Source organism: bacterium (assembly GCA_016699045.1).
In the GTDB taxonomy this organism is placed as follows: Bacteria; Babelota; Babeliae; order Babelales; family RVW-14; genus AaIE-18.
Genome location: CP064957.1, coordinates 1,209,702 through 1,440,387, shown reverse-complemented (window position 1 = coordinate 1,440,387; position 230,686 = coordinate 1,209,702). Strand labels below are relative to the sequence as shown.

Below are 230,686 nucleotides of genomic sequence, written 5' to 3'. Positions count from 1 at the left end.
CATTAGAACTGCGCCTGGCGAAGTTGAAGGAACCACCATCGAAGACGAACTCAACGCAATTCTTGAGTCAGAAGAATGCGAAGAAGAAGAAGAATGTGACGAAGCTTGTGAAGAAGTTCGCGAAAGAATTTATAATATTTGGTCTAATCTTTATCGTTGTGAAAATTAAATCTTAGCTTTATAAAAAAGGACCCACTTTTTAGGTGGGTCCTTTTTTATAGTACACATTCTCTTTATTTCTTAGAAACCTTAGGCTTCTTGGCAGTCTTCTTTGACTTTTTCTTAGGCGCAGCTTTGCGTGTTCTAAACGGCGACTCAGTTAACGCATGTTTTAACACATCGTCAATCGTGGTTGCATACACAATCGTAAGCCGCGAATCAAGCTCACTTTTAAACTCTTGAACATCTTTTTCATTAGCTTTTGGCACAATAACCGTCATTTTATCAAAACGTATTGCCGCTAAGAGTTTTTCTTTAAGTCCACCAATTGCCAAGACACGTCCATTAAGCGTCGCTTCACCCGTCATAGCCACATCTGCCTTTACCGGAATTTTGGTCAATGCAGAAATTAAGCCGGTCGCCATAGTCACCCCTGCCGATGGACCATCTTTTGGAATAGCGCCTTCAGGAATGTGAATATGAATATCAACGTCAGCATAAAAATTATCTTTCAAACCAAACTCTTTGGCACGAGAACGGGTGTAGCTCATGGCAGCCTGGGCGGACTCTTGCATAACTTCACCAAGCTGGCCGGTAAGCGTTAAAGCGCCTTTGCCCGGCAAAATGGTTACTTCTATTTCAAGAACATCGCCACCAACTTCAGTCCACGCAAGCCCGGTAACCAAGCCAACCGCATTTTCTGCTTTGTTGTCTGGTCGACGGAATGGCGGCGAGCCAAACCATTTTTCAATAATTTCATCAGTAACATCAACCGACGTGCATTTTTTGTTGCTCAACATTTCTTGAATACACTTACGCGCCACTTTGGCTAACGCACGTTCAAGCTGCCGAACGCCCGCTTCCTTGGTATACTCATCGATCAACTTGATCAGCACCTTATCTGGCATATTGACGTTGGCACTTTGAAGCGCATGCTCTTTCAACACTTTTGGCATCAAGAACTTTTTCGCAATAGAAATCTTTTCTTCAAGCGTATAGCCAGAAAGATTAATCATTTCCATACGATCAAGCAACGGATATGGAATGTTGTCAGCCACGTTGGCAGTCGTAATAAACATTACTTTAGACAAGTCATAGCCAACTTCCAAAAAGTTGTCAGAAAAGTCTTTGTTTTGTTCTGGGTCCAAAACTTCAAGCAATGCCGATGCTGGGTCGCCTCTAAAATCCATAGCCATTTTGTCAATTTCGTCGAGCAAAATGATCGGATTAATAACGCCAGCCTTTTTCATAACTTGAATAATTTTTCCTGGCATTGCGCCAATGTAGGTCCGGCGATGACCACGAATTTCTGCTTCGTCACGCATACCACCCAACGAAATGCGAACCATTTTGCGGCCAAGCGCATCGGCAATTGATTGGGCAAGGGATGTCTTCCCTACGCCCGGAGGACCCGCTAAACACAAAATAGGTGCACGCTTGAGCAAATCTTTAGCAAACTTACGAGCCGCCAAAAATTCAATAACACGCTCTTTAGGTTTTTTCATACTCGCGTGGGACGCATTAAGAATCGTTTCAGCTTGTTTTAGGCTGACAGTATCTTTTGTACCTTTGTGCCACGGCAATTCAATAAGCCAGTCAACATAATTTCTACTAACCGATGCCTCTGGCGAGGTTGGCTGCATTTGTTCTAAACGCTTAAGCTCTGCTTCAACTTTTTCCATAGCTTCTGCAGGCAGCTTGCATTTATTGGCTCGCTTGCGCAGGTCAGCAATCTCAAATTGATAGTCTTCGCGACCAAGCTCACGCTGAATAGCACGCATTTGTTCCGTCAGATAGTAATCACGCTGATGTTTTTCAACCTGGCTCTGCACACGTTTACGAATATTTTTTTCAGCTTTAAGAATCTCAAGCTCATTTCTCAATAAAACAGCCAAGCGCAAAGCACGTTCTTTAATATCAATAGTTTCTAAAATTTGTTGGCGTTCATAAAAATCAAGATGCATATGCACCGCAATGGTATCAGCCAAATAATCCAAGTCCTGTGGCCCTTTAAAAAGCCCCAAAACATCGGTAGACATTTTTTCATTTAAATTGACGTATTCTTTAAATAATTCATAAAGGTTACGCCACAATGCCGTATTGTCAGGAGACTCTTCTACAGGAATCGGAATTAAATCTTCCGCCAAAACGCTTAAGTACTCTTCAGAAGATGTTACTTCAACAATGTGCGAACGAGCCAAGCCTTCAACCAAAATTTTGAGAGTACCATTAGCCATGCGAGCAACTTGTAAAATATGAGCACGCGTCCCATAATCAAACAAATCTTCCCGAATTGGTTTGTCGACATCTGAAGATCGCTGAGCTGTCACAAAAACTTGCTTATTACCGGCCATAGCCGCATCAACAGCTTTGATCGAAAAATCACGACCAACAACAACGGGTATTATACTTTTGGGCAATGCGACAAGATTACGTAAAGGCAAAACAGGCAAAACAACCTGACTACCCTTTTCATAGCCCTGTTCTATTCCATGATTATCAGGTTTCTTCATGTTTTATTCTTATCAAATTTAGTAGTTTTAGTAATCAACATACGTTCTAAATACGCTCGAGCCTTATGATTTTACAACAATAACATACGCTTGTAAATACGCCACAAAAACGACTAAATCAATCAAAAAGCAAAAACTCCACTCACCAAAAAACCAGCAAAATAGCAGAATACTATTCTATTTGTAACGAGCGAGTCATCAGGGGCCAAAAATCAATCACACTCAACTTAATTCATTAAGTTTGCTAATTGACTTTCTACCTGAGAACTTTATACTGAAAAATAGCAGAAAATACAGGACTTACAGGCCCTTTTATTTAATTTCGCTACCCAAATGATGAAGTTTGATAAGTACCGCGAGTTTAACAAAGATCTTGTTGTGACCACCGGCACATATACACACACATTTTCACCTCACCAACCTCACTTAAACACGCCGCTACACAACACAAATGCGCACTCGCCTTGTATCTTTTTCTCTGCATTATTTTTAATCATAAAAAATTTTTATAAATTTTATTTTTATTTTTTGTTAAGTCAGGTATCTTGTTGTTCTCCGTTTTTCTTAACAGATAGAAAAAACAGGCATTACCAAATTGTTACCACTAATCACTTTTTTATGGAGTAATCATGCAAGAAAAGTTTTCAGGCAAGTTATATAAATTATGGGGCATTAAACGAGAATTCATGCTCAAGATTTTGCTCCTATCTGCAACGTACTTTTTTTTAATGGCCTGTCACGTTATTTGGAAACCACTGAAATACTCGCTATTTGGAAAAATAGTTGGTACAAGCTCGGTTCCCTTCGCTAAAATTTCTGCCCTTCTTTTCTTGATTCCACTCATCCTTCTCTACTCAAAACTTGTCGACTGGCTCAGACGCCACCATCTTCTCTACTTTTTTACCATCACACACGGCCTTGGCGGCTTGTTTTTTTTCTACTTCATTTCTCATCCAGTTTACGGCATTGGCAATACCGACACCGGCCCAAGTCGCTACATCGGCTGGCTTTTCTATTTCTTTATGGAAAGCTTCGATGCCTTTCTTTCAACAACCTTTTGGTCATTTGCCGACTCGGTAAACAATGCTAACGATGCTAAATATTATTATGGCTTTTTTGTTTCAGGCTCAAAGATTGGCGGTATGGTCACCGCAGCAACCCTCTATTTAGTCCTAACTCACGCAACAGCCGACATGCAACTAGCCATTATTCCTAACGCACTGCTCATTGGTAGCGGCATGCTTTTTGCCGCAGCTGGCTGCATTTACTTCCTGGTAAAAAAAGTTCCAGAAAGCATTATGCATGGCTACGAGAAGGTTTACCAGCTTGAAAAACATAAAGATATTGAAAAAACAGTACCTCAATCAACAATTAAAAAACTTGTCAATTCTATTACCAGCGCTTTTGATGGGCTTACCATCATGCTCAAAAGCTCTTATGTCATGGGCATTTTTTCGCTGGTCTTTTTTTATGAAATTATCATCGCCATTTTTGACTATTTAGTTATGATGCGCGCAGAAAGCGCTCATCCTTCAATTGGTTCCATGACCGCATTTTACGCTCTTTACTTCTTTATGATGAACGGCATTGGTTTGTGTATCAGCTTGTTTGGCACCACGCCTCTCTTGCGCATTTTGGGCATTAGAATGTCCCTATTTGCCTTCCCGCTCATTTGTTTAATCATGCTTGCCACAACTTTTATCTTTCCACAAGGATGGGTATTGTTTGGCACCTTGATTGGCTTGCGTGCTTTTAACTACGCACTTAACCACCCAACCCGCGAAGTTTTGTATATCCCAACAACCAAAGATATTAAATTTAAAGCAAAAACATGGAACGACGCATTTGGTTCTCGTATCGCTAAGGGTTGCGGATCTTTCTTTAATTTAACATTACAAAGCTTTGCGCCAACCCTCGCTTTAATTTCAAGCATCGCTTTCAGTATTGGCTTAACAAGTCTTTGGCTCATAGTTACCTACTTTTTAGGTAGAACTTTACAAAGCGCTATCGACAACAATCGTATTATCGGACAAACAGAAGAAACAAAGCAGTAGAATAGGCAACAATAAAAAAAGCACCAAAAGGGAGCGCATCGCTTATGTTTATAAGAGTCCATTGTTTATGTTTATAAAAAACACACTTTTTAAACTGGGAAAAAAGTTACAATTTGATGCCCATGAAATACAGAAATTATTTCTACTCTCCCTTGCTTTTTTCTTTATCATAGCGTCATACTCTATTCTTCGCTCTCTCAAAACATCAATTTTTTTAGGATTGGTTGGCAAGGAATACCAGCCGATGACCAGATTTATCGCGTTCGGCATTATGTTTCCTGCTATGATTGGTTATGCAAAATTAGTTAACAAACTAAAGCATCATCAGATTGTTTACACTATTCTTGGCATCTACGTAGCTTTAAGCCTTATTTTTGCAGTACTATTGGCACACCCCACCATTGGCGTTGCCAACACACATACAAGTCCTTATCGATTTCTTGGCTGGGGCTTTGAAATCTTTATGGATATGTATTCAGCGCTTATCGTAAGTACCTTTTGGAGTTTTGTTAATTCCATCTGCACGCCAATTTTTGCCGAAAAGGGGTATGGTATCATTGTTGCCACCTCAAAAGTCGGCGGCATCGCGTCCCCACTTCTCGCTCTCGTCCTTACACGCTGTTCAGGGCTGAGCGATAACGTTTCAATTCCTTTGCTCACGGCAGGAGCAGGGATATTTCTTTTTTGTAGTATCATTTTTGTACACTTGATCATAAAAAAGGTTCCCGAATCTTACTTGCATGGCTATCAGGCAGCTTTTATTGACGAAAAAAAGCATGAAAAGCAACTTAAAAAACCCGGTATTTTTGAGGGCTTGCGCCTGATGATTACCGAGCCATATGTTTTGGGAATTTTCGCTATTTTGTACAGTATGGAAATTATCGCTATTATTTTTGAATATCAAATGCAAGTCTTAATGTCGATTGAAATGAACAATCACATTGGCTCAATGAGCTCATTTATGTTTATTTTTACGGCAACTTTCCAAACTTGTGCTTTCTGTTTTGCTTTTTTTGGAACCTCAAAATTGCTTCAAAAAATTGGCGTTCGCGCATGCCTCATGATTACGCCCCTGGTTCTTGGCCTTCTTTCGTTCATTATCCTCGTCTGGCCATCACTCAAAGTTACCTTTTTTATCATGGTTATTTTGCGCGCACTCAATTACGGCTTTAATCAACCAGTGCGCGAAATTTTATACATTCCAACCATTAAAGATATTCAATTTAAATCAAAAGCTTGGATTGAGTCATTCGGCAAAACGTTTTCAAAGTTCTCAGGATCAACGTTTAGTTTGATTTCAATAACAAACAATCCTCTTTTGTGCGTTCGAACCAACGCCATTTTTTCAATTGCCATTAGCGGTTTTTACCTGGTAGTAGTCTTTTTCTTAGGCCGACGTTATGCACGAACAATTAAAAACAATGAAGTTATCGGCACAAAAAAGAGATAAATCTTGATCTTCGGCTTATTTCTGATAGAATTGAGAGCATTATTATAGTCATTTTTTATGTATTTATTACAATTAAACCTTGTTTCTTTTTTGACGGGTGGTTACGCCTTTTTAAAAAAAGGCACCTAGAGAAACAATAACTATAACCCGCAGAAGGATTTTATGAACATCGATTTAAAAGATATGCTCAAAGCTGGCCTCCATTTTGGCCACAAAACCTCACGTTGGTCGCCAAACATGCGTCCTTACATTTGGGGATCAAAAAATCACGTCCACTTGATTGATATTTCAAAAACAGCTTTTTTGTTGGAAAAAACGGGCGCTGAGTTGAAAAAACTTGCCGCCGAAGGTGGTTCATTTTTGTGGATCGGCACAAAAAAACCTGCACAAAAAATTGTTCAAGAAATTGCAACCAAGTTGCGCATGCCGTGGGTTATTCATCGTTGGATCGGTGGAACCTTGAGCAACTTTGATCAAGTTAAAAAAGCTATTACACGCCTCCTTCATTTGCGCGATGTTATGGCAAAGCCTACCGTGCACTACACAAAAAAAGAGCTCGTTATGATTCAAAAAGAAATCGAACGGCTTGAAAAGAACGTTGGCGGTATCATTGAATTGTCTTACCCACCAGCAGGCTTGATTGTTGTTGATGCAGGCAGAGAACAGTCAGCAATTAAAGAAGCTTCACGCTTGGGTATTCCTATTGTGTCATTGGTTGATACAAACACAGATCCAACAGGCATTAACTTTGTTATTCCTGCAAACGATGATTCTCCAAAGTCCATTCGTTTCGTACTTGAGTATTTGCAAGCAAAGATCGAAGAAGGCGTAAAAGAATTCAAGGAAAATAAAGGCAATGAAAAAATTGCTAAAAAAATAGTAAAAGTAGAAGCTGCACCAAAAGAAGAAGTAGCACCAGAGTTGATCGCTGTTCTTGAGGAAGAAGACGAAATTGTTGGTAACACCGCAAAAGTAGAAGTAATCAAGAAGCCTCTTTCTCGTGCTCCAATGAAAAAATAAGCTTCTAGAAGTTTATTTCGGGAGAGATGGCTGAGTGGCCGAAAGCGCATGATTGGAAATCATGTATGTCCTGAAAGGGGCATCGAGGGTTCGAATCCCTCTCTCTCCGCCATACTTCGCTCTTTCGAAGCTTCGTATGGCGCGGACATTTTCTCAAGCGAAGTATGCCATTCGAAGCAAGTTGCATAGCAACGCGTAGGAGGGCTGCCACTTGAGCAAGAAATTTAGTAAGCATTAAAAAGCTTGGGACAAAATAAGTAATCTTTGTACACAATCTGTCAGATCCGGAAGGAAGCAGCAGGGGTATAAAGGTTCTGTATTTTGTCCCTTTTTTTGCCTCATTGCACAATCTTTGATTACTATTAAATTTTAAATTAATTTATAAAAAATAATTTACCAAGGGACAATCCCGTGAAAAACTTGCCTGCATTTTTTCTCTTCTTTTTATTCATTAACTCTCACATTAATGGTGCTACCGGACCGCTCAAAACGCTTACTGAACCAGCTCAAATAATACATTACATTCAAGAATTAGAAGCAAAAATATCAGAACATTCACTACAAGCAACATTCATCAATAATTTCATTACCAAAAAGAATCTTGAACTTGTCTTTTTTTTAATGAGCAGGACCACAAATCAAGAGCAAAAGCAACAATATATAAACTTTTGGTATCAATTAACGGAAACGCTTTCTGAAACAGAGGAAACAATCACACTTTATCGCCATTCTCCACTCTTAAGAAAAATTGTAGAGGAAAGCGCTCCCCTACTGTGCCAGGATTCAATCATTCCAACAACATTATCTAAAAAAAAATTATAGATAATTATCTACGCCTCGTCACAACACCAATGAATGTACATGCAAAAATTATTGCAAAAATAACAAATCTAGAAAACACCTTAAAAAGAACAAAAAAACACGTCACTAATCGTGGGTTGGGAAAAGCTCTCCGTCCTTTTTTTATAAAAAAAACATCAAAAAAAATGCCTGACCCTTCGCTCTACGTACAAGCTCTTTTAAAGCAAGCCACACAATATCCTAAGCATTCCATTCCCAAAACAACACACCCTGGCTTCTTAGATAAAGAAAACACCTTACCTTCTTAATCATTCAAAAAGATATAAACCAAATGAAAAACTATACTGCCAAAATATTGCTCATACTCTTTTTAATCCCATCAGCAGCTGTTTTACCCGGAGCTTCATCTGAAGAAACAACAGAACTTCATCAAGCTGCACGACATGGTAATTGTGGCGTTATACAACATTTACTTAATCAAGGAGCTGATGTTAACGCACGAGACATTAAACGCTGGACGCCGCTTCATATTGCCGCAACTTTTGGTCATGCATTTTTCATACAAGAACTCATTCGTTTACGTGCTGACGTTATAGACCTTAACGCACAAGACGCCAAAGGCGTTACGGCTTTATTTTTTGCAGCCCTGCAAAACCAACCAGCTTGCATCGAGATACTCTTACAATCAGGCGCCAATCCCAATTTAAGCATATTTAATTCGGAATGTTATGGATTCACTGCATTACATATAGCAGCAAAAAAAAATCATACTGCTTGCATTGAAACGCTCACACAATACCCATCAACCGATATTAATGCTTGTGCAAAAAAAAACTTAACCCCTCTCCATCTTGCTGCTCAATACGGCGCTATAAGCAGCATTCAAAAGCTTCTTTTGGCCGGCGCCAATCTTAACGCTACAAGCGCTGAGCAAGAAACACCTGAAGACGTTGCCCTCAAATATGGCAGTCTAGCTGCAGCGCTTCTTTTAAAAGAAGTAAGAAACCTCGGCCCGACAGCCATAACATCAGTTGATAAAGATGAAAACGACCTATGCTTTTTCTGTAACAATATGTTTTATATAAACGAAGTCTGCGCAAGCCTCGGGTGCGGTCACGATTTTCATCAAGAGTGCTTTGCCGATTGGCTTTCAGAATGCAAAAAAAGACAGCGAAATCTATGTTGTTCTACCTTAGCCGAACAATTACAAATTACTCCCATTTCTAAACCACTCGCACTCATGCGCACCACCGTACCAAAAAATTATCCTTACTGTTTAAGTTCATCAGCTCCGTTGTAAAAAAAGTAGGGCTTTAAACGCAAACCAATATGATAAAAAAAAAAAATTGGTATAATGCATCAGAACCACTCGTTGATCGAACAAATAAGAATGTGCCCTGGGACTGTGCCATCCCATAAAAATATCCTCACGAAAGTTTTAACATGAACAAAATATCAGTAAGATTATTCTTATTCACACTGTTCATAATACAAGCAACATATGTTAACGCAGCATTTGAAATACCTTTTACGCCCCTCCATTACGCAGCAATGAAGGGCGACCTCGCGTATGTTGAAACTTTTATAAACAGCGGCGAAGATGTCAATATCAAGGCAATCGGCGGTATCTACCCACTTCATCTGGCAGCATTAAATAATCAACCAAAAATTGTTGAAAAACTCATTCAAGCACAAGCATCTATCTCCGTCAAAGATGATGACAAATACACGCCACTTCATTTAGCGGCACAACAAGGACACGTTGACTGTCTTGCCATTTTATTACAACACCATAAAGATCAGCAAGTCGACAAGCTCAATCGATTTGCTGAAACAGCTCTGCATTGTGCAAGTAAAAACGGTCATACTGGTTGCATTATTCTTCTCATGGCAGCAGGTGCAAAAGCAGACACCATCGACCAAGACTGTCGCACACCACTTTTTTATGCCGTAACAAACGGCCATACGGCATGCGTAGAAAAACTACTCGAATGCGATGCTGACTGCATTAGCACTTTTTCTAGTAAAAAATTAGAATTTTGGGCACGCGAAGCTGATTATCACGACATCGCCGATATGCTCATAAAAGCAAGAATTTATCAAGAACAACGTGCCGGCCAACCAAAATTAAAAATGGATTAAGTAACTCATGATAATCAAACATCAAGGCGCACTCCTTTTATTCTTTCTAACACTGACCACCACACTTGTGCCTGCAGCAGAGCCTGCAACTAGTACAGTCAGCAATTCCGCAGACGCCGACATCGATTTTGATATCAATGCCACAGATCCCAATGGACGCACACTCATGCATTATGCCGCATGGAACGGGCACCCAGGCTGCATGAGAGACTTAGTGGCAAGAAACGCCACGGTTCATTGCAGAGACAATTTTGGTGCCACGCCGCTTTATTTGGCGATAAACAAAGGACATACCGCCTGCGTAAAAATACTGCTCGAAAATGGCGCACTCGCAAACGACCAAGGACCATCTGGCTGGACTGCGTTGCATCATGCTGCCTGGTTTGGCTATGCTACATGCATAGCACTCTTGTTACAACACCAAGCTTTTATCAACGCACCAATCGCCGGCGCTTCTGCATCACTCTCAACCGCCCTCCACTTGGCAGCAACCAAAGGACATGTTGAGTGCATGGCAGTATTACTCAAAAACGGCGCTCGTTCTGACATAAAAGACAAAATCGATTGGACAGCCCTGCACTATGCTGCCGCCAATAACCATGCCGATTGTGTAGAACTTTTACTGCAACACGAAGCAGAAATCAATATAAGTGGTGGTGCTGCAAAAATAACACCGCTGCATGTCGCTGTCAAAGCGGGTGCCGTTGCCTGCGTAGAAAAACTCCTAGCACACCGCAACATTAACGTAAATGCAATAAATATTGTAGGCCAAACCCCACTTCACAGAGCAGTAGAAGAACGTGAATTCCGATGCCTTCTTATGCTTTTACGCCACCCAAAGATTAACATCAACATCAGAGATACTGCTAAGCACACCGCTCTAACAATCGCACAAGAAATCAAATGGCAAAAAGCTATTGATACGCTAGAAACTCAAAACAAAAAATCAGACTATATGAACGAACTTATGTCTCTCTAAATCAATATTTTCTACTATTTTAACAACAAAAGGTCACCATCATGAAAAAACACTTCTTATCATTGTTCTTACTTATGCACATAAACACTATTTCAACATTGTCAGCCATGTGCACACGCGATGTTGACATGAAAGAGCAAGAAACAACCTATCCTGTAGCAACAACCATCATACGAAATGCACAACGCCACGGCATAACACTCCTTCACATTGCCGCATGGAATAACGCTGCCAACTGGATCCGTGAACTTATTGCTCAAGGAGCTAATGTGTATGCCATTGATGACGTTGGCAACACGCCGTATGACGCAGCTGCTAACAATGGTCACTTTGAATGTGCATATATCCTTTTTGAAGCTATGACAATACAGCAACCTGTTGTTGTAAATGAACCCGCACCAAGCATACCAACCAGAAAACGTAAACGCGCAGAATAATAAACCCCAAAAAAATCGAAACCATTATGAATAAACACTATCTTTTATTATTACTCATGACATTCCAAATCAATGCCACCATTTTTCCAGCAGTCTCAATTCCAAGCGCCGCTGCATTAGAAAGATCTAAAGTTGAAAAATTAAAGGAAACCTTTGTCCTAGAAAATTTTGATATTTATGCGCACGATCAAGACGGCAAAACACCCCTACATTGTGCCGCGAACATGGGGCTTACCGTGTGGGTCCAAGCCCTTATTGAACTCGACGCCAATATTTATGCGGTTGATCAACAAGGTTATACGCCATATGACCATGCCGTACAAAAAAGCCACGCAAGGTGTGCAGCATTACTTCTCGCGGCAGCTCAAGCCCCTCTTGTATCTTCTGGCACAAAGCGTAAGCGATAATCACCATCGCACTTTAAAAACTACTGGGGCGTCTTGTTTAAGACGCCTATTTTTTTATTAAAACGCAATATTTCCTTGTAAACCATTTTAAAGATAGGTATATTTCTGCCACTATCTGAAAAGTTAAACTCACTACTATCACGGAACATATTCATGAAGAAAAAGATTATCGGACTATTGTCGCTCGTTCTTGTTACTACCACAAACACCATGCACGCCACAGGCTTCACGCCACTGCACCAAGCGGTACACGATGGCGATATCAACAAAGTAAGAATTTTAATACAAGGTAATATTGATATTAACGCACAAACCAAAGACAACGAAACGCCACTTCATTTTGCTGCCAGACAGGGCAACAAAGACTGCGTTAAACTACTTTTACCACGTGGCGCCAACGTTGAAGCAAAAACAAACACTAGCAGAACGCCTCTTCATTATGCCGCTAGCAACGGCCACACCAACTACGTTAAATTATTTTTACAAAACGATGCCAACATTGAAGCAAAAGACAACCTCGGCTGGACACCTCTTCATTATGCTGCCAGCAACGGCCACACCAACTGCGTTGAATTACTTTTACAAAAAGGCGCCAACATTGAAGCAATAACAAACACCGACTTGACCCCACTTCATTATGCTACCTACTTAGGCCATACCAAATGTGCCCAAGAACTTGTAAAACAGAATGCTAATGTTAACGCCGTAACCAAATTCGGCAGAACGCCACTTCATTGGGCTAGTTTATGGAATCTTATCGAATGCGTTGAACTACTTTTACAAAATGGTGCCAACATTGAAGCAAAAGATAACAACAACAAAACAGCAAAAGACCTTGCAACCGAAAATAGCCACAAAGATATCGTCACATTAATAGAAAGTTACGAAGACATTCCAGAAATAAAAGAGCCTGAAGTCGATTAAAAGCAAAGCAAGCAGTAAACAAATTCCATACTATTTTTAAGAAAGGTCTTTAATGAACAAAAAATTTATACCTTTATTTTTAGTTGCCATCGCACTCACCGCACAAGCCCTGCCCGCAGCTTATACACCCGAACGACAGCTCGGCATGCTTCATGTCCTTGCAAAACTAGGACATACTCAAAGCCTCGAAAGATTCTTACCTCATTGTACCATTCACATTGATACCAAACAACATGGCTATACCGCCCTTCATTTTGCCGCTAGCAACGGGCATGTTGAATTTCTGCGCAAGCTTATAGCATATGGCGCTGATATTGAAGCAAAAAACGATCAATTCGGCACAACGCCATTGCTGTTGGCTGTTGCCTTAAATCAACCAGCATGTGTTCAAGAACTTTTAAAACTCGGCGCGAATGACGCTGCTATCGCTGAAGAGTTATGCCCATTACAGATGGCAATTCAAGCAGGAAATAGTGATTGCATGAAGATCCTGATTAACCATAATCCTGCAATCATACACAAAAAAGACAACCTCGGATTAACGCCTCTGCACTATGCTGCAACATCAGGAACGTTGGCATGCGTAGAAGTACTCATTGAACATGCAGCCGACGTACATGCTCGCACTAATAACGGCAAAACCGCCCTTGACCTTGTGCGCACAATAGGTTTAACAAAAATTATGATGGCACAACTCTCAGAAGAAGTAACACGAGATGACCTTATAGAAACAAACAACTGCCTTATGATATACGAATATTTAAAGAACAAAATGGCTGAACAATCACACGAATAATGTTTATAACATCACGCAGAAAGATTTATCATGAACAAGAAATTTTTAAGATTGTGGTTACTGGCGCTTGCGCTCACTTCCAACGCTATGCCCGCTACCAATATTTTTTTTATACCAGCCGAAAAGATAGAGACTCAGCACTCCCCATTATTTAAAGCAGCCTTGAACGGTGATGTTAACGAAGTAAGAACATGTATCAACCGAGGTGACAATATCGATCAGCCAGATATTTTTAACACAACGCCAATCCATGTCGCCATCGCACACAACCACTCTGACTGCGTCCTTGAACTTTTGTCGCACAATGCAGACATTACTATTCCAGACATCAAAGATGGTTGGACGCCGCTTCACACCGCCGTCAACGTAAACAACCTCGATATCGTACAGGCACTGCTTAACCACGGCGCTGATGTTAATGCAAAAATACTGGTAACAGAAGATTCTTGTAACAAAAAAATCAGTGGTAAAACACCGCTCCACGTCGCGGTCATGATCGGCAATGCGGAATGTGTAAAGATGCTTCTTGCTCATAACCCTAATATTTTTGCCCAAGATGATTATTCTCAAACAGTGCTCTATGTGGCAGTTAGGTATTTCCATGCTGACTGCCTTATGCTTTTACTAGAACACCTCACACAAAAAAAAGCATACCTCATTAATAATTATGGCCATGCAGGCAACAGAGAATTTATTGCTGAATTAATCGCAGCAGAAGCAAGTGTTGATCCCAAAGATAATAATGGCAACACACTGCTCCACTATGCTGCTTTTGAAGGATGCATAGAAGCGGCAGCCATACTCATAAAAAATGGCGCCAATCTTTTTGCCCGCAACAATAAAAGTCACACACCACTTGACGTAGCACTGTATGCCGGGCGAGAAATAGCCTCGATACTGCAAGCAAAAGAAAAGGTAACATCTGAAAATCTTACAGAAGTTGTTGAGCGACTTGCTATGGCTCAATATTTAGAACAACGAATGAAAACACTTATCTCGTAACTTTTTAAAAAAGAAAAAACTATGAACATAATTTTACGCTCATTTTTATACGCTACTCTTTTGTGCGCCACCAGCACCATGCAAGCAGCACCATCACCACTTCATTATGCAGCAGAAAACGGTTTGATTGATAATCTCAAAATGATGCTCTCGCTCAAGTGCTTTGATGTCAACGGAAAAAACAATAAAGATCTCACACCCATTCATCTCGCAACGCAACACAACCATGTCGATTGCGTACAAGAACTCATTACCCATGGCGCAAATGTTAATGCCATAGAAACGCAAGAAGGACTTACGCCGCTTCACACTGCAATCAGCATAAACAATCCAGAAATAGTACAAATACTCCTCAAACATGATGCTGATGTTAATACAACAATAATGCACACCACCACATCTCAGGAATGTAGCATCTGCGGCGCCACAGCACTCCATTTAGCTTTTCGATTAAATCACGTAGAATGCGCACGCGTTATTCTTGATCATAATCCCAATGTTTTTGCGATGGACTGTTTTTCTGAAACGCCGCTGCATGTCGCAGTTAGATATGGAAGCATTGATTGTATTAATCTTTTGATGGAGCATCTTGCACAAAAAAAAGCGTACATCATTAACGAATATGGATATGCAGACAATAAACAACTTATCGCCGAAGAAACCAATATCGATGTCACAAGCAGCACCGGCTGCACACCGCTGCATTATGCTGCTTTTAAAGGATGCATAGAAGCAGCAAAAATACTCATCAACCATGGTGCCAATGTGCACGCAAGAAATAAGAGAAACCACACACCTCGAGACGCGGCGCTGATAACTGGGCAAGAAATAGCCACAATACTTCAAGCAAAAGAAGAAGTAACACCCCAAAACCTTGCAGAAGCTGTCAGTCGCCTTGCCTTTGCCCAGTATTTCGAACGTTACCTATCATAGAAAAACACCCATAATTTTTATCACGAAAGATTCATGATGAAGAACAAATTTGTAAGTTTATTTTTAGTCGTTCTCTCGCTCACAACAACCGCCATGCCAAAAGCTCCCAATCTCTCACAAGACATAATTAATGCCGCAGCAACTGGCAACGTAGAACAATTGCAAAAAATCATCGCCATTGATAAAAAGTATACTAACACTCGAGCTCATCATAATTGGACCCCACTTCACTTGGCAGCTCACAAGGATTATGATGAAATTGTAGAAGAACTTCTAGGTTCTGTTGACTTTTCAAAAATGTGATTTGAGTGCATGATAACACCAACAAAAAAAACGAGTTTATTAAAAACTCAAAAAGGCGTTATCATGCAAAGAGAGTATATCACAAATGAAGCGTGGCGGAAAATATATCAGTTTCTTAAAAAAGAAAAAGGTATTTATGTTAGAAATGAAGGTCTTTGTAAGAGGTTCATAGTGGGTGTGTATTGGATTTTAAAAACAGGCGCTCAATGGCGAGAACTGCCTGACCGTTATGGCAACTGGAATAGCGTATTCAAGCGATTTGATGTGTGGAGTAAAAAGAAAATTTTTGAAAAATTGTTAACATTTTGTGCTGACGACCCCGACCTTGAATACGTCATGATTGATGCCACAATAGTAAGATCGCATCCTTGCGCAGCGGGTTATGGCAAACAAAGTGAAGAAGGCTTGGGAAGAAGTAAAGGTGGTTTTACTACAAAAATTCATGCGACAGTGGATGCCTTGGGCAACCCACTAAAAATTATAATAACTCCTGGTCAAAGAAATGACATAACGCAAGCTGAAACCCTGCTCAAAGCAACCCAAAATTCTTGTGTGATAGCCGACCGAGGTTATGATTCTGATGCATTACGAACTTTGTTAAATAATCAAAAATGTACGGTTGTTATTCCGCCTCGATCTAACAGAAAGATTCAGTATGAATATGATGAGCATCTTTACAAAGAAAGACATCTCGTTGAATGTTTTTTCTCTAAAATCAAACACTTCAGACATGTCTTTTCTCGCTTTGACAAAAAGGCCCAGAATTACTTATCGTTCGTTTCTTTTGTTGGAGCAATTTTATGGTTACGATGAAAAGTCAACAGAACCTAGAACATGGTGCTTAAATAAATGCATTGAATGGCTATATTGCAAAAAAACGAGTAATTTAAAAACTCATAACTCAAAAAGGTTCATCATGAACAAGAAAATTTTTGTATCATTATCAATTGTTCTGGCTCTCACCGCCAACGCTATGCCAATGGCAAAAGTAACACCACTGCATGAAGCAGCACAAGCTGGCGATTTTTCAAAAGTAAAAGTTTTACTCAACGAACCTGAGGCTGATGCCAATGTTCGAGACATCACTCAATCAACGCCCCTTCATTACGTTGTAGACGGCGACTGTTGTAAGAATAGCGACAGCGACCATGTTGAATGCATTAAACTACTTTTAGACAAAGGGGCTTACATTGATGCAAAAGACTGTCATGGATGGACACCATTGCATCATGCTAGCCTCAAAAGCAACATCCCTTGCATTAAAATTCTGTTAGCACGGGGTGCCAATGTACGTGCAATAGCAAAAAGCAACGGAAAAACAGCACAAAAAATTGCACGCGAAGCGGGCTATGGACAAACTGCAGATCTTTTAGATGCTGTCGAACAATTAACACAGGAATAAACATCTCGCTATACGAGTAATGGTGCAAAGCACCCTAATACTTTTTAAAATCATGTTAAAAAAGGCGTTTTCAAAAAAAGCGCCTTTTTTTATTATCTACACGCAGTCTTTTCTTGTAAGCAAGAGCAAATCGGTGTACATTTCTACCATCATCTTTTCATACAAAAAATAAATCATCTCACCATCTTCAACAACTTATTTAAAAGATCGTAAAAAAAGTACAAGCTCTCTAACAACTATCATCGCGATTCTCAGAACGAAATTAAATAATGAATAAAAAAATTATACGCTTATTTTTTCTACTCACCATCACTCTCACTACAAACACTTTGCTCGTGCCTACCGCACCAAAAATATCGTTACACCACCTTGCCATGAACGGCCATAGTGAATTGATGCCAGAAATTTTGCCTCACGATCTGTCTGTTGACAGCAAAGATGAGCTTGGATTCACCGCCCTCCACCTCGCTGCAGACTTTGGAACAACCGCATGTCTTATTAAGCTTCTTAATTACGGAGCTCATGTTAATTGTCGCGACAAAGATAACGCAACACCACTCCACTACGCAGCCAAAAATGGTCACATAGCTTGCCTTAAAATACTCATTCAGCATGGCGCTTCGCTTAACCCCACCATGTCAAATACGGGTTCAACACCACTACATATCGCTGCATGCTATGGACAAACAGCAAGTATCATTACACTTCTTCAATACGGCGCACCTATTGATTCTATGGACATTGATTTGGCAACACCACTGCATCAAGCCGCTGTACAGGGCAACTTGTCATGCCTGGAAATACTTATCCAAAATAACGCGTCTTTGGACGCTACCACGAAAAACAATTTGACGCCACTGCATGTCGCTACTCTCGGTGGGCACCTTGAATGCATAATGTTACTGATACAATCCGGCGCATCTCCGTTACTCTTAACTAAAAATGGCGAAACAGCCCTAGCCATAGCACAAAGAAAAGGTTTCAAAAAAATTGAACGTTTTTTATGCACGAAACACAAGTATAATTCTGTATAAAACACAACCCTTATTATTCGAGGAGATAGTTAACTATGAATAAAACATTAGGGTTATTTTTAAGTACACTCGCGCTTACCTCCAACACAAACTCACAACCACCAAAAAGTCTCCATCAAGCTGCTCGACAAGGCGACATAAGAACATTGATCATGCTACTCAAGACAAAAGCAAGAAACATTAATGGACGAATTAGAACAGGCGCTACACCACTTCATTATGCCGCCAAATACGGTCACTATACTTGCTTATCAGCTCTAGTGTTTTGTGGCGCTCATGTTAATGTCATCGACCATATCGGCTGGACACCGTTGCACTACGCTGCGGCGAATGGCAACCCCTCAAACGTTCGTATTTTATTAGGTTATGGCGCCAGAGTTAACACGCAAAATCACATCGGCCAAACACCGTTGCACCTGGCTCTACTCAACAACAATCATAAATGTGTACAAATGCTACTCAAAGCAAGCACTTCAACTTCGCCAGCCATTACCAATAACCAACTGTCTGAAAAAGAGTCAGAAAATCCTGCGCATCGTCGTATTTTAAAATTAATCGCCGATCTTTTAACCGAAGATTGCACAGAACCTCCACTTCAAACACAAAATTAGCTATCATGCCAATCGTTAAGAAAGTTTTATTATGAAAAAAAAATCTCTCGTATCATTTTTAATCGCGCTCGCTCTCGCAACCAACGCCATGTCGGCTGCTGAAACGCCACTGCACAAGGCGGCACGAGATGGCGATATCGCACAAGTAAGAATTTTGATAGAAAGCAAAGCCAACGTTGATGCACAAGACAACTACGGCTGGACCCCGCTTTAGATTGCTGCCTGGCGCGGCAATCTTGACTGCGTAAAATTTTAATAGAAGCTGGCGCGATATCTATAAACATACAAAAAACGGCGCCACCGCAGAAAAAATGGGTTACTAACACAGGCAAAAGAAAAGAAAGAAAAAAAAGATGCATAAAAAAATTAGAGTATTATTTTTAGTCTCACTCACATTTACCACCACTGCCGCACCAGCAGCGGTTCGATGGCACATGGCTACTTATGCTGGCAACACTCCTTTGCTTAGAGAATTAATCAAGACCGATAAAGCAGCCATTAATGCGCAAGATAAAGACGGCACAACTCCTCTTCATAAAGCTTCTTGGCAAATACAGAACAAACGTCTCGGTACAAACTATATCGGCGCCAATAATTATATCGAATGTATGATGCTTCTTTTGGATAATGGCGCCAACGTTAATGCTGCCGACAAAGCTGGCTGGACAGCGTTGCACTATGCAGCAAAATTTGGCCATCTTGACGGGATAGTAGTATTATTAAAATACCATGCAAACATTGATGCCAAAACCAACCAGCAAGAAACGCCTATTCTTCTTGCTATTACTCATGGCCATAAAGAATGCATTGAATTACTGCTAGAACGAGGCGCTAGAACTAGCGCAAGTACAATAATACCGCCCGCAGCGTAATGAAAAGAAACGATACACAACAAAACTAAAGAATTATCATGAACAACAAAGTTATTTTTATTTTCTTAATTACACTTTCATGCGCAACACAAGCAAGCCATGCAGCAAATATTTCTTGGCACGAAATAACAAAACATGGTGATTATCAATCTTTACAAACATTGATCAATAATGATCTTGAAAATATAAATACTCCGGATGAAGATGGTTTAACGCCACTTCATTATGCAGCTTATTTCAGCCATCTTGAATGCATAGATATTCTGTTGCAGCATGGCGCCAAAGTAAATGCATTGAACCGGTACGAATGCACACCGCTCCATCTTGCAGCTGGAAAAAAATCCATTGACTGTCTTAAATTGCTTGTAGAACATGGTGCCACGATCAACCACCAAGATATTGATCTCTGGACTCCGCTTCACAAAGCGGCTGTGTGGGGTCAGCTCGAGTGCGTACAATATCTTGTAGAAAAAGGTGCCAATATTTTTGCAACAACAAATACGGACCAAACGCCCAAAGAAATTGCAACAACAAAAGGACATCAAAACGTCGCAGACTATTTACAATTACGCGAAAATCTAACAGAAATCAATAATTACTGGAATGCAAACTATGAATAAAAAACTTATCGTTCTTTTTTTAGTTACACTTTCATGCGCAACACAAGCAACACTTGCGGCACTAGGTCATTTTTTGCACCTCGCAGCTTTTTATGGCAATGCTGAGTTATTGCAAACGTTGGTCAACAAACAAATATACAATATCGACGCACCGGATGAAAACGGCTTGACTCCGCTGCATTATGCTGCATTTAAGGGCTATACAAAATGCGTACAAATTCTTTTATCAAATAAAGCGTATGTTCATGCTTTAGGTCAATCCGAGAGCACACCGCTCCATTACGCCGCACACAATGGTCACATTGACTGTGTCAAAGCTCTTATACAATATGGCGTCGCCGTCGATCTTCAAGACGCTAAGCTCTGGACACCTCTTCATCATGCCGCTCATTGGGGCCACCTCGAATGCGTACAATACCTTGTGGAACATGGCAATGCTAACATTTATGCTAAAACCAAGAAAGGCAAAACACCCATAGATGTTGCAAGAGAAATATTTAAACCTACACGATTGGCAAAAATAAAAACTATACATTATTTGGAAACGATTGAACAAGTACGGCAACAGACGCAAGAACTGATGAATATCGATATCAATTAAAAATGAGAAGGCCCAATCATGAACAAAAAATTTATACCATTATTTTCAATTGTCTTCACTCTCACCACCAGCGCTATGCCACTTGAAGGTTGGACAGATCTTCATGAAGCAGCAAGACTTAATGATAGTCAAACGTTGCAAATCCTTATCACAAGCGGCGCTGATGTTAATGCAGCAGACTGCATGGGCGATACGCCTTTGCACCTGGCAGCCATGTGGGGCAATATTCAATGCGCTGAATTACTGTTAAAAAATGGTGCCAACGTGCACGCACGAAATCGAGATGGCATGACATCACTGCATTCAGCTGCCAGCAACAACCACCATCAATGCATGGCACTCTTGGTGCGCTACGGTGCCAACGTTGAAGCATTGGACAATCACGGTTGGACACCATTGCACTGCGCCACGTGCTGCGGATCGCCGAAATGCATCCGTGAGTTGCTCACTACCTGCAAAGCAGATATTTTCGCACGAACAAAAACTGGAAACAACATCGAATACATTGCGCGATATTACGGCCATGGTAAACTCGCTCGATGTTTGAGATTTGTAAAGCAATTCGAATAGTTTTTTTGAAGTCACCATTTAAACAAATTTCATAAAAAGATTGTGCCTGAACAAAAATTTTATATGCTTATTTTTAATTGTCCTCACGCTCTCGGCAAGACTTGAGTCGGCTGCACACAAGCGAGAAACAACCATTTTTCATAAAGCCGCAACATGGAACAACCATAAATCGTTATTGCAGCTTATGGTAACAAACAAGGATACCGCAGCACTCAACGCTCTTGATCATAAAGGCTGGACACCTCTGCATCACGCTGCTTTTAATGGCAATAGTGTTTATCTTGAGCTACTTCTTTCTTATGGCGCCAACGTCCATATACCAACCAATCCCGACTCAACGCTACGTGACGATGCAGCTGATTTCAAAGATCGGTCCACCACAGCGCTCCATCTGGCTGTTCGTGCTGGCAATCTTGGATGCGCCGTAATTTTAATCAATGCGGGCGCTAACGTGAACGCGCAAGACTGGAGCGGCGCAACACCTCTTCATGAGGCCGCCTATCATGGCCAACATACTTGCGTAGGCATGCTTTTAGAATACAATGCTGACGGTACCTTGTTAACAAAATGCAACAAAACTGCAGATCGAGTAGCCCTCGACCAAGGTTTCACTACTATAGCAACTCTCTTGTCCCGAGAACGTAAAAAAAATGAGACAAAGCAACAATCGCAAGAAAACAAGGAGTCAAGCTGGTGGTCATTTTTATGTCTTTAAATTGATCAAACAAATAACGTGAAAACACACGTTTTACAACATCATTAACAATTTTGCGAAAAAACAACACCATGAAAACAAACATCGTACGCTCACTTTTGGCTTTACTCATTACGACCTCATGTGCTATGCCAGCTGCTAAATCTGAACAAGCACTTGCTCAGATTTTAAAAAAATCGCAATCTTTACATCAAGTCGTACGCTGGAACAATGCTCCGAGCATCGTACTTCTCGTTATCAATGGCGCTGATATCAATGAAAGAAATAGTGCCGGCGAAACGCCTTTGCACGTGGCAGCAATGTTCGGGAATCTTCATTGCTTAGCAAGGATTTTAGACTTCAAAGCTGACATTAACGCACAAGACAACATCGGGAAAACCCCTCTCCACCATGCCGTAAGTTGGAAACACAAGGAGTGTATTTCAACACTCTTAGCTCGAGGAGCTTGTGTAAATATTCAAGATCGCCGAGGGTTTACACCGCTGCATTGCGCTGCCCAAGTCGGTGCGCTCGACATATTGGCGACATTGTTATCCATCGGCGCTGATCGCAACGCCCGCACGGCGAAGGACGAAACAATCAAAGACATTGCAAAAAAACATTACCAATATGAGATAGTCAATTATTTATTAATTAATGAACCTTTTTATAACCTTGTCGAGCAAAGATCTGTCTCGTTCGAAAAAAAAGATAAAAAAAGTAAACAAAAATAAAATAGAATCAATTGAACATCATCATGCTCACACCATAATTATAAGCAAAAATATTGCATAAGACTTTTAATTTGAGAGAAACTCATTACCATATTTTGTAATCAAGCTCGATAACGGTACTTCATGACATTACCACGTGGATAAAAAGGATGCTGTCTTATGCCCAATGCGTCAATCTTACTATACTTACTAACTCTCATACTAGTCTTCCCATTTACCGCCAGCCCAGCAGCACTATGCGAAGAACTTCAACATCACGACTTCCGCGACCCAACCATTGCCGAAAAACCGCTGGGAGCCGAAGCATATTACGGCCATCTTGCCTGCGTACGCAATTTGCTCAGAAATGAAATTAACCCAAATACGGGCAACAGCACAGGAGCAACTCCTCTCTTTTTAGCAAGTTGTTTTGGCCGCAGCGATTGCGTTAACGAACTTCTTAGAGCAGGCGCTCATGTTGACGCTGCCGACTATGGAGGACGAACCCCTTTGCATGCTGCTGCTTTTTATGGCCATGTTAAATGCTTACAACTGCTCATCTGCGCAGGAGCTGTTGTTAATCGTATTAATACCGAACAAGGAGGTCCAACCCCGCTTCATTATGCGGCTACCAATGGTCACCGTGCTTGCGTGCAAGAACTTTTAGCTGCTCATGCAGATCAACATATTCGTACCTTTTTTTGCCGCTATTATCTTGATCACAAAACAACCGCACGTCCCAACGAAACACCACGAGACGCGGCAAAGCGGCGCGAACATTATGATATTGTCAACATTTTAGACAAACATGAATTTGAGTATAAAGCCTATATTGACCATTTAATGAAGGAGGGAATTGTAAACGAAAGATCTCTTCTTGAAGAAGTTTATCGTGGCCACCATCTCTGCGTAGAAAAACTCTTAAAAAATGGTACTGACCCCAACCTGCACAACAGCAACAACGTAACGCCACTTTTATTGGCAAGTAGCCGTGGTCATACAAAATGCGTAGCAGAACTTCTCAAAGCAGGCGCTGATGTTGACATTAATCACAACGATGGACGCACACCTCTCCACGCAGCCGCTGTTAATGGCCATCTTGACTGCTTACACCTTTTAATTGATGCAGGCGCCAACATTAACACATCAAATATACAAGAAGGAGGCTTGACACCACTTCATTTGGCAGCCAGCAATGGCCATCTTGAATGTGTAGAAGAACTTGTAGCAACCGGAGCACATACAGAACAACGTATTATAACCGGACAATATAAAGGAAAAACACCAGCAGGAGCCGCAGAATTAAATGGCTATCAAAACATTTCGCGTTTCTTGCAAGAACAAAAAAAAACAAGCCTCGTAGATCACTGTCTTGCGCAACCAGAACAGAAACGAAAAGAAAAACACTCAAAAAAATACTTAGAGAAAAAAGAAGAATCAGGTGAAGAGAACAATGAGACGGCCTCTCATAATACAGACTTTTATGACAAAATGCTCAAGAGACTTGCTCTAATGAATCTGGACCCAAACCAATAGGGAGATGAATTATGATTAAAAAATTTATAGGATCATTATTAATCACCGGAACTTTTATCTCGTACGCACTACCAGCAGCAGAGTCAGACGTTAATATGGAAGAAATTATCGATGATAAAGATGATAAACACGAAGATGTTGATACTACAGCTTCATGGCGACGAGAAGATAAAAAGAAAAAAAATGAAGCCATCAGCAAAATCGAAAAACAAAAACCAGATAATACCTTCGAAGTCTTACTTGATTCAATAAACAGCAATCCTGAAGCGCTCAGAACAATCGTTCACAATGCCGGCTTTGAAGCTCCTCAAATTGCTTTAATTGCTGCCAATTTTCACGGGCTACATTTTGCTGCCGGTCAAGGCAACAACGGCCCATGTATCGACATGCTTCTTGCAAGCGGCGCTCTTATTAATGAAGAAGATGAAAACAGTTTAATGCCACTGCATCACGCAGCACGAGATGGCCATTTTGAAAACATTGCACGGCTCATCGCAGCTCATGCTGCTGTAAACGCGCTCACTCATGAAGATAAGACACCGCTTCATTTTGTCGCCATGGGCCATCATACTGCGTGCGTAGACATTTTCACCAAAAATGGTGCGAAGGTAAATGCTCGTGATAGCAATGGCGCAACGCCACTTTATTATGCTGCTTTGTGTGGTAGCGTTGGCACCGCAAACAAACTTATGATGGCAGGAGCTGATATTCAAATAACTACCATTGACGGTCATACACCTTTGCATGCGGCCGCTCTTGCTGGCCACGCACTATGCGCTAACTATTTGTTGAGACAGGGAGCGCTCATGAGCGCTCTAACAAACGAAGGCCTAACCCCACTTCATATCGCCGCTCAAGAAAACCGACGCAACGTCGTGGAGGTTCTTTTAGAACATGGCGCGGATCTTTTATTTCCTGTTCCCCCGCAATTCAATTTGTGCTATAAAACGGCGGAACAGATCGCACGAGACAATGGCCATCACCTTCTGGCAGACTATTTAAGAGAATTGCGTAGAGCAAGAAGAGCGCCTTCAGCATTGGACAATTTCAGTCAAAGGCTCAGAGATTCATTCTCAGAATTACCCGAATTACCTGCACCGCCCGCATCACCTACCTCGTCGTCTTTTTCTAATAATTAATTATTATCACAAGGTCAGCTGCTGATATACTGGCAGCTGATCGATTAATTTTTGATGTAATAAGAAAGTATGTATGACCCCAAAATGTATACCTCTTCTCTTCATCGCCCTTGCATGGACTGCGTCTGTAACAGCAGGAAAAAACAACTGGTTTGATCTTCACAATACGGCACGCATAGGAAATCTGACAAACATCGAATATCTTGCAACAATTAAAAGTTTTTGTGTCGATGCACGAGACCCTGATGACTGGACAGCACTGCATGTTGCCGCCTGGTACAATCAGGCAGACATCGTTGAACTTCTTCTTGAATATGACGCCAATGTTAACGCACGCACCAAATTAGACTGGACACCGCTGCATTGCGCTGTTTTAAGAAACTCTATTGACTGCGTCAGGATTCTTATAGCCAACGGCGCTGATGTATTAGCACGCACAAAAAGAGAAAATACTCCTTTATCACTCGCACTAGAAAAAGACTGTACGTCAATTATCGCGTATTTAAAACCTTTTGTGATATACAGTAACTTCAACCCAAAAAGCACAAACCAAAACTAACAACCGATTAATAAAGACTATTTGTTTTAGGAAAAAAATAATCATGAAAAAAAAATTAACCTTCATCTTTTTAGTTGCACTCACCGGCACAAGCAGCACTATGCAAGCCGGATTAAAATACAAAACACATCTCCATGCCACAGCAGCCCAGGGTCTTGCCCCCGCACTCACGCTATTTATCAAAACCAATCCTAATGATATCAATATAAAAGATTCAGATGGCTTCACGCCACTTCATTTTGCTGCCGCGCGGGGCCATCTCGCATGCGTTACCGTTCTTTTAAATGCTCATGCCAACGTTAATACTCAAAGCGATACGGGAGAAACGCCGCTCCATTTTGCCGCACGGTACAACCGTCTTGAATGCGTCACGTTACTTCTTTCACACTCAAATATCAATGAATTAGCGATAAACGAAAATGGTTTGACCCCGCTTCATCACGCTGCTGCACAAGGCCACATTAACTGCGTTAAAGCGCTGGTAGCAAAAAATATCGATACCATCAACGTCGGCGAGTGGACGCCACTTCATGCAGCGGTGCGGTATGGCCACGTTGCCTGCATAGAATTTTTGGTAGAAAACGGCGCCCTCATTGGAAACGCCGCTGATTTGGCAACAGAAAAAAAATTTCACGATATCGCACAGTATTTAAAAGAACAAGCACAACTTCGAGCTCAACGAGCACAATAAGCAAACTTGGTTGACTTTGCACGGTTATTTGAAGAAGCATAAAACAAAAAGTACTTCAAAAAACAAAAATCTAACGAAAGTTAAAACGTGAATAAGAAAAATATATCTTTATTTTTAGTCGCCCTTACTTTCATAACAAACACCATGCTACAGGCAATCCCACTTCTTCACGAAGCAGTAAATAGAGGAGACGCAATAGCTATTAGAAGACTTTTAGCAACGGAAACCGTGAATGTTAATGCTCTGTATCAAGGCTGGTCGGCGCTTTATTGTGCAGCCTTTAACGGCCACGTCGATTGCGTAAAAGAACTGATAGCCAACGGAGCCAATATTAACGATCAGAACAACTTTTTACACAGAACGCCACTTCATGCAGCCGCCGGAGAGGGGCATCTTGCATGCGTAAAAGAATTGGCACAAAAATGGACAATAGAAATTGATGCTCAAGACAGCAACGGGTGGACACCGTTGCATTGGGCTGCCTGGTTTGGCCACGTTGCCTGCATAGAATTTTTGGTAGACAATGGCGCTCTCATTGGAAACGCCGCTGATTTGGCAACAGAAAAAAAATTTCACGATATCGCAGACTATTTAAAAATACAGGAAAAAAAACGCCTTAAAAATCAACCTGAGTCTGAAGAAAAACCATCATGAACAAAAAAATTACCGCATTATTGTTAATTACTCTCGCACTCGCAACCAATGTCATACCAGCAGCTTTTACCCCACTCCATGAAGCAGTACAAAAGAACGATTTTCATCATTTACAAACCATTATCAACAACAGCGAAAATATTAATGCGCAAAACAGCAATGGACACACCGCTCTTCATTGCGCAGCCCAAGAAGGCCATGCCGAATGTATAGAAATACTGCTCCAAAACAATGCGCTTACCTCTATCAAAGATAGTTATGGTCACACACCACTTCATCTCGCAGTAAAGAACAATCACGCCAACTGCATTTTGATCTTTGTACGCTACAATGCTGATGTTAATGTGCGTAATAAAGACAACCAGACACCCTTGCATTATGCCGCTTCACATAACCATGTTGCATGCATTAACGCCCTCCTCTCCTCAAAAACTATTAATCGCGATGCACAAGACAACTATGGCTGGACGGCCTTGCACGAAGCTGTCGCCGAGGGAAATTTCGCCAGTGTCAGCGCATTGCTGCAAGGCGGACTAACCATTGACACTCAAAGCAAATTTCATTTTACGCCGCTGCATCTTGCTGCCTGGAATGGCCGCTTTGAATGCGTAAAAATATTAGTAGAAAGCAATGCAAATCTTTATGCCAGCGACAGTAATGGTAAAAAACCAATAGATCTTGCAACAAGTGGGGATCACTTAACAATTGTTAACTATTTACTACAAAAACAAATAACTTCGTGACATACTTAGCTCCAAAAAATATAGGGAGTAAAATTTGAACAAAAAAATATTTCTTTTATTGTTAGCTTTTCTTTCTTGTACTTCGCACGCAATACTAGCGACAACAACACCACTACACCTTGCTGCCCACCAAGGCCATGCGTCGCACATAGTAAAACTTTTAAGACATGGCGCCCTCATTAATGCACAAGATTATGCACAAAGAACACCGCTTCATGAAGCAGCTCGGCAAGGTCATATGCTTTGCGTAGAAAAACTTTTAGAAAACGGCGCAATGATTGATATTCAAGATATTGATGAACAAGCGCCACTTCATCTTGCCGCCATGCAAGGCCGTACGTCCATTGTCATAAAACTTCTAGAACATCAAGCCAATGTTGACGCATGTGGCACATATTTTGCGTGGACCGCTCTTCACCATGCCGCAAACAAAGGTCAGTATGAATGTGTTAAAGCCCTAGTCGAAAGAGGAGCCACCATCGATAGTAAAAATTCCTGTGGCGAAACTCCACACGATATTGCGGAAGAAAAAGGCTATCGGCTTATAACACAATATCTGCACAAACAAGCCCAACAGCGCCTTAACCACAACGCATCAACTAATTGACTAGGTAAGGAAAAGTCTTATGAACGTAAAATGTATCACGCTGTTACTTGCCTTTACGTTTACTTCGCACGCAAAACCGGCAGAAACGCCACTTCACGTTGCAGCAAAAACCAATCATCTTATAGCATTACAAACACATCTTAACAACGGCATTCCCGTTAACGCTATTGGACAATACGGAAAAACCGCACTCCATGATGCAGCACAAAAAGGACATCTAGGCCGTCTTGTAATATTGCTACGCAACGGAGCACTCGTCGATGCACGAGATAATGATAACAATACGCCACTGCATTATGCTGCTGACAAAGGGGGTATTGCTTGCATAAAAACGCTCATCAAAAAAGGCGCAGACATTAACGCCACCGACAATATACTCTGGACTCCTCTGCATTACGCGGTGTTACATGGCAATGCCGCAAGCGCACAATTGCTCATTCAAAAAGGCGCCCTTGTTGCCGCCAACGATAATCACGCCCGAACACCTCTGCACGTTGCAGCTGCAAATGGCCGTTTAGCATGCATACAATTACTTTTAAAAAACAAAGCTGACATTTTTGCTCAAACAACCAATGGCAATACCGCAACCAACCTTGCTACAGACGCGCAGAATGATGATATTGCTACCTATTTAAGTACCATAATGAGCGCCATGCAAAAAAATGCAGCAAATAAATTATAAACATGATATGATTGCCCCACCAAAAGTTTTCACTATTCGATTATTAACAAAATAAACACATCTCATCATAAGCAGGATAGTCGTCTATGAATAGAAAAATAGCCTTATCATTCTTATCAAGCACCTTCTTTGTTGCTGCCATAATAGCATCTCCTGAAGAATTCAATATAAATTCGCCAATCAATGAATGGGGCTGGACGCAACTTCACAAGCTCGTTCGAGAGGCAAACAATCACGATCATTTCAATACAATGGAAAAATTTATCATCGATAATGCCAACGTCAACGCACGCGATAACGAAGGTTTAACACCACTTCATCATGCTGCATTCATGGGTCATCCAGAAAGTATCAGCATTTTACTGCGCCATGGAGCCCACATCAACGATCAGGATAACGACGGTTGGACCCCACTTCACGTTGCCGCAGTAAGCGGTAATTTCGCGTGCCTTAGCTTTTTGATCAACAATGGCGCTAACGTCAGAGCAAAAGTTGGGGAAATTTTTGGAGAAATTGAAGGCTGCACACCCTTACACTGCGCTGCAACAAGCGGCTCACTTGCATGCCTTACTGAACTCCTCAACACAAGCGCCAATGCCGACAGAATAGCACGCGACGAAAAAGGCGAAACCCCACTTCATAAGGCTGCAAAAAATGGTTATTTAAACTGTGTAAAAAAACTTCTCAATTATGACGCATCGCTCATTTATAAAGCAACAATAAATTTTAGAAACTTTGACGATAAAACACCAGAAATTCTGGCAGAAGACAATGACTATAAAGACATCGCAGATTATTTAAAATTCCTAGCAACAAAACGTAATTCATCAATGGCAGGATTTACCCTGCCCACGAAAAAAAAGAAAAGAATATTATGAACACAAAATTTATATCGTTATTTTTATTCACGCTTGCTTGTGCAACCACTGCTGTATCAGCAGAATGGTCAGCCGTCTGGACCGCTCTTCATCAAGCAGCAAAACTAGGTAATACTGATACGGTACAAGAACTTCTAGAAAATAAAATATTTTCCGTTAATGCTCGAGGCTGGAATGACTGGACCCCGCTCCACGCAGCTGCCTATGCAGGTCATCTTGATTGCGTAGAAATACTGGTAAACCATGGCGCCAACATTCATGCTCAAGCTAAAGGCGGGGCCACACCAGCACTCTTTGCCCAAACTCACGGCCATCTCGACATCGTCAATTATTTACACAGCAAAGCCAAAGAACACTTTAATGCTGCTCCTGCAGCTTAAAAAAGGAGATCATCAGCAAATCATACATTATTTACACAAAAACAATCAGAATGTATTCGGATAACCGTCGTACAATTTAAAAAAATGAAAAAAGATCATGAACATAAAATTTGTATCGTTATTTTTAGCCACTCTTGCCATTGCAACCAACGCAGCGCCAATGGCAAACAGCGACTGGACACATTTTCATCACGTAACTTACTATGGCAATTACGAAAGTTTACAAACACTAGTCGCTACCGCTAAACAATTGAACTCAAAATTTAATATTAATCACCGATCCAAGAGCGGCCAAGGCAACACCCCCCTTCATCTCGCAGTTATGCAAGGCCACCTTCAATGCGTACAGTTCTTGTTAGACAACAAGGCCGATATTAATGCTCAAAATGACAACAACGATACGCCTCTTCATCTTGCAGTATATCGTGGACAACTCGCATGCGTACAAATATTGGTACAACATCAAGCCAGCCTTACAATCCGCAATAGTGAACACGAAACTCCCGCTATGCTTGCCGCAGAAAAAGGCCATAACGAAATCGTAAAGTTTTTCACAGAGCTTCAAGCCGAGCAGAAATATCAAGAAATTCTTACTGACTTCAAGAACTTGCCATTTGAAGAAACAGAATAAAATTTAGCCAACGAAACTTAAAATCATGAACACAAAAATTAAAGTATTATGTTTAGTCGCTCTTGCTTTTTCAACCAACGCCGCGCCAATGGCAAGCGGCTGGACGGAACTTCACAAAGCTGCAAACAATGATGATGCTAAAACAATCGCTCGCCTTTTAGAACCGAAGGATGGTACTGACAATGTTAATCCTAACATTAAGTCTCAAGACAGCAGGCGGGAGACGGCTCTTCATATTGCCGCCAAGTATGGTCATACTGAATGTGTACGAGAACTTTTAAATGCAGGTGCTTCTGTTTCTGCGTGGAGTAATAACGACACGCCACTTCATTGTGCGGCTCAGTTTGGCCATCTCAAATGTTTGAAAGCTCTTTTAAACGGTGGCGCTAAGGTAAACGCTCACGATCCTCATTCTACCAACTGGACTCCTCTTCACTATGCAGCTTTAAACGGCCATCTTGATTGCGTAATGGCACTTGTCATTAATGGTGCTATAATTTTACCTGATACTTTAAAGCAAACACCTGTTGATTTTGCAAGACAATATGGCTACCACGAAATCGTAAACTATTTAAATGCAACGCCTGCAGAACAAGAATACCAAGCAGTTCTTGCTGACTTCTGAAATATTATCATCGAGTGAACACATACTATTTTAATCAATGAAAGAAGATCATGAACATAAAAATCTTATCGTTATTTTTAATCACTCTTGCTTGTGTAAACAACGCAAAATCGGCAACAACAGCCCTTCATGAAGCGGCAGACAATGGCAATGTAGCAGAACTAGAAAGACTTTTGGCAACAAAACAATTCAATATTGAAGCTCAAGATGTCCATGGATTAACATCGCTTCATTACGCCGCATGGAAAAACCAACCGCCTTGCATTACCACGCTTCTACAACATGGTGCTAACGTTAATATCAAAGATCAGCACCACTGGACGCCACTACACTTTGCTGCCTTTTGTGGCCACTATGCGTGCGCCATAAGGCTTGTAAATGGTGGTGCTGATATTTCTGCCGCTACTGATGAGGGTAAAACACCAGTCATGCTTGCAGCATGCGCACACAAATTCTCGATTGTAGAATATTTACACAAGAAAGAACTAGAACAAGAACAAAAGGCAACAACGAATGAGAGCGTACTAACCAAATAAAATAATTATGTTATTTTTGAGAGAGGATTTTATCATGAACAGAAATTTTGTAGGACTATGTTTATTGATAGGGACGTTACCAACCAAGGCCATCCCAGCCTCTCATTTCATTCATGGTAACATGATGCCATTGCACTATGCTGCTCAAGCTGGCAATGTTGAAAAAATAAAAGAACTTTTACACAATCATGCCAACGTAAATGCTATAGACAGCGCAGGATGGACACCGCTACACCATGCCGCTCGCGCTATTCCCATGACACATAAACACGTTAAATGTATCACCAAGCTACTCTTGTATGGCGCTAAAATTAATGCGGCAGACAACAACGACTTAACCATTCTTCATCATGCAGCTATCTGTGGCAACATCGAAAAATTACAGCTTTTTGCAAAACTATTTAGAGAACATAAAGCAACCATGGACCCAGTAGCATTATATGGCAGAACGCCCTTGCATTTTGCTGTCAGCAAAGGTCATGTTGAATGCGCAGAAATACTCATACAATACGGCGCTAACACCGCACTGACAACCATCTTTGGCACATCACTTGCTATGCTTGCCACACAAAATGGCCATCAAAAAATGAATTCCGTCTTAAACAACGCATTACATAACAATAATCATTCCTCTGAATAATAGTAAGCGCTTACTACCATGAATAAAAAAATTCTTGGGTTATTTTTAGTCGCCATCACAAGCTCAACCAACACGGCCCTGGCAATAACAGCACTTCACTACGCAGCCAAAACAGGCAACCGCGAAGATATAAAACGACTCATCACGTTTGGTTTTGATATCAATGCCAAAGACGAACATGGCTGGCAGCCATTGCATTATGCTGCGTTCAATGGACACCGTACATGCGTAGAAGAACTTTTACAACAACGAGCTGCAATATTTAGTAAAGACAATCACGGTTGTACGGCGCTGCATTATGCCGCTGGACGAGGGCACGCTTCTTGCTTATCAATGCTTTTAAAAGCCGGTGTGGATATTAATGCCAAAAACATTGAGGGCATAACACCGCTTCATGTTGCCATTTTTTACGGCCACTACAACTGCATACTCATTTTGGTAGAAAAAGGCGCTTCGCTCAATGATACCATCAACTCTGGAAACTTACGCGGAAACACCCCAGAAATGCTAGCAGCATTATGCGGCTACAACAATTTAGCTCGTTTACTCTGCACCGTTCGTCAAGAACGAAATGATCGATTTTGTTATGGTTTTTGCACAATGCTATCAAACATGCTCGGCGACAGGTCAGACGCTTAAAGAAGTAAAAAACATTGACCCGTCGCCACTCTTTAACAACGTTCAACTTTTTCTTGTAACTCTTCATCTTCTCACGATACATTTGTGCCATCCGTACGTGTCATTATTCTTATACGATTATTATGGGGAGATGGGATAAATAATGACTAAAAAATTTATACTATTCTTTTTCTGTGCTTTAACAATCTTGAGCGCAAACTTACCAGTATCTGCTGCATTAAAACGTTTCACTTCCCAGTCTACAACAAATCTGCCCGCAGCACTTACTCACGTCCCATCAGCTTTAGCAGCGTTAAAACGTTCCCGATCGGTCACTGTTCCGCCCGCCTTGCCAGAAACTGTATCACAACGCACACTCTCAACAACAATACCCGTCACTCAACAGACATCGCAAGAACCGCATCAACAATGTACGTGGACACCGCTTCACGATGCATGCTGGAAGGGAGACTCAGAACGCGTGCAACAACTCATAGCACAAGGAGCAAAAGTTAATGCGCAAGATCTTAATGGAGACACCCCGCTTCATTTTGCCGCAGGTAACCGCCACATAGAAAACATGATAGCTCTTGTCGAAGCCGGCGCAATTGTTAATAGTGTCTCGCACAAGGGCTCGACGCCTCTTCATGTGGCCGTTTTGCACGGCCACATTGCAAATGTGCAAGAATTATTATCATTTGGTGCCAATACAAAATACTTCATACAATCGGGCAAATGCGCAGGTCAAAGTCCCTTTTCTTTGGCTCTGAGCAACCATTATCATGCACTTGCTCGCCTCTTTATTGATGTAGAAACCTATGGTTCATTAGCAGCTACTGTCATTACAAAAACAAAAGACGATCGCTGCCATTCGTGCCAAAAGCCCTTTATTCCGCATGCATTGTGCATAAGTTTATGTATGCACCATGATTTTTGCAAAAAATGCATCAAGGCCTCTAACGACAAACCACCACTACTTGAATGTGAAGAATGTATAAAAAGTTTTAATCCAGAAAACCTACTCATCCGTGTTGTCGCCAATAGAAAATGATACCATGCAAATCGGAGAACATAATGATCGCTACAAAATACTTATTGATGCTCTTACTCTCCCTATTTTTATCAACAACCATAATGCCGGCAGCTGGTTACACCACCCCGCTTCACTATGCCGCTCAATATAACGATCTTGAACGCTTAAAACAAAATTTAGCACAAAATATTAATGCTCAAGATGAACATGGGCGTACACCTCTGCACGTTGCTGCTTTACACTGTAACTTTCATTGTTTAAAAAAACTCGTCGAAAACCGCGCTCTTGTTAACGTATCTGACAACAGCAAATTTACCGCACTTCATTATGCTGTTATAAAGGGGCATACTGAATGCGTCAAACTTCTTATCGAGCATAAAGCACTCATTGATGCCGGCGGCACTGTCGCCAAAATAACGAATTATAGGCCTCTTCATGCTGCCGCTCAGTACGGGCATCCTGCATGCCTTGAAGCATTACTCAATGCCGGTGCTGATGTAAATGTCACCGATAGTTATGGCCAAACACCACTACACTACACCACCATGCAACGCAACACCGAGTCACATTTTATTGGAATAGATGGCCATAAACAATGTGCCGAGCTCCTACTTAAAAAAGGTGCGAATGTTGCCATGACAGTACAAGGTGGGCAATTTATTGGCGCTACAGCACACACACTAGCCAACATCAATTGTTGTTACAACATTGAACAATTGATTGAACGCTGGCAAGAACCACAACCAGCTTCATGGACGTGCACATTACTTTAAAAATTTAGATCAAGAAAGGAACGTTGGCTTTTATTATTTTTACGAAATAGTCATATAAAATTTTTATGAAAGATAATAAGTATGAATAAAAGAAGAGCAATTTTTATACTCTAGTTCATAAAGGCTTAGCATGAAAAAACTCATCCTATTTTTCCCTGCCATACTAATATTTTTTAGTGCTGGAAACGTATTTTCACAAGTACACACACCGTTACATGAAGCCGCAAGTAGCGGCAATTATGTACTTCTCAGTCAACTTATCACTGATGGCGCTGAAATTGAAGCACAAGACGAATACCAGGCAACACCTCTGCACCTAGCAGTACTACACGACCATGTTGAATGCGTTACAGCACTGCTACAAAACTATGCCAACGTCAATGCTCAAGGACTTAGTTTATTAACGCCACTTCATGTGGCTGCTTTTTTTGATCGTCCCAACTGTATGCGCGCATTATTAGCTCATCAACCTCAACCTGACATCGATACACAAACCCTTCGAGGCGAAACGCCTCTGTACTTGGCGGTGCACTCAGGATCTATCGATTGCGTACAGCAACTGCTTAAAAGCGGCGCAAACCACAAAATCTGCACACATGGCAACTGGGCACCACTCCACAAAGCAGCAAAGCGCGGCCACATCGCTTGCTTAACATTACTAATACACTATGGCGCTGATATATCGGCTCAAAATTGCGGCTTTACGCCAATGCAATTAGCAAAAGATTACAACCACCGATCTTGCATTGAGATCCTTGCTCACGCTGAAAAAATACGCTTGGCACAACAGCTAACACCACTTGAAAACCCAGAATTTTATATCGCATCGTTATTTTTAGATGATGAAATAGACACGTGAAAGCCCTCGGTTATGCAAGGAACCCAAAAATTATGAATTTTTATTTTTTTATTATCTTACTTTTTATCACAACGCCAACACAACCTGCAGCAGCTACCGAAAAACCAACAGAGAAAACTCCACGCTTTTCTACTAACTTGCAAGCGTACGAATATTTACTTTGTTGTGATAAGCCAGGACAAATACTTGATAAGTATGATAATACCTTACTGCACCTTGCAGCTTACCACGGTCATTTACCATGGATTAAACATTTCCTTAAAATTGGTACCAATATAAATGCTCAACAAAAACTCATTTATGGACTCCGCTCCATTGCGCCGCCATTAATAATCATAAACTATGTCTTGAATATCTCATAAAAAATGGTGCTTTCAACCTACCCGACAATGAATTGTACACCCCGTTGCATTATGTTGCACTCAACAACTATCGAGCATGCATACCAATTTTTACTCAATACAAATTCGATTTTAATGTCAAAACAATTGAAGGCTACACGCCCTTACATCTTGCAACCAGGCAAGATTGTCGCGATATGGTCTGCGACCTTATCCTGCACGGAGCAGATGTTGATGAACGCGACAAACAAAGACGTACGCCACTACACCATGCCGCATTTTATAATTGCTTTGATATTGCTTTCAATCTTATTTTATACAAAGCGAATGTTAAGGTCGAAGACCGCAAACACAACACACCACTTCACTATGCGGCACAAAATAACAACCAAGCCATTGTAGAGATGCTCATCCGCCATGGAGCTGACGTCAATACTACCAATGCCAAAGGAAAAATTCCTCTTCATTTAGCAGCCGAACGTAATAATTTTATATGTGTAAAATTATTGATGGAAGCCAAAAGTGATGCGTCTATGATCGATAATAGCGGCAACACGCCAACACAATATGCGCTACTAAACGGCCATATAAACATTGCAGACTATTTAGAACTCGCCTCTCGTCAAAAGTCTACCAGCATCGAACAGCTCGCTGACGTATTAAATAAATTTCGCCTCAAAAGAAGTAAGACTTTTTCATCATAAACCATAAGGAGATTCAATATCATGTCAAAAAAAAATACTCTCTTACAAATAACACTCTTCGTTACGCTTATCATAACAAACAGTATATTGCCAGCAAGTCAGGCAACCTCAACAAAAACTTGTTATGACACATATATCTCACTCAACAAACAAGGTATTTCAAGAAGAGTTCTTGGTCGTGCTGTAGAACTTGCTAAAAAAAATAAGCTCAATTCTCTGCATATACAAGCGTTAACTGATTATCAAAACCCACAAGATATTCTTGCAGTACTCATTATCGATCATCAAACACCTGTTGATGTTCAAGACATCAACGGTTGTACAGCACTTCACGTGGCAGCCATGTACAATAATGTTACGTGTGCACGCGCCTTGGTACAAGAACACCATGCCAACCTTAACGCATTAAACAACGACGGCAAGACGCCAGAAAGGCTTGCACAAGAACATGGCCATATCGATCTTGCAAATTATCTACGCGCTCAACGTGATGAACAAGAAATTTTGTAACCACCTTATCGAACAAGACGTCCATCATGAAGAGTAAAAAAAATAAGCAAAGTAAGAACAACACATAAAATTTTCATTCATTACCACAACAATCTTGAATCTCGCTTTAAACTTAGGTATGCTTGCGCCAATTATATATTTACCATTATTAATAAATAGTTTATTCGCACTAAAATACAAGGAACAAACAAAAATATCGTTCTTCAACCATAAAAAAGGAAAATCATGTATCAAAAAATTATCATATCATGCTTACTCGCTTTTACAGTCTCAAGCAGCGCCCACTCTGCCGCCGAATATATAAAAAAAACATCGTTGCACGGCGCAGCAAAAAGAGGCGACTTGAGCGCCCTCGATCGTCATGCAAAGCACAATTCTTCAAATATCAACCAACAGGCAAGGCCTCACGGATGGACGCCACTGCATTATGCCGCCTTCTACGACCACACCGCGTGCGTAGAATGTTTAATTTCCTATGACGCAGACACCACCATCAAGGACAAGCACGGCAAAACAGCGCTCGATCTTGCAAGACAAAAAGGCTATTTCTTAATTGTAGAAATTATAGAAGGACATGAGCGCTAATTATCAGCGTTATAGACGTTTGCAATTCAGAAAAGAATTCAGAAAGGAGAAATCTTGAATGAAAAATATAGAGAATTTTACCTGCTACTCATAATGGCTTTTATTACCAACACGCTACACGCGGGCATGAGATCAATACACAAAGCAGCACAACATGGCAATGCCGAAGACTTACAAAGACTTATAAAAAATGGCGCGAATGTGAATACAAAATGTGATGATGACGCAACACCACTGCACTACGCCGCTTTTAACGGCCACGTTGAATGCGTAAAAATATTGCTGGGCGAAAAGGATATATTTGTAAACGTTCATACAAAGCTCTGCGGCTCAACACCACTCCATTTTGCTGCAAGAAATAATCATTTTGAAATCGTACAATTACTCTTAAAAAAAGGAGCTTCTTTTAATGCAACAGACCGTGACGGCTTTACGCCAGAAGAACGAGCAGAGTTCAATGATTTTTTTGATATGGCACGGTATCTGGGCAACGTTCGTCACGCACAGTTCATTAACATCCAAGACGAAGTAACAGGAAAAAACGATACACAGAACGATAGTGATACTGACGAAATCAATCGTTCTTTTGACCAAGATTATCATAAGACTATTACAAACTTAGAAACAGAAAAGCAAGACCTGATGAAAGAATAAAAAATGATATGACAAAATTTTGTTAAAATCAGAGAGGCAAAAGATCGTGAATAAAAATATTCTCGTACCACTTTTACTCATATTTACACAACACAATCGCATTCTACCTGCAGCCTGGACAGAACTGCATGAAGCTGCCTATGCAGGTAATATCAACCTCATACAGGAAGTCATAACATACCATGCACATGTAAAAGCCGTCGTAAATGCACTTGATCCTTCAGGATGGGCACCGCTTCATTATGCAGCTGCCTTTAACCACTCACAATGCATAGAATTGCTTGTTAAACATGGAGCCCGCATCAACCTTCCTGGTTCAGATTTACAATTTACACCGCTGCATTGCGCTATTAAAACGGGGCACCTTGAATCCATCCAAAAACTTATCCATCTTGGCGCCAACGTTAATGCCAAGGGAGAAAATGGCCTAACACCACTGCATTGCGCAGCAGCTTGCGGACACTTCGACTGCGTTGCAGAACTTATGGTATATTCTGCAGATACCAGCGCTCCCCTCACGGCAGGCCATTTTGTTGGTGAAACACCAGAAGAAACGGCTGCGCGGTGTGGTCATCACCACATTGCCCAAGTCCTAGCAATTTTTAGGCGGCGCAACGATCTTAAACTTTCTGAACAAGTACTATCAAAATGCAACGAACTCAGTACTGAGACAAAAGATACTCTTAAACGAAAAAGTACAAAATTCTCTCAATCATTATCTTCGCTGCCTTCACTACCTTCAGCACCCTCTTTCGCGTCATTACCTTCACGACCATCATTACCATCCACGCCTTCATTTCCTTCGCTACCTTCATCGCTTCCCTCATTTTCTTCACGATCTTCATTTGACTCACTCCCTTCGCTTCGCTCATCACTCTCTTCATTGCCATCATTGCCTTTTGGTCACAAAAAATAATCTGTTTCTCAACCTTATAATCCTGAGGAGACTATAAAAATCATCGTTACAAAGTACATAAAAAAAAGGATGCAGATCATGAATAAGAAATTTTTAGCATTATTTTTGATTGCTTTGATAAATTCAACAATCGCTACACCAGCTGCCAAAGAAAGCCATTTCAGGACTATCCTCTTCGAACAGCAGTCTTAACCGACAACTTTGAAGAACTAAAAGCTCTTATAGCCAATGGCGCAGATGTTCATATCACAACAAAAAACGGCCGCACACTCCTACATTGCGCTACCTTACTGGGCAACCTTGAATGCTTGAGAGAATTACTCAAGCATCATAACAATATCAACGCTCAAGATCATCAGGGAAATACACCGCTCCACCTTGCTACTCAAATTGACAACTTTGCCTACCGTAACACCAATTGCATTGAGCTCTTACTTGAATCTGGCGCCGAACTTAATGCAATAAATCACGCCGGCGAAACCCCACTGTTGTGCGCTGTCTCATCTGGCTGGGTCCAAGCCGCTCAACTACTCATAAAAAGTGGCGCCAACACCACCATAAAAACAGTTACTGACCAGACTATCACCAGCATTGCCTTGAAAAGTAACAACGAAGAGATGAAGCTACTGTTATTAGCAACAGGCAGAAGAAAAAGCATCCAAAAGAAAAACGAGAACAGAAGAAAAACGAGCAAATCTTTACCAAACTTACGTGACCTGCAGGGATGGATGAAATGAAACAGTTAAATAATCAAATCAAAAAATTAAAAGGAAAAATCATGAATAAAAAATGTTTAGCATTATTGTTACTCACACTTAGCCTGACCACCAACGCACTGCCAGCGGCATATGGAGAGGTAAGAGCAAGCGATCCAGGCGTTACCAAAATTCATGTAGCAGCCGCACAAGGTAATTATTGGTATTTACACTTCAATCTCACTTCAGACAACATTAACCTTCCAGACGGCACTGGCTCCACGCCACTTTTTTATGCTGTCGAAAACGGCCAGATCGGAAGCACTGTGCACCTTATTGATTATGACGCCGATGTTCATGCTCGAAATAAAGGTGGAGCAACACCACTTCACTATGCTGTTTTTGGTAACAGTCCTATGTGTTTTAGGTTGCTCATTGAACAAGGTGCCGACGTTAACGCTCTCGATGAAAACAAAGCCACACCGCTGCATATTTTTGCTTCTTTAGAAACACCACAAGAATCCGCAGAAGAACGCCAAAAAGAACTCGAATGCATACAAATACTTTTAGCAAATGGGGCCGATATTAAGCTCAAAACAGTCTTTGATAAAACAGTCTTTGATCTTGCGAAAGAATCTGGACGTGATGACATCACAGCGCTGTTGAAGAAATATACAAAAAAAAGAATCGCCGCACTTAAACAAAAACTGGATCAATTAGAACAAAAAGAACAGGCAGAAAAACAAAACAAGAAACAAATAGCTGGTGAAATAGCGGCCTATAAAAAAGTATAAAAAAGGAAATAATAAATCATGAATAAGAAATTTATACAGTTATTTTTAATTACACTCGCGTTCATAAAAACCGCTTTACCTCAAACAAATCCCCCACAAGAAACGCCCTTGCATTTCCATGCTCAAAACAATAATTATAACGAATTACGTTTTTTACTTTCTGATCGAAATCCCAGCAAATACAATATCAATGCTTTCGATCAAGATGGCTACACTGCGTTACATTGGGCAGCTCAAAACGGCCACCCATTTTGCGTTTATTTACTCGAACGAGCTAAAGCCGACTTCAATATAACAGATCTCAACGGCAACACAGCAGCAGATTTGGCAAGACAACATGGGCATGATCAGCTTGCAAATTTTTTAACAGAAGTAGCACAAGAGCAATGGGACAAGCGCCACGGAAAAAAAGAAATAGTGATAACACTTGAAGACCTTGCTCCCGAAGACATCGTCGAAGACAGTGATGGTCCTTTGGCAAAAAAAATGTGGTCGGCCCAGGCAAATGCAAAAAAGATAAGCACAGAATGATCTTAAACTCTCAATAACTGGAGATTTTTAATCATGAATAAAAAAATTTTAGCATTATGTTCTCTATCGCTTGCACTCACCGTCAACGCGCTGCCCGCAGCTAAAAACTCAGGACAAAAACTTTTAGCAGAACTTCTCTTACACGACCTAAAATTGAACAACATCGAAAGCTTTAAAAAAAATTTAAAAAACTGCAGGAACGTGGATATGATTGTTGACAGCGAAACACAAGAAACACTTTTGCATTATGCTGCCCTGTGGGGCCGACTGGAATTCATCGAAGTGCTGCTAGAAAAAAAAGCCTCAGTAGATGCCCTTGACCATGAGCTTTTAACACCTTTGCATCGAGCCATCATCGAAAACCAAACTCAATGCGCGGCAAAACTCATAAAACACGGTGCTGATGTAAACCTAGCGGATAACGAAAGCGGAACGCCATTGCACGCAGCAGCCTTCTCTGGCTTTATAGAAAATCTACAATTACTTCTTAACAGCAAAGCAAATGTTAACGCGGTAGATAAGGACAATATTACTCCACTTCACGAAGCTGCTTTTGCCGGAAAAACCGAATCAATACGCGAACTTTTAGCTTATAATGCTGATATCACGGTCAAAGTCAATAATCCTAAACTTACCGCACATGGAAAAACAGCATTAGAGATTGCTCAACGGGAGGGGTATGTCGAAATCGTAACACTTTTACAAGAAGCCGAAGAACAACAATCAGTAGTTGTAGAAACAGAAGTATCAAACTAATTATTTTTGAAGAAAAGAAAAAAATCGTGAATAAAAAATTTGCAGCATTATTTTTTATCATCTTTACACTCACTAAAAGCGCCCTGCCAATACCGCCCTTACTAGAAGGCTTTACGCACTATCATCGAGCCGCATGGTACAGCGACGTTGCAACCATAAACAATCTATTAGTCAACGGTTACTCGCCTGATGTTCAAGACGAATTTGGTTGGACAGCTTTGCATATAGCAGCCGCATGGGGCCATTTTGCATGCGTTATAGCATTGGTACAAAACGGTGCAGACATATTTTTAGAAACAAATAATAATCAAACAGCTGAGGAATTGGCATGGCAATATCGTCAGTTAACGCCAGAATGTCATCATGAAAAAATATGGTTTTATTTAAAAACAGAACGAGAGAAATACGAACGACAAGCAAACAAAATAGAACTCGCGAAAATACGCGACATGCAACGAGCAGAAAAAAAAGAATTCAAAAGAATGCGCAAATACCAAAAAGATCTAGAAAAAACATTTGCGACAGAGGCTATGGATTGTGAATAGAGAAGTTTTAACATCATGTTTGATGGCTTTAGGACTCGCTGCTAACACACTGTCGACAGCTCTCTACCCTTTTGGTTGGACCGAACTACACATAGCCATTCTTTACCACCATTCAGAAATTGAAAAAGTCGAAAAACTTTTAGTTTCTGGGTACACAATAGATACCCAAGATAAAACTGGCTGGACACCATTGCATTATGCTGCCGTTTGGGGTTATCTTACATGCGTAAAAGCGTTGGTGGAACATGGCGCAAATATTTTTTTAAAAACAAACGATCAAGAAACCGCCGAAGCACTTGCAAGAAAATGGCAGTATCATGATATTGCACATTATTTAGAAATAAAACGAGAAGAACAAGTTAAACAACAACTACACACATGGCGAGAAAGGCGAGCAAAACAAAAAAGAATCGAAATAGAACGCGAATATCAAGAAGATCTAGAAAGAGCATTTAACAGAACAAGAAAGAAGTATGAGGACAGACACCATCATGAATAAAAAAAAATTAGCATTATTTTTAGTATCGCTTGCATTAACCAACAACGCTCTACCTGCAAGCATGAAGCCCGAAGACAACTGCACAGAATGCTCACTAAAACGCAATGGAACACGGTTGCACAATCTCGCGCGAAAAGGCGAAGAAGAACAATTACAAGAATTGCTCGCTAAAAAAATTTTTGACGTTAATGCCGTCGATGAACAAGGAAATACCCCCCTTCATCTGGCCGCCCAAGGCGGACACACCTACTGTTGTTTAATAACACTCTGGCGCGCTGGCGCTGACCGCCACCTTGTCAACAATGATGGCGATGACGCAGTAACTGTAGCAGAAAAAAATGGACACCATTTACTAGCACGAACTTTGCAAGAAAAATACGACAACCACTACAGCGACGACGACGAGAAAGCAGAAAACATCGACACCATTTCTCCCGAAGATGAAGACAAACTCGATGCCTTATTTGAAAAAATGTGTGCAGAAAAACCGATACGTTTGTCAAACAGCGAACTACCAAAAAATAACAGTCTCGACTCATTCGATTCTCTCGAAAAATTACTGAGTGAACTCAAAGAACACGAACATGAAAGAAAGCTTGATCAAGAAGGATCACGATCATGAACAAAAAAATCGTCCTATTTTTACTGACATTCGCGCTCACTAAAAACATACTACCGGCAAGCAATCCACTTTATCAAGTAGCCGATGATGGCGAAACGCCACTTCATAAAGCTTCCCGCCATGGCAACAACACCTTATTAAGAAAAATATTAGCAGTTAATTCTTGCGATAAATACAAAGACACGCCACTGCATCATGCTGCTTACAACGGCGAGCTTAAATGTTTACAAACTCTCCTCAAACGCGGCGCCACCGTTGATGCTCGTAATAATAAAAATAAAACGCCATTGCATGATGCTGCTTCACAAGGATACGCAGACTGCGTTCAAGAACTTTTGGCCAATGATGCTAATGTTAATGCCCAAGATCGCTATGGAGCAACGCCACTTCATAAAGCAGCTTACAAAGGCTGGCTTGAATGCCTTAATGAACTTTTAAAACATGCAAAGGTCAACGCTCCAACCAAAACACAGGCAACGCCGCTACATTATGCTGCATCGGCAGGCCGTCCAAAATGCGTACAAATGCTCTTAAAAAATGGCGCCACATGTGATGCAGAAAACGGCCATAAAAACACACCTCTTCATTTAGCAGCAAAAAATGGCAAGACCAGATGCGTGACCATCCTCGTCGAACATGGTGCTAATCGAGAAGCTCAAAACATCAACAGCAAAACCCCTGCTGCTCTTGCAGAAGAAAATGGCTATCTCGAAATTGCAAACTACATAAGAAATGCAGAACATGAAACTGATATCATTAAAGCTTTTATGAACATGTTTCTGAAAGACACTACGGACTTTGTCGATCATGAATAAGATCTTACGTGGTCTCATGTCCATCATGTTCGCCTTACTAGCTTTTGTCTTACTTTCCGTTAATGCTCAACCAACAGCACCTAAGCCCCCACACCGAAAAAGTTTTCGTGCACAAACACTATGGCCACTTCATGAAGCAGTACAAGAACGCAATATCGACGCGGTTAGAGCCTTGATAGAAAGAAAATATCCCGTTAACGAAATCGACTTTGATAGAGCGTGGACGCCGCTTCATTGAGCAGTAGCCTACAATACAATTGAATGCGTAAAAATACTGTTACTGAACGGCGCTAATGTTCATGCGGCAGATTACCAAGGCCTTACACCACTACATGTTGCCGCTGGCTGCGGCCACCTTGCATGCTGCGGGGTTGCTCATACAAAAAGGCGCTGATATTGCACAACAAACAAACTTCGGCATCACGCCAGCAATACTTGCAGCAAAAAAGAAAGAACAAACGGTTGTTGAATATTTAAACAGCCTTGCATAAAACGTACCGGCAACAATTAATAATTTAAAAAAGAGAAAGAATCATTAACCATGAATAAGAAATTTATAGGACTGTTTTTAGCAACCACCATCATCACCACACACGCATTTCCCGCATTAAGTAACCAATCTTGTACCCAAGAAAATGATTGGGCCCTGGCACCCATTCATAAAGCAGCACGCGATGGCCAGATTGAGACAATCAGAGAATTAATCGGAAAAAATCACGATGTCAATGATGTCGATTATGATGCAGGCTGGACACCGCTTCACGTTGCTGCATTTCACGGCAACGCACAGTGCTTTTCAGTCTTAATCGATCACCACTCCGACACAACATTACAAATCTCCAGCGGTCCTTATACTGGCTTAACCGCAGAAGCCTTAGCACGAGAAAAAGGCCATCAAGAAGTTTTGGATTTTTTTGTTCTTGAAGTTCCAGCCCCGCATTTCGCGGACATCGAAGGTACCCAAGAACCGGCAGGCAAACTAGCAGCAATTCAAGATTGGTGGGCAGAATGGTGGCGCTCATGAAAACCGCCCTCATATTTGACAGCCTTTAAAATGGCAACCCAGACACATTTACCGCACTGATTAATGCAAAAACTATCTTTGCATCCCAAAATTTTGATAACAAACACCTCAAGGGATTCAACAAAATAATTTTTAATGCACAAGAGCATTGCTATCTGTTAATCAAAGGACTATCATACCATCAATTATACAAACCCAACAAATGAAAAGGAATAGGAATGGTAAAAATTAAACAAAGAAGGAGAAACTTCGTCGACAATCACCATCCTTTTTGTGTCATAGTATGTAATTTTTTATGCGGAAAGATTAAATCATGAATAAAAAAATTTTAAAATTATTGTTCATCACGTTAACACTCACCGCCAACGCGCTTCCTGCAGCTCGCCAGTCCGGTTACCAAACCGACCTTCACTTTGCAGCAATGAATAATAACCCTGATAACATAGCACAGCTGTTAGCATCACGACTAGTTAACGTTAATGCTCAAGATAGACAAGGCTGGACAGCATTACACATTGCTGCCGCGAATGGTTATGGTGAGTGTGTATTTGTTTTAGTTCAAATGGGCGCGAATCGCTTTCTCACAACAAACAAAGGCGATACCGCAGCAGATCTTGCAGAAAAAAAGGGACATAAAAAAATGGCGCAATTTTTAAGAAGTTAACGATAAGAAGACCACGACCAAAAAAATTCCTCTCAAGTACTTACAAAAACGAAAAATAAATCTGAGAAGTTGTAATCGTAAAACTCAATTAGAAAAGGAGAAGCCGCCCAAAACCTCGCTCTCGTGTTGTGTGTCATGTTGTATTATTTTTTTCAGGGAGAATTTGAATCATGAATAAAAAAATTTTAGGATCATGTTTAGTCGCCCTCACTTTCACCGTTTATGTACAACCAGCAGCAAAATCTCAAGATGTAGAACAAACAATTCGTACTTTCATCGACCAAACTCTTAATAAACAAGACGCACTGGGCAAAACGCCTCTTCATTATGCCATTGAAACTAACAACACCGACTTTGCAAAAAAAGTTATTGCTACAGCAGGAGCAAACGTAGCATTAGCTGACAACACCGGTATCACGCCCCTCCACGTTGCTGCTTATCATGGTCGTGAAGAAATTGTAAATCTTTTGCTCAGCCGAGGAGTTGACAGTAATACAGCCGCAATCAATGGAGATACACCTCTTCATATGGCCGTCAAAGGTAACCACTTTGCTTGCGCACACACACTCGTCATCACAGGGAAGGCCGATGCTTTTGGGTTTAAAGCTCGCTTCGAACATAAAGATTATAGCGCAGCAGAACTTGCAGAAGTATTAGGTCATGAAGCATTAGTAAAATTCTTTATTGAAACAGCAAGACTAGCAGAAGCTAAACCAGAAGAACCATCAAACTTTTCTATTTTCTACCCAAGTACCTGGTTTTCAAGCTCAGCACCAGAAGCAACACCAGCTGCTGACCAACCAGCTCAACAATAAGCACATTAATATTTTGGAGGGACGCTTATCGTCCCTCCAGCAACACCACCACCACTCACTACCAACAACTCACTCAAGCACATCGTACATTGGAAAAAATTGGGGAAAAAATATGAATAAAAAATTTTTTACCATCCTGTTAACCTCACTCACGCTGGCCACCAACGCGTCGTCAATGATTCCGCTCTGGAGCGAATTAGTGAGTATCGTCAAATGCAACAACCATCCTGCTTTGCGAGCGCTCATACAAACCAATTTAGCGCAAACTAAATTCAATCTTGCTAACATGCAGCATTTTAATACGGGCATATCGCCGCTCCACAGTGCCGCTCAACTTGGCCATGTTGAATGCTTATCAACCCTTCTTGAAGAAGGAGCACTCGTTAACATTGCCGATCATTTTCAACACACACCACTGCACTATGCCGCGCATGAAGGAAAAGTTGAATGCGTAAAAGAACTTATAAAACACGAAGCATACGTTAATTGCCAAAACAGGTTAAAACAAACACCCCTTCATTTGGCAGCCATCAAAGGCCATGATGCTTGTGTAAAAATATTAGTCGAAAACGGAGCCAAAACAATGGCTTTTGATGAAAGCGGCCAAACCCCCGCAGTAGTAGCAGCAAAACATGGCCATACACAACTTGCAGAAATATTGACACTGATTGCTCGCCAAACACAGCAGCCAATCAATCCGCTTCCCAAAGCACGTAGATTTCCATTCGGTAAGTTTTCGATTGGAAAAAAATCATGAATAAAAAACTTGGGCTACTTTTAGTCGCCCTCGCTTTCACTACCAGCGCCACGATGAACGCGCTGATGTCAAAACAGCTGTTCACATTTTTTCGCACAGCTATTTTACATAATCAGGCTGACAGTCTCAGATTGCTGCTCAAAGGATCTGGTATCAATGCTATCAATGTTAACGTTCAGCATTGGAAGACTGGCGAAGGACCACTCCACTGGGCTGCCGAGCGCGGCAACGTTGAAAGCCTGCGAGTACTGCTCGACCATGGTGCAAAAATTGATTGCAAAGCAATATCGCATGGAAAAACACCACTTCATAAAGCTGCCTTGGGCGGCCATCATACATGCGTAGCAGTACTTTTAGACCGTAGAGCTCCCATTGAGGCTGTAGATGATGACGGCAGAACAGCACTCCATCTTGCAGCGGCACGTGGCAGGGTTGACTGTGTACTGACACTTTGTAAAGCCAACGCCAACTGGCAGGCAGAAGATAATAAGGGCCGTACACCTGGACAACTTGCTCTTTCCAATGGCCACCTCGCCCTTGCAGATTTCTTAAGAAAGCCGGTATAGATCATGAACAAGAAATTTTTAGCATCATTTTTAGTCGCCCTCGCCTTCACCACCAACGCGCTGCCAATGATGCCTTATGCTGAAGCTGCAGACCAATTAACCATTGAATGTGATAATTATAGCGCCACCTACCCGCTACACCACGCAGCTTACGCTGGCATGCTCAACACCTTACAAAAATTACTCGAAGGTAAAAAGTATGGCATAAATCACCTCGATGATCGTGGACGCACCCCACTTCAATTTGCTGCTCGTTTCGGAAGAGCTGAATGTTTAAAACAATTACTTGATGCAAAAGCAGATGCAACGATAGCCGATAGCCAGGGCTACACGGCACTTCACTGGGCGGCTGAAATGGGACATGCTGGATGCATACAACAATTGTTCATAAACAGAACAGCGTTAAATGTTGAAGCTCAAACAATAAGCAATGGTTACACCCCACTCCACCTCGCGCTCATTAACGGCAACGCTGCGTGTGCACAAAGACTTGTTAAATTCGGGCTTGCTAGTCTGACCATGATGGTGAGAGACGGCGATTTTGCCAACCACACGCCTTTAATGATCACTAAAACACACTGCTCAGACTTGGTGCCACTGTTGGAACAGGAACAAAAAAATCGTGAGTCAACATTACACTATCAGCCACATGAAATGTATGACTACGAAAACGATGAATCCAATTACTTTGTTGATTGTTGTTTTTCATTTTTTATGAACATGGAACAAAATTATGAATAAAAAACTCGGACTACTTTTAGTCGCCCTCGCTTTCACCACCAACGCGCTGCCCATGGGAAGAAGCGACTCTTTGGTAGCAAAATATCCACTGCATGATGCGGCACGCCTTGGCAAACTCGATACCTTACAAAAATTACTCAACAGTAACGTGTATGACATAAATCAAGCCGACGATCGCGACCTTACCCCTCTTCATGCTGCTGCGCTTAACAACCACCCTACCTGCGTAGCTGAACTTATTAAACACGGTGCCAACAAAGACGCTCTTGCCACCGATAATGGCTATACACCGCTCCACTTGGCTGCACAGAGCAGCCACTATGCATCTGCCGAAATACTTGTCAAAAATGGTGCAGATATTACACTTGGCGTTCAGTCAGGAACGTTTAAAGATTACACCGCAAAGGATTTAGCAAATTTCAAACGCAACCACCCTCTCCTCGATCTTTTAGAAGCACAAGAAACTGAAATAATTATCGATCACGAAGCGAAAGAAGAAATACCAAGCGCATCAATTAATCAAACGACAGAAGAACATCTCGAAACACAAACTCAATCAGCAGGCACAAGCTATGACTGGAGCTGCATCATCACATAAACACACTGACATACAACTTTATGGAACCTAATTAATCATGAACAAAAGCGTTATAGCACCATTTTTAATCACCATGACACTCATCGCTAACGCAATACCCGCAGCAGAGCCTGAGTTCCCTGATCAAACGCTTCACTATTTCGCTCGTATCGGCGATGATATAAAACTATACAAGCTACTCCAGACCGGAAAGTGCGACGTCAACAAACCAGATGCGCTCGGTTCTACCCCGCTTCATTATGCCGCCCAAAATGGCCATCGAGAATGTCTAGAACTTCTTCTTCACCAAAAAGAAGTCAACATGGATGCTTTCGATGAACACGGTTTTACACCACTACACTGGTCAGTTATGTACGATCATCCTGACTGCGCACGCCTTTTGTTAGCACATAACGTCGACATCCGCTTAGTAATACAAAAAGGGGCATTTGTTGGCAAAACAGTTGAACAACTTATCAAAATCAAAGGACACAAAAATTTTGAAAGTTTTTTAAAAAAAGAAGGTAATAAAAAAGAACAAGAAATAAACAAAATCAATAAATACGTAGCAAACATGAAAGGGACACTATTTCATAAAAACAACAACTAAAAGCGCTTCATTACGCGCACTATCTGTATACACAACAAGTGCCACTATATTTTTTTTGAAAGATTTCAGACCATGTACAAAAAGGTATTCACCTCGTTTTTTTAACACTTGCACTCATCTCAAACGCCAATCCAGCAGCACAAGCAATATTTGATTGGTTTAACGTTAATCACAAAGACAGCAAGGGCCAAACCGCTCTTCATAGAGCCGCTTCAAATGGCGCAACCCTACGCGCACAAGCCATTCTATTTTTAGGCGCTAACATTGAAGAATGCGATAATGAAACAAGAACACCTCTTTATTACGCAGCTGTGTATGGCAACGAAACCGGCAACAACTCATGCGCCGACATGCTCATAACTGAGTACGATGCCGATATCAACGTACTCCTTGAAGAAGAAGATTTACATAATTGGGTAGCAGAAACTATTCATAGAATTGCAGGCACTGAGGAAGAAGAAGAAGAAGAAGAAGGGGTTGAAATATGGAATCCCGATACTGATTCAGATAACGATCAAGATCAAAATTCTGAAAGTGATTCAGAAGCACATTTTTAGTCCATAACTACATAAAAAATATTCCACGGTGCGGCGTTAAACCGCACCATTTTTTTAAGAGAAATTATGAAAAAGTTATATGTCTTCTTATTTTCAGTAGCAATTGCATTCACGACAAAAGTTAACCCATCACCACTTCATGAGGCAGTAAAAAAAAACAACATAACTTCTCTTATCAGCCTCATCGACACACAAAAATACAACGTTAATGAATTTGACGAAGAAGGCTTTACTCCTTTGCATTATGCTGCCTTGCTTGGCTATCTCGCATGCACACATGTTTTGGTTGATAATGGAAAAGCAGATATTGATCTTATCGTTGAACATGGGCCGTATGTCGGCAACTCTGCCAAACGACTTGCTCAACGAGCAAAAAAAACAGATATTGTATCTTTTTTAAAAGCAAAAAAAATGCAAGAATCGTTTGACAACTGCGATTGTCTTGGCTTGATAGCATGGGTTATTTCGTAAGATTATAAACACAACAGAAAGAGTAGATCATGAACAAAAAATTTTTTGGACTATTTTTAGCAGTACTTGCTTTTGTAACAAATGCCACACCGGCAACAGAACGACCAGCCATCTTTGTATATGAAACCAACGGCATTATCCTCATAGCCATACCGACCGCAGAGCGACCATGTATCTTTGTATATCGCGCGATAAAATGTGGCATTACCCTCGAAAAAATAATATATGCAGATGATCAAGACAGCGAAGGAAAAACACCTCTTCATCACGCCGCCATTTCAGGAAACATTAAAATTACAAAAAAACTTCTAGAAATTAAGGCAGACGTTGAAAGCACTGACAACACAGGAAAAACGCCACTTTTTTATGCCGCTTTGCACGGCAAAGAAACCGGCAATAATACATGCGCTGATTTTTTGATCATTAAAGGCAACGCTGATATGAGCGTACTTCAGGAAGAAACAGAATTGCAAGGGTGGGTAACAGGAACAAAGCAACGGCTCGGGCTGAATGACAATCAAAAACAGATTGAAATAGGTCATTGTCTTGGGCTGTGTCTTTTTTCGTAAACAAAGATTGTATGAAAAAAGCAGAAATTGTAAAAAACAAAAAATCAAAAAAAGAAATAAAGCTTATTAAAAAAAGACTTTTTTCCACCGAATAACCTCAGCACTTGTAACCAACCTCAAATCAGTGTACATTCGTAACATCTTGAGAAAAGCTTCACAGTTCAAAGAATCTATGGTGGCAGTACATGACTAACGCAACACAAAACTCCCTGAACTTAGCTCGCAAATGGCGCCCACAAAACTTTTCCCACGTGGTGGGCCAAGAGATCCCCATTCGCATGCTCAAAAACAGTTTATACTTACAAAAATATTTTCCGGTTTATTTATTTGCCGGCCGGCACGGCTGTGGTAAAACATCAACCGCTCGCGTTTTTGCTGCCGCCCTCAACTGCCTACAACTACCACGCTTTCAAGAACAACCAGTTGGCAACGAAGTTCCCTGCCTTGCCTGCACATCATGCACGGCCATGATCCGCGGCAACCACCCCGACTTTATTGAAATTGACGCCGCCTCAAATACCGGCGTAGACAATGTCCGCCAAATTATTGAAACTGCTTCCTACGTGCCACTTTTTGGCCAAAAGAAAGTCTACCTGATCGACGAAGCACATATGCTCAGCAAGGCGGCCTTTAACGCCTTTTTAAAAATTTTAGAAGAACCACCCGCAACGGTGCTCTTTATTTTGGCAACAACCGAATTACAAAAAATTCCAGAAACAGTTTTATCTCGCTGCTTCCAACTCACCTTTTCTGCCATCAACAACGTTTCTTTGCAAGACCACCTGCGGGCGATTTGCACGCAAGAAAAAATTAGCATTGACGATGAAGCGATCCAAATTCTGGTTGAAGAAACCGGTGGCTGTGCACGCGATGCCATCAACCTGCTTGAACAAGTCCGTTTTTCAAGTAGCCACATCACCGCCGACGAAGCACTGCGCGTTTTGGGCAAAGTAAGCAATACCGTTGGCTTAACGCTCTTTGAGCTGGTGCTTGACCGCAAACCAGAACGCATCATTACCTATTTACAAGAAATTTCATTTCATAGCATCGCCCCACTCACGCTCTGGCACTTACTGGTTACACTCTGCCGAGCCGTTTTGTGGACAAAATATGGCGTTACCACCATCCCCAACTCATTCAGCAAGCAGCATGAAGCTTTGGCCGCACAGGCGGAAAAATGCTCTCTCAGCAGACTTCATGCCATCATGCAGCTGCTCTTGAGCCAGGAAGCACTGTTTCAGCAAACTAGCCAAAAACATACCTTTTTAGAAATCATCTTGCTGCAGCTGTGCGAACAAACGACAACCCCAGAAAATAAAAACGTTATCAAAAACGACCCGTCAAGCGATCATCATACTGGACCGAGCACTCACTCAGCCAAAGCCAGTCACGCCACTCCTACTCCAAATATAAAAAGCACTGAACCCGCTCCTCTGGCAAGAAATGAGGGCCAGGCCAAAGCCACCGTTGAAAAAAGCGAAACCAAGCTGGTCGTGACCATCCCTGTTGACAGCTCGGTAGAAAATAGCGAAAAATGGAAGGCGTTTGTTGAAAATGTCTTGGCTAAAAGCGATGACCAGCTCTTAAACTCCATTTTGATGCAAACACGGTTTTTGGGCAATGACCGAGCAAGTGGCTCCATAACCATCAAGTTGAGCAGCAACAGCAACTTCTTTAAAGAAAAAATTAAAGAAAGTGCGACACTGTGGCAAGGGTACCTCAAACAACATTTCGACTATTTTACCGGGTTCAATTTTGCGCACAACGCCGAGCCAGTCAGCCCAAAACCGGCACCAAATCTCAGCCCAACCATCGACCCGGCCAGCATTAAACCGGCAGCTCCTACCCAGGCAGCCAAGCCTGTCTACCGCCAATACAATGCCCCGGCCTCAAAACAAGGCCCGGCTTTAGAGGCATTTGATGTACAGGACAAAGAGAAATGGCCCGTGGCAAACTTGCTTACCAGCCATTTTCCGGGTACAATAAAGAAGACTAAACTCTCTCATTAAATTCTTAATTACATTCTGACTTTAAAGCAGTAAGGACCTGGTAAGCAATGAATAAAAAGGTAAAGTACCCAACGGTTGTATTAGTTGGTAGAACGAATGTTGGTAAATCAACATTATTTAACCGCCTTGCAAGCGAACAAAAAAGTATCGTATTTGAACGCGAAGGCGTCACCCGCGACTATATCGAAGAAAAAATTACGTGGGCAGACAAAACCTTTAAACTTATTGATACCGGCGGTTTTGAATTTAAACGCAATATGACGGAAATCGAAACGCGTGTTCAAGAAAAGGTTTTGAAACTTCTCGACAATGCCTCGTTGCTGCTGTTTGTCTGCGATGGCAAAAACGGCCTTACGCAAGGCGACCTGCATATTGCTAAAATTTTGCATCGCACCAAAAAGCCGGTTATCGTCATCATCAACAAAGCAGACAACCGCCGCGCACTTGAAGATAACATGTCGGAATTTTTCGCCTTAAGTTTTGATGAGCTGCTTCCTGTATCAAGTATCCACGGTACCGGTATCGGTAGATTGCTTGAACGCATCACCGACATCGTCCCACAGCCAACCGAGATCGAAGGCGAAGTACCACGTTACAAAATGGTTATCATTGGTAAACCAAACGTTGGTAAATCATCGCTCATGAATTTATTGCTCAAACAAGAACGTTCCATTGTGTCGCCAGTTGCCGGCACGACGCGTGAACCAATTAGCGAAATGCTCCAGTACGCTGACGAATTGATTCAATTGGTCGACACTGCCGGTGTTCGCAAAAAAAGCCGCGTTGACGATGAACTTGAACAGCTCATGGTTAAAAGTTCAATGGAAGCAATTCGCGAAGCAGACGTTGTTTTGTTGATGATTGATGCGTCTGAAGGTAAAATATCCGACCAAGAATTAAAGCTGCTTTTTTACGTGTACGAAGTTCACAAACCAGTCGTCATTTTGTACAACAAAACCGACTTAATCAAAGAAGACGATTACACCAAATCATTGCTTTTAAGCAGCCAAGCAGAATATAATTTTGTGTTGAAAAAGACACCACAAATTAACATTTCGTGCCTTTCCAAAAAAAATCTGCACAAAGTTATTGATAACGTCAATGCGTTAGTTAAGCGCTGTGGACAAAGCTTTAACTCAACTGAACTTGATGAATTTGTTAAAGAAAACTTAAGTGCTAAGCCAATGTATCACAAACGAATTTTACTCAGACTTTTCAAGATTCGTAATGTTCCCGCACAAATTCCAACGTTTGTACTGCATGTTAACTACCCAGAATTTTTTGGACCAACGCAGCTTGGATTTATCGAAAACATTATTCGTTCACGATACGATCTTAAAGGCTGTCCAATCCAATTTAGCGTAAAAAAAGTATAACGTATGAGCCTGGCGCTTTCGGTTGTTGCCTTAAGCCAACAATTTGGCTCCAAACAGATTTTGTACGATATTTCGTTCAATGCTAAAAGTGGTGTTGTAACCGTTTTACTAGGCCCCAATGGCGCCGGTAAAACCACGCTACTAACCACTATCATGGGCCTGAACACTGCACCAACGGCAGATCTTACACACAAAAAAAATATCGTTGCTCTTGATCATGAAATAATCAATGGTTGGCGCGTCGATCAACGCGTCAACCGTGGTCTCGTTTACTTGCCACAAAGCAGCTCACTATTCCAAAGCATGACCGTACAAGACAACCTGAACCTTGTTTATGCATATCATTCATACTGGCATAACAAAACCAAAACAGCATTTGAAGCTGAACGTAATGAGTGGCTTGAACAAACACAACTGATGCACAGCTTGCCACAAAAGGCAGGCGTTTTATCTGGCGGGCAAAAACGCAAACTTGAAGTAGTGCGTGCTCTATTAATGCATCCAGAGCTTATTTTATTCGACGAACCATTCGCTGGAGTCGATCCAAAATCAATTTACGAATTAAAAAAAATATTTACAGATATGGCTAAATCTGGTATTGGTATAGTGGTTTCGGATCATCATGTTGACCAGCTTTTGTCGATAGCAGATGTGGTTTATGTCATCATGCAAGGACGTGTTGTAACATCAGGCACCATCAAAGAAATCCTTGCAAACAAAGACACTCAAGAACGCTATCTCGGAAATCAGTTTTATAGTGAAATTGCAGAGAGATTTTTGTAAAAGAAGATTATGAAAAGGCAACTATGAACATCAAAATTTCCTTCCAGAACATGGAACATTCAAACCCACTCGAAGAGCATGCTCGTGAAAAATTAGCAAAATTAACTCACGTGCTTGAAAATGCTGAAAATATGCATCCATTTAATATCGAGTTTCACTTACGCGCCAACAAACTTCATCCTCATCACGAAGCACACCTGCACGTAAAAACATCACAGTTTGATCTGAATGCGCAAGAAGAAGGTACCGATATGTACATCGTGGTTGATAACACAATTGATACCATGGTTGCGCTCTTGAAAAAAGAAAAAGAAAAAAAGAACGACAGAAATCGTAAGTTTGAAAACGAAAAAAACAAATTCGGTTCAGACAAATTCTAATAACCACAAAAGACCAATAGTGCTTTGACCAACAAGGGAAAAACACCAACTAATAATGCTGCTCCCGCGCTAAAACGCATTATGACCCAACCAACAGGCAAGGCGGGCACCGGGCGCACCAGAAATAAGCCAAGTATCAAAAACAGCAGCGCTTCAAGCGGAAAAAACAATGTACGCGGCATAAACCTGGTGGTAAGTAAAAGACAACCAACAAAACCAAAAAGACGCACCTGGCAAAGCCACTCAAAACTCCGCTGCGTGGTTGTAGTAGCCATCATACCTAACGATGTTGCTACAACCACCAGCAGAATCAGCAAATATAACAACCAACACCAATTTTCGTTCACTAAATCAGTTACCGCATAGCGCAACCGAACAAGCATGCGCGCGACAGGATCTAATACAAAAGAAGTTTGATCTGGCAGCAATAGCTGCCCCCTCTTGGTCGCAGACGCAAGGCCACTCGATGCCGCTACATCACAAACCCGCACACCACTACGAGCGGGTGCCTGGCTTATTACCTGACCACCTGCCAACGGCAACCTAAGATAATGGCACGTGTGCCGGCCCCGAGGATCTAAAGAAACAAAACTGACATATAATGTGGTCTTGTAAAAATCAGACCCAAAGAGTTGGGCCGCGCTATTAAAGGCAAGCCGCAACGTCAGGCGGAGGGGTGCCTGTACCACCTTTTTGTCTGCCCGCAAGGCCACAACATGCCGCACCACTGGCTCATGGGCCGTCTTAAAGCCTTTGATGATAACTCCCTCATAATCAAGAGAGCAAAGCAAAGAATCGTAATAAATAAGCTCATCAGCCCTCGACAAGCGGATCTGCAACTTAATGCGCTGCGTGGCAATAATGCGCGTAAGATCACTTTCAAGCCCCCCTGTTGCAGTACGCACATGGCCTGAAAAAAGAAAAAAAAATAAAAAAATTACCGACCCAACTCTTTTTTTTATCATATATTTACCAAAACTATTTATTTTCAATTAGAAAATATTGTAAGATAGTGATGTAGAAATCTGAATTAAATTAAAAAAAAGGGACAAACCATGAGCTTTATACACACCATAAAATTATTTCCAACGCTCCTTTTTATGCTCGTTTGGAGCATACCGCAGGTTATGGCTTCTAACCAAGGATTGGTTAAAAAAAATCCAAAACTGACCATCGTTATCGTAGTTGACCAGTTCGCGCATCACTTCATCACCAAACTCAAACCACACCTGAATCATGGCATTAAAATACTGCTCGAGCAAGGCCTTTGCTACGACAACGCCTGCCATCCGCACGCTATTCCCGAAACGTGCCCAGGCCATAGTTCACTAAGTACCGGTACCACACCAACCTACCACAGCATTACCGGTAACCGCTGGTACAACAAACATGGCAAAGCGATAGAGTGTATAAAAGATGAAGGCACGGCAAGCCCCGCCAACGTTTTTAAAGATCAAGAAACAACCTATAAAGATTTAAAACGCTCGTCCAGCAACATCATGGTCGATGCCTTTGCCGACCAATTTGTCCTTTCATCGCCAAACGATAAGCGCAATATCGCTATCTCACTTTCCATAAAATCCAAGGCCGCCATGGCAACCGCTAACCGCCTGGGCAAGGCCATTTGGTTTGACGACCTGACCGGTCGCTTTACCTCAAGCAAACAATATTATGAAAAGCTGCCCGATTGGCTTGAAGATTTTAACGAAAAACATGCCCCAACCAAGCTTGATGAAGTGCGCTGGGAAACTCTCTATCCCCGCGACAGCCAGGCCTACAATTTTCCGTTTATCGATAATTATGATTACGCCGCTTTAAAAACTCGGCTCATTTCAGACAACGCAATCCCCATTGATCGCACCAACAAAAGCCCGTACGATCTGTACAACAAAACGCCTCATGCAAACCAGCTACTGTTTGATTTAGCAAAAAACTGTATTGACAATACTATTGAGCCACAATCGCCCAATAACATGATCATGTGGCTCTGCTTGAGTAGCCTTGATCTGCTTGGGCATTTTTATGGCCCTGATTGTCTGGAAGCGATCGACATGATCTACCGCCTCGATCAACAAATTCAAGATTTTATGTTGTACGCACAATATAAAATGGGTAAAGAGAACGTACTATTTGCACTCACGGGCGACCACGGCATCCAACCAATCCAAGAGCTTTCGTATCAAAAAGGTATTAAGCAGGCACGACGCGTGATGGTTCAACCACTGATTGAAAAAATGAATGCTTTTATTGCTGAAAAATATGACGTTGAAAAGGTAGTTCAAGCCTTTGAATCAACCTATTTTGTGCTCAGCAAAGAACAAACAGAAACGCTCACGGTTGAAGAAAAAAATGCCATCCTGGCAGATCTTAAAGATATCTTGTTGCAAGAGCCTGCCATCAAGCGCGTGTGGACGCGCGACGAGCTGGAAAAAGCAACGTTTAGACCTGAAGATATTGAAAGTTATTATAAAAACCATTTGTACGATTCGCGGATGGGCGACCTGATTATCATGCCACAGCCCTACTGCCTGATCACGCGGTATCCAAAAGGCTGCTCGCACAACACCCCGTACGATTACGATACGCATGTGCCGCTCATTCTCTACCAGCACGGGCGCTTTGCGCCACAAACTATTAAGCAAAAAGTTTATATTCCCCAGCTCCCCACCACGCTTTCTTACCTGCTGGGCGTTGTACAACCATCGGCCGGCACCTATCCCGTACTGCCCGGTATTTTTGACGAGGTAAAGCCATGATTAAAAAAATTATAAAGAGCCTAACGGCCGTCATGATCATCAGCATTTTGGTGACGTGCGTGCATCCCAGCCTACGCCCTGACGTGGCTACGACTGGCAAGCCAGCCCAGACAAATCAAAAAAAACCAAAACTCGTACTCATTTTTGTGGTCGACCAACTCGCCAACCACTACATGACCATGCTCAAGGACTACGTTAACTTCGGCTTAAAAAAGCTCATAGAAAACGGCATAAGCTTTCAGCGCGCCAACCATCCGCATGGCTCGCCAGCAACCGCAACCGGGCATGCAACGTTGAGCACGGGCACCTGCGCCAAAGACCACGGGTACATTTTAAATGCCTGGGCAGACGCCAACGGCAACAAGGTACGCGCAACGCAAGACGAAAGCTCCGACGCTGCCGTGTTTGGCCGCACCGGAACCATGAATTACAATGCGTCAGCAAAACTTTTGATGGTCGACACCTTGTCAGACCAGCTGGTTGCACAATCAACACCAGACAGCAAAAACGTTGTTTTTTCCTTGTCATTCAAAACACGCGCCGCCATTGCCATGGCTGGTAAAGCGGGCCAAGCAATTTGGTTTAACGACGAAGACAATATTTTTACCACCAGCAAAGCTTATTGCAAAGAAATGCCTGAATGGCTCAAATCTTTTAACGAACGTAACGACGTTGCAAAAATAAAAGAAATAGACTGGCCGCTCTGCCAGCCAGAAGACCATGAAATGTACCAACAGTTTACTAATCAGGATTATCGCTTTGCCGGCACCACGTTGCGCTTGGCGGGCAACAAAACACCGCTCAATTTTGGCCAACGTGACACCACCAACAAGTATGATACGCCCCACCTTTTCCAACGCACACCCATGGCCAATGGCCTGCTGGCAGATTTGGCAAAGGAATGTATCGACAAGCATTTCGAAAAAGATAACGACGACACGCTGGTAGTCTGGGTCGGTTTTTCAGCGCTGGACAAAATTGGCCATATCTTTGGCCCCAACAGCCTTGAAATTATCGACACGATTTGTCATTTGGACAAACAACTTGAAGATTTAATGAACTACGCCGAAGGTAAAGCAGGCGCTGAAAATGTGCTGTTTACGCTCACGGCCGACCATGGTGTTTCGCCAATCCCTGAACAAATGCGCGAACGCGGCTTTGGCTTTGTAACGCGCTTGTTTAATGACGACCTGGTAAAAGACATGAACAATCTGGTTGAAGAAAAATATAACGTCAAAAATATTATCCAAACGTTTAAAACAACCATGTTTTATCTGAATAAAAAAGCACTCGCAACGGTTGATGAAAAGAAGCAAGAACTTATTGTTCAAGAGTTAAAAGATTATTTAGAAAGTAAGCCGGGCATTCGTAAAGTGTTTACGCCCAAAGAATTAATTGAATCAACCTTTGCTCCAACCTCGTTTGAATATTTGTATCAGAACCAAACGTATGTCGGCAGAACGGGCGACTTGGTCTGCATGCCGCACATGTACTCGTTTATTGCCAGACGCGTGAACGGCACCAAGCATACCACGCCGTACGACTACGACACGCACGTGCCGCTTATTTTGTATCAAAAAGGTATGTTTGAAAAAAAACAAATTACCGAAAGAGTTTCCACAACGCAACTAGCACCAACGTTGGCAAAGATTTTAAAAGTCAACAAGCCATCAGCATCAACACGCGATGTGTTGCCAGGAGTTTTTGAGAAAAAAGATTAGTTTTATATATCTATTAATCAAACTGAAGAAGGAGTTTTAGCATGAAATTTATGAAGTATTTAGCATTTGCGGTGCTCGCACTGAGCATGCAAAGCTCTGTTGAGGCAAGTGCAAGAAGTAGTCGTTTTCCAGCTTCACCGCCACCATCCATGATCGGCACCGAGAGTCACCAGCCGGCAAGTACTTCGGCTGCATACGCACGAAGTAAGGGCGCACAAGGACTTGGGCTTAGCCCAGAAGGACCGAACAAATACGTCAGCCCTTTCTCTGCTCATCAAGGTTCAGCACCAACACTTCAACATGAACGCGCAACTACAGATCCACACCACCCAGATTATTTAGGAGTTGGCGACCCAACAGCTGCAATACTTGGTAGAAGACCTTCGACTTCTAAAAAAGATAGCGCATATGTAAGCCCTTTTTCTTCTCATCAAGGTTCAGCACCAACACTTCAACATGAACGCGCAACTACAAATCCCCACCACCCAGATCATTTAGGAGTTGGCGACCCAACAGCAGCGATACTTGGTAGAAGATCTTCATCATCAAATTTACCAAAACGTGAATATAGAACTTCTCACACCCCAGCCGTAGCACAAGTCCAACAATCACCACAAAGACCAAGCTTCTTCTCAAATTTCAAAAGCAACGTGCAAAACGTACGAGGCATTTTACAACCAAGTTATAGAGCTAAGCAAGAAGTAAAGCAGGCAAAAAAGAATGTCGTTTCATTGACAAATCAACGAGATCGAATTCGCGAACAAATTAGACAAGAAGGCAATCAGAAACCAGAAAGCGATCCACGTTTTATAGCGGCCCAAAATAAAGTTTTAGCTGGTACATTAGATCGCGAACTCAAAGTCTCACTCGCGAATAAATCCATTAGCAAACAAGAATTAACAGCAATTCAAAGCAATGACGCATCAGTAAGCCTGCAAAAAGAACGCTTAGGTTCTGTTGACTTTTCAAAAATGTGATTTGAGTGCATGATAACACCAACAAAAAAAACGAGTTTATTAAAAACTCAAAAAGGCGTTATCATGCAAAGAGAGTATATCACAAATGAAGCGTGGCGGAAAATATATCAGTTTCTTAAAAAGAAAAAGGTATTTATGTTAGAAATGAAGGTCTTTGTAAGAGGTTCATAGTGGGTGTGTATTGGATTTTAAAAACAGGCGCTCAATGGCGAGAACTGCCTGACCGTTATGGCAACTGGAATAGCGTATTCAAGCGATTTGATGTGTGGAGTAAAAAGAAAATTTTTGAAAAATTGTTAACATTTTGTGCTGACGACCCCGACCTTGAATACGTCATGATTGATGCCACAATAGTAAGATCGCATCCTTGCGCAGCGGGTTATGGCAAACAAAGTGAAGAAGGCTTGGGAAGAAGTAAAGGTGGTTTTACTACAAAAATTCATGCGACAGTGGATGCCTTGGGCAACCCACTAAAAATTATAATAACTCCTGGTCAAAGAAATGACATAACGCAAGCTGAAACCCTGCTCAAAGCAACCCAAAATTCTTGTGTGATAGCCGACCGAGGTTATGATTCTGATGCATTACGAACTTTGTTAAATAATCAAAATGTACGGTTGTTATTCCGCCTCGATCTAACAGAAAGATTCAGTATGAATATGATGAGCATCTTTACAAAGAAAGACATCTCGTTGAATGTTTTTCTCTAAAATCAAACACTTCAGACATGTCTTTTCTCGCTTTGACAAAAAGGCCCAGAATTACTTATCGTTCGTTTCTTTTGTTGGAGCAATTTTATGGTTACGATGAAAAGTCAACAGAACCTAGAGAACTTAAGAAATATCAGACAAAATGATCAAAAGATTGATCGTCTAAAAGCTGCTATGAAAAAAGGAGCCAACACGCCAGAAGAGGCTGCAAAATTAATGCAAGATATAGCAGCCGCTTCAGCTGATGACAAGAAATATCACGATCAAAATAAGAAACTCTTTACCCCACCAGCAAAACCGGCTGCAGTTCAAACGCCAGAACCAGTAGCGCCGATTAAACCGATAGCGCCAACAAGAGAAACCGACGAACAAGCTCACATTCGCATAGCAAAAGAAACGGGAATGTCGCCAGATAAAATTAAATTAGACAATAGCTCAAGCAGACCAGCCCCTGGATCGCGAGAAGCGGGATTAACAGAATCGAATTTTATGAACTAAAATTTCTAATTATTTTAAATCTTAAGATTATCATTCACAGGATTTACGGGGATGCTATAAAAAAGCGTCCCCTCTTTCATTTTCTACCGCGCTTTAAATCTTCACAAATTAGCCAGGCCTCTGAAGCCGTTCGTTCTGCGTGTCCGTCGAAGCTCAAAGAGCGAAGTCGGAAGCTTGTCGAAGAATTTGAACGGCTCCATTAGTAAAAAATAAGTGAAAGCTTGGGCAAAAGCACATATGCGAACCGAAACTATTTTTTTACTCAAAGTCCGACTGGCTTCGCTCTAAAAAAAGACCCCAGCCATTTTTACTGTTTTTGAAACGCCCTTCATTTTTTCAAACGACGAATGAGCCACGCCATTTCCCAAATAAATGTCGGACAAGCCATAAAATGTCGCCCAGATCGCCACAATTTGCAACAATGTGCTAATTTGGCAATCAAGGTACAAATTAGCACAAGTTTTTATTGCGGGCTCAAAAATACCGTGCTACATTTAACATAATCGAATATCTATAAAAATTTGGGAGACCGCCATGATATTTAAAAGAACCATAACACAAGCCCTGTTGCGCTATGCCAAGTTCCCCGTTGTTGGCCTGTTTGGCCCTCGACAATCCGGAAAAACCACACTGGTTAAGGATATTTTTAACAACCATAAATATCTTAACTTTGAAGAACCAGCCATCCGCACCTTTGCTCAAGAAAACCCACAAGGTTTCTTACGTGAGTTTGAGAATGATCATGGTATTATTTTGGATGAATTTCAGTATGTTCCTGAAATTTTGTCGTACATTCAACTTGATGTAGATACAAAGATCGACCTGGTTATTTTGTTTTGACTGGCTCACAAAATTTTTTAATGAATCAAGCAGTCACGCAATCGCTTGCTGGGCGCATTGGCATCTTGACACTACTACCGCTTTCTATCCAAGAACTCAAAGCAAGCACACTTCTAAACGATAACGTGCACAGCGTTATTTTGTCTGGCGCCTACCCACGCATTTATGCCAAAACTATCGCACCGGAAGAATTTTATCCTTCCTACATTCAATCATACGTTGAGCGCGATATCCGCCAACTGGTCAATGTTGAAAATTTACATACCTTTCAACGTTTTATGCAATTGTGCGCAGCGCGCGTTGGGCAACAATTAAATATTTCTGACCTAGCAACACAATGCAGCATTGCACAAAAAACCGTACAAAGTTGGCTTTCAATCCTTGAAGCAAGCTATATTATTTTCTTACTCAATCCATATTACAAAAATTTTAGTAAGCGCATCGTAAAAACACCTAAACTTTATTTTTATGATACTGGCCTTGCCTGCTCATTGCTCAATATCCGTTCAAGCGAAGAACTTGCGCTCAGCTCATTTCGTGGGCCACTTTTTGAATGCCTCATGATTGCTGATTTGTTTAAGGAATATTTTAGCAGAGGCTTGAAAGCGCCGTTGTACTACTGGCGTGACGCGAACGGCCGCCTAGAAGTTGATTGTCTTGTCGACCAAGGCACCAAGCTCACCCCGATTGAAATTAAATCAAACGAAAAAATTGATGATGGCTATTTCAATAACCTCACCAAATTTCAGGAAATAGCCGAATCAACACCCGTGCATAATTATGTTCTGTATGCCGGCATGCATAAGCAAGCGCGCACAGCAGGAACTATTGTTGGATGGCAAATGGCACACGAATTAATCGATTTGATATCTACATCAAAATGACGAGCAAGCCGCGCCATTTCCCGTAGAAATGTCGGACAAGCAAAACTATTGCTTTTAAACTCCCCACATTACTACACTTGAACGAAGCAAGCACTTTTTACCACCAGTTGCTCAATTGCCTTTTTGACCCAAAGCGTTACGATATGAGTTAAAGGTAACGCCACATGTTACCTTTAACTCATACTTGATATATTTTAACTGGATTCAAAAAATGGAAAAAAATAATATTTTAAACATATTGCGATCATCCGGCACCGTTTTTTCTTTTAAAGAAATCCTTTTGGCTTCGAATGAAAAAAAACCAGCGCTGCTCAAACGACGTTTACATTACTATGTTCAACAGGGCGAGCTTTATGCCATTCGCCGCGGGCTTTACGCAAAAAATAAAGATTATGATCGACTTGAACTAGCAACTAAAATTTTTACGCCAGCATACATAAGTTTTGAAACCATTTTGGTTGAAGCAGGCATAGTGTTCCAATATTATAAACGTATTTTTGTTGCCAGCTATCAAAGCAAAGATATTATGTGCGATGGTCATGAGTATTCATTTCGCAAAATTAAAGATACCATTCTTACCAACAAAGCCGGTCTTGAAGCAAGAGATCGCTATCATATTGCCTCAAAAGAGCGAGCGTTTTTAGACGTCCTTTATCTCAATAAAGATTATCATTTCGATAATCTAGCACCACTTGATTTTGACAAAGTATTAGCGTTGCTGCCAGTCTATAACAACAAACGCATGACCAAAAAAGTGCATGCTTTCATTAAAGCATTTAAAGAAGGTAGGATTTAATTATGACGCTCGAAACAAGCACTCACCACAATAAGCTCATTCACATTTTAAAAGATATCTATACGAATCAATCCATTGGTCCCTTCTTGGGTTTTAAAGGTGGTACCGCTGCCTATTTGTTTTATGATCTGAGTCGATTTTCAGTTGATTTAGATTTTGATTTACTTGATCCAACGGAGGAAAAACAAGTCATGGAACACGTAAAAACGATTCTAACAAAATATGGAACCATTAAAGAAGCTCGCGAAAAGCGATACAGTCTTTTTTTCCTTCTTTCTTATCATGATAAACTTCACAATGCTTATAATATTAAGGTTGAGATAAATCGCCGAAGCTTTGGCTCTTGCTACGCTCTCAAAACATATCTTGGCATTCCTATGAAAGTTATGATCAGAGAAGATATGGCTGCCCACAAGATGGTTGCCATGATTGAACGTATCGGAAAAACAAATCGTGATATTTTTGATACATGGTTTTTTTTACATAATCACTGGCCCATCAATGCTGAAATTATTGAGAAAAGAACCGGCCTTTCAATAGAACAATTTTTACAAAAATGCATTACGGAACTTGAAACAATAAGTGATCGTGGCATCTTATCTGGCCTTGGAGAATTGCTTGATACCAAACAGAAAGCTTGGGCAAAAACACACATGCGAACCGAAACTATTTTTTTACTAAAAGTCAGACTGGCTTCGCTTTAAAAAAAAATGGAAGGGAGATTTAGAATGAAGTTAAAAAAATATGCACTACTCATGCTGCTTATGCTGAGCATGCAAAGCTCATGTGCAAATGCCATGTCAAAACTATTCAATCGTCGAACTGCATCAGAACCAAGCCAACCCATTGATAGAGCAAGCGTTGCACGCAAAGCTGGTGGCAAAGGCATAGGACCTGAAGAACCAGCATCAACCAAAAGACCAAGTTTTTTTAATACGACAAAAAACAAAGTAATTACTTTTATTAACCCACGCAGCATGACAATAAGCAAACCTGAATTTGTAGAAATAAAACCAACACCAGCGGCAAGCTACACGGCAGCAACGCATCAATCATCAGAAAAAGCAACTACGCCAAGCTACGGACAGCCTTCAACAAGCAGAGGCCCCGCAAGATTTCGCACCTCAAACACACCCCGCCCAGGCATGCCAACACCAACGCCACCGTTAACGCAAAGACCTAGCGAACCACCATTACCAACAAGCCCATCACCACAAGCATCAATCGATCAAGCAGCAAAATTCAGAGCAACCGCAGAAAAACCTTCAAAACCAATCCAGCCAATCCCTCTCTCTCCAGAAAGACAAGCTATCAACACAAAATTTGCCGAAAAAAGAAGCGGGCTTGATGCAATTGTTGAAGATAATGCAAAACAACGAGCCGATCTTGAAAACGCGAAAGACTCACGACAAAAACAAAAAAAATTAGACAAACTTAATAAAAATTTCGATGCTGCTCTCGGGGAATTTGTTATCACCCACGAAGCGGCAAAAGCTATTCCAGAACCAGCAAAAACCCCAGACCAACCAACAACTACTCACACAAAAAAAACACCAGAAGACTTGAAACAAGAATTTAAACATAGCGAAAAAGAATACCTTGCAAAAAAAGCAAAATTCGAACAAGCAATGAGAGAAATAGACAGCTATGAACAATCTAACCAATCAACACACAACGTTAAAGAATATAAAAAGATTATACTTAACGAATATATGGCCGGTTTTAAGAATTATAATGAAAAAAAATCTGCATACGAAGCATCTAAACTTTCATCGCCAGCACAACAACCCGAAAAAACGCCAGCTCAACCAACACCAAAACCAGTAGCCCCACCAGCGCTATCAACATCCGTTGCTTCAGCAAAATCGGCACAACGGGCAGCAAAAAAAGCTGCTCAGTTGGACCAAGACCTTCAAGCCGCACTCAAAGATGGCGCCATCGGCGCTGAGGAACACAAAGCAATTCAAGGCGATGGGGCTTCTGTTACAAAACAAGCAAAACGCCTTCAACTTTTGAAAGATATTAAACAAAATAATGCAGAAATAGAAAAATTTGAAAAAGAGTACAAAGCAAATCCAGACAATATACTTTTTGTAGGTCTTTTGAATAAGCGCTACGATAAACGCGCAGAACATGAAAAACAACAGGCAATACTTTTTGCCCCTTCAAAAGAAGCAAAAAAAGCAGCTCAAGAAACACCCGCAGCAGAAGCAAAACAAGCAAGCTACCCAAGCTTACAGCAACCAGCTCAACCAGCAGCACCACCACTACATAAAAAAGATCAAGCGCGCATAACATCAGCACAAGCAATCGTCGAACAAGCTCAAGCTGACCATGACGCCAAACAAAAAGCGTTAGCAGCAGCACAGAAAAAAGTAGAAGAATTAGATGCTCAAAAAAGAACAAAAAGAGACCTGAGTGATTCAGCTGGCACTAAATTACTTCAAAAATATATTGCCGCCGAAAAAGAAGCTTTTAAGCTGCAAGGACCGGCCAAGCAAGCAGCCGCCAAACTCAAGCACGCAAACACCGAATTAGATAATACAAAGAAGCTGCCAGATCTTATCGACAAAGCGGTAAAAGATGGCGCCATCACGCCAGAACAAGCCAAGGCGCACAGAAAGAGCACTGCACCAGCTGACAAAATTATCAGTCGTCTTGAAATGGCACAAGCTATTAAAAAAACTGACGCGGAGATAGCAGGATACAAAGCAACCATCTCTAACAAAAATAATGCAAGACCAGAAGCCGTTGCGCGCGCAGAAAGATTACTTAAAGTCGCACAACAAAAACAAATCAGCAATAAAAACACCCTCAAGATACGCCATGAATTAACGCCTGAAGAAATAGCAGCACAAAAACCAGCAGATAAAAAACTAATACAACCAACAGCTCCAACAGCACGCCCAAGCATAACAACCCCTGAACAACAAAAAGACACTACTCGTATTGCCGCAGCAGAAGCAAAATTAAAACAAGCCGAAACCGACAACGCGAATAAACAAAGTCAAAAAGCAAATGCTCAAGCAATGCTGGCATCACACAAAGAAGGGCTCAATGATCCAGAAAACCCGCTTTACGCCATTTATCGCAATCCTGATAAGTCGTTAACACCAGAAGGCAAACGGGTTGAAAATCAAATAAAACCTCTGGAAGCCAAGTTGGCAGCAATAGAAAAAGCACAACAACAAGTCGTACAATCACAACGAGAAGTAGAAAGCGCCAAGGCATTACCAAGCCTCATCGACCAAGCAATTAAAGATGGCGTTATTACTAAAAAACAAAGCGCTGCGTTTCGAGACAACGTTGCTCCTGCGGACAGAATTTTTGATCGCTTGAATATCGAAATCAAAATAAAAGAAACAAACCAGCAAATAGCCAATCTCAAAAAAGAGGCACAAAGTAAAGATAAAGATCTTGCAGCTCAAGCAAAAAGTGAGTTGGCACCAGCGCAAACACAACAAGCAGTAAATAAGGCCGAACGCAAAAGGCTTTCAGCACTAACGCCTGAAGAACAGGCCAAATATGACCAAGAATTAAAGGACCAGCTCGGTCTTTGATAATCAGTTTTTGAACTTTTATAGAATTTTCGGGGGACGCAGCAATGCGTCCCCGCCCCCCCCGCCAATAAAATTATATTTGTATAAATTATTGCTTTTTTATCAACCAATGAACTAAAATAAAAACAAGGAGATAATAACCATTAAAAAGGGAGTTTTATAATGAAGTTTATGAAATATGTGCTTTTTGTGCTTATCGCACTTGGCTTGAACAGCCCGTGCGCGCATGCCATGCAAAAGGTAAGGAACTTCTTTTCTGGAGGTTCAACACACGCACCAGCATCGACACCAACAGAATCGTACCAAGCAGTAAATCAGTCTGCCGAGCGAAAAAGGACGTTGGAAACAGCACAAAAAGGCGGAGCCAAAGGTTTTATGGAATTTTCTGGGCCGGAAGCACAAGGCGGACTGAAAGTACTAGGTACACCTGCGGAATCAAAACAACAACAAAGCTACTTCGGCCGTGTTCAAGAAAAGGTAGGTAGTTCTGCTCCGGTCCAAGCTACAAAACAATTTACTGGCAGCCTCTCCCACGCTTACGCCGAAGGCGGTACCGCATCAAAATTCAGCACACCAGCCGGACGAGCAGGCCATGCCGTTGGCATAAAAACTGAACAAGCAGTAAGTGCTGGTGCATATGCTGCAAAACAATATGGAAAAGCGGGAGCTTTTGTCATCGACAAAGCTGGAGGCGCAGCAAAATTTGCTGCTAAAAAAACAGATAAATACGTTATCAACCCAGTGCAAACCAAACTACAAACACAGCTACAAAAACGAGCTGATGCAAAAGTTAGGGCAACCCAAACCGTATCTCAACACCTTTTCAGTACAAACGCAAAACCGAAGCAACAAGCAAAAGCAGATAAAGCATATGAAAAAGCATCAAAAGAACAAACAAGCTTGGGTAAAGGTTTTACTTCCTACGCAAAAACAGTAATAAAAAATAGATTAGAACCAGTAACGTCACGCGCAACCGACCTGAAAAGAATGGCTACAGAGAAAGCAACTCGTTTCCAAGAAACAGCCACAGCACAACTAGCACCGCACATAAATAAAGTATTAGACTTGCAACACAGAGCCTCTGGCAAAATTGGCGCGTTTAAAACTACGGCAGGAGAACAAATAGAACAAGTTAAACAAAGCGCTCGATCGTTGTTGCCACCAAAACCTGTGCAAGCACCAATAGAAATTAGCGCACCAACAAACGTTCGCAAAGGACAGCTGCCACAAAAACTACGTGATGAATTGATGATCGCGGAAGCCGCTCGCGTACAAGCAAAGCAAGATGCAGGCCCAGCACCAGTACAACCAAAAGCAAGCGTAACTGTATCGTTTGAAGATCGGCCCAAAACGGTCAATCTTGGCCAAGTACCTGCAGCAGCATTAACTCAACAAGCTCTAGGGATAGAAGCACCGGCACGCCCACCAAGAACAAAACCTGTCAACCCACACGCAGGACAACCGCTCCCGGCTATCCCAGCAACACAAGACGCTCCACAAGTTTCGCCAACCCAAGCAAAACCAACATCATTAGTCACACACGTGCCAAAAGATACACCAGCAGTAACCCCAACGGCTCCAGATAGTCCACTTACTCCAGCACCAATGTCACCCCGAACACCTAAAAACAATCCGCCAGCTACTGCACCAAGTCAACCACTTCAGACAGAAAACGAAAGAAATTTGGCTCTTGCCAAACAAGAGCAAGTTGCTCATCAAGAAGCACTTGCGATAGCAAAGAAAAAATATGCCGATGCTGAAAAATTAGCGCCTAGATCAGCAGAGAGCAACGCTGCCGCAAAAGAAGCAGGTATTTTAGTAGAAAAAACACTCGCATCAAGGAAAAACGTTAAAGCTTTGGAATCTCAAGTTCAATCAGAAACAAAAGCTCAACAAGTTTCATCAACTCAAGCACCCAAAACTGCAGTAACCACACCGCAGCAACCACAAGCCGCACTTCCAGCCCCGCTGGTACAAACGCCACCACCCCCACCAGGCCCAGCGCCAGACTTAAGACCAAAATCAGCTCTAATCCCACCAGCTCCGCCGGCTCAAAGTAACGCTTCAGCTCCAGCAGTATCAGCAACTCCCGCACCAGCCCAACCAGCTGACTCAAGAAGCGCCCTACTCGATCAAATCAGACAAGGTACAGCGTTAAGACCGACTCAGGAAAGACCAAAATCTGCACCACCACAATCGACAAATCCTCTTTTCGACTCTCTCGCAGAGAATATAGCCAACCGTCGCAGAAGCATGAATTATGATTAATATCTCCACTACTAACTCATAATCATAAACAAAAATCAGCCGAGGGATGCAGCAATGCGCCCCTCTTCCTTTTTTAAATAATTTATTATTTGAATAAATTATTGCTTTTTTTCAATCGCACTTGATACAATCAAGGTAGTAGATAATAAATTGATGAAAAGTTCGTTTTTTTAAAATAAGGAGAGAGTATGAAAAATATGCAAAGATTGAGCGCCTTGCTCGTTGCGTGCTTGTTGATGGGCACGGCGGTACAAGTGTCAGCTGCGGGCAGAAGACCTGCTTCTCATGGTGGCCAACACCAAGCACCTCAACCAGGACAAGCCTTCCATCAAGCAGCACAACCCGTTACCATCGAACAACCGAAGAAAAGCACGTGGCAAAAATTTCAAAGCGCTCTGCAAAGTCCCGTCCAAACAGTACAAGAAGCTTGGAGAGGAAAAACCGCTCAGCCTGTTCAAGTATTAAAGACAGATTTTGGCTCAGCTCCTCGTGGCGGGGCCGTCCGCGGTGCTCAAGGTCAGCTAGCGGGAAGCCTCGTACACGAAGCACCTGCGACAAAATCAAAAGGCATTCGTGATTATCTTGCACAACCAGCTCAAGCGGTACAAAGAGCTGCAGGATCAGCTTATCAAAGCCTCACTACACCAAGCGGACCAGCACGACACCAACCAGCAGTGGGTGCACCATTGCAAAAACCACAATATAGTCCGGTACAAAAAGTTTTAAGTCCTGTTCAATACTTTAAAGCTTCCAGGGCTTATAGCAAAGACAAAAAGGCCGCCGCAGGCCAAGTTGCAGGAATACAAGCTGAGATGCAAAGTCGTCAACAAAGACCCGCGACCCAAAGCCCCGACAAACCTCTTCAACCAGCAGGCTCTCCAGCACCAGCAGCACCACTCCCACCAGCAGCACCAGTCATCGCGCAACCAGCTGCGCCAGTAGCACCAATCCAACAACGCCGTGGTGGACCAGCAGCACCAACCCCACCAGCAGCACCAACCCCACCAGCAGCACCAACCCCACCAGCAGCACCAACCCCACCAGCAGCACCAACAGCGTCAGTCGGTGGAGCATCTGTAGCCCCAAGGCTTACATCAAATGCAGATATCGACATGCGAAGATCTATGCCTCGACCATCTGCACCAGTATTACCACAACAAGACACTGATGCGCCAGGCGTACAATCAAGACCACCAGCATTGCCAACGTCAAGACCACCAGCATTGCCAACATCAACACCACCAGCGCTTCCAACGTCAACGCCAAACGTAACAGAAACATCAAGATTAAATATCTCAGCTCCTCTTCCAGGAGCTAAATCAACTCAAGATCGAGGATTCGATCGAAATAACCCTACCGCAGTAGGAGATTTAAATGTTTTCAGCGGAAACAGAACGCCTATAACAAGCAATGCACAACGATCTCACGGCCAAGCATATCAAGATCTTAGATCCCACATGGATCAAGTGCAGGGTCAACTTGCCCCTGGTCAAATGAGCATCCTTAAAAAAATAGCAAGTGATCCAAATGCCACTGCTGCCGATCTTGATCAACTAAGAAATCAATTGCCGCCGAAACCAACACGATAGACAAATCATAAAAGCAATCAATGAGGGGATGCAGCAATGTGTCCCCTCATTCTTTTTCAAACCATTGCATCCCCCCACCCACCATGCTACAGTCATACCAACAGCACAAAACACATCAAAACTTGTTTAAAAAATAAAAAAGGTAGACTGATGGAAACAGGCCTTAAAATAAAACTTTTTATCGCAGGTGGCATCTTGGCAACTTCGTATGCTATTACCGCGCTCAACGCCGGCCCGGACGAGCTTCCACAAGAAAGCATTTTTACGTATGCCGGCAAAACAATAAAAAAAACGGCCAAGGATGTTATGTTTGTGGTTGGTGGAAGTTACTGCTGGGGCACCGACCAATCGTTGCGCCAACAACGCCAGCAAACAAAGCTAAAAGTACTTTATCAAAACATGCCAGCCAGCAATGCCAACCAAACAGTTCACAAAAAAATCACTGAACTTGAAACCAAAATTAAAGCACGATACGGCACCCAAGCCCTGCTCGCACTGCAAGAAAAGTGCGACATAACAGCAAAAAAATGATTGTGCCAAAGGAAAAAAAATGATACGAACTGCTCATATTTTTTTTCGCGTTCTGGTAATGATAGTCCTTACTAACAGCACGTTTGTACCAATGCACGCAGCAGCAAAAATTTTCAGTACTCTCAGAAGCTCAACCATGGGTAAAAGGCTTTTGGGTGAACAAAAACAACAAAGTGATAAAAGTACCGCCGGTATTTTTGGCAAAAAAACTAAACAACCAAATTTTGCAGAAGAATCTCAGGCATTACTTAAATCTCATACAACAACATCACCAGAACCAGCCGGTGCTCCAACCTCGCAACCAGCAAATAAATGGGTTCCCGCCAAGCCAACCAGTACCGTGGCAAAACAACCGCAAGCGACAGCGCCAACCTCGCAACCAGCTCCCGCTCAACCAACCAGCACCGCGGTAAAACAACCGAAAACAAGCCTTGAAAAAGCGAATGCTAAATTCGCAGAAATAAACGCACGCGTTACTAAAAAAATAGGTGTCATGCAAGATAAAATTGCGGACAGCATACCTGGTCTTTTTCAACGCTCGGCACAAACGAAAGACCAACAAAAAGCAGCTCAAGCAGAAAGCAAGTATGGCGCTCCAGCCTCATCAAGTGCCTACGCACCAGTCAGCATCGGCAGTAGTCGGTATGCTCCAAGCGCATCGAGCCCTTATGGCTCTTCAAAAGAATCAATGTATTCAAGCACTGGTACAAAAAAAAGTGCTTATGAATCAGACACCTCGCCAGCATCATCACCAAAACCAAGCAAACGCGAACTAAAAGCGCAAAAGGCTCAAGAAAAAGAACAGGCAATTATGACAAAGCGCGTTGCTGAAATTGAAAAAGCACAAGCAACTGGCGACAAAAAAACACTCGCCAAATATGATGCCAAAGCAAAAGACATCGGCATGTCACGCGATGACTATCTTGCTGGTCTCAAATCAGGCAATCTTCACACAACCGCACGAGCCGAGCTGCGTGATCAAGCAATGAGAGACCGCGGCATGCTTTACAACCTGACCATTGGCGATGTAAGACGCGACACTAAAAAATTTACCGATTTTTTTAAAAATCCAACCAAAGCAATAAAAGAAGACTGGGCACGCTCAACAGCAGGTTGGGCACAAGCAAAAGGAGACTTTGCGCGAGTGCGTGAAGATTGGAACCGATCGAAAACCGACCTCAAATTAACGGCACGTAATACTGTCAGCACTTTTGAAAAATTTAAGCAATCAAGCACAAACCAAAAAATAATGAATGCCAAAGATCAGGCAGCAATCAAGGCCAAAGAGATTGCACTCAACGCCAAATACGCCAACGACCCGCAAGCGGCAAAAAAAGTTAAAGGAGAACTTGAAGCTTACAAGCAAGATGTTTTGGGTAAGCGCGCTTTAAGTAATTTAGAAAACCAAAATATTGTAGCAAAACGAAGAGAAATCAAAGAAACCCTCACCGAGCAAGCGCAAAAAAACTACGATGCCATTGAAAGCAGCATGACCAAAAAGTATATAAAACTTGAAAAACTTGGCACACCAAAAGAAGGTGAAGCTCCTGATGTCACGGCGAAAAGAAAACAAATTGAAGACGAGCTTGTTGTTCAACAAAAACAGCTGCGTAAGTTTGATCCAGAATCACCAAGCATAAAGCAAAAAATTATATCACTTGAACAAAAAGCCGTTACTGACTTGAACAGTAACTTGAAGCAAGGACGAGCTGAAGCATTAAAAATAAGCGCTGACATGAAAAAACTTATGGCCGAGAAAGCAACCGCCACACCAGAACGAAAAGCAGCAATTGATAAAGAAATTGGCGTAAAAGCAGCCAAATTTGAAAATTTAACTAACCCGTCATTTGAAATACCAAAGCTCCCTGCCCCACCAACACCGCCCGCGCGCCCGGCGGTAACCCCACCAACTCGTCCAACCACGCCGCTACCAGCACTGCCAACGCCCGCAATAATAGCTCCTGAGGCAAGCGCAATACAACCACCCAAACCAGGCGAAAGCGTAAAACCGCTCGCAACGCAAGCACCAATAGCATTAGCTCCGCTTCCAGCACCTTTGACTTCGTCACCCCCAGCATCAACGCCAGCGCTCAACCCAGGCACTCAACAATTACAAAATCTTCACAACATATCACAAGACCAACAAAAAGTAGGCGTACAAGAACTGGCAGCAATTCGAGCAAAAGCTAAAACAGAAGCTGAAGGAACCACAGCAGCTGAACCAGAAGCGAAGAAAAAACCATCTCTTTTGGAATTAATAGCACGAAACGCTGGAGCTGGAGCTGGCGCTATGAACCAACCACAGCAATCTCAACAACAAATTGGTAGCACACCAGAAGGATTCAATATCCAAGGATTAAACATAATACCAGTGGCACCAGTTAGCGCAGGCGCACGCCAGCCGACAACTGAAGCAAGACCAATGTCGGCACAGCAACCACCAACGCAAAGTCCAGCACCGCAGCTTGCCGTGCCGCAAGGGCCGCCGCCAGCGTATAATATGCCGTAGCAAAACAAGAGGCTGCGCCTCAATAAAGAATTTTTTACCGTTGAGAGATAAAAAGAGACCGCTCAAATCCTTCGTCCTTCGTCCTTCGACAAGCTCCCGACTTCGCTCTACGAGCTTCGACGGGCAGGCAGGACATACGGGAACGGGACATACGGGATTTAATCTTTTTTTAGTTTTTGAATGTGTTCAATAGTCAATCCAGTATAAGCTGCTATTTTTTCAATACTAAGTCCATCAACCAACATATTTCTTACTACTTCTTCGAGCCCTTTTTCTCGACCTTCTTTTCGAGCACCACGCTCTAAATCCACCGCACAACGCCAGATATCAAGCTCAGCATAATATTTTTGAAGGTCTGCTTCTGTCCAGTGGTGTTGCTCCAAAACATCAAAAGCGGTGACTAACTCTTGGTCGGTTTTCATGGTCGCTGGCACTTGACTCATTTCGTGGGCATGTTTTAACAAATACGTCCATTTTTCAAGCTGCGTCTCAAGTTCTTCAAGTGTCTTGGTAAATTTTTTGAGTTCGACAAAATGCCATTCCAAATGCCTGAGCGTACGTATACCCGTTTTGTTATTCATAATCAGGTGGTGGCTCAGATAATCTTGATTGTCTTTAAAAAGGCTAAAATCAAGAACGCCAACAAAAATTACCGGCACCAAGTCGGCGTAGGGCGTTCTTTTTTCAAGCTGGCGAGTAAGAAAAAATGAGGCATAAAATTGTGCCCGCTCCATAAAATTACGCTCATCTTCAACCTGAACCTCAATGATGTACTTTTGGCCTTTTTGATCGGTACAATGAACATCAACAAAGGTTCTTTCCAAGTCTTTGGTTATCGGTTTGTTGGCAGTATCATTAATCTGAACCTGCGTAATAAGCTCGCCCTCTCGGCGTTCTAAAACACTGTTCAAAAAGCTAATCGTGAGATCTGCACGCTCTTGGCTGGCAAACAATTTTTTAAAGGCAATATCGGTTGTAGGACTTAAGAATCTCATTGTTTTCCTCTTACTTTTTCTTTAATTTTTTGAACTTCAGGTTTTATTTTTTCATAGAGCATTATGGATCCATTATAGCAGTTTTTGTATTAAAATGCTCCATTAAAAAAATCAAGCCACCAATCCCTTCTGCCGTAATTTTTTCTGCCAATAGAAAGGTTGCATGATCCTATTTTCTGCATAAATTGTTGCTTTTAGGCACAACAATCAACTAAAATCAAAATAGAAAATAATAGCTATTAAAAAAGGAGATTCGGGATGAAATTTAGAAAATGTGTACTTTTTGTATTGTTAGCACTTGGCTTGAATAGCCCATGCGCACCAGCAGCATTCAGACGAACAATCAGACCAGACACTGAACGAACAATGCCAGAAATACTGAATAAAAACCAAGGACCAGAAAACATCCGCACAAAACCAAAAGTTCAATCTGAAATCCCAGTTTCATCAGCACCAACAAAATCACACAGGCCCACAACTTCTCATACCACCCCCTACCAAGAAATTGAAACCTCGCATCAACCACCCAAAAGTACTTTAGATCACGTTAAAGAACAACTCAATAAAGCAAAAAACCAGATAAAAAGAACATTCGGCTATTTCGTAGCACCAGCACTAGACCTGCATCACGCACCAAAAGCTAAAGCTCAAGAATTAAAAACTGCCGTACAAACTAAATTAACCAACGCTCACCCAGCAGTCGCAAGTTTTTTTCAGCCAAAAAACAACCAAGCACAAATCCCTACTCCAGAAGTCAAACCAAAGGCACCATTGAGTCCTTATGCTCTATCTCTCATGGTAAAAAGCAAACAAAGAGCTGAAGAACGTGATGCCCACGTTGCCAAAATTATGGCCGAAAAACCACAAGAAGATCCACTCCTCATCATGATTAATCAAAAACCAGATCGAGCTTTACAACCAACAGAACAGATCAAAAACCTTTCCCTGCTGATAGAAAATACCAACAACAAGGCAGCCAAACTCAGCGAAAAAGAACAGATTGATCCACTTTCAAGTCATGCGCAAGGCATCCCTGACCAACGAAAAGCGTTTGAAAAAAATGCAAGCAAAGGAACAGAACAACTGATTGCGCACTTCAAGAATATACCCAAAGAAAACGTAAATCCGGAAACATATGACCAAGTCAACGCGATTGTCCTTGCAGATCAAAAAAAGCAACTCAAAAAATATTATAACAAAGAAGGAATCCCTTACACGGATAAACAACTCCACGAAGATGCAGAAAAAGCCACCATCAGAGCAATCGGCACCAAACCAGAAGCCAAAGCAAAACCTCAACCGGTAGAAGAAAAAAAGAAACAAGAAGAACCACAAAAGCCTGAACTGCCAAAAGAAGAAAAGAAGACTCCGGCACCAAAAGTTCTCACCAAAGAAGAAAAAAGGCGTCAACAAATTGATGGTATAATCCACCACCCAGACCTCGACGACTTAAAAATAACGCTCGAACATCATACCAAAAACAAAGAACAATATAGAAGCGTGGACGATAAAAATAAGTTGATCGATGAATTGACGCAAAATATAGGAGCAGCGCAAGAAAAACGAGCCTTGCTAGAACGAGAGTATAAAAAAATATCACAAAAAAATCCAAAAACTCCGGACGACGAAGAGTACCTGCGCAACATTAGCGCGGCACATCAAGAGTTACAAAATACTATACAACGTGGCGGCAAGAGAGTTTACAAAGTATTCAAAGAAATTGCACAATCGAGTCCTGAAGAATACAAACGTACCTATAACGAAATTTTTGATAACGAAAAAGAACTGCTCAAACAACAACATCCCAAAGCAACAAAAACTCAACTCAACAACGCAGCGCATAAAGCTACTGTTCAAAAAATTGGCGAAGATCCAGCAGAAACCGCTCGCAAACTTACTGAAGAGCAAGCAAAAAAACCAGAACTGCTCTTGACTCCTCACCAAAAAATACAAAAAGATCTTACCGAAGCACAACAAGAAGTTGCCCGCTTACAGCAAAAAGAAAAACAATTCCTTGCAGCTCTCGACAAAAAAGTAAAGGCGGGGCAAGAACTTAGCGAGCAAGACTATCAAGACAAACTCGTCATCAGGCAGGACGCAGTCAGAGCAATCAGAAAAGCCAATAACTTAGAAAAAGAAGAACAAGAAGCCAGAAAACCATCAAAGAAACCGGCGCCAACCGTTGAAGAACAATTAACACAAGAAGAAGCGACAGTCGCTCGCGCACACTCAGATTTTCAGAATAGCCACGCAGCGCTCATCAGCGCACGAGAAAAACAACAAGAAAATGACAATTTCTTAAACAGACACCGTGTTGAGCAGGCACAAGAAGCCTTTGACGCTGCAAGTAAAAAATCAGCAGAAGCAACAGCTCAACGAGATAGAATCAAAGCACTGGCAACTCCTCCAACGCCACCACCGGCACAACCACCAATTCCAGAACCCGCACCAACGCCAAAATAAACTACTGAAAAAAAGCAAAAAGGGACGCTTTATTGCGTCCTCATACAACATAATTACCTCAGTTTTTGCATATCATTGAAATCAAAGTCACAGATTTGATAAGCTTTGATTAAAGGAATTTTAATTGTTGTTTTACAAATTGGAGATATATTTATGAAGAAAAATAATGGTTTGGCACTCGTAGGCCTCGTGCTTACATTCGTAAGCACCGACCTGAATGCTGGCGTTACAAGCCGCGTACGAGATTTTTTCTTTGGGCCACCAAGAGAAACTAGCACAGCTCACCCCGTCACCAGAAATGCACAAGTTGAGCAATATCGACGCCAATTAGAACAAGACGTTGAAATGCAGGGCCCAAGCGTCCTCAGACAAAAAGCACCAACTCCGCATGGCACACAAGAATACTTCACGCCACCTTCAGCTCCACAAAACACACAAGTTGAGCAACATCGACGCCAATTGGAGCGAGACGTTGAAATGCAGGGCCCAAGTGTCCTCCGACGACCAGCTCCAACCCACGCCACTCCGGCACCGGCTTACACAACACAACAAGCAAGCCAATTTCATCCAACGTCAAAATATCCGGAAAGCCCTGGCGCATATCATGTACCTCCTAAAACAGTGAGTAAAATTAACCAAGAAACACCCAGACCCAGCCAGTATGCAGCACCACAAACGGTACAACCGGGCCAACCTCAACCCAAACAAAGCATCTTCGGTCGTACCGCAAATAAAGTTGCCAACATTTTAAAGCCAAAAAAAGAGGAAATAGTTATCAGCAATCCACGCGACTTTCGAAGCAATAAGGACAAAATCTTAAACCAATCAGAATTTCGCGAATTAAAAGCAGCAGACGAGGCAGCACAAGCAGCAGCAAAAGCAGCAGCACGAGAAAGAGCAATCCCACCAAAGCCAACTTACTCACCTCCACCAAGACCACAGCAGCCTGCCGCTTTTAGCAATGACATTCCGTCACAGTCGCAACTTTCACAAACACCAGCTCCATCAGCACCAACCCCACCACAAAGACCAACTCGTTACATAAATGTTCCAGCAGCAATACCGCAGGCTGATGCACCACCACTACCTCCTCGTTAAAAACAAACCTTAACAAGTAATAAGCTTTGAGGGGATGCGGAAAGCGCATCCCCTTTTTCATTGCCCGTGCAACCCATTCGACCCGACTTCGCTAAAGCTACGACGGGCAGGCTAAGCTCAGGGCGAACGGGATTCAGAACAAACGACATATAAAATTTTTATATCCCTACGAAATAAAAACTTTGTTGCTTTTTGTTTACTTTATTTGCCTCTTGCCGCCGTTCACCCTGAGCTTAGCCTGCCCGTTGTAGTATCCCGCTCGTACTGAGCTTGTCGAAGCATGCGAAGTCGGGTCGAATGGGTTGAACGGGCCACCAAAGCTGGGAGGAGCAAAGCGTCTCGCTATAGTATTTTATTTTCAAATAATCAAAACTGTTGAATTAAGGCCTTTCTTTATGATATTTTTAAGTAGAGAAAAGAATTGTCACTATTTAAAAGGAGATAATGATGAAGATTCGTTTGAGTTTAAAAAACGTTATGCGCTTAATTGCCATGAGCATGGTAATTTTGTTGGTAGTAAGCGAACGGACAGCACATGCCGCATCACGACCACGATCAATGCCACCGACAACTCACAAACCACACCTCACACCAATCGAACACGAAGAACCAATACCAACAAAGCCACCAAGAAAAAAAACTCCAAAAGTAGACACAGACGATGGAGGCTGGGAATCCGGGGAAGTAATAGAAACAGTAAAGGGAGGCAAGTCAAAAATCAAATCCATGCCTAAAGATACCAGCACAACCGCCCCAACAGACCCAGGAGTAGACTTTGAACCTAAGCCAATGCCCCGCAAACAGGTACCAGTCACTAGCCAACCGTTGCTCCACTCTCAACCACCCATCACCAGCCAACCAAAAACTTGGCAAGGAGCAACCCCAACAAAAACAGCTCCAAGTTATGCAGGGCCTGTAAAACTTGGTCGCTCACAAAGTTCTTATCAATTGCCCCCACCATCGGTAAAAGATGATCCAAAACCGCTTCGCCGCACACAAAGTTTTACTTACGGAACAGGCAAAATGCCTTCAAAGCATACGCCAGCAACAATACCACACCCAACAAAACAACAAACTATTAAAAGCCCACTCGCATCTATCAAATCAGAGGACCTCAAAAAACAAAAATTACTCTTAAAAAAAACAACTATTCAAGAAGAAAGTTTTCAAGATCGCTTCAAAAGATTATATCCAAATAAAAAGCTAAAAACTCAGCCAATAGTTCCAGCGGCAGAAGAAGAACTCCCAACAAAGAAGGCCCGCACAAAGCATACCGTAATGCGCGAAGAAGAGGCTTCAAAACCGACTCCTGCAAAAGACTCTGATACAACGCCTACAAGTAGAGAGACAAAAGATGAAGCAAAAGCCAAAAAAGGCGGCATCTCGAGCGCTGTGCAACTGAGCGGTATTGGTATGGCTGGTATGGCCATGTTGACCATGTTGCCAATGCTTATGGGCGACCCAAGCATGCAAGGCATGATGCAAATGATGCTAACCATGTCAACACAAGGCAGCGGACAAATGAACCAAATGGCCGGCGGCATGCAAATGGATATGACAAGCTTGATTGCTGCCTTGGTAAAGCAAAACATCCCCGCGTCTGCACCAGTCGTTAACGCACTCCAAGACATTCGCAACGGCGCGCCAGTTTCCGACGCTATTTTGAAACAATTACCGCCAGACGTCCAACAAAAAATCCTTATTGCTGAAGATGTTTTGAATCTTATTCAAGGAAAAGATTCAGCAATTGGCGACCAAGCAAACAAAATGCTAGCAGAAACCCAAGCAAACATTGCAACTGCTATAAATAAAATGACTAGTGATATCCAAACACAAATTGATACCACCATCAAACAAGCAAACGATACGCTTGAAAGCGTGCTTTCTCAACCAGAACAGATTATTGCTGCTGCAACTGGCCAAATTCTCAACACTACCAATCTCGCTCAGACAACCATTGAACAAGGAAAAGTAATTGTTGCAAGCGAAATTAATCGCATGACAAAAATTGTTGATAAAGCCCAACAAGATATCGATCTTGGCCTAAAAACCATCGACCAAGTACAGCAAGACATCCTTCAGGGGCTTTCCACCACGCTCACCGCACCAGCAAATGTAATAAAGGCAATAAAATCAGACCCCGAAATGCAAACATATGTTGCTCATTTACTTGGCTTTATTGTTGATGTGTCTGGGCAACTTGCAACAGCACAAGAAGCCGAAAAACAACGCATTCAAGATGTCACAGGACAGGTAAAACAAACTAAGGACTTAACGCAAGAAGTACTTAAAGATACCGCGAAACTTGCTATTGCTCAAGGCAAGTCTATGGCAGTCAATAAACTTCTTTCAGTACTCAAAGAAAACGGCATCTTACTCCCAGATTCTGATGACACGATTGCACAAATACAAGCACAAGTAAGCGATAATATTGATAAAGCCCTTGTTGATGTTCGCGCCAGAGTTAACGCCAATACTCAAGAAATAGAAAAAAGCCTCAGCGGCTATTTTGGCAATGCCTAAACAACTCTTGGTAACCATTGCCGATAGAATCAATCTAGCGGCACAAGCAGCACAAGCAAACATTGCACAAGACGCAATGAATGTTACAAGCATTAATACCGTCATGCAAAATATGAAAAAAGCAGTAGCTGAAGGTACAAAAACAGTTGAAGAAGCACAAGCTGCGGTAACAAAGTACCTCGCGCAAATGCTGGCTATGCCAACAACTTTGGCAACCAAAGTTCGCAAACATAACGGTATAAGCAACTATATCGCTAACTTACTTGATCTTATTGAAAATCTTTCTGGCCAAGTAAGAGACGCAAACATCAGAGATAATCAACAAGTTGATGCAGCACAAAAAGAATTTAGTGATGCAGACGCCTTGGTAAAAGAAGCAGTTGCCGATGCAGCTTCAGCTGCCGCCTTGGCTATTAACACAACCGTCGCTGCTGCTGTTGCGCCATTTATGGCAGCCATGGCTGCAACACAACAAAAAGCACAAGCGCAGGCTCAGGCACAAAAACCAGCCATAACGCCAGCACCGCAACCAGCACCAGCCCCAGCACAACCACAAGAACCGCAACTACCACAGATGCCACAACGACCAATCGCACGATTAAGTAATATCAACGCGACGGCGTAACTTAAGTTTATATAACTAGTACACTATCTTGAAGGGGCAGCCTCACGGTTGCCCCTTTTTCTATGCGCAAAAAGCAAAATTTTCCAATTCAAAAAAAATATGGTAAGAAAGAAGCCATAGAAAATAGTCGTTGCAAAGTTATCGTCATTAACAAAGGATCATAATGAAGGCATTGCTCAAACGCACCGTTTCGACTTGGCACATGGGCGAATCGCTTAAAGACATCGTGGGCTACTGGCTTCCAGAATTGATATCAGCCATGATCCTTGTCACTTTGCCGCCCATCGTGGATTCGTATATCGTTGCTAATTCACAAACAACAATGGCATATGGCGCTCTTGCCATGGCAACCAATTTTATTCACACGCTTATCAAATTTGCCGAAGCATTACCAGTTGCCGCTATTGCTATCATTGGCCGGTATAACGGCGCTGGTGACTACGAACGATGCGGCGAAGAACTCAGTAATACTTTTTGGACCACCCTACTGCTGGGCTTTGCTCAATTATTTATCATCAGCATCTGCGCCAACGGCATTTACCGCTGGCTTGGCGTGCCGGCAGAAATGGCCGCTATTGGCGCGCCCTTTTTACGCTTAAAAGCATGTGGTGTGTTACTGATTTTTGTCTCGCTCAGCTTTATTGGTTTTATGCGTGGCATTAAAAATACCCGCATCCCCATGTTTCTCAATTTGCTGGGCATTGCTACTTTTATTTTCTTTGACTATGCCTTGGTTCTTGGCCGCTGCGGCTTTCCCCAACTTGATTTAAATGGTTCAGCTATTGCCACCATTTTGCAGTATAGCGTTATGAATATTGCGGCTATTGCTTATATTTTGCTCAATCCAGAATACAAAAATATTTTAAAGCAACCTTCTTTTCAATTTTTGATTTTAAGCGCGCTTGCCATCTGATTAATTTAAGCTGGCCGATCATGCTGGACAAAACATCGTTTGCTCTGGCTTATGTTTGGCTTTCTAAATTGTTGGCAGACATGGGCACCTACGCAATCGCAACCTACGATGTGGTTAAAAATATTGAACGGTTTGCTTTTGTTCCCGCCATGGCCTTTGCACAAGTTATTACTTTTTTGGTCAGCAACCAGCTTGGCGCCAACAACCCAAAAGGAGCTTCATCAACTATTAAAAAAGTATTAATGCTAACATTTACCAGCGTTGGCGGCTGCCTGCTCTTTGCCTGCTTGAATGCAGAAATGCTTATTGGTATGTTTGATCCAAATAAAAGCTATACCTCCCTGGGCACTGCCGTTTTACCCGCCATCAGCTTTTTGGTCTTTTTTGACTGTTTACAAGTCATTTTGGCTGGTGCCTTGCGTGGCGCTGGCGACATGAAAAGCGTGATGTGGGGACGTGCTTTGTCATGCATTTTATTCTTTTTGCCGCTTTCTTACGGCCTTAGTAAGCTACCCATCGAAAACCAAGCCCTCCGCTTTATCCTCATTTACGGCTGTCATTACCTGAATGCCGGCGTTATGGGCGCTATCTTTTTCTTTAGAATTATGAGCCACAAGTGGCAAAATAAAGAAATTTAGCGTACACTACAAAGGCTTAGATAGGCTTTAATAACGCACATGAGCACAAACTCTGCTGCAAAACATTTAGGACGACATGGTTACCTTTAATCGAGAAGAACTTTTAAAATTGGCACAACTATCTTCGCTTCATCTTGAAGAAAGCGAAATAGATACGTATGTTGAACGGCTTTCTGCCATTTTGGGCTACGTCAAACAACTGCAAGAAGTTTCCACCACCCATGAAACTGGACAGGTTCGTAACATCAATGTTTTTCGTGAAGATAATGTTGTTGTGTGCAACCGCACTGAAGAAATGTTGGCTCAAGCACCAGAACGTGAAGACCATTATTTTAGTGTCCCCAAAATTCTCGATTAATACCTGCGTATAAAAAAGGATCCATCAGTATGAAACCGTTTATCACCGTCAAAGAATTACAATCATTGCTTGCAAAAAAAGAAGTATCCCCTCAGGAAGTGGTCGCTTTTTTTCAGGCGCGCATTAATAAATACAACCCTTCGCTGAATAGCATTTTAGAAACCTTTGACCTTGATGCTCAAACCGTTGAACAAGCAACAGCGTCAAACGGCCCACTGGCTGGTATCCCGTACATTTTAAAAGATAATATTTCGCAACACGGCCGTACCACCTCTGCCGGTTCTAACATCTTACAAAATTATCGAGCAACATACGACGCAACGGTTCACGCACGTCTTAAAAACGCTGGCGGACTTTCGTTAGGTCGGGCCAACATGGACGAATTTGCCATGGGCGGCTCTGGTGAGTTTTCTGCGTACGGACCAACCAAAAACCCGTGGGATCCATCGCGCATTCCTGGCGGCTCAAGCTCTGGCTCTGCCGCTGCAGTTGCTGCAGGCCTGATTCCGTTTGCCTTGGGAACCGAAACGGGTGGCTCTATCCGCCTTCCTGCCGCATTTACTGGCCTGGTAGGCATGTACCCAACCTACGGCCACAACTCACGCTACGGCGTTTTAGCATTTGCCTCATCAACCGACCAAGCTGGTCCTTTGACCAAAACGGTCTACGACAATGCTTTAATTAACTCAATACTTTCGGGCAAAGATGAGCACGATGCAAGCTCCTTGCAAATTGAGAAAAAAGATTACACAAAAAATTTGACCGGCACCTTACCAAAAGGCTTACGCATTGGTATTTTACGCGACGTTGCTGAACATGAAGGCATTAACGAAGAAATTCGTGCTTCGTTTCAGACGGGAGTTAAACACCTTGAAAGCCTTGGCGCCACCATCAAAGAAGTTTCATTACCTCATTTAAAATATGGGAATGCAGTTTATTTTGTTATAAGCCGCGTTGAAGCTGCGTCAAACTTATCACGTTACGATGGCTCGCTTTACGGCAACCGCAACAAAGACGCTAAAACATTACAAGAAATGTATCTCAACACGCGTCACGATAAATTTGGCGATGAAGTTAAGCGCCGCATCTTGACCGGCAACTACGCTCTTTCCTCAAAAAATAAAGGCGAATATTACAACACAGCAACGCATGTGCGCAACATTATTCGTGCTGAATTTATGGCAGCATTTAACGATGTTGATTTAATTGTCAGCCCAACTTCCCCAACCTTCCCTTTCAAAATTGGCGAAGTGGTTAATGATCCGATTACCATGTACTTGGCTGACTATTTTTGGTGCCAAATTGTATCGCTGGCACCCCAGCCTTGTCATTACCGTGCGGCATTTCAAAAGCTGGCTTGCCAATTGGCTTGCAGTTTATGGGCCCACGACTTTCAGAACAGTTGATCTACCAAGCGGCATACGCATTTGAACAAAGTACCGATTATCACACTCAAACCCCAGCGAACTATGAATAAAGAATTTTGGTCCGAAAAATTAACTATTGGCAACCTGGTTATTCCCCGTTTTATGGCAGCACCACTTGATGGTGTTACTGACTCACCGTTGCGTCAACTCATTCGCGATTTTTGTAAAGAAGAATTGCTGATGACCGAAATGCGCCACGTTTCACACGTTGCCAACGACAAGTCACAACGCACGCTCAAATATAAACAAATTGAGCAACCACTTGCCTTTCAATTTTCTGCCAACCGCTTGGAATTTATTGAGCAAAGCGTTGAAAAGGTTATTGAGAATAATTTTAAACTCATCAACCTCAACAGCGGCTGCCCATCACGAACCGTTACCGGCTCAGGCTCAGGCTCGGCACTCATGGCCAACATCCCGTTACTTGAAAAACTTTTGTTAGAATTCAATCGGATCATCAAGGGACGCGTTCCTATGACACTCAAAATTCGCGCTGGTTACAAGGAGCGCAACGCGGTTGAGGTTGCACAAGCAGCGGAGGCTGCCGGCGTTGCTTGCATCATGATTCATCCGCGTACACAACCTGAAGGTTTTGTCTCACGCTTAGATTTTGAACTCACCAAAAAAGTTAAAGAAGCGGTTAAGGTTCCCGTCATATTTTCTGGCAACGTCAACAATTTCTCTCGTGCTGAAAAAACATATGAGCTGACCGGCGTTGATGGTTTTATGATCGGCCGCGCTTTGTGGGGCGCGCCATGGAAAATGCGCGAGATTGTGGAAAACTCACAAGGTCGAGAATTTTCTGTCGATACTAAAACGGCCCTTGATTATGCACGCCGCCATTTTTATTTGAACAAAGATTTTTATGGCAACTCTGGCTTTAGCATTTTTAAAAAGCAACTGCCGCAATACATCCGCAGTGTTGAAAATGCTGCTATGTGGCGCAAAACTCTTTTAACAACACAAACTGAAGACGAGATGCGTATCAAGCTTGACCAGCTGTGCCAGGAATATCAGGTTGAAGATCCCGCCAATTGCGCTACACTCACGCAAGAGTAGTTTTCTTGTGTAAGCCTAAATCGCAAGCAACAGGCAATTTTTATGATAACCAAAAACAAAACCTTTATATGGTCAGCAGGCACACTGTTAGTCCTGCTTTTTTTGATCAACCGTGTATTCTTTTTTCGTGCTGGCTATACCGAAAAAATAGCCGCCACCCTTACCTGTCCGTTTGTAGCCGCATCAAGCAAATTGGCATCATACGTTAGCAGCATTGTAATCCACAAACGTTCGCACCAAGAGCTACAAGAATATGCTAACACGTTGGCACTTGAAAACGAAATACTTCAAGAAAAAGTCATCAAGCTGGAAGCTGGCGCGCGCCACTATCATCTCAGCAAAGAACTCGTTGATTTTCAAGAGCGTTATAATCTCTCGTCAGCACTTTTTTCAAAAATTCTGGTTAAAAATATATCGGCAGATGAGCATTATTATATTATCAACCGGGGCTCACGCGATGGCGTAATCAACGATATGGTTGCCATTTATAAGTTGCAAATTATTGGCAAGGTTGTTGAGACATGGCCTTATCACAGCAAAGTTATGCTGCTGACTGACCAGCAATGCAAGATTGCCGCTTTTACCAACACGACTGATGCTGAAGGAATTGTGCAGGGCACTAACACGCCCAACCGCTGTACGCTTTCGTACATCACCAGTCTTTCAACGATTCAGGTTGATGATTTGGTTTTTTGCAGCGGCCAAGGATTAATATTTCCAGAGGGTTTTTGCTTAGGAAAAATAAGCAATCATCAGCATCAACAGAATGCGTTGTACCACGAGATCGAAATTGAGCCGCTCGTCGATCTTGCTAGCATTAACTTTTGTTTACTCACCAACGAAACAAAGATAAACCTTTTCTAGCCTTTTTCGCTTTTTTCTGGTAAAAATTAAGCAGAATATGGTATGCGCCTGTAGCTCAATTGGATAGAGTGCCGGACTTCGAATCCGTAGGTTGCAGGTTCGATCCCTGCCAGGCGCACTTATTAACCCAACCATTGAATTAGCCTGTCCGGCGTAGCCCTCGCGAAGACGGATGTGCCTATAGCTCAGGTGGATAGAGCGAGCGATTCCTAATCGCTAGGCCACAGGTTCGAGCCCTGTTAGGCACACATCTCATTTGCCAGATTTTATCAGACTATAAAAAAAGCCCCTTGGATAATTGTTCCAGGGGGCTTTTAAATTTTAACTCAAAAAGTGTTATAAACCTTAAGCAAAGCTTTCGCTAAATGGTCAGGAATAATAATCAATTCCCTTGATAAAACATGCTTTGGATTGCAGATAAAATAGCGCCCCCAAAAATCTCTATCCGCATCTTCATCAAGTGGTTGATTGGTGCAATATAGTTTCAAACCTTCTGCGATGCGCTCGTAACCAGCTTTAATTAACCTTTCATACACTTTACGAATATAAACAATGGCATCTTCTCGTTTCATGAAAAGTGAGGTACTCAACGCTAAGCCCGCAATAGACCCAGCCTCAGTTTCCAAGAAATATTTTATAAACTGCTCTTTACCGAGCTCGCGCACAGCTTTCACCATAAACTCGCTCCCATCTTCTTCCATCATTGCTTTAAAAGCATCATAATTCTCTGTTATCTGTTTTCTCATTACTTCATGCCCATGAGAAAAGAAGTGATCTACATACTTTTTACCAATATTCACTGCTCCCAAATCACCGTCGCCCACAGCCTGGAATCGTACCATGTTCTGGTGACTCAGATAAGTGCCTAAAACATAGTGAATGGGTGACAGATATTCAGCGAAACACTCTAAAAAAAGATTAAATTTTTGTTCGCTGGTTGGCAGCAAATATTCATCGACCAAGTTTGATAAAAGGTCTAATGATGGGGTTTGTTCTTGATGAAAGAGCTCTTCAGTCATTAACGCAGAAACACCAACCCATTTATGAGAAAATGATGCTAAGAAATCTTTGGTAAAGCTTATTGCCTCTGCTAATGATTTTTTTCGAGATAAATGGCCAATGATACATCTCGTTAAATCTTCAAGAACAAACTCAATGTAGCTTTCTGTATCATCTTCTTTGGTAACAGCTTCTCTATCTAAACTGGCCACAAATTTTACTTTATCGATTGCAAATTGCAAAGCATATTCTTGTTTTGGCTTACTCAAATCTTCATTCAAAACATGCACCATAATCTCGCGGGAAGCACTCCCATATTTTCCTTGTTGTATTAATGTATCAACGTTATCCATGGCATTTTTAAGCATCGGAGAAGCGGTAGCTGAGGCAAACATTAAAAACAACAATACCTTACAAACATTGGACCTGAACATTGATGGACTCCCCTAGAAGTTGAAATGAAACGTTAATAACACGCGAAGGTACTGTAACAGATTTGCATGGATTTTCAACTTTAAAACGCGAGTGCATTCGTGTTTTCCCAAGGCTCGACTACCACGTACGCAGTAGCTCCACGTAGCAATAAAAACTCTCTTCCCATACACCAAGCGCATAAAAAACCTGCCAATCTTTTTTGAACGCCGCTCCACTTTCAATGCCAATTCCCCATGGGCTAGGCGTGTCAAGATATGGCGTTATTCGATAAGAAACTCTAACTCTAGGCTTCAGAGATCGAGCCAAACGCTGTTGAAACAACCATTCACAAAAACCATTAATCTTTGTTATCAAGCCCTGGTTTATATCAGTATCAACGCCACCGTACATCGTCCTATTTTTCGTTTCTTCACTCCACACTTTTTGTAAAGACACTGGCATAAAAAGCTGCACACAACTGCTGCGCGCTAACTCTTGTTCCTCATCGCTCGTTGGAATCTCGAGCAATGAGAAAATACCGATTTGCGAGCACATTTTTGCCTCTTCAATAAATCGATATTCAATGCCCAGCTCACCATCCTGGTAGAGAGCCGATTCAGGGCCATCAGCAATAAACAGCGGGCCTGCTGCTAAAAACTTCATTGAAAAGGCTGTTATTGCCAGAAAAAACCGGTATTTCTTCTTCATTGCGCTCCTCATTTTTGTTGAAATTACCCAAAATACTCACGAGGAAATTATCCATTAAAATTTGATTTAATCAATGTTTTCGCCCTTTATTTTTCCTAAAAGGTAAAAAATCACAGCAACTGTTAGTAATTCTAACAGTTGCTGTGATTTTTTACCTTTTCCATCAAACCTTAAACCTTACCGCTTGCTGTTTTAACCCCAAAATGCTACGCTAGATTTATTGAATTTATTACGCAAAACAAAGGTTTTTTCATGTTTGCACGATTTGTATTTTCATTCATAGTTCTCTTAACATCCGCCACTCCCATTCTTGAAGCAAAATCATATTTAGGCTCAAAAGATTTAGCGAACAAAACGTATGATCATTTAAACATCATCGGCTCAACAAAACTTACTAATGTTGCCGTCACCAACTTAAGCATCACGGGACCATTGGTATTTAGAGATTTAACGGTGCAAGAAAAGGCACACTGCACTGGCAATGTTAGCAACAAAAAAGGCTTTGGGAAATTCAACAAATTGAGCGTCGTCGGGGCAACTTCGCTCAGCAATATCAAATGCAAAGACACGCTGTCGCTTATCGGCACAACGGTACTTACTGAGGCAACAATCGAAGGTAACGCATCAATAGTCGGTTCAACCACCTTGAAGCACACCAACATCTGTGGTACTACCACCATTACCGGCCCTTGCAACGCTTTTTACTCTTCATTTACTTCGCTTGACGTTACCGCGCCAAAAGTAATGCTTACCAGCTGCACCGCAAATACCGTTACTATTAAAAAAAATACCAGCACCAATTACCACCACTCATCGCTTACATCATGGATCACCAGCTGGTTTCCACAACGTGCCCCTGAAGAACAAACGTTGGTCCTTGATGGCGAAACAACCATCAACGGCACTATTACCTTTGAATCTGGCAAGGGCATTTTGATCGTCAACGGCGACAAAGTAAATATTATTGGTGATGTTGTTGGTTGCGTAAAGCGACAATAAAAAGGCCGTTCAAATCCTTCGACAAGCTTCCGACTTCGCTCTACGAGCTTCGACGGACAAGCAGGATGAAGAATTTGAACGGCTTCTTGTTCTCAAAATCTGAGCTCATAAAAACCCTTCCTTTGCATTTTCATCCAAAATAACAACGATTTATATACGATTTTCAACCAAAATAGTACTATGAATGGCACATTTTCAACCATTTTTATCTAAAAAAATCAGAATAGAGCGAATCTGTCGACATAATCGTAATTAAAAACTCAAACTATAATTGCTCTTTTTTATCGCAAGACTAATAATACTTCTACGACAATCAAAACAATAATAACTAAACTTAAAAACTCTTCATGAATCGTGTCGAGTCGATCTTGATAAACCGTGTACAAATCTTTGATAATGCCTAACTTGCGATTGATAGAATCGCGCCATTCTTTAATAAAAAATCGATCAACTAAAATGGCATAAAAATTAGAAAAATAAACGTCACCCGAGGACGTCACACTATTTTCTAAACGCTCAGTCACTACCGAAATATCAACGCGCAATTTTGCAAGGCGTGAAACGGGCAAATCAACTTGGCTGCTCATAAATGGAATGTAGGCAATCAATGGAATTTTATAGGAACTTTGGGCATAAAAATAATTAAGTTTTTCGTCCAACACACGATCGAAATACTGCAACTCAAGTTTTTCGATACTGGCCGATTCCAAAAACTCCAGCGGCTCAAAAAACTCATCGTCATAAATAAGCGCGGCATTGGTATCAACAATAATCATGTCTTGGCCATAATAACTAGTCGTTGCAGAAAGTACTTCAGTACGTTGATGTTCTGACAACAATTGCATTTCTAAACGCAAAAGCGAAGCAATTTTTTGACTGTTTTCTTCTCTAAACTGCTCAGCAGTAATTGATGCAATAGGCGTAATTTGTATGGCAACATAGACACCTTCAAGGTTGGCAAAATGTGGTTTGTTTACCGCCGACTGAATATGGCCAAAAGCTTCTGCTGCAGCGTTTTTGCTCAACACGTCAAACTTTTTTTTAACGGCACCAACCTTGTGCTTTAATGCTTCAAGCGATTCTTCAAAGGGCACACGATAACAAAAAGAAATTACACCAAAATTATAAACTTTGCGAAACAGACAATGCCCACCGTCTTTTTGTAAATCTTCTGCTTCGTTTTCATCTTTAAAACGAAAAGAAAGCGGAAGATGATAGTTCTTAAAAAAAGGCGAGAGTGGTATGTCTGCTATTTTAACAAAATTCTTTTTTCTAATAGTTTCAAGATCAACATCATCGCCAATATCGTACACATAAAAAAGTAAGATATTGCCAGACACTTTTAACATTGGAGATTGTTCTGATTCCATCAACGTTCCTCTCTTTTTTATTATAACAATGCCATCTGTTGATCCGACAACTGCAACACACGACTAATCTCAAAAGAACGGCACCCAGCCGCCCAACCTGCTTGCAAATCAAGAAGCTTATCGCCAAACATCAGTGAGGCAGTTAAATCAATATCATGTTCAACTGCTGCTTGTTGCAACATGCCGGGCATTGGTTTGCGACAACCGCATGATTGAATATACGATTGTATCACGCCAGCTTCAGGATGATGCGGACAATAATACCAGCCATCAATCACAACGCCCTGCTCACGCAATAATGTATCCAAGTGCGCATGTGTTTTTTGCACAAATTGCTCATCAAAAAAACCTCGCGCAATACCAGACTGATTAGTAATCACGATAATTTTATACCCTTTATTTGCCAACAACCGACATAAATAAACAGCTCGCGGTATGAGCACAATATCATCAAGGCTTGCCAAGTAATCGACAAAATCAATTATGGTACCATCGCGATCAAAAAACGCTGCTTTATAAGATCCTTTAAAATTCTTCATGTTCTCCAGTCTACCATAAGGAAAATTTTTGACACTGATATTCAAAACTACTCTTGATCATACAACGGCGTTGGCATAATGCCAGTTTCTCTAAACCGCTGATAACTATCAAGAAATCGATGCGCAATTAAAATTGCTGGCCGCGAGCCACCCGCATACTCAAGCAATACAATCAGCACCAACGGCTTTTCTTCTTTGTACTCAAAAAAACCGGTCAACCATGCATGCTCAAAGTGTTCTCGTTGCGTCTTTTCTTTATTCAAACTACACGTTTGCGCCGTTCCCGTCTTTGCAAAAATTTTAAAATTCTTAAAATGTCGCAAGCGCCATACCGTTCCTTTTTGTACTGCTGAATACATCGACTGCCGCAAGAAATCTAACACGGGTGCTGAAACATTCAGCTCCTCTCGCTGAATTTCTTCACTTTCCAAAATACGCGGCTTAACTAAAAAACCGGTACACACCGCACCATACATTCGCGCAATTTGCAGCGGCGTCACTAATAAATAACTTTGCCCAATAGAAACTGATAGCGTATCGCCCGGCCACCAGCCCTCGCCTTTCATTACTCGTTTCCAATGCGATGTTGGCACTAACCCAGATTTTTCAGGCAACAAAAAATCAGTTTTATAGCCCAAACCAAACCGACAAGCATAATCAGCAACCGTATCTATCGGCAAATGTTTTGCTGCCTCAAAACACAAAATATTGCACGAATGCGCCAGTGCATCTTGCAACACCATCGTCCCATGCCCCCAACGACGCTGACACAAAAATTTTCGCCCACCAAACCGAATAAAGCCTTGGCAGTTAAACTCCGACTCAGTCGTAAGCACACCTTCCTCAAGCCCTGCCGTCACTGTCACCAACTTAAATGTTGAAGCCGGCGGATATAGCGCTGCCGTTGCACGATTGAGCAAGGGACTATGAACCGTAAATTTTTCTTTCCATAACGATTCAGAAATAGGCTGTACAAAATGATTGGGATCAAAATTTGGATACGAAGCCAAAGCGCGTATGGCACCAGTTTCCGGATCCATAACAATCAATGCGCCTGTCTGATCGGACTCAAAAGCTGACTCCGCCAAACGCTGCACCGCATAGTCTAAAGTTAACGTTAAATCTTGCCCGGCTTGCGCATCACGCCGTTCGCGTTGACGGAGAATACGGCCAGTCGAATTAATAACTGACATTTCATAACCAAGTTGGCCACCCAAATCTTGATCGAACAATTTTTCAAGACCATCACAACCAACATTTTCTACACGACTCAAGTACCCAACAATGTGACTCGCAAAGTTTTTGTGCGGATAATAACGTTCAAAACGACTTTTAATAACTAAGTTAGGAACCTGTGAACACTGCTCACTAACTTTGCACAACTGCCCAAAATTAACATTTTGCTTCAACAAAAAAGAACGCGCATACCGCTCTGCTTTTTTAAGACCTTCCAGTAAACCAGCTAACTGACTATCAGCATCACCAACTACCTGCAGAACCTGCTTAACAATTTCTTCTTGATACTGAGAAAAAGAACCTCCCAGACCCTGCCAATAAAGATCAAAAATAGGTTTATTTGCCGCCAAAAGCGTATGGTTGCAATCATAAAAATTACCGCGAATGGGTAATATCGTTTCAGTTTTCAAAAAATTACGTTCACCAAGCTTGTTGAGCAAAAGCCACTGATCAACTTGCAAGTAAAACAATCGCAACAACAATATGAGGCAAAAAAACAAAAAACCATAAACCAGCTGCCATAACCGGGCCCGCCGCGCATGGCTCATTTTAGCACGAATTGGCATAGTGATTGATTCCTATTTGAAAAGGATACGTCTCAAAAAAAGTAATAAATTTAAAAAAATGAAACTTTGCTCAAGAATACACCACAACCAACCCCGCAGCAATGACAAACCAACTTGTGTGGTTTTAAGAAGTGAATGAGCTAAAAAAAAGCTCGTGAAATTCAGGAGCTTTTTTTATTATGTAACCACTCAACAAATTTTTTGACCGCCAACAAACGATGTGCAAAAAGATGAAAATTATCATCATGCTGCATTTGTGCACACGTTTTGTCTGAACCGTCAGGCAAGAAAATATCATCAAACGGCAACCGGGGATGCGCATCAAAGACAGGAGGTTTTACAACGCGACCTTTACACTCACCTTCAAAAGCATGCATCACTCCTTGACCATCAACGTACATCAAATACAAAAAATAACGCAAACGATCGCCTGGCTCAACCAATTTAAAAATTCCTTCAAAACCAATCCCTTGAAATAAAAATTTAGTCATGGTGCCAGGAAATTTGTGGTACTTATCAAAATAAACGCCGGCATCGTCAATCAACAGTGGCTTACCCAACAAATCCCATGCTTGCTGCGCCTTGTAGACAGCGATAGCATATTGATCATCAGTTTGCTGCTCTTGAAGATCGATATCAGCTTGTTTGAGATCAATTTCTGGCGCATAGTTTTTTAAAAAGCGCTGCACTTCTTCAAACTTACCGGGATTGCCGGTAACATAATACAATTCGTAACTCATGAAAATATCTTTCGTATACTTTTTTAATGACAATAAAAAAGGGCCCCGCCTAATGCAGAGCCCATTTTTCATTGTAACCTTTTTAGATTTTTACATCAAATGAAAGCTCTTGCTTTGAATCTCTATTTTTCAGTTTAAGATTGAAATGATACCTGAAATTTTCAGTTCTTACAAAAAACACCTTATTGACCGATGAACCGGGTGCAACGATCAATCGTGAATTATTACTAATCACACGATTATTAAAATCGTTGTCTAAACTTGTATTAGCATCGCTTGATTTCACGCCTTCAACACCCGCAACAATTAACAAAGGCCATATAAACAAGCCGGGCAGACCCCACAACACCGTTCTTTTAACCGTGTTAACGTGCAACGCTTGCGCAACATGATGCTGATCTTGAATCTGAAGATTGATAGATTTTGCATCAAAAATATATGTCTGATTACTCGAATTTTCAATGCACAGATGAATTGGCTGATAGCCCTTGGCAACAGCGTGTCTGCTGAAATAGAAATAAGATTCATCATTGGTAAGCGCTTGAGCAGCTACGCGTACATTTTCTTTTTCACAACCAATACTTACCGGCTTACTCAATGGATGTGACGCATACTTTGCGCAGCCAGCAAATAAACTAATCGCTACCAGAACTACAAAAACAAAGTGAAAATTAGTATTTAATTTTTTACTCACAAGAGATCCCCCTCAATAGAATTTTTATAACAATATTTATAGCGCCGCTGGATAGACATAATTTATATAAATATTTCAAATCGTCACATTAATACTACTCGAATAATCAATAATATGCAACCGACAACGCCACGACTTACATAGCTTGAATATCACTACGATCCAGCACCTTATCCACCGTTTACTCAACCAAGCAAGTCATAAATCATCTTGTGTAGTACCTAAAAGGTCATTACACTGACAGATAATCATCACAACATTGCTTTAAAATTAGTCAGAAAGACTTGAATATGGCACATGATAATCTGCCGGCAAACCTTTGCACAGCACAAAAACATGCTTATGAACCGAGTGATTTAAGTATAAAAAATTTTTCAAACAGAGGTTGAAAGTCAGGAATATGGCGCATGCACTTTTACGATGAATAATCACGCCATCTTGTTCCGCGTTGCAAAAATCACCCCAACCAAAGTTGGTCAATTTGTTACCATCTGGAAGCGCAACCAGGCCGGCATAACCGCCCCGCACGATTTGGCAGACAACATCGATTTTTTTGTTATCAGTGTCAGAAACGGCGAACGACTTGGACAATTCGTTTTTCCAACAAAGATACTTGCCGAAAAAGACATTGTTTCAAAAAATGATAGTGGAGGCAAACGTGGTGTACGCGTGTATCCAGCTTGGGATGTGGCGGATAATCCACAAGCAAAAATGACACAAGCGTGGCAACTGGCTTACTTTTTTTGAAATCAAAAAAAATGAACCGGTCAACACAGCTCGTGTCCAAAAATTATTTTCCTCACACCAGTAAATCAAAAAAGGGGCTCCACAAAACGTGGAGCCCCTTTCCATAAATTCTATAGAAAAATAAAAACTATTTTCCTGATCGACGCATTGGCGCTGACGGTGAAGAACCATCTTCTTTTTCGATAAACGTAATCGCTTGTCCAATTTTATTGGCGCGACCCGTTCTACCGATACGATGTATGTAATCTTCATGCGTTTGCGGCAAATCGAAGTTGATAACGTGCGAAACGTCGTCAATATCAATACCACGTGCTACCACGTCGGTTGCCAACAGAATTCTAACCTGGTTATCTTTAAACTCAGACAATGCTTTTTTGCGCTGTGCCTGTGTTTTGTTGCCATGAATCGTAGCAATTTTAAAGCCACGATCACGCAAGCTCTTTGCCAACTTGTCTGTTGAACGCTTGGTTCTAACAAAGATAATAACTTTGGTAAATTCTGGCTTGATCAACAAATCATGCAATACTTCGATCTTATCTTTTGGATCAACGGTAATAACATCTTGGTTGACGTTTTCAGCAGACTGACGTGTTTTAACGCTGATTGAAATAGGATTGCGCAAAAACTTATCAATGACATCTTTAATTTCTTTAGAAATAGTTGCTGAAAAGAACAACGAATGACGATCTTTAGGAAGCTTTGCAAGGAGATACTTCATATCGTTAATAAAGCCCATATCAAGCATGGTATCAACTTCATCAAGAACGATAGAATTATAACGATGCAATCTTAAATGGCCATTTTGTTCCAAATCTTTCAAGCGACCAGGTGTGCCAATAACAAACTCTGGATCTTGTTGCAGCGTACTCATTTGCTGCCTGATGTTCAGACCGCCAATGCACAACACCGAAAAGAAGCCAGTTTCTTTAGCAAAGTAAGCAAGCTCATCTTGAATCTGTGCTGCTAATTCTCTGATTGGCGTAATAATCAACACGCGATTTGTTTTCTTGGTTAACAAATTATTAACCAACGGAATCAAGAAAGCTGCTGTTTTACCGGTACCGGTATTAGCTGTGCCAACAATATCTTTACCCTCAAGCATAAGCGGTATCGCTTGATCTTGAATAGGGGTTGGGGTAACGTATCCACGAACCTTGATGTTTTTTTTAAGCTGTTCTTCGATCTGAAAATCTGCAAACGAATGCTTAGAAACATACACTGGCGCCGATACTTGCTCTTCAACTTTACGCATAAAATCTGAAGGATTAAACTTTTTGATCGGACGTCGTGACGATGAACCACCTTGTTGCGGACCTCGACGATGAGATAACGATGATGAAGAGGAAGGACGAGAACCAGGCTTGCTTGTTGTTGAACGAGATGATGGTGATTTAAAAAACTTCTTTTTGCCGACCGGTTTTTTACCGGATGAATCTTCGGGCTTATCGTAATATGACATAAATTCCTGAAAGTAATGAAAAGAAAAAAGGCCTGGCCACAAAACAAAAGTAAGTGTGCCCGACAGGGTTCGAACCTGTGACCTACGGATTAGAAATCCGTTGCTCTATCCAACTGAGCTACGGGCACATAAATGGTCGGGGCGGCCAGATTCGAACTGGCGACCCCTCGCTCCCAAAGCGAGTGCGCTACCAACTGCGCTACGCCCCGACAAAATGCGCTTATTTCTTTTGCGTGTAACAGCAAAAACTAGGCTCTGTGCTTTTTGCTAGCTGGGGTGAGCGACGGGGCTCGAACCCGCGACGTTCAGAACCACAATCTGATGCTCTACCAACTGAGCTACGCCCACCATGTTTAGCCACAAGGCATATTCAAAGAATACGACCCTATTATATTTTGTTTCAGCACAAAAATCAAAAAAACTTTCATCTTTTTTAAAAAAACTTCACTTTTTGTCACAATCGGGCGTTTACAAGTATTTATTAATCGTATTATTCAGGCAATTAGTGCAACTGTTGAAATAACTGATTAAGATTTTTTTTAACATCAATTGCCTCACGTTCAAGCCATTGAGCAGCCCTAAAACCCGCTTGTTTTCGTTGCTCGGCATGAGCTAAGAAAACAACTACCTGCTTTTCTAATTCATCGTAATTGGTAACTTTGACCAACGCTCCACACTGTTCCAATCTGTCGGCATGGTCCTGGCAATTGGCATGATACGGCCCCACCATGCACGGCTTGCCCCACACGGCAGGCTCAAGCAAGTTATGCCCGCCAACTGGCACAAATGTACCACCAAGAAAGAAGATGTCTGCCAACTGACACAAACTAAATAACTTACCCAGCATGCACACTGAAACAATGTCATACTGTTCAAAAACGTTTTCAGCAATTTCTTGGACCGGGTCAACCGCCTTATTGAGCTGCGCACACTGCTCATCCCACACCAACGACGCGTAGCCCGTTGCCTGTACTTTGCTGCGCAGCTCCGGCAGCCAATTGAAATGGCGTGGCGCCAGTATCAATTTTAAAGATGGATAGAGCGGCTTGAGCGCAACGAAAAGTTTTAAGTAATAGCCAAGCTCCCCAGGATGAACAGAGCCAACCAGCAAGACGGCAGAACGCTCTTTAGACAAACTCGCACTACGCGCTTCTTGCTCTCGCTTGGCAACCACGTTGTAAGCCTTTATGTTGCCCAGGACAGAAAGTTTTAATGGCTCAACGCCCAATTCCTTAAACGCTTGAACATCTTCTTCACTTTGCGTAAAAATATGAACAAAACTATTAAGCAAGGGTTTATATAAAAACTTCACAGAGTGCATACGTCTTTTGGAGCTTGAATTGACGCGAGCGTTGAGCAAATACAAAGGTACCTTGAACCAACGAGCCAGCATAATGAAATTAGGCCACAGATCCCCCTCAACAATAAGTAATGCCTGAGGACGAATGCGGTTAAACGCCATCATCATGGGAATTAAAAAATCGAAGGGCAAAAAACTCACCACGTCAGCATTCAAAAATTTACGCGCCATTGCCTGCCCACCAAGCGTGCCCGTCGTCACATAACAAACGGCACCAGGGTGCTGTTGTTTTAGCTGCACAATTAATTGCTGCATCGCCAAAATTTCCCCAACCGAAACAGCATGCAGCCACAATGATTGCTGCCCAGGCTTTACGCACGGCACAAAACCAAACCGCTGTGAAAAGTTGCCAAAAACTGATTTCCCTTTAAAAAAACGAACAATCAAGTAGACCCCAACAAAAGGCACTGCGATTATTTGTAGGCATTGATAAACTAGCGCTATAAGTACAAGCATCATAGATAGTTCCTTATATCAAATAAATTTATGAACAAAGCAGCCTACCATATCAGCTCTTTTTTGACTACGCAGACAATAAAAAAAGGCTCTCTATCGAAAGCCTTTTTTTAGTTTTTTAATTGAGCTACAAAACTTATGCAGTAAGTGTTTTGAATCGTATTGAATCTAAAAACTCTGCGCGACCTTTGCAAGCATACACAATATGCGGATTGGCCGGCGGATAGTCACTCGCTTGAAAAACAAATGAACGACCATCAGCTGTAAGTTCAACATCTTTCTGCGGTTCAACAAGCGTTAAACCAAGTTCACGAGCTCTAATGCTAAATAATGTTTGATCGTGGCGCCCCCAGCCAAAGCCGAGTGGCCCCGATCCATCATCTTCAAAATTCTTGATATCTTTTGTCAATTCGTAAACCGATAATAAATAATCTTGATAAGCTTTTGTGCAACTCTTATTAATGCCTTGTACACTCGCATTCAGATTACAACTATGCCAAATATTTTCACGTTCAGGCGATTCCAAATTGAACATTGACATTACATGTTGTGTACAATGTGCCCGAATAGAAAACAGAACATTTTGATTGTCAACATACCACGCTTGGTCTGCTAATAAAAAATAGCCGTTGTCTTGAATATAGCGAAACACGTCGTCAAGCGGTTTAAGAACCACCGCGCCCGCATCAATATATAAAACATAATCGAACATATCGAGCGCCTGTTTTATAACCACCGGCTTCCAGGCATACCAACCAGGAGCAGATTTGCCTTGTTCTGTTGTGGTAAAACGTGTTAACAAATCAGGATTGACCATGTCGATATCATAGACTTTTACTTTTTCAATCGTATTCAACATATCGCGTTGTTCTTTGGTAAAACCAAGATCAAACACGGCAATTTCTTCTGTTTTATCAAAATTTGTTTTATGAATACTGCCAATTAAATGCGCAAGAAAAATAAAAAAATCATCATCTGCGGCAGTACAATAATACTGCTTATCACTCAATCGCTTCGTATCCAACGCAGTCACTGACCGACCAAAAAACAATGTTAATAATGCTAAACAAATATATTTCTTTATCATCATTTTACCTTTTCTACTTCAACAGGATTGTCTGTTAAATAATGTTTTTTCAGAAATGACAGCGCTTTCTTTCGCGTATCAACCTGCACAGGACGCGCTTCACGAGCAAGGGTCAAAATGTTAATCATATTAACACAAGCTTGCACTTGAATATCGGCGCCTAAGCTTTTCTGTTGTTTTTCCTCCCAGCTTTTTTTGTTATACTCCTTCTTTTTGCCATCTTTTTCAATTACCAACTCATCATCTTCGTCGTCATCCTCGTCATCATCAAACAAGCCATCATCTTCTTCTCGCTCAGCCTGCGCTAATTCTTCTTCTTGTTTACCTGCAGCGCCAAACAAGCGGCGCCAGAAACTCTTTTTCTTTTCTACTGATTTACCGGACTTTTTATTTGCAGCTTCTTTCTTCCCGCCAATATCTTTCACTTCTTGAACGGTAATATGGTGCTTCAGCGAACTTTCTTTGCCAAAAAACTCTTTAACCCATTTCATTTCTTTGACAGGCACAATTTTTGGTTTAACAATAAAATCTGGTTTAATGCCGATAGCTTGCAACGAATGTTCGTCGGGAAGATAGTACAGCATGGTTGTTAGTTTAAGCGCGCAGCCATTTTTAATTGGAATAAGCTCCTGTACAGAACCTTTACCAAACGTTGGAATACCAACCAAAAAGACCATAAGCTTACTGTTCTCATCCTTTTGTGCATGATAACGCAAACAACCAGCCAAAATTTCAGCAGCAGAAGCTGCAAAGTTATCAATCAAAATAAAGATCGGCACAGAGCTGTGTAAAATAGGATCAGTGTGCGTTTTGTACTCAGTAATTATAGTACCCTTGTTATCTTTTGTTAAAACAACCGGCGAATTCTTTGGCAAGAAAAGCCCTGCCATATCGATAGCAGAATCAAGAGTACCGCCTGGGTTACGACGCAAATCGAGCACAATTCCTTTGCAGCCACCCTTGTTAGCTTTTTCGAGTAATTGCTTGACCTGCGTTGCCGCTACCTCATTAAAAATTGAAAGCGAAACATAATAAATATCGAGCTCTTTAAAGAAATAAGACAATGATGTTTGATCTTTAATGATATCACGCGTAACGATGTATTCACGCGGTTTTTTCTTACGAATGATTTTTATTTTTACTTTAGTTTTAACTTTACCTTTAAGCTTGGCAATCACTTCGTCAGATGACAAACCTTTTAGTTTTTCGCCATCAACTTCAACAATTTTATCACCAGACTGCAACCCTGCCTTGTGCGCCGGACCACCTTGTACCACATCAACGATCGACAAGGCATCATCATCAGGCGCCTTGGTAATAACGCTCACGCCAATACCAGGAAATTCGCCAGAAGTTGATTCTTTAGCATCTTTATAACTCTTAGGCCCAAAAAATGCTGAGTGCGCATCAACTTGCGCAACTGCTGACTTTAACGAATCTTGAATAAATTTTTCAAAATCAACTAAGCGAAATGACTTATCCTCAATTAAACTAACTACCTGCGAATAGGTCTGAAACCATTTGTAGATATCGCGCTCATTATTCTTGGGATCTTTCTTAGTGCTCTTGGTAAGCTTTTTTGTCTTGGCCCCAACACGCGTTGACGGCTTTTTGCTACCAGCATGCTCTTGCACCGCTAAAGCAGGCTTTTTTGTTGACCCCGCCTGCACGGTATTTTTTTTACCTGACACTGCTTTACGCGCAAGAATTGGCACCTTTTTTTGCTGCTGCTCAACCTTTTTATGGACTATTTTTTTTGCCGCAACAACTGATGGCGTATTTGCTTGCAATGACATGGTTAAAAATAAATACATCACAAGAATAGGTATTTTCTTCATTTTCTTTTCTCTCCTTTGCAAAAATTACTAAAAATCTTACGCTATTCTTATGTAAGCTTAGACCAAATATTACGGAAGTCTAACTCATTTATACTATCGATGAATCCTATGAATACAGAAAATAGACCACCAGAACTCAGACAAAATGTCCTTATTGTGACAGGCCTTTCAGGTGCCGGAAAAACAAGTGTTATGGAAGCACTTGAAGATCTTGATTTCTATTGTGTCGACAATTTACCGTTACCATTGCTATCAACTTTTTTAAACTTAACGCAAAAAAAATCAAGTCTTTTTCATAACATAGCACTCGGGATTGATGCTCGTGGCGAAGAGTTTTTGCATGCCTTTACGCAAGAACTCACCAAACTTAAAGACATAATCAACACGAATGTAAAAGTACTTTTTTTAAATGCTAACGAAAAAACATTACTGAAGCGCTTTCAAGAAACACGTCGCAAACACCCACTTGCTCAAGGCATCGATGTCACACAAGCAATTAAAAAAGAAAAAACAATCCTTGAACCAATTATCGAAACAGCCGACATTATTTTGGATACCGACGATTTTAACATTCAAGAATTGCGCCGCTGGATACGCCAATCTTTTTCAGGCGAAAAACAACGCCACGTTTATGCCAACATTATCTCGTTTGGTTTTAAATACGGCGTACCACCAGAAATAAATTTATTGTACGACTTACGCTTTTTGCCCAATCCATACAACATTCTTTCGCTCAAACATTTTACCGGCAAGCAACCAGAAATTACCAATTATCTTTTCAAACAACCAACCGTCATTGATTACTGGAATCGCTTGCATGATTTTTTACAATATTACTTAAAAAAATATCATGAAGAGGGGAGATTTTTTGTCACGATTGGCATTGGATGCACAGGTGGTAAGCATCGATCGGTAGCTTTTGTAGAAAAACTGGCCAAAGAACAATGGGATAATGTAACCTTTCTGACAGAACACCGTGATATCGGAAAGGAATAAAAAAATGAAAACCAAACATTTTATTCAAGGCACCCTACTCATCATGCTGGGTACGGGAATGACGCACTACATCATCTCAAACCCCAACGGCCTGCGCGCACAAAAAAAGCTCAGTCAAACACTTGCCCTTGAGCACAATAAAGTTGACAGGTTGAAACAAAACATTGCAGCCCTAGAACAAGAAATAATCGCTTGGCAGGAAGATACCATCCATCGAGAGCGCATCGCCCGCCAAGACCTACATATGAGCTATACCGACGAAATCGTTTACTTCATCAAATAGGCCCTGACATCTGCGCAAAACTGTGCTACAATCACCATCAATTAAGGCAATAAATGTACGGATCCCCTTAACAATGTCAGGCTGCTAATGATAGATGAAAAAAATTTGACCACCGCAACGCATAGTGAACATGCCGAACCAAAAGAACATGAGATTCGCGTTGAAAAAGTCAAACAGATGCGCGCTGCTCAGATTGAGCCGTGGCCAAGTTTTGAACCGGTTACCGCAACCACCGAACAAGCTCTCGTCGATTTTCAAAAAACATCCGACGAAACTAAACAGTTCTCACTTGCTGGCCGCTTGATGATCATTCGCGACCATGGTAAAACTTTTTTTGCACGGCTTCAAGACCGCGATGGACAGCTCCAGCTTTACATCAAAAAAGATATTGTTGGCGATCAGTCATTTGAGCATTTCTGCAAAGACATCGATCTTGGCGATATCGTGTGGGTTACCGGCACACTGTTCAACACCAAAACGGGCGAAGTCACCATGCGTGTTGAAACATTTAAATTGTTAAGCAAATGCCTGCATCCATTGCCAGAAAAATATCACGGCTTGGTTGACGTTGAACATCGCTACCGCCAACGCTACCTCGATTTAATGAGTAACCCTGAAAGTCGCGAAAAATTTAAAAAACGCTCCGGCATTGTACAAGCAATCAGAAGATTTTTACAAGACCAAGATTTTATGGAAGTCGAAACACCAATGCTCCACCCCATTCCTGGTGGGGCTGCTGCTCGACCTTTTGTTACCCACCACAACGCGTACGATATGCAACTCTTTTTGCGGATTGCACCAGAACTTTATTTGAAACAATTGGTGGTCGGCGGCTTTGAACGCGTTTTTGAAATCAATAGAAATTTCAGAAATGAAGGCGTTTCCACCAAGCATAATCCAGAATTTACCATGCTTGAGTTTTACATGGCCCATGGCGATTATCATACCGGCATGGCGCTGACTGAAAAACTCATTCAACATGCCGTGTTGCAAAACTTTGATTCGCTGATTATTGATTATCAGGGCAACAAGCTGGACTTTACCGCACCGTTCAGACGTCTTTCCATCAAAGACTCATTGATCGAAATTGGCGGATTAAAACCAGAACAAATTACCGAAGAAAACATTGATCAAACAATCAAAGAGTTAAACGTTCACGTGCCTGGCAAACCTAACTATGGCATGAAAATTTTTGGGCTCTTTGAAGAATGCGTTGAAGCAAAAATTGTTCAACCAACTTTCATTATCAGCTATCCGCTAGAAGTTTCTCCATTGGCAAAGCGCGATCCTCAAGATCCAACCATTGCTGCCCGCTTTGAACTTTTCGCAATGAGCATGGAACTTTCAAACGGCTTTACCGAGCTTAATGATCCTTTTGATCAGGCAGAACGCTTTAGAGCGCAAGTACAAGCCCGAACCGACGGCGACAGCGAAGCGCATCATTACGATGCAGACTTTATTAAAGCATTGGAATACGGCTTGCCACCAACGGTTGGCGTTGGCATTGGAATTGATCGCTTGGTTATGTTACTGACCAACACCAACTCGATCAAAGATGTTATTCTGTTCCCAACCATGAAAAAAGCAGCACACAAAGAATAAAACCAACAAGGCCATCAGTTTTTTCTGATGGCCTTGTTTCTATTTTTTACTAAATTCGGGTACACTTTCTTTTTCATCAATCAATATCTTGATAGCTTTGCAGTCACTAAAAGGAACCCATGGAGATAGTTGCCACCCCACCATCACGCAAAAAAAAACGCGAGCACGATGTTCTCATCATTCAGGGAACAAAGTATTTATGGCAACTTAAAAAATCAGATACTGATGCGGTTCGCGCTATCAGCGTTACGCACAACATCAGCAACGCCGTTGCACAAGTTTTATATGCGCGCGGCTACCATGAAAACGATGCAATTCGCTCATTTCTTTTTAGTTCGTACGAACACGATGTCCCACACTCAAGCCTTTTAAAAGGGGCTCATGCAGCAACAGCACGCATTCTGCAAGCAATTGAAAAAAAAGAAAAAATCTTAATTTTTGGCGACTACGACGTTGATGGCGTTACCTCATCTTCACTCGTATTGCTCGGCCTGTTGCCACTTGGCGCACAGATCAATTTTTTCTTACCAAATCGTAAACGCGATGGCTACGGCCTTTCAAGTAAAATTGTTCAACGAGCCAAAGAAAATGGCTACAGCCTCATCATTACCGTGGACAACGGCATTACCGCCATCCAGCCGGCTCTTGATGCACAAGCGCTGGGCATTGATCTGATTATTACCGACCATCACCGTCCGCATGATCACGTGCCTGAAGCACTCGCGATCGTCAACCCAAACCAAGTTGACTGCCCGTATCCATATAAATCATTGGCGGGCGTTGGTGTTGCCTTCAAAATTATTAGCATGATTTACGAACAAAAAAATCTTACACTGCCCGACAAAGTTTACGAACTTTTAATGCTGGGCACCGTTGCCGACGTAGTACCCATGCTGGGCGAAAATCGTTACTGGGTACGCTATGGCTTAAGCAAAATTAACAAACAACGCAGCACAGCCATGAATGTGATGACTGCCAACAGCAAGCTCACTAAAAATGTTTTGGGCTCGCTCGATATCGGTTTTATGGTGGCACCACAAATTAACGCGCTCGGCCGGCTTGACGATTGCCGCGAAGCCGTCAAATTTTTGATCAGCTCAGATTATGCAGAAGTACAACGCATTGGCGAAATTTTGCAAAGCATGAACGAAGAGCGTAAAAAAGTTGAGCAACGCATTTACGGCGATGTTGAAGGCGCTATTGTCCAAAAACAAATTAACCTTGCACAGGAAAATATTATCGTCGCAGCACACAACCAGTGGCCAGCAGGTGTTATTGGCTTAGTTGCCGGTAAACTCATGCACAATTATGGCAAGCCTACCTTTTTATTTCATCACGACAAACAAAATCGAATCCTCAAAGGTTCATGCCGCTCAATTCCAGAATTTGACGTTTTTGATGCTCTGCACGACAGCAAAGATCTTTTAATATCATTTGGCGGCCACTCATGCGCTGCCGGCCTAGCGCTGGCACAAGACAACTTGCCCGAGCTTAAAGTACGGCTTGAAAAACGCGTAACCGCTATGGTTGCGCCCAAAGATTTGCAACCCAAAATTGTCATTGACGCACATCTTGAATTGCCAGAAGCCTCCAAAAAATTAGTTACTGATTTAAGCATGCTTGAACCATTTGGCAACGCCAACCCACAACCGGTCTTTTTAATAAAAAACGCAACGCTACTCAAAGACCCGACCCTGCTCAAAGATAAACATTTAAAATGCTCTATTTTTTCTGAAGGCATGATCAAACCAATTATCTTTTTCAATCGTCCCGATCTGTACACACTCTTGCTAGAACTTGGCGATAAACCATTCAGCGTTGCCGCGTACGTCGTTACCAATGAATGGCAAGGAAAAACAAGCATTGAGCTGCAAGGGTTAGATATTAGCGTGACATAACCCCCTCTCCTGCGCTATGGTATATTTACCACAAAGTATGAAGTACTTTCAAAAAGGAGATATCAATCATGATCAGAAAATTTTGGTTATATTACGCTACAATGACACTTGTTCTTCCCACCAATCTTAACACCGTCGTATTTAGAGCAGACGGCACTCAGCCAGTCAATATCGAATTTAGCCCTACTTTTAAAAACGTTCACTATCTTACCGAAGAACAAACAGATGACCTTGACACAAACTTACGAACAGAACTTGAAAGCTTTGTTTTTGGTGAACAAACTCGTGGACACCGGCCAGTGATACTGCCACAAAAAACATTTTTTATTAACAACGACACACTCGTCAACGCACCAACCGAATATCCAACGCCCTACAGCACCATCAGCCAACAATATCTTTTGCAAGCCAACGAATTGCATACAGCAGGGATAGAAACATCTGCATTTATAAAACTTTCTTTTGATGTTCAGCAAACATCATTTGAACTTGATCCATTGTACAAAGGCCTTGCCAACATGGTTATCAAAATAGGACATACCACGATCAACGAATTGACAACGTTTCAAGAAAATCTCCCAACATACTACAACGCATTTTTATTTGCAGAAAAAACAGGTTGGAACGACCATGCTTTTTTGAAACCATTTTATTGGGATGGCGTACGAAACATCGTCATCGAAATTAATGCACAAAATTATTCAACGCCAGCACAAGTAAGCGTTAGCCAATCGCTTACTGATTTTGTTTCAAGTATTACGCAAGAAACACCAGATCTTGAATGTTACTATCAACGACCCAACATTAAAATTACTACGATTACAAGCAAAATAAGCCAACCACACCGAGTAGAAAAACTCCACGCCTTCTCGCCAGCATCTCAAGCCGACCACCATTGGGCTCTCGGCAACGATAATATTTTATATTACTGGGACAACAAAATATGGCATCAAATCATAAACGAAAAATTTTCTAATGCCATCGATTTTGTTAGCGTACCATCAAAACGGCTTGTGTACTGCTTAAATGAATACGGCCAATTATTTACCGGCCTTGACTTCGGCAGCAACACACAATGGGAAGCTTTTCCTACCGATCTTACCTTTGCCGAACTAAAACTTTTAGGCAATGCAAACATTACTGGGTTAGCACAAAATCGGCACGATGTGTATCAACTCAAAGACGGCTACTGGAAATTTGTAAAATCATACACAAAAGAAAGATCGCTTAAATCAAAACAATAATAAGATATTCTGAAGCCTAGCGACTTAATTTATTCAAATTGCCAATATATTGCCTTCGACCTTCCCGCTCGATTATTCTAATAATCGATCATGCTTATGAGCATGAAAATCTTTTGGGGAAAAGATTAGGAAAGGGCGGGGGATGATGATACGTACATATCTTAGCATATTGTTATTATTGCTGGTCAGCTTCAAAAAACTTTCAGGATACCAACTTGATGAACGATTGGTCATTAATGAAAGCATAGCCAGCAGCATTTTTACCGAACAACCACATACTGAAGTATTTGAAAAGCGCGCGGACGCATCAAACAGTTCTGTGGTAAAAATTGAAGGCATACAAGCCTACAAAACAGACATATTGCAAGCTTCTCAAACACAGCCAGTCATTCTTAAAATTTTTTCAAATAAAAGCTCTGAATCGCAGAAAATGGTACCTGTTTATCAAAAGGTTGCCGACAAATTTAATACTCAAATCAAATTTGCTTCAATGGACTTGTTAAGCGACCAAGACACAAAAAAAGAAAACTACCAAATTATCTTTAACTTGATGGCGATGCTGCATATCAAGCAAATGAATATGCCTATTTTTGTCTTCTTTTTTAAAGGCAATCTTCATCTGCCAGCCCCGATCATTCAGGGCTTTTTAACGGCAGAAAATCTTGAAGACCAGATTAAGCAGCGTTTTCTAACCCCAAAAAATTCCTAATCTGATTGGTACAAATAAACAAGGGCTCTGGTAAAAAACACCAAGGCCCTTGTTTTATTCAAACTCAACATCGTCCCAAAATTCCCATGATGGATACGGCTCAACTTTATCGTAGTCGCTAAAAAGATCTTCTTTCATATAAAGACCCAATTTGGGCAACGTTACTTTTTCAAGCAACCACAACGCCGCTTTGAAATCATCGCGATTATTATCGCGAACTACAACGTCAGCTTCAGGATCTTTTAGCACCATTTCTAAGGTGGCCAACATAATTACGGCACGCTGCATGCCACGCTTTTGATTTGGACTTGGGATGTAAATTTTACGTATACAACCACGCCAATGATCGCGTTGCGAATAAGCACCCTCTTCTTTAACGCCACCAGCAACTACTTCAAAAGGAAATACGCCCTCGCGCTTTGCATGTCGCTCAGAATTTTCATTATCCGTTTGCCAATAAGCACTTTCTTGTAAACATTCCTGCAGTATGGTTGTTGGCATAACGGTACCAGCATCATGGTCATTTTGATATTTTTGTACAAAACGCGTCACAATTGGCACATAACCCCGCGAACTTTTACTTTTCGCAATATCACAGGTAAAAGCATAAATACCGCTGTTGGTAGCAGTACTAAACCAATTAGTGCGGTATGGCTTGCCATCAAGGGTAACATACTCACCTCGTATCGGCAGATTAAAGAGAAACCCACCCATACGAACCGCCTTATCAACAGTCTTTTGTTGCCAACGTTCAAACAACGGCTGAACAACATGAAACGTACCAGCACTATAACGTTGCACAAAAAGTGGCACGCCAAAAAATTCTTCTTGTGGCAACATAAGCTCTCGCTGGCTATCTGGCTTGGTAAACATTAAATTGCACAGCTGGGCATACCACGATGCACGCAAAGCACGCACCATCGGCGCCAACAATGGCTCATTTTTACATTCAGCTGAAAATTGAAATAACAATCGCACCGTACGGTCATACGTTGTAGGCAGAGTTAAGTTTAAACCACCCTCAACATCTTTCATGCGCTGATCAGGCAAAACGCAACCAACATCACGCCACATATAATTAGTCAACTCATGCGAAAGATGATTGGTAAAATATTCTTGCAGCAATTGAGAAAAATGCCACACGCGATTAAAAGAAAATTTTTGAATATTCAGATATGATTTTGAAAGGCCATAAACACACTCTAAGCTTGCAACTTCATGCGTCATCTTATTCTGAATATGTTGATTAAAATAACTATTCACTTTACTGGCAGTAGCCAAAACGTGCTCGTGCAAAATCGGCGTTAACGCTTCTAAATTAATCCCTTTCAAATCGCCTTCTTTGCGTTCAATTATCATTTTGCACAACACCAAACGAATAAGCGATTCAAGCTTAAGCGCCAAGCGTACGCGCATCGCCGTATCTTTTTTTAACATACAATGCAATAACTCTCCGCCACTAATAAAATCTTTGTACAAACTCTGTGCCACATTAAAATCAGGGTCAAGAAGCGCCATTTGTTGAATGAGATAGTTAATTCGTATATTTTCTCGCGATGACCGCGGATACATACTCATAAAATCTATAAAGACAACATTCTCAACACCTTCTGTTTTAAGCTTGTTAACTAAATCATCAAGAAAATAATTGTACGGCAACGGCAAACGAATGCCTTCAAAAAACATCATTTGCTCGGCTTCAATATTTTTCAAGCCTTCAGATTTTACCGTTGCAAGCGTGGTAAAAAACCGAATCTCAAGTGGATTTGAACGGTTAAAAAGATAATGAGCCCCGTTATATTCAAAAGTAATCCAGTTGTTTGTGTTAATTTTTTTAAGCAAAAATAAATTGCGAATAAATGATTCATCAGGCAATTCTGGAGCATAAATACGCTTATCAAAAAAACCATTTTTTCTGAAAATACCATAAACGTACTGTACCTTCTTTTCATAAAGATCCACCAACGTACCAAGATTGTCTTTGACAAACGTTTGAAGATTTTTGAAATCGTCAACAGAACATTCCGTCTGCGCATCAACATATACCAAGCCATCAGGCTTGTAGGTAAAATGACTCATTTGTGCGGGCAGATCAGCAATATAAATATTCTCTTTAAATTGAAACACTTCGGCCAACTGTGAAGAAGAGTTATCAACATGACCAAATCGATCAACACGATCGCCAAAACGCATCCAGTTTTTAATATTGCCCAGCATAGTGCTTTTACCCACACCATCAACAAAGCTACAAAAAATATATGCTGTTTTTTTTTCATTAACCGATTGTAACGTTTTAGCAAACGACTTTACAAACGCCTGTGCATTGCGCGTTACTTCTTTTTCTTGTTTAGTAAAAATTTCAATTGGGTAAGTCAGATCAGGACCAATAAAAAACCTGCGCAATGGCAAGCCTGAACGAATAACATGCCGCGCCGCTTCGATAGAAAAAAAAATATCTTGCGTCCCTGCAACCTGCTTATTTCCAACCCGAAAAGCTGATTGATAAAGTTTTTCCCAAAATCTAATCAGCCATTCAAACGTATCGTGCGGCTCTTGGCGCATGACCGAGTCCATAATTTTTTTTTGTGCATTATCAATCAGGCCCAGAGCATCGCCAAAAGCATGTTCCTGAAAAATACCGGCACGGTCATCGAAAATAGCAATATTTTCTGCGTTGATGTGTGTATAAACCGACTGCCAATCGCCCTGTATTTTGAAAATGTCTTTAAACAAAAACCCAGTCATAAAACCAAACCGATTATGCAAGCGCAATGACCACCCCGCTCTATTTTTCACACTCGCTTCATCGCTAATTTTTGCTTGACGATAGTCGGTATAATAATTTGGCACGGCATTTTCTTCGTAACCCAAAATAACATTACGGCCCACCAAATTAAAACCTTCATCCCGCAATCGACTTTCAAGTTGATCAAAACTATGCGAAGTATAACTCAGCAAAAATGGGTGGTACTCATGCACATACCGACCTTCAGGGCTAAACTCATAATTTTGAATAAAACTTTCTAAAAATTTTTTATCAAAAGAAGCTTTGTCAGCAGATAGATTCTCACCAACGCCAAACAACAAAACCAGCATACAAAGCAACATGCGTAAATTCATGACATTCCTAAAAAGTGTTCTTCGTAGGCGCGACGCTTTGCTTCTTCATCATCACCACACCAATCTTCAATGTATTGCAAATCATCAAAACCAACTTTTTTCTTAAGTAACGAGATAAGCTCTTTACTCGTACGCATAACTTCCTGATAATCAGTTTCATAACTCGTAGCACGTAATTTATCACTCACAAATTCAAGCTCATGATAATAACGCTCAACAAGACCTAAATCTTTAAGCAAAATGCCTTCATTAAATAATTTAATTAAATAATCAAAACAAAGAGCATAAAAATCTGCTATAATCGTATCATCGAATTTTTTAATACTATCAATCAGCGGACGCATGGTACGCTTGGCAAAAGGCCCCGCGCATTCATAAAAATCGTATTCTAATTCACGAAAAAATACTTCATTGGTATCGCTATCAACGCGACTGTTTTTTAAAAATTGATTCAGCAACGCACACTGATCAACAATGTGTTCCCAGTACAAAACGAGGTTGAATCTTTTTTGATCATCAACAAAATAAAACCACGGCCGCTCAGTAAAAACATCAACAATATCCCGCAATGCCTGAGCTATTTGCGCCGGCTTCATCGCTAAAAAAAAGCACTCGCGAATGACAAAAACTTTTGGATAATATTTTTCAAGATAATCGGCACAAAAATTCAACGTACGCTTAACGTGACGCAAAGTACCATCTTCTTTTTCTACAAACGAAGCAGCCTGCTCGCTATTTTTCAACTGCACAAATGCTTGATCTTGCAACAACGAGCCCAGCCCTTTAAAAAATTCCTGTTTATCAAAAAGTGGCAGTGCTACCTCTGCCTGAGGCGCGGCAACTACCGGCATCAAATCAACATTATTAGCCTGACTTGAAGTTGCGCCATGGACACAAGACACCCAATAAAAAGCGATCACCATCCAAAAAACTTTAGGCTTTAACATATAATAATCGCTTATAAACACGTAGACTTTCCATAATGCCAACAGAACATTGCTGCAAATACAAATGCATACGACGACGCTCTTGCTCAAAATCTTCAATGGGTTTGTTTAACAACAACTCAACAAAAAGCGCAAAGTTTTCAAGGTATTCAACCAAGTTTGCATTATGCTGATTCAACACGATCGTCAGATCTTGACCATCTTGCAGCCGCTCATGCGCACTCTCGCACACCAGCGCCAACACATTTTCTACCGAATCAATCAAGGCAGAAAAATCGATAATGACGTCATGACAGAAATAAGGCTTAAATTGTTTTTCATCGTCTTCATGGTTTTTAAACCACGTCTGCATATCGTGCATAAACCGTGACAGCGAAACACCCAGCCGTTCGATATTGGCAACAATGTCATAATCAATGCCACCAAAAAACCAGGCCTCATCTTCTTGAAAAAACTGCTTAATATGCGCAAGTGAAAAATTTTGCGCATGACTAATCATATGCCAAATCATCCCAACAATAAAAGAATAAAACGCAAAACTTGCACCCTCTTTTACCGAATTTTTGACACGCCCCACAAACGAACGGCGCTCGTCCCATTCGCGCAAATGATCTTTTTCTAAGCGTTCGTATTCAGCTTTTTCCTCAGAAGACATTGCAGGCACTTCAGCTGTATCATTAGTGGCTTTCTCTTGGGCGGCATTCACTTTTTCCGGCACAAAATAGCACCAAAGTTCATAGCCAAGATACAATGCACCAGCGCTAGCAACTGCCCCACCAACAAAGCTTGCCGCACATAAACGTTTGTGTGTTGTTTCAATACGTTGGGCATACATTTCCTGTTTACGCTTAATGGCAGAAAGACGCATACGCGCGACAGAAATGGACTCACTTGAAAAAGATTTTAAAGTAGGCTGAGCATCATCAGCGACACAAACCGCAGAGATCATGCTCAGCACTAAAACACTCAGAAATTTCATGGCTACATGCCAAATGGATAATCATCATCCATGCTTCTGCCACGTCGATAACCGCCCTCACCTTCTTTGTTGCGATTAAACGATAACTCGCTCAAAGAATCCTTGCCTGTTTTAAGCGAATACGTTCGTGGCGTAACTTTGACCACCAAGCGCTTAAAGAGATTTTTTAAGTTTGTTTTGGTCGCCGCAATAATGGCCTTATTTGAATGCAACTGCGCATCAAGATCGTTCAGTGACTTTGACGTCACCAAAAGCTCTTTAAAATCAAGCAACCGCTTAATAATTTGCGTTGCATAAAACGATTCAAGAGAATCTTCTTCATAAAATTCTCGGCGCGTTACTATCTCTTCAGCAATGCGTTCAAACTGATCGGCATAACCAAATACCAATTCAATCCAGACATTTTCCTGTACTTCTTGAGTTGCAGCATTATTTTCTGCATCATCAGTCGCATCAAGATCAAATTTGCGACGTGTCATATCGTAACCGCGCAAGCTGTCTTTCAAGCCATCTTTAACCATGCGCTCAATATCGTTCAACGTACTTTCAATAAAATCAAGCCAGCCTTCAAGCACTTCTGGTTGAAACGGTTTTTTATCTTCATGAAACAGCAACAAACAAAATGCTTCCCACGAGTCTACCAACCAACCAAACATTTTGTCCCACGCTCCGCCAAGTACCACTTCACATGAACCTTCGATACGCTTGCCCAAAACATCACCAACAGCTTTGGAAGCACGCAGCGTTAACCCTTGAACCAGGCCATCTTTGACGTTACCAATAGTGGTTTCATCAAGCTGTTCCCAATCATGTTGACCTGCAAAACCACGCGCTACCAATGTGCCAGCCGGACTTGACAAAAAAAGACGATTCCGACGGTCGCCCAAACGCTTAATCAAATTTACATGAAAAGCAATATCCGCATCCAACTTTGGCATGTCAGTACCTTTGGGCAGATTCTCCTTCTTTTTCTGCAAAGCATCCAAATTTGCCTCGTGCTCTTGAATACTTTTATTCAACTCTTTGCTTGCGTCCGCCAAGCTAAGGATTCTGCTAGTAGATTTGTCCATGTTGTAAGGACCAAAACCACCACGCAGCATGTCGTAAGAATAATTAATGCGTTGATCTGAAGAACCTGCACGCGGCGACTGAGCAGCACCAAAAAGCATATCATGTTGAAACAAACACATCACGACGGGCAACATAACAAAAAGATAAGTCAAACGCCTGTTCATAGTAAACCCTTTATGGACAATTTTTTTATCTGCAAATTATCAAATAATGCTTTTGTGACATGGATTATAGCAAGTAAGCAGATAAAAGCAACAGACGTGAATTGTGCATAAAAAGGGGACAAAAAAATTATGAGTTTTTATTGAGCTTGGTTCGTACTTCAGGATCGAGTTTATTCATAATATATTCAGCATAAACAATATGGTCTTCCAACATTAACATATCGTCTAATTGTTTTTTTGTTACTTCAATCTCTTCTGGCGACACCTGTGGCATCTCAGTCAAACCAAGTAACTTCATTATCTCTTCCTGTTGTTTTTTAACTTCTTTTAAAAGCTTTCTGTCTAAATGAGTAGTCGTATCAAAAGGGTCAAAAGATTCATAACACAATAGAGCATAACCTTTTGCATCAACACCAACATCTGACATATCTCTAAATAAATCATTAGAATTGGCAAAAACAGCTGAGCTTGATGAAAATGCTTCAACAAACGTATCACACCGATCATGACCAAACAGAGAACTTTCAACACCATTTACCGGCATCTCATGAAACGTCTCTCGCGCATTTCCACCCCTTTGCAATGGCGATCCATGAGAATTATCGTAAGATTTTTCTGGATCGCCAGACGCTGACTCGCCAGAACCACCAGCAGATATAAAGGCATCTTTGCCTTCGCGATCGCTGGAATTCTGTTCTTTCTTTTCTTCGCTTTGTGATGAAAAATTAGAAGAAGCACTACCCCATAAGTTAGAAAATATACTACCCCATGAAGGCAATAAATCGCGCAATTTTTGCAACCAATCAAACAATAAATCTTTCAATAATTCCAAATATGCCGAATCCCAGAAATACGCCCACACCCCATAAAGAATGCCAATCAGCAAAAGTACCACCAAAACTTCAAATGGTTTTATTGTAAAACGAATTCTACTTTTTCTCTCATTTTTTTGATATTCAAGTTTTTCAAGAATCGATGCCTGCTTTGCTAATAATACGTGCATGAGCTTTACGACATCATCATCCTGGTAGCCACTCTGCATAATCTTGCTTACCAAATCATGAACAACCCGGTCATACATGATACAACTCTTGGTATCCGTTTGAACAATCTGTTCAATATGACTAAGTAATGCTTTCTCTGTTATCGCAGACGATTGCACGCTTGACGTCAACAAAAAACAATCTACCATAATCAACCATAAAAAATTTTTATTTTTCATGCGCTCAGCCCACTGACATAAGCATTAACCCACTGCTCACGCTCCTTTTCCCATAACTGCATCTTTTGCTGACTGGTTTGAGTTTTTTTAATAATGTCATCAACAATAGCATGAGTCAGATGCGTTTTTTTTTGTCGTCGTGCAACAACAATCATTTCTTCTGCAATACATTTTATGGTGCGCGGGGAAAAACCTTCCATTGCGTGCGCATATGACAGTAAATTTTTCATCACGTCTGGCACTATCGGCACCACAGAGCTTTTATTGTTGTTAGCAAACTTTTCAAGATACGCTGCTAAAATAAGCGCACGCTCTTGCACGCCAGGAAGTTCAATTTCTATAGAAACACCAAGCCGATCTAAAAATGCATCGTCCAATTTAAAGGGATGGTTCGTTGCAAAAATAAACATAATATTTTTTTGCCCACCATCCTGCACCAGCGCCAAAAAGGTATTAATTAAATTTTGCGTAAATATCGACGTTGTAGTCAGTTTTCTGTTGGCAAATAACGATTCCGCTTCATCAATAAAAACAATCAACCCTTTTGAGTCATCTGCATATTCATTGGCCCATTCAATAAGTTTACGCAACTCATCATTCAGTGCGTTCAAATCAGTAATTTTTGCAAACTCAGAACCTGACGTTAAGGCATAATCACAATTAGATTCATGCGCCAGCGCTTTTACAAAAGCAGTTTTGCCCGTGCCTGGAGGCCCATACAGCAAAACATTCGGTAAATTTTCATTAAACGATTGTGCAGAGTCTATGCGCAACACCAAATCAAAAAGCTGCTCCTGAACGTTCGGCGTAAAAAAAAGATCCTTAAGTTCTGTTTCTGGCACAACATCATCTTGCCAAAACCATCGATCGTACGATGTTTCACTAATCACGCGCGGCTTGGAAAAATAATCAATAACCAACGGCACGCCATATTTAATCAAATAAAAACCGAGAGCAAAGCCCGTAAGCCCGCCAATAAATTTTGCGATCAAATACGGATCTTCAAGTATTTCTTTAATACGCTGCCACTTAACTTCCTCAGCATCAACGGTTGCCTGGGCACGAATTTTTTCTCCCTGCTCAAAAATGCCCCGTCGCTGTTTTTCATTAATTTTTTCCTGCGCAACACGAATTCTATCTTCCAACGTTTCCTGGTTTTTTTTTGCAGCCTCTTGTCGCACCTGCTCATAAATCTCTTGAGATTCCTTCTCAACGACGACTTTAAAGTCACCTATTCTTTTCTGAACATCATGAACCGCTTGTTGAGCACTAGCAATATCTTGATCAAGCTTGCGGGAAGTAAGGACCAATTCCTGAATTCGTAAAAATTGCGGTTCTAACCCTCGCGAAAGGTTAATCGAAACGGTATCTGCAGTATATGCTAATGCCAAAGCCTGATTAGCTCCATTCACCGCCGCATTGGCTATGCCATGAGCCTCATTAATATGCTCACGAAGTTGCCTCACCATTTCTTCTGCCGCACGCAACTCGCTGGGTGCAGGTACTGCCGCAGGCTTGGCACCCGCTTGAGCGGCGGCATAAAGATGCTGCGCAGGCATCGGGCCAAAAATCTGTATTAACAAAACAACAACGAGTGATTGTAATAGAAACATCATAACGCAAGCCCCTTCCCCACAGCTTAAAAAACAATTTTCGTACTAGTTTAAGGATTGCATAAAATGTCAAAGTGAAACAATATAATAAAAAACTCTAACAATAAATTGTTTCTATAAAGAATTTTTAATATTGCTTTTCAGGGCTTATGGTCTACGGAAATCTTGAGGGCACACAATCAGTCACACATCTCCTTTACCTCTCCCCCCAATTTTTGAGCGACAAACTCAACACAAAAAAGCCCGCAACTCCAACACAAACAATAAAATTTTACATTTGTCTATAAAAATGGGGGGGGGGTATGGTAGCATCAAAACAGATGAAGTCTCGCTTTATTTTTTATTGGTACACGGAGAGTATTATGAAAAAATTCATTTTTTTGGTAGCACTGTGCAGCACTGTTTTGTTTAGTCAAAATTTAGTTTCAGCAACCTTGCCAGCCGATGACTATGCTCTCGTCAAACAATTTCATGAGGATTTTGAGAATGCTACAGACTATGTAAAAACCAAAACATTCACGCAGAAATTCAATGCACTAGCACTAGAAAAACAAAAAATGGTTATTCAAGAGAAACTCAACCCAAGCGATGGCGGCAACAATCTACTCAGTAGCATTCTTAACACCAGCAACAATGATGACTACACCAAGACAGAAATTGCATCAGCCGTTGCCAAGGTTGCAGACCCAGTAGTAATTTACCAAACACTTCAATCATATTCACATATCCCAACAACAAATAATTTTCTACTCGAACAATTCCTTACACGGCTATCGCCACAAGAAAAAGACGACCTTATTTTCAACAATAAAAATGCCGTTGGAAAAAATTGGTGGGATCTTGTAATGGATAAAATGCAAGAAATTAAAGAAATTAAATATAAGAAAGAGGACCTCAACCTAGAAATCACCAATTTTAAAGTAGAACAATATGATAACATGTTTGAAAAACAACTACTCTTTTTGAAGAACTTATCAGTAAAGATCGATAAAGATAGCCTCATCCTTGGTTCTAAAGAAGAACGAGCAGAAGAATTTTATCAACTTAAAGTCCATACACCACTTGTATACCTAATACTAGCTTACCAAAGAAATAATATATCTCTTGTCAAGACTAAATACCATCCTAACGCCCAACAGGCTGAAATTCTTGCCATTCAGCAAGATATTAATGCTGCTTTGAAAACGATTTTATCATCATTTTCATCTCAAGAAGTTATTGCACAAGCTCTTGAATTAAAAATTTATCAAGAGCTTAACTACATTGCACAGAATCAATTCATCGCGCCGTTGCTGTTTAATGCGATGATATATCAAACGCCAACGTTTGTATCAATCATTTTAAGCGTATTTGATCAAAAAACACGCGACCATATCATTTTAAAAACCTATGATCAAGAAACATTAGAACAAAAAACTATCTTTCAAGAAACTGAAAACGGCCACGCAACCAAGGAATCGAATCAAGAAATTATTTTTAAGTATTCAGCCTTATCGTTCACCGCAGCAAAAAGTCGTAGCAGTCATCACATGCAAGCTATTTTAGCGGTCATGTCTGAAGATGCTCGCAAACAAGGTTTGACCAATAATGAAATTATTAATTTCTATGAAGTAGTACATAAGATAGACTCAGATGGTAGCTTTTTAGAAGAACTTTCAAGAAAAAAGTATTCTGAAAGTCTTAATTTAATCCAATCAATCTTCTACATCGGCTCCCACTTCGGCAGCAAATATTTTGCTCTACAAGGAAAACTTGATGTTATCTTCTCACACAACATAATTTCACCTGCATTGTATCCATTTGATTCCCTGTGGGAAAGATTCTTAAAAGCACACGATCATAAGGTAAATCACTATAATAAAAAAGATGGCAAACCATGCTCGCGACAAATTCATAAAGATCAGAAATACTGCAAAAGCAAGCTCTGCCCGGACAGCTCATGCGAACTGTGCAAACAAGGCACACCCTTACAAGAAGATTGCGAATTTTGCAGTTTTTCCAGTTACAGCAATCAGCTTTCAGCTGCATACGAATCGTACTTTAATTTTTGTTTAACAATACTCAAAAATACTCCTGATCAAAATATACGCAACCAACGAATTATCGACAATGAAATGCTTTCATATGCAATCAACGTCAAAAAACTCGATTATCTCGAAGCACTTTTAAATCTTGTGTCTGACGATAAAAAAGAAGAGGCAATCATCAAAACAGGGCTTGAGGGCAAAAGTCCTTTACATTGGGCAGCTTTAGTTGCAACTCAAAAAATTAACAAAACCACACGCTTCATGGAACTTTTAATTGCAACAGCTCCCGACAAAACAAAACTCAAAGAAGCTCTTGAAGTAAAAGGTGTTGATGGTAAATCCGCACTCGATATTTATCCAGCAGCCCAAACAACATTCGATGCAAAAGTCGACACCAAAGGCCTCTTGAACTACCTTACAAAAGCGTTAGAAATATTGAAAGCCAAGCTCGTTGAACTTGCAAAAAATCTTGAGGCTTTGCAGGCCCACGGCCACTAAATAACGAATTATCGAGATTTGGCCGACTTGGCTTTTGGTGGCTTTGTTTTTGGTTGCTTGGCCGACTTGGCTTTTGCTTTCTGCTTTGCCTTCACCGCCGCCGCGCAAGCCATGTCCATCCACTTTTTAAGCTCAGTTGAATCTTCAAGAACGTCGGGCACTACGGTCCAATACGAAAGCTTCACGAGCTTGCCTTTGCCTTCGTACGTAAATGGTTCAGAACCAAACGTTTGAAAATAACCAGCCGCCTCAACATCGGCTTTGAAATAGAGCTCATTGTTGACAATCAAGGCAAACATAACGCCCTGATGGTACAAGCCGTAGCCACCAAACATCCGCCGCGCCACAACTTCTGCATGGTACCCCAACAGATCTTTGGTCACATATTCAACAAACTCTTCGCTATACTTTTTCACGATTTTCCCTTATTTTGCTTAGCTGCTGTAGATTTCTTGTAAAATATTTGGCGCCAGTTTATATTCCTGCCACGCTACACATCAAACAAACAGTATCACACTACCCATCTGAAGGATTTTATCATGAACAAAAAATTTTTAGGTTTATTTTTGATCACTATCGGTCTTACAACCAACGCAAAGCCTCTAATGATAGCACCCTCATTTACCCCGCTGGGCTTAGCAGCACAATTTAACAGTATTGAACATCTAAGATCTTTGATAGCACAACATGTAGACATTGAGGAAAAAAATCGCTTCGGCCAAACTCCACTTCATATTGCCGCCGGGAAAGGTCATGCCGACTGCGTTAAAGAACTTTTACAAAATAAAGCCAATATTAATGCAAAAGACAACCAGAACTGGACACCGCTTCATTGCGCTGCAAGATATGGCCATACCAACTTTGTTGAACTATTTTTACAAAATGGCGCCGAAATAAATGCAAAAAACTCTAACTGCGAAACCCCACTTTATCTCGCCGCCAGAGGCGGCTATATTGATTGCGTTGAAATACTTTTAAAGAATGGCCCTGATGTTAATATAATCCCAATAATTAATAGAAGAAGGACGGCAAAAGAAGAGGCACAGGAGGGAGGACATAAGGCTATTGTGAAATTGATAGAAAATTATGAAAACTTTCTAGAAATCAAAGAGCCTGATGTCGAATAAACAAGCTTCGTTTTATTTTTAGGAAAAAACTCTAAGGTTTTTAATTACGCCCAAAAATATCTTGTTAACCCGTTTCAGGTTCCGATATTTTTTAGCACAAGATTCATAATCATTTCGGCATGTTTAATAGCAAGCTCAGCGTCACCTTCATCAGGAATTTCAAATTCTGTTGGGTAACGAAATTTACTTGCGTAAGGATTTAAGACGCTTACCGATTGACGAAGCTTTTCAAAGTCCCTATCAAACGTTAGGCATACTTCAAGTAATTTGGCTAAGTCATGAGTTTTCATAATTGGCTGCTTTTTAAAGGCATGATAGCCTTTTAACGATTTTTCAGCCACCTGTTGACAATGATAAGTCAATGGAGAAAAAAGCTCTTGTGGCAATGCAAGCTTCGCCATTTTTAGGTCATCATGCGCGATCACAAGCCATTTTTCATGCTCGAGCATAAATAACCTTTCCCTCATTTTTAATCTTATACTCAAGCGTCGTCACATCACACGATCTTCGTGCAAACTCTTCATGAGTAGCAACGATAATATCTTTAGAAATGCCTAAGCCAAATAAAGCGTCGTAACCAGGAATTGGTCTTTTATAAGATTTTTCATCTGAATGATCAATGACAATCAACAAATCCAAGTCACTGTCCTCGCTTGGACTGCCCCACGCATACGAGCCAAAAATATATATTGCCACCGGATTGTATGTTGTTACCAGCCGGTTTTTAACTTCTTCAATTATGTCTTTGCTAATCATGAAATCCTCGACACCATTTTATAGCTTTATCAAAAGAGCAGCTTTAATGCTCGGTTTTAGTGAAGCATAAAATTAAAAAAAGTAAACGAAAGCTTACTTCAAATATTTTTTAAGATACTGCCCCGTCAAGCTGGCCTTAACTTTGCAAACCGCTTCAGGCGTGCCACTGGCAACTATCAAACCGCCCTGATCGCCACCTTCAGGCCCAATGTCAATCAAGTAGTCAACGCATTTAAGCACGTCAAGATTGTGCTCAATCACTAACACGGTATTGCCACGATTAACTAAACTGTTGAGCACAAGCAATAACTTTTCAACGTCGCAGCTGTGCAAGCCAGTCGTTGGTTCGTCAAGAATGTACATCGTGTTTTTATCGCGCTTGGCCAACTCGTTAACCAACTTGATGCGCTGCGCTTCACCACCGGAAAGCGTGGTAGAAGCCTGGCCCAGCTTGATATAGTCAAGCCCCACTTCACACAAAAAGTCGAGCCGCTTTTTGATGCTAGAAAAATGTTCAAAGAATTCACGCGCTTCCAAAACTGACATATTCAAAACGTCGTAAATATTCTTGCTTTTATAATAAATTTCTAACGTTTGCTGGTTGTACCGCTTGCCTTTGCATGATTTACAAACCACAATCACGTCTTCCAAAAAGTGCATAGAAACTTTTATTATGCCCTCGCCGCTACATTCAAAACAACGTCCTTCAGCCACATTAAAACTGAAACGACCTTGCTTGTAACCACGCGCGTTACTTTCTGGCAAGCTTGAAAATAATTTTCTAATCTCGTCAAAAATACCCAAATACGTTGCAGGGTTTGAGCGAGGCGTACGGCCAATCGGCGTTTGATCAACCATCACCACATTTTTAATATTTTCAAGACCTTCAATTTCATCAAAGCCGCGACCAATCGAATAACCGAGGCTGAAATACTGACGCAAGGCAGGCGCCAACGTCTGCATAATCAACGAGCTTTTGCCCGAACCAGAGACACCGGAAACAGCGACAAAAACACCAAGCGGTATTTGTACGTTTAAATTTTTAAGATTGTTGGCGTTAGCACCTTTGAGCGTAATAAAACTACGCGGCTGACGGCGCTTGGCTGGTGCCACAATAGCGCGTCGACCAGACAAATACGCACCCGTCAACGAATTCTCGTTCAGTGCCATTTCTGCTGGCGTGCCAAACGCGGTAACCTCGCCGCCCAAAATACCGGCCGCTGGGCCCATGTCGATCAAATAATCGGCCTCGCGAATGGTGTCCATATCGTGCTCAACAACGACCACGGTATTTCCCTGATCGCGCAATAATTTGAGGGTTGCGATCAAGCGATCGTTATCGCGCTGGTGCAAGCCGATACTTGGTTCGTCAAGAATGTAAAGCACGCCGCTGAGTGCTGAACCAATCTGTGTTGCCAAACGAATGCGCTGCCCTTCCCCACCAGACAAGGTGCGTGCAGTACGCGCGAGTGTTAAATACGAAAGACCAACGTTTTCTAAAAAGCTCAAGCGGCTAATAATTTCGCGCACCAACGGCTCAGCAATTTCTTGCATGTCGTCCGTTAACGTAAAATTTTTCATTTCTTTTAACAGAGCGCCAATCGACATCGTGCAGTATTGCGCAATGTTTTTTCCATTGATCCGCACCGCCAACACTTCATCTTTCAAGCGCATGCCTTTGCACCAATCGCATGGCCGCTCAGAATAGCCAAAGCTCAAATAGTACGAGTTGCCACCCTCTTCCCCGCCTTCTTCGGTTTGCGCGGTGTTGTTGTCGTAGCCTTGTTCGTACGTAAAACCAAGACCGTGACAATTTTCACAAGCACCAATCGGCGAGTTGAACGAAAAGAAACGCGGTTCAAGTTCTGGGAATGAACGCACGCACTCAACGCAAATGCGATGAGCGGAATAAACGCGCTCTTTGCCTTTGTCATTAATCACACTGCACAGGCCGCCATTTAACGCAAATGCTTTTTCAATTGCTTCTTGCAAACGAGTTTTTTCTTCTTCGCTCACTTCAATTTTATCAACCAAAACACTAATGTTGTGTTTGACATGTTTTTCAAGTTTAAGTGCCGCTAATTCTTTAACATCTTTAAAGCGATGTTCCTGCCCGTCAATGGCAAAGCGATAGTAACCACGCTCAAAAAAGCGCACGAGTTCTTTTTGGAACTCACCTTTTTTTTCAATAGCAATCGGCGAGGCAATCGTTACCACATTGCTTTCAGGTTGCTCGGCCTTTTCTTGCTGATGTCCCGGACCGTAGGTCGCGATAAGCATGTTGGTAATGCGCTCAGGAGATTCGGCACTAATAACGGCATCGCACTCAGGACAGTGCGGCGTGCCAACGCGCGCAAAAAGCACCCGGAAATAATCATAAATTTCGGTAATGGTGCCAACGGTAGAACGCGGGTTGTAGCCAACAGTCTTTTGATCGATGGCAATGGCGGGGCATAACCCTTCAATTTTTTCAACTTCTGGCCGTTTACTCACGCCCAAAAATTGGCGGGCGTATGATGATAACGATTCGACATAACGACGTTTGCCTTCGGCATACAGCGTATCGAGCGCTAACGAACTTTTACCCGACCCAGAAGGGCCAGAAATAACGACCAGTTGCTCTTTTGGAATTTCTACCGAAACCGATTTAAGATTGTGTTCTTTGGCGCCGGTAACTTTGATTGATCCTTTATTATTCATCAATCACCCTACCACATTTTCCACAAAATGTCACGCCATGCCAAGAGGCCGTTTTTAGCGTTAAAACCAGCGAAAAATACCCCCTTCTCTCATTTTTTTCATAAATATTGCAGAATCATAAAAATTATATATTATGAAATCTTGCTTCATTTTTTTATACGATAATTAAGCGCATAGCAACCAAGTTGTTTCTGTTAGAAATTTTTAATGGGTAGGGATTTCGAGAATGAAAAGATCGATTGTTTTTTCGTCGTTGGCAACCACCGGTTTAGCTCTGGTACTCTTTCTCTCTCACGGTAAAAAGGTTGTCGTTAGCAACCACCAAGCAACTCACGAACAAACGATCTTCGGTCGCTTCCTCAACTCTCAACCAAATACCGCCATCGCGCTTACCCACCCCCACGAATGGCCTGCAAGCATGTACAAAGACGCAGTTCTTTACAGCCTGCGCCATAACGATTCTCAGGTACTCGACAAACACTACCTCGTTCCCTTCTTTTTGATGGCCGACAAAGAACACGTCAAGGCCCGCCAACTTTTGCAAAACGGCACCACTGATGCCGACCTTGCTGAGTTATGCGGTACCAATCCTGAAGCGAATGATGTGTTTGCCATGCTTAACTCCAATAACCGCGGCAAAAACTTCTTCACTGATTTGGCGGACTATCTGGAAAAAATTGATGTAATGCCATCGACAACGCATCAGTACAAACGCAAGGGCTATATTTCATATTATGCCGAAAAGAAAGAAAATTACTCGCTCAAGAGCCAAGAATCATGGCAAGACAAACAACGTAACATTTTCAAAGTTTTGCAAGAAACAAAGCCTCAAACCGTTTTAGATCTTGGTTCCAATGCCGGCTGGTTTTCTGAACTTGCCGAGCACCTTGGTGCACGCGTTATTGCAACTGATATCGACGAATCCTGCCTCGATTATTTGTATAACAAATCGCATGATCAAAAATTAAACATCACAACGGCAGTGCTACCATTTGAACAATGCAATAAACCTGAAGTACGCGAACGCTTTGCATGTGACACGGTTTTATGCCTTGCACTTATTCATCATTTGGTTTTTGTTGCCGGGATGACGCTTGAACAGATTTTTGAAGTACTTGGGAAATTAACAAAGAAAACTTTGATTTTGGAGTTTGTTGATTTGGAAGATTCACATATACAAAAAGGTATTAATAATCCAAATATTTTTAACTCAATCCAAACTCACAAAAACATTATCCACACCTTACAAAATTATGCTTATAAGTACTATAACCTTGAACATTTTCTTCAACTAAGTAAAAAATATTTTCACTCAGTTGAAGTCATTAATTCTCATCCTGCCACTCGAAGCTTATTGATTCTTACAAAATAGAGGAACCCTTTCATGCAGATAAAACTATTGAAAATTATTTTTAGTGTGGCGGTTATTCTAAGCATTTCTAGTAACGCAATATTTTCAACCATTTCAACTTCTGAAAAAAAATTAAATCATATTGCTTTTATAGCTGACGGAAACAGACGCTGGGCAAAGGCTCAAGGTCTATCACCACTTGAAGGTCATAGAATTGGCTTTCTTGAAACCGCTCCTTTGATCCTAAAAAAATCATGGGAAACGGGCATACACACGGCAACTCTATGGGGCTTTTCTACGGGCAACTGGAATAGAAGTAAAGAAGAAATAGATAATCTCATGATTACCTTTGAGCAACTTATTAATAAAATGCTCCCAATTGCTAAGGAAATGGGTGTTAAAATAGTTCATCTTGGAAGAAAAAATAAAATACCTCAAACCTTACTAGATACTATCAATAAAGCAGAACAAGAAACTTCTACTTTCTCAGATCACATTTTTAATTTTGGTATCGATTACAGCGGTAGAGATGATCTCTGTAGAGCATTCAAAAAAATAGCTGCTACAAGAATAGACATGAAAACTATCAGCGAAAAAACTATTACAGACCACATCGATACAGCGCATCAACCATATCAAAATCCTGACTTAATAATCAGAACATCCGGCGAACTGCGCCTGTCAGGCTTTATGACTTGGGAGTCAACATACAGCGAGCTTTACTTTCCTCAAGAATATTTTCCAGCACTTAATGAGGAATTGCTCAATAAAGCCATAGAAATTTTTTACACAAGGACAAGAACTTTTAGCAAATAAACTCTAATTATTTACTCTGTAAATCTGGCTCAAGCGGGTTATGGTCATGAGCGGTAATGACTAACTCAGCTCCGTTGTGAACAATGACAACGTACGGAGGCAATTGATTTAAAATTTCAGACCAGCCTTCAAGTAGTTTCACAAATGTTTGTTTGGGTATAATACATTCATCAGGGAATTCTTGATCATCAAATTCTGATGTTATAATTATGTCGTTACCAACTTTTTGACAGCAAATGCAATTAGCACCACCCACATGAGAATTTTTTTCATATAACCACTTGAGATGCCATTCAATAAAAATTTGCCCTTGACTGTCTACCAATAAGCTACCAAGTAACCAGTCGCTTTGTGTGTTTCCCTTGATCTGACAATACCGATTTAATTTATTTGAAAATTTTAAAATACATATGCCCATAAATAGTCCCTTACTGTTTAATTTTTTCAATTAGTGGATACGCAGTTGTAAGATTACCGTCTTTATTGATAATGCAAACCACGTCTATATTACTTCTGCCACGACCATCAATTCTCCAAGCCCCATTTGACTGAATATTAACTTCTTTGGGATTTTTTAAAACATCCCAAATATTATCGACAACAGTTTGTCGCTCCATAGTTTTTGGAAAGAAAGACTTTCCTGGGCCAAAAGTTTTACCGTCAATAACAAGTTTGTCAGCATAATATGTTCCATTATCTTTAACAATTAAATCAACAAATGAAAGTCTCCCTGTTTTCTCCAAATCTCCCATGTAATCATGATGGAATCCATAAACTTCTTCAACTATTTTCCCACCCTTAAAGCGTCTTATCAACTCGGGAAATAGTACGTGCTGAGCAGCTTCAGACTTGAAGGCGGGTGTGATTGTTTTCCCGGTTATTTCGTCGATGACAACAACAACCTCGCTGAGCGTAAGCTTGCCAGTCGCATTAAAGGTGTTCTTTGTTTCAGCTGTTAACTCAGGAAGCACCGGTATTTTTTCCCACAATCCATTGGCTTTTTGACCAGTGCTACTCAACGGTGTTTTTACAGGTTCGACTACGTGGGCAAGTTTATTATCAAGAACTCGTCCCAGTTTTGCCTCCAAATTTACACCGCTTTCTTCTGCAATAATTTTAGCTATACTTGCCGCCTCAACACCTTCTTCGGCAACAATTTTAGCCATGCCAGCAGTTCCCAGCGCATAACGCTGAATAATAGCCGTTTCTTGTCCCATCACATTGCTTAATTCTTCAACGAATGCGCGACTTGCTTTGGTTGCAAAGGAGCCAAGGGTATGCAGTGCGAAGGTGTCCAGGATCATGGTCATGCCACATTGAAAGCCATGTTCAACAAACTCTTGCCATGACATAGCTTTTATCTTGTCGTATGTTTGGGTAGCTACATGGCGAAGAGCTTGTTCTTGAGCTTTCGTATACTGGCAATGCTTATCAGCAAGCGCCGGTATATCATCATAATTTTTTGAAAGTCCCGCAACAAGTACAGCATTAGCGCGCGCCTCTTCATGACCGATGGCATCTAAACATGAAAGCGCTGCCTGCAAGATACCGGTACCCATTTCCTGCCAGTGTTCAAGGCTCAGGGTCAGAGCAGTGGCTTTGATGATGCCTTTGCCGACAGCGTATGCGCCGTCGTAAAGTATGTATAAACTTTTGCCAACAATGTTGGTGAGGGCATAAGAAAAATCTGCCAACTTAAAAGCAGATGCTGCGTGTTGTTCTGCCTTTGCTTGTGCTGCCAAACGGTGGACTGCCGGTGCAATAATTTGTACGTGATAATCACTAATAAAATTGCGTTCAAGCTCAAGCATTGTGTTGCGTGTTTCAACCAATTCTTTGTGCAGTTGGCAGTCAAGTGCCGTACCGTAGGTTTGTTTGAAAAGCGCTGAGTGCTGATCGTTGGGTTTAATACTTGGTGCATTTTTTGCGTAATCAAAGCGTTCTGTTGGATTTTTGAGTGTTTGGCGTAAGGCCTGAGTTCGGTTGATCAGTCGATCTTTTAACTCATTATTGGGTATTAATTTTATCCGCTTGTAGTACTCGTTTTCAAGCGCCCAAAGCTCGTGGGTGTTCTGAACATTAAGGCCATGTTTTAGTTGGTTTTTTTCTTTTTGAGCAGCGACATTTTTTTGGAGCTGTCGAATGGTTTCTGCCTCTTTTTTAACAAAATCATGAAAGCCAGATTTCTCATACCACAAGAAAAATTCATATGAAAAACCTTCTACTTGAGCAGTGTCTTGTCTAAATTTTTTGTTGAACTTAATTTTTTCATCGAGCGATAGCATGAACTCGTTGTAGTTTGGCAAACTGCGTGCATAGTCACGAAAATTAGGAAAAGCGTATAAAGAATAATATTCAAGGGTTTCTTGTTCACTAAGTTCGTTTTTAGATATAGCTTCAAACTGCCGTGCTATTTTTATGTAATTGGGGCCAGAAAAGAAACTTGGCAACTCAAGGGTAGGGGTTACTCGCATGCCAATTTGTATATTTGATTTTGGATAATAAGGTGGCGCCAACTCTAAATATTGTGGTCGGGTTTGATCTGCGCTTAACAACGAAAAAATGGAAGTTATTACCAAGAAAACTGACAAGGATCTTGCATTTATCAAATACATCATTTTACTCCTCTTTTTTTGCCCCTTTTTTAATAAAATTCTGTCAGAAATTTTATCGACGATTTTGTTTATTGTCTACATAAAACTTTTTTAATATTTTGTAATGATAGTTATTTTTTTTGTTGTTATTTTAAAATATTAAGATACTATTTGGGAAAGTTTTTACTTCAAAGTTATGGCAACTAAAAAGGAGTTAGTCTTATGATGGCAATATCTCGATCATTTATTTTTTCTGTTTTATTACTATTGCTGGTACGGTATCTGTTCAAACTATTTATGCAGCGGCTGGTGCGTTCTCTGCGCAAGACAGTTTCCTTAAGCACTCTGTCAATGGTAAAACATTGTCGCCAGAAGAAATGCGTAAGCAATTTGATGAAATAAATGTTGTTGCACGTGAGTCAGTAGTAAATTTCAACAGGGGCTTTGCTTTGGCACATAATGCCAATATAAGTTCGATGAAAGCTATGGAAGTTTGCCAAGAACTTAAAAATATGAGTAGTAAAATCTATCAAGATTTGCATATTGCTCGAGAATCATTGATTGATGTACAGGGTAGTATTGATGATTTTAAGACAACGATGCGGCAAGCTGGCGAGGAAATTTGTGAGCAAGTACGTCAAGAAGCAGCGAGAAACAATCAGGAAGCTTTTGAAGATAAGCGTCGACTTATTCATGAAAAAATTCACGAAAAGCAGCGACAGGGAATTTTTGAACAAGGTGAAAGAATTCGTGCGCAAGCAACGGTTGATGCTGAAGAAGTTAAGTGGCAGCGCGTTAAAGAGATGCTTGAAGATCCCTATTTGATTGCAAAAATGCTTGGCGCACTGACGGGCTTTGTCTTTGGTTGTTATCTGATTAAATATGGGGTTCCGCTTGTGATTGACTATTTTTCTCATCCGCGCGTGATTAGTGAAACGTCAGAAGATCGTTGGTTTTGGCAAGACGAGATAACGCCTGAAACCGAGTTGAAGGATCTCTTTTTTACCCCGAACGTTCAAGAGCGCTTATTTGATTTGGTCTTGCGCATAGATTCTGCGCGATCATTTAATGAAAATTTACCAAACGTTTTATTGTACGGGCCGCCGGGCACGGGGAAGACCGCTTTTGTCAAAGCGCTAGCACACGAATCAAATTTTGATTATGCCTTAACGTCTGGTTCTGAATTTGCAAAAATTACTGATCTGAGCTCGTTGAATGACGAGCTGCGTAAATTGATTGAGTGGGCCAATGATTATTCAGATGATTCAAAAGGGTTGATTGTTTTTATTGATGAGGCAGAATCGTTATTTGCTAACAGAAAGTTGGCAACAACGTCGACGCTCACTCAAAATTTTATCAATACTTTTTTGGCGCTGGTGCAAGATAGTGGGCAAAAAAATATTATGTTTATTTTCGCGACCAATCATCCCTTTAAATTGGACGATGCGGTTTTAGATCGGCTTGGTGTTTCTATAGAAGTTGAGCTGCCGGGCGTGCAAGAGCGTGCACTTATTTTGGCTGCGTATCTTCAAAAATTTGCCAACGACAACAAAGATTCAGTGGTATCAATACAGCCTGAAGTTATGAATAGGTTATTTCATTATGCTGAAATGATGGAAGGCTTTTCACCTCGCACCATAAAATTTATTGCAGAAGAAATGATTGTGGTGACGCGACGACAAAAAAATGTTGATCTTACCGATGCTATTGTTACCGATATTATTCGAAAAACCCAAGGGATTCAGCAAAAAGTACAGGAGTGGAAAAAAGAACGTGATGCGTGGGTTACTGCCCAATTGATTGGGGTTGGTGCATGAAGCGTAATATTTTTTTATTATCAACAATCGCCTGCTTCTTTTTGTTGTTACCGAATTTGCAACCATTAAAAGAAACTCATAAAGAATTATTAAATACCGTTGAAGACGTTTTAAAAAAGAAGAATGATGAACTTGTTGACAATGATGGCGTTATGTATGCCCTGGTAAATATTATTGATTCTAATAATAGTAAAAACGATGGTAATGGAAAACTGATTTGTGAATTATTGGACAAACAAGTATCTATTCTTGAAAAGATTGAGAAGCAAACAAACAAGGGGAAAAATAGGTGGCGTATCAAGGTAAAACCTTTTGAGGTGTTAAAGCTGCTTGTTATTGTTGTCGTTATTGTTGGCGTTATTTATTGCGTATGGGCTTATAAGTGGTACCAGCCATTTTTAGATTTCGCAAAAAAAATAATAGAATTAATTATACAGGCGGCAAATTTAGTGAAAGAATTGTTGAAATGGTTGTGGGACTCATTGCCTGCATGGGGTAACGCATCTGCTAATGCTACAAATGATGCTGCAAAAAAAAGTGAAAAAGAGTCTAAACAAGATGTTAGTGATAGTGCACAGGAAAAAGCTGCAACCGCAAAACAAAATAAAAAAGAAGATGAGCAGGATTTTAGTGAAGGAACACAAGAAAAAAAAACTATGCCTGATATGCCACAAAGGCCTGAAGATTTTCAGGGTGTTTTTTTTCATGAAAACGAGGCAACTCTTTTTGATAAAAACGGGAGTGTTTTTTTTCATGAAAAGCTCGTCGAAGAAGTAAAAAAACAAAACGAAACATTAAAGCTGTTGCTCGGGTTAAATGAGGTACCACATGTGTTTCAAGAAGATATTAAACTAACACTATGGCAACAAAAGACTAGGTTCGATTTGGAGGATTATATTGCGTATGCAAAATACCTTCAACGAGAGATAGTACGACTTCAGGATTGATGATTCGTTAATATTGGATGACCCAAAACGTCTTTCTATAGCTCAGTAAGCTCCAGCATATTCTCAATAAAATTCATTTTAAAACCATTGGAAGAAACCCATCCATAACTCTCATCATTTAAATATACATTTTACCTAAAGATTCGAGTAAGCTCTAATGTAAAGATCAGAACACCTTTTTAATTTTGAAAAAAGCGTTCTGATCTTTGTTCAAAATTTTTATCTTTATTTCTAACATCTCTCTTAAAAAGAGTAATTTTCCAATCTTCCAGATTCTGGGCGGAAAAAACAATTACAAACGCATCGTAGAAAAAATTTAGCGCAGATCTATAAATCTCTGAAGATGTCGAAAGGACTGTCCAAATCGTCGTCTTATCGCTAGAATGCAACTTTCTCATACCATCCATTTCTTCATAAGATTCTCTCTTTTTTATATCACAAATAATAGCACGCTTAATAAGTTGAATTCTGTCAACCAATTCTCTTGGGCTATTTTTATGTAAATCAAAAACACTAATATTACTACCATCAGTAATATCTTCTAAAAAAGCGCTGTACCTAGATTCGTCAAGTAACTTAAGAAGGCTCTCAGACTCAATATGCGGCATAATTTTAAAGTAATTCAATTCTTTTTCTTGTGCCGCTTGAATCATACAATAAACCGTTATTGGTAACGTATCAAAAAAATTACTTACTTCATGTTGCAAGGGAATAACAGAATCTGATAAAAAATAAGCTCTTAACTCTAGCTCCCTTTTCAACGAATGTTGAACCCAAGCATGAGAAGATTCATTCAATCCACGCAAATAAAAAACATTTTTGGGATTCTCATTCAACAGCCTAAGTACAACAGAAAGAAGTTCAATTGTATAAGGACAACGATTAACGACATTTCCTAAAAAAATAAAATAATCGTTAGGATTTTTTATAATTAAATTTTCATCAATAATATTTAATTCTTTTAATTTTTCTAAATAGCGAACCAATGGATGAAAAGCACCCTGAATAGACCCAAAAACAACAATTCTTGAATCTTGGTTAACTTGAATTTTTTGAACAAAATCACCGCTCCAACCTTGCTGCCCTCGATCTTCAAGAACATCAATCAGCATTTTTTTAAAAAAACTTGATGAAAATAATGGTCTACGATGTAATCCAAAATAATACAAAAGCCAAACAATCTTTTCTTTAAATGTACGTAATAAAGATGGTCCAAAATTTTTTTGGTAATAAGATTCATAACTTGGTTTAACAAAGTTTTTACCCTCCATCTTAATATTCTCATCAATGGTTTGAGCATATTCCTGCAGCTCACTCAAGGTTTTAAAACCTTCGGTATAATAAGGCTGTGGCAAGAAAACAACGAGCGCAATAAGCGCTAAAAGCACCCCACCAACAATCCCCAAAATCCATTTTTTGCTTCGCGCTTGCGCTGGCACTTGAGGCTTTTGTTCTTCTACTTTTTTTTCTTCCATCACAACCTCTTTACTTCAGAATGTAGGTAACCACCACCATAAACAATACAATCGTCACAAAAAAACCGTAAGTATTAATGCGCTCGGTAGTGCGCGGCGAGTACAGTACCGTATCGGCATCAGGCTGCTCATGCGGCTCATACTTGCCCTTGTCCATAGAAAGCATGTACTGCCGAACAAGAAACAATTGAAAAAGAAAAATGAAAAACGACAGCACGAGAAAGAAGATAAAGAACTTGTCGGTGACCGTAAAATAGCCAACGCGCGGGCTCATATTTTCAATAACAAAACGATAGCCCAGCAAGGCGGTAATGGCGGTAGCCACCAACGTAACTTTTGAAATGTAGCTATTAAAACTCATTAAAAACGTTATAAAAGCAAGCAGAACGGTAGCAAAAAGTGGCACAAAAATAATCAACATCTTTTTGATACCGGCTTTTTTAAAGTCGATAATAAAAATAGCTTTGGGAATACCAATTTTCTTATCTTCGCGATATTCGTCATAATGTAATTCATTATAGCCAGAAAATGATGCTATCGAATTTATTTCCCAGTCAGCCGTAAAAATATCATCAGATATAACAAATGATTGCGCATCAATCGCATCATCAAAATACATTTCAAAAGGAGAAATAAAATCATTAATTAATTCGATAGAAAGACGATGGTCTTCAAGCGGAAAGCGCTCGAAATCTAAATTGGTGTGTAACGAAACAATAACATTATATTTTACGTTAATTTTGTTACCATCCATTGTCACTTTTGGTTCAGAGCGCGATAAAATCTCACTGCGCTCAAATGAAAATTTTTCGATTGTTTCAAGCGTAATCTCGTTTTTATTAAACTCAAACCAAACCACCGCTTCCATAATAAAATTGTTGGCTACAAAATCAAATTTAGAAAAACTTTTTATATACAGCCCAGTTCGTACTTTTGCCGCAATATCACGAAATTGAGTCCGAACAAGTAAATTGACAGGCGCAACATCTGGCATCGGGTCTTCAGATCTAAAATGCCGCAAGGTAAACCCAACCAGCACCATCACATAAATCATGGCGAGCATGAGAACAAGAAATTTAAGTTTAACATTGTGCAGCCACGCTGCGCGCACGTTATTCATTATTCTCACTTTCTTGGTCTGAAATTAACGGTTTACCAACACCTTCATTTATCCACACCCGCGGTGACAACGAACGATCCTGCGGATTAAAGCGCACTTCAAATCCTTTGTACACTTCATTAAATTTCTCAAACTGCGCAATAATTTTTGGAATGGTCGGTATACCATCAATCCGACTAATGCACTCTGCCAGCAGCTCAAGGCCGAGATACGCTTCAAAATAAAAAGGCGTATCGGCACGGAATGATAAAAAAGATTTCATTGCTTCACGATATTCTTGCGCAATTTTCATAGTAGAATTTTGCGGATCGGGAACGACCGCGCTCACAATCAAATCAATACCGCGCGCCGTCTTGAGCAACTTTTGGATGGTGGTTAATTCTGAAAGGCCAACGAACAAGGCATTATGCAGCCCAGCATCCAGTGCCTTGCCAATAAAATTGTATGCAGGTCGCGGATGCGCTAAACAAAAAACAGCGTTGGGCGAAGCATTCGCCAGTTCTTTCAGCGCGCCTTTTACGCGCACCGAACCTTGCGGGTAGGCAGCTGTCTTGACCGCGGTAATCCCACGACGCGCGAGCGCTTGCGTCAATGTTTGCAACAAACGCTTGCCCCACTCGCTTGCTTCATACAAAATGGCAATCTCACTGCGAAAGCGCTTTTTCACCACATATTTTACGAGCATCTCAATTTCAACTTCATACGATGGCCGAAAATAAATAACGTTTTCATATTTTTTCTCACGCAGTGAAACATTACCTTCAAAAGGAAATAAAAAGAGCGCCTTTTTTTTACTGATAAATTTTTCAAGCGACAAAAACATTTCGGTGCCCATCAGGCCAGTAACGAGCGGCGATTGCTGCGCAACCATATTTTTAATGTTCTTCGTTCCTTCTCGCCCCACAAACTCATTATTGCCGCGATGTCGTATTAAAAAACTTCCACGGCCTTTGCTTTCGGTCGGCAGAAATTCCATGCTTTTCAAAAAATTAAGCGAGCTGGCAAGCATCTGTTTGCCAACCAACGCATTGTCGCCATACAAAGAAAACGAGGAACAAATCGAAATAATTTTTTTTACATCATCACGCTGAACCGGCAGCTCTGAATAGGTTGCTGGCTGCTGGGCCGTGACGGTGGCATGAGCAGCGTGCAGCAATGGTACCGTGATACTTGCCGCACAACAGAAACTCAAAATAATATTATTAATCTTCATGGCAGGCGTTTCCCCTTTTTTCAAGAATTTAAAACTAGGTTTAGGATGCAAAGATTGGATGTTTAAAGTCAAGGACTTTTAATTCTTCACGGATTTTTTGAGGGGAAGAACCTAAAAAGTGGCTTTTTTGTTACTTTTAGGCGTTTTTAAAGAGGATAAATTTATGATATAATTACAAATAATAATATTTTTAGAAAGTTTTTCAATAAATGGAGGTTTATATGAAAGTCTTTAAAAAGGCTCTTATTGCTATTTTTGCATTGTGTGCAACCAATTTCACTATGTTGTTTGGGGCGAGTAAGCCACATCCAGAACTTCAGTTATCATCGAGCGGCGGGCAAGAATCGTCCTTCTCGGCTAATCTAGGCGGCCAAGGAGCTAATCTAAGAAACAAAGCAGCCGTACAACAACATCGGCAACTATCTGAGACAGAAACAAATCAAATGATCTTGGGTGTAATGCAAGGAACAATTCCTATACCAACCGACGCTTTTTTTTTACTTCAATATAATGCGCTTGTCGCAGGTACTCTGCCACCACTAACACCGGCAGCTTACGCATCTCTTCCGCAAACCCACAAAGATTATATCGAATGGGCAAAACGGCAGCTGACTAAACAACTCGAACTAGCGCAGATCGAACAAAAAGACCGCGAAACACGCGAAAGAGCTTCGCACAAAACACCAATCATCATAGAAGATTCTTATAAACATGAAGCCTCGCACTCTTCTAGTACATCAGCAAAATTGAGCCTTGATTCACAATCAACACCTTGGTCCTCACATTATGAAAGATCAACCTATAAAAGACCCCCACCTTATTTCTCCTCTCATGAAGGATCAACTCTTGAAGAATCAACATATTCTCACGCTTATCTTGAAGGTGGAAACTCGTCAGGAATAACTAGAATAACCGTCAGCACGCCTCCTTATCTTCAAAATATACACACTTTGGAAAATGTGTTGCAACGCAATGAAAGAGAAGAAGCACAACGAGCACGAGAAAAACTAGAACAAGACAACGCACCTCCGCCTGTTCAAACAAACATAAGACCACAACCAAAAACACCTTCGCTTAAAAGACCTCATGATACAACGCCAACGACAGAACCGGCAAACAAAAAACAACGCACAGAATCAGAAACTTCAACATCATCAAGACAACCAACGCGGCAACAAGCAACTGAAGAGCCTCAAGCTCAAGAACCATCATCCAGCAATCAACCAGCTCCAAGAATGCCGATGCCTGATTTCACTCCCGGACCGCGAGTGCTCCAAGAACCACGGTTTCGTCGTCCAACATTACCAAGCAACTTTAACTATCAACCCCAAGATTCTTTTGTAGTCGAAGGCGAAGAAGAAGATGAACAAGAAGACGATGATCCATATCTACACACCGAACGAGGCAATGCTTACGCCGATGAATATTTTAGAAAATATAAATCTGAAAGACCATTTCCTTTGGGCCAAAAAATACGCTCTATTCTGAGTAAACCAGCACACCAACGACACAATCAAGAACGTCAACTCCTGTACGAATACAAAAATCTCGTTCGTCTCATTTATGATGATATGCAAAAAGAGTCACCTCAATTCTATTTGGATCCACCTTTCGGCACACCTCAGCAACCAAGACCACAATTTCAACAACCTCAGACAAGCAGAGCCTTTTATCCACAAGCCAGACCACTCAACCATCTTTCTGAAGAACAGCGGTTGATTTTCATAAGGAAACTTCTGCTATTAGACCGCCCCTTCGACAGAATGGAACAATACACCATGGATAATCTGACTTACGCGCAAAAATTCATAACCATGGAATATCTTTTTGACGTGAACCGCCCTTGGCGCAGCGCAAAAGAACTATATTTCATTAATAAAAACCCACACATTTACAATGATGTTGTTTATAGAAGAATCGCTGAAGCACGCATGAGGCACTACTTTTCTCCCGAAGGAGAAAAAGAAAGAGCAGAAGAAGCAAAACAGCGTGAAGCTGAAGCAGAACAGCGACGAAAAGAAAGAGAAGAAGAGCCCATCAGGGCAGCAAAAAGATGGGAAGACCTGGAGGCGACCCACAAAAGAACAACGCCGGATTATGCTCATTCGTTACAAGCAAAATTGATTAGATTAGGAAAATATAACACCGCAAAATTTTATGAAGGCCGTTCAGAGTACTTTGCAAGCAAAGAACGCTCCATAAACACTACCTTGAACAATCCTGCGACTAGAACAAACAACTATGAAGTTGCGAATGATGATTTACGCCAAGAATTTGCAAACTTTACCGGCAATGATTTCCAACAAGAACTCCACAGAATATCAGTCAATGTTATCAATAGCGCCACCGCTGCTCGTAAAAAATATTATCAAAATCCAAGCTATGAGGGCAATAAACAATATCATTCTGATAATACACTTCCCATTATTTGCGAATATTTACGCGTTGCGCGCTTATGTAATCAACAAGGAAAAATCGAACAAGCAAACTCTCTCGTTGATTTTTGTTATTTTCTTCAACAAGCTACTGAATTGATCGATAGCTTTGTTGAAAAAAATCAATGGGGAATAGATGGCTTCTTATTTGGATGGGGCAATACACTATCTGATTACGCCAAAAAATTTGGCGACAAAATTCTTAACTATATAAAAGATGAAACCTCTAAAGATAAATATTTTTATCTCCCCACTTCTTTTAACAGCAAGTGTAATTACGCAAAAGATGCTCTACAAAAAGCTCTTGAACTATCTTTAAGCGACCCTGCAAATTTTGAAGAAAAAATCATAGCAGAAGGTGCCGCCATACAAAAAGAAATCAATGCTTCGAATGGACGACAAGGCACCAATGCTTTGGCATTTATCACCAAAAGTATTTTCTTTGGCGATGAAATCAACCTGCCACAGTATGACAGTTATAATTTTCATGAGAAAATTGAAGCGCCTTCTTCTTGGGAACAACGCATTGGTGACTCTGCTGAAGGTAACAACGACCCACGCTTTCCCATCAATCAAATTTTTTCTCATGTATTTTCCTCTGCATACGCAGAAGCACAAAGAATGCGTCCAACACGGTCAAGCGTTATAGCACAACAGCAGCAAATACAAACAGCCAGTCAACAAAACTGGGAAACATTAGAAAAAACTTTTAATGAAAAAACTAAAGATCAAAAAAAAGATTTTGCACAAGAATTAGTAAACTTAGGTAAAGAATATACAACCAAGGGAGCCAATTACAACAGACAAACTAACGCTATCAAACAAACCCTTTTTTATCCTGAAACCACCATCCAAAAACATTACGGCCCTGAAATACCGGTTGAATTCAGATCCTTTACCGGCTCTCCAGTTCAACAAATTGTACACCAAGATCTTGTAGATACGCTCGCTAAAAGATATGGCTTAGAACACACATCAACCTACATGCCATACTATCGCTCTGACCATAAGGGCCTGCAAAAAATCGATACATTATTGATGCACCTTGCAACACAATCACGCCAAGCAAATCAAGCCAATCAATTACGGCATGCCGCCACAATTAATAAAATCGCCAATGACCTTGTTACTGTGGCAGACATCCTTGGAAAAGTTGATTGTTCTCGGTCATCATTTACCCACATAAGCAAAACAGAAGAAAAACTCGATACGATTTACGAAAATGGCCAAACATATCTCGAGACGTTAAATACCATGGTTGACGGCATTGCAAACGACCTTTGCGAAACAACTATTGAATCGTTTACGCACCAGAACGATTTTTTAGAAAACACCCTTGAACCAACGACACAACTGCGTGAGCGCATACAAAACGCTACGCCAGAAAATCGAAACGCAATTAATGCTGAAGTCGCCCATTTTATAACCCACAGCTTATTTCATGAAGCAGCAGACCAAGGTACCATCAACAGAGATCTCACACAAAAACTTAACAGCGAACAGGAAGCTCGTAACCGCAGCACAAATATTCAACGCTATCAAAGTTACCACCACCCCCTCTCGACCATTGTGCAAAAAACGATTAGCAAGCTCAACCAACGCGCACAAGCCCATCATGGAATTGCACCTGCAGCCCCAACCGCTGCGTCACAAGCACCCGCACAACATGTGCCAGCACCAAGTCAACCAACATCAGCACCATCAACCAGCACATCATCAAGCTCGTCGACAGCACCAGCCCCTGCGCCATCAGCCGCAGCCGCTGCGCCGCAGGCACCAGCACCAAGAGCAAGTACACCGACAACAACTCATTCTGCAACATCATCAAGCTCAACTTCAAGCTCGTCATCACAAACATCACGCCCATCAAGCTCAAGTAGTGGCTCAACACGTCCTTCAAGCAGCTCCTCGAGTTCCAGCAGCTCAGCCGCAGCCCCATCTTCGAGCAGCTCATCATCAAATGCACCACGTTCTTCGAGTAGCTCATCAAGCTCAAGCAGTAGTTCTTCAAGCAGCTCCGGAATTCAGCACGACCAAGTACTTTTTAACGATCCCGCATTGCTTAACGCCCTTCAACTCGATTTAACACTGACAACACAAGAATTTGAAGCAAACAATACGCTGCGTGAAGACACGAAAGCTGAACTCATGGCCCGTCATCAAGCAAGATTGGAATCTCTACAAGAAACAGAAGCATTCCCAAATCGTTCGGTTGAGATGATGCCGCCCAATTTTGAAGACGACATTTATGGGACCAATGAATTTGCAACGCTATTTGACGTGAGTAGAATTAATCCAGAAGAAGGATCCCCTCTTGAATTGCAATTGCATAATGAACTTTGCGCTACCATCAAAGAAACTCATACGATGCTCAGAGATAACCCGTATAATACCCATCTAGAAACCACCGCGCCCGTAATTTATTACTACACCGCTCTTGCAAAATCACAAACAAACCCAGTCGTTGCGTTTAATCTTTCAGACTTTTCCTACTTTTTAATGCGCGCAAGCGAAGGAACCGTGCAGTTGACTAATATCATCGCACGCGGCGCAGGCAAAGGGCTTATGAATTATGGAGAACAATGGATTGATCTTATTAGCCACCCAAGAAAACTTCCTATGCACCTGGTTGACCGATTCTTAAGCCCGGTCAGACTTGCCGGCATCGCATTAACCAAAGCAATCGACGCCATCAACCTTGCTTGCAGCAATCCCGAAGAATTTCATGCTCGCGTTGAACAAATGATATCAAATTCAGCTCTTTTCATTCAAGAGCATCCCGAAGAAGCAATTGCTATGCTCACTGAGATTTTGTTGCAAGGCAAAGTTAATAATGCTTTTAGATTTAAAAACATACAACCTCTTGTCAATGCTATAAAAAATCAACAAGAACTAGTAAACTCGTTGCTAACAAGACTGACGGGAGGCCTTAAGCATAGAATTGCTCAGCTACTCGAGCCTGTCAAAACAGCGCTTAATAATGGTGCTCGCAGAGCCAACGGCATTATAAATTCTTATCACGAGAAAGCAATAAACCAAGACCATATATTTTCCAGAGACCATCGCAGAAATGGTATTATGAATTTGGGCGCAACTGAAGATGAAATAATCAGTCGTTTTAAAAACATCGTTGACAAAGTAGATTCTCACGGGATGCTATCAGAAGGAACAAATTGTATCAAAACTAATCTTAACGGCCTAGCTGTAGAAATAAAAGTACATATCGTAGATGGCAGGGTAATGAGTTTTAATGGTTACACGGGTGACTCAAATCGTATATCTAAAAATACTATAAAGTGGGTCGAACAATGAAAGAACAACAAATGTATGAATTAAATAAAATCCATGAAGAAAAATTAAAAAAAAACTTTGAAGAAAAATTACATCACGATCCACAAAACATAGATCTGCTATTCAAATTGGCCATTTTAGAAATACACCCCCCAAATGGTGATGATATTAAATGCATTGCATACCTTGAACAAATATTAGCTCTCGATACAGATAATGTCCAAGCGCTCTTGCTCCTTTCTTATCTTAAACATTACACTTTATTTGAACATGCCGATGAACATTTAATGAATAAATTAACATCGCTCAAAAGCTCTTCCGATGAATCTGATTCAATGCTTCGTTATGCAGCTTCTTGGTTCTTTCAATTCAAAGGAGATGACGAAAAAGAAACTTTTTCCCTACAAGAATCCATCGCTCTCGATCAAAGAAATGTCTGGAGCTATGTTTACCTTGCTGACAACTACTTTACACAAGGAAAAAATTTAGAGGCTAAAGAACTTATTCACAAAGCTCTTGGCAATATAAAAAAAATATATACAGATAATGAAATATTTGAATATGATGAACCGGATTTAAATGATTTTTTAAATCACTATGTAAAAGGAATTTACGTTACTCCACAACAGGTAAATTTGATAAAAAAACGGCTCGAAAAATGAAAAAAACAATGAATAATAAAAAAATTCTTGAAAAAAAATTAAATCAAAATGGAAAAAACATAGATCTTCTCTTTAAATTAGCCCTTTTAGAAATAGAGCCACCCGAAGGCGATGATGTTAAATGCATTGCATACCTTGAACAAATATTAGCTCTAGATAAAGATAACGTTCAGGCGCTCATACTCTTCGCCTATCTTCACTACTATAATTTATTTGAACATGCAGAAGAAGATTTAATAAACAAATTAATATCTCTTAAAAGCCCTTCTGATGAATTAAATTCGATGCTTCGCTATGCAGCTTCTTGGGCTTTTCAATTCAAGGGCAATAGCGAAAAACAGATATTTTTTCTAAAAGAATCCATAGCACTTGATCCAAAAAATGTGTTTCATTATGTCGGTCTTGCTTATAATTACTTCGAACAAGGTAAAGATTTAGAAGCCAAAGAACTTGTTAAAAAAGCTCTTGGCAATATAAAAAAAGTATATACAGATGACCCATCTGAATATGATGAAACCAACCTAAATGATTTTTTAGGTAACAATATAAAAGGAACTTACCTCACTCAACAAATGGTAAATATTATTCAAAAGATGCTCGATCAATAAATTGAGCATAAAAATAATTTTTAGGGCGCATCATGTTTTAAATTCGAAACATGATGCGGCCGCTTTTTTTAAATCCCAGCTTTGCTCATAAATCAGAAATTGCAGCACTTCAAAAACAATAGAATTTTCTCCAATCCCCATCTAGAAACCACCGCGCCCGTAATTTATTACTACACCGCTCTTGCAAAATCACAAACAAACCCAGTCGTTGCGTTTAATCTTTCAGACTTTTCCTACTTTTTAATGCGCGCAAGCGAAGGAACCGTGCAGTTGACTAATATCATCGCACACGGCGCAGGCAAAGGGCTTATGAATTATGGAGAACAATGGATTGATCTTATTAGCCACCCAAGAAAACTTCCTATGCACCTGGTTGACCGATTCTTAAGCCCGGTCAGACTTGCCGGCATCGCATTAACCAAAGCAATCGACGCCATCAACCTTGCTTGCAGCAATCCCGAAGAATTTCATGCTCGCGTTGAACAAATGATATCAAATTCAGCTCTTTTCATTCAAGACAATCCTGAAGAAGCTATTGCTATGGTGACTGAGATGTTGTTACATGGCACTGTTCGCAATGCCCTCAGATTTAAAAACATACAGCCTCTTGTCAATGCTATAAAAAATCAACAAGAACTAGTAAACTCGTTGCTAACAAGACTGACGGGAGGCCTTAAACATAGAATTGCTCAACTACTCGAGCCTGTAAAAACAGCTATTAATAATGGTGCTCGAAGAGCCAATGGCATTATAAAGTCCTACAACGATGACGCAATTAAATTGAAACATGTATTTTCAAACGACCATCGCGCACAAGGTATTATGAAATTGGGCAACACACAAGCTGAAATAATTAGTCGTTTAAAAAAGATTGTTGACAAAGTAGACGCTTGCGGGATGCTAAAAAACGGTCAAAATTGTATCAAAACTATTATTAACGGCCTAGAGGTGGATATCAATATAAATATCGCAGATGGCATAGTAAGAAGTCTTAATGGCTACGTAGGCAACTCAAATCGCATATGCAAAAATACCATAAACTGGCTCGAACAATGAAAGAATTACAATGTATGAATTAAATAAAATACGCGAAGAAAAATTAAAGAAAATCTTTGAAGAAGAATTACATCAAGATCCACAAAACATATATCTACTATTTAAGCTTGCTCTTTTAGAAATAGAGCCGCCTCGAGGCGATGATGTTAAATGTACTAAGCACCTCGAACAAATATTAGCTTTCGATATTGATAACGCCCAGGCACTCATACTCCTGGCTTACCTTAAAAATACTTGTTTATTTGAAGAAGCTGATGAACATTTCATGAATAAATTAACATCGCTCAAAAGCTCTTCGAATGAGTTGAATTCTATGCTTCGTTATGTGGCATCTTGCTTTTTTCAATTCAAAGGAAATCGCGAAAAACAAATATTTTTTCTAGAAGAATCCATCGCTCTTGATCCCGAAAATGTCTGGAGTTACTTTGACCTTGCTCAACGTTATTTTTCTCAAAGTAAAAATTTAGAAGCTAAAGAACTTATTCATAAGGCCCTGAAAAATATAAAAAAAGTGTATGATGATTCTTTTGATGACTATGACAAAACAAGCTTAAATGATTTCTTAAATCACAACATCAAGGGAATTTACGTTACTAAAGAACAGAAAGAAATTATCGAAGAGATGCTCGATCGATAAATCTAGCATAAAAATAATTTTTTGGCCGCATCATGTTTCGAGTTTAAAACATGATGCGGCCGCTTTTTTTAAATCCCAGCTTTTCCCATAAATGCAATAATCAGAATCGCTATATTTCAAAAACAATAAAACTTCTGTCCATGATTGATTGATGATATACTCTGCCAATAAAATCTTCACATTCACTTCAAAAAAAAGGAGCTCTGTCATGAATAAGAAATTTATATCATTATTATTTTTCTGTGCATTGGCACTCACGTTAACATTGTTTATCAATATCTCATCAACAAGAAAAAATATTATCTCGCTTCATTCTGCGGCCATTAACAACCTGCCTGTAAAATTAACAAATCTTATACGACAAGGCGCCAATGTTAACGCAGCAGACAATCAAAGCCGTACGCATCTGCTTTATTCATCCTTCTATGGCTATCCTGAATACATAAAAGCCCTTTTAGATCATGGTGCTGATGTTAATGCTACAGACAATGACGGCATTACAGCTCTTCATTCTGCTTCCGGCAATGGCCACAATGAATGCGTAAAAATTCTTCTAGAACACAACGCTAATGTTAATGCCATGGCCAATGACGGCATTACAGCTCTTCATAATGCTTCCTTCAAAGGCCATATTGAATGCGTAAAAATTCTTTTAGGACACAACGCTAATGTTAATGCCATAACCAATGACGGCATTACATCTCTTTATAATGCTACCTGCAATGGCCATACCGAGTGTGTAAAAATTCTTTTAGATCATGGTGCTGATGTTAATGCTACAGACAATGACGGCATTACAGCTCTTCATTCTGCTTCCGGCAATGGCCATAATGAATGCGTAAAAATTCTTCTAGAACACAACGCTAATGTTAATGCCATGGCCAATGACGGCATTACATCTCTTCATTATGCTACCAGCAATGGCCATACCGAATGCGTAAAAGTCCTTCTAGAAAATGGCGCCAACGTTAATGCCATGACCAATAACGGCGCTACATCTCTTCATTCTGCTTCCGGCAATGGCCATAATGAATGCGTAAAAATTCTTCTAGGACACAACGCTAATGTTAATGCCATAACCAATAACGGCATTACATCTCTTTATAATGCTACCTGCAATGGCCATACCGAGTGTGTAAAAATTCTTCTAGAACGTGGCGCGGAAGTTAATGCTACAGACAATGACGGCATTACAGCTCTTCATTCTGCTTCCGACAATGGCCATAATGAATGCGTAAAAATTCTTCTAGAACACAACGCTAATGTTAATGCCATGACCAATGACGGCATTACATCTCTTCATTATGCTACCAACAATGGCCATATCGAATGCGTAAAAATTCTTCTAGAACACAACGCTAATGTTAATAATACCATGACCAATAACGGCGCTACATCTCTTCATAATGCTTCCGACAAAGGCCATACCGAATGCGTAAAAATTCTTCTAGGACACAACGCTAATGTTAATGCCATGACCAATTACGGCGCTACATCTCTTCATAATGCTTCCGCCAAGGGCCATATTGAATGCGTAAAAATTCTTCTAGGACACAACGCGAATGTTAATGCTACAGACAATGACGGCATTACATCTCTTCATAATGCTTCCTTCAAAGGCCATATTAAATGCGTAAAAATTCTTCTAGAACACAACGCTAATGTTAATGCCATGACCAATTACGGCATTACATCTCTTCATAGTGCTACCAGCAATGGCCAGACCGAGTGCGTAAAAATTCTTTTGGCACATGGCGCCGACAAAACCAAAGCCATTACCGCCGGAGAATTTATTGGGCAAACAGCAGAAACATTAGCACAAAGTAAAGGCTTTAAAGACATCGCACTTCTTTTGGCATAAACATAATTTTTGGCCGCATTTGAATTTTTTATATTCAAATGCGGCCGCTTTTTGTTGCTACTATTTTTCACTCGTACTATTCGTACTCATTGCTTAATTCATCGATTATTTCTGGATAATCATTACTTAATAACACAATAATTTCGATCAATTCATTTTTTGTTTTACGCTTCAGCATTCGCTCAAACTCTTCATGTTCCGCTATCTGATCCATAGATTGTCTTGATGAGCGATAAGTACGACCATCATTATGAGCAATCAATGTCAATAACGTAGCTGCCAAATGTTTACACGGTCCAAACTCTTCAAATGCTGGACAGGAACACTTACCATCAATACGATTATTGTTAAAGTTCGCTTCTACCTTATAAACTCTTGTACCGGATGCTTTTGCTTTGATTACCGTCTCTGAGACTGAAATGAGTTTGATCTGACCATCTTTAAAATAATTTTCTCCTCGAGAAAAATATGGCTCTGCAATAAAAGCTTTAACATGCTCTCTACGTAACTTCATCATCATTGTATCCCTGATCCTTTGCTGGATTTTTATTAATTTCGTTGCAAACAAAACTATAGTTTTACTACCATAAAATTGCGGTATTTTCATTAAAATTTTTATAATTTTAGAGAGGTAGCCATGAAGAATCATAAGAAAATTTCACTATTTTTTTGCATGATGCTTTTTCTTTCAAACTCACTCCAAAGTACTGCAGAACCAGTTCATGAAACCAAACTAATCTTGCGATCCGTGGAACTTGATATCTGCGCAATTCTTGGCTATCTCTCGTTATGTCTGCAAGCATGCGAAAACCATTTTGAAAAAAACAATCTCGACCCAAAAATACAATGTAAACATTGCCCCAATCAATTAGATTTTGGTGGATTAGTTGGCAATTTGGTTGGTATGTCTTTACGCGAAATGACTGAAGGCAAAAATAATTTTAATGAGTATAAGCCTCACTTCGAAGATTGCCTCAACCTAACAACTAAAGAATCATATGAAGCTGCCATAAATGGCATGATACGCGTTGCCAATGCAACAAAACAACACTGCTCGCACTGTCTCTACCAAGGTTCTGACGATCATTGGGGAAAAGTAGAAGACGCTATAGCCCGTAGCGGCGCTTGCGATTGCTAAATTCAGTAATAGCCTCGATCAACAACGCACGATCAAACTCAGGAAAATGTTTGTGCGTAAAATAAAGCTCGCTGTACGCCGCTTGCCACATCATAAAACCAGACAGGCGACTTTCGCCCGACGTGCGAATAATGAGATCGGGGTTGGGGTACGGCTGGCCTGACGTATCAAGCGTTTGTGCAAACATATCGGGCGTGATCGTTTTGCCTGGTTTAAGTTGCCCCACCAATTTGGTACACGCACGACAAATTTCGTCGGTGCTGCCATAATCAATTGCCAAATTAAGCACGTGGTTTGAATACAATAATGTTTCTTTTTCCGTTAACTCAATTAATTCTAATGACGTTTGCGGTATACGATCTTTGCGGCCAAGCCGCACAATCCGCACACCTGCTTTTTTGGCATGAGCGCGCAAGGTGTTAAGCATTGTGTTGCACGCCAAACCAACGTTGCGAACTTCTTTTACCGAGCGGTTATAATTTTCTGGCGAGCAGCACCACAGCGTAACGGTATGCACACCAAGATCGAATAAATCTGCAATTACGCGCGGCGCCACTTGCGAAAAGCCAACAGTGTGGCCATACAACGATTCATGTCCCTTGCTACGCGCCCAGCGGCGGTTGCCATCTGGAATAATCGCAACATGCTTAAGTTTTTCAACCGCTTGCACAATAAGCCCGCTATGACTTTTTACGCCACAAATGAAAGAACTTGAATTCGTGCTCACCAGATCAAGCAGCGAGTTGGCGGTACTTGTCAGCACATTTTCAAGCAAGTCAGATTGATGAGCACACAATGAACATGAAAAAAAAACCAGAGAAAAAAATAATACAAGCCGCGTCTTCATGATCATTTTTTTTTGCACCATCCTCACACTAAAATAATATACGTTACTGCCAAAACAAAAATAAGCATCGAAATAAAATAAACAATCGATGATACTTTTTCTGCATGGACAGCAGCAGGCCCTGGCTCTTCTTTACCCGTAAATTGTCGCGAAAACCATAGCTGAAATGCAAAAATAGCAAGTGAAAACAACATGAAAAATACGTACAATTTATCACTCACGGTAAAATAACCAACCGAGGGACTCATGTTTTCTATAACAAAACGATAGCCCAGCAAGGCGGTGATCGGCGTTATAGTCAACCCGTAACGAGAATAGAGATTGTTGTAATTAGCCAAAAACGAAAACAAAGAAAAGAGAATAGCAATAAAAATTGGCACAAAAATAACCATAATTTTCTTGAGACCAGACTTTTTAAAATTGATCGTAAACACAACCTTTGGCGTGTTAATACGACGTTCTTTGCGATGCGTATCATAATGCAACGCAGCGTAGCCAGAAAGAATATCTAACGAATGCACCCGCCAATTTGACGTAAACAGCTTATCGGAAACAGTAAATGACAATGAATCGGCTTCGTCATCAAAATACATCTCGCTTGGCGATACAAAGTCATTAGTTAGTACCAACGACAGCCGATGATCTTCAAGCGGGAATCGATGAAAACTTACGTCAGTTTTTACGGAAAAAATAATGTCGTACGTCACCAAAATACGATCATCACTAATTTTTACGTTGGGCGGGGATTTGTACATGATCTTGCTATTTTCGAATGAAAATTTTTCTATTGTTTTGAGCATGACTTCATTTTTATTAAACTCAAACCAGACCATCGCATCAACCGTAAAATCATTTTTTTCAAAATCAAAAACAGCAAAATTTTTAACATACAAACCAGCACGAACTTTGGCTGCAAAATAACGTGATTGGCGCCGCATGATCGCATCGATGGTGGTAACTTGTGGGATGGGGTCGTCAGCTCGAAAATACATAACCACATACTGCACCAACCCAACCAAATAAATAAGCATGAATGCTAAAAGAAAAAATTTAAATTGAACGCTCCACACATTGAAGCTAAAAAAACTTTTTTTTTGTTTTGTTGTCATAAAACCATCCTTGTATTCAACTGGCCCGACCAAGCACCCACGGCCGTGTCATACCAGGATTAATCCACACATCATGTCCCAAAACCCGCTCACGATTATTAAAATGTATTGGCAAACCTAAAAAATCCATATTCTGAAACGTTTCAAGCGTTTGAATAATATTTTCAATCGTGGGCGGCCCTTGCAAGCGCATCAAGCACTCAACCAACAACCGCTGCCCAATAAATGCTTCCAAAAAGTACGGAGAGTCGGCACGAGAAACCAACAACCCCTGCGCCATTTGTTTGTATTCATTAATCAACGGAATCGTTGACGTCTGCGGATTTGGAACCACGGAAGAAACAACAATATCAATACCCAGCGATGTTTTAATGAGCGATTGAACAATATTTAAATTTGAAAGCCCAATAAACAATGCATTATGCAACCCAACGTTAAGCGCATTGCGCACGAACGTGTAGGCCGCACGCGGCTGCGTTAAACAGAAAATCGCATTTGGCGTACGCTTGGCCTGCGCAATACGATCCAGCGCCAAGCCAATTTCTACTGTGCCTTGTTGAAACGATGCCCACACAACCGGCTCAATGCCATACTGCGTTAACAAATCTTTCAAATCAGTAAAAATCCCCTCGCCCCACTCACTTGCTTCATACAACACAGCAATCTTGCGCTTGTAGCGCTTGTTGAGCGTATAATCAATTAATGCCTCCAGCTCTTTTTTGTACGAAGGTCTGAAATAAATAACGTTTTCATACTGGCCCTGGCGCAACGAGTTGATTCCTTCGGTTGGAAAAAGTAACGCCATCTTTTTTTCTTGCAACAAACGTTCAATCGAAAAAAATGATTCAGTACCAACCAACCCAAGCACCAACGGCGACATGGTGGCGGTCATCTTTGCCAACTTGCCAGTGCCTTGGTCATTATTCCCTTTGTCGCGCAAGGTAAACCAAGCGCCTTCATATTTACGCAGCACCGCACTCATTTCTTTAAAAAAATGTTTGGACGCGCTCTGCATCAGCTCACCAACAAAAATATTGTCTCCTTGCAATGAAAAGCTTGTGCAAAGGGGAATTTCGGTAAGACCTTGTTTGTGTTGAACTACCGGAATAAGCGGATAGCCCGCACCATCGGTTTGTACAGGCACTGCTGCCTGCTCTTGCTCTGGAACTGGTGCTTGCTCAGGTACTAGCGCTGCTTGAGCAACTGACTCGCTTGGACTTTGTGGCGGTATTTGTGCTTGCGGCTGCACAACTAGCTTTTCTGAACTTCTTGGTGGGATTTGTGCCTGTGCCGCTTGCTGGGCCGGCAACGTTGATGGCTGTTGTTGCACTTCGCCCATCAAAGTACTAAAACTACCGCACATAACTATAAGTACTATTTTTTTGAGCACCACCACATTACTCCCTTTTTCAATAATCACTTTTTTTACTCTTTTAAGTTGTTATTGAAGCCATTCATAAGTCAAGAGTTTAACGATTGAATAAAGAAATCATTTACTCAGCATGACTAAATTTTTTATATTTTTAATAAAACAACGTAGCAATCGAACAAAAAAACCAGTACCACTTTTTAGGGGAGCTTTTATGAAAAAATATATCGGCCTTTTATTTTTTTTATGCGCAACAACACTGCACGCAGAAACGTTATGGGACATTATGAGCAAACGAGAAGATTTACGCCTTTTTACCTTGGCCATGCATTTGGCCAAAGCGGAAGAGATTGCACAAGCAAATGAATTTACACCGGTTTACGGCTTGTATGTGCCCGTCATTATTTTTGCACCAAGCAACAATGCACTTACCAAAGCAGGTTTTTCAGAAGAAAAAATGAAAGAGATTGCCGCCAAAGATGGGTTTATTGAAGGTGGCCCGGCAGAAGCGCGTTCAAAAACATTACGCACGTTGCTCAAACAACATGTCTGTTTTAAAGCGAATGAAGCAGCAGATGCTTTACGACCAGAATATGAACGCGCATCAGGCTCGAAACTTAAAGTAGCCAAAGGTAAAATTCAAGCATACAAAGCAAAGGCCAGCATTGTGGTCCCAAATTTGAAAGGCGACAATGGCGTGGTGCACATTATCGATACCCTTTTGGATGTAGAACCTGACGAAGCACTCTAAAAAAAAACGGCGCTGTCTTTTACAACACAGCGCCGTTTTTTTAATAATCAATCAAAATTCTTAGAAACGATAATCAAACCCGGTGTAGAAACCAAGTGATGTACTCGTGCCTTGAGAATTGAAAATAAAGTCATCGCCATTTTGATTAAAGCGAACCGTAAATTCGTTTGGCTGACCTTGCAAATCTCTATAAAGCTTGCCAGGAAAGAAGGCATAAGCCCTCATATAAAATCTGACATTTTTTTGAATGTAGTAATCAATCAAGACGTTTAACTCAACACCCAAAAACTTACTTGCTTGTTCTTTGCTCAACCAACCTTTGAACTGTTGCTTGTCGCGAACAAGAGCAATCTGACCATCTTTACTACCACGCAAAGCGTTAGCAAAATTGGTCAATTGTTGTTGTTGAGCAGTAGGAAGAGCTGCAAAAAAAGCTTTTGCAACTGCTTTATCGCCAGCTGGATTACTAAACCCAACAACTGCGTCTATTGCATCATCAATTACATTATGATTGAGATCACCAAATGGCTCAGAATTTTCATTATCCCAACGTTGCAAATCACCAACTTCCCAGAACGCCATAACGTTTGGATTAATACTCAACGCACGCTTATCTTTTAGCGGGTTCCACGTAAAACTAGCACCTACAAATTGTAAGTTACTGTAGTCACGGAAGTGGTTATTTGCATAAAAATTGCGATTTTCAATATTAACAGGACGCGCTAACACAAGCCGTTCCATCATATAAACTGGCTGCACATGCAAACCGCGATAACCCGCACGTTGTGCAATAAACGTACTGTAGTTTTTATTAACTTCTTCATTGTACGGATACGAATCCCCGCCAATGTAACCACCAGCAACCGCCACTTGACCATGATCAAAATTATAAGCAACATCACACAATGCCAAAAAGCCATCGTAATCAAGCTTATAAAAATTTCTGAAACGATTATTACCAAAAAACGCCGCATTGTACATTTTATGCGCAGTAGCAACGCCACCAGGTAAAGTCTCGGCACCAAGAGCTACCGTCACCGTTACTGGTGTCCCGTCAGCATAAATAATAGGCTGACCATTTCTGTCAGCACTTCTATTTTGTGGTTGATTAATTAAGTCCTTTAAGTCAGTTCTAGGATAAATAGATGATGGATATTGATCTGATAAACGCACAGGAACTTTTTTGACATCACGAGGATCGTACGCACCACCAGCAACAGGAAATAAACTTGCCATAGCTAAAGCAGCCTCTCCAGCAGAAATCCCAGGCGCCGAATCAAGCGCATTTGCTAATGAATCTTCTGGTGAAATGCCATCAAAATACACATGACTGAAAACTTCTTGCACTTGTCCTGTTTGACGATTTCTGCGCAATTCAATAACATTGCGATCAATATCAAAAACATGCTGATGGCCAAATTGTCCAGCAGCTTCAATATTAACTTCCCAATTTTTAAACTTCCAATCGATCATAAAACCAACAGTGCCCAGCTTTGCGCGTGCATCGCCTTCGTGCTCAAGCGCTTGTTCTGGTGCGCGGGTATAAACAAAGTATGGTTCAAACAGCAGGCTACCTTTACCATCTAAATCTTTATTAAAGTCAAAGCGCAATGCCCACGTATCGCGATCTTGATGTCTGCCGCGTTCTGGACGATGACCTGAAAGTCTGTCTTGATGTACAACATTGATGATCAACGATTCTGGAGAATCACTTACTTCACGCCATTTGTTGTAATAAAAATCCCATGTCCATTCATCTGAAAGTTGTCCACGAATCAAAATCCCCGGAGGCATCACTGGAAAACGAAATTGATCGTTATCGCCTTGCCAGCCGCCATATGTAAGCGCTAAGTCATCATGCGAGCCAAGCGAAAGGCCACGACCAATCCAGTACGGAAAGTAACCCATTTTGAAAGAAATCGGATAATCTTTCAATGCTTTTACAAACGTACCAAATTGAATATCAAACCACGCTTCTTCCAAATAAACCAACGGAACCAACGAACGATGCGTATGCGCATCTGACGTTTGAGCACCATCAAGATTTACTGATTGTAACCTGCCATACGGAGTTTGCGGCATACGTATGTTCGCTGGTAAGATTCTGCGCTTCGCCTGGATTATCTTTCCAAAATGAATAGTTTGAAAGCTTAACTTTTGCCAACGATGCTGGACGGTGATACTTACGAATACCTTGGAAGGCATACCATTTTACTTCAAGCTTATTTCTGAAATAAGCCGCTTCGTCATTCAAATCAGTTCGAAATGACGTTGGATTGGCATAGTAAAAGTAATCTTCACGAACACGACCACCAAATACGGTCGATATATCCATGCCTTCGCGTTTTTTGATTTTTTGATTTAATTTGTCGGCAATGGCGTTTTCTTTTAAAACTTCAAAAACTTTTTGCTTTAAAATATTGTAAGCGCCTTCATCTTCGCCTTTAACTTTTTTACGAACTTTTCTTAATACGTCATCATCTTCCGGTAAACCCATGCCGCTTTTATCATTTTCTTCATTGCTCAATTGAACTTCTTCGACAGGTTGAGCCATTTTTTTTGGTTCAACCATTTTTTTCATGGCTTTAACTTCTGCATCTGCCAAAGGCGATCTTTTCATATTCAAATCTAGACGCGCAGTCGGATCTTCGTCATCCCCGCTAATGGCAAAACTTTGAGTAGTAAAACTACTCGCCGCTAAAAAAAATGCATAGAAAAATATTCTACTGTTGATTGGACGCATACACTTCTCCTCTTCCCTTTTTTATCTTCATGATGACCAACCGAGTACATCATTCCAATCAAGCTACTGATTCTTTATTTTTTTGCAAGATGAGTTTTGCATAAAGAAAGCATCTGCAAAACAATGTCGTGCAGATGCTTTTAAGAAATGTTAACAGAATGTTAGTCTGCGTCTCCCGCATCAGCAATATCGGCTTCAACGGCAACTGGTTTTGCACGTTGTTGCATTTCTATCGGCTGCGCTCCTTCTTGTGGTGTTGCAACACCTTTACGTTCAAGATCTTGCTGAATTGCTTGTAACTGACCCAAAAATTCTTTTTCACTCAAGCCTTCTTTGCCTTTAAAAGAGCTTTTGAGTTGTTGAATAATTTGATTAACGTACTGCTGCTCTTCGCCACTCAAACCAGTTGCAACCATGCGACCTTGCTCGTCATAACCGGAAAAAAGAAACTGCCAGCGCATTTTAAACGCCAGGTCTTGCGTCTTGCGAATATCGCGGTTGTAAAGTGCAAGCTTCCACTGATTGATATCTTCATCGCCATACATAACGCCAAACGCATCAAAGAAAAACATCGTGATCATGCGGTACGGCTGCGTTGGACATGAAAGAAATGTCCAGTCTGTTATGCCATCGTCGGTACCTAACAAATACATACCATCGGTTGGTTCATAGTTATTACGTTTCGAAATACCACGAACAATCGCTTTGACTTGCAACCGCTCACTTGATTGTTGGGCCGTTTGAGAACGTGTATTTAAATCAAATGTTGCAAGACGTTGTTGCGAAGGACTTGTTAAAAAATCAGCATAGGTTGTTTCGTCCATTGCAACAGCTTTTTTGCTCTGACGACCGTAGGGAGAAATACGCACTGCCACTACCGATGGATTGGCATCAATAACACCATAAAAACCAAGCGGTAACGTTTGAAAAACTTTTGTGCTTCTTTAACCATTGAATATTTTTTAGTCGACTGATCACGTGTTTTTGTTTTTAATTCATCCCGCAACGTATGCTCTTTCCAATACTCATAATACTCATTCTTGCCTTTCAAATAAATTACATTCTCTGGATTTCGTTGCATCAGGCGTAAAATTATTGAAAGCGTTTCCAAGGTGTAGGGAGAGCGATTAATGGCATTGCCGATAAAAACAATATAATAATTCGGCTGCGTAATGCGCAGTTGTTCATCAATAATTTGCAATGTTTTAAGGTGATTTAAATCTCGTGTTAACGAATGAAAAGCACCTTGTAAATCACCAAAAATTACCACCCGACTTTGTGAATCTAGTACTGCTTTTTGGATCAGTGGCTTTGCTGACCAGCCCCGCTTTTCACGGTCAGCAATCACTTCTTGCAAAAGATTGTTAAAAAAACTACCGGACCATAGCGGCGCTTTTTTAAGATGTAATAATCGCAAAATACGTATTATTTTTCCTTTGCATCGCTTGATAAGCGTTGAATTAAATGTTGCATAGTATTTTGAAAAATCAGGTCGGGAAAAATTGCTTCCTTCCATCGCACGCAATTCATCAAGCGTGGCCGCATGCTGATTAATCTGCGAAAGATTTTCAAACCCTTCACGATAGTTAGGCTGTGGAATCAGAAAAAACACTACCATCACTAAAGCTACGCCTGAAGCTATACCAACCAACAACGGCGTTGTTAGTTTGAGCTTATGCCTTATACAGAATTTAAATTCAAGGAAGCTCCTGGACTCAGCTCAATAGCAAGATCGTTGCTTGCATTACCATTCCCAAAGCTAAAACCTTGCGACGGAGACACCGCCCCAACATTAAAAAGCTGTACTTTTTGATCAACAAATAACGTTCCATTGGTTAGCCGCATACCAGTTGTACTGGTATTTAATGAAGCACCCAACAATGACATGGTGGCAGTACCCCCAGCCATTACCAATAAATCACGATTGTCTGTTGTTGGCTCGTAAGAAAACATAGTCGGTCTGCCATCAAGAATCATGGCAACACAATCAAAAATAGTACTTGGACGCGGCGATTTATAACAAAAAACTTTCCCACCATGCAAACGCCAATCTCCCAACACGTCAATATTTCCAACCGTAAAGCTATAGTAAGCATCTTGGCACCAGGAAACATCTTTAAGCGAAAAGGTGCAACTATTATGCATCGCTTGAATATTCGAACCAGAAATACCATCCAATGATATGTCTTGCAGTAGCAGCGAAGAACCTTGCGTCGTCAACACAATACTACCGGTAGAACCTAAATCCATAAGATGGCCTTGGCCTTCAAAAACAACATCGCCAGCAATAATAATCGGAATTTTTAAATCAACATTATTTCCCAACAAAATTTTAGATCCATCACCAAAAACAAGTTGCGCATTAGTACCAAGTAGCACGTTATCCGGATTAAAATTAGAAATCAAAACATTCGTCAAAACTAACGAGCTATTGTTAGCAACAATAAATACGGGGTTATCGGTATAAGAAACAAAAATAATATTACCATTCCCATTCAACACATTATTACCAGTCGATACTAATGGCTGGCTATCGGAAATAAATAATGGCCCAGAAAGAGACGGCGTTACCATTACATCAAAACCACCACTCAACGTTGACGACAACTGACGAATAATTCCCGCATTAAGCCTTTTCAAATTATCAGCGGTTACCGTAAAACGAATATTATCTTGAGATGCATAACCAAGGGGTTCGTACGTCAAAGCAATACCGTCAACCGTCAAGGTAGCATAATTATCGAATCGTAATATTCTATTTTTTGTCACAATCGTCGTTGGGCCTTCAGCATACATACCACCAACCGTCAGCGTAACGTTTGCATCCATTTCTATTTCAACCTGAGAAAGATGGACTGACGCAGAGTTATCATCAAAAATAATCTTACCTGAGCCCAATCCCTTAATTTTTATATCAGCCAAGCTCAGCGTTGTATTAGCTTTTACGCGCAACGACTTGCCAGCCAAATTAAGAATATTACCATTCCCATTAATATTCGAATCACCTTTAAACGTCCACTGCCCACCAAGCGTAACATCGCCATTTAACACAATATCTGAAGCATCAATAAAACCGGTGTTATCGTTCCACGTCAAAGCATTACCGCCAAGAGTCAGGCGATAACCATTAAAATTCACTAACCCAGCACCTTTTATGCGCGCATCGTCAGCAAAAGTTAAGTTACCACCAAAATAAAGTTGCCCATTATTCAGGACAATATTTTGATCAAGAACACTTTGCAACGCAATCGTAAGCGTAGTCAGACCATCTTGCAAGGTAATGGCATCGGTATCAAGAAATGATGGTTGACCACCAAGATAATTGTTTTTGCCGCTAACTTGTACCGCCTGCATAATAATGCCGGGTTCTGCAACAAAATCATCATTCCCATCTAAATGCAAAACCGCTTGCGCATCGAGCCGTGGATCGCCCACCAATGATACAGGAGTCCCATCGCTAATAAAGATACTGTCAAGAAAAGTTAACCCTTGTCCAGTAACAATGGCATCTGCTCCTTTGTCAAAAATACCATGCTGAATACTCATACCACTTTTAATGTTCAACGTTGCCGTATTAAGTAATTTAATTGCTGATGTTTGACCAGCAAAGTTCACTTTACCAAAACTTGCAGTATTTATGCAAAGTACTATAAACACAAGTGTTTTTACGATCCTTTTCACTATCATCACCTTTCTTGATTGCACTTCAAAATTCGCTCTGCATATCTATTGGGTATTTTCATAATTCAATAATCCTGATACAACCTCTAAACGTGCTCCTGGCTTAACAAATACATTAAGATCGCGTAATACATTGCCATCGCCAAAAGTAATTGCTTGAGAAAGCGCTGTGGCTGAATTTGCAAATTGAACAACGTCATCAATAACTAAGGTTCCCGTCGTTAAACGCAAACCCGTTGTTGATGAAACAAGTGATGTACCATTGAAAGATAGATAAGCGTTTGAATCACGCAAGACCAATGCTTGTCGATTATTCGTTCGCGGATTATAAAAGAGTGTGGTTGCTTCGCCAAATAACATATTACCGCCACCATAAATGGTACTGACACGATCGGTATTATAAATAAACGGACTTTGGCCAGCGATCACCCAATTGTCCAAAACATCAAAATGACCAGTCGTAAACGTATACGTTGACGCTTGTACCCAATTCACATTTTGTATCGTAAAAGTACCCGTTCGGTCCATCGCACGAATATTTGTTCCTGAAATATTTTTAATCGTAAGATCAGCTAAAATTAAATTAGTACCTGGTGTAGGCGCCAGCACAATACTGCCGGTTGTGCCCAAATCAAGAATGTAACCAAAACCCTTCAATACACAATCACCACGAAAAGTCATGGTAAAATTAAGCGAACCATTTTTTCCTAATTCAAGTTTTGTCTTATCACCAAATTCAATATTTGACCCGGCACCAAAAAGAATATTTTGTGGACCCCATTCAAGAAGTACTGTTTGCTTCAGCGTTAATTTTGAACCTGGATTAAGCAATATTACCGGATTTTGCGTATGCCCAATCCCTATCGGGTTGCCCGCTCCAATAACCGTTACATTTCCCGTAATCGTCATTGGTTTAATTTCTGTCAACACAATGTGCCGGCTCAACGTTACTGTTTCATTGTTAAAACTATACCCACCAATTGGGTCGGTACGAATGGTGCGAATAACACCGCCATTGAGCGATACAAGATTAATTGCTTCGTTGCCAAATTTAATATTATTAAGATCTCCAAATTGCAACGTTTCATACGTAAGCGGAATACCATCAACCGTTAATGTTCCATAATTAGAAAATGTTAAAAATTTATCTTTAGTGACAATTGTTGTTGGACCATTCGCGTTAAAACCACCCGTTGTTATGGTATAATGCGCATTCATTTCTATGCTAGCACTCGTCAGATTCATACCTGCCGAATTATCATCAAACACAATCGAACCCGCCCCAAGCCCTTTAATCGTCAAATCAGAAACCGTCAGCTGTGTCCCACTTTTATGCGTATGGTACTACCACTCGAAAGGTCCAGTATATAGCCATTCCCATTAAGATTAGCATCGCCATCAAATACCCATTGACCAAGCAAGGTAACGTTACTGTTCAACGTTACATCGGTTGCGTTAAGAAAAAAATTGGTACTTGTCCATGTCAAATCTTCCCCACCCATAACTAATCGAAAGTCATTAAACTCTATTGTGCCACCACCACCAGTAAATTGAGCACCATCACCCATTGTTAAGTTGCTGCCCAAATATAACGCGCCACTATTCATTTTTATGTGATTGCTCATGATACTTTCTATACCAAGAGTCAATGTCGTTGATCGATCTTGCAACGTAATAGCATCTGAACTTAAAAAATACGGGCTACCAATCAAACTATTATTTTTGCCACTCACTAACACCGCTTGCATCACCGTGCCTTGTTCGGCGCTAAATGAATCATTGCCGTTTAACAACAGACGTCCAAGATTGTCTAACTTAGAATCACCTGTTAAAAATATCGCCACATCGTCAGTAATAAAAGTACCATCAGAAAAAGTAAGATTTTGTCCGGTTAAAGCAGCTGTTGAATCCTTTTCAAAGGTACCTTCAGAAACCGTTACATTGGAAGCAACGTTCAAAGTGGCAGTACCAGACACTTTAACAACCGATCCATCACTACCAAATTTAATAAATGCCTGTGCCGTACTCATTAACAAAATACAAGTAATAAGCCACAGGAAACGCCTCTTCATGGTTATCCTTTTTTTATTAGTAGGTATTTTCATAAGATAACAAACCAGCCGTCAAATCAAGACTTGCAGCAGGATAAAGATGCACAGTCAAATCATTTGCAGCAATCCCATTACCAAAAGCAATCGCCTGGGATAAACTCACTGCTGAATTTGATACTTTTACTCTATCATCAATAACTAAGGTTCCCGTCGTTAAACGCAAGCCCGTTGTTGATGAAACAAGTGATGTTCCATTGAAAGATAAATAAGCATTTGAATCACGCAAGAATAATGCTTGTCGATTGTTTATTCGCGGATTATAAAAGAGTGTGGTTTCCTCACCAAACAACATATTACCACCACCATAAATGGTACTTATACGATCGGTATTATAAATAAACGGACTTTTGCCGGTAATCGCCCAATTGTCCAAAACATCAAAATGACCCGTCGTAAACGTATAGGCAGCCGCTTGTACCCAATTCACATTTTGTATGGTAAAAGTACCCGTTCGGTCCATCGCACGAATATTGGTTCCTGCAATATTTTTAATCGTCAAATCAGCTAAAATTAAATTAGTACCTGGTGTAGGCGCCAGCACAATACTGCCGGTTGTGCCCAAATCAAGAATGTAACCAAACCCCTTCAACACACAATCTCCTCGAAAGGTCATGGTAAAATTCAGCGAACCATTTTTTCCTAATTCAACTTTTGTCTTGTCTCCAAATTCAATATTTGATCCTGCACCAAATAAAATATTTTGTGGTCCCCACTCAAGAATTACCGTTTGCTTCAGCGTCAATTTTGAACCCGGATTTAGCAATATAACAGGATTTTGTGTATGACCAATCCCTATCGGGTTGCCCGCTCCAATAACCGTTACATTGCCAGTAATTGTCATTGGTTTAATTTCTGTCAACACAATGTGCCGGCTCAACGTTACTGTTTCATTGTTAAAACTATACCCACCAATTGGGTCGGTACGAATGGTGCGAATAACACCGCCATTGAGCGATACAAGATTAATTGCTTCGTTGCCAAATTTAATATTATTAAGATCTCCAAATTGCAACGTTTCATACGTAAGCGGAATACCATCAACCGTTAATGTTCCATAATTAGAAAATGTTAAAAATTTATCTTTAGTGACAATTGTTGTTGGACCATTCGCGTTAAAACCACCCGTCGTTATGGTATAATGCGCATTCATTTCTATGCTAGCACTCGTCAGATTCATACCTGCCGAATTATCATCAAACACAATCGAACCCGCCCCAAGCCCTTTAATCGTCAAATCAGAAACCGTCAGCCGTGTCCCACTTTTTATGCGTATGGTACTACCACTCGAAAGGTCCAGTATATAGCCATTCCCATTAAGATTAGCATCGCCATCAAATACCCATTGACCAAGCAAGGTAACGTTACTGTTCAACGTTACATCGGTTGCGTTAAGAAAAAAATTGGTACTTGTCCATGTCAAATCTTCCCCACCCATAACTAATCGAAAGTCATTAAACTCTATTGTGCCACCACCACCAGTAAATTGAGCACCATCACCCATTGTTAAGTTGCTGCCCAAATATAACGCGCCACTATTCATTTTTATGTGATTGCTCATGATACTTTCTATACCAAGAGTCAATGTCGTTGATCGATCTTGCAACGTAATAGCATCTGAACTTAAAAATACGGGCTACCAATCAAACTATTATTTTGCCACTCACTAACACCGCTTGCATCACCGTGCCTTGTTCGGCGCTAAATGAATCATTGCCGTTTAACAACAGACGTCCAAGGCTATCTAATTTAGAATCACCTGTTAAAAATATCGCCACATCATCAGCAATAAAAGTACCATCAGAAAAAGTAAGATTTTGGCCGATCAACGCAGCTGTTGAATCCTTTTCAAAGGTCCCCTCAGTAACCGCCAAACCTGAAACAACAGCCAATTTTGACGTGCCAGAAATTTTAAAGACTGCCTTATCACTCGTAAAATTAAATGTCGCATGTACGCAGCTCATTATTAACAAGCTTATGGCTTGTATTCTTAAACTTTTCTTCAACATACTTATCCCACTCAGTAAATATTTTTACTCTTTTTTTACATAGAATTGTTATAAAGAAGAACGCCGGATGTTAATTCAAGTTTGGCCCCGCCAAGAATATTGATCGTTAAATCATTGGCAGCAATACCGTTACCAAATGAAATACCTTGCGATAACGAAACAGCATTAGGATTTTGTAACACAACTTTACCATCAACAACCAAGGTTCCTTTGGTTAAACGCAACCCTGTTGTCGTTGACTGAATAGTGCAGCCGTGAGCAAAAAAACGCGACGTCACATCAGTCATGGCAATTAAATCGCGATTCTTGCGGATTTTTGGTGCGTAACTAAATGTAGAATTTGTATCAAAAAAGAGCGTAGATTGTGTATCTATGGTTGACGTTTGACCAGTTTCATAACTAAAAATATTAGTTCCGGTAAACATAACTTCTTGTTGAAAAAACATACCGCCAACACTGAGCGTATAATTGCTCGATAATGCCAATGCTGCATTGCGAATCGTAAAAGATGCTTTATCGCCAACACAACGAATATTATTGGCACGCATATTTTTTACAAACAGATCTTGCATAACCAAGCGGCCTGGCTGCAAAATTGAGATATTAAAGAAGCTCAAATTAAGAAGATTCCCAAAGCCATTAAGATACGAAGTCCCGGAAAAAATCCAGTTACGCGAAAGCGTCTCATCTTTATCAAGCTCAATCACTACACCATCGCCAAACGTTATCGAAGAACCAGCTCCCAAAGAAATCGCCGTATCAGAAAAATTTCTTAAAATAACATTTGTCAAAACAACATTTAAGCCAGCATTAATTGTAAAAACACTTGAAACATTGCGAGCAAATGAAATAATATGCCCACCACCGTCAATTTTACTTGAAACAGTAACCAACAAAGTTCGATTGGTAGAAAGGGAAACATCACTTGTTAGAGCATAAGAACTTGTGCTCACAATAATATTACCTAATCCTATTTGCGTTGATAATACAACAATAGAGTTACTGTTTTGTATGGTAAGCGCGGTATTACCACCACCAGTCCCTGCATTGATAGCATTACTGTTTTGTTTCACTAATGTTGTCAATGTAGCAGTACTAATTGCATTGATAGCATTACTGTTATTATCAACAAAATTGGTTGCCGGCTTAGTATCACCACCTTGAAAACCAATAAGCACATTATTTGCATATCCTTCTGTCCAGGAACTTGCAGGAATATTACCATAAGTATTCACAATAGATCTCTGAGCCCAACCAGTAACACTCGAAACATTACTCAGTCTCATGCGTGCATTAGCATCTGAAAAAACAATTTGAGAACCGTCACTTGAAAAATCTAAAACTGCACATAATGAGCCCTGCAAGCTTATTATCGTACAAAAACAAAAAACAATTTTTTTTATCATAATCTACTGACCCGGTTACGATAATGCGTGTTCTGACCACTACGTGTAAAATCTTCACACTGAGTCTCTTTTATTGTCATGCTAATCATTTCAAAAACAAATCTTTGATTGCAACAATTTGTTATATATTTTTGAAAAAATAAAAAAAAGGCCTTAACTCAAAGCACATTTGAGTCAAAGCCTTTTTTAATTTAAGAGCTTAAAAAATTCTTTATTTAATTTACGTTATCATAAATTAAAATACCAGATTGAAGACTTAACGATGCCCCTGGAAGTAATTGAATGGTAAGATCATCGCTCATAATGCCATCGCCCAAGCTTATTCCTTGAGAAAGCCTTGTAGCACCTGTATTAACTACTGAAACAATATGATCAACCACTAAACTACCTTTTGTCAAACGTAAACCAGTTGTTGTTGATTTCAAAGTACAACCCATCAAAACAAGCTGCGACGTCTCGTCAGTCATCTGAATTAAATCACGATAGTTACGCGTCAGTGGCGCATAGCTAAAAATAGAGCCAATATCAAATACAAGTCTTGAACCGGCATCGATTGTTGAAGCAACATGAGACTCATAAGCAAAAATTTGTGGACCGGAAATAACAACATCACGCTCGAACAACAAGCCACCCGTCGTAAATGAAAAATCAGAAGTCAGAAAAAGATTAGCATTATCCAAGATTATAGAACCATGATTACCAACACAACGAAGGTTTGTACCACCCACACCATCCAAGAAGATATTGCGCAAGGCAAGCGTGCCGCCTTGCATAATTTGAATCGATGAACTTGCAAGATCAAGAGATCTACCAACACCACTTAATGTTGCTGAATCTTGGAAAATCCAATCACGAGACAAGGTTGATTGATCAGCCAACTCTACCACGGTACCACTGCCAAAAATTAATTGTGAGCCAACACCAAACTGAACAAGGGAATCATCAAAATCTTTGAGAACAACGTTTTTCAAAATAACAATAGCACCCGCTGATATCTGCAAAATATTGGCACTATCGCGTGCAAACTTTATAGAATGTCCTTTGCCATCAATTACCGTTGATACGTGGATACGCAATAATGCATCAATCGAATTAGAAAAATCATAGGCAAATGAATAGGTTGATGTAAAAATATCAAGATCGGTTGATAAGACGGTGGCTACTTCCCCATCTATTTTAACAACAGAATTACTCGTTGTTCGGACTAAAGTAGTAAGACTTACAAGTGAATTACTCGTTTGCTTAATTAATAAAGAAGAGCTATGAACACCATTACTATTCTGATAGACCAGTGGCGATAAGACGCCAATCGTATTACTCATGGTTCTAACAAGCACTGCAAGATTACTATTACCACTCAACGCATTGATCGCATTACTATTTTGTTTTACCAGTGGTGCATATTTATTAAGAGCATTACTATTTTGTACGGTTAATTGTGATGAAACAGCTCCAGAAATTACCGAATTACTAGTCGTTCTTATCAAGACCGTAAGCGATGAAAGCGCATTACTATCAGTTCTTACAAATTTTTGCAAACTTACCATCGCATTACTTTCTGTTCTCACAAACGATGCCAAACTATTAATTGCACCACTACTTTGCTTTACCAGTGGCGTTAACACATTTATCAAGTTACTTGTTGTCCGAGCAAGCGTTGTCACCGTTCCACTCAGGCCTGTAAAGGCATTTGTTGTATTACTATTTTGCTTTACCAACGTCGCATATCTACTCATCGTATTACTTGTTTGTTTTACCAGTGGCGTTAACACATTTATCAAGTTACTCGTCGTCCGAACAAGCGTTGTTACCGTTCCACTCAGGCCGGTAAAAGAATTTGCCGTATTACTGTTTTGTTTTACCAACGTCGCATACCTACTCATTGTATTACTTGTTTGTTTTACCAGTGGCGTTAACACATTTATCAAGTTACTCGTTGTCCGAGTCAATGTCGTTACCGTTCCGCTCAAGCCGGTAAAAGAATTTGCCGTATTACTATTTTGCTTTACCAACGCTGCATATCTATTAATTGTATTACTTGTTTGTTTTACCAACGGCGTTAACACATTTATCAAGTTACTCGTTGTCCGAGTCAATGTCGTTACCGTTCCGCTCAAGCCGGTAAAAGAATTTGCCGTATTACTATTTTGCTTTACCAACGCTGCATATCTATTAATTGTATTACTTGTTTGTTTTACCAACGGCGTTAACACATTTATCAAGTTACTCGTTGTCCGAGTCAATGTCGTTACCGTTCCGCTCAAGCCGGTAAAAGAATTTGCCGTATTACTATTTTGCTTTACCAACGCTGCATATCTATTAATTGTATTACTTGTTTGTTTTACCAACGGCGTTAACACATTTATCAAGTTACTCGTTGTCCGAGTCAATGTCGTTACCGTTCCGCTCAAGCCGGTAAAAGAATTTGCCGTATTACTGTTTTGTTTCACTAAAATTGAATATCTATTTATTGTACTACTATTTTGCTTTACCAACGCTGAATACCTATTAATTGTATTACTTGTTTGTTTTACCAACGGCGTTAACACATTTATCAAGTTACTCGTTGTCCGAGTCAATGTCGTTACTGTTCCGCTCAAGCCGGTAAAAGAATTTGCCGTATTACTGTTTTGTTTCACCAAAATTGAGTATCTATTTATTGTACTACTATTTTGCTTTACCAACGCTGCATATCTACTCATTGTATTACTTGTTTGTTTTACCAACGGCGTTAACACATTTATCAAGTTACTCGTTGTCCGAGTCAATGTCGTTACCGTTCCGCTCAAGCCGGTAAAAGAATTTGCCGTATTACTGTTTTGTTTCACTAAAATTGAATATCTATTTATTGTACTACTATTTTGCTTTACCAACGCTGCATATCTATTAATGGTGCTACTATTTTGCTTTACCAATGCTGAATACCTATTAATTGTATTACTGCTCTGTTTAATAAGCGGTGAAAGCAAAGCTATCGCATTACTATTTTGTATGCTGAGCGCAGAAGAACCACCCCCTCCAGACAAAGCAAGCTTATTGATAGCATTACTATTATTATAAACCATATTGGTTGGAGCAGCAGCAAAGGTAATGGTTGTATTATTTGCATAAGCTTCAGTCCATGTATTGGCAGCTACATTGCCATAACGCTTCACAATTGAATCATGAGCCCAACCAGTTATCCCTGAAGGATTTTTGATAAACATTCTAGAATTTGTACCATTCAATGCAAAATGAGCCTCTCGACTTGAAAAATCAAGAATACCCATTAACGGTACATTAACAACCAAAAACATTCCGAGCATAATTTTTTTTAACATTTTCTTCATATACACTCTCTTCTTTTTGTACACACCTTTTTTCACTCAGCAAAAATCTTACAAATTATCTTTGCATGCAAAAGAAAATAATTGCAATAGTATCTTACTTTGTTCAAAAAATGTTCGCGCTCTTATAATCCAACATTATCGTAATTTATAATACCAGACTCAAGAACGATTGAAGCACCAGGTAAAATATTAATGGTCAAATCGTCAAGTATAATACCGTTACCAAAACTTATACCCTCAGAGAGTGCCGTTGCCCCACTATTGAAAAAATAATTTTTGTTATCAATCAACAAAGTACCTCTCGTTAATCGCAAGCCTGTTGTTGTTGAAAGCAAAGTACAACCATCAAGGAATAACCGTGAAGTCACATCTTCAAAAACAATCAAATTACGATTATCCGTACCCGGAGCATACTTAAATGTAAGACCAGCATCTAAAAACAATAAAGAGTGGCCAGCGACCGTTGAAGCCTGGTTACTGGTATAATTAAACGAAGATGTTCCTGAAATAACAACATCTCCGTCAAAGCGTAACGAACCGGTGGTATAACTAAAATCACTCGACAAATACAACGAGCTGCCTTGTAGAGTTATAAGTCCTACATCACCCACACACCGAAGATTATTACCAGCAACATTTTGAAGCTGCACATTTTGTAAAACAAGACTACCGTTTTGCGCTAACTGAAGAGAATACCCTGCAAGATTGAGATAATGACCATTACCATTAACAATCACATTACCAAACAACGACCAGTCTCTTAATAAAGTGTCTGTTGAAGCTAATTCAATAACGGTACCTGGACCAAAAATTAACTTTGAGCCAGCTCCAAGCTGTACCACCGCATCAGAAAAATCTTTTAATACAACGTCAGTTAAGATCACCGTTGTTCCTGGATCAATTTGAAAGGTATTAGGTTTATTCCGGGCAAAAATCATAAAGTGACCACCACCATCAATTGTTACGTCGGCATGAGTACGGAACAAACTATCAGGAGAAACGAAATAATCAAAAATAAAGAAATATGATGGAAAAAAAACGTCAGTATCTGGGACCCCAATATTATTTATAATCGCGTTACTGTTTTGTTTTACCAATGGTGCTAAAACATTAATTACATTACTATTGCTTATTGCTAAATCGCTACTCGTCGCCGCCAAATTAACAACGGCACTACTGTTTTGTTTAACCAGCGGCGTAACTACGGTAACAGCGTTACTCGTTGTTCGAACCAACGTTGCAAAGTTAGAAGTCGTTTCAAACGCATTAATCGCATTACTATTGTGGATAACCAACGGCATTGCAATATTAACCGTGTTACTTGTCGTTCTAACAAGCACCGCCAAGTTGGATGTTTTTTCAATGGCATTGATTGCATTACTGCTCTGTTTTACCAGCGGCGTCAAAACATTTAGCAGATTACTATTGTTTATTGCCAAGTCACTACTCGTCGCTGCCAATTCAACAATGGCATTACTGTTTTGTTTAACCAGCGGTGTTACTAGGTTAACCGTATTACTTGTCGTTCGAACCAACGTTGCAAAGTTAGAAGTCGTTTCAAACGCATTAATCGCATTACTATTGTGGATAACCAACGGCATTGCAATATTAACCGTGTTACTTGTCGTTCTAACCAGCCCCGCCAAGTTGGACGTCTTTTCAAGCGCATTAATTGCGTTACTGCTCTGTTTTACCAGCGGCGCCAGAACATTGAGCAAATTGCTATTGTTTATTGCCAAGTCACTACCACTAACCGCCAATTCAACAATGGCATTACTATTTTGTTTAACCAGCGGCGTCATCACATTAACCGTATTACTTGTCGTTCTAACCAACACTGCAAAGTTAGATGTCGTACCAAACGCATTAATCGCATTACTATTCTGAACTATCAATGGCGTTGCAATATTAACCGTGTTACTCGTCGTTCTAACAAGCACCGCCAAGTTGGATGTTTTTTCAATGGCATTGATTGCATTACTGCTCTGTTTTACCAGCGGCGCCAGGACATTTAGCAGATTGCTATTGTTTATTGCCAAGTCGCTACCACTGACCGCCAACTTAACAATGGCATTACTATTACTGTTCACCAGGTCTTCACGAGCTGAGCTTGAGGTAATAATATAGTCCCCGCCACTATTAAATGCTTCATTACGCAAATTAAACTGAGAAATATTATTATCCTTGCGAATAGAACCATCACTCCAACCATTCACGGTTGATGGCCCCAAGCGAAAGCGTGAAGTAATACCGCCAACCGTATGCAATATAAAAGAAGACTCACGATTTACAAACGTAAGAGTGTATATATTATTTACGGATAGAAAAATAAAAAAAACAATACGAATTACAGATTGAATATTATAATTCATAATCCCCAGCCCCTTTTGATAAAAAATCTGATGAGCCCCTTCCCACCATAAATTTCAATGTATACAAATTGAGATGAGAGAGTCAAGACATCACAAAAGAGACCTTCGTTGGACTTGCCCAATCAAAAAAGGGAGGGGCGACTCTTACAAGCTGCCCCTCCCCTTTTTTCAGAAACTAGATTAAGTGTTATGCCGCGTTGTTATAATCGAAGTACCCAATTACTTCGACATGCGCACCAGACAATACCATAACATTAGCGTCATTGGCTGCTGTTGTACCATCACCAACCGTTACCGCCTTTGTACGATCTATGTTCGGTGTTGTACCATCAGCAAGGTAGTTCTTGATAAAGACCTTGTTTTCAAATACCAAGTTACCCTGATTCAACTGTACACCATTTACTGGACATTCAAAGGTAGAAGAATTGAAGTACAAGAATGCTGTACTATCCGCAAATCTCATTAACGTACGGTCTGTATGACTTGAACCACCACCAGGTATATATCTAAATACGGCATTGGCATCAACAACCAGAGCCGAACCTGCACTAATAGTCATTGGGAACATTGATTCATAAATGAACTTATTTGGACCAAAGAAACGAACATCATCTTGAATAAATAAACGTCCATCGGCAAAATTAAAGTCTCCATCAAGATGTACCGTCACTTCTTGCAGAGCCAATCTCGCCGTACCTGCTCCTTCAAGATCGATTTGTGCGCCAGACAAGTTATTAATGTCCATATTCTTCAGCGTCAGTGTTACACCAGTTGATACAATTAATGAAGAGCCTGCCTCAAGAATAAGATGATTTCCTTGACCATCAATCATCAAATCACTTGTTATACGAATGTTTTTGCCAGCTGGAATAGCCAAGCTACCTGTAAGTACCAAGGTATTACCATTACCACTCAAATAACCACCGTTGGTAAAGCGTACTTTTGATCCAAAATAAATATCATCACCAAATGCTAAGATACCGGTGTTGTTCAAGTTAAGCGGACCTTCTATAGCAATTGGGTTATTAAGCATCAAGGTTATACCAGCAGAAACGTTAAAGCCATTCTTGTAATAAATTAATTTACACAATGAAGCATTAGAAGAATAGCTAACTGTTTGTGGATAGATCTTGACGTAGGTATCAAGTAACACAATAGCATTACTATTGTTGGTGATACGTCTACCAAGACCCACAATAGCATTACTGTTATTAGTTATGCCTCTACCTAACGATATAATAGCATTACTGTTATTCTTAATGCCATAAATCGCTGCGTTACTATTGGTTCTTACTTGACTCTTTAACACAATAATTGCACTGCTATTTTGTTTTATCAATGGATTGAGCGCAGCAATAGCATTACTGTTGTTGACTGACAATGTTGTTGTTGTATTGGCAAAATTAACAATAGCATTACTGTTTTGCTTAACCAATCTGCCTAAATGTATAATCGCATTACTGTTGTTTTTGATGCCATAAACAGCTGCGTTACTATTCGTTCTTACTTGATCCTTTAACAGCAATATCGCGTTACTGTTTTCCATTATTTGTTGGCACTTCAGAATAATCGCGTTACTGTTGTTCACAATCAATTGTGTGGACATTTGAGCAACTGACAAAATTGCATTACTGTTATTCTTTATACCGTACATTGCCGCATTACTGTTTACTCTTACTTGCTGAGTAAGCCACACAATAGAATTACTATTGTTCTTGATGCCATAAACAGCTGCGTTACTGTTGGTTCTTACTTGACTCTTCAACAGCAAAATCGCGTTACTGTTTTCCATTATTTGTTGGCACTTCAGAATAATCGCATTACTGTTGTTCACAATCAATTGTGTGGACATTTGAGCAACTGACAAAATTGCATTACTGTTATTCTTTATGCCGTACATTGCCGCATTACTGTTTACTCTTACTTGCTTAGTAAGCCACACAATAGAATTACTATTGTTCTTGATGCCATAAACAGCTGCGTTACTATTGGTTCTTACTTGACTCTTCAACAGCAAAATCGCGTTACTGTTTTCCATTATTTGTTGGCACTTCAGAATAATCGCATTACTGTTGTTCACAATCAATTGTGTGGACATTTGAGCAACTGACAAAATTGCATTACTGTTATTCTTTATGCCGTACATTGCCGCATTACTGTTTACTCTTACTTGCTTAGTAAGCCACACAATAGAATTACTATTGTTCTTGATGCCATAAACAGCTGCGTTACTATTGGTTCTTACTTGACTCTTCAACAGCAAAATCGCGTTACTGTTTTCCATTATTTGTTGGCACTTCAGAATAATCGCATTACTGTTGTTCACAATCAATTGTGTGGACATTTGAGCAACTGACAAAATTGCATTACTGTTATTCTTTATGCCGTACATTGCCGCATTACTGTTTACTCTTACTTGCTTAGTAAGCCACACAATAGAATTACTATTGTTCTTGATGCCATACATCGCTGCGTTACTATTGGTTCTTACTTGACTCTTTAACAGCAAAATCGCGTTACTGTTTTCCATTATTTGTTGGCACTTCAGAATAATCGCGTTACTGTTGTTCACAATCAATTGTGTGGACATTTGAGCAACTGACAAAATTGCATTACTGTTATTCTTTATACCGTACATTGCCGCATTACTGTTTACTCTGACTTGCTGGGTAAGCCACACAATAGCATTACTGTTATTCTTTATGCCATAAACAGCTGCGTTACTATTGGTCCTTACTTGACTCTTCAACAGAATTATCGCATTGCTATTGGCCATAATGAGTGGGCACTTAGCAACAATCGCATTACTGTTGTTGATCGCTAAAGTCCCTGTGGTGTTACTTAAATTGACAATCGCGTTACTGTTTTGCTTCACGAGAATTGCATATCTACTAATAGTGTTACTATTATTTTTGATACCATAAGCAGCTGCATTACTGTTAACTCTAACCTGCGCAGCCAAATTAACAATAGCGTTACTATTGTTGGTAGACAAGCTCCCCGTAACCGCACTCAATTTATTAATAGCGTTACTGTTACTATCTACCAAATTGGTAGTTGGTAAACGACGGCCATTACCAAGCTCAACACCAGCCGTGTACGATTCTGTCCACGTTGTTGGTGCATTGCAACCAAATGACTTCAAAATAGAATTTTCTGACCAACCCATCACACTTGCAACCTTACCAAGGCGGATACGCGATGTTGCTGGGTCAATGACAATAGTTGAAGAACGATTAGAAAAATTTAGCCCCGTACCCCACGCACTGGTTGTTGATAAACAAGATATACCAATCAACCACGGAACTATTAATCTTCTACAACGTATCTGTATCATATCAGTCTCCCTACTCCCTTTTTCTCATTTCACTATACACACCTTTTTAAGGACACTCATTTTGGTATAACCAAAAATAGTCTTTTAAGACCTTGAAAAAATCAGGCCTCCTTTCAATCTTGCAAATATGGTTAAATTTAGAAAAGATAAAGCAGAAATGCTTATCTGATAAATCGACCTACTGGGTATATTCATCGATTTTTTGTTTCTTCATTTTTTTAATAAAATAAAGCTGCCCGCCTACTCAAACGGGCAGCTTTATTAATTTTTTAGAATGAATAATTTAAATTAAGAGTTGCCGTAAATGTTTTTGGCGTATTAACACCAGCAAAAACATATTCCATGCCAGTCTTCAAACGAGTGCCACAATCAAATTGATAGTTAAACTCAAGACCAACTTTATGAGCAACGCGTTGCGTGTTTTCTTCAATAACATCAGTCAACCAAAGTTCTTCGTCAAGGTCGCTAAAGTCATCTTCCCATTTGAAATAACCTTCATAGTACAAGTCCATGAACGCACGACGAAGAACGAATTTTTCAAAAATGTTACCAACTCTGAAAACAGATTCAATACCTTTGCGCAACTTGAAATCTGCTACGTTGTCGGCCAAGCCGCGGTGTGTTGAGTCATAACGACCATCGATCTTAGCACCATCAAACAATAAAACGCGCTCACCAAAAACAAATGTATCTGAAGTCAAAGCATCGTTATTGCTTAAATCTAGAAAAGAAGCATTAATATTAGTATCATTCACTGCTGACAATTTTTTTGGAATTCTACGTTTTACACGAGCTTCAAGTAATGTGCCAGAAATTTGTGAAAAGAAATGTGGATTAAAGTAACTCTTATAAGAATAGATGGTATTCATAAACCAACCAAGTTCAAAGAAGCCGCCATTACCAAGTTCTGGTCCCCACAACTTGTTTTGTGCTTGACGACCAGCAGTTGGGATAACCAAACGCAAACCAGTCATAAGCTTGTCCACATACACAGAATCAAGATATACATGGGTAAAGAATGTAATATCGCCCAAGCCGCCAGCGCTACCGCCAAAATCAGTTACGCCTTTTGCATTGAAAATATCAGTAACAAATTTTTTGCCATCTTGACCATAATGAGCTAAAAATGCTTCATCAGGGCTATCAACAACTTACCATCACTATCCGCTCTAAGTTTCTCAATTAACTGATTTTGATTTAACGCCCAGCTTAGCATGCAAACGATGCTTTTGATAAATAACAGGCATTTGCATACCAACAGCAATATTACGCTTCCAAATGAACCGAGCAAGATCAAGGTTTAACCGCCATTCTTCAGATTCACCAAAAAGACAACTGGGCAATCAGCTAGTTGTCTAAAATATTGGGGATTTGCGGAACCAATATCCGAATCGCCAGGCACGAGCAGGTGTTCAGAAATCAACTTACTTACCAGCAAAATGTCTTTAACAGCAATTGGGCCTTGACCGAAAGGCAAAATGGTAATATCGCGGTTGTTACCATCAACGTCGTACGCATCGGTTTCATAGCGATACTCAGTGCCGATGTTGAAAAGGTGCTTATGTTTTACGTACGTTGCGTAGGTTGGCCATGCTGGTTGTTTGTACAAATTAGCATATTTACCATCTTGATATTCTTGCGTCACTTCTTTGTGGCGCATTTCTTTCCATTGCATTGCAAGACGTTTTTGTGATTCGCGATACGCTTCGCGATGGTTAAGTTCAGCTTCCATGCGCTCTTTGTTCATGCGACACTTACGTTCATTTTCAAGACGTTTTTTTTCTTTTTCTATGCGTGCTTTTGCTTCTTTATCACGCTTACATGCTTCGCGTTCCATGCGTTTACGTTCGCGCGCGGCAGCACATTCTTGTTTTTTGCGTTCTTGTTCTTGCTTTTTCTTTTCAGCCTTAGCTTTTTTTTCTGCCGCCTCTTGTTTATGCCGGGCTTGGTCACGTAGGCGCTTTTGCTCGCGTGCTTCTTTTCCGCTGCCACAATCGTCAGCATGTACTACGGCATTGCCAAGCAACATGCCAAAGGACAACAAAAATAATATACTTCTTCTCTTCATATCATCTTCCCCTTTTTTAAACTAGGAACGATTGCCATCTTCGTCGATGACAAACCCTTTATTAGATTTATCGCGCCCTCTCACTACTATCTTAGATTTATTGTTAACAATAATTTTTTCGTCGCCAACAATTCGATCTCCTTCTTTAAGTAAAACACTAATACCTGTTTTAGTTATTCTTACCCATGTCTTACCATCTTGATCAATATACACCGTTGAATACTGAAGACCTTGAACTGTCTGCGTTAAAAAGCCTGCTAATTGACCAAAAGTCATCTGATCATTAACAAAAGAAATGTACGGTGGAATTTGTAATTGTCCGGTAAAATTACGCTCTGGTGCGGAAGCTCTACCAACAAATTCAACAAATCCATCGCCAATGATATGCAAAGGCTGGAACTTACAGCTAAATTCTTTTTCAAGTAATCGATACATTCCTTGTACTTCATTTTGGCCAAGCACCAATAAGCCGGTACTGTCAATAAACATGGTAGCACCTGACGTAAACCACAATTTATCAACACAGCCGCGCTCTGAAACTTTATTATCGCTATTGATTTCAAATGAACCATCAAGAATAGAAAGCTTGCCATCACGGTCAAATGTCAATGACGAGCAGCCTTTTCCAATTGAGAAACCAGAATTACCTTTGACATTGAGCTCACCAGATCCAAGAACCTGGAACACAATATCATCTGATTCTTCAAGCGCTACATGCAAGAACCCACCAAGGTCTGTGCACAAACAAGCGTCATCAACCAGTATCTCACCAATCCCTTGAATATGAGTAGATATTGGCGGCAACACACGTGTTGCCATTTTTTGGCGGCGCGTTGAAACGCTCGTTGTTTTGCTGATCTGTGCCGCACGTAATCTACTTTCTAGTGTTTCACCAAACGTCACAATCACATCTTCACCCAACAACAAGTAAGCACGTGAAGCAACATCAGGAACGACTGGATCTGGACAATTGCAGCAGGTAACATCAACTACCGCACGCTGACCATTTAAGTTAATGACAACACCATCAGACAAGAGAACCGTACCCGCACCAGCAAATTCAAGAATAGAATTATTTTCAACATCGATTTCAACATCTTGCTCGAATATCAATGTTTTTCCTGGATCAAGTACAAATTTTAAAGTAGCGTTCTCGTCAAAGAACAAGGTATTTTTACCAACTCTAAAGGTATTCGTAATTTGAATTTCATTATTGCGACCAATCACATTGATAATGTGCGTATCTTCTTGAAGTGCCACTTCTTGGTCATCACGTTGAATCACCGTTGCATTACCTTTTAACACAAGATTGAATGGAATAACGGTAGTATTAGTTGCAGATGGTGCATTAAAAAAGTTACTCATAAGCCCGTTGTTCAAACTAATGTTTCCTTGAATAGGAACCACTAAATCTACCCGCGAGTCTTCATATTGAATATCATAGCGTTCACTGTCATTGGTGCCTGGCGGTAAATCCAACGCTCTGCTTTCTAATAAACTTAAATCAATAGTTCCATCATTCAAATCTCGCACTTCTTTTTTACGACGCCCTAACTTTGGTACTGGACGCGGCATAGCTTTTGGCTTGTTTGCTAAAACGGGAGGTCGCGCATCTTCACGTTCTTTTTTAACCGCACGCTCACGAGCTCGTTTTTGAACAAAAGCACTGCGTGGCATTTTTTTGCGCGGCACAGAAGGAGCTAGGCTTCTTGCAAAAGACGCATCAAGCCCCTGCCCGGTAAGCTCAGTCACTTTTAACATAAATAATAATGAACTTTGCTTAATTGGATTTCTCAAAATTTCAATGCGATTACCAATTAACATCGAATTTTTATCAATAATCCAAGCATTGGTACTATTATTTTGAACAGAAATAGCGTTGTCATCAAAATTCAAAATTGCCAAATCGGTATCGTTTGTTAAATAAATACATGGGTCGCCCGCCAAAACTAATAATGGATTACCCGGCATAACCCCAACTTTATCTTCAATCGGCACACTTAACGAAAACCTAATCGTCAAAATATTTTTAAGCGCATTACCCAAAAATGCCGTTGTACCAGCAAGCGTAATACCGTCAGTCAACAGCACCATAGTATTATTAGTACCTTCAATATCAAAATTCATAGCTGTATCTTGACGTATGCCAACGGACGAATCACCCGTCAACGCAACAGCAGAACCGGCATCAAACGCAATAAATTCAAGCCCTTGCAATTCCATACTCTTGAGTACTAAAGAAGCCTTGTTTCCTAAATGCATCAACTGCGTAACACCTGTGGCAGCTGGGCTGAGAATCAATTTACGTTCCCCGCCATTTCCAGTCACCATCAACATCATATTGGCAGGTATGTCTATGAATCCTTTGCTAATCGTAACATCATCAACCAGATCCCACGTTACATTATCGCCAATCACAATTTTTGAATTATTCCCAAACTGGAAAGTATTATTTGTAATGTTGCTGAGCGCTACATTTTGAAGCGTAACGGTTTGCCCAGGACGAATAATAAATTGAGGATTTGGAGAATTAGAAAAAAGAATAGAATAACCTTGGCCATCGATCGTCAAATTACCCGTAATTGCCATACTCGGAACAACTTGACTATTACCATCCAATGTTAAATTGGTACTATAATTACCACTCAAAACAAAAGCAGTAGAAGTGCCCGAACCTGACACTGAACGATTAGAAAGTTCTTGAATGTGACCGTTACCAGTAATATCAAGGTTGCCGGCCGTTATATCGCTGGTAACATTAGCAACATCAATCATATGATTAACATCAAAAACAGCCAACGGTGCCAAAATATTACCTGATGCTGGCATTACCGGCAATAAACTAAACGAAGATATATCAAGCCATAAATTGTCAAAAACACTCAACTTACCCGTTCCGTTAAACAACCATTGCTTATCGCGAAGCACGAAAGTTGTTTGGCCATCAATCACCACATTACCAACGCCCGTAGTCAAGTTAGCACTAACATCAAGGATCGCATTATTCAAATGCAATTTACTGGAAACACTGCCAAAGGCAAGACTACCCGTGCCCACGCCTTGAAGAGAAATATCATTGGCAAATAATTCATCACCACCAGAAATATTTATTTGGCCAGCAGGATCAAATGCAAAAATCGACCCATTACCATTAATAAGATTATTACCAATAAAAGTCCATACCGCGCCTAAATTAATGGTTCCGTGCAAAAACAAACCTGTTGAATCTTGAAAGGTTAACGGGGTCGTCCATGATGATGAATAAAAAGGACCAAAATTAAGACGTCGACCATTTGTCTTAATTTTTCCTGGACCATTAATTTTAACATCAGCATCGAGTGTTAAATTATCACCCAAGATCAAAGTCCCGCCATTTAAATTAATATCAACATTCAGAGCATTTTGAAGAGAAATAGTCAAATCAGTTAAAGAATCTGCCAAATTAATGGGATTGGTAAACGTTGGCTGCCCCGCCAAAACGTTTCCTGTCCCACTCACCGCCACTGTTTTGAATACAATACCAGGCTCTACACGTAAAGTATTGCCGCCATTCAAATTAATAGTATCTCCAGCTGTTGGATCAAATTCAGCATTAATTGAAAGCTCGACGCCACCAACATCTAAAACGCCATTACTAAAAACAAAATTATTGCCCGAAAGTGACCCAGAAGGAGCTTGATTAATAGTACCATCAACAACTAAATTTGACCCCCCAACGTTAAACTGGGCGCCACTGCCTATCGTAAAAGCTGACTGTTGACTACCAAATGTAATACCGGCATTGATATTTTTAGTAACTATAAAAAAGAAAGCACTTAAATAAATGGGCAAAAAAATTAACCTCTTCATCATCTTTCACTCTCCCTTGAAAACCTAAAAGTCTTCGGATAAATATGAGCATTTTTATTTACCAGCAATAATAATCCTTTCTTTGTATGCTCATAATCTTGAGTTGATTCTAGTCAGGCCATTCTCATTTGTAAAGAAATTAAAAATAATTATCAAATAAGCTGTCAACTATGCAAATTAAATACATGCCATTCCTTGTGCTATCTCATTTTTTATCGTAGCAACAGACGCAGCCAATTTATTTTTTTCGTCCTGATCCAGCGTTATACACAATGTTTCACAAATACCACCACGCCGAATAATCGTTGGTAAACTGATACAAACATCCTGAGCAATGGCAGCGTGTGCCACCGCAGAAACACTCAACACTCTGGATTGGTTTAAAATAATTGCTTGCACAATTTTCGCAATCACCAAACCAATGGCATAAAATGTTGAACCTTTTTTTGCAATAATATGCGCCGCGGCTTGTCGCGTTTTTTCAGCAATATCATTCATTACTTTTTTGTCATAACGCGTAAAATTTGTAAGCGGAATGCCACCGATGGTTGCCCCGCTCCACCAAACAAACGAAGCATCACCGTGTTCGCCCAGAGAATACGCCGTAATATCTTTGGGACTGACATGAAAATGCTCTCCCAACAAATAGCGCAAGCGAGCAGAGTCTAAAACAGTTCCTGTCCCAAAAACTTGGCATGAAGAAAAACCAGAAAGCTTCCACGTCAAATACGTCATGACATCAAGAGGATTGGTAACTACCAATAAAATACATTCTTTATTATGCCGCACAATCTGAGGAATAATTTCTTTGAAAAGAGCTGCATTTGCGGCTAAAAGATCAAAGCGAGACTGCCCTACTTGTTGTGCTTGTCCAGCAGTAAGCACAACCACATCTGCATCGGCCACCAACTCAAAAGAATCTCCAGCAGTCACGATCGTTGAACCAGTAAATTGCATGCAATGGTTAAGATCAAGAGCCTCACCTTCTGCCCGTTCTTTAGCAGAGTCAATCAAGGCAATCGACGAAACACCACCACGCAACATTAAAGCATACGCCGCGGTACATCCAACGCGGCCAGCCCCAACAATAGCAACCTTTCCAGAAGAAACAATTTTGGCCATTTCGCTCCTTTTTGCAAAGTCCAAAATTTTTAACTTCTTTTAGGTCTACTATATTTGTTTTAGACAAAACAATAAAAAAGATCTTTTAATAAAAAAAGGCACCACAATAACGTGATGCCTTTAAAAAAACTATCCACAAAAAGAAGCGTTGCTTCTTCTTATCTCAGTAATTATTTAATGTACAGAAATTATACCCACTCAAGGCGAGCAATTGTTGCTGTATCACTTGCTCTAATACCAAGAGGAATAACACGGGTGTAACCACCTGGTCTTCCAACATATTTTGGAGCAATTTCTTTGATAAGCTTAACAACTGCATCACTGTCATAAGGCAAAAGCTGCTTTACGCGGCGAATAGTATTAAAGTCATATCCCTGGCGAGAGATAGTAACTATGCGTTCAGCAAGACGTTGTACTTCTTTAACACGCGTCTTGGTAGATTGCAAACAGCCAAACTTAATCAAATGAATAACTTGGTTGCGCAACAATGCTTTGCGATGACCTTGTTTAAGGTTTAATTTCTGACGACCATTTTGATGTTTCATGATTTATTGCTCCCTTCCTGCTGTTTGATAGCTTTCTTCAAATCAAGTTCTTTAACATTCATGCCAAGATGCAAACCAAATGCAGAAAGAATTTCTTTAACTTCTCTTAATGATTTACGACCAAAATTCTTAATTTTGAGCACATCGTCATCGGTCAAGTTGACCAAATCAATAACGCGCTTAATGCCAGCGCCAATTAAACAGTTATGAGCACGAACAGAGAATTCAAGCTCATCAATTGGCTTCAAGAAAAGATCTACCGGCAATCCACGAGTTGGACCTTCTGTGTCGGTATTTCCAGCAACTGGAACACTATCTTCAGATTGTTGTGATATTTCATTGAATGGTATTTCAGTTGCACCTAAAAAGTGCTCAAACTGTGTGCGCAAAACAGAGGTGCCATAATGTACTACCTCTTGCGGATGAATAGCACCATTCGTCTGAATATTCATAGTGAGTCTGTCGTAATCAATATCTTGACCAACACGAGTTTTCTCAACATGATATTCAACACGTTTGACTGGAGAAAACAATGCATCAAGATAGATTCGTTCATCTGGTTGCAAAGAAACACCTTTTGGCCACTGCGCAGGAACATAACCGCGCCCTGATTCAACGAAAAACTCAATTTCAAGTTCTCCATCAGCAGCAAGATGCGCAAGAACATGATCACCGTTAATCAATTCCAAATGTTCATCAGCCTTAATATCTTGAACTTTTACCGCACCTTCGCGCTTAACACTTAAATGCATCTTGCCAGGCTTGCCGCTCGTATTTTTGATAACGATCTCTTTAATGTTTAACACAACCTGCAAAACATCTTCGATGACGCCTTTAAGTGTTGAAAATTCATTATTAACACCTTTAATAATGACTGACGTTACGGCAGATCCCTCGATTGATGCAAGAATAACTCTTCTCAATGCGTTGCCTAATGTTATGCCAAAGCCAGGCTCTAGAGGCTGAACCACCAGCTCGCCCGACACTGGAGAAGAAATTTTCTTGTTCCAATCTAGCTTTGGAAGCGTTAATGGCTGATACTTTCTGTTCTGCATGTACACATTCCTTTAAATCAATAACCGCATTATGTGCCCGGACTCTCTACTTCTACTTGGAATATAATTCAACAATCAAATGCTCTTCAATAGGTACCGTTATATCAGTACGAACAGGCAATCTCAGAATAATACCCTTGCGCTCTTTCTTTTGCAATTCCAACCACTCAGGAACGCGAATGCCCATGTTCAAACGCTTATCAACAACATTGTCTAACAATGCTTGACTCTTCAACGTTCTATCTGCCAATGTTACAACATCGCCTTCTTTAACTAAGAAAGATGCCGTTTTTACACGCTTGCCATTGACGTTAACGTGACCATGCGCAACAAGTTGTCGAGCTTGACCTCGAGAAAGTGTCATCTTCAAACGATAAAGAACGTTATCCAAACGACGTTCAAGTAAGCTCAAGAGAACTTCGCCAGTAATACCTTTGTGGCTAGCAGCAACACTAAAAAATCTTTTAAATTGCTTTTCCATCAAACCGTACATCAACTTAACTTTTTGCTTTTCTTGCAATTGTTTACCGAATTCTGAGCTTTTTTTTGCAGCGTGCTTTTTACCATGTTGGCCAGGAGTCAATGTTCTTTTTTCCAAAACGCATTTTGGACCCTTAGAACAAAGTTTCATCCCCGTTTGACGACACTTTCTGCATCCAGCTAAAAACTTTCCCATAACCTTTAAACCTAATTTACGTATTAAAATGTTTGCCTAAATTCATACTCAATTCAACAACAATCAACTATACTCGTCTCTTTTTTGGAGCTCTGCATCCATTATGAGGCAATGGGGTTACATCGCGCAATACCGTAATGGTCAACCCAGACGATTGCAATGATCTAATCACTGAATCACGAGAAGAACCAGGACCTTGCATGTTGACTTCAACAAGTCTAACGCCCATACCAATAAGCTCTTTCGCAAGCTTGTTACCAATTTGCATTGCTGCAAACGGTGTTCCTTTACGAGCTCCTTTGAAACCAAATTGACCAGAGCTGCTACGCAAAAGAACATCACCATCTAACGTTGTAATGGATACAACCGTATTGTTAAATGAAGACTTAACGTGAGCCGCTACGGTGTCAACGTTTTTGATTTGCTTTTTTTTACTTTTTTTATATGCCATTATTCAATCCTGTTTACCAAACTTATCTATTTTTTAGTAACGGCTTTTTTCAGTGTTACGGCCGCACCTGCACGACGAGGTCCCTTACGAGTACGAGCATTTGTTTTAGTTCTTTGACCTCTTACCGGAAGAGAACGCTTATGACGAGTTCCTCGGTACGAGCCAATTTCCTGCAAACGCTTAATATTCAAAGTAACTTCTTTGCGCAACTCACCTTCAATTCTATAATGTTGATTTATATACTTTTGAATAGCAGCTACTTGCTCATGAGTTAAATCTTTAATACGTATATCGGGACTAATATTTATCTCATGCAAAATTTCTTTGGAACGATATAAGCCAATACCGTACAAATACGTCAATCCAATTTCTACGCGCTTACTAGTTGGTAAAAGCACACCTTCGATACGAGCCATTGACTACCTCTCTAAACAGGTTCTCTGTTGCCCATTAAACATATTCTATATCTTTAAACTTATTAACCTTGACGTTGCTTGTGTCGTGGACTTTTTTTACAAATAATCCGAACAACGCCTTCACGTTTTATAACCTTACAATCCGCACAAATCTTTTTTACTGATGTTCTTACTTTCATGACACTTCTTTCAAAAAACTTTCCGTACTTGCTGCACGTCGATAACTTAAAATTTTTTCTACACGCGATAACGAGATACAATGCGTCCTTTTTTCAAATCATAAGGAGAAAGCTCAACAGCAACCTTATCACCTGGCAACAATTTAATGTAATACATTCTCATTTTACCAGAGACATGAGCCAAAACCGTATGCTCGCCTTCAACTAATTTCACTTGAAACATGGCATTGGGTAAAGCTTTTTCCACAATACCATCCATCACTATAACGTCGCTCTTTTTTTTCATTTTTAACCCGTATTTCTCACGCTACAAAATTCTCGTGAGAATTTCAGCACCATCACGCACCACAACGATTGTATCTTCAACGTGAGCAGCAAGCCCACCGTCAACCGTTTTTGCCGTCCAACCATCAGCCATAATTTTTACTGCATAATCTTTTTCGGTAATCATAGGCTCAATCGCCAATGTCATACCTTCTTGAAGTATCGGACCTCGCCCCGCCTTACCAAAATTGGGTACATCGGGCGCTTCATGCATATTTTTTCCTATGCCATGTCCTGCAAAATCTCTAACAACACCAAATCCAGCTTGTTCCACGTCGCGCTGAATAGATGCAGAAATATCAGAGAGTCGAACTCCAGGGCGAATTAAGCTTATACCATTGTCCAAAGATTGCTGCGCCACATCTGCCATTTTTTTAGCAGTGGGAGAAGCATTTCCAACAAAAAAACATCTGGCCATATCGGCGCAATAGCCTTTATATGAGCCCACAATATCTATTTTAACAAAATCTTCAGATTTTAAAATAATTTCTTTTGTTGGAACACCATGCACAATCACATCATTCAAAGAAATACAGGAACTATGTCGATAACCGGCATAACCCTTACACTCAGGTTTCAGTCCTCGTTCGACCATTTTTCTTTCGATTATCTGGTCTAATTCATACGTGCTGATGCCCTCTTTGACTAAAATGCCAACCTCTTGCATCACTTCGGCAAGAAGCTTTCCCGCCATGCGCATTTTTTCTATTGCTATTTTATTTTTAATTACAATTGCATTCATTGTTACAAACAGAAAACCTATATCATTGAAAGAAAAGTATTATAAACCTGCTCAGGAGTCATTTCAGCAACATTAATTTCTTCTACGCGCTGGCCAACTATATCATAAAATGTCAAAAGCTCATGCGCATAAGCAGGATATTGCCTCAATCGCTCCCTAATGACTTCTTGGTTATCATCTTTACGTTTAACCAACAAGCTGCCACAGGTATCACATGTGGTCTTCTGTCCAACAAGTCCACTATTATACACGGCCTGACAATCTTTATTTTCACATACAAGTCGCAACGAAAGACGTTTTATAATCTGATCTTCAGACAACTTTATATGTATTACGCGAAAACAAACATCCGACAATTCTTTTAAAAAATTCAAAAAAAGCTTTATTTGGCCTTTAGTTCTAGGAAAACCATCCAATATAATTGGATGGTTTTTTTCAATTGCTTCTTTAAGCCAAATACCGACCATGTCAGTAATTAACTCATCCGGAATTAAATGTCCCTTGTCCAAATAAAGTACAAGATTTTTACCAATTTCAGTCTGATCAGCAATATTTTTTCTACACAAGTTCCCAGTAGACAATACTTCAAAACTGAGAGCTCTCGCCAATTTTTCAGCTAATGTACCTTTGCCAGATCCTGGAGGACCGAAAAAAGAAAAAATGACCTTATTCACATGCTGCATTATCAATACCTTTACTGATCATTTCTTAACGCCCAAACCGACTTTTTAATCTGCCGGTAGACAAAAAGCCTTCATATTTTCTTTCAATCAAATGTGACTCAATTTGAGCAGAGGCTTCTAGGGCAACGCCTATCACGATAAGCAAACTTACACCACTAAACATAATGGGAAAACCCATAATATTTTTGAGCATATTTGGCAAAATCGCTAACAAGGCCAAATAAACAGCTCCTGGAAAACCAATGCGAGTCAGTAAATAATCAAAAAATTCAGCGGTCTTTTTCCCTGGTCGAATACCAGGAATAAAACCACCCGATTTACGCAAATTTTCTGCTAATTCAGTTGGATTAAAAATAATAGCAGTATAGAAAAATGCAAAGAAAATAATTAAACCAGCATTCAATACATTATACAATCCCGCATCAGACGTAAACCAACGAGCAACAATGTTATTTAACATCGGCCAGTAGACGGCAAGCATACTTGCCAACGTTACCGGCAAACCCAAAATAGCACTCGCAAAAATAACTGGCACTACACCTGAAGGATTAAGTTTCAGTGGTATGTAAGAACTTTGACCGCCATACAGCTTATTGCCAACAACGCGCTTTGCATATTGAACAGGAACCTTACGCTCGCCTTTTTCAAGAAAGACGATACACGCGATAATACTTACCGCAAAAAATCCAAGTAAGATTACTCGTATAATATCCGTTTGCCCAAGACTTACATCCTTTGCTAACGTAACCAATGCAAAAGGCAATCGCGTTACAATACCAGCAAAAATCACCATAGAGCTTCCATTGCCAAGACCATGAGCATTAATTTGCTCACCAATCCACATGACAAACAAAGAACCTACCGTCAAAATAAACACTGCCGACAATCGAAAAGCCCAACCAGGATTCAAAACAAGCCCTGGTTGTTTTTCAATAAACATGGCAAGGCCAAGACCTTGCACAAAACTAATTACCAATGTCAAATAACGCGTATACTGACCAATAATACGTCTTCCATATTCACCTTCTTTGGAAAGTTGCTCAAGTGAAGGAATCATGACCGTCAATAACTGAGTCATAATCGATGCACTAATATAGGGAGACATTCCAAGCGTCAAAATTGCAAAATTTTGCAAAGCTCCACCTGAAAAAAGATCCAAATAGGACAACAATCCTGAATTTGATGTAGCAAAAAAGCTCTTGAGTGCAACTATATCAACTCCTGGAATTGGTATATGTGCCCCAAAACGATAAACCGCAAAAATACCTAATGTAAACAAAAGCTTTTTTCTTAGCTCTGAGACTAAAAAAATATTTTTGAAATTATGCAGTAGTACGATCACCGGCTTGCTCCTTAGTTAATTGAGCTTTACCATTGGCCTTTTCTATTACTTGAACAGCTGACTTACTAAAAGCATCTCCGATGACAATAAAATTCTTCGTCAGCGTACCATTACCAAGAAATTTGATAGGGCCTTCATTCTTACTCTTAATAAATCCATTTTTACGCAATACATTCTTGTCAATAGTTGCACCTGCATCAAATTGATTTTCCAAGTCGCCAACATTGATAATCGTATATTCTTTTTTAAACGCACCATTAGTAAAACCACGTCGAGGCAAACGACGCGAAAGTGGCATTTGTCCACCTTCAAAGAATGCTTTTACTTCTGATCTACCGCCGCTACGTGCAAGTTGTCCCTTGGTACCTTTACCACAAGTACCACCCTTAGCACCACCACGACCAACACGTTTTCTTTTTGCTGAAATTGATGTTAATTGATTAAGCTTGAGCATTTTTTTCTCCGAACAATTCTTTCATGCTTTTACCTCTAACAGCTGCAATTTCTTGAGCAGTTTTCAGTTTTTTCAAAGCATGAATAGTCGCTTTAACGACATTTTGTGAATTAGAAGAACCAATAGATTTAGCAAGAACATCTTGCACACCTAAAGCTTCTAAAACAGCACGAACCGCACCACCAGCAATAACGCCAGTACCCTTAGACGCTGAACGAATAAGAACTTCGCTTGCACCATGTTTGCCTTCTACAGCAAATGGAATAGTTGTCTTGTAAAGAGCAACAGCAAACATATTTTTACGCGCCCGTCTTAAACCTTTTGATATTGCTGAAGAAACTTCACGGCTTTTGCCCAAAGCTACGCCAACATTACCTTTTTTATCGCCAACAACAACGAGTGCCGAAAAAGCAAATCTTCTGCCACCTTTAATAACTTTTGCAACTCGGCGGACCTTCAATACTGCTTCAGTAAGCTCATCTCCTTGAGCTTTGGCTTGAGACGCTCTTTTGTTTTTCTCTTCTGCCATGTTACCGTATCCTAGTTATCTTTAAAATTTCAACCCACCTTCACGTAAACCTTGAGCAAGTGCCGCTACTCTACCGTGGTATAAGTATTGACCTCTATCAAAGAATACAGAAGAAACGCCCTTAGATGTAGCTATTTTCCCTAACTCCATGCCCACTTGCTTAGCAATATCTTTTTTATCTCCAGATACTTTTTCCAGATTTAAAGAAGAAAAACTTACAAGAGTCTTTTGCGCATTATCATCAATGACTTGAGCATAAATATGTCGCGCACTTCTGAAAACAGAAACTCTCAGCAACTCGCTTTTGTTTTTCAAGCGATTTCTAACGCGAAATGCTCTTCTTTTTGTTCTTAACGCAATTTGTTTTTGCAAACTCACAATAATATCCTTTTAATCAACAACACCATAGACCAGTATTAAGAACCTTTTGTCTTACCAGCCTTACGAATAATAAACTCGCCTTCTTTTCGTATGCCAGTGCCTTTATATGGTTCTGGTGGTCGAAATGAACGAATAGCATCGCAAACATTGCCTAGTAAAAATTTATCAGCTGCCTTAACTGTCAACATTTGACCAGTTTTATCTAATTCTACTGCAACACCTTCTGGCAAAACATATTCAATTTTATGAGTATATCCTAATGAAAAGGTCATATTTCTGCCTTGCATTACCGCTTTAAAACCAAGACCAACAATGATCATTTTTGTTTCAAAGCCAACTTCAACACCTTTAACTTTATTTGCTAAAAGTGCACGATGAAGCCCCCAAAGCATTTTATGTTTTTTAGAAAAACGATCTGGAACATCAAGCTTAATGGTATTGTTTTCAATAACCATATCAACTTCCAGAGGTAATTCGTGAGAAAAACTGCCTTTAGGACCTTCAATTAAAACTTTTTTACCCTCTAATGCAATTTTTGCTGATGAAAATGCAATGGGTATTCTTCCTATTTTTGACATACCTAATTCCTACCAAACATGACAAAGAATTTCGCCACCGATGCCTAATTTTCTTGCATCTCGATCAGTTACTACACCAGAACTTGTGGTCACGATAGCAACGCCAAGACCTCCTATAACTTGCTTAATCTCGCCTACACCTTGGTAGTGACGACGACTTGGCTTACTTATACGCGTAATCTCATTAATCGCAGAACTACCGCCTACATACTTTAACAAGATTGTTAACGAACTACCAGGGCCGTCGTTACTTTCAACCTTGAAATCGCGAATGTAACCTTCGTTCTTTAATACTTGAGCAATATTAACTCTCATTTTTGACGAAGACAAAACAACAGAACGCTTACGCGCCATTATTCCATTTCTTATAATAGTCAAAAAATTAGCAATTGAATCAACTGACATAATTAACTTCCTTACAAATTTACCAGCTCGCTTTTTTTTACGCCTGGCAATAAACCGTCTAACGCGTTCTTTCTAAAACAAATTCTGCACATCATAAAAAGACGCATGTATCCTCGAGGCCTTCCACACAATTTACAACGATTACGACCTCGTGTAGAAAATTTAGGCGTTTTATTAGCTTTTTCAATGAGCGCTTTTTTAGCCATATCTAATCCTTTAATCGGTTCTAACGCTTGCGAAATGGCATATTAAATTTTTTCAACAACAAAAATGCTTCTTCATCTTTTTTAGCAGTAGTTTGAATAGTAATATTCAGACCGCGGTTCTTATCGACTTTATCGTAATCAACCTCAGGAAATACCATCCAATCCTTGATACCAAGATTATAATTTCCATTACCATCTAATTTAATTGATGTTCCTTGGAAATCTCTTACCGCTGGCAAAACAACGTTGATCAGCTTATCCAAAAAATGATACATTCTTGCTTTTCGCAAAGTCACCATTGTTCCGATAGGCATTCCCTCACGCAATTTAAATCCTGCAATGGATTTTCTTGCTTGAGTTGTCACTACAGCTTGTCCTGCAATTTTTTCAAGAGTGCTCTTAATTGCGGCAATTACCTTGCCATCACTAACAGCATCTTTAGCTCCTATATTCAAGACAATCTTTGAAATACAAGGCACTTGCATAACATTGCTGAAATTCAACTCTTTCTTCATTTCCGGGCGAATCTGGTTTTTATAGAGCTCTTCTAAACGTGATTTCATAACAACATTACCTAATTTCACTAACTAAAACGCTTCTTTGCAACGATGACATGTTCGCGCCTTTTTGTTACCTTCATTCAAAAACTTAACCTGAACTCGGCAAGCCTTTTTACATGAAGGGCAAATTGGCATAATTTTGCACAATGGAATAGCTTTTTCTTCTCTTACAATCCTGCTCTTTTCTCCAGCTTTTTTTGCTTTCAAATGCTTGGTAACGACACCAACATCTTTCACAAGAACAAGATCATTCTTCTGATCAACTGCTATAACAAGCCCCTGTCTGCCTTTATCTTTCCCAGACAAGACAACGACTGTATCATTTTTTTTAACTCTACTTAACATAGTAAAACCTTAACGATCAAATAATTCGAAGCTCAACTTCGAAATTTCTTATAAAACCTCTGGAGCAAGCGAAACTATTTTGCTAAATCCAGCACTACGCAATTCGCGAGCTACAGGACCAAAAATACGAGTCCCAACAGGTTTTTTATCTTTATCAATAATAACCGCAGCATTATCGTCGAATCGAATATAGCTACCATCCGCACGACGGAATTCTTTTCTCGTTCGAACAATAACAGCATCAACAACGTCACTCTTCTTTACCGTACCACCTGGCATTGCTCGTTTGATTGCTGCTTTAACTATATCACCAACACGCGCATATCGCTTTCTAGTACTGCCCGCTATGTGAATAACTTTTGCTCTTTTTGCCCCTGAATTATCGGCTATTTCAAGTGCCGTTTCTTTTTGCACCATGAGTTTTCCTTATGCGCGCTTCGCAACAATTCGATTTAATACCATATGTTTTGTCTTAGACAATGGTCGACACTCAACAATTTCAACTACGTCACCAATACCAGCAGAATTCTCTTGGTCATGCGCTTTATATTTTTTGATTTGCTGAATAACTTTGCCAAAAACAGGATGCTTCAACGTTCTAGAAATTTTTACAACAACAGTCTTGTCCATTTTATCGGAAACAACTTCACCCACAAGGACTTTGCTTTGAGAAGAAGCCTGCTGTTTCAAAGTTTGTTGTTTTTTTTCCGCCATGATCATTTACCTCAAAATTACCTACTATAATTAATCTTTATTTATTTTTTTTCACATGATTCAGATGAGATAAAGCTCTTGCGACGTTAGCACGCAATTTTTTAAACTGCGTAAAATCCTTAATCTGACCAGACATTTTATTGAGCTTCAAATTAAGCAGTTCTTTTTTCCATCCATCTATTTCTTTTCGCAAAGAAACTTCGTCTAAATTTTTAATTTCTGCTTTGTTCATATTTCGCCTTAACAAGCACCGCGTGCTATTTCGTTACCATTTTCGTTTTCATAGGAAGTTTGTAGGAAGCTGCCTTCAAAATTTCTTTGGCTTCAACCGCATCAAAATCCCCAGCAATTTCCAAGATCACACGACCTCGCTTAACACAAGAAACCCAAAACTCAGGATTTCCTTTACCCTTACCCATACGAGTTTCAGCTGGTTTCTTAGAAATAGGCTTATCAGGAAATATTCTCAAAAAGATATTTCCAACTTTCTTAAGCTTTCTATTAACCGTCACACGCACTGCTTCAATCTGACGTGCTGTTACCCATGAAGGCTCAACTGCCATAAGTCCATAATCACCAAATTGTACAGATTTAGCACCCTTGGTAAGACCCGTCAGGCGACCTCTCTGAACTTTTCTATATTTGGTTTTTTTCGGCATTAACATTGTTTAATCCTTACTGTTCTAAAGAGTGGCCTTTAAACCTAAATTAGTATTCACCACGGCAAATCCAAACTTTAACACCGATGATGCCATAAATTGTATGCGCTTCAGCCAGTGCATAATCAATATTTGAACGCAACGTATGAAGAGGAACCGACCCAAGACGCAACCACTCAGTACGAGCTATTTCAGCGCCACCCAATCTACCGGAGCAACAAATTTTTATACCTTTTGCTCCACCTTTAATAGCAGAGAAGCCTGCTTTTTTCATTAATCGCTTATAGCTCGCACGTTTCACCAATTGCTCTGCAATACTTTCAGCAACAAGTTTTGCTACCAATTCAGGCGTTTTTACTTCCTGAACTGATATATCAACATTCTTCTTAAATCTTTTAAAAAGATCAGACTTAACCAATTCAATACCTTGTCCTTTTTTACCAATAATGATACCAGGACGAGAAGCATGAATGACAATTCTAATGCTATCTACAGCTTTTTCAATGACAATTTTAGAAACATCCGTGCTACTAAATTTTTTGTCCAAATACTTCCTGATTTGAACATCTTCCATCAGTTCTTGGCCATATGATTTTTTAGCAAACCAACGAGCTTTCCAATCCTCATAAACGCCTAATCTGAAACCAAATGGATGAACCTTTTGTCCCACGTTAATACCTCATCTAAACCGTTTAATTTATTTTTTCTTATCCAATATTATTTCAATATGACTCATGCGCTTACGTTGAATATTTGCACGACCTTGAGCTCCTGGTTTAAAATATTTAATAACAGGACCCTGATCAACACGAACTTCTTTTATGTACAACGTATTCATATCAGCTTCTTCAACATGAAGATTTCTGACATTCGCAAAAGCAGCTTCAAGTACCTTCGTAATCGGTTTAGTACGTTTAGTTTCAGAAGCTTTAAGCCAAGCGAGAGCCTTACCTACTTGAGATCCCCGTATGACATCCACAATAGGACGTAATTTATAAGGAGAAATTCGAACATACTTACTTTTTGCTCTGGATAGCATAATCTTGACCTTTAGTATAGCAAAAAACGCTTATTTAATACAATAACAATTTTGTCTTATTTATCTTCTTTTCCTGCCGTTTTACGCTGTCCACTATGCATACGGAACGTCCTCGTTGGAGCAAATTCTCCCAAGGCATGTCCCACCATATTTTCTGTTACATAAACAGAAATGAACTTTCTTCCATCATGCACAGCAAACGTTAACCCAACAAAATCAGGAGTTATCATACTTGCGCGCTTCCAGGTTTTTATAACTTCCCGTTTTCCAGAAGACTTTGCCTTTTCTACCTTTTCTACTAAAGTAGAATCGACGTAAGGGCCTTTACAAATTGACCGTGTCATGCTTATCCTCTTATCAAGATAACATTTTTAATTTTACTTTTTTCTTCGTTTCAAAATAGCTGTGCTCTTTCTCTTTCTCGTTCTAACACCCTTACAGCTCTTACCCCATGGAGTAGTTGGATGAGAACCAGATTTAGAACGACCTTCACCGCCACCGTGTGGATGATCGACCGGATTCATGGCCATACCGCGAACAGTTGGACGAACCCCAAGATGTCTTGTTCGGCCAGCTTTTCCTAAGACCATGTTTCTATATTCGGCATTAGATAACATACCAACTGTTGCATAATTATCTAACCCAACGGTACGCAATTCTCCCGATGGCATTTTCAAAACAGCCTTTTCATTTTCTTTAGCAACGATTTGCACAGAACAGCCGGCACTGCGGGCAAATACTCCACCACGACCAGGATACAATTCAACATTGTGAATAAAGAAACCAAGAGGAATGTTTCTGATTGCTAAACAATTTCCTACTTTTGCTTCTGCTTTTTCACCAGCCAAAATTTCCATGCCAACTTTTAAATTTTCTGGTTTCAAAATATAAGCTTTGGCACCATTTTTATAATAAATTAAAGCAATAGAAACGTTTCTATTTGGATCATATTCAAATGCTTTAACAATTCCAGGAACATCGCGTTGCTCACGCTTAAAATCAACAATACGATATGTACGCTTGGCCCCACCGCCTTGATGTCTACAAGTAATACGACCATAAGCATTTCTACCGCCAGTTTTACGTAACGGCGCAAGTAAGCTCTTTTCCGGATCTTTTTTTGATAATTCTTTATCTACAATAAATTGCTGCTGACGTAATGAAGCGTTTCTAGGTCTTCTTGTTACTATAGCCATGGCATTTTCCTTACTATGTTTACCGCAATCTTCTTAACCTATTTTCCTTGATTAGGCGTAGAAGATTCATCATGTCCACCCACCAAACCAGTCGCTTCAAACATACCAGGAATTTCTATCTTGAAACCTTTTTTAAGTTTGATGATAGCCGTCTTTTACCCGGACTAGAAAATGAACGACGTGCAAACACTTTGTTTTTCCCTGTGGAGTTTTTAATTCGCACAGAATCAACTTCAACATTCCAAATTTTTTCTACGGCTCGACGAACCGTTATTTTATTAGCAGCTTTGTTAACTTCAAAAGTCAATTGTCCAAATTTTTTGAACACTTCTATGCTTTTGTCAGTAATAACAGGCCGCTTAATAATATCGTAATGACTTAATTCCATTGTAAAATCATTTCTTTAAAGAGATCTATATCTTTTTTCAAAAAAACCCAACTATCACCATCAGTCAAATCATAAGCATTCGGCTGATCAAAATAAAGAATATGCACATTTGGAATATTTCTAAACGATGCATGCGAAACAAGATCACCAAAAGGAAGAAACAATATGACTTTCTTTGTTGCTAAGTCCATATTGCGCAACGCTTCATAAGCTTTTTTGGTACTTGGTTGTTGCAGATTATTATAATCCAAACAATTAATAGTTTTATTTTCTAATGCAGAAAACAAAATATTATTAAATACAAATTTTCTTTGTTTTTTATTTATATCTAAAACTCTCGTTCGTGGTTGTGGTCCAAAAATGATACCACCTTTTCTCCACAAAGGAGATCTTAAACTACCGGCACGTGCTCTACCAGTACCTTTTTGCTTCCATGGTTTACGATTGGAAAAAGCTACTTCACCGCGGGTTTTACAACCAACAGTACCTTGTCTCCAATTTTGAAGCAATGATCTAACCGCTTGAGAATAAGTTTTTTCACTTAAATCTTTCTTCTCAAAGCCTAATTCTAAATCGATTACTTCAGATGCTTTCCCTGCTGCATCATAAACAGGTATCTTTGTTGTCATGATTCTTATCCTTGTTTGCTAACCACTATCACGGAATCTTTTTTGCCCGGAACAGCGCCTTTTACAAATAAACAACGAGCATTTTGGTCTGCTTTTACTACCTTCAAACCACGGACAGTAACTTGTCTGAAACCTTTATGGCCAGGCAACTTCTTACCTTTTTGAACTTCACCTTCTTTACACAAGTTACCAATCGAACCTGGTCGACGATGAAACATCGAACCGTGAGTAGAAGGACCGCGACCAAAGTTCCATCGCTTGGTCACACCCTGAAAGCCTAACCCTTTGGACATGCCCATGACTGCAACTTCAACACCCTCTTCAAATGCAGCATCTTTAAACGTTACTTCCTGACCGACAAAGAATTCACTGTTCGGTTGTTGTAACGCAACTTCTTTAAAGCAAGAAAAATACTGTTTCTTATTTTTTAACCAATCTGATGAGAATGATTTTGCTTGATGCTTTTCTTTAAGCAATCCAATTTGAACTGCAGCATAACCATCTTTTTCAATCGTTTTAAACTGGGTAATGTACCAGCAAGCCATATCAATAACCGTTACTGGTACAACGTTTCCTTCTCGATCAAAGACTTGCGTCATACCTACTTTTTTTCCTACAAGCGCACCTAACATAGTAGCCTCATCTCATCATGATTTTATTTAATCTCTACATCTACCCCAGCAGAAATGTTAAGCTTCATTAAAGCATCCATTGTCTGTTCTGCTGGCGATACAATATCTAATATCCGTTTGTGGATTATAAGCTCAAACTGCTCCCGTGATTTTTTATCAATATGCGGAGAGCGTAACACAGTAAAACAACGGCGTTTATTTGGAAGAGGAACAGGCCCCAAAACACGGGAGCCTGTTCTCTTTACTGTTAACGCAATTTGCTTTACAGCATTATCGAGCAATTGATGATCATAAGACTTTAATGTCAAGCGAATTTTTGATCTTTTCATTGCAATCTAACCTATCAGTTATTACTCAATAATTTCACTTATAACACCAGCACCGATAGTTCTGCCGCCTTCACGAACAGCGAACTTCAATTCCTTGCTCATAGCAATTGGACTTACCAAATCAACAGTAAGTTCAACGTTATCACCAGGCATAACCATTTCACGACCAGCTGGCAACGTTACATTACCCGTTACGTCAGTTGTTCTGAAATAGAATTGTGGACGGTAACCATTAAAGAAGGGACTATGACGACCACCTTCTTCTTTAGAAAGAATAACGATTTGTGCTTTGAACTTCTTGTGAGGCTTGATTGAACCTGGCTTACAAATAACTTGTCCACGTTCAACGTCTTCTTTTTTGATACCACGAAGCAACAATCCTGCGTTATCGCCAGGCAAAGCTTCTTTTAATTCTTTGTTAAACATTTCGATACCAGTAACGGTTGATTTTTGAGTTGGACGCAAACCAACAATTTCAACATCTTCACCGACTTTAACAATACCACATTCAGCACGGCCAGTTACCACGGTACCTCGACCTGAAATTGAGAACACGTCTTCAATTGGCATTAAGAACGGCTTATCTGCATCACGCTTTGGCATAGGAATGTATGAATCAAGCGTATCGATAAGCTTAAGAATTGCTGGCCCACCAAGTTCGCTCTTATCACCATTCAAAGCCTTAAGTGCTGATCCACGAATAATTGGAGTGGTTGCTCCTGGATAACCATATTTACTGAGCAATTCGCGAACTTCTTCCTCAACAAGTTCAACCATGTCAGGATCGTCAACCATATCAACTTTATTCAAAAATACTACAATACTAGGAACACCGACTTGATGTGACAAAAGAATGTGTTCTCTGGTTTGAGGCATTGGACCGTCTGCAGCTGATACAACCAAAATTGCACCATCCATTTGAGCAGCACCGGTAATAAAGTTTTTAATATAGTCAGCGTGACCTGGACAGTCAACGTGAGCATAATGTCTCTTATCTGATTCGTATTCTACGTGAGCTACGGAAATAGTAATACCACGTTCACGTTCTTCTGGCGCTTTATCAATTTGATCAAACGCTTTAAAAGATGCTTTGCCTTGCTCAGACAAAACTTTAGTAATAGCAGCTGTTAAAGTTGTTTTACCATGATCAACGTGACCAATCGTTCCAACGTTACAGTGTTCTTTTGTTCTATCAAATACACCTTTTGCCATTATCTGTTCCTTCTAAGGACGACCTATTTTTTTGTACCGTTATTTTTTCCGACAATTTCTTCTTGAACACTCTTAGGGACTTCTCGATAAACTTCAAATTGCATTGAATAAGTTGCCCTACCCTGAGTCAGCGAACGCACCGCTGTAGCGTAACCAAACATTTCCCCAAGTGGAACTTCTGCTGATATAACCTGCATGCCTTTTCTTGAATCCATTCCCAAAATTCTTCCACGCCTTGAATTCAAGTCTCCCATAACGTCACCCAAATTTTCATCAGGCGCCACTACTTCAACTTTCATAATAGGCTCTAAAATAACTGGCGACGCCTTGGACATACCATCACGGAATGCCATAGAAGCAGCTATTTTAAATGCAAGCTCAGATGAGTCAACGTCGTGATACGAACCATCATAAACAGTCGCTTGAACGTCAACAACTGGATACCCAGCCAAAACACCAGTTGCAGTAGCTTCTTTTATACCTTTTTCGATACCAGGTATAAATTCTCTTGGAATAGAACCCCCAACGATTTCATTGGTAAATTTAATACCAGTACCGCGCTCAAGAGGCGCAACACGCAACCAAACATGTCCATATTGACCATGACCGCCTGATTGACGAATAAACTTACCTTCAACTTCAACTGACGATTGTATCGTTTCTTTATAAGCAATTTCAGCTTTACCAACGTTTGATTCAATTTTATGCTCACGCTTTAAACGATCAACGATAATTTCAAGATGAAGCTCACCCATTCCTTCAATAATGGTTTGTCCCGTCTCTTCATTGTAGGTAAATCTAAAGGAAGGATCTTCTTGCATAAGCTTACGCAAAGCAATAACCATTTTTTCATAATCGCCCTTACCTTTTGGTTCAATAGCAACACCAATAACCGGCTCAGGACAATTAATACTTTCCAGCAACACAGGGAACTTCTCATCAGTAAGCGTATCACCCGTGATAACGTCTTTAACACCAATAATAGCAACGATGTCGCCAGCAGAAGCTGTCTTCATGTCTTCACGCTTATTGGCATGCATTTTCATAATACGACTAACACGTTCACGCTTGCCCTTGCCAACGTTATAAACGTATGAACCAGTATCAAGCGTACCCGAATAAATACGAGCAAACGTTAATGAACCAACAAATGGATCAACCATGATCTTAAATGCTAAACAACACAATGGATCTGTTTCATTTGGATAACGCTTTTCAGCTTGTTCGGTTTCAGGATTTACTCCCTCAATTGCCGGAACGTCTAGTGGTGATGGCAGATAATCAACAACTGCATCAAGCAATTGCTGAACACCTTTATTTTTAAAAGCACTACCACAAAAAACAGGCGTTACTTCTTGAGCCAAAACACCCTTACGCAAAGCCTTTTTGACTTCCACTAAAGTATATGCTTCACCATCAAGATATTTTTCAGCCAAAACATCGTCAAAATCGCACGCTCTTTCAACAATAGCTTCATAACGCTTAGCAAGCTCTTCTTGATACTCAACAGGAACCTCTTCCCAAGTAACAACACCTTTTTCATCAAAGGTTGCCATTTTCTTGGTCAAAACATCAATAACCGCGGCAAAATCTTCGGAATGCCCAACCGGAATTTGCATCGCCAAAGGATTGCCATGCAATCTTTCATCAATTTCTTGAACAACTGCAAAATAATCAGCACCTGTTCTATCAAGCTTATTAACAAAAGCAATACGAGGCACTTTGTAACGATCAGCTTGTCGCCATACCGTTTCAGATTGAGGTTGAACACCACCAACGCCACAAAAAACACCTACGGCACCATCAAGCACTCGTAACGAACGCTCTACTTCAATGGTAAAATCTACGTGACCAGGTGTATCAATAATGTTAATTTGATGATCTTGCCAAAAACATGTCGTCGCAGCAGACGTAATAGTAATCCCGCGCTCACGCTCTTGTTCCATCCAGTCCATAACTGCTGCACCTTCATGAACCTCACCAATTTTATGAGAAACACCGGTGAAGAACAAAATGCGCTCAGTAACGGTGGTCTTACCAGCGTCAATATGAGCCATGATGCCTATATTTCTAAATTTATCTAAATTTTTGCTCATCGCATATCCCTAAAATTTACCAAGCATAATGCGAGAATGCTCTATTTGCTTCAGCCATTCTATGTACGTCAGTTCTCTTCTTCACCGCATTACCATGGCCATCGATAGCATCAAGCAATTCATGCGCAAGACGCTTGCCCATTGTTTTATCTGAGCGCTTTGAAGCAGCATCAATTATCCAACGGAACGCTAAAGTTGTCGCACGATTTACGCGAACTTCAACAGGTATTTGGTAAACACCGCCACCAACACGACGAGACTTAACTTCAACGAAAGGCTTAACTTGACCGATTGCTTTTTCAAACAAAGCAAAAACTTTGCTTTGATCACCGCTCAATTTTGCTACCATAACATCGAATGCTTCATAAACAATGGCGCGAGCAATATTCTTTTTACCACATTGCATAACAACGTTAATAAATTTTTGAACTAATTGAGATTGAAAACGTGGGTCAACACCAATTTCTCTCTTTAAAACTTTTGTTTTACGTCTAGGCATTAGCAGCACCCTTCTTACGTTTAGCACCATAAAGTGAACGACTTTGCTTACGTCCATCTACACCTGCCGCATCAAGCGTTCCTCTGACGATGTGATAACGAACACCAGGCAAGTCTTTTACTCTTCCCCCGCGAACCAGAACAACAGAGTGCTCTTGCAAGTTGTGACCTTCACCTGGAATATAAGCAGTTATTTCTTTTCCAGTCGTTAACTTAACACGAGCAACTTTTCTCAATGCAGAGTTAGGTTTTTTAGGCGTTTGCGTGTACACACGAACACAAACACCACGTCGCTGAGGACAAGCGTTTAACGCTGGCGACTTCGTCTTTTCTTTCACATTTTTTCGCTTAGATCGAACAAGCTGGTTTATCGTAGGCATAATCTTACAATCCCATCTGATTAACAACTACCCAAAAACAAATGCACCCAACTCACGCGAGGCAAGCACATTATCACTAAAACTACGCATACATTGTACATGGCGCCTTTCTTGAAACAACTAGCTCACTATTTTGTGGCCAGTGCGCTACTTCAAGGGGTTACCAAGCTATCGATAATACCACGAGATAGCCAAAAAGAAAAGCACAGAGTAATACAATAAATCCACTTAATTTTATATTTTTTTATACTTTTTTCAAGTAAAAATATATCAACACACCCCATTAACCCCGTTTTGCCCGAGCTTGCCGACATCTTTGCCTCTTTGTCACAGACCTTTGTTAAATATTTTTTCTTTTCCAAAAATACAATATGAAATAATAAATCAAAAAATAGTTTTTTTAGAAAAATATGCAATAATGGTCAAAACTGTCATATTTAACTAAAAAACTATCTAATTTGAGGAAAAACGATGGCATTATGTACGTTACTAAGCCTAATCCAATCCAAAATTCTTCCTTTGGCTGGCGCCGTTATTGGCTTCAGTCTTCTCATCATTGTTCACGAACTTGGCCATTTTTTATTTTGTAAAATATTTGGCATCCATACCCCAACTTTTTCTGTTGGCTTTGGCCCAACCCTATGGGGACTAGAAAAAAAAATAGGCCAAACAACCTTCAAAATAGCCTCCTTCCCTCTTGGTGGCTACGTAGAAATCGCTGGCCTTGCAGAACCAGGTCAAGGCGAACAACAATTCGCCAAAGATAGAAGCAACACATCTTTTGACAACAAACCTTACTGGCAGAAATTCTTGGTTCTTTCTGGTGGCATTATCTTCAATTTGACCTTTGCCTACTTAGTTGCCTGCCTTGTGTTCACGATTGGCTCATCAAACCAAAACATCATGATTTCTAACATCAAAAAATCTTCCGCTGCAGAAATTGCCGGATTAAAAGCTGGTGACAAATTACTCAAAGTTGATGCCATCGACCTGTCACCAGTAGAAAGTTATCCAAAATTAATCGAAATTATTCAACAAAACCCAAATCAAACAATCACACTTAAAGTCCTCTCAATCAACGAAAAAAAAGCCCACAAAGTATCCGTTAAAATTGATGAAAAGATAATTGAAGGCAAAAGTTATGGTGCCATTGGTGCCTATTTTGATCTTCCTATTCCACAATTGCCAATTCTTGAAGCAATACAAAAAGGCATCAAACAAACCAATCTTTGGATCTACAACACCGCTTGCGGCTTTAAAATGCTTTTTGCCCAACGCAGCCTTGAAGGCGCTGGTGGCCCCATTCAAATCATGGCTCAAATGTTTAACCAAGCTCAATATGGCATTTTGCCACTCTTAGTTTTTCTCGCACTCATCAGCATAAACTTGGCCCTAATTAATCTTTTGCCGCTCGGTGTTACCGACGGCGGTCAACTTTTTTTTGTAACCGTAGAAGCCATCATCAGACGTCCCGCCCCTGAGTGGTTACGCATCGGCGTTAACATTCTTTCATTCGGTATGTTTGCAGTACTTTTTGCCTACTTAACCTACAAAGACATTGTTTCCGTTTTTGGTGCCACCATCGCCAGTCTATACCACAAAATAATAACATTCTTTAGCTAATCATAACTTTTTCACAAACAAAAAAGGCGCCGTTTAAACGGCGCCTTTTTTTAGCATAAAATTTAGTTTAATTTTTAAATCACAAGCCACTCAGTTGGATGCTGACAGTAATGTTGAATCACCAACCGATTAAAACTATGCCCCGTCTTTCTGGCAGAAATAGAACCAATAAGCGATCGCCCCAACAAACTCAAATCACCAATCAAATCTAAAAATTTATGGCGAACAAATTCATCATGATACCGCACATCATTTATATACCCCTCGTCCCCAGCAACAACAGTATTCCCCAGCGATGTTCCCTGAGCCAAACCATGTTTTCTTAAAAATGGCAACTGCCCAACATAACCAAAAGTTCGAGCAGGTGCTACTTCACGCTCAAAAAAATCTTGTGTAACTACCCCACTCAGCTGCGCTACATTTTTGGTATGATTATCAAACTCAGCGGTATAATCAATAAAAAGCATGGGATCAGAACCTGAAACAGCAGGTGAAATTTGCAAAAAGCGATCTTCAAGCTCAAATGTTAAAACACGCGTTGGCGTCAGAAATTTTTTTAACTGATTCTGAGGCTGTAAGCCACTATGCATAATCCCTTGAACAAACGGAAACGCACTGCCGTCAAGAATAGGAATTTCGACCCCGTCAACAACAACAATAACATTATCAACGCTCATCATCATTAAAGCCGCCATTAAGTGTTCGATGGTACTAATCATCCACTTACCATGCTTAATAACAGTAGCATGTAACGCAATTTCAGGCACAACCTTACCAACACAAAAGGAATCATCTGGAAATTGTTCATGTCGAAAAACAATGCCCGTATCAGCTGGTGCAGGAATTAACTTAACCGATGAAAAGAGGCCCGAATGTACCCCAATGCCTGAAAAAACAAGTTCTTGTTTTAATGTCTGCTGTACTGTATTCATTGCCCTGCCAAAAAGTTACTAATAGAATTACGCATATTCATAAAAAAAAGCAGCCTTGCAGCTGCTTTTTTTATTTACTAAACTCTAGAAAGTCTCGATTAAATTTGAGCTTGATGAGGATGCTCAGAGCCTTTATAGACTTTCAATTTTTTAATGATTCTGTCGCTCAATTTATTTTTTGGCAACATACCCTTAACAGCCTTTTCAATAATCATGGCTGGATCTCTATCAAAAACTTGACGCGCTGTCAATTTCTTAAGACCGCCTCTAAAACCAGAAAATGCGGTATAAATCTTTTGGTTTACTTTATCACCAGTCAACATAATCTTTTCACAGTTGATGATAACAACATAGTCACCAGCATCTTCATGCGGCGTAAATTCTGGGCGATTTTTGCCGCGCAAAACATCAGCAACGCGCGTCGCAAGACGTCCCAAAACAAGCCCTGAAGCATCAATCACATGCCATTCTGGCTTACGATCTTCTTTTCTTAACATAAACGTTTTATTCATATTCATGGTGACTTGGCCCTTAAGAAAAAGCTATTTTATCTAAAAAATCAATGATTTACTAACAATTTTGGATGATTTACTACCAATTTTAGAACAAAAAAACGCAGCGGTCAAATAGATTAATACTTACTTCTTATTTATTTGTTCAAGAACGGCGCCAACAAAAGCCTTAAACAATGCATGCGGCTTAAGCGGACTTGACAAAAACTCAGGATGAAATTGCACCCCAACCATGAACGGATGTCCTTGTAATTCGGCAATTTCAACAAGTCCTGATTCAGGGTTAAGTCCAGCAAAAACAACCCCCTGTGCCTCATAGGCAGCCTTGTATTTATTGTTAAATTCATACCGATGCCTATGCCGTTCTGAAACCACATCTTGCCCATAAGCCTGGGCCGATTTGGTGCCGGGTACTAATTTACAAGCATATTCTCCAAGCCGCATTGATGCCCCTTTTGTCACTACCTTTGCCTGCTCTTCAAGTAAAGAAATCACCGGATGAGGAGTATTTTTATCAAATTCCGTCGTATTTGCTTGCTCAAGCTGAACGAGAGACCGACCAAATTCTATGAGCATAACCTGCATACCCAGGCACAAACCTAAATATGGCACATTCTGTTCACGCGCCCAACGTACGGCCGCCATTTTGCCCTCTCCGCCACGCTTATCAAAACCACCCGGAATAATAATTCCATCAACAGACTTTAATAAATCCCAATTTTCGGAATTGCGAGCCCCTTCAAGCTTTTCAGCGTCTATGACTACTATATCAATCGCAACATCATGCGCATAGCCGGCAGACTTAATCGCTTCAATGACACTGATGTATGGATCATTACTGCCAACATATTTTGCTACCAAAGCAACTTTAACAACCTTTTTGCAAGCATTGATACGATCAATAAGCTCTTGCCACTGTGATAAATTTGATGACTTTGCCGCCAAAATACCAAAATACTCCTGAATACGCTTACTCACCCCTTGTTTTTGCAAATCAATAAACAACGGATAAACAGGCTTATAAGTTAAAACTTCAAAAATCAAATCTTCAGCTACGCCACACATCGTTGCAAGCTTACGACGCTGCTGCTGCCCAATGGCAAAAGCAGCACGTAAAAAGATACAATCAGGCACCAGGCCCTCTTCTTTTAACGCGTTAACGCTATGCTGGGTTGGCTTCGTTTTAACTTCACCAGTCCATTCTAAACGTGGAACATAACTTAAATGACCATGAAATATATGTGCTGGTTGCAGATCACTCCGAATTTGACGAATCGCTTCAAGAAAAACTTTACCTTCAATATCGCCAACCGTCCCACCAATTTCAAGCAAAACAAAATCAACATCGTGATTTAAAGCAAATGCAAAAAGCCGCGATTTAATCGCATCAACAACATGCGGCACCAGTTGAATACATTTACCAAGAAATTTACCTTCACGCTCACCATCTAAAATACTTTTAAAGATTTGGCCAGAAGAAACTGACGAATCACGCGATAAACTTATACCCAAAGTACGCTCATAATGGCCCAAATCAAGATCTGTTTCAGCCCCATCATGCGTAACAAAAACCTCGCCATGCTCAAGTGGTGACATAGTACCGGGATCAACATTTAAGTAGGGATCCCACTTAATTACCGAAACAGAATAGCCTGCATTCTTAAGCAAAACACCCAATGATGAAACCAACACACCCTTGCCAATTGAAGAACAAACACCACCGGTAACTACAATAAACTTCGTCCCTTTTTTACGCACTTCATACGTTAAGTTTTTAAGATCCACGCTACCCCGGCTTCATCGTTAAAAAACGCCATTAAATCTTCTTCTTCTAAATTAACACAAATTGTTTAAAGTCTACCCTAAACAAATATTTATGCCAAAATTTTATTTCCAAACAAGAAAATTTCTAAATTTTTCTTGTTTGTTTGACCATTAACGCTTCAATCTCATCAATTTTTTTGGGGAGGGCAGCACTTAAACATTCCACGCCATGAGCACGCATAACATAATCATCCTCAATGCGCACGCCCAACGATTCTGCTGGGATATAAATGCCCGGCTCAATGGTAAAAACATCGCCTACTTCAAGCGGACGGGTATAGTCGCCAACGTCGTGAACATCAAGTCCTAAATAGTGGCCAAGCCCATGCGGAAAATACTGAGCAAAACCACGCTTTCGTAAAAACTCTACCGCTAAATAATGGAGCGATTGTTCTTTTTGCTGGCTATTTCGCAAAAACATCCCAGGTTTTGCACACGCGGCAACATATTCTTGTGTTGCCAGTACCGCTTCATAAATTTCACGCTGTCGCGGAGAAAACACTCCTCCAACTGGATAGGTTCGCGTTAAATCAGCCGCATAACAACCATACTCAGCACCAATATCAACAACGACCAAATCATTTTTTTCAAGCTGCCTGCCACTAGCAGTATAATGCAACACGGTTGAATTTTTGCCGCTGGCCACAATACTTGGAAACGATGGTCGCGTAGCTCCTTGTTCAATGAAGGTATGTTCAATAATTGCTCGTATTTGATATTCATAAACACCCGGCTTAATAGCTTCCAGAGCCTTATATTGAGCCTTTTCGGTAATGGCCACAGCTTTTACAAGCTCACTCAATTCATGCTCATCTTTAATCCGACGCAAATGATGGAGCAACGGCGCAACATCTTTGACATGGTTTTTACTATGCGGTAAATGTTCTAACCATTTTTCAACAAGCTTAATTTGTTCAAAATACGGCGCATTAGTATCAAGTAGCGTCAACAATGGCGCGTCACTAGCAATATACGGTTCCAAATCTTTTAACAAGTGCTGATAAGAAGCAGCATCAAAAAAAGGTGAATACGAGTAACCACGCACAGGCTCACTCAAATGACAAATGGCGTCAACGCCAACAAGCGCTGGATCAGTTAGTATATCAATATGAACTTCCACCCATTTTGCACGTTCATTCCCAAAATTTGGAAGATACAAAACTTCACGGCCATCAAGATACATACACAAAACCGCCGCCGGCTCATGAAGCCCGGTCAAATAAAAAAACGAGCTCTCTTGACGAAAACGATGTCGCTCTTGTTCAAAGCCAGCGCCTAAAACAAAAACACCCTTATCAAGCTCTGGATACTGTTTTTTAATAAATTCTCGTAATTTTTTTCGGCGATTTTTAAAACGCGCATAGTCGAGTTTAAGCATGGTATCAATCATCCTCTTTCCAGAACGGTACTCATAAATTAATGACTTTTATTGATGAAGTTTAGGTCGTTTAAATTTTTTGGCAAATGAACCCAGAGAATCAAGCCGCAAAGAAAAAATCAACGCCCGTTCACTTTTCTCAATACCTATTTCTCGATATTTTTTCTCTTCATAGCCCACATAAAAACCCCAGCAATGACCTTCATACTCAAGGCGTACTTTATGCAACAAAGGCTTAATTTGAGCTAATCCAAAAAATTGCTTGCCCTTTTCTGCATAAAACTGTCCATCATAATGAACCGCAAATTGCTTGCTCAATGGCATCGAACCATTAAATATTAAAAAATGTGGTGTGTTAGCAAGCAGCCCCCAACGCCGCTGAGCATCAGGCGCTTGATACAAATAGCCAGCCCCCAAACTCACTCGATCGGCTAAAAACTCATTTAAAAAATAAGAATGCATCAATTTACCGGCATAAATATCCCACTCTTGCGTAACGCTTGATTGTAAGCACGAATGCTGCAAAGACGCTGAACAATGAAAGGGTAAAAAACGACTAGCGCCAACCCCTCTTTTTAATGGAAAAATATCGCACTGCCGATTAAAATCGTATCCTTGCGTTACTTCAATATCAAGCCCAACATCATTCAGCATCATCGACGTGCTTAAGCCCGCACTAATTTCATTTTGTGCATAAAATCGATCAAGCTTATCGATATAAAACCAATGATCCTGATCAAAGCGTGGCACATATTCCCAACGCACCAGCGGCTGCACAAAATAATTACTCCGCCACGACTCGCTCGTAAATGATAGCTCTGGCAGTGACCACTCAACCAAACTAGTTGCAAATAAGCGCCATGAACCGTGCGCGAACAAGCGCTTTTCAATAACATTATTGTTTAAATATCGGTCTTTTTCTATCAAACTACGAACCTGAGCCACTGGCTGAACCGCAACGCGAAGTGCATGACCCGCCCACGGAAAAAGAGCTTGCAGCCACGATTGATAATTCAACCGCACCAACATTGCATGATTAAGCGGAACAATATTTTCTTCACTTTCAAACAACGAATAAACAAACAATCGCGCTAATTCTTCTTCGCGATAATCAATTTGATCGACAAATAAATCGTGCCGCCACGCAAAAATTCCACCCCACCTTGCATAAGCAGAATTCCAAGAAAAATACGGCAGCTGCGTAATAATCACTCGATTTTCATATTCTTTTTTTTGAACAAGCGGCGGCGTAATTTTGGGATCACTCAGCTGAGCAACCGTTACCAAGCCATTCAGAATTTCTTTTTCATTTCCCGATAAATCTGCAAACTGTTGCCGTTGTGTTCTTGTCCGGCCCATGCCCAAATTGATCACATCCCGCGGCCATAAAATACGAAAAAGCCATGCGTTATAAAACACATCATCGATATCTTGAATGGTATTAAAAAATTGGTACCCAATCCGCTTATCAGTCCCAAAATCAACACACAAAAGACTGCTTACGTGTGCCTTAAGAGCCGGCAGATCAAATGAATAAAAATCTTTACCTTCGACCCAGTAACGATGCTGGGTGCCTGAAAAAATCTTGCCACTCTCTTGTTTGTACGCATTCTGTACAATGGCATAATGCCCCTTGAAAAGCGCATAACTTTCTGGCGATCGAGCCCAACGAAACTCATCAGTAAATACAATCCCTTTTTGATCATTCCAATCGATGCCAAGTGTTGTATCGGCATGCGGGCCAAAATACTGATAATATTCCTGCTTAAAGCCAAACCCATTATCATAATCAAAATAAATTTTTGGTATCAAAAAACCCGAATGCGAATGGCCTTGAATAGGAAACGCCATACGTGGCAATCCAAAAATTGGTAGCCCGCCAACGCGCAACAAAACACCAGAAACACAGACCAGATAGTTGCTTTTTACATACGCATGCACGGCCGACAAGTGCCAATGGCTGTGATCTGCGTCACATGCGGTATAAACCATATCGCGCATGCTCCACTCATTATCACTCTTTTTTTCTGCTCGATCAGCCGACAAAAAGCCTTCTTGAATATGAATTTTTAAGTTTTTAGCATGCCCCGTTTTTTTTGCAAGATCGAGCACAAGTTCATCAGCCAACATAACAAAATCATTACTTTCAAGTTTCACGGGAGTCCTAGATCCGCCAGCCGCTGTAGCAATGAGATTTTTTTTATCAACGTGAACACGATCGGCCCACAAATGAAACGTCTTGCCAATCAGCGCCTCAACCTGCCCCTCAAAGATAATAATATCTTGATTTTGCACCGACTGAGCAAGGCTTTTGATGGTTAAATTTTTAACAGATTCTGCTACGTTGTGCACAACAGAATGAAGAAAAGAAGAAAAAAAAAACAAGGCTAAAAAAAGAATGTATTGACGTAATTTCAAAACGGCCTTCTACCCGACAACGCTTTACACAACGTAATACGATCCATATGTTCCAGGCTTGAACCCGTTGGCATACCACTCGCCAATTTTGAAACAGCAACCCCAGTATGTTTTATTTTTGAAAAAATATAACTCGCCGTCGCCTCACCTTCTGGCGTTGCATTCGTCGCAAAAATAAGCTCAGTAATTGAACCATCTAATCGTTTAACTAAAGGCTCTATGGTAAGATTTTCAGGCCCGATACCTTCCAAGGGACACAATGAACCACCCAAAACATGGTACACACCATTAAACTCGCCAGCTCGTTCAAGCGCGTATAAATCATACCACGTTTCAACAATACAAACGGTTGATTTTTTTCGTTGAGTTGAGGTGCATATCGAACACAATGCCTGTCCTTCCGTCCAATTAAAGCAAACCTCGCACGGTTTAATAACTTCTTTTGCTTCAATAATAGTTCGGCACAATTGCTCAACTTGTTCTTGGCTGCTGTTTAAGAAATACATAGCAACTCGATAGACATTTTTTGATGCAAGGTACGGCACCTTATTCAGCTGCCGTACCAATTTTTGCAATGTTGGAGAAAGCTCAAACACGGGCTTCCTTTAAATATTATCTAACAACAAGACGACGCAGATAATCTTCAGCAATCGTCAAGATATTATTCATAAACCAATACAGCACAAGCCCTGCGGGAAATCCAGCAAAAACAACCGTCATAACCAAAGCTGAAAAGCCCATCACCACGCGCTGGCGGCCATCACTGCCAGGAGTCAGACTTTGTTGCCAAACCATGGAAAGCCCCATTAAAATAGGTAAAACATACAACGGATCTTTTGCAGACAAATCAACAATCCAGCCAAAAAATGGCGCTTGGTACAAATCAAGATAGTTACTTAAAACACGATACAATGAGAATAATATCGGCAACTGCAATAAAATAGGCAAACAGCCAATCAATGGTGCAGCAACCGGCAAATTATGATCCTGATGATAACGCATAATTTCTTGCTGCATCTGCTGCGGATTATTTTTAAATTTAACTCGAATGCGTTGAATAAATGGTTGATGCTTTTGATACGATTCCATAATGCCACGGGAATAAAAAGAAAGGGGCAAAAATGGCAACCGCAACAAAATGCTCAAAACAATAATCGCTAACCCATAGTTTCCAACAAAATTATACACATAATCAAGAAGCTTAAGCATAAGCTTACACAACCATGAAAGCCAGCCAAAAGACATAATATCGGTTAATTGTTCGTCAACAGCTGCTAAGTGATCATACACTTTTGGACCAATATAAAATGACATCGCACACGTCTTGGCTTCAGTCACTTGATAACCTTCAAGAATCGGCATAACAGCGGATTGATCGACAATATTATAATAAGCTCGTTGTACAAATTTATTGTCATCACTCACTAACGTGTGGGCAAAATAACGGTCACTTGCACCAAAAATAATGCGCTTGCCAGCCCAATACCAAGCCAACCCTTGAACATCGTCTAACGTTTTAATATCAAGCGATGCATTCCGTTCGTTGAACATAATTGGCTGAATAACGTCATCAACCAGTTCTGGGCTATACGGCGCCATAAAATAAAGCCGCGGACTAAGCGGCTGAACTCTACCCTGTGGGATAAAATCTAATACCACATCAACTTTGTAGCTGTCCTTGTGCAAGGTATAGCTTTTTTTAATCTGCCAGCCAGCATACTGCGTACCAAACACCACTACTTCTTTATCATTATCTTGATGATGATCAAGCAAAGAATAGTTGTACGGCGTATTTTCTTCAAACGCCAACAAGAAACAAGAATGTTGCAACTTGGATTCTTTAAGCACTTTATGCGTAGCAAGGGTTTGCAATGGCTCATGTTGCTTGCCTTGATGCTGTAAGAAGCTCATGCTTTTCAACACGCCGCCAAAACTTGAAAAAGTCGCTTCAACCAAATCGGTCTTAAGCGTAACCAAAACTTCTTCGCCTACACTCTTTTGTTCGTTAATATTTGGATCAAGCTGCAATTGTTTGTGTAAATTTTCAACTGCAGGCACACGAATCGCATTACCAGTAACCACTTCTGCTTGCTGCCCAACTGCCACAACGCCTTGTTCAACCGCCGCTTTATGCCCAAAAAAATAATGAAACCCCCACACAGTCAAACACGAAAGAATAACGGAATAAATAAGCTTTCTGTCCATGAACATCCTTTTAATGTACTTTACCATAAGCGCTTTTCTGAAAGTGCAAGTCTATCAAAGAATTCGCATCGCCGCCAGCTGAAGTGATTATTTTTAATTAAATTTATTTTAAGTCATACAATTTTGCAAAAATTCAAGAATTTCGTACACTGCTAGATGTGATTAAGTAATTGCCCATTTATGCACAAAAAAGGATTGTACATGGTTGTAAGAAAAGATACTCCCTTTAGCGTTTTATCGATTATGGTAACCGTTTTCTTCTTGTTTTTTTCTGGCTGCGCCAAACAAAAAGAGGCAGAAGAGATGAATGTTGATGAACTCAAGCAACACGCCCTTACTGCCATGAACAACCAACGGCACGATGCGGCCATCGAATATTTAGACAAAATTATTGCCAAACACCCCGACCACGACGACATAGGAAATTTTAAATTACTCCTTGGCGACGCGTACTTTAAAACGGGCGATTACCCTGCCGCCAACAAGCTTTATGAACATTTTACGCAGTACTATCCATCTGACGCTAAAGCTGAATACGCAAAATACCGTTCTATTTTGGCTCAATTTTATCACACACTACGCACCGACTGCGACCAATCGGTCACTAAAGATGTTATTACCGCCTGCAATGATTATTTGACACAAACGCGTTATCAAGAATACCGCAAAGATGTTTTAGACATCCAAAACACATCTGAACATAAGCTCATCAACAAAGAAGTCTATGTCTACAATTTCTATCTCAAACAAGGCGATCTTTCTCCTCTTCCAGAAGAACGAGAAAAATGCTACCGCGCAGCACGCGGCCGACTTGCAAACCTACAAAAGATGTATGGCGACAAAAATGAATCGCTAAAACCACGCTTGTTATACCTTGAATGTAAACTTGCTCAGCGAGAAAACAAAGAATCTGCCATCCAAGATTCACTTGAAAAACTGCTCAACGAACATCCACAATCACAATTTACGCGCATGGCACAAGCATTAGTAACGAAAAAAGATTTTTCTTTTTAAACCTTTATGATTAAACCAACCAAAGAACTCGGCAACAATGGTGAAGAATTTACTGCTCAATGGCTTGAGCGACAAGGCTTTACCATTTGCGCTCGTAACTATCGCAAGCGCTGGGGCGAAATTGATGTGGTAGCTAGTAAAGGCGATCTCGTTGTTTTTGTTGAAGTCAAAACACGTAAAAGCAACTATTTTCCCATCAGTACAACGGTTACGTACAGCAAGCAGCAAAAGCTCATTCGCACAGCCTACAGCTTTATTTTAGAGCACAAAATACAAGACAAAGTGCTGCGTTTTGATATCGCTGCCCTAACAAGCAACGGTACCAACTATGAAATGACGTACATCCCTAACGCGTTTAACTAAGCCCCTCGCTCATGCATAATCATTTTTTCTGCCACTTTTTTAAAAAGTGGTGCACTAATTTGTGACGCCCAATAATGATGAAAGCCCTCTGGCTCGCGAATGAACGTTACAATAACCCGTCGATAATCATCTTTTTCGATAATGCCCGAAAAGGTATAAATGTGGTTGGTTGTTGAATATTCGCCATTTTTTACCAAGCGCGCCGTCCCGGTCTTGCCCATCACACGATAGCCAGGTATCTGGTAACTCTCGCCAATTGACGTCAAAATTTCTTTAACTTTTTCAATGGTATCTGAGCGATACAAGCGACGATCATGATGCCGTGCTGGCGTATCTTGCTTTACCAACGTAGGAATAACATAAAGCCCTCCGTTAGCAATCATCGAAACAGCCATACCCAACTGCAATAAATTTGCCATAATTTCATAACCAAACGACATCACAATTAACGAAGAAGCTGACCACTTGTCGGGATGATTCACAAAACCCTCGCGCTCACCAGGAAACTTAATACCCGTCTTTTTACCAAACCCAAAATTAACTAAGTGGTTATAAAAAGAAGAACCCACACGTTGCATAATTTTGGCAATACCAATATTACTTGAATAACGAATCACATCGCGAAATGGCAATTCATACATCGTTTTCCAGTTCTCAACACGAAAACCATTCACAAAACCGACCTTGCCCTCACAATCAACTATTTCCTCAAAATCAACAACCTGATCTTCAAGAGCTGCCAATCCCGCAAAAATTTTAAAAACCGACCCTAATTCATAACATTCCGTCACAATGCTATTTTTTGTACTATCAAGGGATGCTGGCGGCACGTGTGGATCGAATGAAGGAACATTGGCCATCACCAAAATTTCGCCCGTATCTGGATTCATAATAAGAACTGAACCCGCCTGTGCATGATACTTATTAACGGCTTCTTCAAGTTCTTGGCACGCTAAAAATTGCAACGTCGCATCAAGCGTCAAGGTAACGGGCGAGCCGGCATACCCCTTCTTTATGATCTTTTTTTCAAAATACAAATCTTGAGAACGCGCTTCTTTAGCAAGACTAACCACCGTTGAAGCACCCTTTAACATTTTATCATACATTAATTCAAGCCCAGCAATGCCTCGATTATCAATATCAGTAAACCCAATAACATGTCCAAGCTCTTTGTAAGGATAAAAACGCTGCGGCTCATTAATAAAATGGATATCTTCAACCCCATATTTTTTTACCAGTTCATTAAAATTGGCCAGTCGCTGATCATACAATTTGCGCTCAACCCATAAAAATTGTCGTTGAGGATCTTGAATCATGCGTTGATAAGCATTCGGATAGCATTCTTTGAGAAAACGTTTTGTCTGAACGGCACTTTTAAGCTGACTTGGCAACACAAAGGCTGATGCAACTTCTTGATTTAAAGCCAATAACTTGCCCCGGCAATCAAAAAATTCGCCCCTCGCCGGATTCACCGTAACTTCAACATGATACTGATGCTGCGCCAAATGAGTAAAAAAAGTTTTCTGCCGAATTTGCAAAAGAAAAAGACGAATAATAATAACTGCAAATAGCGCTGCAAATGTACAAAAAATGACTACAACGCGAACCTTATAATCTTTTTTTAACATACCAGCTCCTTTGCTGCATGGCCCGTCACCGTAATCACTTTACTTAAAGCATACGGCTGCATTCCCTGCACATGCAAAGCCCACTCACACGTTTCATGATACGATTTAAGATTCTCCCGTTGCATTAACAAAGCATTTTTTTTCTTTAAAAGCGTTTGTTGCTGATGCTCAAGTCGCTGTATTGCATAGTTCAAGCGCACTATTTGATTGTGCTCATAAATACGCATAAACACACAGAACAGCCCACTAACAACCATTACCTTAAAAAAACTCAAGCGAATCATAACCCTTGTCTCCTTCTTTGCATAGTCTTATTGCAGCAGTTTATCGCCCTCTTCGCTATTTTTTCTAGTTTATTGTAAAAATAGTCCTGTTTTTGTATCGTCTAGGAATTGAAAGTATGAGAAAAAGCCTCTCAACCGTATAAGGAGTTGCTATACATGACTCAAATAATTTGTGCGCTTATGTTAATGCTCGTGTTTTCTGGTTGTAACTGGGGCACCTGGTTCAACGCCATGATCTCAAAAAGTAAAATACCAGCAACCATGGAAAAACTTAAAAATCTTACGTCTCTTAAAAATGAGAAGAAATTTATTAAATTTATCAAGAACCCAAAACTTTCAATTGTAATGATTCACTCAACATGGTGCAGTAGCTGCAAAATCATGAAACCAATTTTTTCAACACTGGCAAGCGAGCTTAATGATACAAATTGTGCTATAATCAATTTGGACGAAGCTCCCGAGCTAGCAAAAAACTATAAAATATCTGGAGTGCCAGCATTTTTGGTATTTGAAAATGGCAAAGAATTAAGTACCAACGAAACACGACCAATGGGAGATATGAGTCTGAATACTTTGCAACAAAAAATTGATGATATAGTGAATGAATTTCACCGTTAAAACAACCTAAGTACACAGGAATCATATGAACATTGTACTCACCAACACCTTAACAAAGAAAAAAGAACTTTTTACACCACTCGTTGAAAAACAATTAACTTTATACGTTTGTGGCATTACTCCCTACGATCATGCCCACATTGGGCATGGCCGTTGCTATGTTCAATTTGATTTCCTGGTGCGCTTATTTCGTTTTCTTGGCTACCACGTAACGTATGCCAGAAACTTTACTGATATTGACGATAAAATTTTAAAAAAAGCAGAATCGCAAAACGAGCCCGATTTCACTAAAATTTCACAGCTATACATCTCCTCTTTTCATAACGATATGCAAAAACTTAATTGTGTAAACCCTTCAGTTGAACCATTGGTTACCACACACATTAAGCAAATCATAACTTTCATTGAACAACTCATAACTCAAAAAAATGCCTATATCGTGGGACACGATGTCTATTTTGATATCACCAGCTTTGCCGACTATGGCAAACTTTCAGGCCGCAAGATTGAAGACCTCTTGAGCGGCGCGCGCATTGAAGTTGACACAGAGAAAAAAAAACCTGGTGACTTTGCTCTCTGGAAAGGCACCGCCCAGCAAGAATTTTGGCAGTCCCCGTGGGGATACGGCCGCCCAGGCTGGCATATTGAATGCTCTGCGATGGCAGAAAAATATTTAGGCAAAACCATAGATATTCATGCCGGCGGCATGGATCTTGTTTTCCCTCACCATGAAAATGAAATCGCTCAATCAGAAAGCCTTCACCACCAACCATTTGCACGCTACTGGCTCCACAATGCTTTTGTAAATATCGACAAAGAAAAAATGTCAAAATCATTGGGTAACGTGGTTGCTTTGGATAAAATTTTTGAACAAATTGATCCAATGATTTTACGATATTTCTTTTTACAGCATCACTACCGTACACCAATCGATTTTAGCTTCGATGCCTTGCAGGGCATACAAACAGTCTATAAAAAACTGGTTGCTCATTTTGGCCATCTCTCAACCCCTCTCAATTATCAAGCATCAGAACTTATTGCCAGCCATCCCATTATCAAAGAAATGATTGAAGCACTGTGCGATGATTTGAATAGTCCCAAAATGTTCGGTATTCTATTTCAACATTTTGCAACAATTAAAGAATCACTTGAACTTTCACGCGCTGTTCGCTCTATCTTGCAGAATATTATGGGCCTAACGTTGGCACCACTGGCGGAAGAAATTGTGGCCATAACTCCAGAAATTGAATCGCTAATTGCCCAACGAGAACAAGCCCGCATCAACAAAGATTGGGCCCTGGCAGATAAACTCAGAGATCAACTGACACAGAAGGGATACGTGGTCAACGACAAAAAACTTGCTAAGTGATCATTCAAAAAAATCTATTTATGAGTAACATCCCGTTACGTTAAGATACCTTTTTTTAATAGGATAAAGAATTTTATGAGTACGCGAATTGCTTTTTTTCAATCAGATTTGTACGCACAAATTAAGGAAATGATCAAATCGTTAGGGCTCGTTTTTGGTGACATTGGCACCAGCCCAATTTATACCATCTCTATTATTTTTCTCACAACCCCTATCACTAAACTTACTATTTTAGGCATTCTTTCGCTCATTGTCTGGACATTGACACTACTTGTTTTTGTAAAATACGCCATGCTTGCTATGAGCCTGGGTAAAAAAGGTGAAGGCGGCACCATTGTACTCAAAGAACTCTTGGTTCCTTTGCTGTCTTCAAGCCGCCAAGTTGCTTTTGTTTCTTTTCTTTCCTATATCGGCATATCACTGCTTTTTGGCGACGGAGTCTTAACCCCAGCAATAAGTATTTTGAGTGCCGTTGAAGGCATTCAGCTTATCCCCGCATTAAAAGATATTTCTCAATCTAATTTAATGGTCATCGCATGCATTATTGCTATCTGCCTCTTTGTATTTCAAAAACGCGGTACCGATAAAGTTTCTGCTGCATTTGGTCCTTTAATGCTCATCTGGTTTTTGGTGTTGGCCACATCAGGCATTGTAGCCCTCATACAGGCACCATTTGTTTTGTACGCACTCAACCCATACTATGCCGTTAAATTTTTAATCGACCATGGCTTTTCTTCATTTTTCATTCTATCTGGCGTTATTTTATGCTCTACAGGAGGAGAAGCTCTATACGCAGACATGGGCCATTTAGGCCGCCTACCAATCCAACGAGCTGGCATTTTTGTTTACGTAGCACTTATTTTAACCTACCTAGGACAAGGGGCATACCTTTTTACCCACACATCGGCACGGCACGTTTTTTATGAAATGATCTACTATCAAGCCCCTCACCTTTATTCTCTCTTTGTGTGTCTGAGCGTTATCGCAACAATTGTAGCTTCGCAAGCAATGATCAGTGGAATTTTTTCTGCCGTGTATCAAGGTATCACTACAAAAGTACTACCAACCTTTAAAATTGATTATACCTCCAGCAAATTCAGATCACAGATTTATGTTAGCGCCGTTAACTGGTTTATTTTTGTAGCTGTTATTGGCATTATTTTACATTTTAAAGAAACACATAAAATTGCTGCCGCTTACGGATTTGCCGTGACAGGCACCATGACAACCACCGGCATTATGATGTCATGGATCTTTTTTTTACGGCGCAACTATCTTAAAGCAAGTGTTTCTCTTATTTTAACCTGCTTTACGTTCACATATTTCGTTTCCAATAGCATCAAAATTCCTCACGGTGCTTATTTGTCACTCATCCTAGCCCTGCTGCCTCTGAGCATTATTCTCATCTATTCCAAAGGCAGAGAGCAGATGGCAAAAAACCTCAGACCTATGCCTCTAGAAAAATTTCTTGAAAAGTACACTATTATCTGTCAAAAAGTCCCGCAAATCGAAGGGACCGCTCTCTACTTTGTACGACAAGTAACGCCAATTGCGCCCTACATAAGTCAAACAATTTTTAAAAATAACATTCTTTATCAAGACAACATCATCATTTCCATTATTACGAGAGACAATCCATTTGGCGTCATCGGCTTTTTTCAAGGTGATTTGGCTCCAGGATTGCGCATTTTTGAAATACACATGGGCTACATGGAAATTGTTGATATCGAGAAAATACTCCATAATGCCGGCATAAACCCAAAGGTTATCTTTTATGGATTTGAAGAAGTAGTAACCAAAAACCCGCTCTGGAAGATGTTTTCCGTTATAAAAAAGATGACGCCATCAACCGTCAAATTTTACAATCTGCCAGCTTATAAGCTGCATGGCGTGGTAACTGTTGTCGAGATGTAACAAAAAATAAAAACAAAAAGGGGTTTTTTATGTTGACAAACATCTTAAATACTTATACATTTTAAACCGTTAATTAAGCAGATCGAGCGGGAATAGCTCAGTGGTAGAGCATTGCCTTGCCAAGGCAAGGGTCGCGGGTTCGAATCCCGTTTCCCGCTCCATTTTCAAAATAAAAAAGTTCATACTATGGCGAAAACAAGCCCTTCAATTGCATAAACAATTTATTTCTGTTATCTTTTTAGTGGTTTTGAAGCGTTTAAGATTCTTATCAAGTTACTTTTCTGATACGTTAGAACTTGCTTTACTTAAACAAAGCTCATAATTTTGAATTGCGTATTTTTTATACTTACTATCCTTTTTAAGGAAAGGTTCTATCAGATGAAATCAATGCTCCATGAAGCATCAACCATCTTCAAAGCAATCGAAGAAGCATGGAATGAATCTGGAAAACCAACGGAATTTACCATAAATATTCTAGAAGCCGGCGAAAAAGGTTTTTTATGGTTTAACAATCGACCAGCAATTGTTTCGATTTCTTATGATCAAAAGAACCAACAGTCGACACCGTCCAAAGAGGGTTCCAAGCCAGACAAAGTTCAGCATCCAAAGAAGCATCACGAAAAACAACAGATGCCTGCTCGCGAACAAGGACAAAAATCTCACGATAAAAAACGTCCTCAACAACCGCAACAACAGCAAGCAAAAACACAACCTTCTCAGCAACAGCAAAAACCAAAAGCCTCTCATAATCAACCGCATCAGCCTCAACAAAACGATAAACGCCAATCACAACCGCAGCAACAAAAAACTGCAAATGTGGTAGAAAGCTCGCATCATCACTGGTCGCAAGAATACGCTGATCACATTGCTAAAGACTTGAGAGATCTTCTTGTTATCTTGAAAATTGATGTTCCTTTTATCACCACTCAAGAAGGCCGTCGGCTCCATATCACATTTGAAAAAAGCTTTTTAGCCGCACCCGAAGAAAAAATGCTCTTTATGAGCTTGTCATACCTTCTCATTCAATTTATAAAAAAGCATTATAAAAAGAAATTTAAAGGCTTTAGCTTGGCAATTCGATCAAAGGACTCAGCAGGAAATGACACATCTCAATCAGCTGAGCAATGATCACGACACGATTATTTCTTTATGCACACCACGAGGCAGCGGAGCTATTGCCATTATCAGACTTTCAGGCGACAATGCTCTTGAGTGCGTCAACCCTATTGCTAAGCTTTCCTCAGGAAAACGCTTAATTGACTGTTCTTCACACACTATTAACCATGGGCATGTCGTCGACCCTTCCGCTCACGCGGTTATTGATGAGGTCATGTTTATGGTTATGCACGGACCAAAAACGTTTACCGGTCAACATACGGTTGAAATCAATTGCCATAATAACCAGTTTATTATCGAAAATATCATTGCGTGCGCTATTGAACATGGCGCACGCCTTGCCCAACCAGGCGAATTTACCAAGCGCGCTTTCTTAAATAATAAGATTGATTTATTACAAGCAGAATCAATCAATGAGCTCATTCACGCACAAACTGAACTTAGCTTACGCAAAGCACTTGGACAGCTTCAAGGCAGTCTTTCAAACCATTTTAATGAACTTGAACTCGACGTGGTCATGCTGCTTGCACTTGTTGAATCAGCATTTGAATTTGTTGAAGAAGAGCAACGAGACCTGGCTATCGATACAACAATAACTACGCGCACTCAAGAACTTGTAGGACGTTTGGCTGAAGTTAAACAACACCACAACCACCAACAACAAATCAAACAAGGCATTCGCTTAGTACTGATTGGCACTGTTAATGCAGGAAAATCAACTTTATTTAACACACTTGTTAAAAAAAACAGGGCTATTGTTACCGATATTGCCGGCACCACACGCGACAGCATAGAAAGCTCTCGCTACGTTAATGGCAATTTTTGGCTGGTTATTGACACGGCAGGCTTACGCCAAACCGGAGACTTTATTGAGCAACAAGGTATTGAACGGTCATTACAAGAAGCCGACCAGGCAGATATGGTAATTTTGGTGGTAGATAGTAGCCGGCATTTAAGCGAACAAGAAAAACAAACATACCAAGAAATTTATCAAAAGTACCGCGATAAATCCCTTGTAGTCTTTAACAAAATTGACCAACAATTACCAGAAACAAGTGCTTACCGCGCCCTATTTCCACAGGCAACCATCCTCAACGTTTCGGGCCAGCACCATGTTGGCATTCAAGAGCTAGAACAGCTCATCGACCAAAAAATTCAGCAGCTTTTTGCAACGCTCCATTCTCCCTTTTTGCTCAATCAGCGGCAATACAATCTTATCATTGAAATGGAGATAAAATTAAAAAATATTGCAAATAGTTATTTAAGTGGTATAGAATATGAATTGGTTGCATACCAGCTCAAGGGTATCTTAGAAAATATCTCTGAGCTCACAGGAAAAAGCATCACTGAAAATGTTTTAGATAACGTTTTTAGCTCGTTTTGCGTTGGCAAATAAACCACAAAAAAGAGAGGTCAGTAAGCGATGAGAGCAAATAAAGCATCAAGGCGAAGCCTTTTTTTTATTCTGCTTTTCAGCTGTGCTTCTCTCGTTAATATTCATCCAAAACTTCACCGTCGTCAATCAAAGGCACGTACGAGTACCCCGATCTCTTTCTCAGAAACCTTGTCAAAATTCATCACTCCCAACGATTATCACCAAGAAAAAGACACGATCATTTGGGAACAAAAGACGCACAAAAAATTTAATGAGTTGATTATTTCTTGGAATGCTAAACGACCACAGACCGGTAAAATTACTTTTTGGGTAAGCACCAAGCACGCTCATTGGTCCCCCTGGCACCGCTTGGCAGAATGGGGATCTGATTATCAACTCACGTTTGTTAATAAACTCAATCGATATGTCCATACCACTCACGTAAGAAGTGAAATGCAACGAGGCCACCTGGCGCAAGGATTTCGCATAAAAGCAGTTTTTCAGCATGGCGCACAAAAAAGCAACCTGCATGCTCTCTTTGCCTGCTGTTCAAACCTCAATGACTTTAAAACATGGAAAAAACCTTTTTTAAAACCTTCTACCCTGGTCACATCCGTACCACGGCAATCGCAAATGAACTTAAGCCATAACCGAGCCCGCGACCTATGCTCACCAACTTCTTTAAGTATGATTGTCCGATACATCGCCAATAAATTTGCTCGCCCACAAAAAAAATCTCTCCATGATGACGCCATCTCACTGGCAGAAAAAGTTCATGATAATGGCTATCTCGATATTTATGGGAACTGGATTTTGAATGTTGCACAGGCTTATGATTCATGCCAGCATGCTTTTTATCGGGTAGAACGTATGAATAGCTTTGAAAGTTTATATCAGTATCTGCAAAAAAAAATTCCGGTAGCAGTCAGTGTCAGACGCCTCAAGGGTGGGGCCACCCCCTATGCCAATGGCCACTTTTTGGTTATTGTTGGCTGGGATCGCGCCAAGCAATCGGTCTTATGCATAGACCCTGCTTTTGACGAAAATCATGCAACCTTCAAATCATATCCTCTCAAAAATTTTATCAAATCCTGGGGATTATCAAAAAATCTTGCCTACACGCCATTACTCAAGTCAATGTTTAAAAAACAACGACCATAAAATCTCGTTATGTTTATTACGACAGCTACTACTCCCTACAACCGCATGATTTCCATGTCTTATCGTAACACACTCAAACTCTTTGTACAAGGCTGTCAAACATTTCGACAGGAGCAAGTACCTACAGTACAACCTACTAACGCTACCATTCAAACATAAAAAAGGCCCAGGAATATCCCGAGCCTTTAAAATTATCTACAGCGGCAGATATTAGCGACGAGCTTTCATTCTCATTTTGCCATGAGAAGTCTTTTTACGTGCTGATTTTCTTTTCGCTGAGCTTTTTTTAGCTGATTTTTTTTTCGCTACTTTTTTTTTGGCTACTTTTTTCTTCGCCGTCTTTTTAGCTACTTTCTTTTTCGCTACTTTTTTCTTCGCGACTTTTTTCTTTGCAGCTTTTTTAGCTACTTTTTTCTTTGGAGCAGCTTTTTTCTTTGCTGCTGCTTTCTTCTTAGGTGCTGCTTTCTTCTTTGCTGCTACTTTTTTCTTAGGTGCTGCTTTTTTTACTGCAGCCTTTTTCTTAGGTGCAGCTTTCTTTTTTGCAGCAGCTTTTTTCTTAGGTGCTGCTTTTTTCTTTGGGGCAGCGGCTGGCGCTTCGTGGTGCACAACTGCTACTTCTTTTTTCTTTGCCATAGCAAACTCTCCTTTTTAAAGAATCCCTATACTACTAATTACTCTCTTTCAACTTACAACAAGATCTTTTTTTACTTATCTTCATCCTCCTCATTCTTAGCCACGTCTCTCAAGATCTACATGCATACTCGTACTGCTTAGACAGCCTCGTATACTTGCCTATATTCAGTATAGACAAAATTACACCCAGTTTGTCAAATAAACGATGCGAAAAAAAAATTTTTTTTACTAACAAAACAACAATGACTTTTTTACACCTCATCGAAAACCACCTACCAATCAATGTTTTAAAGCTTTTTAATTCTATTTTTTTTATGATTTTTTTACCATTTTTATCATGTTTTTTTTTGCTTTTTTAAATCAAAATTTTTCTAAGCACCCTTCTGGCAGTTAAAATAAAGGAGACATTCAAAAAAACATATTTTTCAGGTATCATAACTCAATAAAAACTTACTCCGAAACTCTCAGTACAGATCTTACAGGAACGCCAGAATGCCTCAAGAAAGACCGACCCTATCGCTATTTTCGATAAACAGAGCTCTGCTCTTGAGATGTTTTTTTTCATGGCACTACAAGTGTCTGCCTCTTACTTTTTCTACTTTTTATCAACGAGCCAGTTAAGCTATGTTTGTCTTTGTTCAACTTTTTTCAGGATTTGCCAAAACACTGACCTACAAGGTTCCGCAGCACCTACACACCAAACCACTTCTCCATAAACTCATTCGTGTTCCTTTGCGCAATACTATCGTAACGGCATTGGTGATAGGATCTACCAAAAAACTTTCTCAAACAGATAGCTTTGAAATCAGAGAAATAATCGACGTAATCAACCTTCCCGAAGATTCTACATATCACACTTTTGTTGAAACGATCAGTACCTTTTACTTTTTAAAACCTTTATTTTTTTATCGACGACTTCAAAGCTTTTTTCTGGAAAAACAAGAAGATGAAACACTGCCAGACCTTTCAAAACTTCCTGCTAAAACTATTACTCTAACCGCTGCACAAAAAGCAGTGGTAGACTACGTTGAGCCACAAATTAGCCAAGGCTTTTATTGTCCAACTCTCTTGCACGGCGTTACCGGATCAGGCAAAACAGAGGTATACAAACGACTCATCGAAGCAGCAATAAGCCAAGGGAAATCAGTCATTTTACTCCTGCCAGAAGTCGCATTGAGCATGCAATTTGAACGCAAGCTCAAGCAACAATTGGTTAATATTTCAATTTTTGGCTTTCATTCAACGACCAAGCCAGAAGAAAAGCGCGCGGTCTGGCAGGCCGTTATGGAACAAAAGCCTTTTTTGCTTATTGGCGTACATTTACCCATTTTGTTGCCCTTTGCAAATCTAGGCCTCATTATCATTGATGAAGAACATGAAGCCGGCTTTCAAGAGAAAAAACATCCCAAACTCAACAGCAAAGAACTTGCGTTGTGGCGGGCATTTATTTATAAAATTCCCATCTTACTAGGCTCGGCAACCCCTTCCCTGACCTCTTTGTACCAAGTACAACAAAAACGCTGGACATTTTTTCAGCTCAAAGAACGATTCTCAGGGACTTTTCCAACCATTCAACAGGTTAATCTTGTTCAACAAAAACAAGCACGTGCACATTTTTGGATCACATCAGAACTCGAGCACGCCATAACACAACGCCTCTTCAAAAAAGAGCAGGTCATTATTTATTTAAATCGCCGCGGATATAGCTTTTTTATTCAATGCAAGGGCTGCGGCCATATTCCGCAATGTCCTAACTGCTCGGTGAGCCTTACGCTTCATTTGGGCAAAAAACTAAAAGGTGAAAAAAATATACACACCAGCCTTGAAGGACACTCTTCTTTTTTTTCTTGCCACTACTGCAGCTACACCAAGCCAACTTTTTTATCATGCCCCAGCTGCAAAGCATCTGAAAGTTCGTTACTTAAAAAAGGCATCGGCACCCAGCAAATCGTACTCATGCTCCAAAAGCTTTTTCCACAAGCTGTCGTTGCCCGAGCAGACCTTGATACCAGCTCAAAAAAACGCCTGTGGCATGAAACGGTCACCAATTTTGAGCAAGGAAAAATAGATATTTTGGTCGGCACTAAAACCATCACCAAGGGCTACCATTTTCCAAATGTTACTCTGGTCGGCATCTTGTGGGCCGATCTCAATCTTAATTTTCCGCAATATAACGCCCATGAAATATCGCTCCAGCAACTTATTCAAGTAGCAGGGCGTGCCGGGCGTGAGCACAAGCCAAGTACCGTGATTGTCCAAGTTATGCACGATCATGATATTTTTAGTTATACCAACGAAATCGATTATTTAACGTTTGCCCAGCACGAGCTTGCGATACGCGAACAAACGCTCTACCCACCATTTTACCGCCTTGTTCAATTAGAATTACAACACGCCAACGAGCTCCAAGTTGAAAACGATGCGCAAAAACTTGCTGAACAACTCTCGGACGAATGTATTAAGTTTGGGCTCGAAGTTATTATTTTGGGACCTACCTACCCACTTATTCAAAAAATTCAAAAAATAGAAATTCGTCATATTTACCTAAAAAGCAAAACATTTAAAGAAGTTCATCAATTATTAGAAAATATAGATCTTCACGATTTTAAAAGTAATGTTTACCCGACCTTTAGCCATTAAAAAAGGCCACTCTTTCAAGTGACCTTTTTTAAGATTTTTGCTTATGTTAGTATTAGCGTGTCGCAGCCTCTGCATCGTCCGTGCTATCTACGGTATCAACTGATACTGCTTTTGCTTTTTTATGACTCTTTTTTTTGCCAGCTTTTTGCGCTTTTCCAGCAGTTCTGATGACGCGGCGCTGAGCCGGTGTGCGAGGAGCTGCAGCATTTTTTTTCTTGGCGCTTTTTGCCGATCGCTTTTTCTTTTGCGCAGCTAATTTTTTATGCTTTTTTTTCAGTCCTTTTTTTATGTCTGTCTTTTTATCCTGCAAGGCTTGTGCTTCGACTTGTTGTTGCTGAATATCGGCAACAACTTGGTTTATCAATTCAGGAGAAACATCGCCCATGCCATATTTTACCACACTACCATCGGCTTTAAGCGCAAAGATCGTGTTGCCCGACAAAGCAATCTGCGTAAAGCTTGTGACATCTTGTCCAGCTTGATCTTTAACTTTACTCCAAGCACCATTGGTATAATGATAAAGATGCGTTGCATTGGTATCTTTATACGTTCCCCACATTTCATTTTTTATCGCCAACCGCAATTGATGTCAATTTTGCACCAGGCATGAGCTGCCATGATTCTTTTTGTGTTTTAGTCGCCGGAATAAAAAGATAAACACTCCCATCTTGATTCACACCAACAGCCGTGCCATCAGAACCAACGCCAACATCAAGTCCCTTGGCCCGAGCAACCCAACCATTTTTGGTCAATTTATAAATATTATTACTGTCAGACAAAGCCCAAATATGATCTTTATCGCCAACAACAACCTTTTTAAATTTTATCGCTTCTTTGCCAGCCCCTGGCTTTACAGAACGCCAAATACCAAACGCATCATTGGCACCAGGTTTGACAGGGGCCCATGACGTTGTTGGCGGCGTTAGCTGCGAAGTCGCATCATTCTGAGTAGCACGACCTCGCACAGGAATCGCCAGCACCATGCTCATAGTTATTAGCACAAGAATATGCCGATCAGGCATTAATATCTTCATTTTTAACTCCTTTTTTCAGGGCGCACCTTTACATCAGTGCGCCCTCATGCCCCAAAGACTCTAGTTATCTTGTTTTTGCATTCAAATCGGTTGAATCACCACCAGTGGCAACGCTCTTGTATTTTGTTTGTTTTTTTCGTTTTTTACCAGCGCTACCTTGAGATTTTTTGGTACCACTCTTCTTGTCTTTCTTGTCTTTCTTGTCTTTCTTATCTTTTTTAGCTTTCTTATCTTTTTTAGCTTTCTTATCTTTTTTGGCTTTCACCGATTTCGCTGATTGGTCAGTAGCGGAACTTGAACTTGAAACACTTGCTACTTGGCTTGCTGGCCAGCTGTAGCTAACCACTTGCCCATCAGCAGTAATAGCCAAAACGGTACCATCTGAACCAGCAGAAACATTCTGGAATTTGCTGATAACATTGCCCTTCTCATCTTTAGCCTCATGAACCATCCATGGATTTTGAGCCCCCGGTACCCATTGCAACAAACTACCATCTTGGCCAACTGCCCAGTTATTGGCAACCAATTTATTTTTTGCATTAGAGCGACCTCCGGCTGCAACATAATTCACTTTGCCAGGCACATCAACAAAACCAAGTGGATACTGTTGAGTTGCCACAGATTGCACAACCACTGCTGTAGCTGCATCAATCTTTTGTTGTGTTTCAATTTTTGCCGTATCAATAGGTTTTTTAGCAACTTCTTCAAGACGCTTACGCTCTTCATCAACCCCTTTTTTGGACGCTGCAAGTTGTTCTTGCAAGGCTTTCAATTGTGCAGCAGAATCTTGTTTTTGTTGATCAAATGCTGCTTGTAGTTTAGCAAAGCGCTCTTCAGCTTTTTTATCAATATCAGCAATGTTTTTTTGATAACTTGCTTCTAAATCTTTACGTACTTGGTCTATTTTAGCAATAGAATCATCAATCTGTTGTTTATTATCTTCTTGCTTAAGAGCAAGAGCTACCGCATCTGCAAGTGGCTTAATCTGATCTTCTTGCTTCTTTAAACTATCTTTACTTGCTATCTTTGCTTTAGCGAAACGATCTTTTTCTTTTTCAAATAACGTCCTAATACTTGCAAACTCAGGAGACGTATCCCCAAAATCTTTTTTTGCTTTATCAAGCGCAGCATTAAACCGATTACTCATAGCCGCTATTGCGTTATCAAAAAGTTGATCTGATGAATCGTTCATTTTTTTCAAATCATCATACGCTTTTTTTACCGATTGATGCGCTCCTTGCAACAATGATTTTTGATCACTTGCCTTCGCACGCAGAGCATCATTCAAATCTTTAGCTACTTGAGCAATATCATCTTGAATTACTTTTGTATCAACGGCTTTGGCTGATGTATCAGCAAGTTCCTGCTCAGATTTTTCTTCTAAATCTTTAAGTTGCTGCTCGAATAAAGCTTTAGCTTTAGCATCCTTCTCTTTCTTAGCAAGCGCTTCTGCCTCTGCTGCCGCTTTCTTAGCTGCTTCTTCTGCTGCCTTTCGATCAGCTTCTTCTTTTTCTTTACGCTGACGTTCAAGCTCTGCTTGCAGCTTTGCTGCCAGTGCACCAAGATTCCGTTCAATAATGGTCTTAATTTGTGCTAATTGAGGTTTAGCATCGTTGGGCACAAT

The 230,686-nt window shown here is 40.5% G+C and carries 230 protein-coding genes, 7 tRNA genes, 1 other RNA gene and 1 pseudogene (2 of these 239 only partly in view); 138 read left to right on the top strand and 101 right to left on the bottom strand.

From position 1 onward, the window contains the following. Positions 1–169 carry the 3' end of a hypothetical protein gene (locus IPF37_06735; protein ID QQR49209.1) on the top strand. It extends 860 nt beyond the left edge of the window, so the window shows 169 of its 1,029 coding nt (coding positions 861–1,029); the start codon falls outside the window, past its left edge; the stop codon is at positions 167–169. A gap of 64 nt (positions 170–233) precedes the next feature. Here IPF37_06735 and lon read toward each other — a convergent pair whose 3' ends face one another. Further along, entirely contained in the window at positions 234–2,672 is a 2,439-nt protein-coding gene (gene lon / locus IPF37_06730) for an endopeptidase La (GenBank protein QQR49208.1), read from the bottom strand. A 629-nt stretch (positions 2,673–3,301) separates the two neighbouring features. Between lon and IPF37_06725 the strand changes: the two genes are divergently transcribed. The 77 genes from IPF37_06725 to raiA all read left to right on the top strand — a co-directional run bounded on the left by IPF37_06725 (position 3,302) and on the right by raiA (position 57,487). Further along, a complete protein-coding gene (locus tag IPF37_06725; protein QQR49207.1) occupies positions 3,302–4,726 on the top strand; it encodes a hypothetical protein in 1,425 nt (474 codons plus the stop codon). A gap of 67 nt (positions 4,727–4,793) precedes the next feature. Further along, on the top strand, positions 4,794–6,176 hold the full coding sequence (locus tag IPF37_06720) for a hypothetical protein (GenBank protein QQR49206.1): 1,383 nt from the start codon (positions 4,794–4,796) through the stop codon (positions 6,174–6,176). A 162-nt stretch (positions 6,177–6,338) separates the two neighbouring features. Then, entirely contained in the window at positions 6,339–7,196 is an 858-nt protein-coding gene (gene rpsB, locus IPF37_06715) for a 30S ribosomal protein S2 (protein ID QQR49205.1), read from the top strand. A gap of 20 nt (positions 7,197–7,216) precedes the next feature. Then, positions 7,217–7,308: transfer RNA gene (locus IPF37_06710), tRNA-Ser, on the top strand. 130 nt (positions 7,309–7,438) lie between these two features. Further along, an RNA gene (gene ffs, locus IPF37_06705) (signal recognition particle sRNA small type) lies at positions 7,439–7,530 on the top strand. 77 nt (positions 7,531–7,607) lie between these two features. Then, on the top strand, positions 7,608–8,018 hold the full coding sequence (locus tag IPF37_06700) for a hypothetical protein (GenBank protein QQR49204.1): 411 nt from the start codon (positions 7,608–7,610) through the stop codon (positions 8,016–8,018). 29 nt (positions 8,019–8,047) lie between these two features. Continuing rightward, positions 8,048–8,305: a hypothetical protein gene (locus tag IPF37_06695; GenBank protein QQR49203.1), complete on the top strand. Its 258-nt coding sequence runs from the start codon at positions 8,048–8,050 to the stop codon at positions 8,303–8,305. A gap of 23 nt (positions 8,306–8,328) precedes the next feature. Continuing rightward, positions 8,329–9,297 (top strand): ankyrin repeat domain-containing protein, encoded by a 969-nt coding sequence (locus IPF37_06690; protein ID QQR49202.1) that lies wholly within the window; start codon positions 8,329–8,331, stop codon positions 9,295–9,297. A 143-nt stretch (positions 9,298–9,440) separates the two neighbouring features. Next, positions 9,441–10,139: an ankyrin repeat domain-containing protein gene (locus IPF37_06685; protein QQR49201.1), complete on the top strand. Its 699-nt coding sequence runs from the start codon at positions 9,441–9,443 to the stop codon at positions 10,137–10,139. Positions 10,140–10,146: 7 nt separating this feature from the next. Further along, entirely contained in the window at positions 10,147–11,118 is a 972-nt protein-coding gene (locus IPF37_06680) for an ankyrin repeat domain-containing protein (GenBank protein QQR49200.1), read from the top strand. Between the two features lie 41 nt (positions 11,119–11,159). Continuing rightward, on the top strand, positions 11,160–11,555 hold the full coding sequence (locus tag IPF37_06675) for an ankyrin repeat domain-containing protein (protein QQR49199.1): 396 nt from the start codon (positions 11,160–11,162) through the stop codon (positions 11,553–11,555). Positions 11,556–11,581: 26 nt separating this feature from the next. Beyond that, positions 11,582–11,962, top strand: coding sequence for an ankyrin repeat domain-containing protein (locus tag IPF37_06670; protein ID QQR49198.1), 381 nt, complete (start codon positions 11,582–11,584; stop codon positions 11,960–11,962). Between the two features lie 153 nt (positions 11,963–12,115). Continuing rightward, a complete protein-coding gene (locus IPF37_06665; protein QQR49197.1) occupies positions 12,116–12,886 on the top strand; it encodes an ankyrin repeat domain-containing protein in 771 nt (256 codons plus the stop codon). Between the two features lie 52 nt (positions 12,887–12,938). Next, complete coding sequence (locus IPF37_06660; GenBank protein QQR49196.1) at positions 12,939–13,682, top strand: ankyrin repeat domain-containing protein; 744 nt, start codon at positions 12,939–12,941, stop codon at positions 13,680–13,682. A 30-nt stretch (positions 13,683–13,712) separates the two neighbouring features. Further along, positions 13,713–14,684, top strand: a complete 972-nt coding sequence (locus IPF37_06655) for an ankyrin repeat domain-containing protein (GenBank protein QQR49195.1) — start codon at positions 13,713–13,715, stop codon at positions 14,682–14,684. Positions 14,685–14,705: 21 nt separating this feature from the next. Beyond that, positions 14,706–15,617: an ankyrin repeat domain-containing protein gene (locus IPF37_06650; GenBank protein ID QQR49194.1), complete on the top strand. Its 912-nt coding sequence runs from the start codon at positions 14,706–14,708 to the stop codon at positions 15,615–15,617. Positions 15,618–15,650: 33 nt separating this feature from the next. After that, on the top strand, positions 15,651–15,920 hold the full coding sequence (locus IPF37_06645) for a hypothetical protein (GenBank protein QQR49193.1): 270 nt from the start codon (positions 15,651–15,653) through the stop codon (positions 15,918–15,920). Between the two features lie 63 nt (positions 15,921–15,983). Then, positions 15,984–16,733, top strand: a complete 750-nt coding sequence (locus IPF37_06640; protein ID QQR49192.1) for an IS5 family transposase — start codon at positions 15,984–15,986, stop codon at positions 16,731–16,733. A 103-nt stretch (positions 16,734–16,836) separates the two neighbouring features. After that, positions 16,837–17,322, top strand: a complete 486-nt coding sequence (locus tag IPF37_06635) for an ankyrin repeat domain-containing protein (GenBank protein ID QQR49191.1) — start codon at positions 16,837–16,839, stop codon at positions 17,320–17,322. A 269-nt stretch (positions 17,323–17,591) separates the two neighbouring features. Then, the gene (locus IPF37_06630) at positions 17,592–18,356 is read left to right on the top strand and encodes an ankyrin repeat domain-containing protein (protein ID QQR49190.1); all 765 of its coding nucleotides are present in this window, start codon (positions 17,592–17,594) and stop codon (positions 18,354–18,356) included. Positions 18,357–18,391: 35 nt separating this feature from the next. Beyond that, positions 18,392–18,967 carry an ankyrin repeat domain-containing protein gene (locus IPF37_06625; GenBank protein QQR49189.1) on the top strand — a complete coding sequence of 192 codons (576 nt, stop codon included), beginning with the start codon at positions 18,392–18,394 and terminating at the stop codon, positions 18,965–18,967. A 31-nt stretch (positions 18,968–18,998) separates the two neighbouring features. Next, entirely contained in the window at positions 18,999–19,181 is a 183-nt protein-coding gene (locus tag IPF37_06620; GenBank protein ID QQR49188.1) for an ankyrin repeat domain-containing protein, read from the top strand. Between the two features lie 139 nt (positions 19,182–19,320). Next, positions 19,321–19,839: an ankyrin repeat domain-containing protein gene (locus tag IPF37_06615; GenBank protein QQR49187.1), complete on the top strand. Its 519-nt coding sequence runs from the start codon at positions 19,321–19,323 to the stop codon at positions 19,837–19,839. Between the two features lie 38 nt (positions 19,840–19,877). Beyond that, positions 19,878–20,459: an ankyrin repeat domain-containing protein gene (locus IPF37_06610; GenBank protein ID QQR49186.1), complete on the top strand. Its 582-nt coding sequence runs from the start codon at positions 19,878–19,880 to the stop codon at positions 20,457–20,459. Next, the gene (locus IPF37_06605) at positions 20,452–21,060 is read left to right on the top strand and encodes an ankyrin repeat domain-containing protein (protein QQR49185.1); all 609 of its coding nucleotides are present in this window, start codon (positions 20,452–20,454) and stop codon (positions 21,058–21,060) included. Before IPF37_06610 ends, IPF37_06605 begins: the two co-directional genes overlap by 8 nt. An 18-nt stretch (positions 21,061–21,078) precedes the next feature. Continuing rightward, complete coding sequence (locus IPF37_06600; GenBank protein QQR49184.1) at positions 21,079–21,630, top strand: ankyrin repeat domain-containing protein; 552 nt, start codon at positions 21,079–21,081, stop codon at positions 21,628–21,630. Between the two features lie 40 nt (positions 21,631–21,670). Then, the gene (locus IPF37_06595) at positions 21,671–22,345 is read left to right on the top strand and encodes an ankyrin repeat domain-containing protein (protein QQR49183.1); all 675 of its coding nucleotides are present in this window, start codon (positions 21,671–21,673) and stop codon (positions 22,343–22,345) included. Between the two features lie 71 nt (positions 22,346–22,416). Next, positions 22,417–23,058 (top strand): ankyrin repeat domain-containing protein, encoded by a 642-nt coding sequence (locus IPF37_06590; protein ID QQR49182.1) that lies wholly within the window; start codon positions 22,417–22,419, stop codon positions 23,056–23,058. A gap of 159 nt (positions 23,059–23,217) precedes the next feature. Beyond that, complete coding sequence (locus tag IPF37_06585) at positions 23,218–24,573, top strand: ankyrin repeat domain-containing protein (GenBank protein ID QQR49181.1); 1,356 nt, start codon at positions 23,218–23,220, stop codon at positions 24,571–24,573. A gap of 11 nt (positions 24,574–24,584) precedes the next feature. Then, the gene (locus IPF37_06580) at positions 24,585–25,712 is read left to right on the top strand and encodes an ankyrin repeat domain-containing protein (protein ID QQR49180.1); all 1,128 of its coding nucleotides are present in this window, start codon (positions 24,585–24,587) and stop codon (positions 25,710–25,712) included. A gap of 73 nt (positions 25,713–25,785) precedes the next feature. Continuing rightward, a complete protein-coding gene (locus IPF37_06575) occupies positions 25,786–26,271 on the top strand; it encodes an ankyrin repeat domain-containing protein (protein ID QQR49179.1) in 486 nt (161 codons plus the stop codon). Positions 26,272–26,314: 43 nt separating this feature from the next. Further along, entirely contained in the window at positions 26,315–26,962 is a 648-nt protein-coding gene (locus IPF37_06570; protein QQR49178.1) for an ankyrin repeat domain-containing protein, read from the top strand. An 87-nt stretch (positions 26,963–27,049) separates the two neighbouring features. Then, positions 27,050–27,616, top strand: coding sequence for an ankyrin repeat domain-containing protein (locus IPF37_06565; GenBank protein ID QQR49177.1), 567 nt, complete (start codon positions 27,050–27,052; stop codon positions 27,614–27,616). Then, positions 27,613–28,359, top strand: a complete 747-nt coding sequence (locus IPF37_06560; protein ID QQR49176.1) for an ankyrin repeat domain-containing protein — start codon at positions 27,613–27,615, stop codon at positions 28,357–28,359. Before IPF37_06565 ends, IPF37_06560 begins: the two co-directional genes overlap by 4 nt. Positions 28,360–28,393: 34 nt before the next feature. After that, positions 28,394–28,966, top strand: coding sequence for an ankyrin repeat domain-containing protein (locus IPF37_06555; GenBank protein ID QQR49175.1), 573 nt, complete (start codon positions 28,394–28,396; stop codon positions 28,964–28,966). Between the two features lie 19 nt (positions 28,967–28,985). Further along, the gene (locus tag IPF37_06550) at positions 28,986–29,648 is read left to right on the top strand and encodes an ankyrin repeat domain-containing protein (GenBank protein QQR49174.1); all 663 of its coding nucleotides are present in this window, start codon (positions 28,986–28,988) and stop codon (positions 29,646–29,648) included. A gap of 86 nt (positions 29,649–29,734) precedes the next feature. Then, complete coding sequence (locus IPF37_06545; protein ID QQR49173.1) at positions 29,735–30,526, top strand: ankyrin repeat domain-containing protein; 792 nt, start codon at positions 29,735–29,737, stop codon at positions 30,524–30,526. Further along, positions 30,523–30,906, top strand: coding sequence for an ankyrin repeat domain-containing protein (locus tag IPF37_06540; protein QQR49172.1), 384 nt, complete (start codon positions 30,523–30,525; stop codon positions 30,904–30,906). The genes IPF37_06545 and IPF37_06540 overlap by 4 nt, the downstream gene beginning before the upstream one ends. Positions 30,907–31,003: 97 nt before the next feature. Continuing rightward, on the top strand, positions 31,004–31,537 hold the full coding sequence (locus IPF37_06535) for an ankyrin repeat domain-containing protein (GenBank protein ID QQR49171.1): 534 nt from the start codon (positions 31,004–31,006) through the stop codon (positions 31,535–31,537). A 25-nt stretch (positions 31,538–31,562) separates the two neighbouring features. Next, the gene (locus IPF37_06530) at positions 31,563–32,162 is read left to right on the top strand and encodes an ankyrin repeat domain-containing protein (GenBank protein ID QQR49170.1); all 600 of its coding nucleotides are present in this window, start codon (positions 31,563–31,565) and stop codon (positions 32,160–32,162) included. Between the two features lie 50 nt (positions 32,163–32,212). Beyond that, complete coding sequence (locus IPF37_06525; GenBank protein QQR49169.1) at positions 32,213–32,698, top strand: ankyrin repeat domain-containing protein; 486 nt, start codon at positions 32,213–32,215, stop codon at positions 32,696–32,698. Between the two features lie 34 nt (positions 32,699–32,732). Further along, positions 32,733–33,338 (top strand): ankyrin repeat domain-containing protein, encoded by a 606-nt coding sequence (locus tag IPF37_06520; protein ID QQR49168.1) that lies wholly within the window; start codon positions 32,733–32,735, stop codon positions 33,336–33,338. Between the two features lie 18 nt (positions 33,339–33,356). Then, positions 33,357–33,977, top strand: a complete 621-nt coding sequence (locus IPF37_06515; protein QQR49167.1) for an ankyrin repeat domain-containing protein — start codon at positions 33,357–33,359, stop codon at positions 33,975–33,977. Between the two features lie 142 nt (positions 33,978–34,119). Beyond that, entirely contained in the window at positions 34,120–35,007 is an 888-nt protein-coding gene (locus tag IPF37_06510; GenBank protein ID QQR49166.1) for an ankyrin repeat domain-containing protein, read from the top strand. A gap of 23 nt (positions 35,008–35,030) precedes the next feature. Continuing rightward, positions 35,031–35,762, top strand: coding sequence for an ankyrin repeat domain-containing protein (locus IPF37_06505; GenBank protein ID QQR49165.1), 732 nt, complete (start codon positions 35,031–35,033; stop codon positions 35,760–35,762). 130 nt (positions 35,763–35,892) lie between these two features. Further along, positions 35,893–36,621 carry an ankyrin repeat domain-containing protein gene (locus IPF37_06500; protein ID QQR49164.1) on the top strand — a complete coding sequence of 243 codons (729 nt, stop codon included), beginning with the start codon at positions 35,893–35,895 and terminating at the stop codon, positions 36,619–36,621. Between the two features lie 32 nt (positions 36,622–36,653). After that, positions 36,654–36,983, top strand: coding sequence for an ankyrin repeat domain-containing protein (locus IPF37_06495; protein QQR49163.1), 330 nt, complete (start codon positions 36,654–36,656; stop codon positions 36,981–36,983). Between the two features lie 44 nt (positions 36,984–37,027). Continuing rightward, positions 37,028–37,666 carry an ankyrin repeat domain-containing protein gene (locus tag IPF37_06490; GenBank protein QQR49162.1) on the top strand — a complete coding sequence of 213 codons (639 nt, stop codon included), beginning with the start codon at positions 37,028–37,030 and terminating at the stop codon, positions 37,664–37,666. A gap of 21 nt (positions 37,667–37,687) precedes the next feature. Continuing rightward, the gene (locus tag IPF37_06485; GenBank protein ID QQR49161.1) at positions 37,688–38,176 is read left to right on the top strand and encodes an ankyrin repeat domain-containing protein; all 489 of its coding nucleotides are present in this window, start codon (positions 37,688–37,690) and stop codon (positions 38,174–38,176) included. Positions 38,177–38,401: 225 nt separating this feature from the next. Next, positions 38,402–38,761 (top strand): ankyrin repeat domain-containing protein, encoded by a 360-nt coding sequence (locus IPF37_06480; GenBank protein QQR49160.1) that lies wholly within the window; start codon positions 38,402–38,404, stop codon positions 38,759–38,761. 126 nt (positions 38,762–38,887) lie between these two features. Then, complete coding sequence (locus IPF37_06475) at positions 38,888–39,415, top strand: ankyrin repeat domain-containing protein (protein ID QQR49159.1); 528 nt, start codon at positions 38,888–38,890, stop codon at positions 39,413–39,415. Between the two features lie 46 nt (positions 39,416–39,461). Further along, positions 39,462–40,331 carry an ankyrin repeat domain-containing protein gene (locus IPF37_06470; GenBank protein QQR49158.1) on the top strand — a complete coding sequence of 290 codons (870 nt, stop codon included), beginning with the start codon at positions 39,462–39,464 and terminating at the stop codon, positions 40,329–40,331. Between the two features lie 89 nt (positions 40,332–40,420). Next, positions 40,421–41,068: an ankyrin repeat domain-containing protein gene (locus IPF37_06465; GenBank protein QQR49861.1), complete on the top strand. Its 648-nt coding sequence runs from the start codon at positions 40,421–40,423 to the stop codon at positions 41,066–41,068. Between the two features lie 41 nt (positions 41,069–41,109). Then, on the top strand, positions 41,110–41,820 hold the full coding sequence (locus IPF37_06460; GenBank protein ID QQR49157.1) for an ankyrin repeat domain-containing protein: 711 nt from the start codon (positions 41,110–41,112) through the stop codon (positions 41,818–41,820). An 18-nt stretch (positions 41,821–41,838) separates the two neighbouring features. Beyond that, on the top strand, positions 41,839–42,351 hold the full coding sequence (locus tag IPF37_06455; protein QQR49156.1) for an ankyrin repeat domain-containing protein: 513 nt from the start codon (positions 41,839–41,841) through the stop codon (positions 42,349–42,351). Positions 42,352–42,384: 33 nt separating this feature from the next. Further along, entirely contained in the window at positions 42,385–43,107 is a 723-nt protein-coding gene (locus IPF37_06450; protein ID QQR49155.1) for an ankyrin repeat domain-containing protein, read from the top strand. Positions 43,108–43,133: 26 nt separating this feature from the next. Continuing rightward, complete coding sequence (locus IPF37_06445; GenBank protein ID QQR49154.1) at positions 43,134–43,652, top strand: ankyrin repeat domain-containing protein; 519 nt, start codon at positions 43,134–43,136, stop codon at positions 43,650–43,652. Then, the gene (locus IPF37_06440) at positions 43,645–44,151 is read left to right on the top strand and encodes an ankyrin repeat domain-containing protein (protein QQR49153.1); all 507 of its coding nucleotides are present in this window, start codon (positions 43,645–43,647) and stop codon (positions 44,149–44,151) included. Before IPF37_06445 ends, IPF37_06440 begins: the two co-directional genes overlap by 8 nt. Next, positions 44,144–44,773: an ankyrin repeat domain-containing protein gene (locus tag IPF37_06435; GenBank protein QQR49152.1), complete on the top strand. Its 630-nt coding sequence runs from the start codon at positions 44,144–44,146 to the stop codon at positions 44,771–44,773. The genes IPF37_06440 and IPF37_06435 overlap by 8 nt, the downstream gene beginning before the upstream one ends. After that, positions 44,770–45,588, top strand: a complete 819-nt coding sequence (locus IPF37_06430) for an ankyrin repeat domain-containing protein (protein ID QQR49151.1) — start codon at positions 44,770–44,772, stop codon at positions 45,586–45,588. Before IPF37_06435 ends, IPF37_06430 begins: the two co-directional genes overlap by 4 nt. Beyond that, positions 45,581–45,826 (top strand): hypothetical protein, encoded by a 246-nt coding sequence (locus IPF37_06425; GenBank protein QQR49150.1) that lies wholly within the window; start codon positions 45,581–45,583, stop codon positions 45,824–45,826. The genes IPF37_06430 and IPF37_06425 overlap by 8 nt, the downstream gene beginning before the upstream one ends. Positions 45,827–45,844: 18 nt before the next feature. Continuing rightward, the gene (locus IPF37_06420) at positions 45,845–45,982 is read left to right on the top strand and encodes an ankyrin repeat domain-containing protein (GenBank protein QQR49860.1); all 138 of its coding nucleotides are present in this window, start codon (positions 45,845–45,847) and stop codon (positions 45,980–45,982) included. Between the two features lie 147 nt (positions 45,983–46,129). Continuing rightward, positions 46,130–46,612 carry an ankyrin repeat domain-containing protein gene (locus IPF37_06415; protein ID QQR49149.1) on the top strand — a complete coding sequence of 161 codons (483 nt, stop codon included), beginning with the start codon at positions 46,130–46,132 and terminating at the stop codon, positions 46,610–46,612. 313 nt (positions 46,613–46,925) lie between these two features. Beyond that, positions 46,926–47,276, top strand: a complete 351-nt coding sequence (locus IPF37_06410; protein QQR49148.1) for an ankyrin repeat domain-containing protein — start codon at positions 46,926–46,928, stop codon at positions 47,274–47,276. A 170-nt stretch (positions 47,277–47,446) separates the two neighbouring features. Then, positions 47,447–48,091, top strand: a complete 645-nt coding sequence (locus tag IPF37_06405) for an ankyrin repeat domain-containing protein (protein QQR49147.1) — start codon at positions 47,447–47,449, stop codon at positions 48,089–48,091. Positions 48,092–48,203: 112 nt separating this feature from the next. Continuing rightward, positions 48,204–48,848: an ankyrin repeat domain-containing protein gene (locus IPF37_06400; protein ID QQR49146.1), complete on the top strand. Its 645-nt coding sequence runs from the start codon at positions 48,204–48,206 to the stop codon at positions 48,846–48,848. Then, positions 48,845–49,414, top strand: coding sequence for an ankyrin repeat domain-containing protein (locus IPF37_06395; protein ID QQR49145.1), 570 nt, complete (start codon positions 48,845–48,847; stop codon positions 49,412–49,414). The genes IPF37_06400 and IPF37_06395 overlap by 4 nt, the downstream gene beginning before the upstream one ends. Positions 49,415–49,417: 3 nt before the next feature. Then, the gene (locus IPF37_06390) at positions 49,418–50,155 is read left to right on the top strand and encodes an ankyrin repeat domain-containing protein (GenBank protein QQR49144.1); all 738 of its coding nucleotides are present in this window, start codon (positions 49,418–49,420) and stop codon (positions 50,153–50,155) included. After that, positions 50,148–50,753 carry an ankyrin repeat domain-containing protein gene (locus tag IPF37_06385; GenBank protein QQR49143.1) on the top strand — a complete coding sequence of 202 codons (606 nt, stop codon included), beginning with the start codon at positions 50,148–50,150 and terminating at the stop codon, positions 50,751–50,753. The genes IPF37_06390 and IPF37_06385 overlap by 8 nt, the downstream gene beginning before the upstream one ends. A 37-nt stretch (positions 50,754–50,790) precedes the next feature. Beyond that, a complete protein-coding gene (locus IPF37_06380) occupies positions 50,791–51,342 on the top strand; it encodes an ankyrin repeat domain-containing protein (protein QQR49142.1) in 552 nt (183 codons plus the stop codon). Positions 51,343–51,404: 62 nt separating this feature from the next. Further along, positions 51,405–51,899: an ankyrin repeat domain-containing protein gene (locus IPF37_06375; GenBank protein ID QQR49859.1), complete on the top strand. Its 495-nt coding sequence runs from the start codon at positions 51,405–51,407 to the stop codon at positions 51,897–51,899. Between the two features lie 66 nt (positions 51,900–51,965). Then, positions 51,966–52,370 (top strand): ankyrin repeat domain-containing protein, encoded by a 405-nt coding sequence (locus IPF37_06370; GenBank protein ID QQR49858.1) that lies wholly within the window; start codon positions 51,966–51,968, stop codon positions 52,368–52,370. 29 nt (positions 52,371–52,399) lie between these two features. Further along, entirely contained in the window at positions 52,400–52,939 is a 540-nt protein-coding gene (locus tag IPF37_06365) for an ankyrin repeat domain-containing protein (GenBank protein QQR49141.1), read from the top strand. A gap of 185 nt (positions 52,940–53,124) precedes the next feature. After that, on the top strand, positions 53,125–54,948 hold the full coding sequence (gene dnaX / locus IPF37_06360; GenBank protein QQR49140.1) for a DNA polymerase III subunit gamma/tau: 1,824 nt from the start codon (positions 53,125–53,127) through the stop codon (positions 54,946–54,948). Between the two features lie 47 nt (positions 54,949–54,995). Then, positions 54,996–56,324, top strand: coding sequence for a ribosome biogenesis GTPase Der (der, locus tag IPF37_06355; protein ID QQR49139.1), 1,329 nt, complete (start codon positions 54,996–54,998; stop codon positions 56,322–56,324). Between the two features lie 3 nt (positions 56,325–56,327). Further along, entirely contained in the window at positions 56,328–57,107 is a 780-nt protein-coding gene (locus IPF37_06350; protein QQR49138.1) for an ATP-binding cassette domain-containing protein, read from the top strand. 23 nt (positions 57,108–57,130) lie between these two features. Further along, positions 57,131–57,487 (top strand): ribosome-associated translation inhibitor RaiA, encoded by a 357-nt coding sequence (gene raiA, locus IPF37_06345; GenBank protein QQR49137.1) that lies wholly within the window; start codon positions 57,131–57,133, stop codon positions 57,485–57,487. Here raiA and IPF37_06340 read toward each other — a convergent pair. After that, a complete protein-coding gene (locus IPF37_06340) occupies positions 57,484–58,452 on the bottom strand; it encodes a hypothetical protein (GenBank protein ID QQR49136.1) in 969 nt (322 codons plus the stop codon). The genes raiA and IPF37_06340 overlap by 4 nt on opposite strands. Before the next feature lie 90 nt (positions 58,453–58,542). On the opposite strand from IPF37_06340, the gene IPF37_06335 reads away from it, so the two are divergent. The 14 genes and pseudogenes from IPF37_06335 (at position 58,543) to IPF37_06270 (ending at position 77,126) form a co-directional block, all read left to right on the top strand. Then, entirely contained in the window at positions 58,543–60,243 is a 1,701-nt protein-coding gene (locus tag IPF37_06335; GenBank protein QQR49135.1) for an alkaline phosphatase family protein, read from the top strand. Beyond that, positions 60,240–61,964, top strand: a complete 1,725-nt coding sequence (locus tag IPF37_06330) for an alkaline phosphatase family protein (GenBank protein ID QQR49134.1) — start codon at positions 60,240–60,242, stop codon at positions 61,962–61,964. Before IPF37_06335 ends, IPF37_06330 begins: the two co-directional genes overlap by 4 nt. 41 nt (positions 61,965–62,005) lie before the next feature. Beyond that, a complete protein-coding gene (locus IPF37_06325; GenBank protein ID QQR49133.1) occupies positions 62,006–62,941 on the top strand; it encodes a hypothetical protein in 936 nt (311 codons plus the stop codon). A 63-nt stretch (positions 62,942–63,004) separates the two neighbouring features. After that, positions 63,005–63,751 (top strand): annotated as a pseudogene (locus IPF37_06320) (IS5 family transposase). Continuing rightward, positions 63,748–64,149 (top strand): hypothetical protein, encoded by a 402-nt coding sequence (locus IPF37_06315; GenBank protein ID QQR49132.1) that lies wholly within the window; start codon positions 63,748–63,750, stop codon positions 64,147–64,149. The pseudogene IPF37_06320 and the gene IPF37_06315 overlap by 4 nt, the downstream one beginning before the upstream one ends. 534 nt (positions 64,150–64,683) lie before the next feature. Further along, positions 64,684–64,989, top strand: coding sequence for an AAA family ATPase (locus tag IPF37_06310; GenBank protein ID QQR49131.1), 306 nt, complete (start codon positions 64,684–64,686; stop codon positions 64,987–64,989). A 20-nt stretch (positions 64,990–65,009) separates the two neighbouring features. Further along, positions 65,010–65,873, top strand: a complete 864-nt coding sequence (locus IPF37_06305; GenBank protein QQR49130.1) for a DUF4143 domain-containing protein — start codon at positions 65,010–65,012, stop codon at positions 65,871–65,873. A gap of 211 nt (positions 65,874–66,084) precedes the next feature. Beyond that, positions 66,085–66,669, top strand: a complete 585-nt coding sequence (locus IPF37_06300) for a hypothetical protein (GenBank protein QQR49129.1) — start codon at positions 66,085–66,087, stop codon at positions 66,667–66,669. A 2-nt stretch (positions 66,670–66,671) separates the two neighbouring features. Further along, positions 66,672–67,373, top strand: coding sequence for a nucleotidyl transferase AbiEii/AbiGii toxin family protein (locus tag IPF37_06295; protein QQR49128.1), 702 nt, complete (start codon positions 66,672–66,674; stop codon positions 67,371–67,373). 24 nt (positions 67,374–67,397) lie between these two features. Then, on the top strand, positions 67,398–70,229 hold the full coding sequence (locus IPF37_06290) for a hypothetical protein (GenBank protein ID QQR49127.1): 2,832 nt from the start codon (positions 67,398–67,400) through the stop codon (positions 70,227–70,229). Positions 70,230–70,391: 162 nt separating this feature from the next. Continuing rightward, complete coding sequence (locus IPF37_06285) at positions 70,392–72,497, top strand: hypothetical protein (protein ID QQR49126.1); 2,106 nt, start codon at positions 70,392–70,394, stop codon at positions 72,495–72,497. A gap of 188 nt (positions 72,498–72,685) precedes the next feature. Beyond that, positions 72,686–74,086: a hypothetical protein gene (locus tag IPF37_06280; GenBank protein ID QQR49125.1), complete on the top strand. Its 1,401-nt coding sequence runs from the start codon at positions 72,686–72,688 to the stop codon at positions 74,084–74,086. Between the two features lie 36 nt (positions 74,087–74,122). After that, positions 74,123–74,617 carry a hypothetical protein gene (locus IPF37_06275; protein QQR49124.1) on the top strand — a complete coding sequence of 165 codons (495 nt, stop codon included), beginning with the start codon at positions 74,123–74,125 and terminating at the stop codon, positions 74,615–74,617. Positions 74,618–74,636: 19 nt separating this feature from the next. Continuing rightward, positions 74,637–77,126 (top strand): hypothetical protein, encoded by a 2,490-nt coding sequence (locus tag IPF37_06270; GenBank protein QQR49123.1) that lies wholly within the window; start codon positions 74,637–74,639, stop codon positions 77,124–77,126. A gap of 158 nt (positions 77,127–77,284) precedes the next feature. Here the strand turns inward: IPF37_06270 and IPF37_06265 are convergent, their stop codons facing one another. Next, on the bottom strand, positions 77,285–78,121 hold the full coding sequence (locus IPF37_06265) for an Rpn family recombination-promoting nuclease/putative transposase (GenBank protein QQR49122.1): 837 nt from the start codon (positions 78,119–78,121) through the stop codon (positions 77,285–77,287). A gap of 258 nt (positions 78,122–78,379) precedes the next feature. Here IPF37_06265 and IPF37_06260 point away from each other — a divergent pair, with 258 nt between their 5' ends. The 12 genes from IPF37_06260 to IPF37_06205 all read left to right on the top strand — a co-directional run bounded on the left by IPF37_06260 (position 78,380) and on the right by IPF37_06205 (position 90,337). Then, positions 78,380–80,584 (top strand): hypothetical protein, encoded by a 2,205-nt coding sequence (locus IPF37_06260; protein ID QQR49121.1) that lies wholly within the window; start codon positions 78,380–78,382, stop codon positions 80,582–80,584. Positions 80,585–80,737: 153 nt separating this feature from the next. Beyond that, positions 80,738–81,682, top strand: a complete 945-nt coding sequence (locus IPF37_06255; GenBank protein QQR49120.1) for a hypothetical protein — start codon at positions 80,738–80,740, stop codon at positions 81,680–81,682. Between the two features lie 444 nt (positions 81,683–82,126). Then, on the top strand, positions 82,127–84,205 hold the full coding sequence (locus IPF37_06250) for a hypothetical protein (protein QQR49119.1): 2,079 nt from the start codon (positions 82,127–82,129) through the stop codon (positions 84,203–84,205). Continuing rightward, a complete protein-coding gene (locus tag IPF37_06245; protein QQR49118.1) occupies positions 84,198–84,830 on the top strand; it encodes a hypothetical protein in 633 nt (210 codons plus the stop codon). The genes IPF37_06250 and IPF37_06245 overlap by 8 nt, the downstream gene beginning before the upstream one ends. A 163-nt stretch (positions 84,831–84,993) precedes the next feature. Next, positions 84,994–85,743 carry a hypothetical protein gene (locus tag IPF37_06240; GenBank protein ID QQR49117.1) on the top strand — a complete coding sequence of 250 codons (750 nt, stop codon included), beginning with the start codon at positions 84,994–84,996 and terminating at the stop codon, positions 85,741–85,743. A 20-nt stretch (positions 85,744–85,763) separates the two neighbouring features. Continuing rightward, positions 85,764–86,381 carry a hypothetical protein gene (locus IPF37_06235; GenBank protein QQR49116.1) on the top strand — a complete coding sequence of 206 codons (618 nt, stop codon included), beginning with the start codon at positions 85,764–85,766 and terminating at the stop codon, positions 86,379–86,381. 76 nt (positions 86,382–86,457) lie between these two features. Beyond that, the gene (gene gatC / locus IPF37_06230; protein ID QQR49115.1) at positions 86,458–86,739 is read left to right on the top strand and encodes an Asp-tRNA(Asn)/Glu-tRNA(Gln) amidotransferase subunit GatC; all 282 of its coding nucleotides are present in this window, start codon (positions 86,458–86,460) and stop codon (positions 86,737–86,739) included. Between the two features lie 29 nt (positions 86,740–86,768). Further along, positions 86,769–88,145 carry an Asp-tRNA(Asn)/Glu-tRNA(Gln) amidotransferase subunit GatA gene (gene gatA, locus IPF37_06225; GenBank protein ID QQR49114.1) on the top strand — a complete coding sequence of 459 codons (1,377 nt, stop codon included), beginning with the start codon at positions 86,769–86,771 and terminating at the stop codon, positions 88,143–88,145. Positions 88,146–88,208: 63 nt separating this feature from the next. Then, positions 88,209–89,225, top strand: coding sequence for a tRNA-dihydrouridine synthase (locus tag IPF37_06220; GenBank protein QQR49113.1), 1,017 nt, complete (start codon positions 88,209–88,211; stop codon positions 89,223–89,225). Between the two features lie 42 nt (positions 89,226–89,267). Beyond that, on the top strand, positions 89,268–90,089 hold the full coding sequence (locus IPF37_06215; GenBank protein QQR49112.1) for a rod shape-determining protein MreC: 822 nt from the start codon (positions 89,268–89,270) through the stop codon (positions 90,087–90,089). 44 nt (positions 90,090–90,133) lie between these two features. Continuing rightward, positions 90,134–90,207 (top strand) — tRNA-Arg (locus IPF37_06210). Between the two features lie 56 nt (positions 90,208–90,263). Beyond that, positions 90,264–90,337 (top strand) — tRNA-Arg (locus IPF37_06205). Positions 90,338–90,415: 78 nt separating this feature from the next. On the opposite strand, the gene IPF37_06200 is transcribed toward IPF37_06205, so the two are convergent. Further along, on the bottom strand, positions 90,416–91,456 hold the full coding sequence (locus IPF37_06200; GenBank protein ID QQR49111.1) for a hypothetical protein: 1,041 nt from the start codon (positions 91,454–91,456) through the stop codon (positions 90,416–90,418). 184 nt (positions 91,457–91,640) lie between these two features. Beyond that, positions 91,641–92,210, bottom strand: a complete 570-nt coding sequence (locus IPF37_06195) for a hypothetical protein (GenBank protein ID QQR49110.1) — start codon at positions 92,208–92,210, stop codon at positions 91,641–91,643. A gap of 252 nt (positions 92,211–92,462) precedes the next feature. Here IPF37_06195 and IPF37_06190 point away from each other — a divergent pair, with 252 nt between their 5' ends. Further along, entirely contained in the window at positions 92,463–93,209 is a 747-nt protein-coding gene (locus IPF37_06190; GenBank protein ID QQR49109.1) for a hypothetical protein, read from the top strand. Between the two features lie 281 nt (positions 93,210–93,490). Here IPF37_06190 and IPF37_06185 read toward each other — a convergent pair whose 3' ends face one another. The 5 genes from IPF37_06185 to IPF37_06165 all read right to left on the bottom strand — a co-directional run bounded on the left by IPF37_06185 (position 93,491) and on the right by IPF37_06165 (position 98,354). Beyond that, positions 93,491–94,579, bottom strand: a complete 1,089-nt coding sequence (locus IPF37_06185) for a hypothetical protein (protein ID QQR49108.1) — start codon at positions 94,577–94,579, stop codon at positions 93,491–93,493. A 20-nt stretch (positions 94,580–94,599) separates the two neighbouring features. After that, on the bottom strand, positions 94,600–95,118 hold the full coding sequence (locus IPF37_06180) for an HAD family hydrolase (GenBank protein QQR49107.1): 519 nt from the start codon (positions 95,116–95,118) through the stop codon (positions 94,600–94,602). A 47-nt stretch (positions 95,119–95,165) separates the two neighbouring features. After that, on the bottom strand, positions 95,166–96,920 hold the full coding sequence (mrdA, locus tag IPF37_06175; GenBank protein QQR49106.1) for a penicillin-binding protein 2: 1,755 nt from the start codon (positions 96,918–96,920) through the stop codon (positions 95,166–95,168). 161 nt (positions 96,921–97,081) lie between these two features. Next, positions 97,082–97,660, bottom strand: a complete 579-nt coding sequence (locus IPF37_06170) for a hypothetical protein (GenBank protein QQR49105.1) — start codon at positions 97,658–97,660, stop codon at positions 97,082–97,084. A gap of 82 nt (positions 97,661–97,742) precedes the next feature. Beyond that, positions 97,743–98,354, bottom strand: a complete 612-nt coding sequence (locus IPF37_06165) for a hypothetical protein (protein ID QQR49104.1) — start codon at positions 98,352–98,354, stop codon at positions 97,743–97,745. A gap of 420 nt (positions 98,355–98,774) precedes the next feature. On the opposite strand from IPF37_06165, the gene IPF37_06160 reads away from it, so the two are divergent. After that, the gene (locus IPF37_06160) at positions 98,775–99,101 is read left to right on the top strand and encodes a MepB family protein (GenBank protein QQR49103.1); all 327 of its coding nucleotides are present in this window, start codon (positions 98,775–98,777) and stop codon (positions 99,099–99,101) included. A gap of 127 nt (positions 99,102–99,228) precedes the next feature. Here IPF37_06160 and IPF37_06155 read toward each other — a convergent pair whose 3' ends face one another. The 7 genes from IPF37_06155 to IPF37_06125 all read right to left on the bottom strand — a co-directional run bounded on the left by IPF37_06155 (position 99,229) and on the right by IPF37_06125 (position 105,301). Beyond that, positions 99,229–100,560 (bottom strand): DEAD/DEAH box helicase, encoded by a 1,332-nt coding sequence (locus IPF37_06155; protein QQR49102.1) that lies wholly within the window; start codon positions 100,558–100,560, stop codon positions 99,229–99,231. A 54-nt stretch (positions 100,561–100,614) separates the two neighbouring features. Then, positions 100,615–100,688: transfer RNA gene (locus IPF37_06150), tRNA-Arg, on the bottom strand. A 5-nt stretch (positions 100,689–100,693) separates the two neighbouring features. Then, positions 100,694–100,769 (bottom strand) — tRNA-Pro (locus tag IPF37_06145). Between the two features lie 63 nt (positions 100,770–100,832). Next, positions 100,833–100,908, bottom strand: a tRNA-His gene (locus IPF37_06140). A 154-nt stretch (positions 100,909–101,062) separates the two neighbouring features. Then, positions 101,063–102,379: a hypothetical protein gene (locus IPF37_06135; protein ID QQR49101.1), complete on the bottom strand. Its 1,317-nt coding sequence runs from the start codon at positions 102,377–102,379 to the stop codon at positions 101,063–101,065. 133 nt (positions 102,380–102,512) lie between these two features. Further along, positions 102,513–103,463 carry a hypothetical protein gene (locus IPF37_06130; protein ID QQR49100.1) on the bottom strand — a complete coding sequence of 317 codons (951 nt, stop codon included), beginning with the start codon at positions 103,461–103,463 and terminating at the stop codon, positions 102,513–102,515. After that, a complete protein-coding gene (locus IPF37_06125; protein QQR49099.1) occupies positions 103,463–105,301 on the bottom strand; it encodes a PDZ domain-containing protein in 1,839 nt (612 codons plus the stop codon). The genes IPF37_06130 and IPF37_06125 overlap by 1 nt, the downstream gene beginning before the upstream one ends. 99 nt (positions 105,302–105,400) lie before the next feature. Here IPF37_06125 and rapZ point away from each other — a divergent pair, with 99 nt between their 5' ends. From rapZ to traF, 6 genes are all read left to right on the top strand, one after another. Continuing rightward, complete coding sequence (rapZ, locus tag IPF37_06120) at positions 105,401–106,297, top strand: RNase adapter RapZ (GenBank protein ID QQR49098.1); 897 nt, start codon at positions 105,401–105,403, stop codon at positions 106,295–106,297. 4 nt (positions 106,298–106,301) lie between these two features. Continuing rightward, positions 106,302–106,580, top strand: a complete 279-nt coding sequence (locus IPF37_06115) for a septum formation initiator family protein (protein ID QQR49097.1) — start codon at positions 106,302–106,304, stop codon at positions 106,578–106,580. A gap of 87 nt (positions 106,581–106,667) precedes the next feature. Further along, positions 106,668–108,182, top strand: a complete 1,515-nt coding sequence (gene lysS / locus IPF37_06110; protein QQR49096.1) for a lysine--tRNA ligase — start codon at positions 106,668–106,670, stop codon at positions 108,180–108,182. A gap of 119 nt (positions 108,183–108,301) precedes the next feature. Beyond that, on the top strand, positions 108,302–110,080 hold the full coding sequence (recJ, locus tag IPF37_06105; protein QQR49095.1) for a single-stranded-DNA-specific exonuclease RecJ: 1,779 nt from the start codon (positions 108,302–108,304) through the stop codon (positions 110,078–110,080). A 68-nt stretch (positions 110,081–110,148) separates the two neighbouring features. Then, positions 110,149–111,324 (top strand): hypothetical protein, encoded by a 1,176-nt coding sequence (locus IPF37_06100; GenBank protein ID QQR49094.1) that lies wholly within the window; start codon positions 110,149–110,151, stop codon positions 111,322–111,324. Between the two features lie 142 nt (positions 111,325–111,466). Then, a complete protein-coding gene (traF, locus tag IPF37_06095) occupies positions 111,467–112,033 on the top strand; it encodes a conjugal transfer protein TraF (protein QQR49093.1) in 567 nt (188 codons plus the stop codon). Between the two features lie 54 nt (positions 112,034–112,087). On the opposite strand, the gene IPF37_06090 is transcribed toward traF, so the two are convergent. The 6 genes from IPF37_06090 to IPF37_06065 form a co-directional block, all read right to left on the bottom strand. Beyond that, positions 112,088–115,153: a hypothetical protein gene (locus IPF37_06090; protein ID QQR49092.1), complete on the bottom strand. Its 3,066-nt coding sequence runs from the start codon at positions 115,151–115,153 to the stop codon at positions 112,088–112,090. Beyond that, on the bottom strand, positions 115,150–116,076 hold the full coding sequence (locus tag IPF37_06085; GenBank protein QQR49091.1) for a hypothetical protein: 927 nt from the start codon (positions 116,074–116,076) through the stop codon (positions 115,150–115,152). Before IPF37_06085 ends, IPF37_06090 begins: the two co-directional genes overlap by 4 nt. Positions 116,077–116,086: 10 nt before the next feature. After that, entirely contained in the window at positions 116,087–117,079 is a 993-nt protein-coding gene (locus IPF37_06080) for a hypothetical protein (protein QQR49090.1), read from the bottom strand. 2 nt (positions 117,080–117,081) lie between these two features. After that, positions 117,082–118,314: a hypothetical protein gene (locus tag IPF37_06075; protein ID QQR49089.1), complete on the bottom strand. Its 1,233-nt coding sequence runs from the start codon at positions 118,312–118,314 to the stop codon at positions 117,082–117,084. A 127-nt stretch (positions 118,315–118,441) separates the two neighbouring features. After that, a complete protein-coding gene (locus IPF37_06070; GenBank protein ID QQR49088.1) occupies positions 118,442–119,536 on the bottom strand; it encodes a hypothetical protein in 1,095 nt (364 codons plus the stop codon). Continuing rightward, a complete protein-coding gene (locus tag IPF37_06065; GenBank protein ID QQR49087.1) occupies positions 119,533–121,152 on the bottom strand; it encodes an AAA family ATPase in 1,620 nt (539 codons plus the stop codon). Before IPF37_06065 ends, IPF37_06070 begins: the two co-directional genes overlap by 4 nt. 359 nt (positions 121,153–121,511) lie before the next feature. Between IPF37_06065 and IPF37_06060 the strand changes: the two genes are divergently transcribed. Continuing rightward, entirely contained in the window at positions 121,512–123,674 is a 2,163-nt protein-coding gene (locus IPF37_06060; GenBank protein ID QQR49086.1) for a hypothetical protein, read from the top strand. 8 nt (positions 123,675–123,682) lie between these two features. Here the strand turns inward: IPF37_06060 and IPF37_06055 are convergent, their stop codons facing one another. Continuing rightward, entirely contained in the window at positions 123,683–124,009 is a 327-nt protein-coding gene (locus IPF37_06055; GenBank protein ID QQR49857.1) for a TfoX/Sxy family protein, read from the bottom strand. A 204-nt stretch (positions 124,010–124,213) separates the two neighbouring features. Between IPF37_06055 and IPF37_06050 the strand changes: the two genes are divergently transcribed. Continuing rightward, a complete protein-coding gene (locus IPF37_06050) occupies positions 124,214–124,801 on the top strand; it encodes an ankyrin repeat domain-containing protein (GenBank protein QQR49085.1) in 588 nt (195 codons plus the stop codon). 74 nt (positions 124,802–124,875) lie between these two features. On the opposite strand, the gene IPF37_06045 is transcribed toward IPF37_06050, so the two are convergent. From IPF37_06045 to uvrA, 3 genes are all read right to left on the bottom strand, one after another. Continuing rightward, the gene (locus tag IPF37_06045; protein ID QQR49084.1) at positions 124,876–125,250 is read right to left on the bottom strand and encodes a HEPN domain-containing protein; all 375 of its coding nucleotides are present in this window, start codon (positions 125,248–125,250) and stop codon (positions 124,876–124,878) included. Further along, positions 125,237–125,557 carry a nucleotidyltransferase domain-containing protein gene (locus IPF37_06040; protein QQR49083.1) on the bottom strand — a complete coding sequence of 107 codons (321 nt, stop codon included), beginning with the start codon at positions 125,555–125,557 and terminating at the stop codon, positions 125,237–125,239. The genes IPF37_06045 and IPF37_06040 overlap by 14 nt, the downstream gene beginning before the upstream one ends. A gap of 93 nt (positions 125,558–125,650) precedes the next feature. Beyond that, positions 125,651–128,257 carry an excinuclease ABC subunit UvrA gene (gene uvrA, locus IPF37_06035; protein ID QQR49082.1) on the bottom strand — a complete coding sequence of 869 codons (2,607 nt, stop codon included), beginning with the start codon at positions 128,255–128,257 and terminating at the stop codon, positions 125,651–125,653. A gap of 226 nt (positions 128,258–128,483) precedes the next feature. On the opposite strand from uvrA, the gene IPF37_06030 reads away from it, so the two are divergent. Beyond that, on the top strand, positions 128,484–129,629 hold the full coding sequence (locus tag IPF37_06030) for a class I SAM-dependent methyltransferase (GenBank protein ID QQR49081.1): 1,146 nt from the start codon (positions 128,484–128,486) through the stop codon (positions 129,627–129,629). Positions 129,630–129,641: 12 nt separating this feature from the next. Continuing rightward, positions 129,642–130,424 carry a di-trans,poly-cis-decaprenylcistransferase gene (gene uppS / locus IPF37_06025; GenBank protein QQR49080.1) on the top strand — a complete coding sequence of 261 codons (783 nt, stop codon included), beginning with the start codon at positions 129,642–129,644 and terminating at the stop codon, positions 130,422–130,424. 7 nt (positions 130,425–130,431) lie between these two features. Here uppS (IPF37_06025) and IPF37_06020 read toward each other — a convergent pair whose 3' ends face one another. Further along, positions 130,432–130,842 carry a hypothetical protein gene (locus IPF37_06020; GenBank protein QQR49079.1) on the bottom strand — a complete coding sequence of 137 codons (411 nt, stop codon included), beginning with the start codon at positions 130,840–130,842 and terminating at the stop codon, positions 130,432–130,434. A gap of 10 nt (positions 130,843–130,852) precedes the next feature. Then, positions 130,853–133,042: an EndoU domain-containing protein gene (locus IPF37_06015; protein ID QQR49078.1), complete on the bottom strand. Its 2,190-nt coding sequence runs from the start codon at positions 133,040–133,042 to the stop codon at positions 130,853–130,855. 353 nt (positions 133,043–133,395) lie between these two features. On the opposite strand from IPF37_06015, the gene IPF37_06010 reads away from it, so the two are divergent. Beyond that, on the top strand, positions 133,396–134,835 hold the full coding sequence (locus IPF37_06010; GenBank protein QQR49077.1) for an AAA family ATPase: 1,440 nt from the start codon (positions 133,396–133,398) through the stop codon (positions 134,833–134,835). Then, positions 134,832–135,782, top strand: coding sequence for a hypothetical protein (locus tag IPF37_06005; GenBank protein QQR49076.1), 951 nt, complete (start codon positions 134,832–134,834; stop codon positions 135,780–135,782). Before IPF37_06010 ends, IPF37_06005 begins: the two co-directional genes overlap by 4 nt. Before the next feature lie 179 nt (positions 135,783–135,961). On the opposite strand, the gene IPF37_06000 is transcribed toward IPF37_06005, so the two are convergent. Genes IPF37_06000 through IPF37_05990 form a run of 3 tightly spaced genes read right to left on the bottom strand, consistent with a single transcriptional unit; the run spans position 135,962 to position 139,590 of the window. Continuing rightward, positions 135,962–137,257, bottom strand: coding sequence for a hypothetical protein (locus tag IPF37_06000; GenBank protein QQR49075.1), 1,296 nt, complete (start codon positions 137,255–137,257; stop codon positions 135,962–135,964). Positions 137,258–137,267: 10 nt separating this feature from the next. Further along, positions 137,268–138,377: a hypothetical protein gene (locus IPF37_05995; GenBank protein QQR49074.1), complete on the bottom strand. Its 1,110-nt coding sequence runs from the start codon at positions 138,375–138,377 to the stop codon at positions 137,268–137,270. Continuing rightward, positions 138,370–139,590 (bottom strand): ABC transporter substrate-binding protein, encoded by a 1,221-nt coding sequence (locus IPF37_05990; protein ID QQR49073.1) that lies wholly within the window; start codon positions 139,588–139,590, stop codon positions 138,370–138,372. Before IPF37_05990 ends, IPF37_05995 begins: the two co-directional genes overlap by 8 nt. Positions 139,591–139,811: 221 nt before the next feature. Here IPF37_05990 and IPF37_05985 point away from each other — a divergent pair, with 221 nt between their 5' ends. From IPF37_05985 to IPF37_05965, 5 genes are all read left to right on the top strand, one after another. Then, positions 139,812–145,337: a hypothetical protein gene (locus IPF37_05985; protein QQR49072.1), complete on the top strand. Its 5,526-nt coding sequence runs from the start codon at positions 139,812–139,814 to the stop codon at positions 145,335–145,337. Further along, complete coding sequence (locus IPF37_05980; GenBank protein QQR49071.1) at positions 145,334–145,978, top strand: hypothetical protein; 645 nt, start codon at positions 145,334–145,336, stop codon at positions 145,976–145,978. Before IPF37_05985 ends, IPF37_05980 begins: the two co-directional genes overlap by 4 nt. Positions 145,979–145,986: 8 nt before the next feature. Continuing rightward, entirely contained in the window at positions 145,987–146,586 is a 600-nt protein-coding gene (locus IPF37_05975) for a hypothetical protein (GenBank protein ID QQR49070.1), read from the top strand. Positions 146,587–146,685: 99 nt separating this feature from the next. Next, positions 146,686–147,642, top strand: a complete 957-nt coding sequence (locus IPF37_05970) for a hypothetical protein (GenBank protein QQR49069.1) — start codon at positions 146,686–146,688, stop codon at positions 147,640–147,642. Positions 147,643–147,652: 10 nt separating this feature from the next. Then, on the top strand, positions 147,653–148,279 hold the full coding sequence (locus IPF37_05965) for a hypothetical protein (GenBank protein QQR49068.1): 627 nt from the start codon (positions 147,653–147,655) through the stop codon (positions 148,277–148,279). A 30-nt stretch (positions 148,280–148,309) separates the two neighbouring features. On the opposite strand, the gene IPF37_05960 is transcribed toward IPF37_05965, so the two are convergent. Continuing rightward, positions 148,310–148,459: a hypothetical protein gene (locus IPF37_05960; GenBank protein ID QQR49067.1), complete on the bottom strand. Its 150-nt coding sequence runs from the start codon at positions 148,457–148,459 to the stop codon at positions 148,310–148,312. A 28-nt stretch (positions 148,460–148,487) separates the two neighbouring features. Between IPF37_05960 and IPF37_05955 the strand changes: the two genes are divergently transcribed. Beyond that, the gene (locus IPF37_05955; GenBank protein QQR49066.1) at positions 148,488–150,140 is read left to right on the top strand and encodes an ankyrin repeat domain-containing protein; all 1,653 of its coding nucleotides are present in this window, start codon (positions 148,488–148,490) and stop codon (positions 150,138–150,140) included. A gap of 76 nt (positions 150,141–150,216) precedes the next feature. On the opposite strand, the gene IPF37_05950 is transcribed toward IPF37_05955, so the two are convergent. Continuing rightward, the gene (locus tag IPF37_05950) at positions 150,217–150,654 is read right to left on the bottom strand and encodes an SWIM zinc finger family protein (GenBank protein ID QQR49065.1); all 438 of its coding nucleotides are present in this window, start codon (positions 150,652–150,654) and stop codon (positions 150,217–150,219) included. 123 nt (positions 150,655–150,777) lie between these two features. Here IPF37_05950 and IPF37_05945 point away from each other — a divergent pair, with 123 nt between their 5' ends. Next, positions 150,778–151,278, top strand: a complete 501-nt coding sequence (locus IPF37_05945; GenBank protein QQR49064.1) for a hypothetical protein — start codon at positions 150,778–150,780, stop codon at positions 151,276–151,278. Here the strand turns inward: IPF37_05945 and uppS (IPF37_05940) are convergent. The 3 genes from uppS (IPF37_05940) to IPF37_05930 are packed head-to-tail and all read right to left on the bottom strand — an operon-like array spanning position 151,247 to position 154,654. Next, positions 151,247–152,125, bottom strand: a complete 879-nt coding sequence (uppS, locus tag IPF37_05940; protein ID QQR49063.1) for a di-trans,poly-cis-decaprenylcistransferase — start codon at positions 152,123–152,125, stop codon at positions 151,247–151,249. The genes IPF37_05945 and uppS (IPF37_05940) overlap by 32 nt on opposite strands. A gap of 23 nt (positions 152,126–152,148) precedes the next feature. Beyond that, positions 152,149–153,234 carry a hypothetical protein gene (locus IPF37_05935; protein ID QQR49062.1) on the bottom strand — a complete coding sequence of 362 codons (1,086 nt, stop codon included), beginning with the start codon at positions 153,232–153,234 and terminating at the stop codon, positions 152,149–152,151. Between the two features lie 16 nt (positions 153,235–153,250). Further along, positions 153,251–154,654, bottom strand: a complete 1,404-nt coding sequence (locus IPF37_05930) for an ABC transporter substrate-binding protein (protein QQR49061.1) — start codon at positions 154,652–154,654, stop codon at positions 153,251–153,253. A gap of 163 nt (positions 154,655–154,817) precedes the next feature. Here IPF37_05930 and IPF37_05925 point away from each other — a divergent pair, with 163 nt between their 5' ends. Then, complete coding sequence (locus IPF37_05925; protein ID QQR49060.1) at positions 154,818–155,354, top strand: fasciclin domain-containing protein; 537 nt, start codon at positions 154,818–154,820, stop codon at positions 155,352–155,354. A 60-nt stretch (positions 155,355–155,414) separates the two neighbouring features. Here the strand turns inward: IPF37_05925 and IPF37_05920 are convergent, their stop codons facing one another. The 51 genes from IPF37_05920 to IPF37_05670 all read right to left on the bottom strand — a co-directional run bounded on the left by IPF37_05920 (position 155,415) and on the right by IPF37_05670 (position 203,021). Continuing rightward, entirely contained in the window at positions 155,415–157,436 is a 2,022-nt protein-coding gene (locus IPF37_05920) for a hypothetical protein (GenBank protein ID QQR49059.1), read from the bottom strand. Further along, positions 157,393–158,097: a hypothetical protein gene (locus IPF37_05915; GenBank protein QQR49058.1), complete on the bottom strand. Its 705-nt coding sequence runs from the start codon at positions 158,095–158,097 to the stop codon at positions 157,393–157,395. The genes IPF37_05920 and IPF37_05915 overlap by 44 nt, the downstream gene beginning before the upstream one ends. 161 nt (positions 158,098–158,258) lie before the next feature. Then, positions 158,259–158,972 carry a hypothetical protein gene (locus IPF37_05910; protein ID QQR49057.1) on the bottom strand — a complete coding sequence of 238 codons (714 nt, stop codon included), beginning with the start codon at positions 158,970–158,972 and terminating at the stop codon, positions 158,259–158,261. Continuing rightward, positions 158,972–159,715 carry a metallophosphoesterase gene (locus IPF37_05905; protein QQR49056.1) on the bottom strand — a complete coding sequence of 248 codons (744 nt, stop codon included), beginning with the start codon at positions 159,713–159,715 and terminating at the stop codon, positions 158,972–158,974. Before IPF37_05905 ends, IPF37_05910 begins: the two co-directional genes overlap by 1 nt. Positions 159,716–159,777: 62 nt before the next feature. Next, positions 159,778–161,778 carry a hypothetical protein gene (locus IPF37_05900; GenBank protein ID QQR49055.1) on the bottom strand — a complete coding sequence of 667 codons (2,001 nt, stop codon included), beginning with the start codon at positions 161,776–161,778 and terminating at the stop codon, positions 159,778–159,780. A gap of 45 nt (positions 161,779–161,823) precedes the next feature. Continuing rightward, positions 161,824–163,080 (bottom strand): hypothetical protein, encoded by a 1,257-nt coding sequence (locus tag IPF37_05895; protein QQR49054.1) that lies wholly within the window; start codon positions 163,078–163,080, stop codon positions 161,824–161,826. Positions 163,081–163,091: 11 nt separating this feature from the next. After that, positions 163,092–163,850, bottom strand: coding sequence for a hypothetical protein (locus IPF37_05890; GenBank protein QQR49053.1), 759 nt, complete (start codon positions 163,848–163,850; stop codon positions 163,092–163,094). Between the two features lie 16 nt (positions 163,851–163,866). Continuing rightward, positions 163,867–165,447, bottom strand: a complete 1,581-nt coding sequence (locus tag IPF37_05885) for a hypothetical protein (protein ID QQR49052.1) — start codon at positions 165,445–165,447, stop codon at positions 163,867–163,869. An 82-nt stretch (positions 165,448–165,529) separates the two neighbouring features. Then, positions 165,530–165,895 (bottom strand): hypothetical protein, encoded by a 366-nt coding sequence (locus IPF37_05880; protein QQR49051.1) that lies wholly within the window; start codon positions 165,893–165,895, stop codon positions 165,530–165,532. Positions 165,896–165,930: 35 nt separating this feature from the next. Then, positions 165,931–167,301 carry a hypothetical protein gene (locus tag IPF37_05875; GenBank protein QQR49050.1) on the bottom strand — a complete coding sequence of 457 codons (1,371 nt, stop codon included), beginning with the start codon at positions 167,299–167,301 and terminating at the stop codon, positions 165,931–165,933. Positions 167,302–167,516: 215 nt separating this feature from the next. Beyond that, positions 167,517–170,630 (bottom strand): hypothetical protein, encoded by a 3,114-nt coding sequence (locus IPF37_05870; protein ID QQR49049.1) that lies wholly within the window; start codon positions 170,628–170,630, stop codon positions 167,517–167,519. A gap of 122 nt (positions 170,631–170,752) precedes the next feature. Further along, positions 170,753–173,002 (bottom strand): hypothetical protein, encoded by a 2,250-nt coding sequence (locus IPF37_05865; GenBank protein QQR49048.1) that lies wholly within the window; start codon positions 173,000–173,002, stop codon positions 170,753–170,755. Between the two features lie 187 nt (positions 173,003–173,189). Next, positions 173,190–176,339, bottom strand: a complete 3,150-nt coding sequence (locus tag IPF37_05860) for a hypothetical protein (protein QQR49047.1) — start codon at positions 176,337–176,339, stop codon at positions 173,190–173,192. 269 nt (positions 176,340–176,608) lie between these two features. Then, on the bottom strand, positions 176,609–177,325 hold the full coding sequence (locus IPF37_05855; protein QQR49046.1) for a hypothetical protein: 717 nt from the start codon (positions 177,323–177,325) through the stop codon (positions 176,609–176,611). Positions 177,326–177,639: 314 nt separating this feature from the next. Continuing rightward, positions 177,640–178,407 (bottom strand): hypothetical protein, encoded by a 768-nt coding sequence (locus IPF37_05850; GenBank protein QQR49045.1) that lies wholly within the window; start codon positions 178,405–178,407, stop codon positions 177,640–177,642. Between the two features lie 21 nt (positions 178,408–178,428). Beyond that, positions 178,429–182,259: a hypothetical protein gene (locus IPF37_05845; GenBank protein QQR49044.1), complete on the bottom strand. Its 3,831-nt coding sequence runs from the start codon at positions 182,257–182,259 to the stop codon at positions 178,429–178,431. 174 nt (positions 182,260–182,433) lie between these two features. Further along, positions 182,434–183,378 (bottom strand): L-lactate dehydrogenase, encoded by a 945-nt coding sequence (locus IPF37_05840; GenBank protein QQR49043.1) that lies wholly within the window; start codon positions 183,376–183,378, stop codon positions 182,434–182,436. A gap of 188 nt (positions 183,379–183,566) precedes the next feature. Further along, a complete protein-coding gene (rplQ, locus tag IPF37_05835) occupies positions 183,567–183,923 on the bottom strand; it encodes a 50S ribosomal protein L17 (protein QQR49042.1) in 357 nt (118 codons plus the stop codon). Continuing rightward, positions 183,920–184,978, bottom strand: a complete 1,059-nt coding sequence (locus IPF37_05830) for a DNA-directed RNA polymerase subunit alpha (GenBank protein QQR49041.1) — start codon at positions 184,976–184,978, stop codon at positions 183,920–183,922. The genes rplQ and IPF37_05830 overlap by 4 nt, the downstream gene beginning before the upstream one ends. Before the next feature lie 52 nt (positions 184,979–185,030). Continuing rightward, positions 185,031–185,654 (bottom strand): 30S ribosomal protein S4, encoded by a 624-nt coding sequence (rpsD, locus tag IPF37_05825; protein QQR49040.1) that lies wholly within the window; start codon positions 185,652–185,654, stop codon positions 185,031–185,033. Positions 185,655–185,721: 67 nt separating this feature from the next. Then, positions 185,722–186,105 (bottom strand): 30S ribosomal protein S11, encoded by a 384-nt coding sequence (gene rpsK / locus IPF37_05820; GenBank protein ID QQR49039.1) that lies wholly within the window; start codon positions 186,103–186,105, stop codon positions 185,722–185,724. A 26-nt stretch (positions 186,106–186,131) separates the two neighbouring features. Then, on the bottom strand, positions 186,132–186,521 hold the full coding sequence (gene rpsM, locus IPF37_05815; GenBank protein ID QQR49038.1) for a 30S ribosomal protein S13: 390 nt from the start codon (positions 186,519–186,521) through the stop codon (positions 186,132–186,134). A gap of 62 nt (positions 186,522–186,583) precedes the next feature. Then, a complete protein-coding gene (gene rpmJ, locus IPF37_05810) occupies positions 186,584–186,700 on the bottom strand; it encodes a 50S ribosomal protein L36 (protein QQR49037.1) in 117 nt (38 codons plus the stop codon). Positions 186,701–186,758: 58 nt separating this feature from the next. Then, entirely contained in the window at positions 186,759–186,986 is a 228-nt protein-coding gene (gene infA / locus IPF37_05805; protein ID QQR49036.1) for a translation initiation factor IF-1, read from the bottom strand. Positions 186,987–187,007: 21 nt separating this feature from the next. Next, complete coding sequence (gene map / locus IPF37_05800; GenBank protein QQR49035.1) at positions 187,008–187,766, bottom strand: type I methionyl aminopeptidase; 759 nt, start codon at positions 187,764–187,766, stop codon at positions 187,008–187,010. 17 nt (positions 187,767–187,783) lie between these two features. Then, a complete protein-coding gene (locus IPF37_05795; protein ID QQR49034.1) occupies positions 187,784–188,449 on the bottom strand; it encodes a nucleoside monophosphate kinase in 666 nt (221 codons plus the stop codon). Positions 188,450–188,474: 25 nt separating this feature from the next. Then, positions 188,475–189,788 carry a preprotein translocase subunit SecY gene (gene secY, locus IPF37_05790; protein ID QQR49856.1) on the bottom strand — a complete coding sequence of 438 codons (1,314 nt, stop codon included), beginning with the start codon at positions 189,786–189,788 and terminating at the stop codon, positions 188,475–188,477. Beyond that, complete coding sequence (gene rplO, locus IPF37_05785; GenBank protein QQR49033.1) at positions 189,772–190,245, bottom strand: 50S ribosomal protein L15; 474 nt, start codon at positions 190,243–190,245, stop codon at positions 189,772–189,774. The genes secY and rplO overlap by 17 nt, the downstream gene beginning before the upstream one ends. Then, positions 190,232–190,774 carry a 30S ribosomal protein S5 gene (gene rpsE / locus IPF37_05780; GenBank protein ID QQR49032.1) on the bottom strand — a complete coding sequence of 181 codons (543 nt, stop codon included), beginning with the start codon at positions 190,772–190,774 and terminating at the stop codon, positions 190,232–190,234. The genes rplO and rpsE overlap by 14 nt, the downstream gene beginning before the upstream one ends. 21 nt (positions 190,775–190,795) lie before the next feature. After that, complete coding sequence (locus tag IPF37_05775) at positions 190,796–191,155, bottom strand: 50S ribosomal protein L18 (GenBank protein QQR49855.1); 360 nt, start codon at positions 191,153–191,155, stop codon at positions 190,796–190,798. A 35-nt stretch (positions 191,156–191,190) separates the two neighbouring features. Beyond that, positions 191,191–191,733 carry a 50S ribosomal protein L6 gene (rplF, locus tag IPF37_05770; GenBank protein QQR49031.1) on the bottom strand — a complete coding sequence of 181 codons (543 nt, stop codon included), beginning with the start codon at positions 191,731–191,733 and terminating at the stop codon, positions 191,191–191,193. Positions 191,734–191,742: 9 nt separating this feature from the next. Further along, positions 191,743–192,138, bottom strand: a complete 396-nt coding sequence (gene rpsH, locus IPF37_05765) for a 30S ribosomal protein S8 (protein ID QQR49030.1) — start codon at positions 192,136–192,138, stop codon at positions 191,743–191,745. A gap of 11 nt (positions 192,139–192,149) precedes the next feature. Beyond that, the gene (locus IPF37_05760) at positions 192,150–192,344 is read right to left on the bottom strand and encodes a type Z 30S ribosomal protein S14 (GenBank protein QQR49029.1); all 195 of its coding nucleotides are present in this window, start codon (positions 192,342–192,344) and stop codon (positions 192,150–192,152) included. 20 nt (positions 192,345–192,364) lie between these two features. Beyond that, on the bottom strand, positions 192,365–192,907 hold the full coding sequence (gene rplE / locus IPF37_05755; GenBank protein ID QQR49028.1) for a 50S ribosomal protein L5: 543 nt from the start codon (positions 192,905–192,907) through the stop codon (positions 192,365–192,367). Between the two features lie 24 nt (positions 192,908–192,931). After that, positions 192,932–193,249, bottom strand: a complete 318-nt coding sequence (gene rplX / locus IPF37_05750; protein QQR49027.1) for a 50S ribosomal protein L24 — start codon at positions 193,247–193,249, stop codon at positions 192,932–192,934. A gap of 48 nt (positions 193,250–193,297) precedes the next feature. Then, positions 193,298–193,666, bottom strand: coding sequence for a 50S ribosomal protein L14 (gene rplN / locus IPF37_05745; protein QQR49026.1), 369 nt, complete (start codon positions 193,664–193,666; stop codon positions 193,298–193,300). A 9-nt stretch (positions 193,667–193,675) separates the two neighbouring features. After that, positions 193,676–193,963, bottom strand: coding sequence for a 30S ribosomal protein S17 (gene rpsQ, locus IPF37_05740; protein ID QQR49025.1), 288 nt, complete (start codon positions 193,961–193,963; stop codon positions 193,676–193,678). A gap of 37 nt (positions 193,964–194,000) precedes the next feature. Next, positions 194,001–194,195, bottom strand: a complete 195-nt coding sequence (gene rpmC / locus IPF37_05735) for a 50S ribosomal protein L29 (GenBank protein QQR49024.1) — start codon at positions 194,193–194,195, stop codon at positions 194,001–194,003. A 25-nt stretch (positions 194,196–194,220) separates the two neighbouring features. Next, the gene (gene rplP, locus IPF37_05730; GenBank protein QQR49023.1) at positions 194,221–194,628 is read right to left on the bottom strand and encodes a 50S ribosomal protein L16; all 408 of its coding nucleotides are present in this window, start codon (positions 194,626–194,628) and stop codon (positions 194,221–194,223) included. Between the two features lie 43 nt (positions 194,629–194,671). After that, the gene (gene rpsC, locus IPF37_05725) at positions 194,672–195,292 is read right to left on the bottom strand and encodes a 30S ribosomal protein S3 (GenBank protein ID QQR49022.1); all 621 of its coding nucleotides are present in this window, start codon (positions 195,290–195,292) and stop codon (positions 194,672–194,674) included. 27 nt (positions 195,293–195,319) lie between these two features. Beyond that, on the bottom strand, positions 195,320–195,661 hold the full coding sequence (gene rplV / locus IPF37_05720; protein ID QQR49021.1) for a 50S ribosomal protein L22: 342 nt from the start codon (positions 195,659–195,661) through the stop codon (positions 195,320–195,322). Between the two features lie 56 nt (positions 195,662–195,717). Beyond that, entirely contained in the window at positions 195,718–196,005 is a 288-nt protein-coding gene (rpsS, locus tag IPF37_05715; protein ID QQR49020.1) for a 30S ribosomal protein S19, read from the bottom strand. Between the two features lie 33 nt (positions 196,006–196,038). After that, complete coding sequence (gene rplB / locus IPF37_05710) at positions 196,039–196,857, bottom strand: 50S ribosomal protein L2 (GenBank protein ID QQR49019.1); 819 nt, start codon at positions 196,855–196,857, stop codon at positions 196,039–196,041. 115 nt (positions 196,858–196,972) lie between these two features. Next, a complete protein-coding gene (rplW, locus tag IPF37_05705; GenBank protein QQR49018.1) occupies positions 196,973–197,245 on the bottom strand; it encodes a 50S ribosomal protein L23 in 273 nt (90 codons plus the stop codon). Continuing rightward, entirely contained in the window at positions 197,236–197,874 is a 639-nt protein-coding gene (gene rplD / locus IPF37_05700) for a 50S ribosomal protein L4 (protein ID QQR49017.1), read from the bottom strand. Before rplD ends, rplW begins: the two co-directional genes overlap by 10 nt. A gap of 5 nt (positions 197,875–197,879) precedes the next feature. Beyond that, entirely contained in the window at positions 197,880–198,473 is a 594-nt protein-coding gene (gene rplC, locus IPF37_05695; protein ID QQR49016.1) for a 50S ribosomal protein L3, read from the bottom strand. Positions 198,474–198,529: 56 nt separating this feature from the next. Beyond that, entirely contained in the window at positions 198,530–198,835 is a 306-nt protein-coding gene (rpsJ, locus tag IPF37_05690; protein QQR49015.1) for a 30S ribosomal protein S10, read from the bottom strand. Positions 198,836–198,856: 21 nt separating this feature from the next. Further along, positions 198,857–200,047, bottom strand: coding sequence for an elongation factor Tu (gene tuf / locus IPF37_05685; GenBank protein ID QQR49014.1), 1,191 nt, complete (start codon positions 200,045–200,047; stop codon positions 198,857–198,859). Positions 200,048–200,070: 23 nt separating this feature from the next. Beyond that, positions 200,071–202,143, bottom strand: a complete 2,073-nt coding sequence (gene fusA, locus IPF37_05680; protein ID QQR49013.1) for an elongation factor G — start codon at positions 202,141–202,143, stop codon at positions 200,071–200,073. A 16-nt stretch (positions 202,144–202,159) separates the two neighbouring features. Then, entirely contained in the window at positions 202,160–202,642 is a 483-nt protein-coding gene (gene rpsG, locus IPF37_05675) for a 30S ribosomal protein S7 (protein ID QQR49012.1), read from the bottom strand. Beyond that, positions 202,635–203,021, bottom strand: a complete 387-nt coding sequence (locus tag IPF37_05670) for a 30S ribosomal protein S12 (protein QQR49011.1) — start codon at positions 203,019–203,021, stop codon at positions 202,635–202,637. The genes rpsG and IPF37_05670 overlap by 8 nt, the downstream gene beginning before the upstream one ends. 471 nt (positions 203,022–203,492) lie before the next feature. Between IPF37_05670 and IPF37_05665 the strand changes: the two genes are divergently transcribed. Then, complete coding sequence (locus tag IPF37_05665; protein ID QQR49010.1) at positions 203,493–204,644, top strand: site-2 protease family protein; 1,152 nt, start codon at positions 203,493–203,495, stop codon at positions 204,642–204,644. Between the two features lie 74 nt (positions 204,645–204,718). Here IPF37_05665 and lpxC read toward each other — a convergent pair whose 3' ends face one another. The 7 genes from lpxC to yidC all read right to left on the bottom strand — a co-directional run bounded on the left by lpxC (position 204,719) and on the right by yidC (position 213,913). Next, complete coding sequence (lpxC, locus tag IPF37_05660) at positions 204,719–205,576, bottom strand: UDP-3-O-[3-hydroxymyristoyl] N-acetylglucosamine deacetylase (protein ID QQR49009.1); 858 nt, start codon at positions 205,574–205,576, stop codon at positions 204,719–204,721. Positions 205,577–205,674: 98 nt separating this feature from the next. Then, positions 205,675–206,088, bottom strand: coding sequence for a 50S ribosomal protein L13 (gene rplM / locus IPF37_05655; protein ID QQR49854.1), 414 nt, complete (start codon positions 206,086–206,088; stop codon positions 205,675–205,677). A 126-nt stretch (positions 206,089–206,214) separates the two neighbouring features. Beyond that, positions 206,215–207,846: a CTP synthase gene (locus tag IPF37_05650; GenBank protein QQR49853.1), complete on the bottom strand. Its 1,632-nt coding sequence runs from the start codon at positions 207,844–207,846 to the stop codon at positions 206,215–206,217. Between the two features lie 151 nt (positions 207,847–207,997). Further along, the gene (locus IPF37_05645; protein ID QQR49008.1) at positions 207,998–209,302 is read right to left on the bottom strand and encodes an aminopeptidase P family protein; all 1,305 of its coding nucleotides are present in this window, start codon (positions 209,300–209,302) and stop codon (positions 207,998–208,000) included. A gap of 36 nt (positions 209,303–209,338) precedes the next feature. After that, entirely contained in the window at positions 209,339–211,642 is a 2,304-nt protein-coding gene (locus IPF37_05640; protein QQR49007.1) for an LPS-assembly protein LptD, read from the bottom strand. 62 nt (positions 211,643–211,704) lie between these two features. Further along, positions 211,705–212,304 carry a recombination protein RecR gene (gene recR, locus IPF37_05635; protein ID QQR49006.1) on the bottom strand — a complete coding sequence of 200 codons (600 nt, stop codon included), beginning with the start codon at positions 212,302–212,304 and terminating at the stop codon, positions 211,705–211,707. A 16-nt stretch (positions 212,305–212,320) separates the two neighbouring features. Next, on the bottom strand, positions 212,321–213,913 hold the full coding sequence (yidC, locus tag IPF37_05630; protein ID QQR49005.1) for a membrane protein insertase YidC: 1,593 nt from the start codon (positions 213,911–213,913) through the stop codon (positions 212,321–212,323). A gap of 201 nt (positions 213,914–214,114) precedes the next feature. On the opposite strand from yidC, the gene bamD reads away from it, so the two are divergent. Both bamD and IPF37_05620 read left to right on the top strand, forming a co-directional pair. Beyond that, positions 214,115–214,927 (top strand): outer membrane protein assembly factor BamD, encoded by an 813-nt coding sequence (gene bamD, locus IPF37_05625; GenBank protein QQR49004.1) that lies wholly within the window; start codon positions 214,115–214,117, stop codon positions 214,925–214,927. 6 nt (positions 214,928–214,933) lie between these two features. Continuing rightward, a complete protein-coding gene (locus IPF37_05620) occupies positions 214,934–215,290 on the top strand; it encodes a YraN family protein (protein QQR49003.1) in 357 nt (118 codons plus the stop codon). On the opposite strand, the gene IPF37_05615 is transcribed toward IPF37_05620, so the two are convergent. Next, complete coding sequence (locus IPF37_05615; GenBank protein ID QQR49002.1) at positions 215,287–216,918, bottom strand: penicillin-binding protein 2; 1,632 nt, start codon at positions 216,916–216,918, stop codon at positions 215,287–215,289. The genes IPF37_05620 and IPF37_05615 overlap by 4 nt on opposite strands. Continuing rightward, entirely contained in the window at positions 216,912–217,202 is a 291-nt protein-coding gene (locus tag IPF37_05610; GenBank protein ID QQR49001.1) for a hypothetical protein, read from the bottom strand. The genes IPF37_05615 and IPF37_05610 overlap by 7 nt, the downstream gene beginning before the upstream one ends. 156 nt (positions 217,203–217,358) lie before the next feature. Here IPF37_05610 and IPF37_05605 point away from each other — a divergent pair, with 156 nt between their 5' ends. The 8 genes from IPF37_05605 (at position 217,359) to IPF37_05570 (ending at position 224,914) form a co-directional block, all read left to right on the top strand. Next, a complete protein-coding gene (locus tag IPF37_05605; protein ID QQR49000.1) occupies positions 217,359–217,820 on the top strand; it encodes a thioredoxin family protein in 462 nt (153 codons plus the stop codon). Between the two features lie 25 nt (positions 217,821–217,845). Next, a complete protein-coding gene (locus IPF37_05600) occupies positions 217,846–219,189 on the top strand; it encodes a cysteine--tRNA ligase (GenBank protein QQR48999.1) in 1,344 nt (447 codons plus the stop codon). 129 nt (positions 219,190–219,318) lie between these two features. After that, positions 219,319–221,103 carry a KUP/HAK/KT family potassium transporter gene (locus IPF37_05595; GenBank protein ID QQR49852.1) on the top strand — a complete coding sequence of 595 codons (1,785 nt, stop codon included), beginning with the start codon at positions 219,319–219,321 and terminating at the stop codon, positions 221,101–221,103. Between the two features lie 86 nt (positions 221,104–221,189). Continuing rightward, positions 221,190–221,264: transfer RNA gene (locus IPF37_05590), tRNA-Gly, on the top strand. A 217-nt stretch (positions 221,265–221,481) separates the two neighbouring features. Further along, positions 221,482–222,231: a Jag N-terminal domain-containing protein gene (locus IPF37_05585; protein ID QQR48998.1), complete on the top strand. Its 750-nt coding sequence runs from the start codon at positions 221,482–221,484 to the stop codon at positions 222,229–222,231. Then, the gene (gene mnmE, locus IPF37_05580) at positions 222,203–223,615 is read left to right on the top strand and encodes a tRNA uridine-5-carboxymethylaminomethyl(34) synthesis GTPase MnmE (GenBank protein ID QQR48997.1); all 1,413 of its coding nucleotides are present in this window, start codon (positions 222,203–222,205) and stop codon (positions 223,613–223,615) included. The genes IPF37_05585 and mnmE overlap by 29 nt, the downstream gene beginning before the upstream one ends. Before the next feature lie 168 nt (positions 223,616–223,783). Beyond that, on the top strand, positions 223,784–224,755 hold the full coding sequence (locus IPF37_05575) for a C39 family peptidase (protein ID QQR48996.1): 972 nt from the start codon (positions 223,784–223,786) through the stop codon (positions 224,753–224,755). 9 nt (positions 224,756–224,764) lie between these two features. Next, complete coding sequence (locus IPF37_05570) at positions 224,765–224,914, top strand: hypothetical protein (protein ID QQR48995.1); 150 nt, start codon at positions 224,765–224,767, stop codon at positions 224,912–224,914. A gap of 51 nt (positions 224,915–224,965) precedes the next feature. On the opposite strand, the gene IPF37_05565 is transcribed toward IPF37_05570, so the two are convergent. After that, the gene (locus IPF37_05565) at positions 224,966–225,388 is read right to left on the bottom strand and encodes a hypothetical protein (GenBank protein ID QQR49862.1); all 423 of its coding nucleotides are present in this window, start codon (positions 225,386–225,388) and stop codon (positions 224,966–224,968) included. A gap of 624 nt (positions 225,389–226,012) precedes the next feature. Here IPF37_05565 and priA point away from each other — a divergent pair. Further along, a complete protein-coding gene (gene priA, locus IPF37_05560; protein QQR48994.1) occupies positions 226,013–228,028 on the top strand; it encodes a primosomal protein N' in 2,016 nt (671 codons plus the stop codon). Between the two features lie 52 nt (positions 228,029–228,080). Here priA and IPF37_05555 read toward each other — a convergent pair whose 3' ends face one another. The 3 genes from IPF37_05555 to IPF37_05545 form a co-directional block, all read right to left on the bottom strand. Next, positions 228,081–228,587 carry a hypothetical protein gene (locus IPF37_05555; GenBank protein ID QQR48993.1) on the bottom strand — a complete coding sequence of 169 codons (507 nt, stop codon included), beginning with the start codon at positions 228,585–228,587 and terminating at the stop codon, positions 228,081–228,083. Position 228,588: 1 nt separating this feature from the next. Further along, a complete protein-coding gene (locus IPF37_05550) occupies positions 228,589–229,062 on the bottom strand; it encodes a hypothetical protein (GenBank protein ID QQR48992.1) in 474 nt (157 codons plus the stop codon). A gap of 64 nt (positions 229,063–229,126) precedes the next feature. Continuing rightward, a protein-coding gene (locus IPF37_05545; protein ID QQR48991.1) for a hypothetical protein crosses the window boundary here: on the bottom strand, positions 229,127–230,686 show its 3' portion. 1,497 nt of this gene lie beyond the right edge of the window; 1,560 of the gene's 3,057 nt are visible here — the last part of the coding sequence; its start codon lies beyond the right edge, outside the window — the gene reads right to left on this strand; it ends in the stop codon at positions 229,127–229,129.

Bases quoted from the DNA above. Each gene is read 5' to 3' on its own strand.
- IPF37_06620 (QQR49188.1), top strand. From the start codon at position 18,999: ATGAAAAAAAAATCTCTCGTATCATTTTTAATCGCGCTCGCTCTCGCA.
- IPF37_06395 (QQR49145.1), top strand. From the start codon at position 48,845: ATGAATAAAAAACTTGGGCTACTTTTAGTCGCCCTCGCTTTCACTACC.
- rpsM (QQR49038.1), bottom strand. From the start codon at position 186,521: ATGGCTCGTATCGAAGGTGTGCTTTTACCAACTAGTAAGCGCGTAGAA.
- IPF37_06250 (QQR49119.1), top strand. From the start codon at position 82,127: ATGATGAAGATTCGTTTGAGTTTAAAAAACGTTATGCGCTTAATTGCC.
- IPF37_06525 (QQR49169.1), top strand. From the start codon at position 32,213: ATGAACATAAAAATCTTATCGTTATTTTTAATCACTCTTGCTTGTGTA.
- rplX (QQR49027.1), bottom strand. From the start codon at position 193,249: ATGTTAAGTAGAGTTAAAAAAAATGATACAGTCGTTGTCTTGTCTGGG.
- IPF37_06495 (QQR49163.1), top strand. From the start codon at position 36,654: ATGAATTTTTATTTTTTTATTATCTTACTTTTTATCACAACGCCAACA.
- IPF37_06670 (QQR49198.1), top strand. From the start codon at position 11,582: ATGAATAAACACTATCTTTTATTATTACTCATGACATTCCAAATCAAT.
- dnaX (QQR49140.1), top strand. From the start codon at position 53,125: ATGACTAACGCAACACAAAACTCCCTGAACTTAGCTCGCAAATGGCGC.
- IPF37_05620 (QQR49003.1), top strand. From the start codon at position 214,934: ATGATTAAACCAACCAAAGAACTCGGCAACAATGGTGAAGAATTTACT.
- IPF37_06315 (QQR49132.1), top strand. From the start codon at position 63,748: ATGAAAAGTCAACAGAACCTAGAGAACTTAAGAAATATCAGACAAAAT.
- IPF37_05585 (QQR48998.1), top strand. From the start codon at position 221,482: ATGAAATCAATGCTCCATGAAGCATCAACCATCTTCAAAGCAATCGAA.
- IPF37_06660 (QQR49196.1), top strand. From the start codon at position 12,939: ATGAACAAAAAATTTATACCTTTATTTTTAGTTGCCATCGCACTCACC.
- IPF37_06050 (QQR49085.1), top strand. From the start codon at position 124,214: ATGAACAAAAAATTTTTAGGTTTATTTTTGATCACTATCGGTCTTACA.
- IPF37_05880 (QQR49051.1), bottom strand. From the start codon at position 165,895: ATGTTGAAGAAAAGTTTAAGAATACAAGCCATAAGCTTGTTAATAATG.
- IPF37_05980 (QQR49071.1), top strand. From the start codon at position 145,334: ATGAAAGAACAACAAATGTATGAATTAAATAAAATCCATGAAGAAAAA.
- IPF37_06135 (QQR49101.1), bottom strand. From the start codon at position 102,379: ATGATGCTTGTACTTATAGCGCTAGTTTATCAATGCCTACAAATAATC.
- IPF37_06625 (QQR49189.1), top strand. From the start codon at position 18,392: ATGAATAAAACATTAGGGTTATTTTTAAGTACACTCGCGCTTACCTCC.
- IPF37_06435 (QQR49152.1), top strand. From the start codon at position 44,144: ATGAATAAAAAAAAATTAGCATTATTTTTAGTATCGCTTGCATTAACC.
- IPF37_05570 (QQR48995.1), top strand. From the start codon at position 224,765: ATGTTTATTACGACAGCTACTACTCCCTACAACCGCATGATTTCCATG.
- IPF37_06475 (QQR49159.1), top strand. From the start codon at position 38,888: ATGAGATCAATACACAAAGCAGCACAACATGGCAATGCCGAAGACTTA.
- IPF37_06015 (QQR49078.1), bottom strand. From the start codon at position 133,042: ATGATGTATTTGATAAATGCAAGATCCTTGTCAGTTTTCTTGGTAATA.
- IPF37_05870 (QQR49049.1), bottom strand. From the start codon at position 170,630: ATGAAGAAAATGTTAAAAAAAATTATGCTCGGAATGTTTTTGGTTGTT.
- IPF37_05565 (QQR49862.1), bottom strand. From the start codon at position 225,388: ATGGCAAAGAAAAAAGAAGTAGCAGTTGTGCACCACGAAGCGCCAGCC.
- IPF37_06030 (QQR49081.1), top strand. From the start codon at position 128,484: ATGAAAAGATCGATTGTTTTTTCGTCGTTGGCAACCACCGGTTTAGCT.
- IPF37_06260 (QQR49121.1), top strand. From the start codon at position 78,380: ATGAAATTTAGAAAATGTGTACTTTTTGTATTGTTAGCACTTGGCTTG.
- lon (QQR49208.1), bottom strand. From the start codon at position 2,672: ATGAAGAAACCTGATAATCATGGAATAGAACAGGGCTATGAAAAGGGT.
- IPF37_05885 (QQR49052.1), bottom strand. From the start codon at position 165,447: ATGAGCAATCACATAAAAATGAATAGTGGCGCGTTATATTTGGGCAGC.
- rpsK (QQR49039.1), bottom strand. From the start codon at position 186,105: ATGGCATATAAAAAAAGTAAAAAAAAGCAAATCAAAAACGTTGACACC.
- der (QQR49139.1), top strand. From the start codon at position 54,996: ATGAATAAAAAGGTAAAGTACCCAACGGTTGTATTAGTTGGTAGAACG.
- IPF37_06350 (QQR49138.1), top strand. From the start codon at position 56,328: ATGAGCCTGGCGCTTTCGGTTGTTGCCTTAAGCCAACAATTTGGCTCC.
- IPF37_06255 (QQR49120.1), top strand. From the start codon at position 80,738: ATGAAGAAAAATAATGGTTTGGCACTCGTAGGCCTCGTGCTTACATTC.
- IPF37_06505 (QQR49165.1), top strand. From the start codon at position 35,031: ATGATCGCTACAAAATACTTATTGATGCTCTTACTCTCCCTATTTTTA.
- rplW (QQR49018.1), bottom strand. From the start codon at position 197,245: ATGGAATTAAGTCATTACGATATTATTAAGCGGCCTGTTATTACTGAC.
- rplQ (QQR49042.1), bottom strand. From the start codon at position 183,923: ATGAAACATCAAAATGGTCGTCAGAAATTAAACCTTAAACAAGGTCAT.
- IPF37_05950 (QQR49065.1), bottom strand. From the start codon at position 150,654: ATGAAGTTACGTAGAGAGCATGTTAAAGCTTTTATTGCAGAGCCATAT.
- IPF37_06245 (QQR49118.1), top strand. From the start codon at position 84,198: ATGCCTAAACAACTCTTGGTAACCATTGCCGATAGAATCAATCTAGCG.
- rpmJ (QQR49037.1), bottom strand. From the start codon at position 186,700: ATGAAAGTAAGAACATCAGTAAAAAAGATTTGTGCGGATTGTAAGGTT.
- gatC (QQR49115.1), top strand. From the start codon at position 86,458: ATGGTTACCTTTAATCGAGAAGAACTTTTAAAATTGGCACAACTATCT.
- IPF37_06380 (QQR49142.1), top strand. From the start codon at position 50,791: ATGAACAAAAGCGTTATAGCACCATTTTTAATCACCATGACACTCATC.
- rplD (QQR49017.1), bottom strand. From the start codon at position 197,874: ATGACAACAAAGATACCTGTTTATGATGCAGCAGGGAAAGCATCTGAA.
- IPF37_05595 (QQR49852.1), top strand. From the start codon at position 219,319: ATGATCAAATCGTTAGGGCTCGTTTTTGGTGACATTGGCACCAGCCCA.
- IPF37_06325 (QQR49133.1), top strand. From the start codon at position 62,006: ATGAAATTTATGAAGTATTTAGCATTTGCGGTGCTCGCACTGAGCATG.
- IPF37_06335 (QQR49135.1), top strand. From the start codon at position 58,543: ATGAGCTTTATACACACCATAAAATTATTTCCAACGCTCCTTTTTATG.
- IPF37_06290 (QQR49127.1), top strand. From the start codon at position 67,398: ATGAAGTTAAAAAAATATGCACTACTCATGCTGCTTATGCTGAGCATG.
- IPF37_06020 (QQR49079.1), bottom strand. From the start codon at position 130,842: ATGGGCATATGTATTTTAAAATTTTCAAATAAATTAAATCGGTATTGT.
- IPF37_06330 (QQR49134.1), top strand. From the start codon at position 60,240: ATGATTAAAAAAATTATAAAGAGCCTAACGGCCGTCATGATCATCAGC.
- IPF37_05600 (QQR48999.1), top strand. From the start codon at position 217,846: ATGAACATTGTACTCACCAACACCTTAACAAAGAAAAAAGAACTTTTT.
- IPF37_06190 (QQR49109.1), top strand. From the start codon at position 92,463: ATGTTTGCACGATTTGTATTTTCATTCATAGTTCTCTTAACATCCGCC.
- IPF37_05605 (QQR49000.1), top strand. From the start codon at position 217,359: ATGACTCAAATAATTTGTGCGCTTATGTTAATGCTCGTGTTTTCTGGT.
- IPF37_06570 (QQR49178.1), top strand. From the start codon at position 26,315: ATGAAAAAAAAATTAACCTTCATCTTTTTAGTTGCACTCACCGGCACA.
- bamD (QQR49004.1), top strand. From the start codon at position 214,115: ATGGTTGTAAGAAAAGATACTCCCTTTAGCGTTTTATCGATTATGGTA.
- rapZ (QQR49098.1), top strand. From the start codon at position 105,401: ATGAATCCTATGAATACAGAAAATAGACCACCAGAACTCAGACAAAAT.
- IPF37_06270 (QQR49123.1), top strand. From the start codon at position 74,637: ATGATACGAACTGCTCATATTTTTTTTCGCGTTCTGGTAATGATAGTC.
- IPF37_06125 (QQR49099.1), bottom strand. From the start codon at position 105,301: ATGAAGAAAATACCTATTCTTGTGATGTATTTATTTTTAACCATGTCA.
- IPF37_06080 (QQR49090.1), bottom strand. From the start codon at position 117,079: ATGAAATTTCTGAGTGTTTTAGTGCTGAGCATGATCTCTGCGGTTTGT.
- IPF37_06115 (QQR49097.1), top strand. From the start codon at position 106,302: ATGAAAACCAAACATTTTATTCAAGGCACCCTACTCATCATGCTGGGT.
- IPF37_06090 (QQR49092.1), bottom strand. From the start codon at position 115,153: ATGAATTTACGCATGTTGCTTTGTATGCTGGTTTTGTTGTTTGGCGTT.
- IPF37_06575 (QQR49179.1), top strand. From the start codon at position 25,786: ATGACCCCAAAATGTATACCTCTTCTCTTCATCGCCCTTGCATGGACT.
- IPF37_05795 (QQR49034.1), bottom strand. From the start codon at position 188,449: ATGCAGCATGTGAATAAGGTCATTTTTTCTTTTTTCGGTCCTCCAGGA.
- IPF37_05890 (QQR49053.1), bottom strand. From the start codon at position 163,850: ATGAAGAGGCGTTTCCTGTGGCTTATTACTTGTATTTTGTTAATGAGT.
- rplC (QQR49016.1), bottom strand. From the start codon at position 198,473: ATGACGCAAGTCTTTGATCGAGAAGGAAACGTTGTACCAGTAACGGTT.
- IPF37_06720 (QQR49206.1), top strand. From the start codon at position 4,794: ATGTTTATAAAAAACACACTTTTTAAACTGGGAAAAAAGTTACAATTT.
- IPF37_06415 (QQR49149.1), top strand. From the start codon at position 46,130: ATGAATAAGAAATTTATAGGACTGTTTTTAGCAACCACCATCATCACC.
- IPF37_06690 (QQR49202.1), top strand. From the start codon at position 8,329: ATGAAAAACTATACTGCCAAAATATTGCTCATACTCTTTTTAATCCCA.
- IPF37_06585 (QQR49181.1), top strand. From the start codon at position 23,218: ATGCCCAATGCGTCAATCTTACTATACTTACTAACTCTCATACTAGTC.
- IPF37_05990 (QQR49073.1), bottom strand. From the start codon at position 139,590: ATGAAGATTAATAATATTATTTTGAGTTTCTGTTGTGCGGCAAGTATC.
- IPF37_06300 (QQR49129.1), top strand. From the start codon at position 66,085: ATGGAAAAAAATAATATTTTAAACATATTGCGATCATCCGGCACCGTT.
- IPF37_06195 (QQR49110.1), bottom strand. From the start codon at position 92,210: ATGAAGAAGAAATACCGGTTTTTTCTGGCAATAACAGCCTTTTCAATG.
- IPF37_06310 (QQR49131.1), top strand. From the start codon at position 64,684: ATGATATTTAAAAGAACCATAACACAAGCCCTGTTGCGCTATGCCAAG.
- IPF37_05995 (QQR49074.1), bottom strand. From the start codon at position 138,377: ATGAATAACGTGCGCGCAGCGTGGCTGCACAATGTTAAACTTAAATTT.
- IPF37_06695 (QQR49203.1), top strand. From the start codon at position 8,048: ATGAATGTACATGCAAAAATTATTGCAAAAATAACAAATCTAGAAAAC.
- rplP (QQR49023.1), bottom strand. From the start codon at position 194,628: ATGTTAATGCCGAAAAAAACCAAATATAGAAAAGTTCAGAGAGGTCGC.
- IPF37_05850 (QQR49045.1), bottom strand. From the start codon at position 178,407: ATGAAGAGAAGAAGTATATTATTTTTGTTGTCCTTTGGCATGTTGCTT.
- IPF37_06635 (QQR49191.1), top strand. From the start codon at position 16,837: ATGAACAAGAAAATTTTTGTATCATTATCAATTGTTCTGGCTCTCACC.
- IPF37_06040 (QQR49083.1), bottom strand. From the start codon at position 125,557: ATGATTAGCAAAGACATAATTGAAGAAGTTAAAAACCGGCTGGTAACA.
- IPF37_05875 (QQR49050.1), bottom strand. From the start codon at position 167,301: ATGATAAAAAAAATTGTTTTTTGTTTTTGTACGATAATAAGCTTGCAG.
- rpsQ (QQR49025.1), bottom strand. From the start codon at position 193,963: ATGGCGGAAAAAAAACAACAAACTTTGAAACAGCAGGCTTCTTCTCAA.
- IPF37_05935 (QQR49062.1), bottom strand. From the start codon at position 153,234: ATGACAACAAAACAAAAAAAAAGTTTTTTTAGCTTCAATGTGTGGAGC.
- map (QQR49035.1), bottom strand. From the start codon at position 187,766: ATGAATGCAATTGTAATTAAAAATAAAATAGCAATAGAAAAAATGCGC.
- rplM (QQR49854.1), bottom strand. From the start codon at position 206,088: ATGAATAAAACGTTTATGTTAAGAAAAGAAGATCGTAAGCCAGAATGG.
- rplE (QQR49028.1), bottom strand. From the start codon at position 192,907: ATGAAATCACGTTTAGAAGAGCTCTATAAAAACCAGATTCGCCCGGAA.
- IPF37_05665 (QQR49010.1), top strand. From the start codon at position 203,493: ATGGCATTATGTACGTTACTAAGCCTAATCCAATCCAAAATTCTTCCT.
- IPF37_05955 (QQR49066.1), top strand. From the start codon at position 148,488: ATGAATAAGAAATTTATATCATTATTATTTTTCTGTGCATTGGCACTC.
- IPF37_05645 (QQR49008.1), bottom strand. From the start codon at position 209,302: ATGATTGATACCATGCTTAAACTCGACTATGCGCGTTTTAAAAATCGC.
- IPF37_06235 (QQR49116.1), top strand. From the start codon at position 85,764: ATGCTGGACAAAACATCGTTTGCTCTGGCTTATGTTTGGCTTTCTAAA.
- IPF37_06180 (QQR49107.1), bottom strand. From the start codon at position 95,118: ATGAAGAATTTTAAAGGATCTTATAAAGCAGCGTTTTTTGATCGCGAT.
- IPF37_05925 (QQR49060.1), top strand. From the start codon at position 154,818: ATGAAAAAATATATCGGCCTTTTATTTTTTTTATGCGCAACAACACTG.
- mnmE (QQR48997.1), top strand. From the start codon at position 222,203: ATGACACATCTCAATCAGCTGAGCAATGATCACGACACGATTATTTCT.
- uvrA (QQR49082.1), bottom strand. From the start codon at position 128,257: ATGAATAATAAAGGATCAATCAAAGTTACCGGCGCCAAAGAACACAAT.
- IPF37_06155 (QQR49102.1), bottom strand. From the start codon at position 100,560: ATGTCATATTACGATAAGCCCGAAGATTCATCCGGTAAAAAACCGGTC.
- rpsH (QQR49030.1), bottom strand. From the start codon at position 192,138: ATGTCAGTTGATTCAATTGCTAATTTTTTGACTATTATAAGAAATGGA.
- raiA (QQR49137.1), top strand. From the start codon at position 57,131: ATGAACATCAAAATTTCCTTCCAGAACATGGAACATTCAAACCCACTC.
- IPF37_06400 (QQR49146.1), top strand. From the start codon at position 48,204: ATGAATAAAAAATTTTTTACCATCCTGTTAACCTCACTCACGCTGGCC.
- IPF37_05905 (QQR49056.1), bottom strand. From the start codon at position 159,715: ATGGTAGTGTTTTTTCTGATTCCACAGCCTAACTATCGTGAAGGGTTT.
- IPF37_06405 (QQR49147.1), top strand. From the start codon at position 47,447: ATGAATAAAAAAATTTTAGGATCATGTTTAGTCGCCCTCACTTTCACC.
- IPF37_06305 (QQR49130.1), top strand. From the start codon at position 65,010: ATGAATCAAGCAGTCACGCAATCGCTTGCTGGGCGCATTGGCATCTTG.
- IPF37_06390 (QQR49144.1), top strand. From the start codon at position 49,418: ATGAACAAGAAATTTTTAGCATCATTTTTAGTCGCCCTCGCCTTCACC.
- priA (QQR48994.1), top strand. From the start codon at position 226,013: ATGTTTGTCTTTGTTCAACTTTTTTCAGGATTTGCCAAAACACTGACC.
- IPF37_06200 (QQR49111.1), bottom strand. From the start codon at position 91,456: ATGCTTAAAAATGCCATGGATAACGTTGATACATTAATACAACAAGGA.
- IPF37_06430 (QQR49151.1), top strand. From the start codon at position 44,770: ATGAACAAAAAAATCGTCCTATTTTTACTGACATTCGCGCTCACTAAA.
- IPF37_05915 (QQR49058.1), bottom strand. From the start codon at position 158,097: ATGCGTCCAATCAACAGTAGAATATTTTTCTATGCATTTTTTTTAGCG.
- IPF37_05830 (QQR49041.1), bottom strand. From the start codon at position 184,978: ATGCAGAACAGAAAGTATCAGCCATTAACGCTTCCAAAGCTAGATTGG.
- IPF37_06285 (QQR49126.1), top strand. From the start codon at position 70,392: ATGAAGTTTATGAAATATGTGCTTTTTGTGCTTATCGCACTTGGCTTG.
- IPF37_05985 (QQR49072.1), top strand. From the start codon at position 139,812: ATGAAAGTCTTTAAAAAGGCTCTTATTGCTATTTTTGCATTGTGTGCA.
- IPF37_05945 (QQR49064.1), top strand. From the start codon at position 150,778: ATGAAGAATCATAAGAAAATTTCACTATTTTTTTGCATGATGCTTTTT.
- rpsS (QQR49020.1), bottom strand. From the start codon at position 196,005: ATGACACGGTCAATTTGTAAAGGCCCTTACGTCGATTCTACTTTAGTA.
- IPF37_06645 (QQR49193.1), top strand. From the start codon at position 15,651: ATGATGAAGAACAAATTTGTAAGTTTATTTTTAGTCGTTCTCTCGCTC.
- IPF37_05615 (QQR49002.1), bottom strand. From the start codon at position 216,918: ATGTTAAAAAAAGATTATAAGGTTCGCGTTGTAGTCATTTTTTGTACA.
- IPF37_06485 (QQR49161.1), top strand. From the start codon at position 37,688: ATGTCAAAAAAAAATACTCTCTTACAAATAACACTCTTCGTTACGCTT.
- IPF37_06000 (QQR49075.1), bottom strand. From the start codon at position 137,257: ATGGAAGAAAAAAAAGTAGAAGAACAAAAGCCTCAAGTGCCAGCGCAA.
- lpxC (QQR49009.1), bottom strand. From the start codon at position 205,576: ATGAATACAGTACAGCAGACATTAAAACAAGAACTTGTTTTTTCAGGC.
- IPF37_06580 (QQR49180.1), top strand. From the start codon at position 24,585: ATGATTAAAAAATTTATAGGATCATTATTAATCACCGGAACTTTTATC.
- IPF37_06045 (QQR49084.1), bottom strand. From the start codon at position 125,250: ATGCTCGAGCATGAAAAATGGCTTGTGATCGCGCATGATGACCTAAAA.
- rpsG (QQR49012.1), bottom strand. From the start codon at position 202,642: ATGCCTAGACGTAAAACAAAAGTTTTAAAGAGAGAAATTGGTGTTGAC.
- rplF (QQR49031.1), bottom strand. From the start codon at position 191,733: ATGTCAAAAATAGGAAGAATACCCATTGCATTTTCATCAGCAAAAATT.
- IPF37_06590 (QQR49182.1), top strand. From the start codon at position 22,417: ATGAAAACAAACATCGTACGCTCACTTTTGGCTTTACTCATTACGACC.
- IPF37_06085 (QQR49091.1), bottom strand. From the start codon at position 116,076: ATGGTGATCGCTTTTTATTGGGTGTCTTGTGTCCATGGCGCAACTTCA.
- IPF37_06630 (QQR49190.1), top strand. From the start codon at position 17,592: ATGAATAAAAAAATTATACGCTTATTTTTTCTACTCACCATCACTCTC.
- IPF37_06460 (QQR49157.1), top strand. From the start codon at position 41,110: ATGAATAAAAAATGTTTAGCATTATTGTTACTCACACTTAGCCTGACC.
- IPF37_06550 (QQR49174.1), top strand. From the start codon at position 28,986: ATGAACGTAAAATGTATCACGCTGTTACTTGCCTTTACGTTTACTTCG.
- IPF37_06365 (QQR49141.1), top strand. From the start codon at position 52,400: ATGAACAAAAAATTTTTTGGACTATTTTTAGCAGTACTTGCTTTTGTA.
- IPF37_06170 (QQR49105.1), bottom strand. From the start codon at position 97,660: ATGAGTTACGAATTGTATTATGTTACCGGCAATCCCGGTAAGTTTGAA.
- IPF37_06265 (QQR49122.1), bottom strand. From the start codon at position 78,121: ATGAGATTCTTAAGTCCTACAACCGATATTGCCTTTAAAAAATTGTTT.
- IPF37_05550 (QQR48992.1), bottom strand. From the start codon at position 229,062: ATGAAGATATTAATGCCTGATCGGCATATTCTTGTGCTAATAACTATG.
- IPF37_05865 (QQR49048.1), bottom strand. From the start codon at position 173,002: ATGAATTATAATATTCAATCTGTAATTCGTATTGTTTTTTTTATTTTT.
- uppS (QQR49080.1), top strand. From the start codon at position 129,642: ATGCAGATAAAACTATTGAAAATTATTTTTAGTGTGGCGGTTATTCTA.
- IPF37_06500 (QQR49164.1), top strand. From the start codon at position 35,893: ATGAAAAAACTCATCCTATTTTTCCCTGCCATACTAATATTTTTTAGT.
- IPF37_06640 (QQR49192.1), top strand. From the start codon at position 15,984: ATGCAAAGAGAGTATATCACAAATGAAGCGTGGCGGAAAATATATCAG.
- uppS (QQR49063.1), bottom strand. From the start codon at position 152,125: ATGAAGACGCGGCTTGTATTATTTTTTTCTCTGGTTTTTTTTTCATGT.
- lysS (QQR49096.1), top strand. From the start codon at position 106,668: ATGATAGATGAAAAAAATTTGACCACCGCAACGCATAGTGAACATGCC.
- IPF37_06680 (QQR49200.1), top strand. From the start codon at position 10,147: ATGATAATCAAACATCAAGGCGCACTCCTTTTATTCTTTCTAACACTG.
- mrdA (QQR49106.1), bottom strand. From the start codon at position 96,920: ATGCCAATTCGTGCTAAAATGAGCCATGCGCGGCGGGCCCGGTTATGG.
- IPF37_06650 (QQR49194.1), top strand. From the start codon at position 14,706: ATGAACATAATTTTACGCTCATTTTTATACGCTACTCTTTTGTGCGCC.
- IPF37_06665 (QQR49197.1), top strand. From the start codon at position 12,116: ATGAAGAAAAAGATTATCGGACTATTGTCGCTCGTTCTTGTTACTACC.
- IPF37_06535 (QQR49171.1), top strand. From the start codon at position 31,004: ATGAACATAAAATTTGTATCGTTATTTTTAGCCACTCTTGCCATTGCA.
- rpsB (QQR49205.1), top strand. From the start codon at position 6,339: ATGAACATCGATTTAAAAGATATGCTCAAAGCTGGCCTCCATTTTGGC.
- rpmC (QQR49024.1), bottom strand. From the start codon at position 194,195: ATGAACAAAGCAGAAATTAAAAATTTAGACGAAGTTTCTTTGCGAAAA.
- rplN (QQR49026.1), bottom strand. From the start codon at position 193,666: ATGGTGCAAAAAGAAACGGCACTTGAAATAGCCGATAATTCAGGGGCA.
- gatA (QQR49114.1), top strand. From the start codon at position 86,769: ATGAAACCGTTTATCACCGTCAAAGAATTACAATCATTGCTTGCAAAA.
- IPF37_06510 (QQR49166.1), top strand. From the start codon at position 34,120: ATGACTAAAAAATTTATACTATTCTTTTTCTGTGCTTTAACAATCTTG.
- IPF37_06065 (QQR49087.1), bottom strand. From the start codon at position 121,152: ATGATGTTTCTATTACAATCACTCGTTGTTGTTTTGTTAATACAGATT.
- IPF37_06600 (QQR49184.1), top strand. From the start codon at position 21,079: ATGAACAAAAAATTTATACCATTATTTTCAATTGTCTTCACTCTCACC.
- IPF37_06130 (QQR49100.1), bottom strand. From the start codon at position 103,463: ATGATAAAGAAATATATTTGTTTAGCATTATTAACATTGTTTTTTGGT.
- IPF37_06385 (QQR49143.1), top strand. From the start codon at position 50,148: ATGAATAAAAAACTCGGACTACTTTTAGTCGCCCTCGCTTTCACCACC.
- IPF37_06215 (QQR49112.1), top strand. From the start codon at position 89,268: ATGATAACCAAAAACAAAACCTTTATATGGTCAGCAGGCACACTGTTA.
- IPF37_06220 (QQR49113.1), top strand. From the start codon at position 88,209: ATGAATAAAGAATTTTGGTCCGAAAAATTAACTATTGGCAACCTGGTT.
- IPF37_06425 (QQR49150.1), top strand. From the start codon at position 45,581: ATGAATAAGATCTTACGTGGTCTCATGTCCATCATGTTCGCCTTACTA.
- IPF37_06725 (QQR49207.1), top strand. From the start codon at position 3,302: ATGCAAGAAAAGTTTTCAGGCAAGTTATATAAATTATGGGGCATTAAA.
- IPF37_06530 (QQR49170.1), top strand. From the start codon at position 31,563: ATGAACACAAAAATTAAAGTATTATGTTTAGTCGCTCTTGCTTTTTCA.
- traF (QQR49093.1), top strand. From the start codon at position 111,467: ATGATGATACGTACATATCTTAGCATATTGTTATTATTGCTGGTCAGC.
- IPF37_05975 (QQR49070.1), top strand. From the start codon at position 145,987: ATGAATAATAAAAAAATTCTTGAAAAAAAATTAAATCAAAATGGAAAA.
- rpsE (QQR49032.1), bottom strand. From the start codon at position 190,774: ATGGCAGAAGAGAAAAACAAAAGAGCGTCTCAAGCCAAAGCTCAAGGA.
- IPF37_06100 (QQR49094.1), top strand. From the start codon at position 110,149: ATGATCAGAAAATTTTGGTTATATTACGCTACAATGACACTTGTTCTT.
- IPF37_06410 (QQR49148.1), top strand. From the start codon at position 46,926: ATGAATAAAAAAATTTTAAAATTATTGTTCATCACGTTAACACTCACC.
- recJ (QQR49095.1), top strand. From the start codon at position 108,302: ATGGAGATAGTTGCCACCCCACCATCACGCAAAAAAAAACGCGAGCAC.
- IPF37_05610 (QQR49001.1), bottom strand. From the start codon at position 217,202: ATGATTCGCTTGAGTTTTTTTAAGGTAATGGTTGTTAGTGGGCTGTTC.
- rplB (QQR49019.1), bottom strand. From the start codon at position 196,857: ATGGCTATAGTAACAAGAAGACCTAGAAACGCTTCATTACGTCAGCAG.
- IPF37_06655 (QQR49195.1), top strand. From the start codon at position 13,713: ATGAACAAGAAATTTTTAAGATTGTGGTTACTGGCGCTTGCGCTCACT.
- IPF37_06520 (QQR49168.1), top strand. From the start codon at position 32,733: ATGAACAGAAATTTTGTAGGACTATGTTTATTGATAGGGACGTTACCA.
- IPF37_06540 (QQR49172.1), top strand. From the start codon at position 30,523: ATGAACACAAAATTTATATCGTTATTTTTATTCACGCTTGCTTGTGCA.
- IPF37_06055 (QQR49857.1), bottom strand. From the start codon at position 124,009: ATGTTTGGTGGCTACGGCTTGTACCATCAGGGCGTTATGTTTGCCTTG.
- IPF37_06675 (QQR49199.1), top strand. From the start codon at position 11,160: ATGAAAAAACACTTCTTATCATTGTTCTTACTTATGCACATAAACACT.
- IPF37_06370 (QQR49858.1), top strand. From the start codon at position 51,966: ATGAAAAAGTTATATGTCTTCTTATTTTCAGTAGCAATTGCATTCACG.
- IPF37_06610 (QQR49186.1), top strand. From the start codon at position 19,878: ATGAACAACAAAGTTATTTTTATTTTCTTAATTACACTTTCATGCGCA.
- rplO (QQR49033.1), bottom strand. From the start codon at position 190,245: ATGCTCAAGCTTAATCAATTAACATCAATTTCAGCAAAAAGAAAACGT.
- IPF37_06515 (QQR49167.1), top strand. From the start codon at position 33,357: ATGAATAAAAAAATTCTTGGGTTATTTTTAGTCGCCATCACAAGCTCA.
- IPF37_06075 (QQR49089.1), bottom strand. From the start codon at position 118,314: ATGAACAGGCGTTTGACTTATCTTTTTGTTATGTTGCCCGTCGTGATG.
- fusA (QQR49013.1), bottom strand. From the start codon at position 202,143: ATGAGCAAAAATTTAGATAAATTTAGAAATATAGGCATCATGGCTCAT.
- rpsJ (QQR49015.1), bottom strand. From the start codon at position 198,835: ATGAAAAGATCAAAAATTCGCTTGACATTAAAGTCTTATGATCATCAA.
- IPF37_06010 (QQR49077.1), top strand. From the start codon at position 133,396: ATGCGTAAGCAATTTGATGAAATAAATGTTGTTGCACGTGAGTCAGTA.
- IPF37_06005 (QQR49076.1), top strand. From the start codon at position 134,832: ATGAAGCGTAATATTTTTTTATTATCAACAATCGCCTGCTTCTTTTTG.
- yidC (QQR49005.1), bottom strand. From the start codon at position 213,913: ATGGACAGAAAGCTTATTTATTCCGTTATTCTTTCGTGTTTGACTGTG.
- IPF37_06240 (QQR49117.1), top strand. From the start codon at position 84,994: ATGAAGGCATTGCTCAAACGCACCGTTTCGACTTGGCACATGGGCGAA.
- IPF37_06560 (QQR49176.1), top strand. From the start codon at position 27,613: ATGAACAAAAAAATTACCGCATTATTGTTAATTACTCTCGCACTCGCA.
- infA (QQR49036.1), bottom strand. From the start codon at position 186,986: ATGAAAAAAAAGAGCGACGTTATAGTGATGGATGGTATTGTGGAAAAA.
- IPF37_06450 (QQR49155.1), top strand. From the start codon at position 42,385: ATGAATAAAAAAATTTTAGCATTATGTTCTCTATCGCTTGCACTCACC.
- IPF37_06605 (QQR49185.1), top strand. From the start codon at position 20,452: ATGAATAAAAAACTTATCGTTCTTTTTTTAGTTACACTTTCATGCGCA.
- IPF37_06275 (QQR49124.1), top strand. From the start codon at position 74,123: ATGTGTCCCCTCATTCTTTTTCAAACCATTGCATCCCCCCACCCACCA.
- IPF37_06340 (QQR49136.1), bottom strand. From the start codon at position 58,452: ATGATAAAAAAAAGAGTTGGGTCGGTAATTTTTTTATTTTTTTTTCTT.
- IPF37_06160 (QQR49103.1), top strand. From the start codon at position 98,775: ATGAATAATCACGCCATCTTGTTCCGCGTTGCAAAAATCACCCCAACC.
- IPF37_05920 (QQR49059.1), bottom strand. From the start codon at position 157,436: ATGCCGCAAACTCCGTATGGCAGGTTACAATCAGTAAATCTTGATGGT.
- tuf (QQR49014.1), bottom strand. From the start codon at position 200,047: ATGGCAAAAGGTGTATTTGATAGAACAAAAGAACACTGTAACGTTGGA.
- rpsD (QQR49040.1), bottom strand. From the start codon at position 185,654: ATGGGAAAGTTTTTAGCTGGATGCAGAAAGTGTCGTCAAACGGGGATG.
- IPF37_05860 (QQR49047.1), bottom strand. From the start codon at position 176,339: ATGATACAGATACGTTGTAGAAGATTAATAGTTCCGTGGTTGATTGGT.
- IPF37_06060 (QQR49086.1), top strand. From the start codon at position 121,512: ATGAAAAAATTCATTTTTTTGGTAGCACTGTGCAGCACTGTTTTGTTT.
- IPF37_05845 (QQR49044.1), bottom strand. From the start codon at position 182,259: ATGATGAAGAGGTTAATTTTTTTGCCCATTTATTTAAGTGCTTTCTTT.
- IPF37_05760 (QQR49029.1), bottom strand. From the start codon at position 192,344: ATGGCTAAAAAAGCGCTCATTGAAAAAGCTAATAAAACGCCTAAATTT.
- IPF37_06295 (QQR49128.1), top strand. From the start codon at position 66,672: ATGACGCTCGAAACAAGCACTCACCACAATAAGCTCATTCACATTTTA.
- IPF37_06185 (QQR49108.1), bottom strand. From the start codon at position 94,579: ATGGAATCAGAACAATCTCCAATGTTAAAAGTGTCTGGCAATATCTTA.
- IPF37_06615 (QQR49187.1), top strand. From the start codon at position 19,321: ATGCATAAAAAAATTAGAGTATTATTTTTAGTCTCACTCACATTTACC.
- IPF37_06685 (QQR49201.1), top strand. From the start codon at position 9,441: ATGAACAAAATATCAGTAAGATTATTCTTATTCACACTGTTCATAATA.
- IPF37_06280 (QQR49125.1), top strand. From the start codon at position 72,686: ATGAAAAATATGCAAAGATTGAGCGCCTTGCTCGTTGCGTGCTTGTTG.
- IPF37_06070 (QQR49088.1), bottom strand. From the start codon at position 119,536: ATGAAAAATAAAAATTTTTTATGGTTGATTATGGTAGATTGTTTTTTG.
- IPF37_06455 (QQR49156.1), top strand. From the start codon at position 41,839: ATGAATAAGAAATTTATACAGTTATTTTTAATTACACTCGCGTTCATA.
- IPF37_05965 (QQR49068.1), top strand. From the start codon at position 147,653: ATGTATGAATTAAATAAAATACGCGAAGAAAAATTAAAGAAAATCTTT.
- rplV (QQR49021.1), bottom strand. From the start codon at position 195,661: ATGCTATCCAGAGCAAAAAGTAAGTATGTTCGAATTTCTCCTTATAAA.
- IPF37_05670 (QQR49011.1), bottom strand. From the start codon at position 203,021: ATGCCTACGATAAACCAGCTTGTTCGATCTAAGCGAAAAAATGTGAAA.
- IPF37_06480 (QQR49160.1), top strand. From the start codon at position 38,402: ATGTATCAAAAAATTATCATATCATGCTTACTCGCTTTTACAGTCTCA.
- IPF37_06545 (QQR49173.1), top strand. From the start codon at position 29,735: ATGAATAGAAAAATAGCCTTATCATTCTTATCAAGCACCTTCTTTGTT.
- IPF37_05840 (QQR49043.1), bottom strand. From the start codon at position 183,378: ATGGCCAAAATTGTTTCTTCTGGAAAGGTTGCTATTGTTGGGGCTGGC.
- IPF37_05555 (QQR48993.1), bottom strand. From the start codon at position 228,587: ATGTGGGGAACGTATAAAGATACCAATGCAACGCATCTTTATCATTAT.